Genomic DNA, 230,686 nt, shown 5'->3' on the forward strand with positions numbered 1-230,686 from the left:
CCATAAAGAGCCCATTACCCAGCCCAATGCAGAGACCCCAGATAATGATCCAAATTTCTGGTGTTTGTGGGCCGATCCACCCCAGTGCAGCGATTCCGGCACCCACGAACAGATATCCTCCACCCAGTCCCCACCCATACCCAATTCTCGGCAAGCGATTTAACAACAAAATGATGATGACTGCCCCTGCTCCTGCCGACGATCCCAACCAGCCGAGCAGTGATTCATTACCTGGCTTGATCTCCCGAAACAGGGTCGTAAACTGATAATCAATCATGAGAATGGCCATGAGTCCAAAACAGCCGAACAGAATCGTACTCAGCACGGTGCGACTGCTCTGAATAAAAAGCCAACCTTGCTTCCACTGGGAGAACAAGGATTCAGTTCCATCCTTTTCACTAGCAGCACTTCCGTCTGATTCTACGGACTCTGACTTCTCCACCAAACGCCGCAAGGGCCATAATACTGTGCCTGACAACAGGCGGGTAAAGGCATTAATGACAATACAGATTTGTGGTGAAAAGAAGGCCAAAATGACTGCACCCAGAAGTGGACCCGCCACTTTCGAACACTGGCTCACAAAGCCGTTAAGAGACGATGCCTGAAACAGATGCTCCTCTGCCACCACCTGACGGGTTAACGCCTGCTGAGCCGGAACATGGAACACTCCCATCATGGCACGCAGGGCGAGCAGTGGAAGCAACCATGCCGGGCTTGGTGCGAATAAAATAGCAACGGTTAATCCCACGGTGATTACATCACACAGGATCATGATTTTCACTTTGTGCAGTCGATCAGCCAGAGCACCTGCAAAGGAGCCAAGCAGTATACCCGGGACAGCCATACATACAGGAATAAGTGCAATGATCAGTGGATCGGCTCCCCAGCGGTAGGCCACCATCACCTGGATGGCAAGTGCATCGAACCAATCTCCAAACGTAGCCAGCGAGTATGCGATAAACATGCGGACAAACCGGAGGTTAGTCCATAAGCTTTTGGAAGATTGCGCAGATGAGGCGGGCGATTCGGTGGATTCAGTTGAAATGACGGTCATACATGTACTTCCTCCCTTGATTACAGCCGTTAGCGGTCTGTATGTTCCTTGGCTGTAATCATAAAGAAGTTATATCAGAGGAAGATCAGAGGATGGGGGGATAGGGGATAAAAAGTTACGTATTTCATCTACAATTTGCTGTCCATATGCGGGAACACCGTAACTTTTGCTGATCTCTGCATACACTTGATGATATTTGCTGGGAAGTCTGCCTTCAATTCGATGATGATCCAGGAATAGGAGAATCTGATATGCAGCATTCAGATATAGCGGTGCGTTCAGCGACATTTTCAATACATCCAGACCGTCATCCATTCTTAACTCTGCCTCATGAATCCGTCCCTGCCGAAGTAACCATAATCCTTCCATCACCTGAAAACGTCCGATCTCTCGCAGATAGGGTGCATCCTTTAATCCTGACCGCAGAACTGCCATCTGTGCCTCAACAGCTTCACCGCTACCACCCCACAGTTCCACATACAACGCTGCAAGTGCCACAGGCAGTCTGAAATTCTTGAGCTCGTCAGTCTCTATTACACGATACGTTTCCTCCAGTTGTGCTTTGGCCCGTTGATATTGGCCCACCTCTACATAGACTTCAATGATGTTCAGAATGCGGAGTTCGCGAAACTGATCGGCAGACAATGCCGATGAATTCAGCGCCTGTTCATACAACTGAATACTATCCGCCGGCTCGATCAGGGGGTGCACGAAAATCAGTAGCCAATATAGTCGCTCCTCAAAGGGAATTTCCTTTGTTGTAATCAGCCATTCCAGATCCCCCTGTATAAAACGGATATACAACTGATAATAAGGGGCAATCTGAATGCCGAGTGCTTCCTGCTGTTGAACCAGGGTCTGTATGGCATTTCCCTGCCCAAACAAGTGATATTTACGAAGTAATCCGTGAATGACTTCCTGCATTTCTGGGTCCTGAGCAGAAGGGCTAGCGGGTAGAGCGGACTTGTTCTCATGCACAGCAAGCCGATATCCGTAGCCCCGTACTGTATCCAGACGGATCTCATCCCAGCGTTTCAGCTTCTTGCGCAGGCGATAGATATGATCGTCCACGGTGCGTTCAACCGGATACTCCAGCGGCCATACCCGGTCCAACAGTTGGCTGCGAGTGAAGGCTTTTTCCTTGTTTTCATACAGAAAATGCAACAGTGCAAATTCCTTGGCGAGCAGGAGAATGGACTCTGTACGCCGCGTAACCGTATATGTCCCTTCATCCAATTGCAAAGACATGTCAGGGTCCTCCTACTATGTATAATTCGCTATTCCGAAATAATATAGATTCATTCCACTTTCTTCAACGTGTTCAACATACCATAAAAACCCTTTGCGAGAACGCAAAAGGTTTTTATCGTCTAACTTATAGCTGGCTTAGATTGTAGATCACGCTACGTATATCTGTTCTTCCAACAAGTATTACCTTGCCTTAACCCAGCACGACACGATCGTCCGCCATTTTTTTGCCGCTAATCCGTTCGAATTCACCAAGCAACTCAGGTACAGTCAACGTACGCTTGCGCTCTTCGCTGACATCCAGAATAATTCGGCCTTTGTCCATCATAATCAGACGGTTACCCAGACGAATGGCCTGCTCCATATTGTGCGTCACCATCAATGTAGTCAGTCTCATCTCACGCACAAGTGTCTCCGTTAGTTCCGTGATCAGTTCAGCACGTGAAGGGTCAAGTGCGGCCGTATGCTCATCCAGCAGTAGTATCTGCGGTTGGGTAAAGGTCGCCATCAATAGACTAAGTGCCTGCCGCTCCCCACCTGACAAGAGACCGACTTTCGCGTTAGGCCGCTTCTCCAGTCCGATTCCCAGCTTCTCCAATTGCGTGTTGAAAATCTCACGTCTGGCACGGGTAACGCCGAAGCCCAATCCACGTCCTTTGCCTCGCTTGTATGCCATCGCCATATTTTCTTCAATGGACATATGTGGTGCTGTTCCTGCCATCGGGTCCTGAAACACCCGGCCAATCCAGCTGCTGCGTTTATGCTCCGGCAGGTTTTTAATGGAGCGGTCATTGATCAGCACATCACCCATATCCGGCTTCATCACACCCGAAATGATGTTCATCAGCGTGGATTTACCGGCTCCGTTACTGCCAATCACCGTCACAAAATCTCCCGGATTCATCGTCAGATTCACGCCAACCAGCGCGGTCTTCTCGTCCGTTGTGCCTGGGTTGAACAGCTTGGTTACTTGCGTAATCTCCAGCATGCTCACATACCTCCCTTCGCCTGATGACCCCCGGATCGCATCAACTCTTCCGTTCGTTTGCGAGCCAGACTACGCTGCTTCATGGAGCGTTGCATAGTAGGGAATACCAATGCAATAATGACAATTACCGCGGTGATCAACTTCAGATCAGATGTATCAAACCATTCCACTTGAAGGGCAAGCGCGACCACAATTCGGTATATGATTGAACCAACGATCGCTGCAAGTGTAGCCCAGAATACCGTTCTTGCTCCAAGAATGGCTTCACCGATAATCACTGAAGCCAGTCCGATGACGATCATACCAATACCCATCGTGATGTCCGCAAAGCCTGATTGCTGTGCAATGAATGCACCAGACAGGGCAACCAATCCATTGGATAAGCTGACCCCTACAATCGTAGTCACATCCGTATTTGCACCAAAGCTGCGAATCATGCGTTTGTTATCACCTGTCGCGCGAAGTGCCAGTCCAACATCTGTTTTCATGAACAGATCGAGCATGATTTTAAACACCAGCACCACGATGATAATTAGTACCATGACATGCTCACCTGAGAATGGATTATCCATACCCATAATGGATTTATTCGGTGCGCCAAGAATACGCATATTAATGGAGTAGAGCGCGATCATCATCAAGATCCCGGATAACAATCCATTAATCTTGCCTTTGGTATGAAGCAGGCCCGTACAAGCTCCGGCTACCATACCGCCAGCCATTGCCGCCAGACAGGCGAGCCAAGGAGAAAAGTCATTGGAGATCATAACCGCCGCGATTGCGCCTCCTGTTGTAAAACTTCCGTCTACGGTAAGGTCAGGAAAATCGAGTATGCGGAACGTAATATACACACCAAGTGCCATCAGTGCATATAAAAGCCCCAGCTCGATCGCCCCTTCAATTGAATTCCAGCTTATACTCACGCTACTTCCTCCCTGTCTATCGATAAGAATGAGGCGAACCCGTTGCACGTCCGCCTCGCATTCATACTGCCGGATTAAACTCCGGTCAGATTATTGAATCAATCTCATAACTCATTATATTGATTCTATTGAATAATGTTGTTTTCCTGGTCTTTTACTTCCGCTTTCATCTCATCCGTAACCGTGATACCTTGGGCTTCAGCCGCTTTCAGGTTCAGGATCAGATCCAGTTTGTCCGGAACGGTGACTTTCATATCACCAGGTTTTGTACCATTTTTCAGAATGTCCGCGGCCATCTCACCAACCTGATATCCATGGTCATAATATTTGAAGCCAACGGTTGCGAAAGCTCCTTTTTCAACGGTATCCCGATCACTGGAGAAGAACGGAATTTTATTACTGTTTGCCGTTTGGATGATCGTATCCACCGCACTCACGACAGAGTTATCAAGCGTGATGTAGAAGGCGTCTACTTTGCCAACAAGAGAATCCGTTGCCTGTTTTACTTCAGATGTATTCGTAACTGGTGCTTTCACCAGCTTGATATTATGTGTTGCCAGCGCTTTTTCTGCGTTATCTGCCATAACCACCGCATTTGGTTCACCCTCGTTAATGACCAAGCCCACCGTTTTCACATCCGGCAGATTTTTGGCGATAAAGTCAGCCAATTGTACAATGGCCTCTGGATTCGTGTCGGATGCACCTGTAACATTGCCGCCCGGCTTATCCATATCGGTCACCAGTTTGGCACCCAGTGGGTCTGTCACTGCTGCAAACAACAATGGCTTGTCCTTCACTTGTTGAGCCAGAGCCAGCGCAGATGGTGTTGCGATGCCGAGTACGAGATCATTTTTGGAATCACCCGAGATTTTCTGTGCAATGGACAAGTTGTTCGTTGAATCACCTTGCGCGTTATTGTAATCAATTTTGAGGTTCTTGTTCTCTTCAATGCCTGCTTCCTTCAGGGCTGCGATGAAACCTTCGCGTGTGGCATCCAGGGATGGATGTTCAACAATCTGGGAGATGGCAATCTGATATGATTTTTCCTCACTGCCTCCACCTGTTGTAGTCCCTGATCCTTCGGATTCCGAGCCTGTACCGCTGTTATTTCCGCAACCTGCTGCAACGATCATTGAAGCAACCATCATCAGTGACATCCAAAATTTCTTTTTCATGTGTGAGAACCCCTCTCCATCCTATAAAATGTGGTTACCCTTATCGAATTCCATTGACACGATAGGGCGGGACAAAACAAACGCTTCAACGCATTGTTGCTTTGATCGACAAAAGCAGACAAATATAGACTTTTCTCATGCGACTGAAGTCCATGACCCGTGTTGGTGTTTTATTGTTCCCCTAATATTAAGGTGCGTCCCGATATCCGTCAATGGTTGAACCGCTTCCAATTTAGTTTCATCGTATGGTTGTGATAGAAAACATTACATAACGGCAAAAAGGGCATCCCGCAAGTTAGACGAATGGCTCGTCAAGAAGCTGTAATGAGCTTAGCGCTTCACGTTGACCAGCTGTACCAAGCCAACGTGTTAACGCCAAACAATAGAATTGCCATCTCTCCAAGCGCTAACGAACCCGAAACATCTTACTGGGGGAATAATCACGATATGAAAATCCTAACGAACCTCACACTCGTTATTCATTCTAATATTAGAATTTGATACCGAGAATCGGCCAAATTAAGCAAAATAGCGCCTTTACGATTCGTTAAATTTTTAAAAGATCCTTGGAGAGGAAAATAGCGTCTACAGGGTTCGTTAGAGAAATTCCTTTCATACAGTTTCACGTAACGCAGGATATAAAAAAAAGAGATGGCCTCGACGAAACTCGATACCATCTCTTCTTCTTTACACTTTGAATATCTTTTTATTATCTTTTTTTTCAAACTCTCAACCTACTAATTCCCCGACGCTTCGCGAATCTCATACTTGCACCTTTTGCCGCCATCGGCGTAACATTCAGTACGCTCCACCTCAGCTTGAAGTAGCGAGCGAAACAGTTCCAGTTCACAGCGGCAAGCCTGCTTGTAGACACTCGCGACTTGTACAATCGGGCAGTTCATTTCCGTAATGACGTAAGTTCCATCGTCTTCTCTGGACGCATCCGCCATATATCCGTTGGCATTCTGGATTCGCGCGAGTTCCTCCACCCGTCCGGCCAGATCCTGGCCCTCCATCTGTGGCAATCCGCTGCGAAGCAGCTTGTCCCGGCGACTCTCGAACAATGCATCCACCACACCGCTACCGGCAGAGTCAGACAATTCTTCAAGCAATTCCAGCGTAAGGGATGAATATGATTTTGGAAAAAAGCTGTCCCCGCGTACCGTCAGCTGGTACACCGAGGACGGACGTCCGGCCGTAGCCCGGGCCTCCCTAACCTCAATCCATCCGTCCTGCTCCAGTGCCGTCAGATGACGGCGAATGGCCATGCCGGTCAGGCCCAGATCAGCTGTCATTTCCCTGGCGGTCAATGTGCCTTGCTGCTTCAGCATGAACAAAATCCGTTCACGCGTCGTTCGTTCCTCTTCGCGCTTCACGATCAGCACCTGCTCTCCTGCTTATGCGTGTACCGGTGCTGCCTCCCGGCAGGCATCCGAGCAAAAGCGGTTATGCGTCTCTTCGCAATCCTCACAGCTTACATGCTGCAGGTTGCAGGTTGGACAATTAATATATCGGTCATGTGTCGTTCCACAGTGATAACAGCTGGCAATGACGATATCTTCTTCTGTCCGGTTAATCGGTACAGAGATTCGCTCGTCAAACACGTAACATTTACCATCGAACAGATGCCCTTTTACTTCCGGATCTTTACCGTACGTGACAATACCGCCGTCCAATTGAGCCACGTCCTGGAATCCTTCATTGATCATGAACCCGGTCAGCTTCTCGCAACGAATGCCGCCAGTGCAGTACGTAATGATCGTTTTGTCCTTCATGTCACTCAGGTTCTCCCGAATCCACTCTGGAAACTCACGGAACGACTCGACATCTGGACGAATGGCCCCGCGGAAATGACCGATTTCGTATTCATAGTCATTGCGACCATCGATAACGATGACGTCATCACGTTGCAGATGTTCATGGAACTCTTTCGGCGAAAGGCGTTTGCCGCTAGTCACATTTGGATCAAGGTCATCGTCCACGCGGAACGTAACCAGCTCTGCTTTGTGACGAACAAAGATCTTTTTGAACGCATGCTCTTCCACATCATCAATCTTGAACACCATGTCGCTGAATAGCGGATTAGCCAGCATATCTTTCATGTACTGTTCCGTCTGTTCAGGCGTACCGGATACGGTACCGTTGATGCCTTCGGATGCGATCAGAATACGGCCTTTCACACCAAGGTCCTTACAGTATTGCAAATGCTCTTGTGTAAACGTCTCAGGGTCTTCAATCTTCACGAACTTATAATATAAAAGCACGCGGTACGCGCTGTTACACATGTATATCACCTGTTCCTATTCCATGTTGTTATTAGCCGGATCATCCGGCAAGACGACTACGTTGCACCCTTACTGTTAAAAAGAAAATAAACAGCCGCCCGAAACATCGTCTCGAACTGCTGCCTGACATTCGACTTTTATTCCTGCATTCTAGTTTATCGGAAGCGGAATAGCTTAGTCAATATAAATGTATAGAAAGGCATGAAAGATATGGAACATTTCAACCATAAATGATTTGTCTCTGGAAAATCCAAAAAAATATTTCAAATTTGAACTAATATCGTATTCATTTTTGCTTTCATATCCATTAAACTATGCTCATCATTATATGGCTTACCCACACCGACTAGCAAAAGAAGTGGATGGGAGCAAGCATACGGTGAACATATTAGGAGGAAAATGGGGATGAGAACGTGAGTTTAATACTGTTCAGAAAAGTAAGCATGATATGTCTGGTCGTTCTAATTGGACTGAGTGGGTTGGGAACCAACTCCTACCTTGTCCAAAAGGTCGATGCAGCAGGAGCAAAACCCTATATTGGTGAAATTCAGTTATTCCCTTACAATGGGGCTCCCTCCGGTTGGATGTATGCTGCCGGACAGAACATGTCGATCACTCAGAATACGGCCCTTTTCTCGTTGCTGGGCGTCAACTATGGCGGGGACGGCAAAAGCACATTTGCACTACCTGACCTTACAGATGCCGCACCCGAGGGAATGGGCTATTACATATCCATTAATGGAGAGAAGTTCCCTTCCCGTGAAGAGGGTATGTACGGTGCAGGAAATGCTGTGCTTGGTGAGGTTCGCCTGTTCCCGTATTACTTTACCCCCAGCGGCTGGTTGGCTGCCGATGGTCAATATCTCCCTATCTCTCAATACAACGATTTGTATCAGATGATTGGTACAACCTTCGGTGGAGACGGTCTGGAGACATTCCGGTTACCCACGTTACCCAAAATCAAAGGTGATATCATCCATTATGCCATATCTGTTGATCCGACTTACAATGCCGAGAATAGGAGAACTGACTACTATGAATATATAGGTGAAATCATTCCCTTATTGGTAAAGATCCCACTAGACAACTGGGCATTGGCGGATGGATCCTTACTTGCCACCACCAATAACCAACCCTTGTTTAGCCTAATAGGCAATAAATTTGGAGGCAATGGTTTAACCGACTTTAAATTGCCTCAATTAAATAGTGACCAGTCGCCATTGGTCTACTACGTTTCCAAGACAGGCGTATTCCCTTCGGTTACCAATAATCCCCTGCCCAATGCAGTAGAGGATCGTTACACAACCAAGCAGAACACCCCGCTGACCATCAACTCTCCGGGTCTACTAGAAAATGATCGTGATTCTTCTGCTGCCGTACTGAGAAGTGCGCCCATGAACGGTACTCTGACCCTTAATGCTAACGGTTCGTTTGTATACACGTCGAATAACAATTATGTGGGTAATGACAGCTTTACTTATAGTGCCACCAATCAATGGGGTACGAGTAATCCTGCGTTAGTTACCATAACAGTTGAGCAGGACTTGGTGCCGATCGTCAGCGGGGTAACAGACGAGGGTATATATAATCAAACGGTCACGCCTACATTTAATAGCGGTACAGCACTCCTGAATGGTTCTGCATTCACTAGTGGCACTCCGGTTACAGAAGATGGAGATTACACATTGGTGGTAACCAACCACATTGGCAGTACAACAGTCCATTTTTCCATTGATACGGTCCCTCCTGTTGTAACGGGTGTCATCAATGATGGAATATACGATGCAAGCCCGACCGTCACCTTTAATGAGGGAACAGCCACCCTTGATGGTTCTCCATTCCTCAGCGGGGAGACGTTCAATGTTGAAGGTGGACATGTGCTGGTCGTTACCGATGCGGCAGGCAATACGACAACAATCCATTTCAGCTTTTATGCGCCACGGACTCTGACGTTTAACAGTAATGGCGGTTCTGAGGTAACTGAACAAACGGTGTCTTACGGTGACAAGGTTATTGTTCCAGCAGTTCCAACTAAAGCAGGATACACCTTTGCTGGATGGTATACCGATTCAGGGCTGAGTCAGGCTTTTGATTTTGACAATACCACCGTTACCACTGATATCACTCTGTATGCGAAATGGACGGTCAACGCCTATACCATTACATTCGAGCCTAACGGTGGTACAGCCGTTGCAGATCACTCAGTCAATTACGGAAAGAAACTTTCAGCACCTGCTTCGCCAAGCCGTTCCGGCTATACGTTTGCAGGCTGGTATGCAGACTCCGAGTTGAAAGCTCCATTCAACTTTGCTCAAACAGTGATCACAGCCGATCTGACCTTATATGCCAAATGGAGTGTTAATTCCACGCCACCATCAGGTGGTAGTGATGGTAACAGTAGCGGCGACTCTGGTAACCAGAATAACAACGGTTCGAGCAGTACCCCTTCGCCGCCTAATACCATAACCCATTCGTCCACGAATGGACGTTTAACACTTGCAGCGGGGCAGGCCGGGCAATTAAGTTTGGGCGATGGCATTGCTGTGACCATCCCGGCTGGAGCGACTAATCAAGAAATGCAGATCACGATTGACCAGATTACAGATTCTTCGGACTTGCTAACTAATCAGACTAAACTAATCAGCCCGGTATATGAGTTACTTAAGAATGTTCAACAGAACTTCAATAAATACGTAACTTTGAATCTGACATTTGATACATCAAGTTTGCCAACCAATCACCAGGCTGGACTATTCTACTTTGATGAACAAAACAAGTTGTGGATCTCTGCGGGAGAAGCTTCAATTCATGACAATCAAGTCAACGTAGACGTAGACCATTTCACCAAATTTGCTGTTTTTGCGGTTGAACAACCCAAGGCGCCAGCAGAGATTGCATTTAGCGATGTCAACGGGCACTGGGCGGAAGATTTCATTCAGGAAGCCGTCCGTGAAGGTATCGTAAGTGGATTCTCCGATGGGTCATTCAAGCCTAATGCATCCGTTACTCGTGCTGAGTTTACGGTGATGCTAATGAATGCACTGCAAACAGAATACACAGAAGCCGCAATATCTTTTACCGATAATGCAAAAATAGGAGCTTGGGCACAGTCTGCTGTAGCTCGTGCAGTGAAAGCAGGATTCATTCAGGGGGACACTGAGGGGGCTTTCCGCCCAAATGACGCTGTAACCCGTGCCGAGATGGCTGTCATGGTAGCCGATGCGTTTCAATTAAAAGCGATAACTGGCACAAGCTCAACCTTTGCTGACGACGCACAGATTCCGCTTTGGGCCAAAGCAGCTATCGCTGGCATGCAAAAAGCCGGGATGCTGAACGGTAAAGGGCTGAATACCTTTGCTCCAAGTGATAAAACTACGCGTGCAGAAGCGGTCAAATTACTGTTGAACACAAAGAATTAGTGCATATCTAAAAGCCTGTTCCTTCCCGGGAACAGGCTTTTCTGATTGTTTCATTCCGAGATCGTAATGACTGAGGTTACAAAGTGATACGATTCATTCTCCAATACCGCCTGTGATAACAGGATTTTATTTCCTTTCGGGCTCCAGGCGAGTGGGTCAGAAGCGTTGTCCATATCCGCCGAGATCTGGAACTGTTCTGCCGACTCCGTGTTGGAGACAAACAGCCCTTTCTCATTATCATTCTCAGAATTGATCGTATACGCAATCTTGGAATCATCACCCGACCAGCTTGTGCCGAAAATCTGTGTGCCTCTGGCGAGAGTGGCCTTCTCATTGCCTTCCAGATCGGTGAGCACCAGCGCCCGTTTGGTATCCGCTGTTCTTTTCACAATCGCAAGCCTTGTTCCATCATTAGAAGGAATGACCCACTCCACACTTTTCAGCACCTGTTTCACGTCACCCGTCTTCGCATCGTATGCATTCAACTGGCCGTCCTCGCCCGTAATATAATAGAGCATATCGCCTGACACCTTGATACTCCGTACATTGAAATTACCTGTCTCCACCAGTACCTTTGTTGTACCGTCCACACTTGCCGAGATCAGATCACCCTTCATATTAGGGAAAACGACATGTTCATTATCCAGCCACGCGCCCTCTTGGATAAATCCATCCTCCTTGCCCGCAGGGGTTGTCTCCCCGTTATGCAGGTTCAGGAAGTAGCCTTTGCCCGTATTTTCCTCCGGCTCCCGATAGAACAGGTACTGACCATCCTGTGACACCAGCGGTGCACCCAGACTGGCTTCACTTTCCTTGAGTGGCGTGTCTGTGCCTTTCGTCAGATCATACATATATAAGTTATGCGGGTATCTTTCCTCGCCTTCAACCGTGACGGGTTTCAAGGATTTGTTCTCCTTATCGGATACAATCCAATCGTCACTAAGCCATGTAATCCCGCGCATATTCGGCAGCTTATCAATTTTCTCCAGCTTGAAGCTTTGGTACACGGACGTGTTGGTATTATCTTTCACTGTAATATCAGTGCCTGTTTTCCCGCCTTGTGCGTTGCCCCCAGGCTCCGTTGTTCCTCCACATGCCGCTGTCGTTAACAGGGCAATGGCTCCGAACGTGCCCAAAGCTGCTTGTTTCCAATTCATGATGGTCCCCCCTGGTTTCTCTTGCTATAGACCAAGCATACACATCGCATACTTCCAAAGTTATTCAGACTTGTTTCGAACTTGTAAACTTGAATCAGCCAAAGGGAACATGAGCTGGAACGTCACACCTTCCCCATCTTCTGGATCACCCGACAGCAGGGTGATTGTACCGCCCTGTTTTTCAACAAACTGTTTCACGAGAGATAGCCCCAGTCCGGTTCCACCGGTTTTTCTGGCTCTGTCTTTGTTCACGGTATAAAAGGGTTCAAAAATCTTCTCCCGCGCCTCTCCCGGAATCGGCATACCCGAGTTGTAGATGCGAATGACCGCTTGACGCTCCTGCATCCGTAGTTCATTCTTCACCCGGATCACACCATCCGGAACGTTATATTTGATGGCATTATCCAGCATATTGATGAAAATATGCATAAGACTCTCCCGATCGCTGCGGATCACCGCCGGTTCAAGATCCAGTTCCATGTTCAGCGCAAACTTCTCCGCTTTCCCACGCATCCGGCCACAGGCATCCTCCAGCAGAGCGCTGACCTCTACATCTTCGGCCTGGTTCTCGAAGTCATACTTCTCCAGAGCAGATAAATGTAGTACTTTCTCGACCATCTCGTACAGCCGCTCCGTTTCTTTGCCAATGTTACTCGTAGCATCATCAAGCAGTTGCGGATCATCCTTATACATGTCGAGCAGCTCCACATAAGCTTTGATCGATGTCAGCGGTGTCTTGAACTCATGGCTAATGTTACCGATATATTGTTTCTGCTGCTGTTCCAGCGCCTGAAGTTTCTCAATCGCCAGTTGCAGCTTCTGCTGCTCCGCATGCATGGCTGTGATATTTTGTTGAATGGATGTACTCATATAATAAATGCCCTGCCCCAGCTCCCCCAACTCATCCTTACGCTTTAAAGGAGACTCCGTAATGTAGTGCCCTTCGCGAATGGAATCTGCGGACCTCTTCAGTCGGGTAATCGCAACGGCAAACCGATTGTAGAACAAATAACCTAATATGAAGCTCAGCGCAACAACGGTAATTCCTGCCCATATGAACAATTGAAGGATGCGAGTATAGAATTCATGGTAGCTTTGGACCGGATATTGCATCCATACAGCCCCCATCTGTCCATCCGGACCGTCCAGTGGTGCGGCATAGAGCAAGGTATCCCCTTGTTCATGATAGGCAATTTTATTTTGCAGTGCATAGTTGAGCGTATCCTGAACAATCGCACTCTCCCCGGAACTGATCGATGAGCCAACTTGCTGGCCTTTCATATCATAGAGCGCTATCGGCAATCCGGTAGAGTTGGCCAGTTCCTGTGCAAGCCTGCGGCCGTTTTGTTGTAAAAAAACGTCCTGTTCAAGATGAACGGACTCCGTGTAGTAGGACTGTCGCACATTCAGATTCACCAGCCGTGTCTGCTGTGATAGAATACCCTCAATCTGTGACTGCTGATTGCGTTCAATACCGCGCAGAACCAGTGAACTAAGCACAACTACGGTCAGGATAAGCAATGCTGCCAGAAAAACACTGAACTTCAGCTTGATGCTGACTCTCATATGGCCCCGCCTGTTTCAGGTGCAGATGCTTTGTAGCCAATCCCGTATACGGTCTGCAATTTTTGCTGATCTGTATCCCCGATTTTCTTGCGCAAACGCTGGATGTGAATGTCCACGGTCCGTGTCCCACCTGCATATTCCATGCCCCAGACCCGGTCCAGCAGATCGTCTCGTGTGTACACACGCTCAGGATTGGACATGAGAATGGTCAGCAGATCGAACTCTTTTGGTGTCAGATCCAGCTTCTCCTCATTCACGGTCACCGTGCGGTGAGCAACATGAATACGCAGTGTGCCATTCACGATGGCCTGATTCTTCGAATCGTCAGGTGGTGGACTGCTTTTCTCGACACGGCGCATGAGTGCTTTTACCCTTGCGAGCAGTTCGCGGATCTCGAACGGTTTGGTCATGTAATCATCGGCGCCCATTTCCAGGCCAACGATTTTGTCCACGATATCATTTTTGACGGTCAGCAAAATAATGCCGATATCCTCGCGGTCCTCCAGCCTGCGGCATACCCCGTATCCATCGAGCCTGGGCATCATGACGTCCAGAATCATGACCTGTGGGTGAAACGATGCGACCTTGACCAAGGCCTCTTCGCCATCACTCGCAGTCTCTACTTCATATCCTTCGCGCCGCAGCGCGTAAGCAATGGCACTGACGATACTTGATTCGTCATCTACCACGAGCACTTTTTTATTCATGGGATTCATCCTCTACGTTACACGAGATAACTTCAAGTGCAGTACCGTCTTCTGATCGCTGTTATCCCCAGATTTCTTTAATCCCCTTCTTCCAAAGGGGAAATCCGGTGATAAAGGGCGTAGCATATGCTTCCAAAGTAGCTTTCTGACAGAAAGCTTTGAACTTCGTTTCTTCAGACTGGTTCTGCACTCCTCGTTTTCGTGTAAATATTCAGTTCTTTTTTATTTATGTTAGCAAGGTCCGTGCGATTTAGCTATGGATGAGTTTGCAATTTGTATGAAAAGCTTGCATCCTCTCAGCTTGGACTTGGCTCTACTTTCTTTATACCCCAATGACGACAAAAAGAGCCAACCCGTGATTGGATCAGCCCTTAATCTATAGATTCCCGTTTCATGTTACTGTTTAGGCAATAACTTCTTAATTTCATCTTCAGAGAGTCCAGATGCTTTAACTATAGCAGAGAGATCTACGCCAAGTGTGAGTAACTCACGAGCCATTTCTCTCTTGCCTTCAGCCGCTCCTTCAGCTCGTGCGCCTTCAATCATTGATTTTTCGTCACTCAATGCTTTCATTCGAGCATCGTAGGCCATTCTGGTGGACGCATCCTGACTCAGAAATTCCAGCGTATCCATCGCCTTTTTCAACATCGGTTCATTCATGGCCAGCACCTCCCAGTTTGATGTATCTATTCCTTTAAGGAATAATAACCAATTCACGAGTCCGCCTTTTTCCATCGGAACAGAATACTCATCCAATTTGGTTAGTTCCATCACATGTATTTCGATATCATCCGTCAAACCAATACCTGTATGATCTTCTCGTAAATGAAAAACATTGTGATATCGCTCATTATCCAGACAGGAGTAGTTGAGTATATTAATAGTCACGCATTTTTTGAGTAGACTATAGTTTTCACCCTTTTTTATCTGATGAAAGTACATCTCACTCCAATAAAACACGTCCTTTTCTCCATGTTATACGGGTTAAACAGCTACATTTCAATGTTAATTAGTTTGCCTTCTAACGTCTTTGCTTTAATATCCAGAATGGATTGTTTATCCTCTGGACTATCCTTATCTGTATACGTGTTAACCACAGTGATCTCCGTAAGAGGAGATTCGCCGGTCTCTATAAACGTGCTGTTCAGAAAAGCTAACAAAACATCTTTGTTTTGCTCACTTCCAAAAATGCGTTTGAACACAAAATCTACTCGTGGATCGAGTAATTCCGTCACTCAGCATCAGCTCCATTCTCACCAGTATTATATCATAATTCCCATATAGCCTCAGCTTGATAATGGATCTGCACTTAAATTGCATCTACTCCTCAAATGACAGATTGAGCGGCTCGTCGGACATCTCGTATTCTGTCTCCATATGTGTCAGCGGTGTGTTCAGATCAACCTCCTCGAAGCGGAAGCTGTCAACCCACACTTTTCCTTTACCGTTCAAAATAACCCCGAAAGAAATGACCGCGCTGCCCTCCGGCACATCAAGCACAATACTATACTGATTCCATGGCTGCGTACCCGTAATTGGCCGATCATGCATGTTATCAAATTGGAGTACATCATGGACGTTATTATCCACACGCATCCATAATCCGCAGAACGCATCCACATGCTCGGTCTTCACGAATCCCGATAACTTCATCCGCTTACCCACATACTTGTCCGCTCTGAACTGTTGCATCATTGTTGCGAACTCGTTAGGCTCCATCGGCGTAACGGCCTTCAAATATCCTGATGCTTTTCCCTGATGCACTTCGGCAGGATCAATGCCCATCTCATAATTTTGCGGATGACTTCCGGTTAACATCCAGCCTGTAATCGTTGACGTCTGACTCATCTGTAATTCTCCTCCTCTGGTTCTTCCTTCGAATAATTTCAGATCGAACAATTTGCGAAAACGTCCTGGTGGCATGCCATATAATTTGCGGAATGCGCGGGTGAAGGCTTCCTGACTCTCAAAACCACATGCCAGGGCGATGTCCAAAATGCCCACATCCGTGGTTCGCAGGACCGTGGACGCCAGACTCATCCGGCGGTTGCGGATATAATCCACGACGGTCATGCCCACCTCATTACGGAAAATTCGATGGTAGTGATATGGCGACAACAACGCCTCGGATGCCACTTCTTCCAGTCCAATCTGCTCATGCAGATGAGTCTCAATATAGAACAAACTTTGCTGAATCATTGCACGGTAACGGCTCAACTGAGGTAAAGCCCCCTTCCATATCCCTACTATACGTGAATGGTGTAACCGCCGTTTTGATCATTTTTGCTATCTTCACTTCTTTCCCGAACGCAAAAAAGAGCCAATCACGAATTGAATTCTTTCCGTAATTGACTCTCCTGGGAAACTGCTGCCCTGTGGCTACTGTAGAGCCACTTCATTGATCTACAGCAGGTTCATTTATCTATTCGTCAGACAGCCGGTACCGGCTGTGCACCAACCTCTTCGTCATCATGCTCCACTAGTTCATGTTTCTCCCAAGCTCTACTCTTCCAGCGGAAGTACATAATGACCGCGCGGGTCCACTCATCCGCCGCAATGGCAAGCCACACACCAGCGAGCCCCAGATGAAGCTTGAATATGAGCAGATATCCGAGTGGCAGACTCATGCAGACCATGGAGATCAGACCCATGTATACCGGGAACTTTGCATCCCCTGCCGCACGCAGGGAACCAATGATCACAATATTGCAGGTACGTCCGGTTTCGAGCAACAGACTGAGTAGAATCACTTGAGCCCCCAGCTTGATAATTTCCGGATTATCCGTAAATATGCTCATCAGCGGTACACGGAAAAAAATGATGATTACATCAATGATAACCGTGGCCAGAAGGGCCCATTTTACACTGTCAAAAACACGTTTGTACGCATCGTCTTTGCGCCGCGCACCCACAAGCCGACCTACAATGATCGATGTCCCCATACCAATCGCCATGCTGAACAAGTAGATATAGCTGGAGATGTTACCCGCATACTGTTTGGTTGCCATAGCTTCTGCACCCAGATAGGTCACATACAGCGTGAACACGAGCTGGCAGGAATGATATACCATGGATTCCATCGCAGACGGAATGCCAATCCGCAGAATTTTGCCAATAAAATGTTTGGACAACTTAATGTAGTATTCAAAATCCACCCGTACCTCGCTCACACGATACAACAACCAGAAGAAGATCAGAAGGCAGATAAACCGGCTTCCCACCGTGGAGATCGCTGCCCCTTCCACCCCAAGCTTCGGCAGGCCGAAGTGTCCAAAGATCAATGCATAGTTACCAACAACGTGAATCACGTTCATGAATACAGCAACATACATCGTTTCTTTGGTGTAACCATGTGTACGAATCGTCGCAGCCAGCGCGTTAATGAGTGCCTGAAGGAAGATACCGCCACCGACGATATTTATATACGAACGGGCAAAATCATAAATTTCGCCTTGAATGTTCAGGAGTGATAACAAATGTCCTCCGAACAGAAGGAAGATTCCGCTCAGGACCAGACCTACAATAAGATTCAGTGTGATCGCATTACCCGTAACTTGTGCTGCTTCACTTAACTTCTTCGATCCGATATATTGTGCGACTACAATCGCAGCACCATGACCAATGACTTCCAATACAAGGATAGCGATAGAAATAATCTGATTGGCTGCTCCAACGCCGGAGACCGCATTATCGGATACCGAGCTGAGCATGAGCGTATCCACGCTCCCCATCAACATAAATAAGAAGAGTTCCAGGAAAATAGGCCATGTAAGTCGAATCAGATTCAGATCCTTGGCATCAGAACGAAGGGACTCTTTGGTTGAGGATATTGCTGTCATTTTCTCACCTTTCCCATGTGGGCTTTAATTCTTAGGGTATGTTAGCACAGGTGGTTTGAAAATGCAGTAGTTTTGCGAAAATAGTTGAAAGTTTTTTGTAATTCCATAAATAGGTATTTTCACCACTTTCATAAAGCCCCGCTTGCGTACGCCTGCCAGAGGTTGCAGAAGACAAAAAGGTCCCTCCCAACTCGCTTTTAAGCAAGTAATGGAAGGACCTTAGGCCCTCAGCCTTTTAACCTTTAACAGAACCCGCAGCAATGCCCTCCACGATTCGATTACTCAGGATGAGAAAAGCAATCAGGATCGGCATAATGCTAATCATCAGCGTGGCACCAATGGCTCCCCAATCCGTTGTATATTGACCGATAAAGTTCTGTACCCCCACGGTCAGGGTCTTGTATGAATCCGTACTGATGAACGTATTAACAAAGATGAACTCATTCCAGTTATAGATCATGTTGATGATTGCCGTTGTGGAAATGACGGAAGACGTCATCGGCAGCACAATCCGGAAGAAAATCCGATGCACGGAGCAGCCATCCATCACTGCCGCTTCTTCCACTTCCCGGGGAAGCGCGTAGTAGAATCCGAGTAGAATCATAATGGTAATTGGCATATTAAAAGCAATATAAGACAAGATGACTGACAAAGGATGATCGGTGAGATGAAGCTTCAGGAACAAGCTGAACAGCGGAATCAACGTGGAGTGTACAGGGATCATCAGACCCACCATGAAAAGCCCCAGCACCAGCGAACGACCCTTCCAGCGCATACGTGTAATGGCAAAGGTCACCAGACTGGCAAACAGCACGGTGACCACCACCGAGACCACGGTAATCCATACACTGTTGAAGAAGTACAAGCTGATATTTCCCTCTGTCCATACCTTGACATAGTTTTCCCAACGCGGGGTAGCAGGAAGGGAAAAAGGCGCCATGTCGAATACTTCCTGATTATTTTTAAGCGAGAATAACAGCAGCCATACCAAGGGTAAAATTTGCAGCAAAGCTACCAGGGACAAGAGGAAATACAGCAGAACATATCCGAATCTCCTTAACCACGCCGAACCTCGGCCTGTCCCCGGGTAAGTTGGCAATCTAACGGCCGTATCCGTCTTCATCGGGATGGACCTCCTTTCATTTCACTAGGGCGTGTCTGGAAACTCCGAAGGTGGCAGATTTTGCCGAATTTTCGTTCCAAGCAGGGAAATTTTCCGCAGGCGTGCCGGGGCACGTCAAGGGAAAGTGACGCAGCAGGGGGCGAAAAGCACTTCAGCGAGTTTTCAGACACGAACTAGCGTCAGGAATACTGGATCGTATCTTTGGATGCTGTCGCTTTACGAAGCAGCCAGGTAACAAGCAGACAGATCAAGAGCAGGAAGAACCCTACAGCACTGCCGTAACCAAAGTCGAAGCTACGGAACGCCTGACGATACATATAGGAGGCCATCACTTCGCTGGAGCCATTTGGTCCGCCATCGGTCATCACGTAAATGAGGTCAAAATACTTGAGTGAGCCCACCACAGCCAGTACCACAGTCACCTTGATGACTTCTGTAATAAGGGGCAGCTTGATTCGAAAAGCGATCTGCCAAGGACTTGCCCCATCAATCCGGGCTGCTTCCACCAGAGATTCCGGAATATTTTTGAGGGCCGCATAATAGATCAAAATATAGAAGCCTGCATACTGCCATAGAATCGGCACGAACAGTGCATACAACACCAGGGATGGCTCCGCCAGCCAGGCTGGCGGATTGCTGAAGCCGATCGCTTCCAGAAAGGTGTTCAGCACACCATTGCTGGGATGATAGATCTTCAGCCATAACTGAGCGATCGCGACCGAAGACAGCAGCATCGGGATCAAATATATTTTGCGGAACAGATTGGCCCCCTTGATCTTGCCTGACAGCACTAGAGCAATCATCAGATAACCGATCAGACTCAGCGCAGAGAACAAAGCAAGCAAAAAAGTATGGTTCGCACTCTGCCAGAATGTCCCGTCTTGAAGCAGTCTGGCGTAATTATCCAATCCAATAAAGGTCATTGCACCGATCCCGTCCCATTGCATCAACCCATAATACCCGGTGAGCACGATCGGGATGTAGACCAAGACCAGCAGCAGAAGCAGTGCAGGAAGCACGTACAACGCAGCAACGAGACGGTTGGACATGACTTTGTCCATCACATTATCCTCCCTTCAAGCGTTCAAGCACGTGTACGTCAATTGCCTTTATCAATTGCAGCCTGATGATTCTTCACAAAGTCCTCCGGTGTTACCGCTTTGCCAAATAACGCCTGAATCATGTCCAGATGTGCCTGAGCGGCTGCCGGTTTCATCTGTACGTCTGCAAAAAGCGTGAGACTGCTGGCCTGATTCAATTCGTTCAGCAGGTCGATGTAGAGCTGTGGCAGCTGTACTGCAGCTGTATCTACTTTGGTAGCCGGGATGACACCTGCTTCAGTTACCGAACTTTCACCCCATTTTTCTACAAAGTATTGCACGAACTTCGCCGCTTCTTCCTTCACTTTGGAGTTCTGGGCCACGAACAGTCCTACGCCTGGACCACCTACCCAGCTGTTAATGTCGCTCTTGCCATCTTCCATTGTTGGGAATTTGAAAAATCCGATCTTGTCCTTGAATTCCTGCGGGATGTCCGGGTTGGTCGTGAAGTTTGGCAGTTCCCAGGTACCCATCAGGTACATGGCAGCTTTTTCGTTCATGAATTCGGATTTTCCCTCATCGTTAGACAACCCGTTGAAGCCTTTGTTGAAAGCATTCATATCCACCAGCTTTTGTACCTCGGCAGCAGCTTGAGTCAGCGCAGGATCGTCAAACTTGCCAGAGCCATTGATGGCCTTTTCCAATGCATCTCCACCTAACCGATTCGCCAGATACATATACCAGAGCGAGCCCGTCCAGCGGTCTTTATTGCCCAGTGCGATCGGAACCTCACCGTTCTCTGTCAGTGTCTTTAGCACACTCAGGAATTCATCGTACGTTGCTGGCGGCTGCAAGTTATATTTCGCAAAAATGGCTTTGTTATAATAAATGGGGGAGATATTCAACTCGATTGGTAGCGCATATGTTTTACCGTCTATCGCATAAGCTTCTGTTGTTCCGGCTATGAATTTCTCGCCCAGCGAGTCGCTCAGCAGATCATCGACCGGCGCGAACAGGTTTCCCTTCACATAAGGCTCCAGAAATCCAGCAGCCCAAGTTACACCAACATCGGGAAGTTCATTGGATGCCGACAGAATTTTCAATTTGTTCTTATATTGTTCATTCTCCAGCACTTCCTGCTTAATGGTTACATTCGGATGATCCGTCTGATACTGCTTGATGATATCGTTGACCAGTTTGTTTTGCTGTGCGGAACTGCCTGCTGGCCAGAGGTGCATGAATTTGAGGGTTACTTTCCCATCTGTTCCGTTGCTGCCCGCCTCACCCTCTTCATCCGAACTTGAACTGTTACATCCGGATAAAATTACGGCGAGAACCAGCGTCCATGACAGAAGAATGGCCATCGTCTTTTTGCTCATTATTCCAACCCCCTTGGTTTTTTCGGTTAATGTAACCGCTTTAACCAAATTGTAGCACGGGCCTATTGCCTCTATAAGACCAGAACAATTTGGAAAAACTCCACTTTTTTGAGGTTATTTGTTATCTCGTTCAGATAGGGAATGCCGATATTTGCTTGGACTTAGCCCCTCAAGGCTTTTAAATACCGTTATAAAATACTTATCCGTCTGATAACCCACCTGTTCCGCAATCTCCGAGATTGGCATCGTTGTCTGCACAAGCAACTCCTTCGCGCGTTGAATGCGTTTGCGAGTAAGGTATTCACTAAAATTGATGCCGATCTGTTCCTTAAACAATACGCTGAAGTAACTGGAGTTGAGATGGAGTAAATCAGCGATTTCTCGCATGGTCACATGTTCACCCAGATGAGTATCCACATAGGTCAAAGCTTCACTGATCTGGCTATTGAGCCTTTGTTCCCCTCGCTCCTTAACATCCAGCAGCTTGGGGTCAACCATATCTTGCATCGTTTGAATACGTCGCTGTTGTTCGCTGAACTTTAGAGCTTTTTCGACGGTCTGCAGTAATTGTTCCTTATCAATCGGTTTCAACATATACTCCACAACACCCAACTTCATGGCCTGCTGGGCGTATTGAAAATCGGCATGTCCCGACATAATCAGGACTACAGGCTTGTTCGAAAAATGTTGAATGGCTTCAATCAGAGACAAGCCAGAGAATTCCGGCATGCGAACATCCGTTATCAACAGATCTGCCGGTTTTTTCTTGAGCCATTCCACAGCCTCGACACCACTTTCTGCAGTCTGAATGTGATTTCGTCCTGCCGACCATCCTTCCAGTGTTTTGCGAATACCCTCTCTTGTACGCGGCTCATCATCAACGATAAGAATCGTTTTGTCATGAATCATATGCACCCTCCGTTCCCCATGGGAATCACAAAGCAAATGACGGTCCCTTCCCCCACCTTACTTGTTATGGAAAGCCTGCAATGTTCGCCAAGTTGGCTGCCAAAGTAAAGCTTCAGTCGCCGATGTACGTTGATTAGACCTACACCTGTCCCCTTCTTGGACACAGCCGGCCCGCCATGTAAAGCATGAATGACAGATTGAAGCCGTAATTCATCCATACCGGGACCATCATCCCGAACCACAATGCGAACCAGATTTTTCTCAGTCAAAGCATCCACATGGATACTGATTTTTCCCGGTCCCAGTTTACTTTCAATCCCATGAAGAATCGCATTTTCGACCAAGGGCTGTATAAGAAGTTTCGGAATTGCGACCTTACGCACCGTATCACTCAGCTGAATCTCCCATTGCATTCTCTCTCCCAACCGCATCTGCATAATTTGAAGATAACGCTCGGCGTGTTCCAGCTCGTCCGCCATCGTAACCCATTCATCCTGTTGCGAACTGGAGATGATGTAGCGAAATAATCGGGACATCGCCACAACCATACGTGCCATCTCCTCGTCTCCCTTTTCCTCAAGGGACCAATAGAATGCCTCCAATGTGTTGAATAGAAAATGGGGATTAATCTGAGACTGCAACGCCTTCAGCTCAGTCCGGGACTGCATGACTTCCTTCTCATGAACCACACGGGTCAATTCATTCTGCCTGTAGACCATCTGGTTATATACGTCGTTGAGTTCATTGATCTCCGTCGTAGAGCTGACCATTAGATTAGGTCTCATTGCTCCCGGCTGTGCACTGCGCATGGCCCGCATCAGCCGTATGAGTGGACGTGTAATCATTGTGGACAAAAAGAAGGACATGATTAGGAATAGAACCACACCAATCATTCCCGAGACGAGCAACGCCGTTCTCAGGATGGATACTCCTTCCGTTGTCTCTCGCAGCGGGGTCAGGACAGCAAGTGTCCATCCCGTTAACTCCGATTTTTGCCGGACGACGATATAGGATTCCTCCCCGTTCTGCACAACTGATCCGCTGTCCAATATAGCTTTGGGATCGAGATTAATTTCCAGATCGGAAGTCACCACTTCGCCTGCCCCATCCAAGAGCATGATCGAGTCCTGCGAACCATCTGCCCCATTCGAATCATTGAGTTGAAAAAAACTGCGCTGCATCCGCACCACCACATAACCTCCATGTTCGAAAGAATGATCCAGCAGGTTAATCCGCCGAATAGCCAGGAGCACACCCGGATCTTCAGGGTCAGCGCCTGCCCATACCAGTCTGCCTTTTCCTTCATCCGCCAGGTTGATCCAGTTGCGCTCCACTCTGAGATCGAGGGATCGGTCATCCATCGGAAAGATGCGGTTATAACCCGTAGTGTATATCTCCATACTTTGCGCTCCGTTGATGAAAGACTGATAACTTCCTGCAATCTGCAAGAGGGCTTGACGCTGATTAAAGGTCGCCGGGTTGCCTTGCTTCTCATCGCTGAGCAAACGCTGCACGTATGAATCATCCGCCACCTGGGCAGTCAGCGAATTCACTTGTGCAATGAGTGCATCCAATCTGCCACTGGCCTGGACGGCGGTTTGGTGAATATGTTTCTCCGCATTGCTTTTCAGCAGAGCAGCTACCCGATCATAGGCCGATATGCCTGCGAGCAATAGAACAACAAGCATCACCATAACAAAACCAATGAAAATCTGATTGCGAAGTGAGTTAAAATGTCCTTTTTTCCCGTGCAACTTCCCCATTCTCCTCTCTTTTTGGCATGTAAAAGAACCCACCATCTTACGCCTGTGTTCTCTTGAAGACTGGGTACAAACGATGCCGGATTTATCTACGTATTCAGTTCTTTTCATTAAAGCGCTTGCAAAATTAAACCTTAATCTTCTTCTCATCTGCCTTTGTTTACCGATTAAACTAACGAATAAAAAATAGCATAGTTTTACAGGTTAATCAATCCTCCTGTAGCGTTCCGAACGTTAAATAGCTATGATCAAAAAAGAGAGGGGACTCTTACAGTCCACCTCTCTTTACTCATCTTCCCTTCATATGTCCATTCCTTTTACATCTATCTTTTCTTCCCCACATCATTTCCAGTTATTTCACAGACCCTTGTGTAACCCCGTTGATGATCCACTTCTGCGCAAACAGGTAGATGATAATCATCGGCAGCAACGCGAGCAGGTAGGATGCAAACGCAAGGTTAAACTCGGTATTAAACTGTCCCTGGAATACATACTGTACCAGCGGCAGCGTGTATTGTCCCGGATCACTGATAATAATGAGTGGCAGCAAGAAGTCGTTGTACGTGGACAGGCAAGTCAGAATACCAACCGTGGCACTGATGGGCGCCATGAGCGGGAAAATGATTCTCCAGAACGTGCCCCAGGTTGTCGCTCCATCCACAAAAGCCGCCTCCTCCAGCGCTACCGGAATGGACCGGATGTATCCCACGTACACAAATACGTTAAATGCCAGGCCATATACCGTGTGCAGCAGGATCAGACCTACCAGATTTGTCATCTCCAGCGATGCGGTCAGCTTAACAATCGGCAACATGATGATCGGAAATGGAATGAACATCGCGCTGACGAAGTAATAGTACAGTCCTTTGAAAAACTTTCGTTTCTCCATATTCCGTGCAATCGCATAAGCCACCATTGAGTTACTGAGCAACGTCAAAAGCACGGTGGATGCGGTAACGATTGCACTGTTACGGAACGACTGGAAGAAGTTTGTCATGTCGATGGCCCTCGCGAAATTCTCCCAGTGAAGTGTGGTCGGAAATGCAAAGACCGATTGGGCCATCTGTTCCGGATTTTTCAAAGCTATCGTAACGGTCATATACAATGGGAACAGGATAAACAGGGTACCCAGCACAACGAGCAACATAACGAGCCAATTGATTCGTGTACGGCTTCTCATTACAGATCCATCTCCCTTCTTTGCAGGAACCGGATTTGCAGAATTGAAATCACCGCAATAACGATGAAGTAAATAACCGAGTTCGCAGATTGATATGCATATTCGCCGCCTTCAAATCCGCCGGTGTAGATCAGATGGGAGATGGACTGTGTCGCCCGCCCGGGACCACCGTTGGTCAAGGCTACGATTTGGTCGAAGACCATAAGTGAATTTTTCATGGCCAGCACCATATTAATGGTGAAGAATGGGGCAATAAGCGGGAAAGTAATGCTCCAGAATTCACGCCATTTGCCTGCGCCGTCGAGGTTGGATGCCTCGTACAGTGTTATTGGTATCGTTTGCAGACCAGCCAAATACAGAATCGTATTCAGGGCCACGGATTGCCATACTGCAACAATGACGATACCGATCCAAGCCAGACTCTCGCTACCGAGAATGTTGGTGGATAGCGCATTGATGCCCAGATTTTGTCCCCAGATCGGGAATACGTTGGAGAACAGGTAGTTAAATATGTAACCTACGATCAGTACACTCAGAATATTGGGCAGGAAGTAGATGCCGCGGAAAAAGTTACGGAACTTGATCTTGGCATTCAGCCCAAGTGCAATGAGCAGGCTCAGAATATTGGTCAGGATCGTCACAACGATCGCGAACTTGAACGTAAACCAGTAAGCGTTACCTACATTGTCGTCCTGGAACAAGTTGAAATAGTTTTTGAAGCCAACAAAATCATATTCTTTCCCGAATCCGTTATAATTCGTAAATGAATAATAGATGCCCTGGAGGGCCGGCAGTGTCATAAACACAAAGAACAACACAACTGCCGGAACCGTCATCCAGTAATAAGGTGCGATACGCTTGTTCATACTCCATCCTCCTTCAGACAAGGCTTAACGCCGGTTCGCGACCTTGTCCCATTCTTTGTCGAGTGTATCTAGATAGTTGTCGATGTTTTGATTCTGCAAAAAGGACTGTACGATGGAATTCAGCTGCACCGCAGCCGGAATATAGTGATCGGGAAAGTCAATGACCTTGCCCTGCTCGATATAAGGCATCAATTCCTGTACCGCCGGATCATCCTGCTTCACATCTTCTACCGCAGAGAACAGCGTCTGTTCGTCAATATATCTTCCGATATTTTCAGGCTCTAACAGGAACGCAATAAACGTCTCCGCCTGCTCGCGATTAGGCGTGTCCGCCGCAATGGTAAACAGGGAGTCGATCCCGTTCACCAGCTTGATCTCGTTTGCATCGTTGCCCGTAGGGAATGGGAAGAAACCAATGTCGACATTTGGATTCGCTTTGCGAATCTCCGAGATGGCCCAGGTTCCCTGGATGTACATGAAAGCTTCACCGTTAGCAAAGGCACGGTTACCGTCCGAATAGGCTTTACCAAAGTTATCGCCGTGACCGTACTTCATGAGTTCCAGTTGCTTCTCAGCTACCTCGCGGTATTTCTCCTTGAACGTCACTTTGTTATCACGCCGCTCTTGGTAGAAATCAATGCCGACCAGATTGGAGGCCAGTGCATTGAAGGGCAGGCTCGTCTGCCAGTCATCCTTGTATGTGAAGTAAAATGGAATCTCACCTGCATCCTTAATCTTTTGGGCGGTTGCAATGAGTTCATCCCACGTCTTGGGCACGTCCAATCCCATTTCCTTAAACAGCGTTTTGTTGTACATGATGCCGTTTGCATTAGTCGCGTAAGGAATACCAGTCACTTCGTCCATGCCTGTGAGATCATTCAGCATTTGTATGTAGTTCGGATCAATCGTCTGGAGTAATGAGCTGTCCGTCAGATCGGTGAAAATATCACTCTGAGCCAGAATGGAATAGGTGTCGGTTGCACCCATGGCCATAATATCCGGTATATCATTTTTGACAACACGCGTCTTCAATACCGTCTCCGCATCGGGTGGATTCACCTGTGTCACCTGAATATCGTCATGCTCCGCGTTGAACGTTTTAATTAATTCATCAAAGGTTGTTTTGGCTTCAGGCTTGTTCTGGAAAAATTCAATCTGCACTTTGCCATTCGCGCTATCTCCACTGGTACAGGAAGATAAAAGTACAGCCATCATTCCACACAGCAACATTGTCCCGAGAGCCTTGGTTAGCGTTGTTCTCATGTTGTACCTCCCTCAGCTTTATACGTAAGAATTTACCCAATCAGATGGTGAAATAACCACTTGGTTAATCCTACCAAACCGACTTCAATCTCAATGGATGATATAGGTCTTTATTATTTCTAAAACGGTTTCGGTAAAAATGAATCAAGGCAGTTCTTCCCATGACCTGAATCGCGCATAACAAAAAGGACACTGGATGATATCCAATGTCCCTCATTCAATAAGCTTATATTCAGCCACTATAAAGCTTATATTCACGTCTTACGAACGTTCTGCTTTCGGCAAAGCATTACGTAAACGCTTGGCCCGATAACTCTGATATGCACGAATCAACATGCCAATGATAATCATGACCACACCGATGTTAATTGCAACATCAGCGAGATTCAAAATCCCGCGTCCTGACGGAAATACGAGGAAATCCGTTACCCGGGCATAGATAAATCGATCGATTGCATTTCCCAACGCCCCGCCAACCATAAAACCCGCGCCAGCTTGCATCCAGAAACCGCGAATCTCACCTTTACTCCGGTAATACAGCATGCCTGCTATGAACAGAACAGCAATCACACCGAACAGACGCGCATTTCCCTGAAACATGCTGCCAGCCATTCCACTGTTCTCGTAATGCTGTAACTGCATGCCCGAGTTACCCACTCTCATGACGTCGCCAACTTCCATATACATCCTCACTGCAATCTTGGTTCCCTGATCAACCAAAGTTACCAGCAGTGCTACAAAATAAAACAGCATCGTGCCTCTCCTCCTGCCTACTGAACGACAAATTATTTTAACTTTAAGAGTTTTGTATATTAGGTTCCCTTCACTTTAACACAGCCGATGTAAGGTCTCCAAATGAGCGGTCTTTAACTTGCATAAAAAATCTACTACCCTCGTTCAGACTGCATCGAGAAGGGACTACACCACTCCATGTCGAATGTAGACATCAATCATATACGTAAAAGGGGCTGCCTGTAATTTGAACCTGACCATGACAGAGAAATTAAAGGAAATGCAACAGGAAGAAAAGGACTTGGTATTTGGAAAATTTGACTCTGAAACGGCGCTTAACCTTGGCCTGCATCTGATCGAAGAAGCGAAGCGTCGTTCCCAAGCCGTGACCATCGACATTACCCTGAAAGGACATCGTCTCTTTTTGCATGCGATGGAAGGCACTCATCCCGACAACGAAGACTGGATTCGACGTAAAAACAACGTGGTGAATCATTTCTCCTCCAGTTCTTGGCATACGGCCCTACGGTTGAGAAGTGAAAACCAGACACTTGAGCAAGACTTCAATCTGCCTTCATCGGACTATGTTCTGGCTGGTGGCGCTTTCCCGCTGATCCTGGAAAATGAGGGACAGGTCGGCACCATTACGGTATCGGGTTTGCCTGATGAGGAAGACCATGATCTGGTCACGACAGGCATTCGCTCGTTTTTGTTGCAGCAAAACTAGATTAAATGGAGCAAAAAAAGCCCACCTGATCAATATAGATCAAGTGGGCTTTACTAGCTAAAGCATTGCTCAGGACGGATTTTTGCTTTTCATAATATGGTACACATTGCTCAAGCTGCCGGAGAGAATGCCTGTAATCGGGAATATGGCCCAATTGATATCCCACCGTTGATATACAAAGCCTGTGAACAAGAAGATGGCTGTCGCCAGCGGCCATACAATCGCTTCCACGGCTCTCACAACCTTTACTTCTTGCTTCTTCTCTACCGTCAACTGGTGCTTCTCCAGCAAGTTCGTGTAAGCCCCCTGAATATTACCGTAATATACAAACAGGAATGCTCCTACCCCAGCCATAACCATAAAGGCAGATACACCATAAGAGGCGTAGTTATCATTGATAGAGGAGGCTGCGAAAATAAACACAGGAGACAGAATGCATAGGCAGACACCCGTAATGATGGCTATACGATAAGTCAGAGCGAAGCTCTCCCGACTATGCTGAATGCTCATTTTAAGTGTATAAGGAAGCTGGAAGCCCTTCTCCATATGACTGAAACGTTCAAGCTTCATGCCACTGTGAATGAACATGCCTACCGCAATGGCAATCAGCACGAACATGCCGATCAGGCCCAGTACAGCCCCCGTTTCCACCGAACGGTTTGCAGCTGAAGTGGCATAGTTCTCAAATAAAGTATCCATGAAAATCAGAAACGCCACACCCGACGCGCACAATAAAACACCCAGCCCGATCCAAAATCCGGCATTTCTTTTGGCAGTGGTATATGCGTAAGCTTCTTCTTCCGTCAGCACAGGTGCTGCCTCTTCCGCACTAACTGGTTGAATACCGAGTTCTGCAGTTAGCTCCTCGATATTACCGAATTCCGAGATCACAATACCGATGGCTTCATTCTCCGACTTGCCTTCCCGCTTCAACTCCAGGTACTTATCTTCCATCCCCGAAAGGAGCTCCTGCTTCAGATGCTCCACCTCGGGTGTCTTCGGTAGACCAGCAAACATCTTCTCCAGATACACCATAATTGTCTCCATGTTCCGTCACAACTCCCTGATAAATAGATTAACAACCTCCTGCGTAACCTTCCATTCCTCACACTTTTCTCTGTAATAGTCGAGGCCGGGCGGCGTAATCCGGTAATAGGTACGACGCTTTCCCAAACTATTCTCATCCAGGTAAAACGATTCAATATAACCGTTCTTCTCCAATCGGGTGAAGGCCGAGTATAATGTCGTCTCCTTCATGACGTACTTTTCCTCTGTCAGCTGCCTGATGTTCTTGGAAATCTCGTAGCCGTACGACTCCCCTTCGAGCAGCATGTAGAGGATCAGCGTATCATTGTAGCCACGTATAACGTCACTGCTGATCACAAAAGATACTCCTCCTCGTTACTTCATCTGTCGTAGTAGTTGAAGTATAGCACAACTTACTACGACAGGTGAAGTAGTTATTCCAAAAATGGGCAATAAAAAATCCGTACCTGGGATAGGCACGGATTTTCTTCTTTTTCCTGTAGTTACATTCCTGCGTTTACTGGATCGCTGAGAGAACGTCCAGCAGCATGGATTTGAATTTGGGCCGATCAATGGCTTCACAGACACATACATTCGGCTCTTTGCCAAAACGTCCGTTGATATCAACTACACTGTATCCACGTGTTAGCTCTCCTGCCGCTTCCACATCCACATAATATTGACCCGACTTGGTCATGATGGATTCATCTGCCGCAACAGCCATCAGCAACGTATCGGGATGAGTGGTGCCATTCAGCTTATGTACCGACTTGTTGAACTGCATAACCACTTTGTTAATGGCGGTAAAGAAATCAGCACCGGATGTACCCAGTGCCGCAATCTCTGCATGATCATCATCGTCCATGACTGAATATTGCGTGCACATCTCCCAGCCTACCATCGTAATCGGAATGCCTGCATGGAGTACAATTTTCGCTGCTTCCGGGTCCACGTAGAAGTTATACTCCGCAGCCGGTGTGATATTGCCCAGTGCATTATTCGTTCCGCCCATGATGTACAGGTGAGCAATCTCCGGAATAATCGTAGGGTCCTTCTGGATCGCCATCGCAATATTAGTCAGCGGGGCAATCGCCAGAAGTTCAATTTCACCTGGATATGCATGCACCTTCTCAATGATAAAATCAACCGCATGCCCGCTCTCGGGACGCTGATCCGCCTTTGGGAAATGCGCGCCGCCCATGCCGTCATCGCCATGCACATCTTCCACTGTGCGGTGCTGAGCCTTTCCGTAGGCCATTAGCGGACGCTCGCAACCTTTATATACAGGCACCTTGCCGCCATGTCCAGCAACCTGTACCGTGTACAGGGCATTTTCAACCTCCTGGTCGAATTGTACGTTACCGCCCGTAATGGTGATGCCTTCCACCTGAAAGTGATGCAATGCCGTCAGGATCGCAATCGTATCGTCTCCTGCTGTATCTGTATCGATGATGACTCTTCTCATGATGCCGCGCTCCTTCTTCCCATTGATAGTAAACTCTATAAAACACGATGTCTTATTTTACATCAAAAACGTACCAATGACGATGGAAACGCCGATGATAATCGAACGCAGCAGCTGTGCTACTGCCATATTGCCTCGTGCGATTTCTTCGCATACTCGCATTTTAGGCGTAAGGAAATCAAATATAATATAGACCAGGCACAACACAATAATTCCAAGCGCCGACCACAGCAGCATATCCAGCCACGAATGCGTCGAGAAAGACACCATGCCTACGATAATACACAGTCCTAGCAATTTGCTGCCCATATACATGCCTGCCGCCTCGTTACCTTTGGCGATTTCCTCACTATCGTTATACCGGGTCAATCTGCTAAAAGCGAAATATCCACACACCAATACCACCAGCAGAATGCCTATACCCACCGCAACATTCAGCAAGTTCAATCCCAAGTTCTCCATTCCTTTTCCTCCTCATCATTCATCCGTTCGCGAACTGTAGCCGCGCAATAATAGGCCATATCTCCGGTTACTTTCTCCCCGACCCGTGGCAGCAACCCAGCCAAACGCCCACCGATAACAAACACCCCTGTAAGCAGATAACCACTGTACGCTCCATCTTCTGTCTCGATCACGGCCTGTTCCATCGGAACCAGCTGCTGATAGATTTTGGGTTGGTTTTCGTAATAAGCTGTAATCTCTTCATCCTCGTCTGTTTCCCCAGTTGCAAAATTGGATTCCAGCGCCTCGTTAAGAGGATGTCCTATATCCTGCTTCCCAAGGGCATTGTCCGTTCCTCCATCCAGCAAAAGAGTTCCTCTGCCTTCGCGCCCCCAATAGCTTTTGGCTACATATGGTATGACGTTCAGCTCGAAGGGTTCAGCCGAAAAATAAGTTGGCAGCAGAAATCGGGAAATCACGTCCATCTCTGCTTCATCAAAGAGGGTAAACCCGCAATATTCCGGGGTTTGCTCGTTACGCTCGTAAAGTGACCAGATTGCCGCCATGAAACCTTTGCTCTGCATCAGTACATGCTGAACGGGATTCATCAGGCCCAGTCGCCCTTCACGTACAAGTTCAAGCAGTGCAGCACCAATGTCCACCCCTGTCGTCTCATCCCGATCATCGATCAGATACTCCAGCGGATAAAGGCGATACAGCAAGTTAATCTCCCGCCCTCGATGGTAAAGCGCCTCTCCCGGAACAATCTCCAGTTCCTCAAGTGGAGCATAGAAGACTTCGTATCCCGCTTCCCGACAACGTTTCATCAGGTATTCCGTATTTGTTCGATCTTCGACATGTTCGCCAAAAGAAGTGAATGTCACCGGACCCTTCAATCCTTGGTTTGCATAGAATTCGAGCCATATCCTGAAACACTCCCGAATACGTGTATCCATCTCGGCAGATGGTGCGGTCAACGCGGCATCCTCAGCAAGACCCACCAGGATATTTTCCAACGCAGCAGCCTCCGGTATACCCGTAGGAGTGTCCGTATTATTTTCAATACACTTGGGCCCAGCTTCTCCAATAATCCAGTCCTGACGGGTAATGCCTCCAGTCACCATCTCCATACGTGCCGTCGGAATAAGCCCGGGATGGATACCCAACTGATGCTCCAAAAAGGAGTCCGGCATATATTGCTGGATAAATCGCATCACTTTACAGTAAATGCCGTCTACCGCCTCGGCTGCCGTGCGTAGCTCTTGTACCTCCGAGGGAGAATAGACCGTCAATGCAGGCACACAATACTGCTTCCCATACATTCGATGGTATGGAATCTGTTGTTCCGTTTCACCCTGAAATACCTCTTCGTGACTAAACGGCAGTTGAACCACTTGCCTCATCCGGTTATCCTCCCGAACTGCGGAAGAAGCTACCGAAGCCGCTTGATTTGGACTTGGATTTGCTATAGGAGCTGTTACTGTCCTTATTGCTTCGATACGACGACCCACCATAGTAGTAGTGCCCACTGCTGGAATCATATTCACATCCGGTATCATACTCCGGGTCACATTCATCATTGTTGCTGCCACAACCGGATAACACGGCAGGAACCGCCAGCATCAGGGAGAAAGCAACCAGCTTTGCTTTTGATCCGGGTTTTGATGCTTGCCCCCGCTCTTGGTCACTCATTACAGATCCACCTCTTTCATATAAAACAACACTTTCTTACGATCCGCATCCAGCACGGAATACAGGAACTCATACGTCTTGCCACCGCGAACCATGTAATGGTCCAGCAGTTGTTCGGCAAGCTCCATCGTATAGGTGGAGGATACTGTGAGTTCCAATTCCTGAAATGAACTTCCATTCCACAGCATATACTCTGCGCTGTACATGGAAGACATTTTGCACATGGCCAGCGCAGCGTCCGCAATAGCTGCACCGTACTCATCCGGCATCTGTTGGTCATACGCCGTTACATATACAGCATGTTCCCGCCCATCCTGGCATTCATTGGACAGATGCGCCCAGAGTTTATTTTTCACCAGGGTGGCATCCACCAGTTTGCGCATGAACAGTTCATCTCGTGAGACTGAAGTCTGTTCCAGCACTCCCGTCTCCGCCTGTCGATCATCTGACCAACTCCGATACGTCAATGAATAATAGATACCGATAACCTCCCTTTTTGCGAGCTCTTAGGTGAGCCGTTTCAATTCATACAAACGTATTTAACGCATCAGAAGGAAAAAAGTTACACTAGTGAATCATTTCATATTACCTTTAGCTGCTTCAAATCAAGGCTAGACATATATTAAAATGGTTTAATTTGTCTATGTCTAGTTACAAAACTCCATTTTAAATGAGTTATGAAATTGATTCTATTCACCATGACATGTAATAAAAGGTACTGTTCGAGGCACTGTTGATGATGATGCAACGAAGCTAGGCTAACAAGTGGATTCCGCGTTTGGTATGTAATTCAGTTCTAAAAGGCCGGAGAAGATTCTCCGACCTCGTTTGTTCCATCTTATGCTCATGCCATTCGGACTTATAACTCAGCCCACTGGGCCAATACATCATTATATTTAGCGGACAATTGCTCGCGATCATTCCAGATTTGCTCCAGTTCAAGCGGATTGTTCTGCACAACTTCCAATTGTTGATCCAGCACCTGAATCTGTGCCTCAAGACGAGCTAACGTTTGTTCCAGCTTCTCCGCAGACGGTTTGGTGCCATTGCCACTTCTGTGTTTCGATGCAGCTGCTGCGGAAGGAGTCAACGCCTTGCCTGATTCCGTAGAAGCTTCATGATCTCGACTTCCATCGGTAGCTGCAACAGTGGAATCGTTCATTGTCGAGTTTGTTTCTGTTTTCTTCCCTGATCTGGCAGTCCCGCCGGGCACAGACGTTAAACCTGACTTCAACTCTGACTTGGCGTTCCCACGAGAGGAAACGCCCACGCCTGCTGTAGCCTGAGTTGTCGCCGCCGCACGAGCTTGCATATCAAGCTTCTTCTCACGATACGCCTCATAGTCTCCCAGATAAGCGGTCATCTGTCCTTCCTCCAGCTCCCAGACACGGGAAGCGAGGCGATTGACGAAGTACCGATCATGCGAGATGGCAAGTACGGTTCCTTCAAAATCAACCAACGACTCTTCCAACGCTTCTCTCGATGCGATATCCAGATGGTTGGTTGGCTCATCGAGCAGCAGTACATTGGGTTTGCGTTGCACCAGCAGAGCCAAACGCAGGCGCGTCCATTCCCCGCCAGATAATTGCCCGACAGAGCGGAATACATCCGCGCCATAGAACAGATATCGGGCCAGAATCCCGCGAGCCTCGCCTTCCTCCACACCCGCTTCCAGACGGAAGTATTCAAGTACGTTCAGCTTTGGATTCGTGGGTTCCTCCTGTTGAGCCAGATACCCGACATCCACACGTGCCCCCCACTCCAACTTGCCCGCATTGGGCTCCTCGTCACCAAGCAACAGCTTGAACAGGGTCGTCTTGCCTGAGCCATTGCGGCCAATGAGTGCAATTTTATCTCCATATTCCAGCAGACCCGAGATTCCGCGCAGGATTTCACGCTCACCATAGCTCTTCTCGACCTGCTCCAATACAGCTACCCGCTTACCCGTTCGATCCGTAGGACGCACATCGAACTCGGCATTGCGGCGCTCCAGTACAGGACGCTTCACCTGTTCCATCCGCTCGATTGCTTTACGCATCGAAGCCGCCCGTCTGAAGAACTTTTCATTCCCACCAATTCTGCCCCACTCCTCCAGCTGGCGGATCGTTTCCTTCATTTTCTTGATAACCTTCTGCTGCTCCTTGAACTCCTCGAATTGCTGTAACAGCCGTTGTTCCTTCACTTTCATATATTCCGTATAACCGCCAGCAGACGTTTCTGCTTCTCCATCCTCCAGCTCCAGTGTTCTATTCACGACCCGATCCAGAAAATAGCGATCATGCGAGATCAGGACAATGGTGCCGGGGTATTCACGTAAAAATCCTTCCAGCCACTCGACCCGCTCCAGATCGAGATGGTTTGTCGGCTCATCCAGCAATAACAAATCGGGTCTTACGATTAGCTGTGAAGCCAGAACCACCCGAGTCTGCTCCCCACCAGACAGGGAACCAAAGCGCCAACCATAGTGTGCCTTGGCGATATCCAAACCGTCCGCCACCTGATCGATCCGGGCATCCATTTCGTATCCACCCTCACGCTCGAACTGGTCTTGCAGTGCCGCGTAGCGTTTCAGCAGGCGCTCCAATTGATTAGGGTCTGCTGCACATGCCGGATCGGACATCTGCTGCTCCATTTCCTTCATTTGCGTGGAACATACCATGAGCTCCTTGAATCCAAGACTCAGTACATCCAGTACGGTATGGTCATCCAATCCTTCTGGAACCTGCGCCACATATCCCATTCGTGTATCTTTCTTGATCATCAATTGCCCTTCATCCGGCTTGTTCAGTCTTGCCATCAGGCGCATAAGTGTGGTTTTGCCGCTTCCGTTGCGGCCGATCAGGGCGACCTTGTCACCTTCCATAATTTCAAACGTAATGCCGTCCAGCACCAGATGTGCCCCGTGGTATTGAGTCAGTTGTTGCGCGCTAATCATCATCATAATAAGGTTCCTCCTATGGTATGGAAGATCCTGACCGCAACACAAAAAGAGCCGCAGGAGGTTAGCTCCGCGGCCCTTCAGAATTCAAGCAATATCGCTTATCGTCCGAATGAGGTCAAGGCAGGCATCTTCTCGCAAATGTTAACTTCCGTATATTCAAAATTGGACAGACTTCTCCCGTTGGTCAGAAAAGTATGAACAATGCCAGCCATAGCAATCGGCAGCTGGCTAATACGGTTGTTAAGCATCTCGTGATTCACCTGTCTTCACCTCCCCTGTCATAATTAATGTCAATATATCACAGACGAATGCGTTCCTGCAACCAGCCCATCGCCCAATTCAAAGCTTACTGTATATTAGTTTCATTTTTACGCTTAATTCCTGCCCTGTCGCCGAAGCATTACATCCCTGATTGCCACCGTAATGAGTGTTAACATTCCCGAGGTACCCAGTGATGCGCCGAGCAGGGCATATCCGATGCCGTTCCACCCGCCAATATCGATGCTGATCATGATTACAACGGCACCGCCGAGCAAGGCCACACATGGCAATATATATTGTACCCACGTCATTCGGCGTCCTTGTAACCGGTAGATAAACCATTCAATCAGCAGCTGCACCGCCCACATTCCCAATGTCCACAAGATCAGTACTTCCATAAGGTTCCCCTCCTGTCGCTGGATGGATCAAGCCCTTTGTTACAGACCTTACGTTACTTCAACCAATCTGAGAAAAAGTGACTGTACCCTTCTTTCATCTTCGTGCGCGAAAAAGCACCAAACGCATACTCCCGGTTGTCTTCTGACACACTGCGCGGCGCGGCCGCAGCCATGTTCACCAGTTCAAACCAGTTATCCTCGTTGCCTGCAAAGGCATGTGTGGATCGAATGTGACCGTAGCAAGCATGCTCCGGTTTCACGACCATTTTGCCCATCGCCATCGCTTCCGTCAGCGGCATCGCAAACGTATCAAAGGCCGAACAGTTCCAATACACCTTGGATGAGTTCATCAACGTAAATATCTCATCCTGTGTGAGCGCAAACTTCAGCTTCACGTTGGCAGGAATGTCGTACTTCTTCATGGTTTCCTTATAGCGTACACCGCCGAACACCATGTACACTTCCTTATCCGGGTTCTGCCTCGCATATTCCAGGACCAGGTCCGGGCGACGGTTCGCTTCATCCCGACCGATCCAGAGCACCCGATTATGCACAACCTGACTCGGGTCATAGTGCCGGTTCGCCAGCTCTTCGCTGAAGCCAATCGGGATGACGTTCACGTCATGTACGCCGAAATTGCGGCCCAGCTCTGTTTTCAAAAACTCGGTCTGTACAATTGCTTTATCCACCATCGTATAAAATGGCTTCATCATCTCATATCCCGTTAGCGCGGGATCGGGGAAACTGTGCGGAAACAATACACTCTTTGGTAAAAACATCTTCAAAAACGTAAACCCGGATACGGTGTAGATGACATGCTCTATATTTTGGCTATGAATCTGGTCCAGCACGATATCGTAGTTCACCAGGTCACCTTTCTCATGCTCATAACCCGGCAACCAGTCGTATCCGCTGACATGACGCTCCGGCGAGATGAACACGATATCCACGCCCAACTCCAGACCAATCTGCTTCAGCCGATCCGCAAATACGCGTGGCCCCTGAGCTTCCGTGAATTGAATTTTACGCATAACAAGTCCGACTTTACGCAAGCTTCTCACCCCTCATTTCTATTCCTCACCCATGTGCTTCATGCACTGTTCCAGCGTCGCTGCCGTCTCATGCCACTGGTTACGCAACTGTTCCTTCGGCCACACACATTCATCACTCCTCAGATCGCCATCAATCAAATGCAGCATCCAGAGCGAGAATACAATAGCATATGCGTCGTACCATTCTGCAAAAGAAATCCGTTCAATCTGTACGCCCAGGCTCCCCAGCTTGTCCAAATAAACATCCATAACCCGCTCTCGCAGGGCCGGCGTAACCGTTCTGGGAAATAGCGGATGCGAGAGATCCACCAGATGAACTACATCCCACAGCGGCGTATTCAGATGGGCATGCTCCCAATCCAAGATGACCAGTCTGCCGTCCACCTCAGCCATGTTACCTGGATGCAGGTCTCCGTGACACAAAACGGTTGGAAGTTGCTCCTCAGCTGTGACGATCAACCTGGAGATCTTGTCCCAATCGGGTTCGGACAGCTGCATATCCAGCCTGGATAACAGTTCATCCGTAGACTGTCTGTGCATTTGTAACTCATCCAACATCGTGCGAATGGACGGTTTCTGGCCCACGCGAGGCAGTCCGTTCCAATCCGTGACAGACAATGCATGCCATGTTGCCATATGTGCGGTTGCGCCGAGCACCGTCGCTTCTTGTGAATCATGCACCAGTTGCCCCAGATCCTCGTAGATCATCCAACTCTGTGCCGGTGTAATGGTAGGGTCCGACGCTGCAATGAGCTGCGGATAGATTGGCGGTAAGCCAGACATCACACGCTCGTACATCCATCGTTCCCGTCCATGCTGTGCAGGATTCGTCAGCGGTTTAAAAATATAACTCACACCAGTAGAAACAGTGAATCGCTCCACATATCGTCCGTTCATTCCTTTATACAACGGTTCGCGGCTTGTTATATAGTGATCATTCAGCATTCCTTCAGGCGTCACCCAGCTGTATGCATCCATCTCTTCGTTCACGCTACCCACCATCCATTTCGTTCTCCCTGCTGCTCCGATGTTGATTTCTATTCATCATACGTTGCTGTTCACAAGCCTGCAAGCTTTGGTCGTAAGCGCTTATTCAGCGTCTCCATTTAGAGTTTCAAAAGTGCTTGTTGCATTTTGGTTAGTAATCACTTACTATACAATCATGAAGAACAAATCTCATGTGGATAGTAAAAAGAAAGATATCCTACAAGCGGCGATGCGCTTGTTCGCAACCAAAGGCGTTGACGGCATATCCGTCAAAGAGATCGGTGACGCCGCCGGAGTAACCGATGCGGCGATCTACAAACATTTTAAAAACAAGGATGCCGTTGCTCTGGAAGCCTTCACCCAATACTGCGCGGACTATACTGCACTGATTGACGGGTATGTTCGCCGGGAAGGTCCCGTGTTGGATCGCTTCAAGCAACTGGTTACCGAGGTTCTCCATCTGCATGATGAAGATCCCTACGGACTGCTGCTGATTTCACAGAATCATGAAATATTCATTGAAGCTGGAAGCAGCGAGGATTACCGTCAGCCATTGGATGCGTTAATGGATCTGATCGATCAGGGAATGATGCGTGGCGAACTGCCTCAGCAGGATTCACGGCTCACAGCCGTTCTGGTCATCGGTGCAATTACACGCATGGCGGTCTCCAGTATGCAAGGTGAGCTACCGGAGCTGTTGGTACCTTATACGGGGGAAACGGTTCACCGACTTGCATCGATGTTGGGGCAGGTACCCCAGGAGTAACGATGGAAATGGGATGAAGCTAGAAATGGAGTAGCGGAGCGTAGGGAAAACGGCGTGAGCAACTACATTGTTTCCGAAGGAAACAACCTTCGTAAGTTTCCGCTTATTTCGGCTGAATCCCATCTTCGATGCGGATGATGCCGCTAGGCATGATTTGTAATCAAAAACGGACTTGTTGAATAACTTCTAAAGAGAATCGTCAACATCCCATCAGGATATACGAATGGATTATCGGGTCATACGTGACCTTTTCTTTTTGCACATGAGGTTAGTGTTCATTAACTAAAATAGTCAGGACGTGTCATCTTCCATGAAAAAAATATTAATTATTCAAGGCAATCCCGTCTCCCCCAGTTACAACGGCGCACTCACCGAAGCTTATCGTAAAGGCGCTGTGCAGGCAGGTGCCGCGGTTCGCATGATCACCCTGAACGAACTGGAATTCAACATGAATTTAGAGGGAGGCTATCGTAATAAACTGCCGCTTGAACCGGACTTGTTAGAAGCACAAGAGGCGATTAAATGGGCAGAGCATCTCGTATGGGTATTCCCGATTTGGTGGGGCGGACCGCCTGCGCTGCTGAAAGGATTCGTTGACCGAATCTTCATGCCAGGTTACGCATTCAAGTACCAAAAAGGCAAACCTTTCCCGGATCAGTTGCTCAAAGGCCGCACCGCTCGCATGATCACCACGATGGATGGTCCTAGCTGGTACTTCAAATGGTTCCAAGGTGAGCCCGCACACAAAATGATGAAAATATCCACATTTGGACTCACTGGCATCAAACCTGTGCGGATAACAACCGTAGATCAAGTGGGGAAGAAGTCCGAGGAACAGAGGAAGAATTGGCTGGATAAGATTGAGCAGCTTGGGCGGAAGATGGGGTAACTGGATGGCTTTTTGCAACGTTAATTTGGTTAAATAACAAGAAGGCGATACTTACCAAAGTAAGAATCGCCTTCTTGTTATTGTACTCTTCCTACTACTTAGTGCGGCACCTGTGCACTGAAATCATCTCGGCTGGAACGATCAGCATGGTAGAACACCACATCTCCGTCCCTTAAAGTGAACGAGTTGCCGTAGCTATCTTCGACTTGACGCTGGAATCCTTCCAGCAACCATTGGTTCATTAGCGGTGCATGGATATATTGCAGATGCGGAGCCCTTAGATTCCCTTCCTGGATCGACTCCAAGTTAAAGTTGACCACGATATAACCATTTTTCAGGAAGATCGGTGACTTCGCATTCAAACCACCATGGGTGCGCCCATATTCGGCCAGATTCGTTCCGGCTTGAACCACATAAGGCTCGGCAGGCAGACTGTATTCCCCGTACCACTGCTGAATGGCAGCATTTGCACGAAGTACATCCGCACTTGCGTTCGTCGGAATATTCGTTTTGGGGCCGATAAACGTACGTAATTGCTCCGGCATCAGCAATAGACTGTATCCGCCTACAGGGGTTTTCATTTTCGTAAATTTATCCCGGTAATACTCCTGATACGTTCGTTCACTCATCATTCCTGGATGAATTTCGCCATAGCGATTATATTTGTAGGTCGCCGTATCTCGTAGCTGTCCCGAAGGTACTTGACGTAACCGATCATTGAGAATGACAAACCGCTTGACTTGATCCTCTGCTGAACCAATACGAATGAAATTACGCTGGTTCGTCGAGTAATACAGATCTACCGGTACGCGTGTTTTCCCATCTTTGCTGACAAAATCAAAGGTCGGAGTTAGGCGAATACCATCTCTGGGCCCGAACATATTGCCCTTGGTTTTGAAATCAAACTTAAAGTGATATCCCGTCTTCACAGCCACATTCTGATACCCTTGCAGCGGATGACTGCCTGGGCGAATCGGTACGGTGAACTGTGGTTTGTTCCCTCGTTTGTCTCCATCAATCCCCTGCGTTCCTGTCCAGTAGCTGATCCAGGTGGGTGCAATGCTACCCTTAAACCGCCGGAAAACAAGCTCCCAGTTATAATCTGCAATGTCCGTGATTTCAAAGTCGTATAACCTCCCAATGACCTCCACGGATACTTCGTCGCTGGCCAGATGATAGGTTAGATCTGTGTTGGCATCGGGTTGGGCATTGCTTCTGGACATCGATTCAAACTCGGCAGGTGCATTCTCTGCAATATTGCGGAACTCCACCTGGTAATCTCCTTCGTCTACCCATACAGGCAGATAAAAGGTGGTATCGAGCACGTACACCGGAATATCAATCCACGTACTCCGCGGGTAAAACTGTGTCCGGTCGGCACTGTATACGTCAAACGGAAAGCGAACCTGTTTGATTCGATAATATTTGGCATAATCCCGATCCCCATATCCCGGATACGAGTTGACATCCAAATGCTGTCCGCTCGTGGGGATACGGACTGTGAACGGCCGCTCCAAAATAAGGGCAGACCGATCCATATTCGGTATCGTTTTCTGATTATGAGGTTGATCGTCTGAAACAAGAGAATAGTTCACGACTGGCGTATGAACAGTGACCGTGTTAATCCCCGGAATTTCAAAGGTTTCTTCCTCATTACCCTCATTAATATTTCCACTCATTAATTCATAACGGATTTCGCCTGTGCTAGGCGTGTCCTTCTTATTTAACAAGGTTTTGGATATTTCATTGTCAGGACTGTACAGAACATCTTTGCCAATCATTTGGGGTTCTGCGATCTGACCTGGCGTTGGCCCCGTTTCTTCTACTTTTGCGTTGTCCATGACAACAGCCCCATTAAATTTCAAATAGTCATTCTTAACTTGGACCTTTGGCACAGCATCTTCCGCAATTGATGAGAGATCATCTGTTGGTGTTGGAGGTTCGCTGGTCCCTCCCGGCACTGGCTGTGAAGGCGCTGTTAACACAGCCGGTGTATTGGGTGCGTAAAAGGTACCGTTCGTAGCCGCCGCATAGATGGGACTACGATAATCAGCAGGATATAGTTCAATCTGTGGTAAAGCATAGTTTTTTAGGCTCGCATCGGTTATCTCATAAACAAGCAAAGTGTCAATTTTCCAATACTCGAAATCCCGTTTCACAGTATAGGTGTAGGGTACTTTTACATCTCTAGATCTTGGAGTTGATACCGTTGTCGTACCACCTTTACCATCCGAAATTTTCTTTTCGTCTGTCCACGTTTTGTTATACGTTTTTTCAACCACTACGGTATATGTACAAGTGCCTTGCATATTCACAAACTTATTTTGGAATAGGTAACTTAGACCAAATACATTGCCATATAAACTCTCAGAGGTAGGGATACCTCGCAGTACGTCAAATGGCTCACTTCCACGTTGATCGGCCTTAATAACTGCGCTTGCATTAGGATCCATTCTCTCCCCTGTCATTTCTCCGGCAGGTGACTCTGTACATGCCGCATCTGGCGTTTCCGGAATTTCGGGTGGTGGCGTGTCGCCAACTGTAATCGTTACATTTTCATAAATGTGATACGGTCCATCTTCGGAATTCTTCCATTTTGCCGTGATGATTGCTGTACCAATATTTTTCGCAACGATCTGACCAGTTTTTGGTTCTACATAAACTACGTTTTGTTTATTTGAACTCCACTCGATTTGGTCGGCGCGTTTGGAAACATTCACCCAGTTACCGAATTCTTCTTGGTCATACTGCTTGGTTCGGATTTCTGCAACCAATGACTTTACATCGTTGACTTGCAGTTGCATGTCTTCTCGGACGCGGATCTCTTTGGTTTCTGTAACGTAACCGCTATAATCAATCTCTAGTGGTGTGTAATACTCAACTTGGTATTTTGGATCTCGGTCTGGTCTTGTACCATATGGCGTTTTCTTTTGATATTGAAAGTCGGCATTATCATCTGGATCTACATCGTCGGTTCCAGTCTGCGTCTCTATCGTAACAAGCAAACTACCCTTTTTATAATTAGGCTTTGAACCCGGCTTGATCGCATACAATTTCTCATCCATGTTATAGTTTATCTCATCAATTTCTATATCTTGAACATACTGTTTTTTGAATTTATTTAGAGCCTTGTCCTGTAATGAATCAGGAACGTAGTTATTGGTGTTTATCTCATCTTTTACATATTTATCACCCTTCAACTTGTACGGTAAAGCATCTATTCCGGAAGAATAAGTATTGGTTTCAACTCTCCCATATTTTTCACTTGTTGCTTGCCATATCTTCCCGTCACCTTGAGTCCATATTGTTTTCGGTCTCGGCTTTGCATTTCCCGTTACTTTCACTTTAATGGTTTGTTTCCCTCTAGCTAAACCATCTGGCTTCACCTCTATATCCTTTTTAGGATAACCCTCTTTAAAATTAGCAAAAGTTATAGATGTGAGACTAAAGGAGAACATAAGGAACGCCACTAACAATGATGGGATAGTCCATTTCTTTTTCATTTATAACCCCCTACCTAATCGTTGTTTATAATAACTGCATACGATCCATCATCCATGTTGAATTGACCCGCAGGCTTATCAAGATTTAAATTATCAGTAACCCAAACCCTTACTCCACTCTTATGTTGAGCGAAAAATTTCGCAGGTTCTAAAGTAGGTATAGAATAATATCCATATTTTTCACCTAATTTGTTGGTAATAGCATATCCGGCATTCATATCTATTACACCATTCAAGTAATCTCCAACATCAAAACCATTTTTTGTAGGGTAAATTGTGATTTCTTTGAACACTGGAAGTAAACCACTGTTCTTGTATTTGTTCATTCCGAATTCAGTCATGAACAACGATGTATAGATGCTGGCTTTCTTCTTAGGCTCAGATGTGTTTATACCAATCAAACGATGAAATACCAGACTACCAGATCCATTGCGGAATGTTTTCCGCTTACCTGAAATATCAGCGATAGAGGTATTTCCTGTTGTTAAGCTAGATACCAATTCAAGATTAGACTTTTCCGTACCTACCATACGTAATTCATTCAAATCATCAAAGCTTGTTGCTTCTTTTTTAAGGACATTTTCGAGTCTTAGCAAAATGGCAGAAGATTCAGCACGAGTGGTCGTCTTATCCATTCCAAACGATCCGTCCGGAAAGCCGTTCATTAGGTTGGTCCCCATTGCAAGAGCGAGATAAGGAATTTTGTCTTGCGCGACTCCTGGTTTAAATGACTCTTTGACTGGAAGCAACGTTCCTTTGGTTTCAGCAAATGCTGTTTTGTACTCATCACTGGATGCAACCAATCCGGAACTCAACCATTTGGCCATTTCTTCGCGAGTAATCGGAGTACTGGGCTTAAATCCATTCGGATAATCTTTGGTATTGATGAAACCCAAACTGATAGCACGATCTACCTCAGCTTTGCTCCAGTGTCCATTCAGATCCTTGAATGAATTTGTTTTTGCATCTTCCGGGAGCGGCATGTCTTTGGCCACACGGGAAATAAGTGATGCAAACTCAGCTCGCGTAACCGATGCATTTGGCTTGAACAAACCATTACCGTATCCTTTAAAGTATCCCTTGGAAACCGCAGATTCAATAGCAGACTTTGCCCAGTGATTAGCTTGTACATCTTTGAAGGTTGTTGTTGCGGCAGAAGCCTGGAAAGAAATCAATGTCGATACGACTACTACAGCGCTCATTATTGGAAACATTATTTTTTTCAACTTTTCCACTCTCCGTATGTAAGGTTTTAGTAACTTTCTATTTGAACAATTCAAATTTATTGGTTACTTATTGAGTACCATATGCTCTAATCAACATCTCAATTAATCACTTTAATTCTCTTAAGCTTCAAAAGGGCACTAATTTCTTCCATTTATTACATATGACCCTTCGGATCCAAAAAAATTATTCTAATTGAAACAGCCACTTTGGACCACCTACGTTTTCTACCTCATAAGTATTATAGTTAATTGAAATAGAAACCTTCTCATTGATATCGTTGTTAACATAACCATATAAATTAACTTTTGGATAAACATAACCATCAAAAACTTGAGAATCTGTAAATTCAACCGTGACATCATACTCACTTTAAAATATTCTATTCCTATAGGAGTAGCCTTTTTGATGATAATATTATTCTCAATCTGATATGCAATTGTACATCCACTCACCGATAAAACTAAGATCACTAAAATGGTCAATAAAACTTTTAATTTAGAACTCATCTGATATCAAGCACACCTCATACAATGGAGCAATACTGCCACCTTTTGCATTATTTAAACAGCGGTTCACGTTTCATAATGAAATGGTCCGGATCCATTGAATTTATTGGTTCAATTGTATTTACATTAATAGAGAGATATGGGTAACATTATTTTTTCAATTTTTCCACTCTCCGATTAGTTAGATTTAGTTTGGTTAGGCTCTTTTACTACTATGTAAATTTTCACTGTGCTCCGGAATCTACTTGTATAAAAATCTTCTCCCTTTTGATTAATGTAGTCCACTAGCTCCGACGTATGCTCCAGGTGCCATTCATCCAACTGCTTAATACTCATTTGAAGATCCCACACAATCGGTACAAATAGCTGACTATGGGCTGCTCTCGGTATACTCGAAAAGGTTCTGTTGAATCCGTTCAGAGGTATTAACTAAACAGTTGCTTCAGCTTTACCGAGATGATAAGTAAATAGGACGAGCACAGAGGACAAAATGATTATCAAACTGAAACTGAGTATGGAACTGATGGTCCTTTCCATTCAGAACATAGCCCCTTACTTGAAAGGATTGATGATGGCCACAGCGTACTCGTCCAAATCGCCATCACTCAAAAGAATATAATCTGCCGAAGAAAGTTTGAACTTCGTGTAATCATAATTCTCTACGAATTTTCCATTTTGAAAGAGATCCAAGCTACTTACTACTGGATAGTTATTCATTCCTGTTTTATCACCATTATTTATAAAAGCCGCATCTAGCACCTGACGCCCCTTTGCAAAACTATTTTTTACTAGGAACGAGATAGGATTTCCTCTGACACTACTTCTAATCTGTACCACATTGCCGCTACGTACAGGATCTTTCACCAAATCAATGATCCCGACCTTGGTTACTTTGCCAACCTTCGAGTATGTTACCTTCGCGCCCAGAGCTTCAGAAACAAACCGGATTGGAACCATAACGCTACCTTGGCCATCCTGGAATGGCTTCGCATCTGGAAACTTCATTTTAACGGTATTCAGCAATACCTCTACTTGCTTCAGAGTGCTTGCAGCTTGCTTCGTTTCCCGAACCTAACATGCTTACAGTCAATATACTTGCTAATACAATTAATAACAGTTTCTTCATTTTCTAAATCCCTCTGCTTTTCATATGTACTTCTTCTCACTTTCACTTCCCAGTATCTTTTTCTTTGCATAGGTCTAACAAATCCTAAATATCAAAAAAACCTGGAAATACTATCTTCAGTTTAGGACTTATCTGATATCAAACAAGCTTACATTCTTCAATAAGTAAAATTTGTTCTTCTATTCACCAATCTTTTTAAGATCTAAAGGAATACCGGTTCCTGTAACTTCAAAATTACGATAATCCAAACTTATTTTAATCTTATCTTCTTCTTTACCTACAATATATCCGTATAGCACCACTCTAGTTGTAATGTAAGAAGCCATAACCTGTGAGTCGACAAATTCAACCTCCACACCATAATTATCTATAAAGTACTTCTCGCCGATAACCGTAGCTTTTTCAACAATTTGTTTATCAGTCAAGTAATTCTTAACAACTAAAAAACAAATAAACATAACTACTATAGATATAAAAATCAACAGGACTTTAGAATTAATTTTAATCCCCCTTTGATTCTATTAGGAATAATATGTATTACTTTAACAATAACTATATTGGAAAATAAATACAGAAGTTTCTTAAATGATGAGCTTTTATATGCCAGGTCTAAAGACATCATATGTCGGAATTAGGGCTCCTTGTCCAAAAAGTTAGTCCGATTCAAACATCCAGTCTGGTCCAGTTACATAATTAACTTCATAAGTATTATAATTAATCGCAATAGAAAATGTCTCGTTTTCATCGTGCTCCACATATCCATACAATACCACCTTCGAATCTATATAACCTGGAAAAACCTGAGAATCTGTAAATTTAACGGTAACATTATACTTACTTTTAAAATATTCAATTGCTATGGGAGTAGCCTTTTTGACAATATTATTATTTTTCACCTGGTATGTAATTGCACATCCACTCACTAATAAGACTAAAGACACAAATATTATCAATACCATCTTTATTTTAGGACTCACTTCCTACGTTACCCCCTTGAAAAATACATTATTTTCAATTAATATCTTCTACTATAATATATTAAATGAAAGGAGAAATATAGATATTGTTCATTTCAGATGAGACTTACCATAGAATTTCCAGTGTCGCTTATGACAGGGAACTGAAAAAAGAGAATGCAAAAATTGACGACGACTGGTCTCGTGCTAGCTTGCCTAATTCTACTCTCAACGATACAAACAGTTCAGGGTTTGATGCAGTAGTGTACTATAACGAAAAAGAAAATCAAGTAGTTATTGGATATAGAGGAACTGAACCTGATCTATCATGGGGTAAAGTCCCAGACATTGCAACGGATGGCATTGATGTTGTCGGGGGACGGTACAAGACCCTTAGAAAGACTGTCGAAAACAACCCTGACATTCTGTCAGAATCATCACCAAAATATCATGCAACAAAAAGCAATTATGAGAACAATCAGTTCTATCAAGCTGAGAAGCTATATCGTGAAGTGAAAGAGGCTTATCCTACTGCGGAAATTTCTACAACCGGTCACTCATTGGGTGGAGCACTTGCGCAATATACAGCTATACATAACAACCTGTCATCGACTACATACAACCCGGCCAGCATTCGAACCGTTGTCTCTGATGAAATTCTAAAGAAAATAGATGCCGGAGAATATGATAAGAAAAACACCGCTTATGTTAACCCAGGAGATGGTGTTGGAGCAGGTTTTTCCAATACATCGACGCGGCATGCAGCCAATACAATCATGATTAATAAGACGTACGAGGAAGCGAATAGACCCAAAATCGTTATACCTTTAATAACCAAATCAACCGATACCTCTTCCGGTTTCTCTACACCATTTTGGAAGAATCTAACTTTTGTTTCAACTACGCTTCCATCTGGTACGCAAAACATGGGAGTCAAACTTTTCAATTCTTTCGGTGGAGAAAAGGCCCACGGCCTGGAGAACTTCAAGTTTGACAAGAATGGCTTTATTACAAATACACTTTATACACGAGGTGGTGAAGTAATTGGTGGAAATCCAAGGTACACGGAATACATAAATACCCTGCTTGCCAATGAAAAAATGAAGGATACCGTAAATAAATTAATTGAAAAGTATGGTGCCAACCTAGGACCTCTTGGACAAATGGCTGCTGCCGGTGCCGGGGTTACCATCCAACTCTCACTAGAGAATCTTCAAAGAGCTGGACAAAAAATGCAGCAGCATGTAAATGAATTTCAATCTAGCCTCCCCACAGCAACCAATGCCATTCTCAGACTTATTGAGTCCAGTGATAGCCGCTCTCTTGAACCTATTGTGGATCGGTTAACAAGTGATTTGCACAAATTTAGCCGCTGGTATGAAGAAGAAGCACATATCATTGCAGAGTATATTAATCAAAAAGCGGAAGATTTCAGACAAGCCGACGAGGGTTAAAAAGGAGCGACGAAACATATGTCACGGAGCATTGTTGTAGAATTAGTGGATTTGATGAATGCCGAGAAGGAAATCAATGATTTAATGGATATGCTTGAAGCTAACAAACGTCATGTAAGATCCATTGATGAGAGTATTGGAGATTGGAAAGGTAAATCTGCGGAAGAATTACGAAGAAAGATGGATCGTTTCCAGAACATTTTAGGAGAATGGATTGCAGATTTCAAGCAGCAACAGATTGAGCTTGTGAAGTATACATATCGTATGGAGCGTGCAGATCGGGGAAATTAGGATAACGTTCAACTGATGAATAAGATCTGAAAAAGGAGGCTTCTTATCATGAATATGGTAAGGAGCCTCCTTCACTATAAATTTCATTTAAACGAAATACGACCCGAGGGATGCTCAGGCAAAATGGACGATACCAACTGCTGCACAGCCGGATGATCCGACTGCATTACCGAATTCCCGGCATCACCGCTATAGACCAGCTTTCCCTGATCCATTACCGCAATGCGGTCACAGATCGTCATGGCAGCCCGAATGTCATGTGTGATAAAGAGGTACGATAATCCGTAGGACGCTCTTAACTTCGCTAATAAAGATAGGATTTGTGTCTGGTGCACCATATCCAGGCTGCTGATCGATTCGTCCAGTACGATTAACTTCGGTTTGAGCGCGATAGCTCGTGCGATGTTAACTCGCTGTAATTGCCCACCGCTGAATTGGTGCGGAAGCTTGCTCCCATCCTCTGGTGTAAGTCCGACCTGCTCAAGCAGTTGTCCAACCACACGAAGTTGTTCTTTTGCCGACAAGCGCTCGTAATTATCCAGCGGCTCACCGATGATCTGCGCGGCAGTCATAAGCGGATTCACAGCCGAATAACAGTCCTGGAACACGACTTGCAGATCACGTCGTAATCCCTTAAGCACGGGTTTGCTGGATCGGTAGATATCCTGTCCTTGAAATAAAACCTGACCCTGGCTGGGCTTCTCCAGACCAAGAATGATTTTGCCCAAGGTACTTTTACCTGCCCCGCTCGTACCCAGCAGTCCCAGACAAACACCCTTTTCAATCGTAAGTGAAATGTCTGCCAGCACAGGAGGACGCGCTCCCGAACGATCCAGCCAATTACGTTTGCCATAGCTATGGCTTACTTCACGTACCTGAAGCATCAGGTCATCCTCCTCTCTTGTACTTGGCAGAAGCAATCTCCGAAGAAGACGAAATTGCACATCACCATGTCCATTCCACCCCTACCCTACCCACTCAAAATACAGTTCATACCCGCTCCACACATACACTCACTGAACGATTCAACTCACCTGTAATCGCTATCGTCCCAAAGACATACTAGGTCTGGCATTTAACAACATCCGGGTATACTCATGCTGCGGGTGATCGAACAGTTGGTACACCTCTGCCTGCTCTACAATTCGGCCCTTCTGCATAACCGCGACTTCATCCGCCATTTGCGAGATCACACCCAAATCGTGGGAGATGAGTAAGATGGATGTGCCGTATTCCGTACGTAGCCGATCCAATTCCTGAAGCACCTTGAACTGATTCACGACATCCAGTGCCGTCGTTGGTTCATCAGCAATAACCAGGGCGGGCCGCAGGCACATCGATATGGCGATCATCACCCGCTGCAACATGCCCCCACTCAGTTGGAAGGGATATCGCTTCATCAGTTTAGCTGGTTCGGGCAAGTTCATATCTGCCAAGGCAGCAATAGCCCGCTCTCGGGACTCTGCTTTGGACATTTCCGTATGCGTAAGCAAAGTTTCAATAAATTGAGATCCAATCGTATATACGGGTGTAAAAGCATTCATCGGATTCTGCATAATAAATCCGATGTCCTTGCCTCGGATGCGCCGCATCTCCTCACCTGACAACGAGCCAAGCTCCCGTCCATTCAGGCGGATGCTGCCCGACACTTCCATCCTGCGCGGATCAAGCAGATGGAGCAAGGCGTTAGACGTAACGGTCTTACCGCTGCCACTCTCACCAACCAGACCGAAGACACGACCTTTTTCCAATTCGAAATCAATGGGCGCAAGTAACGGGACGGAACCCTCCGCTGTTCTAAGATTCACTTGCAGACCTCGAACTTCGAGTACTTTCGCTGCATCATCCACCGTTACGTTCACCTCCGTGTGAGTTTGGTTCCGAATCAACTACCGTTTTGCAATGCCATAACGCTCGGATAATGCTTCACCCAAAATGTTGAACGTAATGACGACCAGCAGAATCAATGCACCCGGGTAGATCATTAACTCCGGATGACTGCGAATATAACCCGTTCCTTCATGAATCATGGCGCCCCACTCTGCATTGGGTGGTTGAATACCGAGTCCCAAGAAGGACAGTGCGGATATATCCATAATCGCCCAGCCCATCTCTAACGTGCCCATGACAACAATGGGACGCTGCACGTTGGGGATGATATGTTTGCGAATAATCGTCCATGAAGAGGAACCGCTAACTCGCGCCGCCGCGATAAAATTCCGTTCCTTCAGACTTACGACCATATTCCGGCAGATGCGTGCATAATACACCCACTGCACCATCATGAGGGCTAGAAGCACCTGCATCAGACCTGGACCAAAAATCCCCACAATACCGAGCACCAGCACCAGATTCGGAAACGCCATAATGCCTTCACACAAGCGCATTAGCAGACTGTCCACCCAGCCACCAAGATAACCGGAGATCGAACCTACAATGACGCCAATGAGCAAAGATGACAGGAAGATCAGAGTAGCAAAACCGAGCGATACCCGCGCTCCATAGATCAGCCTGGTGAGATTGTCGCGTCCCAGATGATCGGTGCCCAGCCAATGCTCAAGCGATGGACTCGCCAGCTTCTGCAACAGATTCACCTTCACCGGGTCATGAGGAGCAATCCACGGAGCCAGTATCGCAATCACGAAGAAGAGCAATATGATCACCGAGCAGATCTGGATGGCTCTCTGTCCTTTAAATACCGCACGCCATTTGTTTATCAATGTTCTGCCCGTCCTTTCGCTGAAATCCGTGGGTCCATAACGAGCTGCACCAGATCAACGAGCAGATTGCATACGATGAACAGGCATGCCGCCAGGAAGACATAACATTGAATCACGGGAATATCCCGGTTAAATATCGCATCTACAAAGTATCGTCCGAACCCAGGCCAGGAAAACACTTGCTCCACAATAATGGTACCTGTGAGTAGCTTGCCCATACTCATCCCCATCCCCGTAATGAGGGGCGATATGGCGATTTTCAGCACATGTTTCAGCATAATCACTCTTTCGCGAATACCGCGTGTTCTTGCATACTGTACATATGTCTCCTGCAATTGCTCCAGTACACTGGAACGTAACAATCGGGTGTAGACCGCAATCAGGATCATGGATAGTGTTACCGTAGGCAGAACCAGATTCTCCCACGATCCACGCCCCTCCACAGGCAGCCAGTCCAGCTTCACTGAGAAAAAGAAGATCAGCAAGTAACCGAGCCAGAATTGCGGAATAGATGCTCCAAAATAGGAAATCGCACGGCTGACCATGTCAATCCAGCTATTCTTATACACCGCCGCCAGTATTCCCAATGGAATACTCACCAAAGCGGATAACAACATGCTCCAGAAGGCTAGTTCAGCCGTAGCCGGAAGCCTTAATTTCACTTCATCCCATACGGGTTTATTGGTGAGGTACGAGGTGCCGAAGTCGAGCTTGGCAATCTTCTGAATCGTATGCGCATATTGGGTTAACAAGGGCTGATCCAGACCGAATTCATGTCGCTTTTGCGCAAGCAGCTCCGGTGTTGGATAGATATGAGCGGCTGTCAGATAAGCCTCGGCCGGATCAACTGGTGAAATATGAATAAGCCCAAAGGTAACGAGTGTAGCGATAAAAACGATAGGAATGATCGCGATCATTCGTTTACCGATATAACTGATCACCAAACGTTCCTCCCTTTCATCAAGCTACATGGCCTTACCAAGGGCCATCCACTTCCCTAATTAAAGTTATTACTATTTATTGATTGCCTAGTTCAATGCCCACAAACGGATTTTCATCACGGTTCGCCGGGAAAATAAAGTTAGAGATTTTCTTCTGATATACAGCCGTTTTCTTAATATAAGAGATCGGTACGATCGCCGATTGCTCCTGAAGTGTCTTCAGGATGGAGCCATATAACTCCTGACGTTTCGTCTCGTCTGTAGATGACAGTGCTGCATGCACCTGATCGTCCAGTTCCTTTTTCATCGGCAACGCACTCAAGGTCTCGGAAATCCCGAATCCAGGGCTCGCTACAACGTTAATGAAGGAATGAGGATCATACGGAGCGCCATAGTTATACCAGAAATACAGGTCGAAATCATTGGCTTTCAAACGCTTGATCTGAACCGTAAGTTCCAGCCCAGTGAGATTTACTTTAACCCCAAGCTCGCTCCACTCAGCCTGAATGGTCTCGGCCATCGCTTTCTGAATCGGGTCCGTTTTGTCAAAAATCATCTCGAAATCAAGCTGCTGTCCGTCTTTTTCACGAACCGTCCCACCAGCCGGCAGCTTCCAGCCTGCTTCATCCAGTAATGCTTTGGATTTTTCCACGTCATACGTGATCGGTTCCAAGTCTACATTGGTGTACGGATAGTTTTTGGACAATACGGTATCGGCTGGTTCTTCCAATCCGGAAGTCACGCCTTCCACCATCGCCTTTTTGTTAAACCCTTGCTGAAGCGCCATCCGTACTCTGACATCGGACAGCTTTGGATTGGAAGAGTTCAGCAGCAAGCTGCGAGTGCCTGCCGGATCAGACAATTGCGTCACATATTCATCATTGTCACGCAGCTGTTGGAACGCATCCAGACTGATCACACCTTCACCATAGATCAAGTCGAGATCGCCTTTTTCAAAAGCGAGTACACGGGTTTCACCGTCAGGAATGATTTTGACCGTAATCTGATCTACCTTCGGTGCTGTTCCCCAATAATTCGGGTTGCGTTTGAAAACAGCATATTCGTCCTGCTTGTAATCAGCCAGCATCCACGGGCCCGTTCCAACCGGCTCTTTGATGCCTTGGGATGTATCTCCGTCATCCGGGAATCCAGCTTCACCCAGGAAGCGGAAAGGACGAACTACCGACAAGTCCTGAAGAACCGGATAATACGGCTCTGTGAGTGTCAACCGGAAAGTCTGATCGTCCACAACCTCGGTCTTGTCGAGCACACCTACAATGCCCAGCCAGCTATGTGTAGCTTTATTTTTCATCACAGCATCAAAATTCTTTTTCACAATCTCAGCATTAAATGGCGTACCATCTGAGAATTTCACACCTTGGCGAAGCTTAAATGTATATACTTTGCCGTCATCGGAGATGGTCCATGATTCTGCCAGCGCAGGTTCCAGTTTTCCGTCCTTCTGGTAACTGATCAGTGGCTCATAGAGCATGGATTGGGCAAATAATTGCGAAGGATTGTACGTGTGCGGATTCATTGTACCGATATCACGTGGCCATGACATCGTAATCGACTTCGCAGATGTTTGATCCGAAGCAGCAGATGAGGATTTATCTGCACTTCCTGTATTGCTGCAGCCCACGATAACCAATAGCAACAAGAGCATAGTTGCCAGTGTGAGCGCCGAAGATTTGCGATGTTGTACAGACATGGATGTTGAACCCCTTTTCTCTATTTCATGATAATGATTCTCATATTCATCCATTAAGAATAGGCAGGAGTCCTCCTTTTGTCAATAAAATTCGACATAGTATGCATCACTACTACATATGCCAAAAAAGCCCTTCCTGTAGGAGGAAGAGCCTCTCGACCTGCATATGAATCACAACTAAAAAAATAAGCTCCACCATAATCTGTTATTCCTTGCTCACAGCATGGAAATCACGAAAGTACATATGGAGATATATCACTGAGATTCATCATCACATACACCTTCTTATTTCTCTTTAAACTTCTACAGCGATGCCCTCATAGAACCGACGAATTACCTGCTCCGCTGGCTTGCCGTACACTCCATATCCGTCGTCGGTCAGCGCATCCTTCTCCGCGTGTAAATGTGCGCTCCAATCCCACAGACCGAATCCGCGTACCCAGTCACGCTGACTGACATGCCGGAACATGGCCTCATAGAAACGCTCCTGTTCCTCAGCACTCACTTCGCCTTCCAGTCCCCAATCGTTCGGTACCTGGGCTGATCCACTACGGCTGGGACAGCCTGCTTCCGCGAAGAAAAAGGGTTTGCCATAGGGGGCAATCGCCTGCTCGATTCGATCCAATTGTGCCTCCCAATCTCCGATGGGATAGTAACCACTGGAAGAGATGACATCAACGGCATCCCACCATTTCACATGACCTTCCTGATATTTGTCCGTGTTGTATGACACCAGTCCAGTGTAGACTTCACGCACAGCGGCGATCACCTCGCGCCACTCTTGATCCCGACGCTCGGATTGCACCATCTCACAACCTACAATGAACATCTCACACTTTTCCTGCTCTGCAATCGCTGCATAATGCTTCTGAAATGCCGTGTAGCTGCGGAACCAATCCTTCCACTTCGGCTCACAAGGCACATCGATATCAAAAAAGTTAATGTGTGCACGCCATGTGCCATCGGTGCAGTTGACGGTTGGTTTCAGAATGACACGCAGCCCGAGTGTACGGGCATAACGAATCATGTCGACCAGTTCATCATCCTCGACCAGATGTTCACCCCGATACTTGACCTCTACCGCCTGCGGATGATCCTGATGTGCCGCCAGTGCAAAAATAACATGTGAACTGCCTGTACGTTCAGCCATCAGGCGCAAGGATTCTTTGGCCTCCGGCTTGCGGAAGTCGCCCTTGCCACTCATCCAGCCAAATGTAAATCCTTTGATATATTCCATATTCATTACAGCTTGCCTTCCTCGTGATCCCCGGCAATGACTTCATCCGTCTCGATCACATAGTTCACGATCTCTTCGATGGTCGTGTACGCCACACCCACATACGTGTCCGCAGCGCCATAATAGATGGCAATACGTCCGGTATCAGCATCATGCAGTGTTGCACACGGGAAGATGACGTTATCCACGAAGCCTTGTTCTTCATACCATTTTTCCGGTGTCAGTACGAAGTTAGAAGAACGATATTTTACTTTGGACGGCTCATCTAGATCCAGAATGACCGCACCCATGCTATATACCAATCCATTACAGGTCCCCGTGACGCCGTGGTAGAACATCAGCCAGCCTTCGGACGTTTCGATCGGAGCAGGACCGCCGCCAATTTTGACCGATTGCCACCAGCCCTGACCGCCTTTGCTCATCACATGACGGTGCTTGCCCCAGTACACGAGATCCGGGCTTTCGCTCAGGAAAATATCCCCGAATGGCGTATGTCCACTGTCACTTGGTCTGGACAACATTACATAGTTATCGTTGATTTTGCGCGGGAACAACACACCATTACGGTTGAATGGCAGCATTGGATTTTCGAGGCGGACAAATGTTTTGAAGTCATCTGTTTTGGCCAGACCCAGTGCTGCACCGTAGAAGTCTGTACACCAGATGATGTAATACGTGTCTTCGACTTTGACCAAACGTGGATCGTACGCATAGTTCGGCATAAACGGATCGCCATTTTCATCTACAAATGCAATGCGTTCCTCTTCAATTGTCCACTCCAAACCATCCTCACTCGCCCCCATGTGCAGGTGCGGACGACCATTGACGGTTTCGGCGCGGAATACCCCAATGAATTTCCCTTCATACGGTACAACAGCACTGTTGAAAATGCGGGCAACGCCTTTGACCGGGTTACGCGGAACCACCGGGTTGGCCGAATGTCTCCATACCGGGCCTTCCGTTCCCTCCGGTTTGGCTTCCCACGGCATATTCGGCAAAGCGTCCCCAACAATGTGTACGTTTTTCGTTTCAGCAACTGACATTTTCATTTCTCCCTTCGGATTTTATTTAACAGAGCCTTGCGCGAAGCCATTGTAGATGTACTTCTGTAACAACAGGAAGATGATCATGGTTGGTATAATGGCGATCATGATGCCGGCACTGATGACTTCCCACTGCGATCCGAAAGGTCCCTTGAATTTGAACAAGGCAGTGGATATCACCTGTAGATCGGTCTTGGGCATGTAGAGGAACGGTGTGTAGAAGTCGTTATAGATGTTAACACCCTTCACAATAATGACCGTTACAATGGCCGGTTTCAGCAGTGGCAGAATGATTTTCCAGTAGATCGTGAAGTACGAAGCGCCATCCAGCATAGCGGATTCATCCAGTGCACTTGAGATGGAGCCCAGGAACTGCAGGAAAATATAAACCGCGATGATATCTGTACCCAGGTACATCACGATGGCCGCCCAGCGTGTGTTAAACAGGTCGAGCGCGTTGATGATCTGGAATGTGGCAACCTGCGTCGTAACACTTGGAATCAGGGTAGCGAGCAGAAATGCCGCGACCATGATTTTCTTGCCTTTGAATTTGAACCGATCCAGCACATACGCGATCATGGAACCCGTTAAGGTTGCACCTATAATGGAGATGATCAGGATAATAATTGTATTTTTGAATCCGACCAGCATATTGCCATCCACAAAAGCCTTCGTATAATTCGCAAAGTTCAGCCAGTTGGCTGGCGGGGCAAGCGGACTGCTGGTAGCGTATTCCGCATTCGTTTTGAGAGATGCAAACAGGATAACCACGATGGGTAACAGCGCGATAAACGCCGCAAGCACCAGGGAAGCATATTTAACCACGCTCGCAAGGGTGTATTTGAATTGGTTCACGTTCATTCCTCCCCTTTCATGGTGACGCGCTGAACGAGCGTAACGAGAATAACGATCAAGAGCAGCACCACAGCCATGGCGGATGCCAGTCCCAGCTTGCCATATTTAAACGCCAAATGAACCGTCTGGATTACAAATGTCATACTGCCGTTGGAACCATCAGTCATGATATATGGAATATCGAACGCACTAATTGCGCCGCTAATCGCCAAGATCAGGTTGAGCTGCAGGATGCGTGTAATGCTTGGCAGGATGATGTGGCGGAATTGCTGCCAGCGATTGGCACCATCAATATCGGATGCTTCATACACATCCTTCGGAATGGAGGAGATTGCACCCAGGAAAATGATAAAGTTGAAGCCCATGTATCTCCATACTGAGGCACCTGCGAGTGACACGTTAATAATATTGGGATTACCGAGCCAGAGCTGCGTGTATTGTCCCAGCCCGACAGCATGCATGAGCATATCGAGTGTACCGTCCGGTTTGAAGAAAAAGAGGAAGATAAAACCGATGGCTACCCCATTCAGCAAATAAGGGAAAAACAGTATGCCTTTGAAGAAGTTTTTGCCTCGAACTTTGAAACTCAGAATGGTGGCAAAGTAAAGCGCCAAGCCCATCTGTAAGAACGTAGCCACGAAGTAATACAAGCTGACAATAAATACTTTGAAGTATTCGGGATCACTGAATATGCGCGTGTAGTTCTCAAAGCCAACATAATCAAATCTTTTACTGTATCCGTTCCAATCGGTGAAACTGTATTTGAACATGTTGATGACTGGTAAGTATGCAAACGTGAACAGCAACGCCAGCGGAATAATTGAGAAGGCACAGATGATAAATATGCGTTGCGCTGAGTAGCCCCAATTCGAAAGTTTTAAGTACTTCATGTTCTCCACACCTCCAAGCGGTTTTCCCGCCTATATATCGAAAGACTCCCGTCCAATGGAATTCTGGCGGAATAACTGCCGGGGAAAGAGCATGGGTATCATGCTTTCAAACACCACATACTCCATGCTCCATTCATATATGGATTCCTATATCCCCGCAGTTCATTCATCACCTGATCCACTTACGTTAATCCAATTATTTCGTGAGTTCTGCTCGTGCTTTTACCCACTTGTCGTTCAGATCTTTCATGATGTCGTCATACGATTCCTTGCGGTTCCCAATACCTGCTTCGATAATGCGTTTCTTGAAGTCAGGCTGCCAGAGACCGATTTCGCCTTCGTTATCAATCTTGTCGACCAGACCTTCCTGACCTTCTTTGGCAGGTGTAAGCGTGGAGAATTTAACGTCTTTATATTGATCCAAAATTGGTGGCAATTCAGCATTCTTGTCTGCATCCATACCGCCGCCCTGTTCAACTGCATAGTTCGATTTCGCCAGGAACCAGTCAATCCAGGCTTTGGCAGCAGGTTTGTTCTCACTGTTCACGTTCATGCCGATGTTATAGTCAGCGGAGAGCGGAACCACAACCTCACTTGCATTGGTTGGGAAAGGTAAGAATCCAATATTGTCCGGTGTATCCGTCATACCTTGAATCTGTGTAATCGCCCAAGAGCCAAGTGCCATCGTAGCAATTTTGCCTTTGGCAAGATCAGCCTTGGAGCTTTCCCAGTCGGTTGTTGTTGGGTCTTTCTCGATTAGACCGTTCTTGGCTGCATCATAGAGCACTTTATATAGTTCATAGTGCGGCTGACCAGGCACAAAGTTCTCATCTGTATTCGGTTGGTCCACGTTAACGTAATCCACACTGCCTGCCACGGTTGGCAGATCCGATTCCCATTGGGTGAGAGCCCAGCCGGATGCATAGTTGGTGTAGAGTGGAACCGCATCTGTATTGTCTTTGACCAGTTGAAGCGCAGCCTGGAATTGCTCCGGTGTTTTGGGAATTTCCATAATGCCAGCGTCTTTGAAGACCTGTTTGTTATAAATGATTCCGGAGAACGTGATCACGGTAGGGATACCGTACACCTGACCATCCACCATGCGTTCTTCAATAGCGGTGTATTTGTCTTTCAATTCATCGTACGTGCCGAGCGGCTCGAAAAAGTCCGGGATATCTGCGATCGGAACACTGGTCGGGATCATCAGTACATCACCATAATCCTTGGTGCTCATACGGATCTTCACTTGTCCTTCGTAGTCGGCCAGAGCCTGAAAGTTAACTTTGACATCGGGATATTCCTTGTTGAATTCTGCTGCGTAGTCTTTGAACACGGTATCCACAATATCTGTCCGTTGTGTCAGAACAGTTATTTCACCTTTGATATCTGCCGGATCTGTACTGATCTCCTCCCCTGCCTGTGAAGATCCACCTCCGGATGAACATGCAGCAAGTAGCGAAGTGATGAGCAGCATCGTCAGCAACATCATCCAACCTTTGTTTTTTCTCAATTGTTTCGGCCCCTCTCTTAAATAAATTAAGTTATCGTTAAGGTTACAAAATGAATTCTAGTATGGTAACGCTTACCTGTCAATTAATTTATTTATAACTTTACAAGAAAAATTGCGAAGTAATTCGTTGACATCTGTTTTTCAGGGCACTAATATTGTTTAATAAAGTTACCGTTAACTTAACGAAATCAGATTGATGTAACATTCTGAAGGAGCGCTCACTTATGAATACAAAAACAACCGAACTTCAATCAGAAATTAAGGCGCATTGGGAAAAGCAAATTTTACCCTTCTGGTCCACCCTTCAAGATACAACCCACGGAGGATTCTACGGCTGGGTTGGTAATGATCTTCAGGTGAATCAACAGGCACCCAAAGGCGGGATCGCCACAGCACGGCAACTCTGGTCTTTTGCAGCAGCGTATGGGGTTACTGGAAACGAAAGATGGCGCGAGCACGCTGAACATGCATACCGTTTTCTCGCCGATCATGTGATGGATACCGAATATGGCGGCATGTACTGGATGGTAGATTACACAGGGGAAGCACTGGATACGAGCAAACATGTGTATACGCAATCATTCGGCGTGTATTCACTCAGCGAGTACTATCGCGCTACCGGGGATGCTTCTGCATTGGAACTTGCGAAAACGCTTTTCGCTCTAATCGAGGACAAAGGTCTGGATGCCGAACTACCTGCGTACAAGGAACAATTTGATCGCACATGGAAGGAACAGCCCAATGAAATGCTGAGCGAAAATGGGGTTATTGCGGATTACACAATGAATACGCATATCCATGTGTTGGAGGCCTACACCACGCTCTATCGAGTATGGCCGGATCAACAAGTGAAGGCGGCGTTGGAACGCCTTCTCGGAATTTTGTATGAACGCGTGTATGACCAAGACACCAAGTTTCTCGGGGTATTTTTCAATAAACAGTGGGAATCCCTCATCGATCTGCGCTCGTTTGGACATGACATTGAAGCCAGCTGGCTGATCGACGAAACGTTAAAAGTGCTGGGGCTGGAACAACATCCGGAGTATGCGGCGATGGTAACAGATATTGCCTATAACATCTCCAATGTAGCCGTGAATGCGGATGGTTCCCTGTTAAATGAACAAGAAGGTGAACATATCGATGAGAAGCGAATTTGGTGGGTTCAAGCTGAGGCGATGGTCGGTTTCTATAATGCATATCAGCGTACAGGTGATCCACTGTTTCTGGAGAGAGTGGAACGCCTGTGGAGCTATACGAAGGAAAACATTATTGATCAGCGCGCTGGTGGGGAATGGTACTGGTCGGTTGATGGGAACGGCACACCGGATCAGAGCGAAATTGCCGGACCGTGGAAATGTCCGTATCACAATAGCAGATTCTGTATTGAACTAATCGAGAGGATGGGATCAGAATGATACACCCGAAATATAAGGAGTTACTGGAGAAACAGGAGCAGTTGCTTACTCGCCCCAATGAGATCAATTCTTCCTTCTACAACGGCATATATGATCGGTATCAATATCCGGTTATCACTCGCCATCATGTACCGCTGCATTGGAGATTCGATCTGAATGAGACGACCAACCCGCATTTCATGGAACGCCTGGGCATTAACGCAACGCTGAATCCAGGAGCCATCTATTTCAATGGCAAATACGTCATGGTTATTCGTACCGAAGGATTGGATCGCAAATCGATCTTTGCACTCGCCGAGAGTGACAATGGAATCGACGGATTCCGCTTTATAGGTAAACCATTAGTCTGGGAAGATATTGATGCGGATGAAACCAATCAATATGATATGCGTCTTGTTCAGCATGAGGATGGTTGGATCTATGGCATCTATTGCTCGGAACGCAAAGACCCGGAGGCTCCTGCATTTGATACATCCAGCGCAGTTGCACAGGCAGGACTGGTTCGTACACGGGATCTTACAAGCTGGGAACGGTTGCCCAACATCACAACGAATTCCCCTCAACAGCGCAATGTCGTATTGCACCCGGAATTTGTGGATGGAAAATATGCCTTCTACACCCGTCCACAAGACGGATTCATCTCAACAGGCAGCGGCGGCGGAATCGCCTTTGGTCTGTGTGAGGACATCTTGAACCCTATCATTCATGAAGAGATAATTATCGACGAACGGCAATATCATACGGTATACGAGGTCAAAAATGGTCAGGGCCCTGCTCCGCTCAAGACGGATCGTGGCTGGATTCACATTGCTCATGGAGTTCGGAACACCGCAGCAGGCCTGCGTTACGTGTTATACACCTTCGCTACGGATCTGAATGATCCGGCGCGTATTATTGCCAAGCCGGGCGGCCACTTCATTGCCCCTTATGACGACGAGCGTGTAGGCGATGTATCCAATGTTATTTTCTGCAATGGAGCTGTGGTCAATGAGAAGAACGAGGTCTTTATCTATTACGCATCCAGTGATACCCGCTGTCATGTGGCAACAACCACGCTGGAAAAACTAGTCGATTATACGTTCAATACACCGGCTGATCCATATCGTTCACTGGACTGTGCCAGCCAGCGCGGTCAGCTGATAGAACAGAATGAGAAGCTTTTAGAGAAACAATTGACATAACATCGCTATAACAACCTTTCATGCAAGCCTGAAATATGCGGAAAATAGCGAAACATCAGCCAGAATTGCTTTATTCCAAGTTGGTAACGATGTATACTGATATGGATTGTTATTATGTGTGGAGAAAGCGCTCATCATAATGACAGCACATTGTGCCTATACCGGCTTGAAGGAGGCGACCATACTGAAGAATAATATCACCATGCGGGATATCGCCGACAGGCTCGGGGTCAGCAGTGTGACCGTCTCGAAAGCATTGAATGACAAAGATGGCGTGAGTGGCGAATTAAAGGAAAAAATTAAAGTGCTTGCTGTTGAAATGGGCTATCGGTATAATGCCGCTGCCCGTTCGATGAAGGAAGGCTTAACCCATAATATTGGCGTAATTATCCCGGAGCGTTTTACCGGGCCTACGCAGTCGTTCTATGTACGCGTGTTCCAGCGCATCACCAAACATCTGGAGGAACAGGGCTACTACGGCATTCTGCACATTCTGAATGTGGAGGATGAGGAAGAATTAACGCTGCCCAAGCTGTACAGCGACAACAAGGTGGATGGTTTCATCGTGCTCGGACAGATCAGCAAAGAGTATATTGAACTGGTGCGATCGATGGAGGTTCCCAAAATGTTTCTCGACTTCTACGATGAACATTCGGACATCGATTCCGTCGTTACCGATAACTTCTACGCTGCCTATGAGCTAACGAACTATCTGGTTCAGCAGGGCCACCGTAACATTGCTTATGTAGGGAACCTGTATTCCACGAGCAGCATCCAGGACCGATTCCTCGGTTACTACAAATCCTTGCTGGAACATCGGTTGCCGATGAATCCGGATCTGGTTCTGAATGATCGGGATGAACGGGGTACGTTTATTGAGATTGATCTGCCGGAACAGCTGCCAACCGCTTTTGTATGCAACTGTGATCAGGTCGCTCATCTGCTTGTTCAAAAACTGACTTCCATGGATATTCAGGTGCCTGGCCAATGCTCTGTTGTTGGTTTTGATAATGATATCTATGCGATGCTCTCCGATCCCAAGCTGACAACTGTTGAAGTGGATGTGGAACAGATGGCACGCACGGCAGTTCAGTCCATGCTCAAAAAGGTCGACAACCCAAACCGCAGTTTCGGCCGTGTACACGTGAAAGGCAACATCATCTATCGTGACTCGGTGAGTGCTGTGCCTGCCTCATCAGATATCATGAATATGTGAATTAAAAAATGAAATATAGGAACACAGATGACTGGCCTTTATCTTACGGGCCAGTCTTTTCTGATGCATCGGAGCTTAACGACGGCGACGATCTGTTGAGCCCTTCAAAAATGTAGTCGTTCTCCAAATCGAGAGGATGAGAATCAGCTCATACACATTGGTTAAAGCTCCACTTTCCACTGGCAGGGAGATTAACTGCCCTGCAAACAATAATGCAGTCCCAACAAACAGCCATACCCATTTATGTTTGAAAAGAACGATCAGGCTAACAAATAAAAGTACAAGCCCCACGATGATCACCATCATCGGCGGACCTCCATGACCTTCTGCCATATATCTCAGTACTCCATACTCTTCTATAACCCTGAGATTTTGAACCTCGGATAAAGTAAAACCTACAATCTGGTAGACAACCAGACCTAAAGTTATCAGCCATGCTACCACACTCGTTATACTTCTATTGGCAAACCTGGCACCTGAGCTGCGCAAGATATGGTAGCCAACAAGAATAAGGGTAGGGGTAGCAAAGGCATGTAACCAAAATCGAAGGCTACTGAGAACCATTAACACATCCCCTTCCCCTATCAACTTACCTACAGCAATAATTCCATTATCATATGCCAAGCTGAACGCTACAGCTAGCTGAAAACTGGAATACGCAAGCCATTGCTTCCTCCGGGTTAAATCGACGCCCATCCGAACAACAAGTATCAAATAAACAAGCGTAAGTGTGGAGTATATCCATACATCCAAGCTACTTCACCATCCTTATTGGTCAATTCTAATAAATTATATTTACCGGTAAGTAAAATTACAAGTTGAATTTGTATTAATGGCTGTTTTTAAAGCTAAATTATATAAAAAGAGCACTCCCGGCTATCGTAGCTGCAGGAGCACTCTTTTCTTTGTTTGAAGAACGTAAAAGCAACAGGTTACTCTGATATCAATAACTTGTCTTCAGCCAATTGTCCTTGGACCAGGTCAGTTTACCCGAACCCGCGCCATTGGAAGCCGTGAGGCGTGCATTCAATGTGGATGGATCATCCGTGGTATAGCTGTAAGGAAGTGTTGAGAAGCCGTTCCAGGAGAACGATTTTAACACTGCCGGGATTGGCGCCAGCGGACTGCCGGACGTATCACTGCTGCCACGGAATGAGCTGCCATCCAAAGAATACATGGTATCCGTCACTCTGATTTTGCCGGTATAGGTTGGATCTGACGGATTGGTCTGATTGTTGCGAACAGGATACAACACGTCCTTGATGACTGATTTCTCAACCAATACAGCTCCGCTCTCTGTGGAGATTGCCCCATTGCCAATGATATCGAACTTATAACCTTTGGATGCAATTGCTGTTGCCATCGCCGTTGTAATTTTGGCTTTAGCGGCACGTGCCCCTGTTGCATCCATCACGATGTTGTATGCATGTGCGTTGCCTCCACGCAGGCGTGGCATCCGGTCCTGAATATCCTTGTAGAGATTATGGTGCAGCGTCATGGACAGGTTGGCGTTAGCTGATTCCAGGCTGGTCGAACCGACCAGATGTCCTTTCTTTTGTGGTCCAGAGATGGCGATAATATCTGCTTTGCTGAGACCTACAGCACTGCTCCGCAGGTAGTTGTACATGGGATAGGAAGCCTTATTCGCTTCCAATTCGTTAATCTGCTGGGTAACCCAGCTGTTCGAGCTGCCGTCATCCCCTTTGAAGAGGGACCAGGAGATGGTCACGCCGCTGGTTCCTTTTTTCGAATCGACAAGTCCGTCATAGGCTTTATTAAATGTGCAGTGATCAATCCATACGTTGCTGTTCTCCTCCAGGGTGATGTAATCCCAATCGTTCTTGTCGTAATCACCTTTGGTGGATTCATCCCATTCCCATAACTCATCAAATTCCAGGTTGCGGATGATGACATTTGAGCTTCGTTTCACGCTGATCGCAGCGTGTTTGATTTTGGAGCCGTTGGCGGAGAAAATCGTGAGTCCATTGAAACCGTCAATCGTGAGCTTGCTGACACCGGTCTGTTTTAATACGGGATGCGTCAGCGCATCATTATGCTTGGCAAAAGGAGAAGTCTGCGCTGCACTCGGAATTTCATTCCATCCCAGATTCAGATCGTTCATGATCTCAACAACTTTGACACCGGAGTTCTTTTTCAGCGCCAGTGCCAGATCGGTCGCATTATACACTTTCTTATACGTGGCTGTGTTTGATTCGCTAATGATGCCGCCGCCCGCATTCCCTTGGGAGAAGCCTGTGAGATTGTAGTCTGCGTTGCCTGCTGCCTGCACACTTGCCGGGCCGGACAATAAAGTTAACCCCAACGTTAGAGCCAAGGCTGTGCTGCATAAGCTTCGAAATTTGATTTTCATCGATTCCATTCCTCCCGAAATATAATGATTACATTCGCCCATCGCTGCCATGCCATGTTACGAAGGACATGTTCTCAATGTACATTTTGAAAACGATTACAACAATAATCCCTATCTCACATGTGGTTAGGAAAGGCTGGTATGGTAAGGGTTTGTACTGTAAGCAACCTTGAATCGTACAGAGTTAACTTGGGGAGTAAGGTTTCAGGGATATATCGTGGCAACAAGACAATTCCAGATGGGATGAAATAAAAAAAGCAGGACTGCATCTGCCGCAGACCTGCTCGATTTTACTTTTTGATGGAACGTGTCCAGAAGCCGCCATGGAACTGTTTGGGCTCCACGGTAATAACAAATGCTTTGGGGTCCAGATCGAGAATCGTCTGGTAGAGCAATTTCTGGTTTTTACGTTTTGCCAGAATCTCCATCACAAGCCGATCTCCATCACGTCCACTGCCCACCCATGCAGTAACACCATATCCTTTATCTCGCAGGGCATTCGCGACGTTGTTGCCCATCTGGTTACAGATGACTTTAACGGTAACGTAACCGAGGGCGATCTTCTCTTCAATCCACGCACCGAGCAACACTCCCAGTCCATAACCCACCGCGTATACGATCAGGGCCGAAGGCTGAGTCAGGTATTGGAGCACAAGATTCAGACCGAGTACATAGATCACAATCTCACCCATGCTGATCAGTGCGGCGATATATTTCTGTCCTTTGAGTGTCAGAATCATCCGTAATGTATAAGCCGATACGTATACAATCTGGATCAAAAAGATAAATACCAATATTTTAAACAATCGTAATCCCTCTTTCCTGGTCTTCACAACGGAATTGGCCCTTTGCTGCATATCCTCGACGATTTCGTATCATCTATGCTTCCTGTATGTTCGCTCTATCTCCATCATTGGACGTTATACCCTCATTCTAAACGGTGGGATTTAAATCCGTAGGCATTTTCTGCTCTCTGGCATGCCGGAACTGCCATTATAGAACCGTTTGTACCGATTATCAACCCAGCGGAGGTCCCAGGGTCGAAAACGGGGGTCTTTGAATATGCTGTATCATCATAAAGCCAAGCACGCTGGCACAGGATATCAGGTCAAAACCAGGATGGATGGGTCAAAACAAAAAGGGGGTACCGTCATGCAGCTATGGCAGGAGATGGAGCGGGAAGGCATGGAGGAACTCTTTTTTTGCCATGATGCAGATAGTGGATTGAGGGCGGTCATTGCCATTCATAATACGGCCCTTGGACCTGCGCTGGGCGGATGCCGCTACTGGACGTATGCGTCCGAGGAAGAAGCTGTTCGGGATGCTATGAAACTTGCCAAAGGCATGACGTACAAAAATGCAATCTCCGGACTGCCGTATGGTGGCGGGAAAGTGGTCATATGGAATGTGCCTATTGCGAAGAATGCAAAACCGGATGAGGATGGTTGCGGATCTCAAAGTGGTGAGCATGTTGCTGGGGACTTAGAGGTAGAGCAACAGAAGGGCGCTGCCGTTGAACGGAAAGTCGTCGCTGATGAGATGACACATCCACAAGATAAAAGTCTGGATACGGACGCATCCAAGCGGGCGCAGCGCTTTCGCGCACTGGGTCGTTGTCTGGAGCGGCTGAACGGACGGTACGTGACCGGTCTTGATCTGGGTACCACGGCGACAGACATGGACCAGATCCGACTGGAGACCGTACATGTGACGGACACCACGGGTTCGCTCGGGGCGCAGGATGACTTCACTGCCGAGATGACCGCCTACGGCGTACACATCGGCATTGTGACCTCGCTGCGCCAGCAAGGCATTGCATCTTTGCAGGGCATTCCCGTTGCCGTCCAGGGACTGGGCAAGGTCGGGTATGCCCTGTGCCGTTACCTGCATGCAGCCGGGGCACGGCTCATTGTGGCAGACGTTGTACCGGAGCGTGTACAACGTGCCCTTGTGCAGTTCAGCGGCGCCATCTCGGCCGATCCGGCCCATATCCACGCCGCTGACTGCAAGGTCTTCGCCCCCTGTGCCCTAGGGGGCGTACTGACCCCGGCAACGGTGGAGGAGCTGCGCTGCTCCATCGTTGCCGGGGCGGCCAACAACCAGCTGAGTGAACGACAGCTGGTTGCAGGCCGCATGCAGGCGCGCGGTATCCTGTACGCGCCTGATTATGTGCTCAATGCAGGCGGAATCATCTCCACCGCCTACGAGCTGGAAGGCGCAGGGCCTGACCTGATCCGCCAAAAGGTGGCGGGGATTGCAGGCACGCTGAGCAAGGTATACGCAGAAGCTACGCAATCTGCGATCTCCACAGCCGATGCAGCCGATCGGCTAGCGGAATCCATTCTCCGAGCAGGCCACACAAGATAGGGCGCCCCACCCTGCCATCAAAGTATATTCATACCACCAACACATTCTCCGCCACTCTATAGGTTCTAAGTTTGAATGTACCGGGAACTCATCATGGGCTTCGCTCGATTTCAATATTCCGACGTACTGAGAGAGAGCCTACACTGCTTTACTTTATTCTAACGAACCTGATACACGCTATTTGGTCCTTTTAGCATGGATCTAAAATCTAACGAATCTCAGACACGTTATTGTGCCAAGTTTGGTCCTTTTTCAAGCTAAATAACTACTTTTCCGAAGGATAGCGTTCCTGAGGTTCGTTAGAATTTATATTTCAGATTTTTGCCCCAAATAGGTTGTCTCAGGTTCGTTAGCGCTGCGGGCGAAGGTTTCTTTGGGGGTAGCATCACTTATCAAAAGAGCTAACCCCGACATCAGCGTCTAGGTTAGCTCCTTTAAGCTCTTCTTAGTTCTTCTTAGTTCTTCTTAGTTCTTCTTAGTTCTTCTTAGTTCTTCTTAGCACTCTTAACTCTTCTAGGCACTTATCACTTCGTCCTTCTCATCTCTAATCCCTTATCGCTTTGGTTCTTAGCTCTTCGTTCTTCATTCTTGGTTCTTTAATTCTTCACTGTCTTCTTCTCTCGAAACAGTAGCGTCCACAGCAACACATTCGCTACGATCAATAGCGCACCATAGATCCATACGCCACCTGACACGGAACGGAAAAAGACATGGACTCCCCATAACATGGCAAGCACAGGGAGGGCGGCGAATACATACCAACCATCACTTTGCTGCGCCATACTGAAGGATTGGGAGAACGGCGGCTTACGCAGCAACAATTTACCTGCCAGTGGGACAAGCGCGGTCGCTGTCAGCATAATAATTGCAATATCCGGTAGTATCCGTAATCCAAATGTCAAGGTGAACAGAATGGCATTTGCCAGAAATATAGGCAGGAACATGTTGCATAAGAACGCCTTCAGAGCGCCTTTATATAACGCGCTATCATTTGCCATCGGTGCAGCGCGAAAGGTCCAGAATGCCTTGTATTGTCCCGAAAATTTCAGCATGACTACAACCGTTACAACCAGCATCAGCACGATGTAAAAGGTGTATACAAACGAACTTTGTCTAAACTCCGCCCAACTAGAAGATTGCAATTCAGTAAACCAAAATACATAAGGTAAGACAAATGATAAACCAAGCGATGGATACACCTTCAGCTTGAATTCCCGTTCATTACGCATCATGCTGGCTGACAGACGGAAGCAAGCCTGTTCCTCTCTCGAACGACTGACCACCTTGGAGATCAACCGATCCCATCTTCCACGTCTGCGTCCGGAGGACTGACCCGAATGTGCCATTTTTTCCAAATACAATTCAAAGGAAGGCATAAGCTTCACATATACGATCATACTTACCACAGGAACCAAGACTGCCAGTGCTGTGAACGTATAGATCCACACATTCCCGCCCCCTGCAAATAACCATTCATATGCGGCCGCATACCATAACGGAGGCAACAGCAACTGCCACCATGCCGGGGTAAATACCATACCAAAGTCAATAATGCTGAACGAACGGATGACCAGCTGATAACCAATTGCAATTCCCACAGACAGCAGAATCTGCACCATATTGATCATATCCTTCAGCTTCTCACCATCCAGAAACTTCATCATGAACAGATAGATCAGAGACGTTGTCACCAGAATTAGCATATTGATCAGAATCAGTTCTACAAGGAAAATCAGAAAGAATCCGATCCCATGCGTCACCAACGCGGCAATTAGCGGTATACCGGTTAATGAACCCGTCAGCAATAGCAGATAAACGCCTGCGTGGATGGCTCGGGCCATACCTACCGTTCGCCCATTAACAGGCTTCGTCATGATGATATTGCGATCCCGAATGTCCAGCAGTACGGAGGAAAAATCCGAGATCATGGACGTCATAATCATAAACATTAAGATGCCAAACACAAGACCCATCTGAAGCATAAAATGCCCCGTATCCCAGACGACGAAGGGAACCATCATCAGTCCCATTAATCCATATAACCACAGGGATCGAAGAAACTGATTACCTTCCTTGCGCTCCTTTTTCCCTGAATTGTTGGATAAAATAGTAGGTACTCTGCGTTGATCCATCTGGAACTTCACTCGCAAGATCAGGCGCAGCACATCATAATCCGCCCCTGTTCTGGAGATGAGCGGACGAAAGCGATCCAGAATCTTGAGTGTGCGGAAGTCGGAGGATTCCTCCATATCAGTACACCTCCTGCACAATGGATACAAAACGCTCAGCAATGGCTTTATGTTCATTAAAGCCCGTTAATTGATTGAATACTTCCTCCAGCGAGCCTTCCATGGATTGCTGTTGGAGCTGCTTGAACGTACCGTCTGCCACTACGCGTCCTTCAGCGATCAGTACAATTCGACTGCTTATCTTCTCCACCACATCCATGATGTGTGACGAATAGAAGATCGTTGTGCCTTTGGCTGACAATTGTGACAAAATCTCTTTGACCACCATCACACTATTGGCATCCAATCCGCTGAGTGGTTCATCCAGGAACAACAGATCCGGGTCATGCAGCAGCGCAGAGATTAACAGCACTTTCTGACGCATACCTTTGGAAAAGGATGCAATGCGGGAATGATATGATTTTTCCATTCCAAAACAATCCATCAATAGCTTGGCTTTGTAATCCGCATCCTCATAGGACATACCGTATAACTCTCCCGTAAAAGTCAGATACTCCGCAGGCGTTAATTGTTCGTACAATTCCGCCACCTCCGGAACATATCCGATCCTGCGTTTATACTCTACATCGCCATCCGCAATATCTTTACCAAAGATTCGCACCGTGCCTACATATCCTTCAACCAGCCCGAGTAAAATCTTAACCGTTGTACTTTTGCCAGCCCCGTTTGGACCAATATATCCAATCATCTCACCGCGATTTACTTCCAGATCGATGCCATTCAACACATAACGTCCGTTGTATCTCATACGCAAGCTTTCAATGGATAGCACTTGTTGTTCACTCACTTCGTTATCCAGCTCCTGTCTCTATCTTTTTCTATAATTTTACTAGTTTACCACAGTTTGGGATGGTAATGGTCGGCAATAGGTCACGATATCAGCCAACGTCTGGATATCCCCTTTGAGTAAAAGCATCACGTAACAAGCGTGAACACATCACAAAGCCCCTGTCCCACCTTATGGTAAGAGACAAGGGCTTCCACTTTATGTTGAATCTTATTTTATAATACTTAAAACGTCTTACTGCACCTTAACAATCTGAAAATGCTGATTCGTGCCGCCATTATCCGTCCACTGGATGGCCGCGGCCCCATCTGCCAACGATTGACCGGAGATATCCAATACCTTGCCTGTACTGCGGTTCTTCAGTTTATAATAACCACCACCTACATGGACGAGCTGCCATTGCTGGCTGGCCCAGCCACCATCATTCCACTGTTCAATGACAGCCCCGTCGTTCGTGAAACCATTCTCCACGCCAATTAGCTTGCCGCTGGAACGATTGATGATTTTGACATAACCGCCACCCGCATCGGTAATCTGCCACTGTTGACTTGTTGTCCCCCCATCTGCTCGCTGCTCCAGATCCGCACCGTTGGCGGAAGAACCCCCGATGACATTAAGCAACTTGTTACTTTTACGACTGATCAGCTGATATGAAGCATTCGGGTCCCATACATCTGGTGTACTTACTCCAGTTACGGTACCTGTTGCTGTATCAATCGTAATAATGCTGGCCCAGTTCATCGCCAGACTGGTTGCGCTTGGGAATGAAAGTGGTAGCCAGACATACTTGGAATCCTGCACAGGTCCGCTCCATGCCCCAGCCCAGCGATCACCCATGTAGAGATAGGAGGTGGTCTGCGAACCTTCTACCGGAACAACATAGGTAGATTGAGAACCATATGTTGTGCTATCTCCAAAATTGCTTAGGCCGCTCCATGTGCCTGTAATGCTGGAGGCTGTCGCATATTTGGCCTGATTTGGATTCCAGCCGGTCGCACCCGAGGTGATCAGGAAGTAGACGCCGTCTTTTTTAAATAGGGCAGGTGCTTCACGATATTGTCCGGGCCACAGCGTTGTGACAAGGGATTCCACACTCAGGAAATCAGGGGTCAGCTTATATATATTCAGATCGGCATTCACTCGGGTCGCGGAGATCAGATAAGCGGTTCCGTTATCGTTGTATACGGTCATATCTCTGGAATCATACCCAAGTGGACGATAACTGCCCACATACGTGTAGTTGCCATCAACCGTATTCGAAGTAGCTACCGCCACTCGGGCCTCACCATAATCCAGACCATTCTCCTTATGCATCCACAGCACATATTTGCCAGTCGAACTGTTATAGATGACTTTTGGGCGTTCAATGTTGGAGATATTTAACTCGGCTGCCGAGCTGCTGGTCAGCACATCATTACGATACTCCCAGTTCTTCAGATCCGATGAACGATACACCGATACCGCCTTGAACGTTCCATTCGTATTACGGTTCTCCCCAAACCAGTAATAATACCCATTTGCCTTGATCATCCCGCCCCCATGAGCATGAACGATATTGCCATTGGTATCCTTGAATTGTACCCCGTTCGTTACACTGAGCGGAGCAGCTGAAGCATTCGGTCCGGGTGCGAGCAGCATACCTATTGATTGCAGCGCCAAAACCAACACAAGCAAATAACTTAAGCGGCGGGTAAAGCGACGTGAATGTGTATTCTTTTTCAACCATCCATCGTTCATAGCCATATCGTAATGCACCTCCATATTTTTTGTGAAGCGCTTACATAAAAGAAAATCGATATGTCTCATCTGCCTCCGATCGATGATGCATTTCAGCATTAGAATTCCTGGCAATACTGGCTGAACGTTCACCTCCCTGATTCCGATTGTATCCGCCACGTTCCTGCTCGAATAGTGAACAATCCGGCGGAAGATGTACAATTTTATACTCCGCTCTCTCCATAAACAGCAAAAAGACGCTTCCCCCGAAGCGTCCTCTGCTATACCTGCCCTGCCCTCCATGATGTATCAATCTCTAGCTGAGTGCGGCTGTTCATAGGCAGGTTTTTATATGATGTTTTATCGGCGTATGCTCGCCCTTATTGCTTAATCTTGGTCGTCAAAATCCTGGTCAAACGATAACACTTTACCTGTGTTGGCATCGATATCTACATCTGCTTCACCTTGAGCGGTTCTCAGTTCGATCTCATACACATAGCGACCATCATCATGATCCAGCTCAACTTTGGTTACTTTACCACCCGTAACTTGTTTCAACGCAATGTTTGAAGCTTGGGATGCCGTCAATTTGACCTGCTTGGAAGCAGAGGTATTAGATGTGTTGCCTGTTACAGTACCTTTATAATCGTCGTCGTCATCGTAGTCTTCATCATTCACGACCGCAAGGATTTTGCCTGTATAAGCATCCAGACGAACGACAACATCATGGGTTCCTTTTCTGTCGATCTCAACTTCATAGAACGTTTGGCCGTTTCTACGCTCCAGATCCACGTCATCCACTTTACCATCGGCTGCTTTTAACGCCAACGCTTTCGCTTGTGATGCATTCAGCATTTTACCTGTGCTGTTCTGATTCTGTGTTACAGATTGTGTTGTTGACGTTGGTGTAGTTTGCACCGATTGTCCGTTCACATTCCCGCTAGCCGCTACGGCCGATCCACCAAGTAATACTGCTGCTGACAAGCTACCAATCCAAAGTTTATGTTTGTTCATCATCATCATTCATCTCCTCGTTGTTGTTGTTTTCGTTCTCGTCTACATTTATAGAATACCCTGCAGGAATGAGAGATCAGCGAGAGTTAGATTAGAATTTGATGAGAAAATGAAGAGAATGCTCATTTAACAGGTATTCATTGTTCATCTAATTGAAAAAGATGACCCCTAAACTAGGAATCATCTCTCTAAAGCAGTTTAACACTATATTTAATGTGTTCCTTGTAACATGTTAATCATCGTCCTCATCCCAAGTCACCGAACGAATCGCTCCCGAGATGGCATTCACCTGCACAATGGCTTCCCGGCCATCCTCCAGATCAATTTCAACCAGATAATATGGATTCCCGCTGTTGGTTCCACGCAGTTCGATGTCGTCCACTTCCCCCGGAACCTCCGCAAGTGCCTTCTGCTTGGCTTGTTTCTCGCTCAGAAACTGAGGTTTGGGATCATCCTTTGTTGGTTCAGTTGTCGGGGCTGTTATTGTTTTGGAAGATATCGTCTCTCCCGTATATGGATCAATCGTGAGTTCTTCACGGCTGTTATCCTTCGCCTTCACTACGGCGGTGTATACCGGACTGCCTTGTTGCTCCACAAGTTCAAGCGAGACCAATTGGTTATCTGTTTGTTGTTTTAACAACGCCGTCTTGATCTGCTCGCGGCTCCATAACGTCTTCTCTTCCACTTGCGGGTTCGACTCTAGCCGTTTAATGGAATTCACAGCAGCTGTAACGGCATCCACTTGCACATCATATAGGCCAGTCTCCGAACGGAGCTGCATGATATACGTCCCGTCCTTCAACGTGGAATTCACAATCTCCCCTGGATATTGATCCAGTACGGATTGGGCTGCCGCATCTGCGGTAAGTACCGCACCCGTCGATTGCCACGGCTTCCACCAAGCAACTACTGCCACAATCAGCACAACGAGAAGCCCTGCACCCCACCATAATGATTTTCGCGATTTCGCCCATCCGCTATTCCCCTGTTCATGCCGTTTCATCTCCGGTGGTCGCTGCTCATGCTCTGTCATCACGTTTCCCCCTATACACTCTCTTATCATCCCCAGTTGATCTGATGCTTATCAGTATATAAGAGAAGAATGAGAATTTCATGAGAGCGGCCCGTTCTGAACCGATAAAGGCAAAATAATCGAAGCCTCGGTGCCTTCACCCTCGGTGCTGGTCAGTTCGATCCGTGCTCCAACTGCTCCTGCAAGCTCTTTGGCAAGTGACAATCCCAGACCTGAACCGCTTGCGCCTAAGCTGCGTGTTCTGGCCGGATCAACCCGGTAGAATCGGTCAAATACCTTCTCCAGCTCGTCCTCCCGCATACCAATCCCGGTATCCACGATCCGAATACGGCACTCTTGCCCCTTGGCTTCCAGTCTGACTTCAATTGCATCTTCACTATACTTTCGGGCATTATCCAGCAAAATAAACAACAGTTGCTTCAGCTTGCTCTCATCGCTGATCGCCCAGATTGGACCTGAATCTTCACACCGGACTTCGCGGTGATAGGCTTCGCGAAACGCACGTGTGGAGTCTGTAGCCAGTCTCGTGATATCCACACGCTCCAACTGTACATTCCACTGCTCTGGTTGCTTCGCCAGCAGTAACAGTTGCTCGGTCATCTCTCGCATGCGAACCGATTCAGACAGAATCGCCTCCACCGCTTCATCAAATACCTCGGGCCGCTCTTTTCCTCGCCGCTGTAGCAGACTGGCATAACTCTCAATAATGGTCAGCGGTGTTTTTAGCTCATGAGATGCATCCGATACAAATCGCTCCTGTCGTTCAAAGTTGGATTCGAGCAGATCCATCATCCGGTTAAAAGTCTGTCCCATCGTTTTCAGTTCATCCTTCGACCCTTCCTCCAGTGGAAGACGCTTGAATTGGCCGCTGGACTGTATATCAGTCATCGTGCGTGTCATCTGCTGAATCGGTCTGGTCATTCGATTCGCCAGAATCCGGCTGGAGATAATGGCTGGAATTAGAGCAATAATCGTGACCGCCACAAGCACAGTCCGCAGTACAGACAGACGATTCTCCGTCTCTGCAATGCTCTCGGTGACCTGTACATTCACCACCTCGCCATCAGGCCAGATGACCGGGACTGATACCCACACATAACCAATCTGCTCAACTTGGGTATACTCTGATTTCTTCTCACTTTCGTACTTATAAGGTAGCTTGCTCAGCTGCTCGGAAGCTGCTGTTGTTGTCACCGGGGAACTGGTGCCGTCTTCATTAACGATTCGAAGCATCCCGTTCACAGGCGCGTAGGCCCGCAGCAAGTCATCCGGCGGAATGGAGCCGGCAGACTGACGTACTCCTTTGACAATAGACTCCGCTTCCGCTTCCACCCGATTAACCTCGTTATCAATCGACATCCGTTCAAACACGATGTAGACCGACAGGTTCACCGCGATTAACAGCACAGCAAATAATACAGACGAATATCCGTAGATTTTACTGCGCAGGCTCATAACTGTTCCTTCAGGACGTATCCAACGCCCCGTACGGTATGTATTAAGGGTGGTGTGAATCCGTTATCCACCTTTTTGCGCACATAACGGATGTACACATCCACCACATTGGTATCTCCATAATAATCGTATCCCCACACAGCCTGCACAATCTGATCACGACTGAGCACCTGACGTTGATTCTGAAGCAGATACACGAGCAGGTCGAACTCACGTGGAGTAAGCTCAATGGCCACACCATCTCGGGATACCTCTCGCGTTCCTTCATTTAGTTTCAACCCGGCAGCCGTCAACCAGCCCGCCTCAGCTTCATCCTGATGCCCAGAAGAGTCATTCCCCGTATCAGCAGGTGTAGACGAAGAAGCGGAAGAAACAACAGACGCCACTGCACTAAGCCGCAATGCAGCCCGAACTCTGGCAAGTAGCTCTTCAATCTGGAACGGCTTGGTGATGTAGTCATTGGCTCCGAGATCCAGGCCGGATACTTTGTCTTCTACAGAATCTTTGGCAGTGAGCATAATGATCGGAACCGTAGCATCTTTGGCCCGAACTCGCCGCAACACTTCAATTCCACTCAGACCAGGTAACATCACATCCAGCAGAATCAGATCCCATTGTCCGTCTGCATACTTCTCCAATCCTTCTGTTCCACTGCCTGCCTTGCCTACCTGATATCCCTCATACTGTAGCTCCAGTTCCAGCAGACGTGCTATTTTGGGCTCATCCTCTATGACCAGCACGGCTTCGTTCATGCAGCGCTCCCCCTCATCCCCATCATTTCATTCTCCCGTTATCTTACAATAACATTTACAATTTGCCCAAGGCATCTTCAACGGGATGCTCCCCGGCAACCAGATCAAAGGCCATCCGGTACGTCTTCTCTTCCTGCAAAGAAGCCACGATTACACGGGCTACATCTTCACGTGGGATGCTCCCCGGCTCCAGATCGGTTCCAACTGCAATCTTGCCTGTGCCTGGTTCATTCTTGAGACCACCTGGACGTATAATCGTGTAATTGAGATCACTTGCAAACAATGCACGATCCGCATAATGTTTCGCCACGTAATAAGGCTTGATGGACTCTGACCATTTCTCCCGTTGATCTGCGCCATACGCACTGACCAGAATATATCTGGAGATTCCTTGCTGCTCTGCAGATTCCATTGTTTTCACCGCACCGTCGAGATCAATAAGCAGTGTTTTGTCCTGACCGGTAGATCCGCCAGAACCCGCCGTGAACACAATGGCATTATGATCCTTCATTGCCTCAGCCAAGTCCTCCACACTGCCCTCCAGATCACCGATCACCACATCAGCACCTAGTTCCTTCAGTGCAGCCGCCTGCTCCGGTTTTCGGATCATGGCCGTTACTTTATGTTTGCCTTCCTGTACCAGCTGTTCCACCACTAACTTACCGATTTGTCCATTTGCTCCTATAACTAAAACGTTCATACGTCATTTCTCCTCTCAGTTGAACGGGCTGCTTGTTGTTCCGCTCCCCGTTCCTTTTATTTAAAGATGCTCATCCTATAATTTAAACGAAAGCCGGCGCTTCTAAGCGCCGGCTCCCAGGTTCATGCCCGTTCAGTACATCTATGAAATGTGAAGTCTTCCGTTGTCCCTTTAATATGCCATATACCTTAGGTGGTTTATACGCGACCTCACATCGACCACTTTTGCCACACCTGTTTCCATCTGAATATCAGTTATTCTTTGTAATTGTGATAAACAAAAAAAAGGACGCCCAAAAAGGCGCCCTTGAATGGCATTAAGATTAGTAAGCCAGTGCGAACAAACCGTGAATATGAGCCAGGTAACGGATGTTACTTGCTTCTTTCATCATGGTTGCAGGCAGACCTTTCAGACGAGTCTGATTGCCACCGATCATGCCGACAGCATCTTTACGACCCAGACTTCCCAGCGTACCGGAGAATACTGGTGTGAAGGATTCCATTGCGCCACCTTTGAACATAACGCCCAAGTTGTGACCAATAGTCTCACCCATTTGCCAAGCCAATTGTGCTGTTGGAGGGTAAGGGCGAGCGCCTTCGCTAGGGAAGACCACTGCGCTGTCACCAGCAACAAACACGTCTTTGTGAGAAGTCGATTGCAGAACTTCCGTAACTTTCGCACGGCCACGATCCACTTCAATTCCGCTGTTAGCAACAACAGCGTTGCCTTGTACGCCACCTGTCCATACGAGTGTGTTCGTAGGGATGGAGCTGCCGTCTTTCAGCAGAACTTCGTTTTCTTTCATCTCGGTAATCGCTACGCCAACGATGAAGTTAACGCCACGTTTCTCAAGACTTGATTTAGCACGCTCAACCAGCTCCGGCGGGAATCCTGCCAGGATGGAAGGACCTGCTTCAACTGTGTACAGGGATACTTCTTTGAAGTCGATGCCTTTTTCTTGACATACTGCAGGAAGCAGGTCAGCGAATTCGCCAACAAGCTCAATACCTGTCAAGCCGCCGCCACCAATAACAAACGTAGCGTCTGCTTTGTTGCCGGACTGTTTGTAAGCATCAAGACGTGCTTCAACGTGTGCACGAATACGGTTTGCATCGCTAACCGATTTGAGCGTGAAGCTGTACTCTTGCAATCCCGGAATTCCGAAGAATGCCGTTTCGCTGCCCAGGGCAACGACGAGTGCATCGTAAGAGTATGTGGAGCCGCTGGTCATCAGAACTTTCTTCTCGTCCGGCTTGATTGTATCCACCGTATCGATTTTCAAGTTCACGTTTTTGCCACGCAGCAATTTTTCGAGTGGAAGAGCAACTGCTTGTTCAGCAATGCTTCCCGCTGCAAGACGGTGCAGTTCCGTGATAATTTGGTGTGTAGGGTAACGGTTCACGACAGTAATTGTCGCTTCTTCCGGAGACAAGTATTGACGCGCAGTCAATGCAGTCAACAGACCGCCGTATCCTCCACCCAAGATCAAAATTTGCTTCGACATATCCATCCTCCGTTCTTCTAAGTCTTAACGTTTCTGTTGTTGACGCTCGTTCAGGATGCTCAAGAAAGATTGAGCAAAACGAAGCGATTGTTGTACGTTTGGATCTTTAAGCATTTTCAGCATAGCGAACAAGCCAACTGAAGTTTGCTCTGTTTGCGCACGGTCATTGGCTTCGATGGCAGCAGAAGCTACACCTTTAGCTTTGTCTACAACAGGCTTAGCGAACTCGCCCATTGCGCTCATTGTGTCGCTGATCAGAACTTTGTCTGTTGCTACACTTTGTGCAAAGTCATAAGCTTTTGTCATAGCAGTAACCATTTCAGCCAATTTAGGCAGGTTCTCCACCAGAACGGTTAAAGACTCCTGTACCTCAGGCTTCATCAGTTGATCCAGAACGTCCAAGGACTGGCGCTCGGAAACGTTGGCACCTTCTGTAACTGGCACCTCTTGTTGAGTAGGCGATTGTGACATAAGAGAAAGTCCTCCTTTACTTTGGGATAGAAGTCCGCGACTTTCATGATGCCTGTCAAGCAGAGCCGAACCACAAAATACATCGAATACATTTAAATGTACCAAATTTCACACAATAGGATGAGCGTAGCTCATGGCCACTCCCATATCATGCATTGTATCTTGGATCTATTGCGGACAACATGTGTTGACGCACAAAACGACAAGCAGGCCGAAACCGAACTCTATACCCTTATATTACACCTCTTACACATGAACATGAAAAAGAAATTTTTTACACTTGTGAAGATATTGTGAACATTGTAACAAAATCGATTTTTTTGTCAACCCATGAAGGCAAGCTAACGCCGCCGATCCTCCTGTCCAAGATCCGTATTCCTACCACATGTGGTATTAAGACAAGATCACATATGACCAGATGTGCGATATGTACACAAGGAAGGATTCGTTTATCCAAAATTTCAGGAATTGTTTTCCAATATCAAGATAATCATGCAACGAAATTGGTCACTGTCGTTATTATGCAGCGTTGGGCTCAGCCTTATTCCATAATTGAGACATCTTTTCTATTTCAAGTATGAACCTCTTGCGTCACGAATGCAAAACTTGGCACAAACCCATTGCGTTTAGAATACGGACATCCCGGTTAATAAGGACTACACCAGAAACGAAGGAGATGTTCGATATGAGTAATTCAACTAGCGATAAAATCAAAGCAGGCGTAAACAAGGCCAAAGGCGAAGTGAAGGATCAGATCGGTAATGCAACCAATAACAGATCCCTTCAGGCTGAGGGTAAAAAAGACAAAGCCAAAGGTGCCGTACAGGATAAAATTGCCGACGTTAAAAGAGATCACTAGATCCTTTTGATGCAAAAGTCAGAAAGCACGAAGATTTCGTGCAATAGATCGTTTTAAAATAGCCTGACCGTCCGTGTTCGGAAGTTATCCGAATGTGAGACGGAGGCGCAAAAAAGCCATGGAAGGTGTTACTCAATACACCCTTCCCTGGCTTTTTTTGTGCTTTTTATACTGCTGGAACTGCGTATCTTGCCATATCGATAATGAAACTGCGCGTTTCCCTTGTTGTATGGTATTCACGGCTGAACTGTCTGACCCATTCGGGATGTTCCCGATACCAGCGGAAGGTTTTTTCCAATCCCTTTTCCAACGTGGTTTGCGGTAACCATCCCAATTCCGCTCGCAACCTGCCTGAATGTACGACCAGACTGGACCCTCTGGACTGGGTTGGTTCCTGCTCCCGAATCTCTACAGCAGCTACGGATCGATCCATCGGTTTCAATATCTCCCCGATCTCTTGCATGGTTGTTCCAAGCCCTGTTGATATGTTGTAGACCTGTCCGTCTTTGCCTTTCAGCATGATCTGTTCAATGGCCCGGAGGGCATCATCTACATACAAGAAATCACGCACTGCCGATCCCTGAATATCCAGAGGCAGTCCGTCCAACATCCGACCAAAGTTTCGGGGAATAATACGGTCTGGTAATTGCCATGGACCATAGAGGTTGGTCAAACGAAAGAGTTTGACTGGAAGTTGGTAACATTGAGCATAGGAGTGAGCCAGCATTTCACATGCAACTTTGGAAGCGGAATAAGGAGAGACGGGTGCATACGGATCTGATTCATGATAGACTCTGCCCCAATCACCGCCATACACTTCCACGGATGAAGCCAGCAAGACTGGAATGTGATGTTCCGTAGCATATTGCAGGATAGCCTGTGTGCTGAGTGTATTATTGCGGAAAACTTCCCCTGGCTGATGATACGAATAATCCACGTGTGGCATGGCCGCCAGATGGATGATGTAATCTATTCCTGGAGGTAGATGAATCCGGTCCGCTGCAAGGTCACAACAGATGAACGGCATCTCATGCAGAGGAGAGATATGAACAAGTCTCTGACAGTAATCATCCCGATCCAGAAGGGTAATTCGATGCCCCTTTTGCGCCAAATACTGTGAAAGATTAAATCCCACAAATCCAGAAGCCCCTGTAATCACAATGTTCACACACGATTCCCCCTTGCGATTTATACAACGAGTGCATTGAAGAGAGTTTATGTACTGAGTATAACCTTAAAATGATACATTTTGTATCATTTTACAATTGTTTTTTGTTCGTCCTTGACGTTATAGGGTAATTTATAGTGAGGTGATGTGAGATGAATGAACGGAAAAAGGACATAGAGACGTTATTCCTTCAGGATGACGGTGTAATTCCCAATCATCCGACCCTGCCTGTGCTTTTGTATAAGAACGTATGGGTTGAAGAGGCCCTTCACGCAGAATCGTTGTTAAACCGTAATGGATGGGGAAATAGCTGGTTGAATGGTGTGTTCAATTATCATCATTATCATAGTAATGCTCATGAGGCACTTGCTGTGGTGAGTGGATTCGTGAAACTGATTTTAGGCGGAGAAAATGGTCAGAAAGTTTACCTTCAAACTGGTGACGTTGTCGTGCTTCCCGCTGGAACAGGGCATAAACGCCTGGAGTCCAGCAGTGATTTTCGTATTGCCGGTGCTTATCCGGGCGGCATGAGTTACAACACACGCACAGGTGAGGAAGGCGAGCTGCAGAAGGCTCTTCAGGAAATACGTGAGGTTCCGATCCCGGATACCGATCCGGTCTATGGACAGCAGGGACCGTTACTAGAAATCTGGAATGGGAAGAAATCTTAATACAATGATGATCATAAAGAAGAATGTTATTGGATATTGCACAAGCGAAGCTGTTTTAGTACCTAATGAGAAAAAAATAGACTGTTCCCCGGACATGCAGGAGTTACTCACCGGTGGAACAGTCTATTTAAGTGTTAAATCTGAACAGCTGGTAACGGAGACACTTCGTGATCATCTTTCTTTATGCGCAAGGAACTGCTCAAATCTTCCGTCTTATTTCAAACTTTGTGATCTCGTCGCTTGTTTTCCTATCCGTGCGTTTCAGCCTCAGTCCCTTTCAGCGCTCGGGAAGCCGAATACTGTAATACCTCATTGCAAGTGGCTTTCCATCCATTTCAAGTTGGCCTTGCAGCACCAGTTGCCGTAGACGGTACTCCACGAACGCATCACTTATATGCTGGCTACTTGTACCAATCACTTCACCCACAATACGAGCTGCTCGGATATACTTGCCTGGCTCCCAGTTCGGTGTCAGTTCCCTCACCTTCTGCATGATGTACTCGTCCAACGCATCTTCAGTTAAGCTCCGAATCACGCCATTCTCCATCATACGTATTAGCCCAGGCTGTACCGAAAGTTCCAGCCAATCCCGCTCCAGTTGGCGGCGCTCTCGCTTGGACAATGGCTCTTGCTCGGAGCAAACGTGCCACATCGCCAGAAGCTTTTCCGGAAGAATCTCGCCTGTGTGGAGCACATCATATTGAACGTCAGGTCTATCAAATAATTGCTTATATAAACCACTCGTTTCGATAAGATATATGGGGCTCTCGCTGTTCCGCAATAGATACATGGCGTAGAGCAGTCCCGTCTTCTCCCGTGCATTATTCGCATACCAGATAATGATCGACGTCTTGGAATCAAAGGACTGTATTGTGGCTTCGAGATCAAATAATGATTCCAGTTCATGCATGCCATATGCCTCACGGTCATTGAGACACATTCGTTCGGTCAGCCAGAGATGCCTGCGTTGCAAGTCTGCACGCCGGGTGAGATCACCTAATGGCCCTACCGCATAATTATCATCTATAGAGAAATAACTCCGTTTTTCCTGATCAGGTAATGTACTCATTCCCATTTTCAGACTACTCAGAGGTGATTCTCCAAACGTAATATGAATTTCATTTGGCTTGTCGACCTCGGCAAGAGCTTGTTGTTCCAGACGACCCAGATCAAAAGGGGTATCCATATTCCGAAACAGTGACTGTACCGCTTCCGCAAAATCCACCTTTCCGCCTTGCTCTTCCTGCCGCTTGACCACATGTCCTGACTTCATATAGAGCACACGCAGTACTGAACGAAGTTCATCTTCACTCATACGATTTATCGTTCGGCTGAATGCATAGATATTATCATTCATGCTAGGTCCTCCTTCGAGCTAACGAGATTACTGACATCCCATATCTGCACACTGATCATTCTTTGATTCAAGAAGAAATCGATTTGCCAGTTGTTTGATTCAGATCATGCAGACCTTCTCCATCTGACGATGACCGGGTAAAGTGTCGCTCCAGTTTGCGGCTTGCCCACAGGGATACCGCAATAAACAGCAATACGCCTACCCAGCGTATAGGGTGCTCCAGAAATTGTTCCACATTGGAACCGATATACGTAACAGAGAAGATCATGATCGCTTTACCACAGCCCACCGCAAGCAGGAAGGATAACAATCGCATTCGCGCGATACCTGCCGCCACGTTAATAATGACAAACGGACCTACCGGGAAGATACTCAGCAGAAAAACATAACTGAATGCATTCCTTCGAATCCATACCATGCTGCGTTGTACACGAGGTTTGCGTGCCCATCGCTCTACAAAAGCGGACTTCCCGATCTCCCGTACGATCAGGAACGTAACGGTACAACCGAGCACCATGCCGATCCATGAATATATAAATCCTGCCCACAGACCATATACCGCACCGTTCACACCTACAATTAACAGCGTTGGAAGCGGCGGCACAAATGATTTCATAAACGTAAGCAAAATTCCCGGTAACGGGCCCAGGGAGCGAAACTTCTCCAGCCAGAAACGAATATTTTCTTCCGTAATATATGACATAATGTCCAATGCTGCCGGGGTCATCTGCATCCATCCAATCTATACAGTCTAAGTTCTCAGGCTTGATGTTTACTATACATTTCATCATTCATATGGATGATGAAGCTTCTTAAGCAACTCCCTCCCAGTATAACGTACATCTTCGATGAACACCGTTGTCAATTTGAAGAAATTATTGCACAGCGAACTGACTTCCCACCCCAATCAAAAAAGCACACCTCGACCTCTGTGGTCTTGGTGTGCCCTTCATATCGAAACCCCGATCCATCTTCGGGGGCATATTATCCTTCTTCCAACTGCGCTTCCTGCATGGCCAGTTCAATCAGTTCTGCCTGATGGGCAGCATTCCATTCGGGAATACCGGAACGCATGAACTCTTCGGCATCCATCGCTGCTTTGGACTGGTTGCACAGATTGCAGGCGCAGACACAGTTGAGCGGAGTGGTATGTCCACCTTTGGCACGCGGCAACAGATGGTCAATCGTATCTCCATACGATCCACAGAAGTAACAGGTGTTGTGATCTCGAGTCAGTATATACCGCTTGAAATCCTTGTTGCTGAACAATCGGCGAATCGTGTACCGATTGACCACCACAGCGGCTTTTTCCTTCACCAGCGTGACTGCAAGCTCCATGTCCACTTCCTGATGCCAGCGTCTGCCCTTGTCGGTCTTGCCTCGCATCCGTACCATGCCTTGCCGGTTGGTCCGGAGCGAAGCCGGATCCTCCGGGTCGATTGCGACCGGGGCCGACGGGGTCTGGCGGCGGGGACGGCCATCCATGCCAGCCCCGTGACTGCGGCTGGCATGCGCGGGACGCTGCCCGGATGTACCGCGGGCAGCGTCTTCGCCGTTCGCCTTGGGCGCACGCTCCTTGCGCGCTTGGCGCGGCTTGGACCCTGGCGAGCCAGGCTGGCGCACGGGCGCAGGAGGCCCTGCCTCCGCAGCAGCCCCAGGCGCTTGCCCAGGCTCGCGCCCGGTGGCGGCAGGCTGTGCCTCCGCCGCCGTAGGTGCAGCGACCGTGGTGGCATCGCCACGGTCGCTCAGAGCCAGCGCATGGGCCTCAGCAGCTACGCTACGGACCTGCCCTGCGCCGGGCGCGAGCGCAGCAGCACGCTTGCGGCGCCGCTTGCGCTTGCGTTTGGCTGCGGTCGGTTGATCCGCAGCCATGGGCTCTGCTGCCGGGCCTTGCGGCTCAGCCGGCAGCAGAGCCTGGTGGGCCGCCGCAGCTTGCTCGGCGGCCTGCACTGCAGCGGCAGCTCGCGCGCCAGCCCGCTGCTGTGCAATGCCTTTTTCATTCGCAGCAGCATGCCCCTGCGAATGCCCTTCTTCCCCACGCCAGTGCTCGCCTGGCTGTGGCTCAATCAAGACCTCACCTGCCGAGCCATTGTGCTCCAGACTCGTCTCTCTCAGCTCATTGCCCGTTATGCTCTCTGAACGCTTGCTCTTCCTCCGTCTTCTCCTTTTCTTCCGAATACCCGAAGAAGAGGGTGAAGAAGTCACCAAGTCAGTATGTTCATCGTCATTCGATGATGATAAATCTACTGACGGTCGAGACACCAGAATTTTGTCAGACTCAGACACCGTAGCAGCTCCCTGCTCCATACCATGGGAGGTACGACCTGCCTCATTTCTCACTGAGGCAGACGGACTGTCAGTAACCTCACGGGTCTCCAAGCCATCCCGTTGACGCTGCATCCGTTCATTCGTTCGCCCGCTCACACTTGAACCTGCCTCGTGGTCAGCCTGTCCACCGAGCTGGCGACAGCTGCGGCAGGCTCCCCGCCTGGCTCCGGGACCTGCCCGCTTTCCGGTTCTGCGCCGGAATTCGGACATCGGCCGCTGTTGTCCGCAATACATACACGTTTTGCTCAGTCGCGCTTCTTGTTCCGTCTTTCCTTGCCGGAAAGGGGCTGGACCCGTCTCCATATTGTCACCTCGGTTCCGTATGAATCCGGTTTCTTTCTATTGTATCACATCTGCTCTTGAACACCCTCATGGCCATAGGCCTGATAATCTTTTGAGTTGTACTCCTGTGTCTGTTCACTGCATTCGTGAAGAATGTGTTCCACATATTCCAATATATCTTGCATCGGTCTCCCGCATTTTTCGCATGTTGTCATTATATTCACCTTAATCCTGTTATCCATAATGTATTATCGTTCCGCCTTATGATTACCCCTCAACCATGAAAAAGAAACACTCGTCCCCCACATCCAGCATATCTATATAGACGAAAAAACCGCTCCCCGCTCTCCCCTAAGGTCGACCAAGAAACGGTTTATTATTCCTCTAATTGGAAATGTATCTTAACGTACGTCCAATTGTCCCGAGTTCTGTTGTGGCGCGAGACGTGGTTTCGGTTTTGGCAGATTGCCAAAGATCACCCATGCATATGGAACGAACCTTGCCGTCAATCCAACAACAATCCACGAAGCGATCAGAGCTACACCGAATCCTCCGGCATACCACAGATGCACTAACCACGATACTCCTGTTTGAGGTGGATAATTCCGATACACCAGCAGGAAGAATGGATGAATCAGGTAGATGCCAAAGGACAATGCCCCAAGCCGATTCAGCGGCTTGACGATGAGTGACGGCCCTTTGCGATAGAGCAGATAGGCAATCTGGATAAGCACCAGCGCACAAGCAAAGGTATGCACATTCCAGAAGAATTCATACCACAGTGTGTTATACGTTGCGATCTTCAGACGCAGCAGGTAATAGATATACACATGGCCAAGTCCGGCAATGATCCATACCGCCCAGAGCAGAATCCATGAAGCTACGCGTCCTTTGGTTGCATTGGCTCGACTGATGACAAACCATTGCTTGATTTTAGGGAAGTACACCCCGATAAAAGCACCCAGCATGAAATAGGAAAAGTATGAGAACGCCCAGCTTCCCTTGTTGGGTACCTGGAATCCATATTTATTACTTACGATGAATGCCCATTGAATCAATAGTCCAATCGGAACAGACCATTTCACCACAGAGGGATATTTCTTAAGCAACCATAACACCAATGGAAATAACAGATAAAATTGCATGTTAATAAACACAAAGTACAGATGTGTATAGGCCTTGCCCGTAAACAATTTCGTGATGAAACTTACTGCCGATTCGCCGAAAGGTCGGCCCTGATAATGCGTGAAATGCAGCAACACAAAATACATTAATGAGAACAGGAAATACGGAAGCAAAATATACACAAATCTTTTCTTGTAGAAGTTACTCACGAGTTTCTTATCCAACGGACGGGAATAATAGTTATAGAACAGTACAAAACTGCTCATAAAAATAAAGGTTGGCGTACCATATTTCATAAAGATATTAATAAAGTTGTACAGCCAGTAGTAGCCTGAACCCGTCATGTCCACCGTCGCATAGGACGTGGAATGCACGCACAGTACGCCGATAATTGCCATGGCACGCACCAGATTCAGTTCTGGAATTCGCTCTCTTTTCAGTGTTTCACTCATGTTTACGTTTCTCCTTAATGTGTTCGTCAATATGTCAGATATGACTTAATACAATAAAGCTCTCTATCTATTAAAAGCCATAATGCTTAAGATGGATAGTCCATTTTCTTAACAATTCCTAAATTTTCAACACATTTCACACTATTTTCATGTCTATATATGTAAAAAAGACCGCGAGTACGCGGTCTGTGGAACATCCTGCTCTCAACCAAATGAATATTGGATCAAACGGATGAGAATGGTAAATTTGGGTTTGGGCATGCATCCCGCCCCTGACTGAGTCTACTTCGAACGACTCGCCAGAATCTGTTTATACACGTCAATAGCTACCTGTCTCGATACCTTCAGATCAACGATGGCATCCTTGCGCGGCTGATGGATGTCCTTGCTATGCAGATCCTTCAATTCAGGCAACCACTTGCGAATATAATCACCTTGCGGATCATATTTCTCAGATTGCGTTACTGGATTGTTCACCCTAAAATACGGAGCCGCATTCTCACCAAGCGAAGCACACCATAACCAGTTACCACGGTTTTGAATGTTATCATAATCACTCAGCTTGCGCCTGAAATAGGCTTCACCCAAGGTGAACGGGCATTGCAGGTTTTTGGTGAGAAACATCGCCGTGAGAATTCGCAGCCGGTTGGGCATATGTCCGGTTTCATTCAGTTCCGTCATCGCTGCATCAATAATCGGAATGCCTGTCTCCGCCTTGCACCACCGTTCAAAGTGATTATCATGGAGAGTCGAGAGATCGTACACCTTTTCATATGTAAAATAGTGACTCTCATAGACTGCCCGATACAGATAGAAGTCGCGGAAGCACAACTGCCTGATCCATTCCCCCGCTTCTGCGGTGCGACTCGCCGCATCATACATCTTGCGAATGGATACGGCCCCCACAGCCACGTAAGAACTGAGATGACTCGGCTCGTAAGCCTCATATTCATCCCGATGATCACCGTATTCAGCAATTCGATCCGATAAAAATTGACCCAACAGCAGATGAGGGTCCTCGTCATTCGAACCACTGCCCTCCAGCAACTCTGGAGGTACCTGCATTACATCCGGCCATTCAATCTGACGATCACTCACCTTCAACGCTGCAACCGTTGTTGCCGAAGGAGGGTTGGGATGTTCATTCATGAATTCCACCCACCGCCGATGGAAAGCCGCAAATACCTTATATGGCTCCGACTTGCCTGTAAAGTTGGCAAATCCATTCAGATCCATCAGCAGATGATCTGTCAGTTGTGTGAACGTAACCTCGCGTGCCTCACTGACTATGCGTATAGCCCTATCCCGCTCGATTGCATACGGCGTCATGTCCCGATGGACCACAATCTCGTCTATCTCACCTTTGAATTCGTTCAGGATGAATTCAACCACTTCAGCCGGTTTGCCGTAAGCAACATGCAGTTTTCGTTTGGCTTCAAGATACTGTCTGCCTAATTCCGCTGCATGCTGCCTGAAATTCACACCGCTGTGTTCCTTCTCTCGGCCTTGCCGCAGGAGGAATGGATCATAGATGAGAACATGCACACTCTCTTCTTGGTGTTCCCGCAAATAATCGAATGCGGCCAGATCATCCGTACGCAAGTCTTTGCGGTGTATGAATAACTTCATGTCTCACCCTCCTGTCTGAACTTACGTTACATACGTTTATTTGTCTGTCAGGTTCTGATATAACCTGCTTGTTTCGGGCTCCGGCTGATATCCCAGATCCTCATTTAATGTCAATGCAAATGAATGATATAAACGAAGTATGCTTTGCTGATCATCCATGGATGCATACACTTCCATCATGAGTCGGCAGATTTCTTCCGAATAAGGCTCCCGTTCCTGCAATATCGTTAATTGCTCAATCGCTTCCTTGCCACGACCATGCTCCATGTCCCATCTCGCGATATCCATAACCAGCGCTGTATACTTGCGTCTGAGTTCCCTTGCTTTGGCCTGTGCCCAATGATAATCATGCTCTTCCAGATAATCGCCACGATAAAGTGGAATCATATGTCTCAAGTCTTCAACATTGTCTGATGTGATGACATTGTAGACCATGGCTTTTTCAAATTGATCCACATCACTTACCAGATTGCCTGATAACAGACGATAGCGGTTCATATTGTACTCCAGCTTGCCTGTCATGTTCCATTCCTTAAGCAGCTTTCGAATCTGGTACACGGAAGTATGTAGATGGGTTAATCCCTTTTCCTGGGAAACATCACCCCATAGCTTATCAAGCAGAATCTCCTTGCTTACCCATTCTTCCCTGTGATGAAACAAAAAAGCAAACAATTCCTGTGATTTGGTTGTGCGCCACTTATGTTTCTTGGCACCCTGATCCAGACTTCTGTAGATATCCAGATGTTTGAACGTAAGCAGCCCCGGAACTTCAGTATCCAACTCCACAGATACAGGTTCCGATTCCTGTACCTCGGCGGTGGCTGCAACTTGGGGATTATGCAACATTATGCCCGCAATTCGATCAATGGTTTTGGCCAATCGGGCGGAACTAACCGGTTTAAGTACATAATCCAGAGCATGCAGCTCGAATGCTTCCACTGCATGGTCCGCATAAGCCGTAACAAAGATAATACGAATACTCTGATCCAATTGCTGTATATATTCAGCCGCTTCCAGGCCATTCATCTCCGGCATTCCAATGTCCAAAAATACAACATCTACACGTTCATTTGCCAGAAAATGCAGACCATCACGAGCTGTTGAAAAACATTGTACGGGTGTAATTCGTCCGTCCGTTCGTAGTAGTCGCTCCAGATGAAGCTGCGCTGGCTTCTCATCATCGATCACAATGGCTCTCACCGTTCTTTCAGCCTCCTGCCATGAAAGATTCAATAGGAATACCGATTTTATCAGCACCCGCTTATTAATCTGTTAACCATAATTGTTTAACTCGGCACATTAATTGGAAAAATCCACCTTTTGCACAGGGATACGGAATTGGATCTGCGTGCCTTTACCCACATGGCTATGAATCTCCAGTCCCTGACCATAGAGAGACATCAGGCGACGGTTTATATTTTGCAGCCCGACACCTCCCGGACCTTCGGTGCGCCCAGACTTGACCTGAGCCATACGCTCAGGAGGGATACCTACACCATCATCCTGGACCTGTACAACTACATGCTCGCTCTCTTTGAAAATCCTAAGGTGAACTGTCCCGCCGGCTGCCCGCTCCATCACGCCGTGGCGAATGGCATTCTCCACAAGTGGCTGAATACTGAGAGGTGGCAGATACAGAGGTACGTCCGATTCCACCTCATACTCCACCACCAGTCTTTCCTCAAATCTCGCCTGTTCCAGATGCACATAAGACTCCACCAATTCCAGCTCTTTGGTCAAAGGAACAAGCTGCTGCCTGTTCTGGAAGTCAAAACTTCCGCGCAGGTAATGACTCAATTCAATCAGCAGATCGGTTGCTTTATCCGGATTCACTGCACAGGTCGCGATAATAACATTGAGTGCATTATATAGAAAGTGTGGCTTGATCTGGGCCTGCAAAAAGGCCATTTCGGTCCGAATAGCTTCCTGCACAGAACTCCGCATCTCAATTAACGTCCGAACCCGGGCACGTAATTCACCGGCATCCACCGGTTTGCTTAGGAAGTCATTGGCTCCCGCCTGGAATCCGTGTTTGATATCCTCAGGCAACCCGCGGGCGGTCAGCATCAGAATCGGTAACTCCGACAAGGAACTGTGCTCGCGCAATTTGCGACATAACTCAAGCCCGGACATCTTAGGCATCATCCAGTCCGTAATAACAAGATCAATGGACGGGAACTCCTCACGGAGTTTCAATGCAGTGGACCCGCTGTCCGCTGCAATCACGCGATATCGTTCTGTCGACAATAGGTTAAGCAATACCTGTCGATTCACGGGGTCATCGTCTACAATCAGAATCGTATGCTCCGCTTCCGGAAGATCATCCGGCTCATCTGACTCTCTTGTCACAAGCTCCTTCGCCCCTGCCCCCTGTGCAGCAACATATCGGGCGGCAACTGGTTTCGAATGAGATTGCAACATAGGCAGCTTCATAACAGGCAGGGTGAAATGAAAGGTCGAACCTTGCCCCGGGGCCGATTCAACCCAGATCTCACCACCGCCAAGCTCAACGAGTTTTCGCGTAATACTCAGACCCAGTCCGGTTCCATTACTCAATCGCTCGATCGTGCCGTTACTCTGCTCATACGCCTGGAAGATATCCTCCTGTTTGTCCAAGGCAATGCCTACCCCTGTATCCGCGACCGATACCTTCACCCAATCCCCCTCAACACTGGCGTACAATCGTATCTCACCCTGCTCAGTGTACTTATAGGCGTTACCCAGCAAGTTATACAGAACTTGCCTTAGGCGATCTTCATCTGCCTCAACAAGCGGCAACGACTGAGGCCATTGCTGAATCAATATAACCGGCTTATCCTCAAACGTGAAACCCGAGACCTCAACCACAGTATGAGCAACGGATTCCAGATCAACAGGTACCCGTTTCAACTCGATCTCACTATTTTTTAATTTGGAAAAATCCAAAATATCGTTAACCAGCAGTGAAAGGCGTTTGCCGGTTGAAGTAATCATGGAGAGATTTTTGGCTTGCTTGGGCGTGACTGCTCCGGCCGCCCCTTCCAGCATGGATTGTGCAATATTAATGATGCCATGGAGGGGAGTTCGTAGCTCATGAGACGTGTTCGCCATGAACTCGTCCTTCAGGCTGTCGATGGCAAGTAAACGCTCTGACAGGGCTTCCACGTCTCGGAATGATTGTGCGAAGCGGATTGCGGTCACTATCATCTGGGCAAATACAAATAATAAAAGTTCAATCAGCGCAAAGAACGCCGTGTCTAGGGTAGTGAACGCACCAAGCGTATACAACACAACAACCATGAGTATGCTCATCATACTCACCAGTGCAAAGTGGCTGTCATTCGGCCGGCCTTTCAACCAATAAAACATGGCTCGCAGCGTATACAACATGACAACAAGCGAGATCAGCAACATGGGAAGCTCAAGAGACGAGAAAAGCGTTGGAGGAAGCGTAAGACCCACAATAGTCTGGGTAACGATTAGCACTACAGCCAGACGAACAAACCACTGATGAACTGCTCCTGGCACACGGGCATCCATATACCGAAGCAAGAAGTAATAGGCAGCGGCTGAACTAAGGAGCTGAATCCGAAGTATCTCATTATTGGTCAGGAACGGTACAAACGTACCCAGTAACTTCTCCCCGTGTGTCAGAGCGTATAGCGCACCAGAAAGGCTGAATAATCCGAGAAAACGAAGCTCCTTCTCCGTACGTCGTAATCTGAACAGAAGTAGAAAAAAGGCGGCGGGCAAGATAAAACCGAATAAGGCCATCAGATCCTTGAGCCAACCTTGTTGCTGGCTTTTCAGAATACTATGCTCGTCCCCAAACAAAATGGGCGCTATAATGCCCCCGGAAGAATAACTATAGTTCGATACCTGAATGATAATGTCAGCCGTGTTGCCCTCAATGGACGTGAATCCTGTAAAGGGCAGATTTAATTGTATATCTGTCGCCTTCGTCTTTCCTGGCAGACCTTTACCGCCAATCTCTTTACCATCGATAAATACCCGGTGGGCCATGCGTATATTCTGCGTGCGTATACCATAATCGTTTTTCATCGTCCGGGGTGTAAGCTGAACTTGCAAATGATAGGTTCCATACCCATGGGCCTGACCCAAAGATTTGTTCCATCGGGCAGGAACCTGAGTGCCAGACGAAGCCGGCAAAGGCTTGCGACCGGATACACTTGCTTCAATATCTGCCGGACTCAGCAACTGCCCAGGGTAGAAATCCCAGACACCCTTTAGAGACGCTGCACCCTTGCGATCAAAGTCCCAATGGGTCAGGTCAATTCTTCCATCTGCAGCCTGGGGGTTACTCCGCTCACTAATTAACGTCTGGGCGATCCAGCCCAGCGGAACAATGACAACGCATATGAAACTTATGGTCAGCATAATCCAGTGTTTTCTCATCTATGTATTCCTTCCATCCACAATGGCGAGAGACGTCTAATTTTGTCGATTTATCACTATAATTCATGTTACACGTTTCTGGTGCTCACGGAAATAGTTTCCGTATCAAAATCGGTCAACTTCTTTATAATTTGAAGGATCTCTATCTGTTTTCGCCAGCTCTTGGTACACCAAGAAACCCCAGGCCGAATTTCACCGGAATGAACGGGCGAAATGACCTGGGGGTGATTGAATGAAGATTTATTTAACAACTTGGGCAAGCTTCTGAACGATTCCGGCCCATCCCTGTTCCATACGTTCGCGTACGATAGCGTGGGCCTGTCCAAACTCGGTCAGTTTATCCGCATCCCAACCGCTGTGAATCAGCGTGAAATCCGTACCTTCGGGCTGTTCATTCAGTTGGAACGTCAACGTCCAGTCCTTACCCCAGCGGAATGACAGCTTGTGCAGCGGATGAACTTCCGTCACCTGACATGGTGATTGGCCGAAGGGGCCAGCTTCCAATATAAACTCGTGACCTTCCACGGGTTCCAGATTGCCTGGCATGAACCAGGTTTTCAGTCCCTGCTCGGTCGAGACCATTTCCCACACCTTCTCTACAGGTGCATGAAGCACCAGTTCCTGCCGTATATCTGGCAGTGCGCTTGATGAACTTGATGATGAATCCATTCGAATCAGCTCCTTATACATTTCATTTCGTATGACTACCCGAATAGAAGTTGACCTCCGCTTTACCCACACCCTATAATTGGAACATATTACATAAAAGGTGCGTGATTCCTATGATAGTCTGCTCTGAAAATTCCAATTCCAACCGTTGCCGGAAGGGATAATCTTAACGAGTTCCCTTCCACGTTTGCAATTCATTATATCAAAATGTGGGGGACACCTATACTATGTCATTCAGTTATTACGGTCCATTATGTACCGACGTATATGATCTAACCAAACCTGTGGGACACTCCTTGGGAGGAGATATTGAATTCTATCGCCACTATCTTCAGCGCTGCAAAGGACGTATCCTTGAAGCCATGTCGGGATCAGGCCGAGTGCTCATTCCTTTGCTTGAAGCAGGCTTGAAGGTGGATGGAATTGATTATTCAACCGATATGATCAACTCTTGCCGTTCTCGTTGTATGGAGCGGGCATTACCCATGCCTGAACTGTTCGTTGCCGATCTGGAGAAGCTTGATCTTCCATATCGATACGAGGCAATTATCATTCCCGGAGGTTCTCTGCTCCTCATCCAAGACAGACAGGCGTCGATTAACGTATTACGTAATCTATCTCAGCATTTGGAACCTGGCGGCAAGCTCGTGTTTGATCTGTTTCTGCCCGATGTGACACAACCCTCTTCTGTAGAAACATCAACCGTTTCATTACCCGATGGTGATACGATCACTGTAGAAGTGAAAACCATTGAAGTGAACCTTCTGCACCAATATAAAGTAAGTCTGATTCGCTACGAACAATGGCATCAGGGTGCTCTTGTTGCTACGGAGCTGCAACAACTCACTCTACGTTGGTACGGCATAGAAGAGTTACGCCTAATTCTCGAACACATTGGTTTCTCTGACATTAAAGTGTACGCCGACTTTAACCCGGATCAACCACCCACGCAGTCCAATCAAAAATTCGTCTATGAAGCGACTCGAAGAGCGTAGTCATCCGTAATCGGATGGATATGATTCTCAATATCCAAAATCAGGCCACAGCATGAGGTTTAACCCATGCTGTGGCCTATTTTACTATATAAAATTTGCACTAACATTTACACGAAAACGAAGAGGACAGAAATAACTTGAAGAAGCGGAGCGTTCGCCCAAAAGCTTTCTGCAAGAAAGCTACATCGGAAGCATACGCTATCATCAGATTTTCACCTTTGAAAAAGTGAATCAAAAAATCTGAGGATAACAGCGATCGGAAGGTTATTCTGTCATCGGAGTGGCAAGTGTAAGTATAATTTGGAGCAGATTAGTATCCACGAGAATATTGCTCCGCAATGGCAGCTTGATCCTTGCTGACACCCAGTTCCAGAGCGGCATGGTTCGCCCAGTACGGGTCACGCAGCATGCCTCTACCAACGGCAACCAGATCCGCATCGCCGTTTCCAATCACCGCCTGAGCCAATGCTGCATCCTCCAGCATACCCACTGCGATTACAGGAACGTTCAGCTCTTCACGGAAGCGACGGGCAAATGGCACCTGATACCCTGGATAGTTCCCTGGTTTCCGCTGACCGGAAGGTCCTTCGCCGCCTGAACTGATATGGAACATGTCCACGCCTGCATCTTGGTAGGCACGAGCGATATTGATGGTGTGGTCGATGTCGTATCCACCATCCGCGTATTCTACAGCCGAAATCCGCAAAATCAGCGGCATATCTGCTGGCATTTCTTTTTTCACTGCACGAATGACTTCTACGCCAAAACGGGAAAGATCCTGCCCATATACATCCTCACGATGGTTCATCAGCGGAGAATGGAACTGGTGGATCAGATATCCATGTGCACCGTGCAGTTCAATGGTATCTACGCCAGCCTGTACTGCGCGGCGAACACCGACTGCAAACTTCTGCACCATGGCTTCTACCTCTTCGGTACTTAACGCGCGTGGTTCCTTGTACTTTTCTCCCGGGAATGTAACTACCGATGGGGCAACCGGCTGCGGAGCATCCTCTGCTTTTCGTCCTGCATGTGCGATCTGAATAGCTACTTTGGAGCCGTAGGCATGGATTCCGTCTACAAGTTTGGTGAAGGCAGGCACATGCTCATCTGACCATATACCCAAGTCATTATCGGTAATACGTCCATCCGGATCTACATCGGTCATCTCGATTACAATCAGTCCTGTTCCTCCAACCGCACGGCTCACATAGTGAACCTGATGCCAATCGTTCGGAATGCCGTCCTTCGCCGTCACGGAATATTGGCACATGGGTGCCATGACGACGCGGTTATTTAATTGCAGACTCATGAATTGATAAGGGGAAAATAATTGTTCAGTCATTAATGTTACATCTCCTGTTCCATGATCATGATATATATGAAGCCTTACTTATTTGTCTAAGTCCGAAAACAGTTTTCCGTTCTTGCCGTAATTGTCCTTCTCCAAATCCTCAATGAAGATAAAGACTTTGCTCGGATCAACATCCAGTGTCTCACAAGCCACCTGAGTCATACGTTCAATCAACTGACGTTTCTGCTCGACCGACTTGCCTTCCAGTACCTTAACCGTGATAAATGGCATGTCTAGAACCCATCCTTTCTTCATCATTTATTATGAACCTGACGTACGGAAACACAAGTACGTACATTTTTGTGCCTTGGTACCCTTTTTGATACCTAGTCATCCTCACATATTTCGGTTCTGCCCCATTCTGGAAATGACTGCAAAACATGATATGATAACCGTAGAGAACCACAATAATTACTATACCCAATTTACATAAGTTGTGACTAACGGTTACACGATAACGGAGAGGGCAGAAATAACCTGTAGAAGCGGAGCTAAAAGCTTTCTGCAAGAAAGCTGCATCGAAAGCATACGCTATCCTCAGATTTTCACCTTTGTAAAAGTGGATCAAAAAATCTGGGGATAACAGCGATCAGAAGGTTATTCTGGCATCGTAGTGGATCAGTGTAAAATAAGTAGCTCAACTTATATACTACTCAAGCTAGGGAGCGATAATAGATGAAAGATATATTAATTCAAAGACTGAGTACTTATGTTCAGATGGATACCCAATCCGATGAAAATAGCGAGACATGCCCTTCCACACCCGGCCAATTGGCCTTGGGCAAACTGCTGGTTGAAGAATGTACCTCCATTGGTCTGCAAGATGTGACGATGGATGAGAATGGTTATGTCATGGCTACACTGCCATCCAATACCGACAAGGATGTTCCCGTAATTGGTTTCCTGGCTCACCTCGATACAGCGACCGACTTTACTGGCAAAAATGTCAAACCACAGGTTATCGATAACTATAACGGTGCTGACATTGTGCTGAACTCGGAGCTGGATGTAGTACTGTCCAACAAGGATTTCCCGGAGCTGCACGAGTATAAAGGCCACACCCTGATCACAACCGATGGTACAACGTTGCTTGGTGCAGATAATAAAGCAGGCATAGCGGAGATTATGACCGCGATGGCCTATCTGATTGAACACCCGGAAGTGAAACACGGTAAGATTCGGGTTGCTTTTACCCCTGATGAAGAGATTGGCCGTGGACCGCACAAGTTCGATGTAGCTGCTTTTGGAGCCAAATATGCTTACACGGTTGATGGCGGACCGCTTGGTGAACTGGAATACGAGAGCTTTAACGCAGCTGCCGCCAAAATTACCGTACGAGGCACCAATGTGCATCCCGGAACTGCGAAGGATAAGATGGTGAACTCTCTGAAAATTGCGATGGAGTTGAATCGACGCCTGCCTGTGGAGGAAGCTCCTGAATTCACGGACGGTTATGATGGCTTCTATCATTTGTTGTCTCTGGAGGGTGATGTTGAGCTGACAAAGATGGGTTACATCATCCGTGATTTCGACCGGGAGAAGTTTGAAGAGCGCAAAACAAATCTATTGAATATCGCAAACGAATTGAAGACCAAGTATGGAGAGAAAAGCATCACGGTTGAATTGAATGACCAGTACTATAACATGCGTGAGAAAATTGAACCCGTACGCCAGATCGTCGACATTGCCCATGAAGCCATGACCCGACTGGACATCGAACCTGTTATTCGCCCCATCCGAGGAGGAACAGATGGTTCCCAGCTATCCTATATGGGCTTGCCAACACCAAATATCTTCACTGGTGGTGAGAACTACCACGGCAAATTCGAATATGTATCGGTAGACAATATGGTGAAGGCCACCCGTGTCATTGTAGGGATCGCTCAATTGTTCGAACAACGCGGAGATATCTAATCCACTTGAAGTGCAGAGCAAAAAGAGCACCCCTCGGTATATTCGAGAGGGTGCTCTTTGTGTGCCTTATTGTATTTTATTGTGTCGCGTCATGTCGCATAGATATACAGACCTGGTCTTTATTTTAAAATGCCATCACTCATATATATTGCCTCCCGCGATGACACGCAACTGCTCCAGATCACAGATCACTAGCTTTCGCTGCACTTTGCGAATAATATCTCGATGACACAGATCCTGAACGACTCTATTAAGATGTCTATAGCTGGTGCCTAGCATATCCGCCAGTTCGGTGAGCTTGGAGGTCTGGATCTCTTCTGAAGAGGACTCGTCCTGGCCCATTGTGGACAACAGATAGCTGGCAAATCGGCTTTCGACCGGATATAACATATTCAGACTCGACAGGTTGGAAAATGTATACAATTTATGCGTAACTTGACTCAGCATAAAGTGGAGAAACTTAGGGTTCTCTGCATACGTACTCTGGAGAGCGCGATAACTGATACCCAGCAGCAAACTTTTGCTCACAGACTCTACCGTATTCATAGCCTCCTTGCCATTTATCAGTTCCAAATCTCCCACGAGCGCAAGGGGTGTACTGAAACGAAGCAACAGAGACTTCCCGTTAGACAGGGTGGTATAGATTTTGAGCTTGCCCTGCACGAGAAAATACAATCGCTCCGGTCGCTCCCCTTTGGCACATATCATCTCGCCCTTCGCAGCTTCAAGTAGTCGCAACTCAGCGAGTGCAGGCTCGTCCAGCACCTGATCCAACCCATTCTCACGGGCGAGTTGTCGCACAAGTCCAAAGTCCATAATTTCTTTCATTCCGACTTCCCCTCCGTTGTCGTAAATAACGCATGCAAAAGGACATATGTCCCATAATTGATATACATTCGTACAAATATCTTGATATAAAAATAGTTACAGCTAACACTTATATCCAGTAAATCATTTCAACTGGGAAATATTTTAAAATTTAATCATAAAATGTTCATTCTTTCATGCAAAATACCGTTCACGAAAGGGCATTACCGTCCGATGAAAGATAGAGCATTCCATAGATCGTTATAAATAATACATTCAAATATTGAAAGGATGGTCCTCTTCCATGAACGTTGTAGATGCCCTGCTTAAAGTAATGCCTTATATCAGTCTGATCCTTAGAGAACCAGCTAGTTTAACTTTATATGATCACGAAAAGGTGTTAGAGGTTATTACCACTGACAAGTTTGACCTTGGTTTTGAAAAAGGAATGCCACTCTTGGAATCGTATCAAAACTTTGCCATCTTAAAAAACGGAAGAGAAGCTACCCTCGCTACTCTCTCCAAGGACGTTTATGGTATCGAACTGGATATTCTGAACATTCCGATCTTTGATGATCACCAGAAAGTTGTTGCTGTTTTCTGTGTATCTTACGACCAATCTAACCAGAACCAACTTGAGGATATTATACAAGAAAATCAAACCATCAATGGTAACCTCGTTGATATGGTGCAACATGTCGCTGCTCATGCCGAAGAATTGCAAGCAACCAGTGAGCAGATCTTGCAGAACACAAGACTTGCTGTTCAGAACTCTTCCCAAATCAACAAAGTAGCCGGGTTCATTCGTGAAATCTCTGAGCAAACCAACTTGCTTGGCCTGAACGCCGCTATTGAAGCCGCTCGCGTTGGTGAAGCCGGTGCCGGTTTCGGTGTGGTTGCTTCCGAAGTACGCAAACTCTCTGTGGATGCCAAACAAGCTACAAGTGATATCGATACCAGTCTGAGAGATGTACAACAGGTCATCAAACAGATGGAAGTTGAAGTTTCCCAGATTGCAGCCTCTTCACAGGAACAAGCAACGCTTGTATCCTCCTTTACGGATGTGATTGAGCAGCTTAATGAAACAGGGGAGCGAATGAAAGTTCTGTCCGAACAACTGATCAGTTATTCCGTTAAAAATTAATCGACATATATCTTTTGATGAACTTTGGCTAGTGCAAAGATACATTATATATGCAACAAACAGGACTCGGGTTGCCCATGATGGATAATCCAAGTCCTGTTGTTTGTTGTGCCCATTTTATATAACCAACTACGTTCAGATAAAATCTTAATTGGCTACATGTATTGATTTATCTCCAATAACTTCTTCTTCCGACTGCCAGCATTCCACTTCACCCGGAATATGAATGCGGTCCCGCGTAAAGACGGGATCACGTCCTTCAGCCTTTTGTTTCTTATAGTCCTTCAACGCTTCAAAGGTCACCTTGGACAGCATCAGAATTGCAATCAGGTTCACCACCACCATGAGCCCCATGAACAGATCAGCCAAATCCCATACCAGCTGCACTTTGGCTACCGCACCAAACACCACCATCGCGATAACGCAAATGCGGTACACCCACAGCCAAACTTTGTTGGATTTGATAAACTCAATGTTGGTTTCTCCATAGTAATAATTTCCGATTAGTGTACTGAAGGCAAACAGGAACACCATAACCGCCAGGAATCCTGATGCCCATGAACCAATATGTACACTTAATGCAGCCTGAGTTAATTCAATGCCACCCAGATCGGAACCTTTGTATACCCCGGATAGCAAAATAATCATGGCTGTGCTTGTACATATCACTAACGTATCTGTCAGCACGCCAAACGCCTGAATAAGTCCCTGTTTCACCGGATGTGTTGTATCCGCCGTTGCAGCAGCATTCGGCGCGCTACCCATTCCTGCCTCATTGGAGAACAATCCGCGTTTCACACCGTTCATCAGTGCAGCACCCAACGTTCCGCCAGCAACCTGTTCGATGCCGAAGGCATTTTTGACAATCAACGCAATCATGGCCGGAAGCTGGGTTATGTTCGCCAGCACCACAAAAGCCGCCACCCCAATGTACAATACGGCCAGTACAACAACGATGTATTCCGATGCTTTTGCAATCCGTTTGACACCGCCCATGATAATTCCTGCAAATATCACAGCCATAATGATACCCACCGTTAACCGATCCGTGCCAAATGAGTTCTCAAATGCAACGGTAATCGTGTTAGACTGCACAGCATTAAAGACCAAACCGAATGAAAGCGTAATGAGAATGGCAAATAAAATCCCCATCCAGCGTTTGCCCAACCCACGTTCCATATAATATGCCGGACCCCCGCGGAATCCGCCCTTATCCTTCACTTTATAGATCTGAGCCAACGTACTCTCCACAAAACTGGAGGCTGACCCGATAATTGCAATGATCCACATCCAGAATATAGCCCCAGGTCCACCCAGTGCGATAGCCAGTGCAATACCGGTAATATTCCCCGTACCTACACGGGCCGCCATACTAATACAGAACGCCTGAAAAGGTGAAATTTTGCCTGGTACCTTGCTTTTCGGCTCTAGAAGCACCTTCACCATGTCTCCAATCATGCGGAATTGCATGAATCGGGTCTTGGTGGTGAAGTATATACCACATACTACCAATAGTATAATTAACACTTTGGACCATAGAAAATCATTGAAAATGACGACAATATCTTGTATTGTTTGCTCCATCGGTATGCCCCTTTTATGGTGTATTTCAAACACAGAGATGGTCACGTGAAAAGTTTGTACCATTCTGCACAACACTAGCCCCAGACTTCAGGATGTTACTTATACTACAAGGGCATCTACGGAAATCGACAAATACCTACATGCAATTCCTACATTTATTTTAAAAATGGGCTTTGTCGCCCAATCATTGTCATTTAACCTGACATATCAGGTTCTATGCAAGAAGGAAAGGAACGATTACACTGGAACGAGAGTTCATGGCGGAGTTAACCACCTTTACCATAGATTTATCAATCACACCATTCACAGAGAAAGGGAATGACTGACATGCGTTATTTTATCGTGGATGATGATCCTGGCGTTCGTTCCATGTTGATGGATATTATTGAGGATGAAGGCCTTGGCGATATTGCCGGGGAAGCTGAGGACGGAGCACATATTCACGCGGAAGTGTTGGAACTGCATAAGGTGGATATCCTGCTGATTGATCTGCTGATGCCACAACGAGACGGGATCCAGACTGTGCGGGCGCTTGAAGGAAGGTTCGAGGGCAAGATTGTCATGATCTCCCAGATCGAGTCGAAAAATATGATCGGAGAAGCCTATTCACTAGGCATTGAATATTATATTACGAAGCCGATTAACCGGTTAGAGATTCTATCTGTTCTGCGGCTGGTGAACGAAAGGCTTCGGATGCAGCAATCTATCGCAGATATTCAGCGGACATTGCAGGGATTGTCCGGTTTGAATTCTATCGAACGTGCTGCGGCTCCTGTTCCGGACAAAACAATTACGACTGCAGGACATTTCCTGCTGTCCGAGATGGGCATGATCGGCGAAGCAGGCAGCAGGGATCTGCTGGACATGCTGGAATATCTGGAGCAGGTAGAGACAGATGAGCATAAACTGTCCCCCTATACGTTCCCATCCCTCAAAGACATCTTCCAGAATGTAGCGATACGTAAACTGGGAGGAGACGCCTCTCTCGCAGAGGTGAACAAGGAGATCAAGGCATCGGAACAACGTGTTCGCAGAGCCATCTTCCAGACTCTGAGCCATGTGGTTTCTCTGGGATTAACAGATTATACACATCCCAAATTCGAGAACTATGCATCCAAATTTTTCGATTTCACCGAAATTCGTAAGAAAATGCTGGAGCTGCAAAACAATGTGGAGCCTTCCTTGTCCCAGACACGCATTAATACAAAAAAATTCGTACAGGTCCTATATTTGGAAGCCAAACGATTGCTGCATTAAATAGATGCATGATGGATACGATGCCAAACAAACGGGCATGAATATTACGCCGGTAGGATACCGCCTCATCAACTGAGGCTGTCCATACCGGCTATATTCATGCCCGTCTGTACGATCAAGCGTTACAATCTATGTGATTTGTTCCGTGTATAAAATCAAAATCGCTTTGGGTTCAAGCCCGTGAATGGTTTCGGCTAATTCGGTTATACTCATTAATCAATTCGTCCAATGCCATAGACTGCCGAATCACATCGGGATGCCCAAGACCACCCTTGTTATGCTCTACCAGCATATGAAGGTTATGTCTGGCCTTCTCTATTTTATTTTTCAAATCCAAACTCATAACCATGACCCCTGATACCTCCTTATTCTGTGAACCATTTTAGTTTTTCCTGTCAATCTATAGTTGGATTAACATATGGCATAGGAGACAAGGATGTTTTGTATTCTTCTCCAAATTTTGATAAAGATTATTTTATCACACAATAGCTTATCCGAAAATGGCTGATATGACGCAATTTTAGTGGTATTATCGAGGGCTTTATTCTAGCGTCTGGCCTCATCATTCACCGCCAGAACGGATTGTGTCGTAAATGTGTATATTGAAAAAAACAAAAAGTACATTGAATCAAAAGGTAATAAAATCCCTTTCCATAACGGGGTCATTCAGGTACAATAGGGCGATGTGTGTCCGGACCCGGCGGATACAAATGATGTATTTAGAGGACGGCCAACGACGGCCATTGATCCTGATTTGATATTATTGGAGGCTTAATCATCACCATGCAGACCGATTCACAGACTAAAGTCAAAATTGTTAACGCCGATCCCAGCGCAATGGGATTATTTGGGTTGGCTATCGTAACCCTGGTCGCTTCTTCCCAAAAGCTTGGCATTACGGATGGACTTAGCTACGCTATTCCTTGGGCGATCTTCCTGGGTGCCTTTGCCCAGCTATTCGCATGTATTCAAGATTCCAAACGCAACAATACCTTTGGCACAACGGCTTTTGGCGCGTACGCATTCTTCTGGTTTGCCATGGCGGCCAACTGGATGATCAAAATGGGCGTATTTGGCTCCACGCTTGCTGAACAGGCCGATGGCAAGCAGCTCGGATTTGCTTTTGCCGGATACCTTGTATTCACCCTGTTCATGACAATCGGTGCGATTGAAGCGAATAAAGTGTTGCTTATCATCTTCATTCTGATCGACTTCCTGTTCCTTGGCTTGACCTTTGACGCTTTCGGCGTAGCTCCTCACATTTTCCACACCATTGCAGCATACGCTGAACTGGCGATCGGAATTGTGTCCCTGTATGGTACAGGTGCTTCGGTACTGAACGCTCACTTCGGTTATGCGTTCTTGCCGATCGGCAAACCGTCCGGCATTTTCAAGCCTAAGGCTTAATATACAGCAGTAAACCGCCAGCGCGCCGGTCCGCGCCTGGCGGTTTTTTTGCAGTCCAACTTCAATTGAATATGTATCTGACCGACACCTATACTAGGGATAATAGATCAGAAATATACCCTGCAACACCTGAATTGAATTGTCACAGCAGCCATACTGTCAGGAGGAAAAAACATGAGAGAGACACCGAAACCCACGGAGATGGATCAGGTGGAGAAAAAATATGTACGCGAAACGCGTTGTTTCAAGACGGCACGGGTGTTCCCGACCGATGTCAACAATCATAATACGTTATTCGGCGGCAAGCTGATGTCCTACATCGATGATATTGCATCCATCGCCGCTTCCAAGCTATGCCGGGTCAATACCGTAACGGCCTCAACCGACTCGGTGGATTTCCTGTACCCGATTAACCCAACGGATTCGGTTACGCTTGAATCGTTCGCGTCCTGGACAGGACGTAGTTCCATGGAGATTTTTGTGAAAGTGATTCGAGAGGATCTGAAAACCGGAGAGAAGAAAATTGCAGCAACTGCATTTCTGACCTTTGTGGCCTTGGACGAAAATAATCGCAAACTGATCGTGCCTCGCATTATTCCGGAGACGGAAGAAGAGAAGAAATTATACGAGACCGCTCCGGATCGGGCGGCCATGCGGAAACAACGGCGGCAAGAGAGCAAGAAATTCGCTGACTTCCTGACCGTTACTTATCCTTGGGAATAAAAACAAGCTAAACAATAACAAGATTGAATACCAGCATTACATTATCTGGACGATGCCGGATAGATGGACACCGCTCTGTTATCCGGCAGTTCGCCACCCATGGAGACACACCACTGCTGATAGATGCGATACGCTGCACCACTCTCCAGCAATCCCTGACAAGTGTATATGCCCTCTTCGATGGAATTGACACGCCCCGCCGCGTACAAGCGGAAACCTCCATTTAACAAGACCTGATTCACAAAAGCAATATGGCCCTCACCGCTTAACACGCTTTCCGCCACTTCAAGCTGCTTCGCAGCCGTCCAGACCAGATCCGGCACGGGCATATCCAGTTCATAGGCTGCAGGATCAACCAGTTCCAGCTTCATATCGCCGTCTTCCACGGCGTATACGCGGGTTGGCCGATCAATATACATATCCTCAGAACCTTCCATTCCCTGTACCACATAAGCACGGCGATAAGTAAAGCGGGTAAGCAGCTTCGCAATCCGATCCAGAAAAGTATTATGAAATACACCAAACACCAAGTACGGTGAATGGTTATAATCAATCAGTTTCTCTGCTGTGTTAAACACCGTTCGAAAACCCAACTCTTCCCGTAACGGACGAAGCTTGCGAAGAGGTGCGCACCAATCCTCGGAGGACACGTACATGACACCCAGACGCAATGCAGCGCTCCGGGCATCTTCCCGATCCATCTTGTGTGTATCAATGCCCACTTCCTTCAAAAGTACCGACAACGTGACGCCCCACTTGGGTGGTAAAGGATCACTCCCGTGCAAAGTCACCGGCAACCCGGCCGCCGCGAGTACAAACGCAACCGGAAACGTGGCCATGAACGACTTTGTCCGTCCATCATAAGGACCCGCGCAGTCCAATCCATCCTGAAATATGGAGAAACGTTCCGCACTGTTACGACAAGCATGAACAAAAGCTTCCAGCTCCTCGACGTTTTCCATTTTCATACGTTCAGCCATAAGAAACGCAGCCGTCTGGGCAGGGGAAACCTCCTGTTTCAGGATTTTCTCTGCTACGGTCAGTGCCTCTGTATAATTCAGATCACGCGAGCCTCGTTTCCCACGTCCGACCTCTCGGAGTATTTGAGACATATCCATGCAGAACCCTCCTTCCGATTAAGACTGGAGCAGTTGATGTGCCTTCACAATTGCTGTAGCTACATCGACCATCCGTTTGCGTTCATCCATCGCTTTCTTGCGTAACAGGTCATAGGCTTCGGCCTCCGAAATCTGCTTCAGATCACTGAGGATAGCCTTCGCCATATCAATCCACTTCCGATCCTCCAGCCTGGATTGCAATTGCTTCCGTTCCTGCTCCCACTGTTTGCGTTCCATGTAACGTCGGGCTGCAAAGTGAAGAGTCCAGTGAATCTCGGGCCCGGTCATGGATGGAGTAAGTATTCCATCAAATGAGGTTTCGACCTCGCAGGACTCTGCGGAGGAAGAGGCTGTATCTGGCGCGCACCACCAAAGCAGTGGTGAATCCGACTTACCCTTTCCCAGGCAGTTCCCCCAGTATTCCACATCAGTCAGGGATAGGTGTAAAATGGATGCTTCCGCCTCACGAGCCAGCTTCAGCACCTCCGTTTCACTGCCTGCCACCTGTACATGGTACCCGTTTGCTCCCAGCAGCCTCTCCGGTGTCAGAGGGATTGCATCGGTTGAGGCAGCTATCGTTGGTTGTACACGGATGACCAATAAAGATCGCATGATGGATCAATCCCTCCCTATAACGTATAGTCAGAGTCCATAACATTTAAGGCGTTAATACACAAAAGCAATAAATGTGTCATGTTACCTGACAAAAACCAAATAGTCGCGATTATACGTTCTGAAATCAACATGTTGATAAGCATTTCATGCCTCGCCATCCTGCACTAAAAAAGGGCGAAACAGTGACCATGGCACCTTTTCTACAGTTTTATTCGTATCCGGTATACTAATTTTATCTAAATCCTTCATTCTTATGAAGGTATGTCTGTAAAACGTCGTCGTTCCATTGATATTCCAATAAACTCATGTAAACATAATTAACTTTAAATTTCAAATACTTTTTTATGTTAACTATCTTGACATGAGTAGATCGATCTTTTATAGTTAAGCCATAACAACTCCATATTTGAATCGATCACAGTTACAACGGCGTAGCTGGTTGAAACGGCAATGAAGCCTGTTTTGCAATCTCGGAGCAAGGGATGCGTATGTATATGCGCAGTCCTCCGAGGCATAACAGGCTTTTTCGATTTTAGAGACAAGGTTTTGAGGCAATTTGCAGAATGGACCTAAGGGGGCTAATCATAATGAGTACAACGAAAAAACTGGTGCTGGTCGGTAATGGCATGGCGGGAATCCGCACAATCGAACATATCCTTAAGCTTGCTCCGCACGCTTATGAAATTACAGTCTTCGGCGCAGAGCCGCATCCCAACTACAACCGGATCATGTTATCTTCTGTACTGGCTGGCGGAACATCCATCGAAGATATCGTAATCAATGAGTGGAGCTGGTACGAAGATAACGGCATTCGGGTGTACCCGGGTGACCCAGTCGTTCAGATCAACACCGAGCGCAAGGAAGTTGTATCTCAAAATGGTGTACGCGCAGCCTATGATGAGCTGATTATGGCAACCGGTTCACAGGCGTTCATCCTCCCGCTTCCCGGCGCTAACAAAGAAGGTGTGATCGGATTTCGAGATATTAAAGACTGCGAGACCATGATGGCAGCATCACAAAAGTATCGTAAAGCTGCCGTCATCGGAGGTGGATTGCTTGGACTGGAAGCAGCGCGGGGGCTGCTCAATCTGGGCATGGACGTCACGGTCATCCATATTAACGGTCATCTGATGGACCGGAACCTGGATTTGCCAGCAGGCCTGATGCTCCAGCGTGAGCTTGAAGATCAGGGCATGAAGTTCCTTTTGAACAAACATACCGAAGAAATCACAGGCAAACATCGAGTAAAAGCCATACGTTTCACTGATCAAACGGTGCTTGAAGCCGATTTGGTTGTCATGGCTGTCGGGATTCGTCCGCAGATTGAACTGGCTCGCAATACCGGCCTCGATGTGAATCGTGGAGTCATTGTGGATGATTATATGCATACCAGCATTCCTGGCATCTCTGCCGTTGGCGAATGTGCAGAACACCGCGGTATTGCCTACGGACTGGTTGCTCCATTATATGAACAAGGTATGGTGCTCGCAAAACGCCTGGCTGGCGCGGCAACCGAAGGATACGAAGGTTCAGTCACTTCTACCAAGCTGAAAGTATCAGGTGTTGACGTATTCTCTGCCGGACAGTTCAAAGACGCTGCAGACACTCGCAGCATTCGTATTCAGGATGACGTCGATAGCGTGTACAAAAAGATGGTAATCAAAGACGGACAGCTGATCGGAGCTGTATTGTTCGGGGATACCACAGACGGCGCTTCTCTATTTTCCCTCATTAAGAGTGGTGAGAACATCAGTGGTCGGGAGAAAGAAATTTTGCTCGGCATACCTTCCGGTGGTTCAGGCTCGGGCCCATCTGTCGCAGAACGCATGGCGAGTATGCCGGATGACGAGATCGTCTGTGGGTGTAACGGTGTTACTAAATCTTCCATCGGGGACGCCGTTCTGAATAAAGGCTGTAATACACTCGGTGCAATCAAATCCTGTACCAAAGCCTCCGCTTCTTGCGGTGGATGTAAACCGATTATCGAAAACCTGCTCACGTATTATGCCGGTGATAATGTAGGCGAACAGACCAAAGAAGGCATCTGTGCCTGCACATCCTATGATCGGGATGAGATTGTTGCACAGATCAAGGAGATGGGACTCAAAAGCGTTAAGGAAGTCATGAATGTTCTCGGTTGGAATGAACCGGAAGGCTGCTCCAAGTGTCGTCCTTCCCTCAATTATTATCTCGGTATGATCTGGCCGGCTGAATACACAGACGAGCGTGTATCCAAATTCACCAATGAACGCTATCATGCCAACATCCAAAAGGACGGTACCTACTCCGTTATTCCACGGATCTATGGTGGTGTTACTTCTCCAGCGGAATTGATCAAAATTGCAACTGTTGCAGAGAAATACGATGTGCCTTTGGTGAAATTCACGGGTGGACAACGACTCGATCTGCTCGGTGTTCAGAAGGAGAACCTGCCGAAGATCTGGGAAGAGCTCGATATGCCTTCCGGCTTTGGTTATGGCAAGGCGCTGCGTACGGTGAAGACTTGTGTAGGTAATACGTTCTGCCGATTCGGCACACAGGATTCCATTGAGATGGGTATTCGTCTGGAGAAAAAACTCGACAAGATGGTGGCTCCAGCCAAAGTGAAACTCGCTGTCTCTGGATGTCCGCGGAACTGTGCTGAAGCGACCATCAAGGATCTGGGTGTTGTCGCCATTGATGGCGCTTGGGAGATTCACGTTGGTGGTAACGCCGGAGTTAAAGTTCGTACAGCCGAGTTGCTCTGTACGGTGAAGACCGATGCGGAAGTGGAAGAGTGGACTTACTCTTACCTGCAGTACTATAGAGAGAACGCAAAATGGAATGAGAGAACAGCGGCATGGATTGAACGGGTTGGTCTGGATCATGTGAAGGAAGCATTGGCGGATCGGGATGTACGTCTCGCTCTGGTTGAACGTCTGGAAGTTACACTGGGTCACACGGTTGATCCTTGGAAGGAAATCATTGAAGATGAGAAATTGCGTAAAAACTTCACCCCACTGTCCGGTGCCGAGCCGGTAACCCACTAGAAGAGGAGGAACAGCGATGAATAAATTCCGGATTGGACACCTTGCGGATATTGATGAAAAGGGAGCACGGACATTCCTGATACAGGACACCGAAATTGCCGTCTTCAAACTGAGCGACGGAAGTCTGCACGCCGTCGAGAATCGCTGCCCTCACAAGGGCGGCAAGCTGTCGGAAGGCATGGTATGCGGGACAACCGTTCATTGTCCTTTGCATGATTGGAAGATTGATCTGCGTAACGGTAAGGTACACGAGCCGGATGAAGGCTGCTTGAATACCTACAAAACAGAAGTGGATGGCAACAGCGGAGAAATTTATATCACGATTGCGGGTTAAAGGCTAGAGATACCCTGACATCAAGGAGGCGTGCGCTATGGATTTTGTTAAACCTGCAGAAGTGCTGCAATCGATGATCGAAGCCGGTGAGAGCAAAGCCAGAATGAATCGGGTACAGATGCTGATCCTCGGTTTTCTCGCGGGGGCTATCCTTGCCTTTGCAACGACACTGGCATATACCGCTGTATCTCAAACTTCCGTTGGTTTGGCAGGTGCACTGATATTCCCGGCTGGATTCGCCATTATTATTCTGCTGGGTCTTGAATTGGTGACAGGAAACTTTGCGGTGCTTCCACTCGCAGTGATGAAACGTAAAATTACATGGATGGAGATGCTCCGAAATTATTTCTGGGTGATTACCGGTCATCTGATCGGATGTGCATTCTATGGTCTCTTATACGGCCTGACCATTACGAAGATGGGTACGGATATGAGCAACCCTCTAATTCAAACACTGATCCAGACCAGTGAAACCAAGACCCTGGGGTATCAGCACTTGGGTGGGGCTGGCATTGTACTGGTCATCATCAAAGCCATTCTATGTAACTGGATGGTCACACTCGGGGCAGTGATGGCGATGACCTCCACTTCCACACTGGGCAAAATCGTAGCGATGTGGCTGCCCATTACGATATTTTTCGCTCAGGGATTTGAGCATGCTGTGGTAAATATGTTCGTCATTCCGGCAGGTATGATGCTCGGTGCACAGGTCAGTGTCGCTGACTGGTGGCTGTGGAATCAGATTCCGGTGTTGGTTGGCAATCTCATTGGCGGAGCTGTATTTACTGGACTCGGTCTGTATGCCGCCCACCACTGGGGAAATCCGGTGAAGCTATCGACCAAACTGGCAACCATTCAGGGTGGTCGTTCAGGATTGGCAAGTTCGGATGCTGGACCGAAACTGGGGACACGATCATGAGCCGGGGCCTGGTTAGTATTGTTGGCGCTGGTCCTGGAGATCCGGATCTGATTACGGTAAAAGCCCTGAAACGTATTCAGTCCGCAGATGTCATTATGTATGATCGGCTTGTGAATGATCAATTGCTCGCTGAGGCTCGTGAAGGAGCACTCCGCATCTACTGTGGCAAGGCTCCAGGCCTTCACTCCATGAGTCAGGAGATGATTGGACGGATGCTGGTTGCACATGCAGCAGAAGGCAAACAAGTCGTACGACTCAAGGGTGGCGATCCGTTTATCTTTGGTCGTGGTGGTGAAGAAGCCCTTGTGCTGGCGGAAGCAGAGATTGCATTTGAGATCATTCCTGGCATCACTTCGGCTGTAGGTACATCCGCCTCATCCCTTATTCCGTTAACCCATCGCGGGGTTGCTTCATCCTTCGCATGTGTCACGGGAACTGGCAGTGATGGAAGTGTATCTTCGGTCCGCTGGGACCTGCTGGCCCATAGTGTAGATACGTTGGTCATCTACATGGGTATTAGCCAACTGCCCCAGATCCAACATGAATTGCTTCACCATGGCAAAAGTGGAACCACCCCCGCAGCTTTAATCGAACGAGGAACCACTTCGGAGGAACGGATTATTACCGGCACACTTGCTGAACTCCACTCCCTCGCCAAGTCGCATCAAGTGAATAATCCGGCATTAATTATGATCGGCGAGTCCGTCCTGATTCGCGAACAACTGCTTCAGATGCAACAGGCCGCGAACGCCTCCATGACCGGATAATCGAATTGGATTCCTTCATCTATATCAATTGAACTAAACATTTACACAAAACGGAGAGGACAGAAAGGACCTGAAGAAGCGGAGCGTTCGCCTTTATCCCCGGATTTACCCTTTATAAAAGGAATCAAAAAAATCTGGGGATAACAGCGATCGGAAGGTTGTTCTGCCATCGGAGTGTGCAGTGTAAATATTCTTTAGTTCAATTGATATAGAACAAAACTCTCATTCGACCTTTAATCCAACAGCATACGCTCGTGAATAGTCCGACCCTTCTGCCCTGGTTCAATCAGCAGACGGGTCGGTTTGATGTTAATCAGTGCCGTAAGCTGCTCTCCCATATAATGCGCAGAATATTTGAATCCAATCTCCGCCCAATGCATGATTACGCCTACCGTAGCAGATACCAGATAACTTAACATGATGTCATAATTAATCGTCCACTCACTATCCTCGGTCACCAATACAAAATCTTCGGTTAGATATGTTCTAAACATATTGCACAGCCGGGAACCCATATCTGAATGCATCGTTATTAATGCACGAAAGATATCCTGATGGGCTTCAATATATTCGAATACAGGCATCGTGGATGGCAGCAATGCAGTCATGTCCACTTCTTTGAGCTGTGCGTATGGTTCTGCATAAGCTCGCCCCACTCCCTGCATGAAATCATCCAGAATGAACTGCAACAACTCCGGTTTGCCGGGAAAGTGTAAATAGAAGGTTCCTCGGTTGTAATCCGCCCGCTCCGTAATATCCCGAATGGTTAAAGCGTCTGCTCCTTTCTCCAATATCAAAGAAACCGCCGCAGCGATGATCGCATCCTGCGTTCTTCTTGCTCTCCGGTCCTGAGGATGTTCAATGATCAACATTTTCGCCTCCTTTGTTCATTATTGTAATATAAATGAACACCGCTTACACCTCTGTCCGATAGCTGACATATGCGCTGTCAATGATTATTGTCACATTGCTATGTATATCTTAACATTGAGACAGGAAAGATAGACGACAGGTTGAAACTTTTTTTTGAGAAATACCTGCCAATAATGAATAAGGAGCGGATATATCATGAGTACAACGTATACACATACAGCCGTTATTACAGGAGCAGCCGGAGGCATTGGTAAAGAATTGGCACGCCGCCTTGCTGAGCGCAAAATCAACTTGGTTCTGGTGGACCTGAATGAAGAAGCTATTCAACAGACAATTACTGATCTGAACCTCGACAAAGAGCACGTCATCGCCGTAAAAGCGAACGTATCCCAAGAAGCAGACGTGAAAAACTATGTGCAAAAAGCATTGGATGCTTTTGGCCGAATCGATTATTTTGCCAACAATGCCGGTATTGAAGGTCCAACAGGACTGATCGAAGACCTGAGTGTTGAAGCACTGGATACGGTATATAACGTCAACATTCGTGGGGTATTCCTCGGTCTGCAGAATGTCATTCCAGTGATGAAAAAACAAAAATCCGGTGCGATTCTCAATACCTCTTCCCTCGCGGGTCTGATGGGTGCACCTGCTGTATCTCCATATATTATGTCCAAACATGCCGTAGTTGGTCTCACGCGTACCGCTGCAAATGAACTGGCACCTTATAATATCCGGGTTAACGCTGTATTACCAGGTACAATCAACACACGTATGATGCGCCAGATCGAAGCTAATTCCGGTAACGTGGAAGACTATCAATCAGCAACCGTGTCCAGTATTCCAATGGGCCGTTACGGTGAACCAGAAGAAGTCGCTGCGGTAATGAACTTCCTGTTGTCCGAAGAAGCATCCTATGTAACAGCTTCCCTCTACACTGTAGATGGCGGTATGATGGGTCAATAAGAAGCTGCAAACGGTAGGATTGATAGGGATTGGGTCGATAGACTTCAAGTCCATCCTTAGAAAAGTTATACCGACAGGTATTCCCGAAGGAACGCTTGGTCGCTACAATCTAAAAAAGGCCTCAACACCACAGTATTGTGGAGTTGAGGTCTTTTTGATAGTACAACACTTGCCATGCAGAAGGCTGCATCTGTGAAAATGTCTTTTGAAACAGCCAGTTAACGCCTCGTTACACCATGTGATCACTCTAACAAACCTAGGACACCTTATATCGGCTAAAAGCGCTTATTTCCCGAACTAACGAATCTCAGACACGCTAATCCCGCAGTAATACTGCCATTGCACCGAAAAGTCCTAAAATCCAGAGAATAACGTGTCTTAGATTCATTACATTCTCAAACAAGCGAGAAATGCCCGAATAAGGCGTGTCAGGTTCGTTAGATTTTGTCTATGCCGAACTTAATCTACGTACCCTGCGTGACCCTTGTCCATCAAGTAGTCCATCTCAGCATCCAGGATGCTTTCCACGGTCAACTCATCCAACTTCACATCTTTGCGACTTAGAATGTAGTCAGCCAGATCATCGCCGTCAATATCCACATCGTTACCTTTGGCATTTTCGTGCGCCTTGTTGATGTACGCTTGCTCATGCTTCAGCACAAGAGCGATATTCGCCTGGCTTGCCTTCGTTTTATCTGCAATATATTGCATCATTTCTTGTTCATTAATTGCGTTTGCTTCTGCCACGTCAGTTCATCTCCTTGATTCATACATACTGTTGCCATTGTAGCATAGGTTAACCCAATACAGGCAGAACTTATGCCTGACCAACGATTAAAGAGCGGGAGCAACGGATTAGTGTAGAGCTAGCTCATCACTCTGCCCCTATGACAACCGCACGTAAAATGTAGCGCCTTCTCCGACCACGCTTCGAGCATACAATTCTCCTTTGTGCTGATCCACAATGGAACGGGCAATCGCCAGGCCCAGACCATGCCCACCATGTTTGCGTGCTCTTGACGAATCGGTGCGATAGAATCGATCGAAGATCCGATCCAGATGTTCCGGCGCAATGCCTTCCCCAGTGTTGGACACGGCCAGCACGACATCATTATTCTGTTTCTGGAGGGTGACGTTTACGGCGCCTTTTGTACCCGAATACTTCACAGCATTATCGAGCAGGATCAGAATAACCTGTTTGATCTGCTCACAGTTCCCATGTACCGTAAGGTTCGGCTCAATGTTGTAATCTAGGGAGATGTTTTTCTCAAAGATAACGGCCTCCATCGGCAAAATAATACTCTCTACCGCATCGCTCATATTAAACTTCGCATGAATCATCGTGGAGCGTGAGTCATCCATCTGTGTCAGATAGAGCAGATCATTCGTAAGTCCGGTCATGCGCTCGGTTTCCGACTTGATATAGTGCAGCCACTTCGCCTGGTTCGCTATAGTATCCTCTTGATTCGCGAGCAACACGTCGGCATTGGTATTGATGATCGCCAGAGGTGTCTTCAGCTCATGTGAAGCATCACCGATGAATTGTTTTTGCTTCTCAAACGCTTCTCTGACTGGTGCAATGGAACGATTGGCAAAATAACGGCTCAGGAAGTAGATCACAATCAGCATAACCAGTCCGACAACAGCAAATGTATAGATCAGGTTCGTCAGAATGCCTTGTTGTGCGGTCACATCAATAAAGACAATCATATGCCCGTCACCGCTCGGATCAACCACATAGGCCCAGTCCGTTCCATCCAGCGCAAATTGTCCAGTCTGCCGTCCCGAATCACCAACTTTATCTTGGTCAACCTTTTGCAGCGCCTCGGTGTAGAACGTATCTTCCATATCAAAGCGGGAATGCGTATCCGTAATCTTCCACTGGTCATCCGTCTTAATCATGAACGACACGGAACGTGCCGGAGGTGAGTTGGGATCCCCTCCCGGTCCTCCATTATCACCACCCATGGCATCGGAGGGAAACGAATCTGAACCGGAACTTGAACTTGAACCTGAGCCTGAACTACCACCTGTACCGGAACCCTGCCCTTCCCCGCGTGGCATCTTGGATGAATTATAAGGACTGTGATAGAAATCGGACACCTTGTACAACTCCATATTTGTCTCACGTTGTACATTCTGATACGTAATCGTATAGATCGTCGCAAATGCCACCAGCATCATAATCGATATGGACACCAGATTCACGATCAGGAATCGATTCCGGAGTTTCTTAAACATCAGGACGTCACCTCAAGTACATAACCCACACCCCGAATCGTGTTAATGCGGACAGCCGAGTTCAGGAAGGTTAATTTTTTGCGCAAAAACGAGATGTACACCTCCACATTGTTATACTCCACTTCCGAATCAAATCCCCACAACTTCTCAATAATCTGCTCTTTGGAGGTAATCGCCTGTTTGCGGGCAATCAACAGCTCCAGCAGTTCATTCTCCTTCAGATTCAACTTGATCTCCTTACCCTGAACGCTCAGCTTCAACTGAGTTGTATTCAGCTCAATGTCACCGAATTTCAGTCCATCCTCGGGAACCACTTCGCCCTTCCGCCTTAAGGCTGCACGAATCCGGGCCAGCAGTTCCTCAGTGGCAAAAGGCTTGGCAATATAATCATCGGCACCATAATCGAGGCCTGTGACTTTGTCCGATAATTCACCTTTGGCCGTAAGCAGAATGACAGGCGTATGAATGCCTTCACTGCGAAGTTTCTTCAGGACGGTGATCCCGTCCATCTCCGGCATCATGATGTCGAGTAGTAACAGGTCGTATATACCGCTCTGCGCATAATCCAATCCTGATCTGCCGTCGTGGACCATGTCCACGGAGTAGTTGTTTTTTTTCAAAATCTGCGACACAGCCTCTGCCAAATGAACCTCATCTTCCGCAATTAATATTCTCATCATCTATTCATTCCTCTGCTTGAATTATTCGTTTTCATGAACCCTTTATGATATCACCTATTCTATCAATCAAACCTTGAATCAATCTTAATTCATTTTGTGCATGCGCACTATTATAGGAAGGTAAAAAAATGTTAACGCAATGTAAAACCATTTAAGATTCATTCAAGGTTGGGGCTCTAAGATACAGACATGGAAGCAATACACGAGGCAACAAAACATACAACCCACAAACGAAAGGACTGATTCCCACATGGCTATTGAAGTATTCAACCGATATGAGAGCAAATATCTTCTGACGGATGAGCAGTATGCACATTTCTACAATGATTTGCTGAAATACATGGAGCTGGATGCCTACAACAAGAAACATGAGTACTACTCCATCAGTAACCTGTACTTCGACACTCCACAAGATTCGCTGATTCGCGCCAGTCTCTCCAAACCAAAATACAAGGAGAAGCTGAGACTGCGGGCTTATGGAATCCCTGAAGAGAATGCCAAAGTGTATCTGGAGATCAAAAAGAAAGTATTTGGCCTGGTGAACAAACGTAGAACAGCCTTGAAGCTGGATGAAGCTTATGAATTCGTTCGTTCGGGACAGGCACCGGAGCTCGCGGATTACATGAACAAACAGGTTGTTGAAGAGATCAAATATTTCCTCCGGGTATACGATCTGGAACCGAAAGTGTATCTGGCGTATGAACGCAAAGCACTCTTTGACAAGAACAGCCGGGATCTCCGCATTACCTTTGACACCAACATTCGCAGCCGCAGATACGATCTGAAGCTGGAACAAGGAGACTACGGTGAACTGCTCGTGAAGGACGGAAGGTGGCTGATGGAAGTGAAAGCCGAGAAAACCGTTCCGCTGTGGCTGTCGCAACTGCTCTGTGAGCATGGTCTCTACCGCACTGGATTCTCCAAATACGGCAACGAGTTCAGACATCTGGTGAGAACAACCAACCTGAATTACCAGACCGAGCGCATTCTTGTACCAGGTACCGATTTCAACCCATCCATAGAACAAGATAAAACGATTATAGAAAGAGAGCGTGTCCTATATGCTTGATTCACTGTTCAGTTCAGCCCTAACCGATACCAACCTGACGTTTAACAACGCAGTCATAACCATTGGTCTTGCCATTATTCTGGGGTTAATCATCAGCCTCACGTACATGAAGACTAACCAAAGCACATACTCCCAAAGCTTCACCTTAACAATGGTCGTCCTACCCGTTATTGTCGCCATTATCATCCTGCTCATCGGCAGCAACATCGCTCGAGCATTCAGCTTGGCAGGTGCCTTCTCGATCATCCGATTCCGAAGTGCCCCTGGTGATCCAAAAGACATTGCTTACGTATTGTTCACGATGGCTTCCGGTCTTGCCTGCGGTGTAGGCGCTTTTGGATACGCGGTGTTGTTCACCATTATCCTGTGTGTACTGATGTTTGTCCTGAGTCGCTTCAACTTCGGCGGCAAGAAAAGTCAGCTGAAAACGCTGAAAGTCACCATCCCTGAGAACTTGAGCTATGAAGAAGCACTTAATGAAGTGTTCCATACATTCAATGTACCTTTTGATCTAAAAAAAATCAGAACCACTGAACTCGGCAGTCTGTATGAGCTGGTCTACAGTGTAACCATTCACGAAAGTGTTAGCCAAAAGGAATTCCTCGATGCGATCCGCACACGGAACGGCAACCTGGATATCTCGTTAACCATGAGTCCAACAACAGAATATTAATTTTTAATTCGAAGGGAACGATCTAATATGAAGAAAAACATGATAACAGGCAGCAAACTTTGGTCCATCGCCATGATTACCAGCCTACTCGCAGCATGCAGTTCACCAGCAACCACAAGCACAACGGCCAATGCCGCAACGTCAACGACAGGAACAACCAAAACGGTATCTGTTAGCGAGCAAACTTCTGTAAAATACGCGGATCTGGTCTCTCTGGATGCGGACGATACCAATATTAGCTGGAGTGAGGCAGATTCCACAGCGATTAAGCTGAACGGAACAACTGCAACGGTGACCGGTTCGGGCGCCAAAGCAGCGAATGGTTCGGTAACCATCTCCGAAGCAGGCACTTATGTACTTAGCGGTGAGCTAACGGATGGACAGATCGTGGTTAACGTTGCCGATAAGGGTACTGTGCATCTCGTATTAAACGGAGCAACCATTCATGATAACGACAGTGCCGCGATCTACATTCAGAAGGCTGGTAAAGCGGTGATTACACTCGAAAAAGGAACCAAGAATACCGTTTCCGATGGTAAAACGTATGTGTACGCCGACGCTACGACAGATGAGCCTGATGCTGCAATCTTCAGCAAAGCGGATCTTACATTCAATGGTGCAGGTCAATTGACCGTCACAGGTAACTATAATGAAGGGATTACGAGCAAGGATGATCTGAAAATCATTAGTGGTAACATCAGTGTCAAAGCAGCCGATGACGGCATCAAAGGTAAGGATATGGTCGCCATCCAAGCGGGTACGATTACCATTGAAGCCGAAGGCGACGGCATTAAATCAACCAATGACACAGATACCACCAAAGGCTTCGTTGCCATCGCAGGAGGTACCTTCGATATCCAAAGTGGCAACGACGGTATTCAAGCTGAAACCGCACTTGTTGCGGATGGCGGCACATACAACATTGTAACGGGCGGCGGTAGCGTCAATGCACCAGCCAAAGTAGAAGAAGGTCCATTTGGCGGCGGTGGCGGTGGATGGGGTGGCAGCACACCTCCAACGGATATGGGCACACCACCGGATGGCGAACCTCCTGCAGATATGCCGGAGATGCCTACTAACAGCGGTACAAATGCAGGAGCTAATACAAACGGCGCAGCAGCATCCAACTCTGCCAACACAACAACAACGGATAACAATGCCGATGCGGACACAGCAACAACAGCAACCGAGTCCACAAGTGCCAAAGCACTCAAAGCAGGTACAGATCTTACAATTAATGGCGGTACGTATACCATTGATTCCATGGATGATTCCCTACACAGCAACAATAACGTAACCGTCAACGATGGAACATTCAGCATTGAATCCGGTGATGACGGCATTCATGCCGATCAGGCCCTTACGATTAACGGCGGAACCATCACCATTGCGAAGAGCTATGAAGGACTTGAAGGTGCAATGATCACCCTGAACGATGGGGATGTGGATGTAACGGCATCCGATGATGGCGTAAATGCTGCAGGTGGCGAGACGGAAACAGCTGCGAATACAACGGCAAGTACAGATAGCGCTACTACAGCAACCGATGCAACCACGACATCCAACATCTCTGTAACCGAAACGACAGGTACAACTTCGACTACCGATCAGGCATCTCAAGGTACAGCTACTACTCAGCAAGGACGTGGACCGGGCGGTATGGGTGGTGCAGCAGCAAGCACTAACGAGTTCCACATTAACGGCGGCTCCCTCACGGTGAACGCAGGTGGTGACGGACTGGATTCCAATGGTTCCATCAACATGACTGGCGGAACGGTTATTGTGAACGGACCGACGGATAGCGGCAACGGAGCACTGGATTATGACGGCACCTTTGAAATCAGTGGTGGATACCTCGTGGCTGCCGGCAGCTCTGGTATGGCACAAGGAACATCCGATGCGTCTACGCAAAACACCATTGTGATGACATTCCCTGCAACGCAAAAAGCTGGAACACTTGTACATGTACAAGATAGCGAAGGCAATAATATTCTGACCTTTGCTCCGGCAAAAGATTATCAAACTGTGGTTGTCAGCTCACCGGATCTTGCAAAAGATGGTTCATACGTGATTTACTCCGGTGGTACGTCTACAGGTAAAGCGGTGGATGGGCTCTACACAGACGGTACTTACAGTGGCGGAACCAAGGTGGTTGCATTCCAATCGACCAGTAATGTGACTTGGGTGAATGAATCTGGTGTGACCACAGCCAATACAGGTATGGGCGGTCCTGGCGGAGGTCGTGGCCAAGGCGGATTCGGAGGCGGCAGAAATCGGACGCAATCCGGTACAACCTCTGAGAGCACAGGCACTACTACGGATTCTGCAAAATAAGACATAGTGCTGAGTGATAAAGGTTACCTCGCTAGCTCAGACGAAACAAAAAAGGCTCCGAATTCACTTTCACGGTGAGTTCGGAGCCTTCTTTCGTTATACTTCTGGAACAGGATTACAGGGAATTACAGTCCTCTGCCCAAGGTGAAGGCAACGCAATCCCTTTTCTCAAAACGTGTAGACATATACCTTGGTACGCAGGGCATCCCGGCATGTAATAGTGCGTAGCGGTTCTTTTCCTGGCAGGGCAAAACAGACGCTAATCACCTTGGCACCCGGCGGAAGCTCACGACTGAACTTGTCCATAAGCCGGGTCATGGCTCCCGGGAACAGATAACAAATCACACAATCCGCATGTTCATAGGAACTGGTGTAGATATCCCCGCGCATGAAACGCAGCCTGCCCTTGAGAGAGTGCTTGTTCCCCTTGGCTCGACGTAAGCGAACACTGAGATAGGCAATCATTTGAGACGACCATAAGGGGATGATAGAATTCTCAATCCCCGTCAGCCTTTTACCAGGGCAGTGTCTTACAACATCCAATCCCAATGTGCCCCATCCAGAGCCCGCTTCGAGCACATCCCCGTACCCTGGAATGCGCTTTACCTCCTGAATGACCACCTGTCTGACACGACTGGATGTGGGCATCGGGGAAATCCCGTTTTTCCAACTGACAAGTACGATGGATATGACACAGATCAATGTCACCACGGCAATCAGCCATGGAATCAGGTAAATGATGAACATAAACTCATCCCTTTGTTATCACTCATTCATTCCGGCACATGAGACTTCATATATACACCTTTTTTGTATACAGACTTGATGGTAAAGTGTACACCCAGCTTGCGATTCGTCCGATAGATTAGCGAGTTAATCTCGTCGATCCCTACCGCTTCACTCTCCAGCATGCTCCGCTCCGGCCACACCTGAGCCACAATCTGCTCTCGGGTCACAAAATGGTCCAGTTCACTATACAGCAGCTTGAACAGCTGATACTCCTTCTTGGACAGCGGAATCTCCACTTCACCGATCTGCACGGTTTGCAGGTGATCCTGCAAGCGTACACCCTCACCCAGCAGATCCGACACCCGATATTCCCTTGTCTCTCCAAGATCCCCTTCAGCGCGAAGCTGGATCAGTCCGTTGACCAACGTCAGGCTATCGCCCTCGCTAAACGGATATTTCTCATAGGGAACGAGGCGCTGCCCGTTCAGTTCGGTACCGTTTTTGCTATCCAGATCCTCAATCCATAGCTGTTGCTGTACATCATAATGAATGCGGCAATGCCGCTTCGATATCATCTGATTATAAACAGACAAGTCCAATTCACTGCCGCCTGTATAACGTCCCACCGTAATGGAGCGACCCTGGCTTACATAAGCGAACGAGCCGTCACTTTCCTGCCCTGGCGTACGAATGACGATTTTTGCCGTCTCCCGCATGTTATTCTCCCACCTTCAATGATCACTCGATCTCTATAAGAGGTCGTTCAAAAAGCCCGCTTTTGATTACGACGGATGCCTAACGGCATCATCAGCATCGAATATGGCATTCAGCCGAAATGTCCGTTGCTCACGTAGGTTTTGCCTACGCTCCGCTACTCCATTTCTAGCTTCATCCCATCTTCTCGGTACTGAAAACCGGTCTTTTTGAACACGTACTATAAACATTTTGTAACAATAATGATAAGATCATCAGATTTGTTCCATTGTTTGCACCGCTATAGTTCAATATAGTGGTATACAGGAACGATTTATGTTCGGTTCTACTTACTCTACTATACCAGACGTTGTGCTTTTTTTCTCATGATGGCCGGATGTCTACTTTAGCTCATTCAACAAGAGAGGTACCTTCCTATGAACAAAAAAAATATTTTCATATACGTGTTGCTCGCCTTTGCCCTGTCCATGACATTAACCGTGCTCTCCCGTATGAATGATGATGGCGGAGAATCACTGAAAGGCACATCGGCTTCCGAAACCTCATGGTTACAAATGAAGATCCAACCCTAAGTCTACTCTATTATAACGTGATCTCCGCGCAAAACGTTTCACGAATGTCATATTAGGCTATTGCATCGAATCCAAATTAAAACAGATCAATAAGGCCCCAGATTGCTGGTCACAGCATCCCGGAGCCTCATTTTGGATTGTAAAACAATACCGAAAGTATCGATGATTGCATGACTTCAATCATAAACTGCCCGGCACGCAGATGGATTTCAGCTATTTGTGCTGGTGACATTTTTTAGTTTTGTGATTTTGGTTTCCTCTCCACCTTTCAACCCAACAATTTCTCCATTTAATCACGGTGTTAAGGGGTAGAGTATAGACACTTGCAAGTAGATTTCTGTTAGGTGCTTCTGGATTATCGAGGAGCGCCTTTTTCATTTTCTGATCGGGATCATATAACATAAATTTAACTTAAATCATAAATAATGTTAATTTTATGTCATTCTTAGGTTCATGTGCTCTGATATAATTTCTGCTAGGTCTACGAAAGGAGATCTTACGGTTGAAAAAAGAGCTTGGTGTATTGATGGTGTTGAGTGTCGTTATGCTTTCAGGATGTGGATCAGATAAGCCTGAAACAGTTTCGCAAGGAGCGGGTGAGTCTCCCAGTAAACAAGTAACAACACAGCCGGTGCAAGATACGGATGCGAAATTGCTGGGATCTTCAGAGGATGAAAGGGTTAAATTTTATACAAAAACCGATGGGGTAACTCTGGACGTTAACAGTAATAAAAAAGACTTTTCTTGGAATGTCCCTGTTGATACTGGAACTCCCCCGCAGGTAATTTATACGGATGTTACAGGCGATGGAAAAGAAGAAGCCGTAGTTATCATCCAGACTGGGCGAGGAACAGAATTAAACAATTATGATATTCATGTCGTTAGTGCCGAGGATTTAAGCGAAATTAAAGTCCAAAGCTATGAGGAGATTGTTGCTAATCAGATTGAGACGCATGTTGCTAAAAAGGGCGACGGTACACTAGCGATCTCCGTTAAATCACAAGGAAAGGAATATGATTTCAATTATGGGTTTGATCCAGCGCCGGATTACAAGCAAGACAGCCTTGCTTTTGGTGGTGTAAATATTTATTCATTGGAGAATCAAAAAATAAAATTGAACCTTGGAGGATCTGTAGGTGCATCTCCCACATATGTATGTGATTTCAATATCACATACATATTCGATAGTGCCAAGAATGAATTTCTTGCTGATTTAATTGAAGTTAAACCTATTGAAAAATAAAAAAAGGCTGACCATTATTACTTCCTACAGTCCTCCAGGTGTTCAAATAGAATTGAACACATTGCAACAAAAATTCGGATAGTGTTCTTTGCTTATATCTTTCATGAACATCATTGGGAGAAGGCGATAGTGCGAGAAGAGAGCATACGTTGGATTGAACAACATTTATTCTCATGCGTGTTCCTTCGCATCCCATTTCATTATGACTACGGTGAGCCATCGTGGATGAAAGCTCCAATCATCTATAACTGAGTATGAGATAGGGCGCTCCTGGATTATCGTGGAGCACCTTTTTTCGTTTCCTGGTTTGCAAAATGAACTTCACTTGGGCGTTTTGCTGTTTGTGATTAGAAGGTAATAGTATTTCTTGAGGTCTGCCATTAATAGGATCAACACCAAATTTTTCAATATACATATTACAAAGCGTAGCTAATTGGGTAGACAATTCTAATCCAACTTTTGAAAAGTTTCCCGCTCCTTCTGTTTAGTGTCATCTCCCTAATCTGTACAAATACAATTGGAATACGTCATGACCGCTTTGTGTACAGCTTGTATGCTTTTTAATAAATAATTTTGACAAACCAATGTACTCGTTCCTTTATGTTGGTAGTGTGATTCATAAGTTACTAATTTTCAAGGAATAAATGACATGCTATCAACTTTTATGGGTTATATATGATGCATAATAACACTTGTAAAAAATACCAACATTTAGAAGGGAAGCGGTTTTAATTTTTAAGAAGTATTCAGTTGTCCTAAGTTCCATAGTTACAGTAAGTATTTTATTATCTGGATGTGGATCTGAAAGTTCAGAAAAACCTAGTGATCAAACAGGAAATACATCAACGGAGACGGATAAGAGAGACGAAATTGAAAGTCAAACTCCAGATTCGCCTTATGCTAATGTAGTTAAGATTGATACCAATCAAGAAAACCCGACCGTTCGAGCCCGGATAGATACAGATAATGGTGAGTTATATGTTGTTTCAGAAGGAAAAGAAGCGATTGGACATGTCACTACACCAAGTGTTCTAGGGCAAGAAGGTGACTTCTTTTATCAAGGTAATTACTCCGTGATTTACAAACATAATGAGGATAAAAAAGAATTAAAAGAATTACAGGATCTTGTTTTTATTCAACCTTCTGACCAACCTATTTCCTTTGAGAAAATCAGTTTTGAAGCAATGGACGTTTTCTTGCTCACTCCTGAATACACAGCTTCAAGAGGGTATAATTCTTATGCTTTTGGCATTGATAAAAAAAGTGGAGAAGCATTTGCAATCACTTTTAAAAATGCTGAAAAAGTTAGTACTCCCGTTAATAAAAGCGAAAAGCTGGTCGTAACCACGAAAAATACAGAAGGACAGGGTGATACATTAATCACAGAATATACCTTTAATAAAGACAGTAAACAATTCGTAACAGAATAGTAAGATGCACTACCACCAGGGTGATACGCTCCCATTATATTAGACAGTAGCCTTATTTTGAGTTGAATAACAATTCCGAAAGTATAGATGATTGCATGACTTCAATCATAAACTGCCCGGCACGCAGATGGATTTCAGCCATTTGTGCTGGTGACATTTCTTAGTTTTGTGATTTCGGTTTCCTCTCCACCTTCCAACCCAACAATTTCTCCACATATCACGGTGTTAACGGGTAGAGTAAAGACCACTTGCAAGTAGATTTCTGTTAGGTGCTCCTGGATTATCGAGGAACGTCTTTTTTTCGGGATTATATAACATAAATTTAACTTAAATCATAAATAATGTTAATGCTATGTCATTCATGGTTTCATTTGCTTTGATATAATTTCTGCTAGGTCTACGAAAGGAGATCTTAGGGTTGAAAAAAGAGATTGGTGTATCGATGTTGTTAAGTGTCGTTATGCTTTCAGGATGTGGTGGATCAGGTAAGCCCGCATCGGTTACGCAAGGTTCGGGTAAGTCTCCCAGTAAACAAGTAACAACAAATCCGGAACAAAACACATCCGATGATTGTACTGTAGATCGTATAAGTTTAGATAGTGAAACTGAAAAATATTTCTATGGAACTTGGAACGTTGAGAAGCTTTTAGGATTTGCAAATTCATATAATGATGCTTCTGAATATCCAACAGGGCAAAAATTTATTGGAGCTAAAATTATAATCGAAAAAGACTTTTTTTCATCAAAAGGACTTAAAAACTATAAGAAATATCAATCTGAACTAAAAAATCCATTATATCAGATTACATCGACATGCTATAAATCTGACTCTTTTTATAAATTTTATAAAATAGATATCCCAGACTCAAATATAAATGATGTAGTAAAAGTAATAGATGTAAGTGACCCTTCTACGAAACTTGGCATACCTTCAGGTTTAAATTTTTTTGCTGTTAATAACGATAGGCTTATCTTGTTATCTGAGGCAACTATTTTTGAGCTAAAAAAAATTACTGATTAAATGAATTAAGGTTATGTAATTAGTTTCGTGCTAATTAATTGATTCTGAAAATGCCTGTGAATATAATTTTCAAACAAGAAAGGGCTTTTGGGACAGCTCCAGTTTTTTTGAGGAGGCTATGTAAATGTTAATTAAAGTATTTAAGGAATGGTCGGACCAAAATAATGGTCGAATTGAAATACTTGCTCCTACTGGGAAAATGACTGCTATGAATAAATTCAAACCAGGTGCATCCGAAGATAAAATTAAAGAGCTTTCAGAGTATTTTTCTACTCCATTGCCTCCAGATTACACAAGCTTTTTACAATTATGTAATGGAGCTTCCTTGTTTGAAGACCCTGAATATGGCGGGGAGAGCTTCTTATATTCATCCCAAGATGTTATACATTACAATGAAGCATCAGATAATAAGATTGTGGTCGCCAATATTCTTGATGATCGAATCCTAATTGATTTAGAGCGTTGGAGTTCAGGTGATGAGAAATATCTGTTGCTTTGTGAGAGTTTAAATCCTGTGGATTACGCAAGCCCATTTTATAGTAATTTTGAAACATGGTTAGATCGCTTTCTGATCTCTCAGGGCGAGAAGTTCTGGTACTGGAAGACAGAACGTAGTTTTGAAGAATAAAAAGAAATTTTCTTCAGTTAGGCTGCTATTAAAAGTGTACCCTTTAGATAGACACTTTAATTTCCGGAGGTGTGAGTATGCTCGATGAAAGAGAGCTTCAAATTAAAGAGAGAATACAAGAAAGATACGATATTACGGAGCAAATATATTCAGCTTGGTTTACTGAAAATTCTGCGGTGCTTTTACCGAGTAATAGATTCTATCAAAAGGAAAACATAGAAAAGTACAGAGCATTTTCATATCTGCTAGACAGAGGATATATTGTTGCACAACCCGTAGAGAATAATCCGGAGACAGTTGCAGTAACTATAACCCCTGATGGCATAGACTACTATGAGCAAGGATATCTTAATGGAAAAGCAAACGGCTTTCAAGTCGTCGAAGAGATTAAGAACAAGGAATAAAGAAGGAACTCTGGATATGAAACACATCCGGAGTCCTTCCATTTAGTTCAAACAAGAACATACACCAACAAGAACGTCCGTTCAAACCGCCCACACACATCATGGACTGGAATTAGAATCATTACATCAATCTACTTCTTCCTCAGGCACAGTAGGCTCGTCGGCAGGCTTTGCTGTCTCTTTGGACTGTATTTCCTCCATCCGGCTCGACACCTTCTGATACAGGTAAGAGATCCCCAGCAATAGTACTCCAAAGCTGAAATAGGCAAAGATTTTGCTACCCGAGGTAAGCATCCCCACATCATAGAACACCATCTTCCCCGTAGCGAACAACGTTAGGCCAAGGCCGAGACGCCGAATCATGACATATTTTCTACGGAATCCATACGCAATATAGAGTATTGCCAGCAGCAGATAGATTAGGCTGAACATCAGCCCCACATCACCCCACTGGAACTGAATCGTCAGGAAAACGGTGATGACACCCAGCAGATATACCCCTGCGATAACCGGGTACCATTCAATGCTCTTGAACTGTCCGCGGATGCCTGCAATTAGCAGATCCCTTCCTGCAAAGAATACCCCTACGTTAAAGATAATTAGGACCAGCAAACCAACAATCTCCGCCGCTGTATGCTGCTGAACTTCCGGCTGAAGCGCTGGCATGGTTAAGGTGACAGCCAGCGCAATACAGCAGCCAATGGCATGCAGGAAGGTGGTATACCCCTGCACGTATTGATCACGCAGAAGCTTTACCTTGTTCAGTCCATAGGCCAACGCAATCGTGAGCGCTGCGAACATGAGCAACTTGTAGAACATGTATAACAGGAACGTCCCATCGACAGCTCTGGTATACAATTCATTCGACTCATACAGCACGTATAACCACAGATTCGCAAGTGTCACATACTTGAATCCGTTCAGGAAACCCAGCTCCAGCGGGCTGTAATTGAATCTCTCTCTGGAAGATGAGTTGCTGTGAACTGCCCAGACATAATACAGTGTAATAAGCACAGTTCCCAGCGTGATACTGGAGTATTTTAACATGAAGTAAGAACGTTCCCCGATGAAGAATAGCGCCAGCAGATCGTAGTACACAAAAGTGATTAGACATAGAAGCACAATGCCCCATCCGGCACGTTCCACAGACTTGAGCCGTTTCAGATGTCCTAGCGTAACCAACAGAACCCCTTCAATTAACCAACCCATCGATAACCACTTGGCCCCGAATTGGAACGGAATAATCAAAACGGCAAAGGTCAGGGAAGTGACATAGAAGAGCAGAATCGTCTGTTTCTCCTGAGCCATATGGCGCTGGACGAATCGTGCGAGGCCCAGATACACCACGCAGAAGATCAACGCCAGCAAGCCCTGAGCATCATTCCAATTTGCCACATCAAACAGTACGTATAACATCAGACAGCTGATGCTCGTATTCATGGCGAGCAGAGCGAAATCCCACCAGGTTAACTTCATTCGATGTTTGAAAGGATATGCCAGCGTAATGCCCAGATATAATGCAAACGTCACAATGGAATACAGCATGCCAATCTTCTCACTTGGCGACAGCCATAAGAGGATGAGCATGGATGGTGTGTTGAACAGGAAACTGATATAGTGCACCACCGGCCACCGTTTGCCGAATGATATAAACACAATAATGCCGTTTAAGAGCAGCAGATAGATCATGGCTACATAGACAGCCGGACCTTCAAGTCCGAACGAGAACATGTAGGAGAATAACGGAAGATATCCGCCCACGAGACCTAGTGAACAGATGGTCTTCGACTGGTATCTCAAGGACAACAATACGGAGATTGCCGATACCAACACAGACAAGCCAAGTCCCGTATATAACCCGATAATATGCAGTAAAAAGTAACTATAGAAGACGGAGCCGAACAAGACGGATATCCCACCGCCGAGCAGCCCCATCGCAAACGTCTGCCTTTTGCGGCGGAACAGCCACTCTCCTCCAGCGAGCATCAGTGCACCGAGCAGGAAAAAGGCTCCGCTCTTCATCTCGTCATTAAACCAGGTCGAGTACGAGTATTGGAACGCTGCTCCAACGCCCAGAATGAGGAGCAAGATGGCTACTTTGTTGATCCAGCTGAGTCCAATCTTCATCTCCATGCGATTCTGTTTGATCCTGCGTTGGATAGTCTCTTCGCTCAACCCTTCCTCCGCCATATGCTCATAACCACGTTCCATGTGCCCACGCAGAGCCTCTTCTCTATCCCGTACGGCTCGTCTGTGCGATTCAATGCGCTCATTCACCTCTGCCGCAAGGTAAGCAATCCTCTCCTTCACCTCGTGGGAATCCTCTTGTAACTCCTGTGCGGCCTGGTTGTACAGCGAGTTCAGATTGGATTTGGTTCGATGTTCATGGAATGCAATTCGATCATTATGTACTGCTGTTTTCCCTTGAAAATAGGTCTCCATCTTCTCCCGGGATACCCGGATCAGATTCAGCTTCTCATCCAGCATTTGTTCAGATAACGCCATCCGAAGACGTGCATTCTCTTCTTCCATCTTGCGCGAGCGAAGTTCAAGCTGGCGCAGCTTGAGCTTATGAGCCTCATACTGTTCCTGTAACTGTTCATTCTGAACGATCAGGTCATCGGACTGGTATTCCTGGAGCAGGGCATGGTACTCCTTCGCCAGCTGTTTCTGCTGCTCCTGAACCTGTTGAAGCCGATCCTTAAACTCCTTCATGAGCTTCCTCCGTTGGTTGATGTTTAATCTTTTCCCTATATTTTACTATATGTATGCCATAAAAAGAGGTTTAAACATTAGATATATCTGTGCAATATTTCATCCGTAGGATCTCAAACGCAAAAAAGCCGGGAAGCAACTGCTTCGCCGGACTTATATTCATATGAGCATTTGCACAAGAATCGATGCTTATGCCGCATCACTCGTCTCCGATTGGTCCGCTGACTCGGGCTCAATTATCTCGGTCGCATCAGGGTCTAGCCAACTGGCGATCATGCCACGCACATACTGCAGATCGTCCTCCGACAGATCGTAGTACCATGTGCCACTGCGCGTTGCACCCTCCCCCTTCAGCATGTAATTGCTGATCGTTGGTATGCTATCTTTCATATATAAGGACTCGGCAAATTTCACGATAAAGTCCGAGGTCATGTTGGTTGTAAAATTCGATCCGGCAATCTGGATTACGTCCGGGATTTTGGTCAGATTTTTGACCTCCAGCGCACGATTCATGAAGGCACTTAAGAAAATCCGGTGACGCATCGTCCGATTGAAATCAGAATCTTCCCGGTAACGCACATATCCAAGCGCTTCTTCACCGCTATAGATCGGTTTGTTGGCTTCAACGAACAGCTTTTCATGCGCTCTTGATTTGTTCTCAATATTCTTTTTGATCGGCAGTTCAACGCCACCCACCGCATCAACAATATCCTTGAGCCCGTTAAAATTAATCGCGGCATAGAAATCCACTTTGTTCCCCAGCAAATTCTCCACTGTATCCATCGCCATCTTGGCTTCACCATGGGCATACGCTGAGTTGATCTTTGACTTCACATCCCGGCCGACAATCTCGGTATAGGAGTCACGCGGAATGGACAGCAGCAGCACTTTATTGTCTTCTGGACGCACGACGGAATAGATGATGGTATCCGAACGGCTTGGTTCGTTATCCCGTTGGTCAATCCCTAGCAGCAACAGCGAGAATGGGTCGGTATGTTCCACGACAGGGGCATCCTTATCGCCCGCTGGTACAAAGGAGTCATCCAAGGCTTCCTTCACCGTAGCTGAAGCGAACATGTTAAAGGCAAACACGACGAGTTGCTTTTGATAGATAAATCCGAGTCCTCCCAACACAAGCAGCACACTTAGGGTGATGATTAATGGCTTCTTCCATTTCTTCTTCGGTTTCTTCGGCTTCCGTCTTGTTAAATGTGCAGCACTGTTTTCCATCATATCTCCTTTAATAACGGGTTCTTAGAATCATTTAACTATATTAATAACACGTTTTCAATAGATTACGTTATAATCTGCATTACATAAATGAATAGAGAAGGAGCGATGAATGTGGAATATCGACGTTTGGGCAATAGTGGTTTGCGTGTGTCGGCACTGGGGCTTGGCACCAATGCATTTGGCAAACGCGCGGATGAAGCAGCTTCTACCCGCATTATTCATGCAGCGATGGATCAGGGCATCAACTTTATCGATACCGCCAATATCTACGCAGGCACGGAATCGGAACGCATTATTGGACAGGCTCTCACAGGTCGACGGGAAAACGCGGTGCTTGCTACCAAGGCCGGATTACCCCGGCATGATGGTCCTCATGGGCGGGGTTCCTCCCGCTACCATCTGCAACAAGAGCTGGAACATAGCCTGCGGCGTCTGCAAACGGATTATGTCGATCTGTACCAGATCCATACTTTTGATCCGCATACACCGCTGGATGAGACACTGCGCACACTGGATGATATGGTCACTTCCGGCAAAGTCCGTTACATCGGAGCCTCCAACTACGCAGCTTGGGAGCTGATGAAAGCTCTGGGCATCAGTGAACATAAAGGTTATGTGCGCTACATCTCCACCCAAACCAGCTACTCCCTGGCAGACCGTACGCCCGAGTTGGAACTGGTACCGATGTGTCTGGATCAGGGTGTAGGTATTATTCCGTACTTCCCGTTGGCAGGTGGTATTCTGACAGGTAAATATAACGGACAGACCAGTGTACCTTCTGGTTCCAGAGCAGACACCGATCCGTCTTTCAACCGTTTCTTGCTGGAGCATAATATTCAACTGAGCGAACAAGTAAGCGCAAAAGCGGCTGCATATGGATGCTCCCCGAGTGTGCTGTCGCTTGCATGGCTGCTGACACGTCAGGCTGTATCCACAGTGATTGTTGGCGCTACACACACCGATCAGTTGGAACACAATCTGGCTAGTCTGGACATGTCACTGCCTGATGAGCTGTTGGCCGATCTGGACCAGATCAGTGACTCTTTCCGTCGCCGCGAGCCGTTTGCGTCCTATCGAATCGATTGAGCAACCTAAACAGACCTCCCGACAAGATGAAGTCAGGAGGTCTGTTTGTATTTTGCAGAGGTGCTATAATTATTAATAATTAGAAAATTTCCCAGTTCCACTACAAACTGTAGTTTAATAAATTAAAAAAAGATATATTACGGATCAACTCTCTGTTTTTTGGCGAAGAAACTCCTGCATGATCTCCAAATACTCTCCCTTACGTTCATCCAAAGTTTCGAAAAATGCCTTGTCCGACTCCTCGACCAGATGAATTCCCTCCACAGCCAATCGGGTTCCTTCTTCCGTTGTTGTGATAATGTTGGCACGCGTATCTGTCTGATGACGGGCGCGGGTAATTAATCCCCTTTTTTCAAGCGCACGTAGAACCTGAGAAGTTACGTTAACATCCACCTTGGCAAAATGAGCAATTTGAACCTGAGTAACTCCTTTGCCTTCCTCATCGTGTTCATTGAGCCACAAACAGGCGTGCAATAATACAAATTGAGGTTGTGTCAGTTCGAGGGGCTCCAGCACCCTGCGTACTTCCTTTTGCCACATGGATGTAACCTGCCATAACAGATATCCCGGGCTTTCTTGTGCGTTTTTATACCTTGAGCTTGTCATCTCATACCTCCATGATGTGCGACCTTATGCAACAGAATATGTACCCGTCAGTCAATGAAGTAAATCCATTATTCATATAACGATGATGGAAACATATCCGTTGCAATTCTGTGTGTTCTTTCTCAAAAAAATTAGCGGGCAGGTATAAACTGCTTCACCCATTGTCCGAATCCTTGCGGATTGCGGCTCTGTATAAGAATGGTTCCTTCTCCCCGGAACCGACATACCAGTCCTTCTCCACTTGTTACACTGGATAACCAGCCCTGTGAAGCTTTCTCAATACGGTAATCAACATAATGAGGCCATGCCACCAAATGGGCGTTATCCACGATCATTTCTTCACCTGCTGCCAGATTAATCGCATGGATGGCACCATAGGAAGACAGAAATACAGTTCCACGTCCGCTGATCTCAATAATGAAGAAACCTTCTCCCGAAAAGAGACCTTTCTTCAGGTTTTGCATTTTGGTATTCACCTGAATGCCCTCGGTTCCTGCCAGAAATCCGTCTTTCTGCACATAGAGTGAATAAGAACCGTCCAATTCAACAGCTTCTACATCGCCCATGCTTGAAGGTGAGAGCAGAATCTCTGCCGACCCGCCCGCAGCCGTCAGTTCCTGAAAGAAAAACTTCTCCCCGCTCAGCATCCGACCGAACCCGGCAAACATTCCGCCTTCTGCTGAACCCTTCAGTTCAACCGTAGGCGTCATGGATACCATCGCACCACTCTCAGCCTTGAACCGTTCTCCCCGCTGCAAATGTACCTTGAGCATCGCAAAAGCACCATCATATAAAATCTCATAGTTCACGGTTGCACCAGCTCCCTATTGTCAGAGTTAAAATCATTTAGTCCATTATCTTCCAGAACTGCTGATTTGTCTCCGTATTCCTTCACAATATGTTGATCTCCCCAATTACAGAGTGCATTGAGAATCGGTTCAAGACTTCTCCCGTAATCACTCAATTCGTATTCTACTTTGGGAGGGACCTGATTGTATACGATTCGGTTTACGATTCCGTCGTTTTCAAGCTCTCTCAGCTGTTGTGTTAACATTTTCTGTGTGATTGCGGGCATAATACGTTTGAGATCACTGGTTCGTCTCTTCCCATGTGTCAGATGACAGAGAATGACGCATTTCCACTTGCCACCGATCACTTCTAAGGTCGCTTCAACCGAGATGTTATATTTTTTTCTTACCATAACTTGCTTCCTCCCTGATGAATTGGATTACATCCGTCGCATGCTGTATAGGCACCAAAAAGTACGTAGGGTACTAAAAAGTACGTACTATTCAATCTATACCGAATAACTCATAATAGCATTTGCCGGTACGTAAATCTACATTCGGGGGAGTTGAGCAAGAAATGTTACAAGATTCAAAACGCAGCACGTGGGCACTGCTAGCACTGGCCATTAGTGCATTCGCAATCGGTACCACAGAATTTATCAGCGTTGGGCTACTGCCCCTCATTGCAGATAACCTGGGCATTTCCGTAACTACAGCGGGACTGACCGTTACTTTATATGCATTAGGCGTTACCTTTGGGGCTCCTGTCCTGACCTCACTGACGTCTACCATATCACGCAAAACGTTATTGCTTGCCATCATGATTGTCTTCATTGCGGGTAACACGTTGGCTGCACTATCGACGGGCGTCACCATGTTACTCATTGCGCGAGTCGTATCCGCTCTGGCACACGGAGTATTCATGTCTATCGGCTCCACCATCGCAGCGGATCTGGTTCCTGCCAACCGCAGAGCAAGTGCCATTGCCATCATGTTCTCCGGGCTAACGATAGCCACGGTAACGGGCGTACCTCTCGGTACACTCATCGGTCAACATTGGGGCTGGCGCGCTGCCTTTATCCTGATTGTTGTAGTTGGCATCGTTGCAAGCATCGGAAACCTGATACTCGTTCCATCCACGTTGAAGCGAGGAACACAAACGGCATTTCGGGATCAGCTGAAGCTGGTTACAGGCGGACGATTGCTGCTTGCTTTTGCCATCACTGCAGTCGGGTACGGAGGAACATTTGTTGTGTTTACGTATCTGTCTCCGTTGTTGCATGATATTAGCGGATATTCCGAGAAAACAGTAGCGTTCATTCTGTTGTTGTACGGAATAGCCATCGCTGTTGGCAACATCATCGGCGGCAGAGCAGCCAATCGCAACCCGCTCAAGGCGCTCTTCTACATGTTCATCATTCAGACCATCATTCTCGGCGTGATGTACTTCACCGTCCCGTTCAAGTTGGCAGCACTGCTCACCATTATGGGTATGGGCCTGCTCGCCTTCATGAATGTGCCTGGTCTTCAGATGTACGTTGTAACCTTGGCTGAGCGATATGCACCACAGGCCAAGGATGTTGCCTCAGCCTTTAACATCGCCGCATTTAATGCAGGGATCGCTATAGGTGCCTATTTGGGTGGAGTGATCAATGACTCCATTGGTTTGATTCACACGACATGGGTTGGTGCCTTGATGGTTCTCGTAGCTGTAATTCTGACGGCATGGGCTAAAATGCTGGAAAGCAAGGATCAACATGTACCTGCCGAACTGCAGAAGGCTTCGTTCTAAGTTGCATCCCGACCATTGGGCTCGGCCTGGGAATATTGGTTCCAAATTTATGAGGGGAACCGGTTTCACATCGTATTTTACTATACTATATACGTTGAACCCAATTTGATCTACTGTGATTTAATTTTGTATGATAAAACAACAAAAATTCAGCTTCAAACGACTGATTTTCACACAATTGAAGGAGGAACTCTCATGACAACATCTCAAACCGCACAACATTTACAATCTACAGTAACTCTGCATAACGGTGTTTCAATGCCTTGGTTCGGACTTGGTGTATTTAAGGTAGAAGAAGGATCTGAACTGATTGAAGCCGTGAAAAATGCGATTAAACATGGCTACCGAAGCATTGATACTGCTGCAATATACGGCAATGAAGCCGGTGTTGGTCAAGCGATTGCAGAAGCTTTGCAAGAAAACAACCTGAAACGCCAAGAACTGTTTGTTACATCTAAAGTATGGAATGCAGACCTAGGATATGAAGAGACACTTGCCGCTTTTGATACCACATTGAACAAACTGGGACTGGAATACCTGGACCTGTATCTGATTCACTGGCCTAAAGCAGGAAAATACAAAGCAGCCTGGAAAGCAATCGAGGAGTTGTACGCGGCTCGCCGCATTAAAGCTATTGGTGTCAGCAACTTCCAGATTCATCATCTCGAAGACCTGATGCAGGATACCAAAGTGAAGCCGATGGTCAATCAGGTGGAATACCACCCTCGCCTGACTCAGGTTGAGCTTAAGGCTTTCTGCGAAAAGAATGGTATCCAGTTTGAGGCTTGGTCGCCTCTGATGCAAGGTCAACTGTTGGACAACCCAGTGCTTACGGCGATTGCTTCAGCCAAAGGCAAATCGGTTGCACAAGTCATCCTGCGTTGGGATCTGCAAAATGGAGTCATTACCATTCCAAAGTCCACCAAGGAAAACCGGATTATCGAGAATTCCTCCATCTTCGACTTTGAACTTTCAAATGAAGAGATGGATCAGATCAGTGCCCTGAACGAAGATGTACGCGTTGGACCTGACCCAGACAACTTCGATTTCTAATAGATAGCCTTTTGGGAGGCTACTTTGATATAACACAGCGAAAACCACCGGATCAAGAGAGCCGGTGGTTTTTGGTTTTCTATTTTTATACTGCACGCTTTAATTCAAAATGTTGTAATCCATTTTTTAACTATTGAGCCTGCCACAACGCAGGGACATTGGATGGTTCCCACCCAGACAAGGAAGTGTGGGACTGCAAACATTTATACGTCTTACCGCTATAGGTGACCAGCTGTCCTACAGTATAGGCTGTATTCGCCTGCCAGGCGGAAACGCCCGGATTCGTCGTCCCTGTTGTTGTTTTCACGGTCACCGCATTGCTCGCAGCAGATACATTTCCCGCCGCATCCTTTGCTTTCACTGTAAATGTATACGAGGTATCCGATGCAAGCCCGTTGATGGTTGCTGTCGTTCCGGTCACGGATGTCGCCAGAGCCGTTCCATTGTACACATCATAACCCGTTACACCCACGTTATCCGTGGATGCCGCCCAGCTCAGCGTTATGCTGGATGTTGTTTGCGCCGTTGAAGCCAGATTGGTTGGTGCAGTTGGCGCTTGCGTATCACCTCCCGGCTGAGTCGTAGTGCTTACGGTTACAGCATTACTGGCTGCAGACAGATTGCCGGCCGCATCTTTTGCTTTGATCGTAAAGGTATAGGAAGTACCCGCGGACAGGCCGCTGATTGTTGCGGTCGTTCCATTGACGGAGGCAGCAAGATTGGCACCATTGTAGACGTTATACCCAGTAACACCCACATTATCTGTTGAAGCATTCCAGGCCAGCGTGACCGAGTTCGCCGTCACATCTGTCGAGCGGGCATTTCCCGGTACGCTTGGCGCAGTCGTATCTGCTGGAGGCACTGCACCCCCGGTAGGCAGATCGGCTTTCAGTTTATTTTGGAGTGTTTTGTTCCGGTCACCGCTAAGCTCCCAGAACATCGCTCCGCCAAGTCCTTTGCTCTTGATATAAGCGGTTTTATATCCAATAGACTCCGCATCGTCATAGCTAATAAAACGCTTGTTGGTCGCATTATAGAGATATGGCACCTTGGCAATGTCATTCCAATAACGCGTGTACCCGTTTTTGTTAATGTAATTGGTCTCCAGATCATAGAAATCAAAGGAGCCTGCTTCCCATGTTCCAACGGAAGAACCTCCCGTGCAGGTCTGATACTGCCCATTACCCGCCTGTGCGCATCCATCCCAGCCACGGCCATAGAACGGAACACCAAGCACAAGTTTAGCGGCTGGCACGCCTGCATTCAGATGTCCTTGTGCTCCTGCAGCCACGTTAAATGTATTGGCATCCGGCACCCCAGCAGCTGAAGCCGCAGGGTCATAGTTCAACGGCGCGTTATGCGCGCTGACTTTTTGCCAAGCCCCGTTAAAATCGTATGTCATAATGTTAATCCAGTCGACGATGGCAGCTATATTGGCAAGCTCTGTATTCGCAGCATAGGTTGTCGATGCTCCGCTTGCAATCGTAAGCAGATACTTCTTGCCGTCCACTGCTCCAGCAGCATCCAGCTTCTCACGGATTTTGCTCAGAAGCAGTGTGTAATTTTGCTTATCCTCCGGACGTTTGCTGTTACCATCAAGCCCGCCTGATACCGGGTACTCCCAGTCCAGATCTACCCCGTCAAAATTGTATTTCCGCAGGAAGTCGACGGCAGAGTTTGCAAATACCTCTCGCGTTGCTGCATTCGCAGCTACATCAGAGAAGCGGTTGGACCATGTCCATCCTCCCACGGAGATGATTGTCTTCAGATTGGGATTGATCTGTTTCAGCTTGTTAAGCTGATTGATATTGCCTGCAATGGGCTGATCCCACGTATCCCCTGCAAATGTCTTGCCGGTATCAATCCATGGATCGCCAAGCACGATCGTTCCGTTGGGCACATTGATCGTCTGGCTTTTTTCATTCTGACAGGTCCAGGTCACCGGGTTAGGGCCTGAAGGGTCAGAGTTTCCATGAACGCCGTTCCAGCAAATATCGGCAAAAGCATAGTTGATATGCGTGACTTTGGTTGGGTCGATATCCGTTACATTATAGTTTCTCCCATACGCAGCCCAGGACGGGTAGTAACCTACAATTTTATAAGAATCTGCAGCTGCTGCCATAGTTGGTTGGAACACAAAAGAAGGAATAATGACGGATAAGAGCAGGGATAGACCCAGGAGAAACTTTGCGGTTTTCTTGAAAGCAGTGCGTTTATTTAAATGTATCATCTAATACACAACCTCCTTTGTCGTTTGCGTACTCAGCCCGTTTAGGAACGGACGATGTGCGCTCGAAAACTGGTTATTCGTATATGCGTCCCAGTTGATTGACCAGGTCATAATCCCTTTTATCCCCGCATAGCCCGTAGACTGGTGCAAAGTATAGGAACCACCGTATGACACACCTTTGATTAGATAATTCAGTGCCTTTTGCAGATCGGCTGGCGTTGTATAACCACCTCCAGCAGCCTGCTGGGAAGCCGGCACACCGATGGCAATCTGATCCGGTCGCAAGGGACTAAAGAAAGTGCCCGTGCTGCCGCCTACATGAAAGCCTTGAAGCAGCATCTCCGCCATGGCCACATGGAAATCAGCTGTCCCTTGGGCGTAAGAGCGTCCATCCAGCCCCACCATGGAGCCCGTGTTATAGTGCTGCACATGAAGCAGGGTCAGGTCATTACGTAAGGCATGGATGACTGGCAAGTATGCTCCCCAAGGACCGCCGTAGCTCAGATATCCACCCTGTACATAGGCCGTCTCCGGCGCAGCCGTCAGGATGAAATTGGCGCCGAAGTGTGACTTAACTGCTTTCACGCCTTGGATGAGGTTAACAATTTTCGGTGTAGTTGGACTACGGAAATCGGTATCCCCTGCATTCAGAGACAGGGAGCTTCCTTCCAGATCGATATCTAGACCATTGAAACCATACGTGGAAATGATTGATTTTAACGAATCTTCGAACTGCTGTCTCTTGGTCGCGTCGGTGAGCTCAATGGTACCGTTGGCTCCCCCCATGGAAAGCAGTACTTTTTTCCCCTGGCTTTGCAGATAGGCAATATCGGATTTGAATTCGGCTACCGTTGCATTGTATGGAGTAAAAGCAAGTGTTCCGCTGCCATGTGAAATCGGTTCGGCAAAGGAGACATTAATGACGTCATAGGCTGTTGATACATTACGAAGTCTGATATTCGTTGAACCATTATCGAAGTTGTGCCAGTAGCCAATCAGCCATTTGCCACCGGTTGGCCCAGGATTGGATGATCCATTGGAAGTTGTTACACTGAGGGAGGTGCTCGCAGCGGATACATTGCCTGCGGCATCTTTGGCTTTTACCGTAAAAGCATAAGTCGTGCTGGCTGTCAGTCCAGTGACTACAGCTGTTGTAGTTGAAGTACTTGTCACAAGAACGCCGTTCCGGTACACCTCATACCCCGCTACGCCCACATTATCCGTGGATGCATTCCAGGAAAGACTCACAGAGGTGTTCGTGATGGAGGATGAAGTCAGACCCGCAGGAACAGAAGGTGGTGCCGTATCTGGCGTTGGCGTTTCCCCTCCCGAACCTTCCCCGACGTATTTCCACAACGCGGGCACAACAGAGGGCTCCCATCCGGTCAACGCCGTGTGGGCCTGAATACACTCATAATCTTTATTCTGATATGTTACGAGGTCTCCTTTCTTGTATGCATTGCCTGCCTGCCACTGGGCGGCGGCATCGGCTCTCGGTGCAAACCACGAAATAAGTAGAAGAAATGCCAAAGCAAATGTAATGACCGGGCGGAATCGAACAGCTTGATTCAAGCAAAATCCCTCCTGTACTAAGGATACGTTCACCTTGCAAACAAAACTTCAATTGTCCACCTGCATCTGATCTGTGATCGATTAGAGCCAGCCCCATTCAGCCATCTGATGTTGCGTGTCACTTCACTCCCTTCCCTTACCAAAATGGACCTTCCCTCTCGTGTTCTTTTTTTGCAGGCACCATCCAAATTTTACAGGGAATTTACAGATCCTCACCCTGTATTTAATCAGTAAAATGCAAAAGAGATAAGGGATAAAATAGTTCTATTGGGGGCGAAAAATGTAATATAGCGCACAAAAAAGGTTTTCGTTCAAGTCCTTAGGAGACTTGAACGAAAACCTATGTTAGATATTACGCAGAGAAGAGGGCATATCTTACCGCCGCAGCTCCCCTCTCCCTTCCAAAGGCTGCCATCCATCTACGCCGGACAGAATCAGAGGTACAGTGTACTCGGCCGCTTCCTGTTCGGTCAGTATTTTGGCCCAAGGCACACGATCAGCAGCACATCCGGCACCAGGCCCGGCGCTGTTGTATTCCACATACTGAACGGTCTGCTCTGCATCTGTCTTGTTCCAGTTGTGCCATCCCTCCCGCTTCACATGAGCGCCGATCCAGCAGTTCAGAAAACAGACTTTGGCATGATGACGCCACGGTCTGCCCAGATACACCGACTGCGGTGGAGCATTGCTGGTCAGATCACAGTCCAGAAACACATAGCCGTAACGCACATCCTCCGGCGTAGAGGCTGCGGTAATCCAACCGTTCACTTGTCCATCCGCAGCCTCCGCTTCAGTCAGGCGATTCTTCGTAAAGATCTCACAGCCCTTAAACACTACCGTAGCCGAACCAAAAATAAAATCGATATCACCTTCGATGTAACAGTCCTCGAAATACTGCCGCAGTTTGCGCCGCTCGGCACCATCGCGTGGTCCGCCAAAGTAACTGCGATCCATGGGCTGCTCCGGCAGCGGGCCGGTGAAGATCGTATCCTGGTGACCGATCAAACGACAGCGGCGAAATACCGCCCGATCTCCATCCACATAAACGGCCAGCGCCTGACCAACTTGCTTGCCCGGCCCAGCAGCATTTACGAAGGAAATCCCCTCTGCCGTGAAATCATCAGCACCAATGAAAGCCGTATAGGAATGAAACGTATGATATGGCGACCCATCCGGGAACTTCTTGAGTGCATGATCATCATACGTAATGATCGTCTGCTCCGCCCCTTCACCAATCAGGTGGATGCCCGGCTTCTCCATATGCAGCTTCTCATGATATACACCGGCCTTCACGCGAATCGGGACGTTTCCGATGCCATTCTCCGGCAGCGCATCAACTGCAGCCTGGATCGTCACATAATCCCCCGTCCCGTCTGAAGCAACAGTCAGACAGGGAGCCGATGATTCCATTGCTGTATTTGGCAATCTCTGCTGTGTCATGGCAATCGCTCCATTTCCAGCGCTGCCAGCAGAAGTGGGGCCACCCCCATAAAGGAATCGCTTACAACCGCTTCGCTTACATAGTAGTTGTACGAGCCATCCCGATCCAGACTTAGTCCTGCGCCATGACAGATCCCGTTTAACCGAACGCCGTCAGCCGTCTCCTCCACCAATCTGGAGGAAAGTCCTTGCCATCCTTTCTCCGCCGCAGCTCTGAAATGCGGCTCCAGATACCTTAAGCGCACACCCTTCGCAAGTGCATATACAAACATGCTCGACCCGGATGCTTCGAGATAGTTGCCTTTGCGGAAGCCCTGATCCAGCACCTGAAACCATAACCCGCTCTCCTGCTCCTGCACGCTTACCAAAGCATGGCACATCCGTTCGAAGATCCCAATGATGGTTCCACGCTTTGGATGGTTCACGGGGAAATGCTCCACGCTGTCCACAATCGCCATGGCATACCAGCCCATCGCCCGGCTCCAGAAGTGTGGCGAGCAACCTGTCGATGAATCCGCCCAGACCTGCTCCTTCGATTCATCCCAGCCATGATAGAGCAGACCGGTCCGCGGATCACGGGTCTGGCGTTCGATCAGCAGAATCTGATGTGCCACTTCATCCCATAACTCGGGGTGATGAAAGGTCTTCGCATACTCGGACAGAAAGGGAGACGACATATACAGGCCGTCCAGCCACATCTGGAATGGATAGATTTTTTTGTGCCAGAAACCACCCTCCGACGTTCGGGGTTGCCCTGCGAGCTGTGCGGCCAAGAGATGCGCCGCTTCTGCGTAACGCTGATCTTCAGCACCATCCAGTAATGCAAACAGGTTTTTCCCTTGATTAATCTGATCCAGATTATATTCTTCCAAAGTATAGGTGCCAATAGAGCCGTCCGGCTGGATATACAGGTCCATATGTTTTTTCATAAAATCAACATACTCTTGCTTGCCATAATACTGGCCGGTTCGTGCCATCGCCATCAAAGTCATGCCTTCCACGTATGCCCATCGTCCCGAAGGGAACGCATGATAACCGTCCCCGTCACATTGCTGGATAATTGTTGCTGCAATTCGCTCAGACCAGGATAACTGCGTCTGTACCTGCATAAGCAATTCCTCCTTGAATGTTGTACTCACCTAATACATACATGTAGACTAACGGATAACCGCTTCACTCTTCAAAGGTTGCTGTCCTTACTGCCGGCATATTGCCGTTGAATTGCGAAGGTTCAGCTTGGGCTGAATAACTACCGGAACGTCGACCTGTTCATCACGGATTAACGATACAATCAGCTCTGCTGCCTGCACGGCCAGTTCATCCAGAGACGGGCCAATCGTCGTCAAAGCCACTTCGGCATACTGCATATCCGGTAGATCATCATACCCGATTAACGAGATATCGCGTGGAACACTGTAACCTGCCTCAAGTAAAGCCCGGAGTGCACCTCGGGTGACCAGGTTGTTCAGTCCAATAAAAGCTGTCGGCGAATCCGCCCCAAACGCATGATTACGTATGGCAAAATACCCGTCTTCCCAGGAGGAATACGCTGGCAGCACATGGTCTTCGTTAAAATCCAGACCCGTACGCTGTAACGCTTCCCGGTATCCCTCCAGCTTGACGTGCTGGGAGTTGCCGATGAATCCGATTCGGCTGTGGCCCAGCGATTTCAGATGCTCCACTGCTTTGAACAGCCCTTCTTTGCGATCAATCTTGATGTAAGGAGAGTTCGGCGCTTCATCAGTACCCAGCACAAAACATGGCATGTTGAGTGTTGCAAACTTTTTCCAGAACATCTCCCGATTGTCCAGTGCATAGTCCCACAGAATACATCCGTCCACGCGCAGCTGGCTGAAGACATCCACGCCATCATCCGCCACAACCAGGATCATCTGATATCCCCGCTTCTTCAGCTCGGTGTGCAGACGGCCGGAGATGTTCGAGAATAACGGATTGCTCAGCTCATCCAGTACAAAACCGATGATGTTGCTCCTGCCGGTCGAGAGCTGCCGAGCCAACATATTTTTCCGATATTGATGTTTCTCCGCGACCGCAAGCACCTTCTGCTTTGTTGCCGGTTTGATCGCGGGATCATCATTCAGCGCCTTCGATACCGTGCTATAGCTCACCCCCGCCAATTTGGCAATGTCTTTAATGGTTATCAAAATCAATCAACACCTCTCATACGCCTGAAACCCTAATTTCCTATTGCTGTGCAGATTTATAACGATCATATTGTGCCTGTCTGCCCGCAATAACCTGCTCTATATTCATCTTCTTCAATGTCTCAATATAACTGTCAAACTGGTCCAGACTGGCGTCCCCGCTAATAAACTTGAAGTTCATCTCTTCCACATATGTGGTGATGTCAGGCATCGCCATGCTCTCCACGCTCGCTTCATCCGGCAGGGCATAGACAAACGGGAACGGTTCGCGCACATACGGCTCCAGTTCCTTATCCATCTTCGCATGCCAAGGGGCTACGACGGAATCGGCAGAATCGGTGGATTGGATGTTCGGCAGATTTACCGGACCAATGCCGAGCTTCTGAATGTATTCATTGTCCTTGCCTTTGTCCGTGAATGTCTTCACGCCATTCTCTTCCGTATACGTGTCATCCTTGATGCCCCACGTATAATACGTCTGTGCTTCCTCACTTACGGCATAGTCCAGGAAACGGAAAGCAAGTTCGGGATTTTTACTATCACGTGTAATGCCAAAGATGCCACTCACTGGTGTACGTCCTACATAGAACTGATCCCCATGCGGTCCTTTCAGTGGTAAAATGCCTTTGATGATCGGCTCTTCCGGATTGTAATCCTTGAACAACGGACTGTAGACCATCGACATATACCAGCTAAAATTAAACGTTGCTCCCGTCACATCCTGAGAGATGCGCGACGTGACCTGATCACTCGTGGTACTCGCATAATCCACCCCAAGCAGACCCTCCTTGTACAGTCCGTTCAGATAGGTCAGGTACTCCTTATAGGTAGGCTCATAATAGCTGAAATGTACCTTGCCCTGATCGTCTGCATAGAACTGGTTGGACAGATCGAGACCAAACGCGGGGCCAAAGGCCATTGACACAAATTTTGCTTCCATGGACAGCGGAATCTCATCGGCTTTTCCGTTGCCGTTCGGGTCGTCTGTCTTGAACTTGCGCAGCATCGCCGTAAATTCATCCAGCGTGGTCGGCTCGCTTAATCCCAACTTATCAAGCCAGCGCACATTAACCATAAATACCGGCATGTAGTTGCGGGTTAACGTCTGCTGCGGGATATAATACATTTTACCATCTGGCGTTGTTAAACTGGCTTTGACCGAAGGCGACTTTTCATATATTTTTTTGAGATTCACGCCGTACTTCTCTACCAGTTCATTAATCGGAATGAATAGACCGCTGTTAATGTACTTCATCAGCTGATCCTGATCCGGCAGGTACACGATATCGGGCAAGCCGGTACCTGCAGCCAGCCTCGGATTTACGGCATCCGCATAGTTCTGCGGCGGAATCAGATCCCAATCCACCGTTAAACCGGCGTTACTCTCAATTTTCTTAACGATGGCTGCGGTGGACAAGTCCACATTGGTCGTCCAAGCATTGGTGCCTAGAATAGACAGCTTGGCATCCGGTTGATCCGTCACCGGCCCTGCTCCGGTATAATTGAAGGCTGGCTCCGAACTGGACGTGGTACTTCCGGCATCGGTTCCCGCCCCTGTTCCGCCGCTACATCCCGCCAGGCTGATTGCCAGTATCGCTGCGATTACACTTTTTCTTCCTGCCCCTTTAAATCTCATCCATCATTCCTCCTTGGTATGAACCATTTTGAACTCCCTTGAATGACATGACACTTAAGTAAGTAAAGCTATCCTTTCACGGCTCCGAGGGTAATCCCCTTAACGAAGTACCGTTGGATAAACGGGTAGATTGTAACAATAGGCAGGATGCTAACCACAATGGATACATAACGAACCTGAAGAGAGGAGACGGCCAGCGCACCGGATGTCATCGTACCGCCCATCTTCTGCATCACTTCCGGCGAAGCCATGATCAGCACCCTTCGCAGGAACATCTGTAAGGGCTGCATATCCTGTTTGCCCAGATATAATAGGGCCGTGAAAAAGTTGTTCCAGTGGAATACCGCATAGTACAGCGTGAGCACAGCCAGTGTTGGCTTGATGATGGGAACCGCCAGACGATACAGCATCGTCATCTCGTTGGCCCCGTCTATACTGGCACTTTCGAATATTTCATTCGGAATACCTTCGAACGCTGAGCGGCAGATCATGACGTTAAACGTAATCACCAGCACAGGCAGCACCATAACCCAGCGGGTGTTGTACAGCCCAAGCGAGGTAATCAGCATGTAGACCGGAATGAGTCCACCCGAGAAGTACATGGTGAAGGCGATGAAGAAATTCAGCTTGCGACGTAAGAAAAACTGCTGTCTGGATAATGGAAACGCGGCAAGACATGTTGCCACGATGTTCAACAGTGTGCCTACCACGGTGTACCAGAGGGTGTTGTAGAACGAAACCCACAACTCCTTGTATTGCAGTACCATTTGGTAACCTGACAGGGTAAACCCAACGGGCCACAATACAACTTTTTGTTTGTCGATGGCATCCACCGAGCTGAATGAAATGCTAATGACGTACAGAAAGGGATACAACGTGACAACAACCGCCAGTATGGTCAGCAGGTAGACACATCCGTAAAACAAACGGTCACTTCTCGATTTTTGCATACAGGTCTCCTTTGGTCCGGGTTATAGTCTTACCAGAGTGACATCTTGGTTAGGCGGCGGGTCATGGAATTGGCAGCAAAAACAAGGATAAAGGTGATGATAGAGTTGAACAGGCCGACCGCTGTGGCGAAGCCATAATTCTGGCCCTCAATCCCCATCCGGTATACATAGGTGGACAAGACATCAGCCGTTTCGTAGGTGGCTCCGTTGTAGAGCAGATATACTTTCTCGAAACCTACACTCATAATGCCGCCAAGTGACAGAAGCAGAAGAATGACAATGGTTGGTTTGATACTGGGAAGGGTCAGGTGCCAGAGCTCCTGGAATTTGTTGACGCCGTCAATTTTGCCGGAATCATACATCTCGGGGTCGATCCCCATAATGGCTGCAATGTAGATGATGGAGCTGAAGCCAAAGCTCTGCCAGATGTCGGAACTTGTGAATATGGTACGGAACCAGCTGGCATCCATCATGAAGTTCACTTTTTCCATGCCAAGACTCGCGATGAGGGTGTTCACAATACCGTCTGTTGGTGACAGGAAGTTAATGATCATGCCAGCTACAACAACAGTGGAGATGAAGTGAGGAAGGTACGTAACGGTCTGGGCAAATCGCTTGAATGTCCGGTTCTTGATCTCCACGATGCAGACAGCGAATAAAATCGGAATGGAGAAACCAAACAAGAGCGGCAGGAAGGCGAGCAAAAATGTGTTACGTAGCAGTCGCCAGAAGTAGATGGAATTCACGAACTGTTCGAACCAGCGCAGTCCCACCCACTCCCCGCTGAGCATGCCCTGCCCCGGCAAGAAATTACGAAATGCCAACAGCACGCCAGGCATCGGAAGGTACATGAAGATGAGGTAATACAGAAAGATAGGCGAAAACATCAGTAGCAAATATTTATCCCGTCTGATCAGGCTGAACAGCGTGGACATGCGTTTTTTCAACGTGAAACACTCCCCTTCGCTACATAATTACAACGTTTGAATTTATGAATAAAAAGGAACCGTCATTTCACTGACGTATTTGTTATTTATCTCATTCACATTTTGTGACATCCTATATTATTCTGCATATTAACGAGATATTTGCTTAAAGCAGTCCTCCTCACACCGTGTTTTTGTATTTTCAAAACTTGCCATAATCATAATTACAACGTTGTAATTTTAACCTAAATGTATACGCTTACATAAACTTTTTCCCATCTTAGCAAAGTCTTCAATGTTTGGCAACAACAAAAATCAGTGGCATGCTGTAACGTACTAAATACAGTCTCGCATATGCGAGACTGCCTGTTAAAATCTACACGTGATTCCGATATTCCATCGGTGTCATCACATACACTCGCTGAAAGGCTCTGTAGAACTGACTGACGCTGGAAAATCCCAGTTCATAACTGATTGTGGTCACTGAATCTGTTGTATGGCGGAGCCTCTTGGAAGCTTCTTCTACGCGCAAATTCAGCAGATATTGATACGGTGTTGTTCCCGTAAGAGCTTTGAAAGAACGCATAAAATGATACCGGCTCTGATGCGCGACCATCGCCATCGAATCAATATCCATCGGGCCTGTATAGGCACTGTGAATGTAATCCAGCACTCGTTGGAGATGAGGATCTATGAATGTACCGGGATTTACAGTCCTTTTTCCATTTTCCTGCCCCGTCAACATACGTCTTAGATACGTCTCGATCGCTAGTTCTGTTTCCTGCACTTGCAGCATTTCGGGCACATCATCTAACAAAATGGAATTCCAGCCTCGAAACAGACTGCTGATCTCAGCAGGATCAAAAGTCTGGGTAGGTCGAAACTCAGCTCGTCCCCCACTTAACTCTGCACCTTCGAAACTGCCTAATGGCGGTTTACGGAATTTGATCACAATGACAGCCGAATCCGACCCTATCTCAAAATAATGCTCAGTCTGGGGATGAGCAATAATCCCTATCCCTGCTTTTAGCGGGTATGCATGCCGTTCCTGTACCAGATGACATTGACCTCTGACCGGCAGCGTTAGCTGATACCAGTCGTCATGTACATGCGGCTCATTCGCGAATCCTCCGGTAGCTTTCCATAATTCCAACCCATTTAGTGTCATGTTTAATTCCATCGTTTGCTCACCTGCTGACATTATAGCAAATCGTGCTCACTTTCCAAGCACTTTTCACAAAGACATGATCTTCCCCCATCTTTTATCATAGAAAAAAATAATTCGAGGTGATCTCCCATGGCTCAGGCCACTTTAAGCAAAATGCAAATCAACTCCTCCGCCAATTGGGCACTCGCCGGAGTCAGCTTCGCCCATCTGCTGAATGATGCGATGCAGACAGTTGTTCCGTCTGCATTCCCGCTATTCCAGCAGACCATGCAGCTCAGTTTCGCCCAGATGGGCTGGATTGCCTTCACCCTGAATATTACCGCATCCGTTCTTCAGCCACTGGTGGGTTATATGTCAGACCGCAAGCCAATGCCGATCCTGCTTCCCGGAGGCATGTTATTCTCCCTGATCGGTGTTCTCGGCTTAGCCTTGTCTTCCGAGTTATGGATGCTGCTTGTTGCGGCAGCATTGATTGGCATAGGCTCATCCATCCTCCATCCCGAATCCTCACGCGTGGCTCATATGGCGGCTGGTCGTGGACGCGGAATGGCGCAGTCGATCTTCCAGGTGGGAGGCAACACAGGGCAGGCCATTGCTCCATTACTGGTCGCCTTCATCCTGCTGCCACATGGGCAGCGTAGTTTTCTATGGCTGATGGGCTTTGCCCTGATCGGCATCTTCATTCAGTCTATGGTCAGTCGTTGGTACAGAGACAAGCTTGCCGAGACTCACATTCGTCAGCAACGCCCTCTAAAATCAAGCGGCGCAGGGCCAGCAGCTGGGCCTGTGAGCAGGGGATTCATCGCTTTTACAATGGGAATTCTCATCCTGCTGCTGTTCTCCAAATTCGTATATATTGCTGGCATGACCGGGTACTATGCCTTCTATTACGCTGATGCCTATGGCTTGCCTCTCTCCCAGGCACAGATCTGTCTGTTTATTTTGCAATTTGCAGGTATGGTCGGAACCTTGCTTGGCGGCCCACTTGCTGACCGCTACGGACGCAAACCGATGATCTGGTTCTCCATTGCAGGCACTGCACCGTTTTCCCTGCTGTTACCTTATGCAGGACCCGTCTTGTCCATGGTATTGTGCGGAATGATTGGAATAATCCTGATGTCCGGCTTCAGTGTCATCATTGTTTATGCACAGGAATTGCTTCCTCGTCATATTGGAACGGTATCCGGATTGTTTTTTGGCCTGTCGTTCGGAATGGCTGGACTTGGCTCGGTTGTGTTAGGTTCCTTAATTGACGTGACCAACATTTCGTTTGTTATCAAGTTATGTTCGTTTTTGCCACTGCTTGGTGTGTGTGCTGTATTTCTGCGCAAGGACCAACCAAGAACAGTGTGATAACCGTTGAAACCTCTTTTGTTTTGTGACTACAATACTTCTAGGAGAATTGAGGATAACGGAAGGAAGGAATAACGTATGATTATTGATGTACAGCATGTCACTTGGAAAAGGGGACCTCTTACCCTGCTGAACGATGTAAGCTGGCAAGTTAATGACGGTGAACACTGGGCGTTGCTTGGCCTGAATGGCTCCGGCAAAACAACACTCCTGAACATGATCACCGGATATCTCTGGCCAACCGAAGGCAAGATATCCGTGTTAGGCCATGAATATGGTGATGTGGATCTGAGACAGCTTCGCAAATCCATCGGCTGGGTCAGTTCATCTCTGCAAGAGAAATTGCATGGCACAGACCGCACGCAGTATGTCGTGATCAGCGGCAAACACGCCACCATTGGCCTTTATGACAAGATGTCAGATGATGATCTGGATCAGGCACAGGAATTAATGCAAACGCTGGGCTGTCAGCACCTGTGGGATCGCGAATATCGTACCTGTTCTCAAGGGGAGAAACAGAAACTTCTCATTGCCCGAGCACTTATGGCCAATCCGCGCGTACTTATTCTGGACGAGCCTTGCAATGGACTGGATCTGTTCTCAAGAGAACGACTGCTGGAGAGTATTCGTGAATTGTCCCAGCGACCCGATACCCCTTCGCTCATCTATGTCACCCATCATACCGAGGAAATATTGTCCGTCTTTAGTCACAGCCTTTTGCTGCGCCGAGGTGAAGTTGTCAGTAGCGGATTAACTGGCGATCTGATGAACACGGAAGTACTGAGCAACTTCTTCGAGGCACCTGTGGAAGTTGATCGGCACGGGGAACGTGTCTATGTGAGAGCTGCGGCGGAATCATAATCGAGGGTTATACACAGTAAACGTATCAAAGGTATCGAAACATAACAGTAAAAGCCCAATATCTTATCCACATGTGGATAGATTTCGGGCTTTTTACTGCTATATCTAGTGTTATCCACCGTTTTCTGTGTAGAACTTTCTAATTTATGAGTATAACTTAGTTATGTCCTTCTATTTATCTATACACATCACTATCTACTTCCGGGCACTTAAAAACAGAAACAATGGGATACGCTGCCTGCGTAGATAGGTTTCCTCGTTTACAAAATAAGCACGTTGTGGTGCTGACTCGCGCAAATGTTCTACACGGAATCCTGCCCGCTGCAATGCCATAAAGTATGATTCAATGGATCGATGCATCTTTTTCACAGAACCGCCCAGCCACTGCTGCTCCCGATATCCTTCTACAAAATACTGATCAACCACCCAATCCGTTCGTGTGCCGGAGGGTTGCAGTGTGGACGTGATCACAGGATGTTCTACCGAGAATACAAATGTCCCGTTCTCTTTCAAAGTATTGTATATGTTGTGGAACAGGCTCTCCACATCTTCAATATAGTGAACAGCAAGTCTCGATATAACCAGATCGTACGCTCCGGCCGGGTAGGCCCAGTCTTCCATGAACGCTTGCTCAATCCGGGCATTTAATCCTTTTACTGATTCATTAGCTGCCTGAATCATATTCACAGAACCCTCAATCCCCGTATATGATGCATCTTCGGGCTCCCTACTCAGCAATTCTGCGGCAAACCTTGCATCTCCACAACCAAGGTCCAGTATGTTCTTGCCGGCAACATCTCCAATCAACTCCAGCATCACCGGCTTCTCCAATGTATCATTGGCGTTCTCCTGCCAGTTGCGACGTTCCATATACTTCTCAAAGTTCGCCTCATCATCGTAAAAGTCCGATCCTCTGTCCTTCATTCTGTGACCCTCCATTTCGGATAAGCATGCTTCATACTTACAGCCTGTAAGAGTATACAGAATGTGGATGTGTCTGACTATAACAAAAAAAAGCTGTTGTCTGGAGTTGTCCAGTAACAGCCTTTCTGCCTTACACTTCTACAATTTTCGCCGATTAGCCAAAACGTTCTGTTTTGTACCATTTGCTTTCGCGTTTCCGAATCTTGTCCATGATCAAGGAGTAGAAAGCCTTGATCGAGATCAGGATGAACAGCTGTGCATACGTGAAATAGGATACGCAGGCGTAGATGAAATTACGGGTATTGCTCTGTCCAATATCTGCGGCAAGTGCCAGGTTAATCTGTAACACGTAAATAAAGTACATGAGTGCCCAACCAATGACCAGGAATACATACGCATCGCCGGCAAACTGGAACGGTGAACTTACCTCCGGTTTAAATATGGCAATGATCCGATAAACCAGATTCACGAGAAATATAATATCCGATACTATGATCGCAAGCATAAACCAGAAATAACTGACGGCATAATAGATGACCAGCAACTTATTACGCCAACTGGAACGGTTAAACAAGTTATGAATGTTATCCAGTACCACCTGGTAGTTCCCCTTGGCCCAGCGTTCGCGCTGCTTCATGTATACACTAAGCTGTTCCGGCTCCTGCTGATAGGCTTCCGCTTGTGGCGCAAGAGCCACAAACTGTCCGCGATTCAAAATCTCGAATGACAAAGCCGTATCTTCTGTAATGGCTGTCACATCCCAGCCACCAATCTCCCGGATCAACTCGGTTTTGATAATGTAATTCGTTCCCGGGATGGAACCCAGCTGGAACAATTCCCACAGACCCGTGTGATACACACGTTGCGAAGTGATGATCTCCAGATTGATGCATTTGGAGAGGAAATTCTGTCCTCTGTTGCGTGCTTTGTTTCTGCCAAAAACCACGCCATATTGTTCAGGGTTCTCAAGCGATTTTTGTGTCAAAAACATTAATGAATTCCGTTCAGGTGCGGCATCTGCATCGAAGATACAGATCCAGTCGCCCGTGGCAATTTCCAGTCCGTCATTTAATGCGCCGGACTTGCCACCTGTTCCTTTCCGCTCCATTACCGTCACATTACGATGCATATAACTGGTCTGACTGAGGAATGATCTCAGCTTCTCTGCGGTATCATCTGTACAGTTATCCGCGATCACGATGACCTGAACTTTATCCTCCGGATAATTCAGGCGCAGGATGTGCTCTACCGTCGCAACAATGACCAGACCCTCGTTATGCGCAGGTACCATGACCGTGACTGTTGGATAATGATCCATATCTTCAGGGATCTGAATCCCTTTTTTGTCCTGTTTATTAATAAAACGAATCGCACCTGCCATAATAACAATCGACTCGAATACGGCAATCCAGATACTAAATATGGATAATATTAAAATAAAATCAGCCACTTACTTTCCTCCGATCATACTTGCGAATAACTTTCGACCGAAAGCGAAGGGTTGCAATTGTTAACCAGATCGTGAATACCGCAAATAAAGAACTGACGGCGATACAGATCGGGATGAACCAGGACATATAGTCCACAGCGCCTCTCTCCTTCCCGTTATATATATTCTCCGATGAGATCGGTCTCTGTGTTTCGTTCAAGGGCAGCAATAACCGCGTCAATATCCTCGTACTTGCTGAATTGCTCTTTTTGGAATACCAGAGCACCAGAGCGTATCACCGTCTGCAGTTCATTTCCCTTTTTATCAAAAATTTGAAGATCCATAATGGCTTTTTTGATCCGCTGTGTAAGAAGTGGAAGATATTCCACATTCACCATTGGACATATGATGACAAAACGCCCACGATCCACGAAAAATTTATAATCTTCATACCGAATCTGCTTCTGGATCGTACCCGAGATTTCAAGCAGAAACTGTGCATACCGGACAGAACCGAGGGATTCCATCACCAGTGGCAAGAATTCTATCTTGAACATGGCCATGCTGAATCCATACTTTTCGGAGTACCTACGAGCAAGATTACTGTGTTTGATTAACGTATCTGCCAGAGCTCCTTTATTACCAAGCGTGGTATCCAGATCGATTTCCGGGTTACGATCCTGCATATCCTGAAGACGTTCCACTACACGCGCACTGCGCAGCAGACTTACCTTGATGAACGCAGCCACGGCAACGTTGGCAGGGATGAGCAACCACCAGGAGAATACAAGCACATTTGCATCAGCATAAGTAACAAGCCACACAAAATAAGAAACCAGATATACAAACCCCGTCACGACGGATACACCAACAGGCAGAAAAAGACCAAAAACCAAGGCACCCAGCGACACGATACTAAAAATCAAATCCCCTGTAGTGTAGCTCTGATCCATGTACACTTTAAGATAAATCATCAGTTGCTGCATGAGGGCTAGTCCAATTAAAAGGGCATATCCCCACGCAATACGGCGGGTAGGCGCTTTATTCCTCATAGTTCCTTCTCTCCGTTGAATTTTTAGGACGCTTGTTCAACCTCACTTCTTTTATATCACAACAATTTATGACATGTTTAGACAAAGCTATGCTAACACATTGCAGTATTCATTAAATGACAAAATCCTTACTTTTTAATACTTTTCTGTAAATTGACTTCTCCCAATAAAGGAAAAAGATTATCAAACAGATGTGTGTTACCGTCAAATACATATCCACCTGGATAACGAGTGTCCTTACCACGCAACGTAGTCATATGGTTATACAACTGTTTGGCCCATTTTGGATCACCTGAACGAACAGCGAGTAAGATGGCGAGGCCATATACCGAGGAAGATTCATAAGAGACGGCAGGTGTGCGTGATTCTCGGTTATACTGTCCGGGCAGCTGATGCCGGGTGTTGAACTCCTTTTTCAAAAAAGAAATGAGCTTGTCCGGTTTGCGATCGGTCACGGTTAGATGATTCGCCACAATCAACTGGTCGATCAGATTCACCGTATCATCATACGCATATTTTTTATGGACTACATCGAAGGTCTTCGGATAGAACAATCCATCGTCAGGCATCTTCTTCAGCAAAGCTTCGTACTTGGCATAGGTTCCCGGTTCCACCATCTGATGTTTTTCCATCAATTGAAGAGACGGGAGATCAACATAAACCAGGCTTAATGTATCTGTGGAGTGACCACTCGCAAAATCGTGAAAATCCACATAATATCCTTTATTCTGAACCGATTGCGAAAGTGTACGGGATATTTCCGAAGCCGTTTCCAGCTTGGCTTCTCTTCCTTGTTTCCATTGATCTACTGCCTTTAATAAAGCACCCACAATTCGAAAATCATCGCCAAGCGCGTTGGTAGTCACTTGGGATTCACCTTCGGCATCCAGCTTCCAGGCTATATATTTTTGCGGCATGAGGAAATAGGTGGTCAGCAGTTCATAGCTTTCTTCGAATAACGCCTGATCATTCTTGGCCACAGCATATTGCATCCAAAGACCAAGTGACTCAGATAAAGCCTCTCTGCCTGCTACGATATCCGCTCTCTCTGAGGTAGCATCTTGCAAATAGGTTGCAATTGTACCATTGGGATTAGTCATATGATCTTGAACAAAGGATACCGTAGGGGATGATTCATTCATCACGAACCGCTCCTTCACAAAAATAATTAACGCTGCCGTGATACTGACTGACAATATGATCCACCACGTTAGCCTTTTCCGGTTTACCCGTTTCATGGCTCCCTCCTGGACTGATGTTTCTCTGGCATAATGGCTCTTATCCTTTAGATAGGTTCGGCTAGAGTCTGGGATGGAGGGGTCAAGGATCGTTCCTCTGTTCATTCCGAAATATCCATGTAGGATCGTCGTCCACCCTTTTTGACAAATTTCCAGTCCACCTCGATATTATGGCGCATTCGACGGAGAAGCATGACCGCGGTCTCGATCTCTTCCTCCGTCAGACCATCCAGCGTCACCTGATCCGAATGTACGCCCTCTTTACGAATGAATTCCCATGCTTCCAGCCCAGCTTCGGTGGGATACAACACCTTATTCTTCTTATTACCCATTGCTGGCTGTTTAATAATGAATCCATCGGATTCGAGTTTGCTAATAGCTCTGGCCGCCGTCGTGCGATCCACTTTGATCAGTTCAGCAAGCTGATTCGGTATAATGCCCGGATTCTCACAGATTCGATACAGATATAGATATTGTCCACGGGACAGGTTCAAATGCTGAAACTCGACGTTACTGATTGAATCCAGACAGCGGGCAATCATACCAATTTCACGCAGCACTTCTTTTTTCTCAGTCAACACACTCACGCCCCTATAAAATTGTTGCATTCGCAACATAATTGATGGTATAACTACTGTTGAAAAGAACGAGATTCGTTCCACATTCCTGTTATGTACCAGTTTATCACGTCAGGATAACATTACGATCACCCAAAGGAGAAACATTCATGAATACAACGATTGTTGAAGTTAATAACCAGGAATTGCTCGATGCCTGCTTCGCCATTCGCACCGCTATTTTTGTTGAAGAACAAGGTGTACCCGCAGCGGATGAATTCGATGCTTATGATACATTAGAAGCGGAGGCGCGCCATATTCTGCTCTACGTAGACGGAGTACCTGCTGCTTCCTCCAGACTGCGCATTGTGGAACAGGTCGCCAAATTGGAACGGATCTGTGTCATGCTCGATTACCGTAAACACGGCCTGGGCCGTGTGCTGATCGACAAGCTGGAACAGATGGCTGTTGCTGAAGGTCTTGAGAAAGCCAAGCTGCACGCACAGGTACAAGCTTCCGGGTTCTACGAACGTCTTGGATATGCACCCGCGTCGGAAGTATTTATGGAAGACGGCATTCCCCATCTGCTGATGACCAAAAAACTGAAATAAATGACATTCCAAAAAACGCCTCCGTTATCACTTCTCAGTGATATACAGAGGCGTTTTGCATTCAAGCAACGCATTCATGAGTGACTACAACGGTAAATAGCATGTACAAAGTATAGGCACTGATTATAATAACCATGCATTCTACTTACTTGCCAGCTCCGTGCTGTGCCTTATCCCATTGCCAGACGGTCTGGCTCGGATTCGGCAGCGTTGTTCTTCATTTGTTTACTACGCAACTGCCCGCAGGCGGCATCGATATCGGTACCATGTTCCATACGTACAGTCGAGTTGATGTTGTTCTTTTTGAGTGTATCATAGAAGCCCAGAATCGATTCTTCTGTACTCCGTTGATACTGACTGTGCTCATCCACCGGGTTGTATGGGATCAGATTCACACTGACCATACTTCTGCGACTGGACAACAGTTCAGCGAGCTCCGCGGCATGCTCACGTTGATCGTTAACATCACGCAATAGGATGTACTCAAACATGATACGTTTGTTCGTTGTAGCCAAATAATAATCCACCGCATCCATCAATTGCTCAATCGGGAAAGCCCGGTTGATCTTCATGATGTGTGTGCGCAGTTCATTATTCGGTGCATGCAGAGAGATCGCCAGATTAACCTGCAGACTGCTGTCTGCAAATTCCTTGATTTTGTCCGGAAGGCCACTCGTGGACACAGTAATCCGTTTGGCGGCAAGTGCCAGTCCTTTGCGATCTTTAATGACCTCGATGAAATCACTCATGTGCTGGAAGTTATCAAATGGTTCACCAATACCCATCACAACCACGTTGGTTACCCGTTCGTCTTGACCCGCTGCATCCAGATGTCGCTGCACATGCATAATCTGTTCCACAATCTCTCCAGCGGTCAGGTCTCGGCTCTTCTTGATCAGACCGCTCGCACAGAAGCTACAACCAATATTACAGCCCACTTGTGTGGTCACACAAACGGTAAGCCCGTATTTTTGCCGCATCAATACCGTCTCAATCAGGTTGCCATCCTGCATCCGAAGCAGAAATTTCACGGTACCATCTGCTGATTCCTGCTTCACATGTTCGCTCAGAGAGTTCATTGTGAAATGCTCGGAGAGTACATCCAGACATTCCTGACGGACATCAGACATCGCAGGAAAATCGTGTACACGCTCTTGATATAACCATTCCCAGATCCGGGATGCACGGGATTTCTTCTGCCCATGCTCCGGCAGCCAGGAACGTAATTGCTCTAATGTTAATCCATATATGGATGACTTGTTCATTGTATAATCCTCTTTTCGCTAAAAAGCTATGGCTTATCGGTCCTACCCAAAAAACCTCTACTCCGTATTGTCCCAAAATTGAAGCGGGAAAACAAGGGCTTTAGCATTTCTTCCAAGAGGTTTTATCTATGGCAAATCTGCACAACAGACAACATTTATACCTATCTGGTCTTCAGTTTAGAAGTGAATGATACCGGAAGTGTGCAGTAGAACCAGCAGAACCAGGATCGGTGCCACGTAACGAAGCATGAACAACCACACCCGGAACCATCCGGAACGCAGTCCTGAAGCTTCCGCAGCCGTTTTCCAGAAGTATCCGGCAAAAATCGTCACAAGCAATCCACCCACAGGCAGCAGGATGTTGGATGCTACAAAGTCCATCCAGTCGAACACACTCTTCGATCCAATGGTCCATTCAGGCAGCAAGCCGAGCGACAATACTGAGGGAAGTCCCACGATGAAGACTGCGAGTGATATCACCCATACTGCCCGACTGCGGCTCCAGGACAGACGTTCCATGAAATATTTCACCGGAACTTCCAGCAAGGATACTCCCGAAGTCAATGCGGCAATAGCCAGCAGGATGAAGAACAGTCCGCCAAACAGGAATCCAAGCGGCATAGCCGAGAAGGCTGCCGGAAGCGCTATAAAGATGAGTGACGGTCCTTGGTCCGGTGCAATACCAAACGAGAATGTCGTTGGGAAGATGATCAGGCCGGCAATGAACGCATAGAGCAGGTCACCCGCCCCAACAGCGATGGTGGCTGCTCCGAGTGATTGATTTTTGTCCACATACGAACCATAGGTTATTAGAATACCCATACCGAGTGACAGCGAGAAGAAGGCATGTCCGAGCGCCACCAACGCTGATTCCGTTGTAAGTTGTGAGAAATCAGGATTCAGGAAAAAGGAAACCCCTGCTCCTGCACCAGGTAACGTTACGGCCCGGATCATCAAGACAATGAGCAACACCAGCATGGCGGGAATTAACACTTTGTTAAACTTCTCAATCCCGTTAGATACCCCTTTGGCTACAATCCAGCCTACGATAAGTACCGAGACCAGTTGCCACACGATCGGCATATAACCGCCTACGAAGGAATTGAATTGTCCCGCATAATCCGGATTGTTAAACAATGTCCCACTGAAGGACGTAATCGCATATTGCAAGGTCCAGCCTGCAATAATGACATAAAAAGAAAGGATGATAAAAGGTGTCAGTACTTGCAGCAAACCGGCTGCGAGCCAGCCTTTATGTCCGCCTGCTTTGATAAAAGCAGTTGCAGCACTTCCTCTGCCACTACGACCAATCGCAAGTTCTGCGAGCAGCACCGGCAGACCAATCAGCAGCAAACAAACGATGAAGAGCAGGAAAAACGCAGCTCCTCCGTTCTCCCCCGTAATGTACGGGAATTTCCACATGTTACCCAGACCAACCGAACTACCAATGGCTGCCAGAATGAATCCGGCGCGAGAGAAGCGCTCACCTTTGCCAGTGTTGTCTTGATCGAGATTAGGCTTACTAAAATTCATCGTATCTACTCCATCACTTTAAAGTTTTCCCGTAATTATATACTACTCACCTTGTCAGGTCATTCGAAATTCGAAATTTGTCGAAATGTTATTTTTTTACATATAAAACAAACGGAAATCTTCATCTCATAAGTTCCTTAAACACAGTATGTGATAAAGTCCGTTAGTCCAACCGTATGAAGTTACAACAAACCCATATTCACAAACGTTCAAAGCCCAATAGAATCAAAAAGAGGTGTCCCGTCAGCCACTTGGATGACTGCGGAGCACCTCTCTTTTTGAATTACACTTTGATTTGAAGTAACTCGTACTTGATAACGCCCATCGGAGCATTGACATGAATGACGCTGCCCACTTCTTTGCCCATCAATTCCTTGCCCAGCGGGCTCTCGTACGAAATTTTATTATCCGCAACATCGGCCTCGGCAGGACCAACCACTTTATATTCAATCTTCTCGGCGAACTCAATGTCATTAAGTAACACCGTCGATCCAATGCTCACTTTGTTGGAGTCTATATTGTCTGAAGAGATGACTCTTGCTTTTGTCAACATCTTCTCCAGAATCAAAATCCGTGTCTCCATAAAGGCCTGATCATCTTTGGCTGAATGATACTCACTATTTTCCTTCAGGTCACCGTAACTGATCGCGAGTTTCAGACGAGCTGCCAGTTCCTTACGCTTCACCGTCTTCAAATCCTTCAGTTCGTCCTCCAGCTTTTCCAAGCCTTCCTGTGTCAAAATCACTTCATCATTAGCCATTTTTCCATCTCCTAATCCTGCTATCTATCTATATTCTAACCTATATCCACTCCAAAGGGTTAGCATACCCCGGAAAAAGAAATAGCTCATCCATATATTGTATTCCAATGAAATCAGAACCATGTCCATCTCTTGAGATGATTTTCAAGGCTATGTTCAATAATTGTACCGTTACAATCTGCGCAACTGATGATGTTGTTTTCATCCGTTCACTTTTACAATGAACTCAGGGCAGCAGACGTTTTACAATCATCGCTTGCAGCCCACTATATGACGTGAGGTGATCTGAATGATTGAACTATTGAATGCATCTGAAATACAAGCCTACCTGAGACGGATTGGCATTGATGTTATAAAGAAACCTACACTGGAATTCTTATTTGAACTCCAACGAGCACATGTGCAATATTTATCCTGGCAAACGGTCGATATTTTTGCAGGTCGTCCTGCGGGAATCAGTCTTCAAGAATCGATTCAACTTATATTACAGGGAAGCAGCGGCTACTGCTTTCATCTGAATGGTGCATTTAGTGTTCTTCTCCGCTCGCTGGGATATACGGTTAATTGGCATCGCGGGGGAGTACAGCCTCATGGGGAACACCCCCGTGTGAACTCATTCCATCTCGGTCTGTCTGTGCTGCTGCCGAATGCTGACCCGACAGTTGAGCGCTGGATTGTAGATGTAGGTCTGGGCGGAATGCCCTTTGAACCTCTACCACTTCGTTATGGAACCTATGGTTCAGCTCCGTTCACGTATCAGTTAATGCCATCATCTGTTGCTGCTGAGGGATGGCGGCTTGAGTACGAGCCGAATGGTCCGAGTGAAGGAGTCGACTATGCTCCCGAGATAGTCCACGATCTGGGGGAGTTCATTCCCAAACATGAATTCTACAGTCGGGCGGCCGAATCACCTTGGCATAACGCATTTTTACTTCGTCAGCGAGATGAGATCCGCAGTCATGAACTACGTGGATGTATGCTTCGAACACATGATATCGATGGAATCCGGAAAACGGAGATCCAGAGTTATACCGAATGGCGTAACGTATTAACTGAAATATTCCATGAACCATTGGTGAACTACAGCGAACTGGAATGCCAGGACATATGGGAGCGAGTGCAGGATACACATATGGAATGGAAACAAGCGCAAGAAGCATGATGATTTGGGAGGAAGATTGAGGGTCCAATCCATATAAAGGAAAGTTGTTGAACTTCGCCGAATACGTATTCAGGTGATTAATGATGATAACTATTCGTGTGCTCCAAGTTCCAGAAGTATTGCCCGAGGCGTACTGGAACCACTTTTTGTCGCAAGTTTCTGCCGAGCGACGTGCTCAGGCTTCGCGTTTTGTGCGTCAGGCTGACGCGTATCGCTCCGTGCTGGGAGAGATATTGACTCGTGTGACTTTGAGCAAGTTAACTGGACTGAGACCTGCTGAGCTTTCTTTTACCCGTAATTCCTACGGCAAACCTTCGCTCAGTCACCATTCGGATGTACCATTCAACGTCTCCCATTCTGGTGATTGGATTGCGCTGATCTCCGGCAGTACAGATGAACTGGGCGTGGATGTGGAAAAAATAGCTCCAATTGACATGCAGATTGCAGAGCGTTTCTTCTCTCCTAAGGAGAGCCAGTTCTTGGCTGCGGAGCCTGACGATCGTCAGCTGGAAACCTTCTACCGTCTATGGACGCTGAAGGAAAGTTATATCAAGGCAGTCGGTATGGGCCTGTCTATACCACTGGACTCCTTCGCCATCCTTCCCAATGAGCGGGAAGATTGGCATTGCGAGCAGGCTTCGGCACATCGCTTCTATAGTCAGCGTTTGGATGATCAGCATATGCTTGCAGCCTGTTCAGCTGGGGGAGAGCTGCCGAGCAAGCCGGAAATTGTAACCTTGGAGAATCTGTATACGGATTTGGTTTAGTGCGCGGCTAGGTGGGGCTTAACGAGTTGGAATCAGTTGAGTTATGTAAGAGGCCGCCATTAATAATATCCTGCTAAGGTTAATCAAAAAAGCTAACGACGTGAGTATCACGCGTTAGCTTTTTAGCTTTAAATACACACTCCGTTTACGTCTATCTGACGCATTGAATAGGACTAGTCCCGGCTCCGCAATTTGCCAAGCAGACGGATGATCTCAATGTACAGCCAAACCAGTGTAACCATCAATCCAAATGCACCGTACCACTCCATGTACTTGGGCGCACCACGTTCAGCACCACCCTCGATGAAGTCAAAATCAAGGACCAGATTGAGAGCAGCCACAATGACGATAACGACCGAAATACCGATGCCGATCAAGCTGTTATCATGCAGATATGGGATCGTAATGCCGAAGAAACCCAGTACAAAGCTCAGCAGATACATGATCATGATACCGCCAGTTGCAGCCACGACCCCAAGCTTGAAGTTCTCCGTAGCTTTGATCAATCTGGTTTTGTATGCCACCAGCAGAGCGATGAATACAGCCATAGTCAACAAGGCCGCCTGCAAGGTAATTCCGTTATACAGTGACTCATAGGTCGCGGAGAGTGCTCCCAGGAACAGTCCTTCTGCCACGGCATAGACGGGTACCAGATAAGGTGCCGCTACGGGTTTGAACGAAATGACAAGCGCCAGAATGAAACCAACGATTAATCCACCATAAGCAAGCGGCATCACTTGTTGTCCGTTAAAGAACATCATCCAGGTTGCAAATGCACTGCCCAGCAGGATCACCAGCGTAATAAACGCTTTATTCACCGTGCCGTTGATCGTCATGTAATTCTGATATCGATCTTCTCCATATCCTCTGTTTTCAAACGTGCTGTCTTTAAGTGTAGGGTTACCGCTACGACCGATCAACACAATCACCTCGTCATATGTATTTGGTATATCTGTGATACTGGCTTGGGCTTACTACGTTTCAAATTCTACAAGCTATTCCCTCGAAAAGATTAGGATGGCACCAGAAGGAATCGGATGCAATTCTTCGATTACATCCCTACCCCCTGGCGCAACACTTAGGACATATGTCCCAGACATTGCATGTTCATGTGCTTTTTAAGCGTCTTATTTGTACAACACTTTATCTACATTGTATTTCGCACGCATCGTGTTGATGATATACGTCTCGTAAATTTCACGATCTACCGGATCTTCAACCAGGCATACTTCAATCTTCGTTACTTCCTCGCGGTGATTCTTGATTGGTGATACGGTGTCTTCAAAATGCTTTTTGATGCGGGGTCTTAATTTACGTGCTTTACCGACAAATAACAACTCTCCAGCGGCATTGTAAAACATGAAAATCCCGCCTAGTTCCCGAGTAATCAGGTGAAAATCAGTAAATCCATAAATGTGACTAAGCTGTGGATCAACCTGCTTTGTGATGGTTACATCCGGTGTTGGCACAGTAATATTAATCAATAGGCTCACTTCCTCATTATCTATAGGTTTAGATCTTATCACATATTATAAAGGGACACCATTTCATTCTATATGAAGTACAATTCACGCAATTTTCGCTATTACGACAAATATTTCAAAAAAAAGGTTAACTTCCCTGATTCAAAGTGGTACTATAGGGGTATGAGGAAGAAATTGGGCACTGAGACATACGTCTTTATATCTACCTCCGTCTATTGTACCCTATGATTGAAACTCTTTTTCATGCTGAATTCTGTTATGTGATCACGACAAGAGTACAGTTAGCAAGAACCCTAGTTTATAGATTGTAGATTCATCATCTAATCGACCCCTTGCAGCAAGCAAACCTAGGAAGACCTAGATTCATGATTCACTGTAGATTTTAAGTATCACCTAGAAAGCCTGCAATTATAGTCGTACTGAAGTTAATAGACAAACGTAGAAGGTCAGATAGCTATCGATCCTAGAGAGACTAGTCATGCAATACAACTGTAGAAATTATAGCAGCAGTACTATAGAAATTGGATCCAGTTTCACCACAGGCCCCGGCATACTGCCAGGGCTTTTTTGCGTTTGTGCGAACAACCAACCACACTCTCAGGGAAACAGAGGTATCGTGGTTCTTTCTGCTGGGTTTATAATATGGCAAGATACCAGTAGAGGGAGTGATGGGATGTATTCCGATCTGCAACTGACGGAGGACCGCCCTGTATATATACAAGTTAAAGATTATATGAAGCGATTGATGCTCAAAGGCGGCCTGCAAGCCAAACAAAAACTGCCCTCGACCCGTGAACTCAGTACACTCATGAAGGTTAGTCGCAGCACGGTCCTGCTCGCTTATGCCGAGCTTGAAGATGAAGGTCTGATCTATGCAGTCAAAGGCAAGGGCAATTACGTCAGTGCCTCCATCGAAACACCTGAGGCAGCAGCAAGCTGGAAACTGGACTGGACGACAGAGGTAAGCGAGTATGCAATCCAGGCAGAGCAGTACGATCTGATGAAGCATGGCTCCGGAGCAGAGCGCGGCGAGATATCGTTTACCAGCATAGCGCCAGATGAAAAGCTGTTTGATCTGCACAACGTGAAACGGGCTTTTCTGGATCGCATGTCACTTGAAGGCGAAGTACTGCTGAATTACGGATATGCGCAGGGATACAGACCGCTGATGAACTATTTACTACGATATATGGAGAACAAAGGGGTCGACCTCCGTGGCAAGGACATCCTGATCACCAACGGATTCACGGAAGGTTTCGATCTGGTGCTTGGAGCGTTGCGCAAAAAAAGCGGCAAAGCGCTCTGCGAGAATCCAACGCACCACACGGCGATCAAAAATCTAAAACTGCACCAGTTTCACCTGACCGGTGTGAACATGGAGCCAGATGGCCTGGACTTGAAGCAACTGGAACATGAACTTGAGGCAAGTCCATATGATCTGGCGTATCTCGTGCCATCCTATCACAATCCAACCGGGATTGTGACGTCCCCTGCAAAACGGGTAGAGATCATCCGGTTGATGAACAAGTATCAGGTTCCAATCATTGAGGATGGATTCAACGAAGAATTGCGCTATTCCGGTTCGCATGTCTCTCCCCTGATCGCTAGCATGGGCAAGGGCAATGGACTGGTGTATCTGGGTAGCTTCTCCAAAGTCCTGTTCCCAGGTCTGCGGGTGGGTTGGATTATTGCGGATGCGGCGCTGATTGATTATCTGGAGAGTATGAAACGGGCACGCAGCATCCATACCTCCACGCTGGACCAATCGTTATTGTATCAATATCTGAGCAACGGTAATTTCGAGAAATATTTGAAGCGTGCTCGCACAGAGTATAAGCGAAAATATGAATTGGTTGTGCGTTGCCTGAAGCAGCATCTGCCAATGTGCCGGATTTCCGGTGCGGGTGGTCTGCATCTGTTCGTGCAGTTCCCGTCCGAATACAGAACCCGTGAACTGCTGGCAGCCTGTAAAGTGAAAGGTGTGACGTTCACACCAGGGGATACCTTTTATCTGGAACCCGGTCAGGGTGTAAACACGATGCGTCTGGGTTTCTCCAGAGTCAGCGATGAAAATATACGTAAGGGCATTCGCATCATTGGCGAGACAGCAGCTCAAATGAGATAAGGAGGATTTCACATGAAAGTTGGCGTGATTATGGGCGGTACATCTTCAGAGCGGGATATTTCCCTGCTCACCGGACAGGAGATGATTGCAAACCTGAATAGAGACAAATACGAGGTTGTACCCATTGAGCTGAATACCAAGCGCGATCTAATCGACAAGTCAGCGGGGATCGATGTGGCACTGCTTGCCCTGCATGGCAAATACGGCGAAGACGGTACGGTCCAAGGCACGTTGGAATCTCTGGGTATTCCCTACACAGGTTGTGGTGTGCTGGCGAGCAGTGTATGCATGGATAAAGACATGTCCAAACAACTCATGCATCATGCAGGTGTGCTCACCGGAGAATGGCTACGAGTAGGTCATATCGAGGAACTGTCCTCAATTGCTGTTCAACAATTAACGTATCCTGTGGTGGTCAAACCCAATTCAGGCGGTTCCAGCATCGGTACCCAAGTAGTGAAAGAGGCTACCGCCCTGCCCGCTGCTGTGGAGGCTGCCCTCGCCTGGGATGATACAGTCATGATTGAACAGTATATCGAAGGTGAGGAGATTACCTGTGCCATTCTGGATGGTAAGATGCTGCCGGTGATCTCCATTCGTTCGAACGCCGAGTTTTTCGATTATTCTTCCAAATACGATGACCACGGAGCAGATGAGCAGGTTGTGCAATTGCCTGCGGATCTTCACCATCGTGTGGAAGCCGCGGCACTTGCCTGTTATCAGGTGCTCAAATGCAGTGTCTACGCGCGCGTGGATATGATGATTCGCGAAGGTTTGCCTTATGTGCTTGAAGTAAACACGCTGCCGGGTCTTACCCGTAACAGTCTGCTGCCCAAAAGTGCAGCCGCTGCAGGCATTTCTTTTGCAGAGTTGCTGGATACCATTATTGAACTTTCATTGAAGGAAAGACCCAAGGAGGATATAACATTATGAGCCTGGATGTGACGATTAGACATAGCTCCACTACAGATCTGCAAGATATGGTCATTCTGATGGACCAACTTGGTTATCCCACCACGTACGCCGAGATGGAGGAGCGCTATACCCACATTGCTGCAGATGCTAACTTCACCACACTGGTTGCTGAAGCACGCGGACGTGTAGTTGGACTAATCGGATTACAGACGTCTTATCTGTATGAAAAGAACGGAAGACACTGCCGTATCATGGCATTGGTTGTTCACGACCAGTTCAGGGGCTCAGGCATCGGCCGTCAGCTCATTCTGGAAGCCGAACAATGGGCCGCCACGCATGACGTGGACTCCCTGTCTCTGAACAGTGGCAATCGCCCTGAACGTGAAGCTGCACATGAATTCTATCGTCAGATGGGCTTTACAGCCGGGAGTACCGGGTTTAGCAAAAAGCCGCAGATTCTACAGCACACTTAAACTGCGGGATAAGGTATATACACTTCGAATATTACATCAAAAAGAACGCCCCACTCCGCACATTGGCGAAAATGGGCGTTCTTCGGTATATGTGTATGGCGCATGAATACGCGGTTGATTATGGGATCAATATTTAGCTGACTGTGCACCATCGATTGGAATAATAGCTACATTAATAAATGGTGCTTCGCCGGACAGCAGGAAGGCAACGAGACGCTTTCAGGACTTCATAGCCTCATAGGCTGCAAGTAATTTCTCTACTTCTACTCCATTGATCTTCATCCCAGTCACTTGACACTGTTCCAACTGCACTCCAGATAGATCGCAATCGATAAAACGACTTCCCCCAAGATCACAATACGTCCACTGCATAGGTACACGGTCAGATCCAAGGTGTGTGTCCTGGAATTGAACGCCATCCAAAGCACAGAATTCAATCTTGCTATTGGTTAGGCGTAAATCAGCTAGCAATATATTGGTCATATTTAGATTGGTAAATTTGCTTCCACTCAGGTTGCAGTCGGTAATCCGACTATTGGTCAGATTACTGGTGCTGTAACGGACTGAGTCCAGATTAGCTTGAACATATTCAACCACTGACTCAACCGAGTCCATGGATAATGTCTCATCACATGTTGGATCAAAAGAATCAACGGACATGTTCTTCTCATATACAAACTCATCCTCAGATGCATAGATACGAACATAACCCATTTTTTCGTAAAAATGATGATTATCGAGCTGCCGACCTGAGGTCTCCAGCTTCCAATTCTCAATCTGCGGAAATTCAATTTCAATAAGCCTCATGACTTGAGATCCCACGCCACGCCCCTGGCATACGGGGTCAATATAGATCTTATCGATCCTTGCATGTTTTCGTCCAAGCAAGTTAACACTCACTCCGCCAATAGCGCATCCATCTGATTCTACAATGTAATAATCCCATTCACGGATCACGTAACGATGCATGCGAACTGACGAATAATCAGGCGGGCATAGATTGTTATCGATATCCTTCTCATTATCCGCCCAGACTTTTATGACATGATCAAAAGCACGAGTACAAATCTCTGTAAGTACAACAGCATCTTCTTGCTGCGCTCGTCGTAAACGAATTTCAGAATGTATCTGTATCGGTTGCACTGGTTCAGACTTTACTTTGAGCAGTTCAAAATAATCGTAGCACTCCTTGTCCATAAGCATTCTGCGAGAGATATAACAAAAACCCGCATGCTCCAGAACTTTGCGTGACGGCTGATTGAAGGGCTTCACAATGCCCACAATTCGATCCAGCAAGGTATGCTCAAATAAATATGATGTTAGGACTTGAACAGCTTCTGTGACGTATCCTTTATTCCGGTAATCCCGGGAGATGGCGTAGACCACTTCCCGGTCTCCTTGATCCAGCATGTCATTCGGAAACACCCCGCACCAACCGATGATGCGCTGATCTTCATTGTGTACCACGGCAAGTAGGATGCGTACATCTTCCGGGTTGAATTGCTCGTAACTGCTTACGACAAATTGTAAAAATTCGCGTAACTGCTCCTCGGTCATTTTCCAATCCGGCAGGATATCCGTGATTTCGGGTTGTTGGATTAATGCATGCACGGCAGCCTGATCTTCCATCGTAAATGGACGCAACGTAATGGAGTTTGTAAGGATGAATAATTGACTTTTCATATAAAACACCTCTGGGGATTTATTTAGGATGACACAACAAAGAGGAGCACCTTCAATAGAGGCACTCCTCGATCCGTTTCCTCATTTCAGAAACGCCGAAGCTCCTCGTAATGGGTCGAAAGGACACACGTATCCCGTTCATGGTCTAACGGAATTTTTGTGGTGTTCTTTTCACGATCATTACGAGAAATCTGGCATATTCTGAAATCCCCTCTCCATACTAAGGCTTACTTATGACTCTCACTTAAGGACGGTCAATGTAAATCCAGCCTGTTTCTTGTTCTTTATCTACAGTAGCTCCAAGGGATTCTGCCACAAAGCGCAGCGGTACATATGTCTTGCCGTCCTTGCCTACATAGGCGGATTCCACCAAGGTCACTTCTTTACCAGCAACCGTTGCCTTCTTGGAACCTACAGTCAGGACAATCTCATCACCAGTGATGTCGTCAATGACAACGATTTGGTTCGAGCCTTTGGTCCATTTCACTTCCGCATCCAATTCTTCAGACACGTAGCGAAGCGGAACAAATGTTGTATTCTTAACGGTGATCGCTCCAGCGTATTCATCATCCGGGAAGAGCACTACACTTTTACTCGTGATTCCAGCTTCATCTTTCAGCAATTGATATGCAAGTGAACTGGAATCAAAATTACGCAGCATCTGTCCAGGCGTAATATCATCCTTCATCAGATCCATAACGCCGCCCGATACATCCACTTCATCAACTGCAACTGTGCCACCGATATTCCACTGTTCACTGTCTCCACTTACGGTTACTGAGTTCAGCGGCAGATCTTCGGAAGCAGGCAGTGCCACTTTCAGTTCAAAGTTTTGCTTGCGAACATCAAGCTTGCTGTCGAGATAAAAGTCCAATTTCAGTTTGGTATCTGTGCCAAAGACCGTTTTGAATTCAGGGGTCTCATTCAACAGGTTGTTCAGCTCCTGATCATAATTGACCAGCATACTATCCAGTCCTACTTTGATGATGGCATATAGTGACGCAACGGCTTCATCTTTCGATTCAGGAACGATCGAATTCAGCGTGTCGTCTCCCCCACCTTCTACCTCATTCACTGCTTCCAGTACAGGGTAGAACACATCGTACAGATCTCCAATCAGGTCTTTCAGTCCTTGCTCATCTTTCGAAATACTCGTCAGGAACGGTTTAACCATAGCCAGCATCTCTTCACCACTAACTTCCAGATGCAGTTTGGAGAGGCTAAGCGCTTCGCCATTCACGGATTCCTGTACCGGTGTTACGGAGATGTTCTTCGGATTGGACAGATGTTTCAGGACAAAAGAGAACAGTTTCGGGGAAAGTTCCTCGAGTTGTTTCTCCAGAGCCTTCGTATCCACCATCGGAAGCGCTTGTGCATCCTGGAACGTATCCAGAGATATGTACAGCGGTTTCTGGGCTCCGTCCAAATCAATCACCAATTGGGACTCATTCATGGACAGGTGGAAAGGTAACTTCGTTCCCTCCATGCTCAGTGTACCTTTGATCGATGCTGTCTTCGCATCTTTCATTTTGGCTTGATCAATATCCAGGGATATGGAATTAATTAGTTCGATCATTTCAAGGTCTTTCTCTGTAGCAAATTCCTTAGCCGGTTCTATGTTTATATTCATGGATTGTCTGGATTCACCGGACTTGATACTCGCGCCATTGGCCATTGCTTTACCAACGTCTACTCCACCCACAGCCTGACATCCTGTAAGAACAACCATTAATAATACAAGTGGCACTGCCATCCATTGGACTAACTTCCGATTCTTAATATGAACTCCTCCTTAGAAAAATATGGTTCATTTCCATTATGAAGGTATAGGTAATTCTTGTAAACGGATACGCAAAAAAATAAACCAAAAGGCCGGAACATGTCCGACCTCTGGTCTATCTATATTTCAGCATATCGTAAGATTCGATAAAACTTCCTGCTTCATTATGCAATGCTGGGAGTTATTCTTGCTCCTGATCTTCTGCGAGCTTCTCATCCGTTTCTTCATCTTCCGCAGTTGTGGGAGTCTCGAATTGATCCGGCTCGTCCTCTTGAATCGCTTTGTTCTCTTCGTTCTGATCCTGTGTCATATCGCATTCCCTCTCTTCTACCGGATTGTCATGTCATCAAGGCCTGGGCCTTGTGTCTATCAATAACCCGAATAGGCGTAGTTCAAACCTGCCTCAATATCGGCATGACATTTTCCATCATAATTTCAATGCTCACTTAGAAAACATAAAAGATGATCCCGTTCCCACTTGCAGCCGTGGCCTGAAACAAGGCCTGGACATCATCCACAGTCTGAACGATCTCCTGAAATGTCTCTTCCGCATCCCAATCTTCCATGACAGGGTAGACGCCTTCAGCGATCATCCGGTCCAGACTATACCGTTGCTTCAATTCCTCCGGTGTGAGCTGCTCCAATGCCATGTATGCTTCCAGCACCTGCTCGTTACTAAGCAAAAACAGATCCATGTCCGAATAGTTTCCCACGTATTGCTCACCTGCGAGAGGCACCACATATCCCAGGGGCGGCTCCCCTTCTACCAAGTTACCGTTCAGCGTGAATTGAAGCATCTGCCACGTTTTATCAATATCCAGATCCACTGCACAATCATGCACACTGATCTCACCTGACTTAATGGATTCAACTATCTCCTTTGTTACCACAAGATATCTGCCGGACATTCCCATACCGCTACCCCTCCTGTGTAATTCCTTCTATTGTTCCCCATTAACCGTGCTTGTTGGTTCAGAATCGGGGTAATCCCTATCAAGGAGGGTGTATACATGAAAAAATTTGATTACAGTCTCAATTATGATGAGTTGGATCTGCGCAAACATCCTGAACTGTACACCGTAGGCCGGGGTGAGCAGGGTGTTCTCATGGTTGAGCCATACAAGGGCGAGATTCTGCCACACTGGCGATTCAAAACACCAGAGATTGCGACAGAGTCATCGGAGAAAATCTATGAGCTATTTTTGGAGTATAAGAAAAAGGGGGATTTCGTGGGTATGGATATGGCTCGCAAATTTCTCCAGATGGGTTATACACGGGCCAGACGGTATACAAATCACAAAGGAGGACGCAAATACTCGAAGGAGGATGGCTCTATCTTGCCCTATCAGAATGATAAGGTGAAGGCAGAAGCCGCAGCTATATTCAAAGCCCAATGGGAGATTGCCAAGACGGATCCAGACTATGTAAAAATGAAGAAGGAGCATCGGGAAAAGTACGAGTCTGAGCAGACGTAAGAACATTGGGTAAACAATTGACTTATGGAAACATTTGTATCAGAATCGATCTTGTTACTGTACATTTTCAACCATTATATTGGAGAAGAGAGGCATCCGATTATGACCGATTCGTTCATTCACTTAAACACAGGCCAGAATATCAGTATCAACGAATCCATCCAACTTCAGGTTACCATTCAATGTACATCATCTCCTTTTCCCTTGGATATTAGCTGCTTTATGGTGAACGAAGAGGGAAAGGTCCCATCTGACGACTATTTTGTATTTTATAATCAGAAGACCGATCCCCATCAAAGTGTGCTTCTGCAACAGGCAGAGGAACTGAAATCCTCTTTTGTACTGGATACAAATCAATTACGGCAGGCTCCTGTGGAAAAATGTGTGTTTACGGCTACTCTGGATGCGGGAGGCACATTCGCCGATGTTCAGGCATGTCAGACGATTGTACAAGCGGGTTCCCAGCAGATTACCTATGAGATCACGCAGGTCACTGCGGAAACAGCTCTTATTTTTATTGAAATCTATAAGTATCGTGACGGGTTCAAAGTTCGTGCGATTGGACGAGGTTTCTTTGGTGGATTGCAGCCGCTGGCAGAGTCATTCGGTGTTGAAATTGAGAGTAACGACACCTCGGAAGCCGAACAGGTTCTTCTCACGGCACATGCTGAAGTGGCAGCCACCTCTCCAGAAGTCTTGGTACCTGATGCTGCACCAAACACGAATCATGCGCCTCTTAACCTGACCAAGATCGATCTCCTCAAGCGTAAAGTAACCCTGTCTCTGCAAAAGAAAAAGATCGAACCTATACAGGCACGTGTTGCCGTTGTATTTGATGCATCAGGCTCCATGTACCATCTGTATCGCAAAGGCATCGTGCAAGAAGCCTTCGAGCGTATTCTGGCGATTGCATCCGCTTTTGATGATAACGGAGAGTTGGACGTCTGGTTCTTCGCCAAAGACTTCTTGCGTGCACCTAGCGTCACCGCCAGGGATTTCGAGAATTATATTGAACGCACATATACGCTGGGTAGCAAAGGCGGTACCAATAACGAACCTCCTGTGATGCAGGATGTCATTCGCAAATATACGATCGAGGAACCCGATGTGAAGATTCCAACGTATATTATCTTTTTTAGCGATGGTGGAGTCAGTCAAAAAGGGAAAATCATGCGGCTTATTACCGAAAGTTCAACCAAAAACCTGTTCTGGCAATTCGTTGGCCTGGGACAAGCCAATTACGGTATCCTTGAGAAACTCGATGACATGACTGGACGTTTCATCGATAATGCTGACTTTTTTGCTCTCGACGACATCTCCAAGATCAGCGATGAAGAATTGTACGATCGTCTCCTTACTGAATTCCCAGGCTGGATAAAGGAAGCTCGGGCCAAAGGCATTTTGGCCTAAAGCTTTTACCCTATACCAATAATCAGGCTTGTACTTTTTCTGCTTTACCATCCTTGGAACGTGGACGGAGCATACTTCCTACAATTCGCAACATCAACTTGCGTGGCACGAGGCGGGTGAACTGCGCTGTCCAGTAATTACCGGCCCCCGGCACAGCATAAGGTTTGCCTGACTCGAGTGCTCTCATGGCCACCGCCACGACATGCTCGGGGGTATCACGTTTACCCACCGAGGCTTCATCAGCACCCACTACATCAAAGAACGAAGTCTCGGTTGAACCTGGGCATAGTGCCAAAAACTGAACGCCACGCTTCCTGTTTTCTTCGTATAATGCCTCTGTAAAAGAAAGTACAAATGCCTTCGTTGCTCCATACACAGCCATATACGGATCAGGTTGAAAGGCAGCCGTCGACGAAACATTAATGACAGCACCATTTTTCTTCTGTAACATGCCTGGCAAGAAAAGATGTGTCATGTTTGTCAAGGCGAGCACGTTCAACATAATTTCCTCCTGCTGCCTGGAACCATCCACCTGTTCAAATAATCCATGGGTAGCAAATCCCGCATTGTTGATCAGCATATCGATGTGTATTCCCCGATTCTGACATTCCTCATATACCCTCTGAGGTGCATCGACTTGAGACAAATCCGATACGATCACCTCAGCCCTTACTTGATATGTACGTTCTATGCGTTCTGCCAATTGATTCAGTTTGGATTCTGTTCTGGCCACCAGCACAATATTTTTACCCTTGGAAGCCATTTCGAGTGCAAAAACTTCCCCAATACCTGAAGAAGCACCTGTAATAAGTACCCATTGATGCTGTTCCTTTATCATCTCTCATCCATCCTCTATATATAATTTAAACACTCGTTTTCACTAGGAAACATTGTTTCTTTATAGAATCATCGTAACCAAATTTCATGACGCTGTCAATTACATTTGATAAATTTGAATCTAGGACGTGGTGCTTACTTACTAAATTCGGATTAAATTGACGTCATCCGGCGTAAAACAGTAGAATGACCATAAAAGGAAACATAGTTTCTGTTCAACAACAATACGGTTACGAGGATGAAATCAATGAAGGATCATAATTCGGGTTCCACGGAATCTGCACATACAGTAACGACCTTTCAGCAAGCCAGACTCCAGCACTCGGATAATCTGCGGCAAAATATTGTGCATGCTGCTGCTGCTCTACTGCAAGAGCATGGACCAGAGGCCGTCACGGTACGCCGTGTAGCTGAACGCATGGAGTGCTCCACCAAAATCATATATAACCTGTTCGGGAAAAAAGAAGGGTTAGCCAAACATCTATATTTAGAGGGATGTTCCCTTATGGCCCAGCGATTTGAAACTATACCCCAGCAGGAATCGTTCGAACAATATTTCCGTGATCTGGCCTACGTCTACTGGGACTTCGGCATTTCTCAATCCAGCTTCTATCAGCTGATGTTTGGAGGGTCTTTTTCCGAATTCAAACCAGATGGAGAGACCTTGCAGGGAACAGCGACTGCACTGAAGCAAGTGTCTGCTTTGGTGGAGATAGCGATTGAACAGGGAATGCTTCAGGTGCAAGATCCCCTGCTTGCAGTACGAATGATCTGGGCTCCCTTACACGGTGTTATTCATCTCTATTTGGGAGGTCATATTGAGAGTGAAGAAGCTGCCAAAACCCTCTATGATCATACGTTGTCCATGGTTATACACTCCCTTGTGAGTACATCTGCAAATGGATAAGCATTAGATCTGCGCTGTTTTAGATGCTTTTAGAAGATAAACAAAAAGGAGCAGCCCCATTGGCGTAATACGCCTAGGGCATGCTCCTTTATTTGGTTGACTCTATCTAGTTCCGTAACGGTTTCAGTCGATTAACGCGCCTCTTCGTTCTCAGCTTCCCAACGTGCAATTTCTTTGCGCACAATTGGAGCGACTTCTTTACCAAGCAGTTCGATCGCTCTCATGACCTCGTTGTGCGGCATGGTGCCAAGTGGGGTGTGCAACATGAAGCGTGTAATCCCAACTTCTTTGCGCAGGTTAATAATTTTCTGAGCTACGGTATCCACATCACCTACATACAATGCACCTTCCAGGCTCCGCGCCGCATCAAATGTCGCACGGCTGTAGTGTCCCCATCCACGTTCACGACCCAGTATGTTCATGACCGCTTGCGCTGGCGGGAAGAATTTCTCCACGGCTTCGTCTGTTGTATCGGCAATGAAGCCGTGAGAGTGAGAAGCAACGGTCAGCTTGGAAGCATCATGTCCCGCATGTGCAGCTGCTTTCTTGTACAGTTCCACCAGTGGTGCAAATTGTACCGGACGGCCACCAATAATGGCAAGCACCAGTGGCAAACCGAGCAATCCTGCACGAACGACGGATTCCTGATTACCGCCACTGCCAATCCATACCGGAAGTTTTTCCTGAACCGGGCGCGGGTAGATGCCCAGATTGTTAAAGGAAGGTCGGTGTTTGCCTTCCCAGGTTACTTTTTCCGAATCACGCAGTTTGAGAAGCAAATCCAGTTTCTCGTCGAATAACTCATCGTAGTCGTTCAGATCATAGCCGAATAGTGGGAACGATTCGATAAATGATCCCCGCCCTGCCATAATCTCTGCACGTCCGTTCGAAATGCCATCTAATGTCGCAAAATCCTGATAAACCCGTACCGGATCATGCGATGATAGTACTGTTACCGCACTCGTCAAGCGAATATTCTTGGTCTGTGAAGCTGCAGCAGCCAGAATGACAGCTGGTGATGAAGCCGCATAGTCAGCACGATGATGTTCTCCCACGCCGTATACATCCAAACCCACCTGATCTGCCAAAACAATCTCTTCAACAACATCGCGAATGCGCTGCGCATGACTGATAAGTTCTCCTGTTTTTACATCCGGGTTCGTCTCTACAAATGTACTAATTCCGATTTCCATTGTCTGTTCCTCCCTGGTATGAAGCGATCCGTTGTCCATCTAACCTATTGTAAGTAGATCACCTTTTGTTATATATCTTAATATTGAACTATTTTGATGAAAAACACAAGTACCCTCTGTTTCCAGGGGGTACTTATATGATTATTTCTTCCTCCCAATGTACAGCAGGTGCGACGAGATTCCCAATATGGAAGGATCTTTGGCCGCTTCAATCATATATTGCATGAGTTCATCATACTCGCTGCGTTCTTGCCAGTGTTGTAGCTGCTCGTCCGTGAGCATCGCTCTAAGGCTTGATGAACCAATCAAATCGACAGTTTCGAAGTTGTGCTGTTCCATGAAGGGCGTAACGTCCTGAATATTAAAATAGTATGCTCCCGTAAATCGTCCTTGATCCTGATGATTGAATATACCCTTTTCCACAAAAGAACGGATTGCTGCCATGTTATCATTCGGTTTCCAGTGCTCCGGGGATTGTAACGAATTGATACTCATGCGCATTCGGCTTTGCATGGCTACAAACACCACGCCCCCTCGCTTGGTCACACGGTACAGCTCCTGCACAGCAGCCATCCGCTCCCCTTCTGTCTGCAAATGATATAACGGCCCCAGCATGAGGGACGCATCGTACGTCTCATCAGCCATACCGGAGAGCGAAGTCGCATCGAGAACATGGAACCCATCGAATTGCTGTGTCAAACCGAACTCTTGAGCCTTTTGCCGTGCAGTATCTACGGAGGACGGTGTCAGATCAGATAAAGTGACCTGGTACCCCAGTTTCGCCAGCTCCATGGCATACTTCCCCGGCCCAGCGCCATTATCCAGAATATGACCGTTGGCAGGCAGATACTCTCTGATGTAATGCATGTTAATGATGAATTCAATTGGTTCCCGTTCCAGTCTGCCCCACTCATCAAACCCGGAATAATATTTAATAATGTGATCTCTCTTCATCGCTCTGACACCTGCCTTTTCTAATATGTAGACCACCTAACCATGTTCAAAATTAAATTCCAACCAGTATATATCTACTAAATATTTCCTGTCAAACAAAAAACGTTCAATTCCCATTGAATGCGGAACTGAACGTTTCTCCATCTTATCTTATATCTTTTTCACAAACTCAGATTTCAGCTTCATCGCACCCAAGCTATCGATCTTGCAATCAATATCATGATCCCCATCAATTAGGCGGATATTCTTCACCTTCGTGCCCTGTTTGACCACGAGTGAGCTACCCTTAACCTTCAGATCTTTAATGACGGTAACAGTATCGCCATCACTTAGCACATTTCCGTTGGCATCGCGGATTACTTTTGTATCCTCTGCGTTATCATTGTCTGCTTCCAAAGACCATTCATGCGCACACTCCGGGCAAACCAGCAGATTACCATCCTCGTAAGTGTACTCCGAATTACATTTCGGGCAGTTGGGCAAATTAGACATATGTATTATACTCTCCATTCTACGATTGGCTTTCCCGCAAGTATACGGGATTTCGGCGGTATATTCCATATGCTTGGTCACTGCATGGATGGATTTAAACCAAATTTAAGGTTCTTGCATCCCTCACTTTAAGGGTAACTACTTATGATGTAACAATTGGATACGCACTACACATACATGAATTTTATGTCTCTATGAATTGTTATTATATTTAATACCAAAGGAGTTCCTGCTCATGTCCTCATATGTTTTCCCTGTGCAAACGGCTTTTTTGATCTTTGTTGTTGCAGCCATGTTCTTGCTGGTGCCGTGGTTGATCTATGGTTATCGTAAAGACGGCTTCTTCAGCTGGTCACGGTTTGGCGTCAGCTTTTCGTTTATCTTTTATATTCTGGCCGCCTATTGCCTCGTTATTCTCCCGTTTCCGACTACGCGAGATACCTGTGCGCAGCAAGCCGCTGACACGATCTACTACAATCTGGTTCCATTCACTTTTGTCAAAGACATCATGAAAGAAACACCCATTGTATGGACCCAACCATCCAGCTATATCGGAATGATTCAGGGCAGAGCCTTCCTGCAAGTGTTGTTTAACGTCCTGCTTCTCATGCCGCTGGGTGTATATATCCGTTACTTTTTTCAAAAGAGATCATTCTGGAAGTACGCCCTGCTTGGTGGATTAGGGCTTTCCTTATTCTTCGAGATCACCCAAATCACCGGATTTTACGGATATTACAATTGTCCCTACCGCCTGTTCGATGTAGATGATCTGTTATTGAATACTTCGGGAGCAGTCATTGGATTCTTCACAGCGCCCATCCTGCTTGCTTTATTCCCATCACGTGCAAGCATTCAGGCGAAGAGCGAACAGATTGTGGAGCAAAACCAAGTGTATACTATGCCTCAATTGCTCGCGTTAATTATTGATGGAATCATTGTTGTCTTCCTTTCGAATCTAATATCGATCTTCACAGCGTCTGATGTGGTCAGTGATGCACTAAATACATCCATTGCTATGGTCATTGTGCTGTTCTTCATACCTTGGGTACGAAATGGGGTAACTCCAGGCTCGGCCATCTTGCGATTCCGCTATGTGGATCGTCAGACCGGCACACCTACCAGTGAATCGTTATTCAAAAGATTTGCCGCACTCTATGTTCCATGGCTGCTAGTTACGATCATTCGCTTGGTCAACGATTATGCTTTTTCAGGTCATCAGGATGTTATGCTTCAGCCTTATCAAATGTGGATCTCCCTGGGGACATTCGGTATCTATATGTTAGTCTACGCCGTGCTCTTTGTTCATGTCTTGATCGTGCTTTTCTCCCGTGGAAAACGTTCCTTCTACTTCGATGAGGTATCCCGCACGCGGGCCTCTCGTAAATAATGTTTGGAGTTTAACAAGGCATAATGAAGGCATAATGTCCCTCTAATTAGTGCTTACGTTCTGCTTACTATTCAGCCGGATTACCTAAAGAGGACGTTCATTCTCAGAATGAACATCCTCTTTTTAATTTGCTCATTGCAACTATTTAGAGTATCCATACACAATAACCAGCCTGGATTATAACCCTAACAGCTCTCGCTTGGCTGAATCCGGATCATGTACAACCTCAATCTCATGGTTGAAGATTAGTGTCGCACGACCCTGCTCATATTCAGGCCAGTTCACACCTGCAACTTCAGGTTGGCCATTCTTGGCAAAGGAAATCCAGGCATCCTGTACCTTGAGGGCAAGTGCTGCCGCAGCTTCATCCGGCTCCGCATTCATGAACTTGAGGACATGCAGTGTATTAAACACAAAGAACATTTCGATGCTGTGAATCGCTCTTTTTAACAAGGGATGTTCCGGCATCACCCAATCAAATCGATACATCCACACCGGGGCATATTTCTGTTGTGCCGCAGCATATTGCAGCGCTGACCGCCAGAAGAACATATCGGTCATGACTTGGGCTTGTCCATCTGCCGTTTTTGGATAACTATCCGCGATGGCTACCCGGTTCTCCAGATCTGGCGTCATAAAGTCTACGCCCTGAACCATATCGATTTCTTTTGAAAAAGGTACATGTGGCTGGATGAACAGTGCACCCTCGTGCAATGTCGTACCAATCAGTACCGGAATATCCTGCGCTGAGCCTTCACTCACCGCCTGAAGCGGCACCTGTGGCAGTGTCTGGCCATCCAATACAGGTTGGAACAATAATGCCATACCTGCCCCGCTCTGCTGTTTGACCGTTTCACCGGCTGCAATAATCTGATCTACAGGAATTGTATTTAACTTCTGCAGGTTGTTCCGGTCCACCCCAAGAATCTTTAACATCCCTTCCCTCAACGCTGAAGCTTGCTCTGCCGGCATGAACTGGGATGCACCGCTCTCCATAATGGCACGTTGGAAGAGTCCTTTGGCCGCTGGCATCGCCATCAGTGCTGCAATGCTCATGCTTCCCGCCGATTCGCCGAACACCGTAACTTGATCCGGATTACCACCAAAAGCAGAGATATTATGCTTCACCCACTGTAATGCCGCAACCTGATCCAGCAGACCTGCATTGGATACATATGAATCACCTAATGGAGCCATATGCAGGAAACCCAAAGGTCCTAATCGGTAGTTAATCGTCACAACGATGACGTCCCCCCGAACTGCTAACTGTGTACCATCATACATCGGCTGGCCACCCGAACCGGACACGAAGGAACCGCCGTGAATCCATACCATGACCGGCAGTGGTGTTGCTCCTTTTTCCTTAGGTGCCCAGATGTTCAGATATAGACTATCCTCTGACTCATTCGGAATTTCTGTCTGGTCTTCTGGTTGATGGTTTCGAGGTTGTATATTCTCAGGTCCAAATTGAGTGGCCTGTCTGATTCCATCCCATGACTCGGGTTGTATCGGAGCCTGGAAACGTAATTCACCTACTGGGGGTTTCGCGTAGGGAATGCCCTTCCATACGCTTGCACCATGCAAAAGCTCGCCTTGAACTGTACCGTACTTCGTTGCAACTTGAAGTTCTTTCATATGCCGCCTCTACTTCCTCTCCATGAATAGGTTAGACTAACGATTAATAAGTTAATGTGTACTTATTTGAGTATAGTTTGTACGAACACCCATTTACAACTTTACCCAGTATTATATGCCCCTACTACGTTTCACGTGGAACTTTATGGGGTGGATGATCTGATACATACCTTTAAGATGGACACCAAAAAGGTCACCATAGAGCAGTATCATCAAATCTAACTTATCTTAATGATATTGACCCTTAGAATGACCCCTTCCCGTTGACTATCCTAATAACTAACCTTCTACAGGATAATGCACCGTGAACTCAGCACCCTCAATCCATTCACTCGCGACAAAGTCCCGTCCCTTCACAACCACTCGATTCTTATAAACCTCCACATGAAGTCCTTCACTGCCCTCCAGATGCTCATCCTGATCTGTCCAGAGATAACCTACAGACGACGCATTGAACATCGTTGGCTTCTGGCCCGCACCATCGTACATCGTATGATGCGCCTCTAACTGCCAATGGGTGTGACCCGAGAAAAGGATCGCTTGCGGGTATTTGGCTAGAACGGCCTTGAGTTCTGCATCCTGATTCACACCATACCAGCCTTGTTCCTTCATCGATCCTGCCACCGTATCCATAAGCGGCTGGTGTAAGAAAATGAAGATGGGATGCTCTGGCGTTGCACGCTCAGACAATTTCGCATCTAGCCACTCCAACTGTTCAGCCGACATATCACAATCCTTTGGATGAGGTTGCTCCGTGCCCAAGAAAATATAATGATACCCGTCGATCCAGTGATCGTGGTAGGAGCCCTTCATACCGGTTGTCCCTTCAAAATCACTTAATCGACGCTGCCATAACCCTGCAACTGTAATGGATTCAGCTTTGTCGGATATATCTTGACCCTCCTGCTCCGAAGATGCAGCAGACAACGTATATGTCCCGCCGGATAGTTGCTCAATTAGTGCAGCTGATTCAGCAGCGGTTTGTTTTGTGACCAGTTCCATATCTGCTTCTTGTTCCAACAACTTGGCTACATCATCCTCTTTCATCTCAAGCAAAACGATCGGAGGATCTTGCCATACCACGGCTCCAATATCATGATTACCTACCGTGTAACGAATATCCGGCAAACTCTCCGCATGTTGCTTCCATATACGTTGCAACTCACGATATTCACTCGGTAGCCCACGATCCGTCACATCGCCTACATGCATAATCCCACTGCTACCCTGACAAAATGTAGCTATGTCGGCTAATGCTTGGTCCAGATGCCGGTTATGAATATGATCTGCCTCATCTCGCACATGTGTGTCCGTAATGACCTGGAAGCTGGCAAGTGGTTGCTCCGGTGTATGTTCATTTTTCATCAAGAATCACTCCATTTCAGTCCAATAATGCCAATCAGAATAAAACTGATCCATACCATCGACGTGAGCCGCAGACGTTCACCAAAAAAGTAATGCCCTACAACACCAATGAGCGTAATGCCCACCCCAGACCAGATCGCATAAGCTACAGCCAGCGGCATATACTTCACTGCAAAATTAAGAAAGGTAAAGCTTGCTCCATAACAGACAAACATCAACACCGAAGGCCATAACCGCGAGAATCCATCCGATACTTTCAGCAAAATGGTAGCACTCAGCTCCAGCCCAATGGCCAGTGCCAACAGTACCCAGCCCAAGTAAGCATGACTGTTCGTCATCGATTCAGCCCACCATTCAGCAATTCATGGAAGGATTGAATCGTTCTATCCGCCAAACGGATTTTTCCCGTTTCTCCAATGCCAATCCTGTACCCCGCACCAGCGATTCGTGCCATCTCCATGTCTCCGTCCGTATCTCCAATAACCACAGTATGCTGCACTGATACACCCAACCGTTCACAGGCAAGTAGAAGCATATCGGGAAAAGGCTTGCCCCGCTCCACCAGATCCGTACCAATCACCACGTCAAAAAGGGATTCCAGTCCCATCCACTGCAAATGTTTAATTGCATTTGGTGTATCATCTGCAGTCACTACACCCATAACCACGCCTTCGCTACGGCACTGTTCAAGGAATTCACGAACGCCCGGTAACGGACGTGCTGGACGATGCTGCTCCATCTCTTCCTCCGCTCGCGCCAAGCATCCCCGAACCATAATCTTGGCTTCCGCCCAGCTGAGACCCACACGATATCCATGCCACGTCAGCACGGCATACACTTCATCCATGGTTCCCATCGCAAGCGGCCCTCGCACGTCATACCCATTCATTCGGCCTTGTTCATCGTGGAATGTACCCCAGATCTGCGGAAGTTCCTCTGTGTTGATACGCAGTCCTCGGATTGCCAACTGATCTCTGAAGTCGTTCAACACACAATCGGTCCAGAATCCCCACATACCTGTAAAATCAAGCAATGTCCCATCCTTGTCAAACAAAACAGCTTCAATCGGATTCGGTGATCCGTCCACATACGTTTCATCTTGCATTGGTCAAACTCCTTGTCTGCGATCTTTATGAACGGAAAGGACGGTACAGCATGTACCGCCCTTTTCGCATGAGTTCTTATAGTAATACGTTTTTGCTTGCAATCCGAGCAGGTTCACAACCGAATCTCGCGGAAGCATTTCATCGATATCGTCACTTCACAATACGATCCAGTTCCTTCTGCGCTTTCTCTTTCGCTTCCTTCAGCGCTTGTTCAGCTGGCATATTATTGATCTGCACCTGATCAGCTGCATCCTTCAATGCATCATTGATTTTGCCACCCGTTGGATCCTGGAATGGAGCCGAAGCGTGAGCTGCCTGTTGCAGTGGTACGGTGATCTGCGGGTTTTCCTCACTGAATTTCATAAACTCTGGATCTTGTTGAGCCGATTGACGTACTGCGATATATCCGGTGTTCATGGACCATGAAGCTGTATTTGAAGTCTCAGAGAAATACGTAAGCCATTTGTATGCTGCCTGTTGTTGTTCAGGCGTTGCCGCTGATGGGATACCTGCCGATATGGCACTTGCTACCGGTTTTCCTTCACCAATACCTTCCCAGCCTGGTTGTTGCATTGCAGCGACTACGCTGAAGTCCAAGTCACCTTGGTCACCACTAGATCCGGTGTAACCTGCTGCTTTATTTTTCATCACATCATCAATCGTTTTGTACCAATACTCCCAGCCCTGACCTCCATAGTGAATGCCCATAATCTTGTCTTCGTTGATCCATTTACGGAACAAGTCCCATGTCTCGATCCATTCCGGGGAGTCGATCATGACGGTTTTGCCATCGTCGCTAAGAATCTGTCCGCCCTTACCCAGCACGGCATCAATCATATTGTCTCTACCCCACATCGGTTCCCAACCGTAGAAGGTGGTCTTGCCATTTTCTTGTTTGCTCATCTTCGCTGCCGCCTCAGCCAGCTTCTCCCATGTCGTCAGAGTTGCTGGGTCGATTCCGTTCTCCTTGAACGTATCCATGCGGTAATACATGATCTGAGTCGTACCGTACATTGGCAAAAAGTATTGCTTTCCATCCACCTGTCCCTGGTTCAGGAATGTCTGTATGAAATCGTCTTTCTTAAAATTCGGATCAGCGGCAATCATCTCATCCATGGGTGCATAATATCCTTTGCGTGCCCAGTCTATATTGGAGCTGAGTACAGCGGCTGGAACCTTCTTGGAAGCAATTGCTGCTTGCAGCTTCTGTTCCGTTTCCGTGTAATCTGCTTGTACAATCCCCTTTACAACGACTTCGTTCTGGGAGGCGTTGAACGCATCAATCGTCTTTTTCATGTTATCGCCCAGATTACCACCCAGACCATACCAGAATTCAATCTCCACCGGATCTTTCGCCTGAGCTTCGGTTCCACTGGCAGCAGCCGTCGTGCCTGATTCTGCGGGTGCTTGTGTTCCACAAGCGGTCAGCAGTGCAAAGCTGGTCGCAAGTACCAGCGACATGCCACCCTTCCAGTTCAACCTCAATCTCTTTTTCCATGTCATGCTTGCTTGACTCCAGTTCATTGTTGTTCCTCCCGTTTTAGGTGAAATGGTAGTTTGCATAAATTGAACTAAACAATATTTACACTAGCCACTCCAATGACAGAACAACCCTCCGATCGCTGTTATCCCCAGATTTTTTTGATTCCTTTTTATAAAGGTAAAATCTGGGGATAAAGGCGAGCGCTTCGCTTCTTCAGATTATTTCTGTCCTCTCCGTTTTGTGTAAATGTTTATTTCAATTTATATAGTAAGGTAGTTAATATCAGTTCTTGTTCACACCAGCCGTAATATTCACGCTCTGCATGATGGTCTTCTGGGTGAACAGGAAGAGAATAAGTAGTGGTGCGATGGTGAAGGCACTCGCAGCCATAATCTGTGGCCAAGCCAGTCCATATGCCCCGCCTTCTACAAAGAAGCTGCGCAGACCCGCTGATACCAGCTGCAGGTCAGGGTCTTTGGTAATGAGCATAGGCCAGAAATAGTTGTTGTACTGTTCAATAAACGTAATCAGCACCATCACAGCGAAGCTTGAGCGAACAAGCGGCGTGATAATTGTCCAGAGAATCCGGAAATGGGATGCACCATCCAGCTGTCCGGCTTCCACCAATTCATGAGATACCTGCATGAACGCCTGCCGGATCAGGAAGATCGAGAACACGCTGACACAGTTGGATACAATTAAGCCTGTGTAGGAATCCAGCAAGTTAAGTTCACTAAGCACCAAGTAACTAGGAAGATACACGGCCGTACTCGGTATCATATAACCCACGAGAATCAGGGATGTCAGTACACCTTTGAGACGGAATTTCATATGTGTCAGGGCGTACGCCATCATACTGGAGTTGACGATCTGAAATAGACAGATGGCTAAGGCAACCCCGGTACTGTTCAGGATGTAACGGGCAAATGGTGCCGCGTTCCAGGCATCCACATAGTTGCTCCACAGGAACGTCTCCGGCCAGAAGGTCGGCGGAAACTGCCAGATCTCATCATTGGTTTTGAATCCGCTAATGACCATCCAATAGAAGGGAAAGGCTGTACCCAGCGCGATAATGGCTAACAGAAGGTAGCGGATTAATTTACTTATTTTAAAATTCGGTTGTGACACATTCTGCAACTCCTTGCGCTTCATCCGTTTAGACTTTTTGTTGGGCAATGTCATTGTCATTAGTAGTGCACCAGACGTCTGCCAAGCAGGAAGGATACTCCCGACAGCAACACGCAGATCAGAATAATCACAACGGCGATGGACGAAGCTTCACCTACGTTAAAGGATTCGAAGGCAGACTGGTAATACATGTACAGTAACGTTCTCGTTGATCCCGCCGGTCCACCCTGCGTCATGACATTAATCTGGTCATAGGCTTGCAAGGACTGGATGGTAAGAATAATCGAGAGAAAAAATGTCGTTGGTGAGATCAGCGGCAATGTGATACTTCTGAACTTATCCCAACCGTTTGCCCCATCGATTGAAGCTGCTTCGAGCAGATCGGAAGGTAGATTTCGTAGCGCAACGAGATAAAATACCATTGCCCACCCAATCGACTTCCAGAGCGTGACGATCAGAACAGCAACCAATGCCCAGTCCGCGTCACGCAACCAGCCGATCGGAGATACGCCAACCCAGCCCAGCATCAGATTAGCGAGTCCCACTTCGGGCTCGAAGATCCAGGACCACGCAATGGACACCGCAACTGTCGGGGTGACCCAAGGTGAGAACAGTAACGTCCGGAAGATGCCGGATGATTTGATCTTGCTATTCATGAGCATCGCAAGTGCCAATCCGCCCACAATAGTTGGGATTACACTTCCAAGTCCGAATAACAAGGTGACTTTCAATGATCGATAGAATTCAGAGTTTGTAAGCAGATAACTGTAATTGTCCAAACCAACAAACAACTTGTCCGGGCTCATGAAGTCCCAATCAGTGAAACTGAGATAAACGATATATCCCAGAGGTCCCAGCCAGAAGATCAGCAATGGGATTAGAGCTGGCAGCGTGAATAGTACCGCCTCAGACTCCCTCCATAGTTTTAAACGCAAATCCCCCACTCCTTACTGTCCAATTTTTCTTTAATGATTGGGAATTTTTGAGTATAATCAGCTTTATATTTATTCTGTACAAAATTAATTGTACACTCGTATTGAAAATTCTAATTCCGGCTTATGTTAAAATTGGAGCAAGTCATGTAAAATATGAGGCAGCTAGTGGGAACGCTATCATAAACCAGAGGTGACATTGTGGGAAAAGAAACCGCCGGGAACCCGAATCATTCTTCGTTACCTGATCGGCATGCGCTGAGGGAGAGAGTCATTGAGGCCATCGCCAATACGATGGATCTGTATGGGGTTAATCATACGTTTGGCAAATTGTACGGCATCATGTATTTTGAAGATCGACCGATGACACTTGAAGAGATGAAGAATTCAATGAATATGAGCAAGAGCAACATGAGCTACGCGGTTCGTTCGCTGACAGAATCACAGATGATCTATAAATTGGAGGAAAAGAAGGAGCGCCAGGATCAATATCTGGCTGAGACCGACTTCTATCGTACGTTCCAGAATTTCTTCGGGGCCAAGCTCCAACGGGAAGTAGATGTCATGTTAGAAGGCATTCGTGAGGTCATTCCTGACCTGTCGGCTATGATCCTTTCGGAACATACCTCTTCCGAAGATCGAGATGATGCGCTGCGTGATCTGCACAAACTCCAACATGCGGAGCAATACTACGTCTGGCTGCAAGGATTTGTGGATCAGTTGCGGGATGGTAAGTTTTACGAGAATGCTGCACACACGCTCGATAAAGAGTAGTACAACTGCGTAAACAGAATAACTAATGTGGTGACCTACGCGCTAACGAACCTAGACGATCTGACGTACCCTTGTTGAGTCACACTAAAGCGCAAAAAGGAGCTGTCCCTAGCCAATGTTTGGCTTTTGGGACAGCTCTTTTTTTATTCTATCTATTGTATTGTCATATCCTATCCGTTTTTAGGGGTTCTCTTTTCCAAATGTTACTGCGTTAATGACCCCTTTTTTTCTTTTAGAAATATTACTTTTGCGCTGCAGCTTCGATATCTACATATGCCCAATGTGTTGCTGGTACATCACTGAAAGTTGACGTACCTGCGCCAGTTAGGGGTGTACGGTTGAACAATACGTTCAACACTTTCACTGCTTCAGCACGCGTCAGCTTGCTGTCTGGTTTGAATGTACCATCATTATATCCGACCATCAGGCCCGCAGATTGCACATAAGCAATCGCATCTGCTGCCCACAGGTTTGCGGATACATCTGTGAAGGACACTGCTGTACCATTCACGGTTGTAGCACTCGCTTGTTGCTGCATCCAGCGATACGCAATGGTAGCCATCTGTGCACGAGTAATCGAACCTTCCGGTGCAAATTGGGTGTTGCTCATGCCGTTCATGATCCCAGCGGATTGCGCTTTGTGAATCTCACTTGTTGCCCAGTGTGTCGCAGATACATCCTTGTAACTCACGCTATTCGCGGAGCCTGCTGCCGCTTCAGTTGCAAGATTGCGAGCCAGCATGGCCGCCATCTGTGCACGTGTTACGAACGCATCCGGGCGGAAATCTACACCAAAACCTTGGATGTAAGGTATATGTGTACTTTGTGAAGCTTTCAGTCCATCCACAACAACGAGGGTGAACGTACTGAATTTGGTTACGGTAAATTCGATGCCTTCGCTGTTATCCGCGAGTTGTACCAATTTGCCTTGAATCAATTCTTTTGTGCCGTCACTGTGTTCGATATAGACCGCCAAGTTGTCCAATGCTTGCTGACGAGCAGTCGGATCAGTTGGCAGACTGTCACGCAGTGGCAACGTGAGTGTCACTTCGCGGCTCTGCATGTTCGTGTCGATCTCTACCGGACGAGCCAATACACGTACATTCGTATTCGGAGCAACTTGTTGAATCAACTGCTCTTTCTTCGCACGCTCTTCGACTTCCTTACGTTCGGATTCCTTTTTCAGTGGAACCACACGGAAGTACAAGTCTTGATCAAATCCGGCGATGGAATTCGTCGGAACGGAAATCACTACATTTTCAGTGGAAATTTCAAGTTGCAACGAACCATCATTTAGTTCTTTTACCGCTGCTTTAGGCAGTTCAATACGTGTCTCGGACACGGAATCTTTGGTATCTGGAATGACAATGCGTGCGGTGTTCATGTTCAATTGCTTCGCTTTTTCTACCGATTCCTTGGCAATCGCTTCGGTCATTTTCACTAGATCTTTGATCGTGCCGTTGGTTTCGGTTGTACGTGTGATCGGTGTTTTGGTCAGATTAGTGCCGTTAGTTCCGTTGACATCTACCACGATCTGCTCTTGTTTCGTTGTTGGTGCAGGTGTAGACGTTACAGGTGAAGATCCTCCTCCACTTCCACCGCCAGTTGATGGTGTTGGTGTTGGTGTTGGTGTTGGTGTTGGATTAATAATGATGACCTGATCGAAGAAACGATCAAATGCTGTCTGCACTTCGCTAATACTGCTGTATCCGTTAGCAAGCCTGCGATCAAGCATCCATTGAGCCAGTTTTCCCATTCGAGTATCATCTTCTACTAGATCCTTCATGGCATTCAACTTAAGTAGGAATGGTTCGAAAGGCTCCATCATCTCAGTAGATTGCTGGAAACTGTATAGCATCAGCATGGCTTTCTTCATCTCGCTAACGTCTGTAGTTTCATTAATGTAGGAATAATTCATGACTAACATTAAAGAAGCACCGTAAACCTGTTCAATTGAAAGATCCGAACCCTGAAATAGACGTTTTGCGGTATAAGCAAGCAACTCTTTATCCACATTGGATGCATTTAAATATTTTTGACCTAACTCTTTAAACATTTCCATCCCTGGATATTCAAAGTACTCTGTTGACTCAACAAAAAGGGAATAGAACTCATTCAAATGCTGTTGGAAAAGAATCCTGTCTGTTTGTTTGATCGTTTGGATGCCTTTATATCCAATTTCCACAGCATATTCTACTTGTTTCTTAAGATTATAAGCATAGTCACTCGGTAAAAAGGTCATTACCACATTAGCTATGGCTTTCTTCTCCTCAGGTTGGAGATTGTCAAAGCCAGCCGGAAGGTCTAACCATTCCGCTTGAGTAATTGCTCCCAGGATAGCATCAGTATTCTTCGTAGCTCTCGCTTCGTTGATTACCTTCAAAGGATCCGAAGTAAAAACCAAGATCTTATAGAGGCTTGCAGTATTACTTCCGTTTGCCTTAACTCGAACCCATACCGTTGTGTTCCCTTCAAATTGGGGTGGGTTCGTGGAGCTGTAATCAAACCAATTTTCGCCATTGTTCTGAGTGTATTCCATAGTCTCATCCGCATCAACAATGACATTTACATTGTCATCTACGCTTACTGCTGGTGCTACCGGTATTGGCTGAATTGGTGGGAATGGTGGGAATGTCGGTAGTGGTGGAATCATCGGGAAGAAGAAGTTATTGAAAGCTATTTGTATCTCACTGTAATTGGTGTAACCCCCATTTGGCTTTCTATCCAACATCCACTTTGACAACCGTTCCATTTCCGCAACATTAGAAGAAATAATCTGCATTTTATGGAAATCAAGCGGGAATATCCCTATGAGGCTCTCCTTAGGAGTTCCCTTATATTGCTCCGCTTTTTGTTGAATTTTATATAGCCCTGTTAAAGCTTCATTCATTTCGTTAGTCGTTGATGCTTTGGTGAAATTGAAACTTTGACTAAGCATCATATTGAGATTCATCACAGACTGTTCTAGTGATAGATCATTTCCAATTCTATCTAGATTAACTGAATATGATAATATGTTTTTATCCAGATCGGCCCCCAATAGATACTGATACAGTTGTGGCTGAATCGCACTTAAATACGCTGGGCTGAATACATTGTTCGCACTAGCTAGTTTCTCAAAATAAGAGGTTAGCTTAGCTTGCATAACAGGCAATTGCTGTTCACGCATAACTAATAGGCCTTGGAATGCCAGATCAACCGTAAATTGAATTTGATCCGTGTTCAGATATTTACCATCTGGTAGATGGGAATGTCCCACTAACGATATGATTGCATTCTGTTCATCAGGAGGGAGTGATTCAAATGCTGGAACCATGGTGATGAAGCTCATATTTTGAAGTAGCTCACTTATTCTTGAGGCATCAAAATTTGCGCCAATAACATTGTTGAATTCGCTTAGCAAGGTATTCGATGTAAATGTTATGGATTGCATCTGGTATGCAATTTCCATATTATTTCTATCCTGAACGATTACATTAAAATAATACGTTTCCCCTTCGACTAAATCGGTAATCACTTTGCTGAATATACCTGTTTCGGAATCGCTACCACCAACCCAATTACCATAGGCGTATTGCGGAAATCCGCTGATTTCCTCCATATTTTTGATATTAGGTGCCTGGGAGACGAACACTTGATAATTCAGATCAGGTGAAGACGTTGTAACTGACTCGGCATACTCCCAACTTAGTTCAACCGAGTCATCACCAATGTTCTTTACTGTAATTAGACCATTTTTCCCCGGTACCGGATACGATACTTCTGCGCTAACCTTTCCTACTGGTGCCAACCATGGTGCTACCAATAGCAAAATGAGCAATATGTTCACTATTTTTCTGTACTGCATATTTCTTATCCCCCTAATCTCGCTTTCAAAAGATAGGCCTATTGTAGTACACAACTCTGAACGGATTCTGAACATTGGAGCAAAAAAAAAGGGGTTATTTCCATAATATATATGAAATATGGGGGGTTATTTCATTTTTTTCGTCATAATTCAACATTTTTTTGTTAAACATGTTATCTATGACCTACTATCTGACTATCGCGCATGTATGCTGATCTCTCCGGATTAGCGCACCTGTATTGAGGTATTTGACCCAAAAGCCGTCATTCCAGCGGAGGGTGAACCTGCCACCTCTCCTGAAGCGATCCGGCACGGCGCACTGTTACATTTTTCCTTTTACGTGCATGATGTAGAAGATATCTATCAGCGAGCGCTCGCCCATGGAGCCAAGGCCTATGTTGAACCCGATTGGATATCGCTTGGCGAACCTGCACTTCGGGTTAGAAATGCGCTCGTCCACAGTCCGAATGGTGAAGTGATCGAGTTTCTTGAAGAGGTTAATTTTGACCGATCCTCATCCTCATCCTCACTATCATCTACATGAAGTACACAAACAGCCTGTTGCCTCGTCATCCGTGGCAGCAGGCTATTTCATGATTGAATTTGCTTGGCAAGCATCAGCACACACCGACCCTACTCTTGCTCTGCATTCCCCAGCGTATACTCGCTTAACTTTCCTTCATAGACCAATTGCAAACGTTCACTCTGGCGAAAATCATCCGGTGTCACCAGCGCAGGCAGCTTGTTCCACAGTTTGATTCCCGAACGCTGTAGAATCTCGGCTACAAATTGGGAGCAGAAGTAGGAGTTGCTGAACTCCACCGGTTCCTTGAGTGTAATGCCAATCACGCCGAGCAGATTGTACATATATTTCTGGCGGCTGCGGATGAAGATGTGCAGCACACGTTTCATCTTTTCCACTTCACGATCCGTCACCTGAAGCTTGTATATGACACATGTGGTATTGGGATATTTGCTGTATGTACCTGTCTGTATATCTTCCTTCACAAACCCGCCATTCAGCGGATTGCTCGGATGTTTGCGGCCGAAGCTGTACAGCTCGGTTAACTCCCGGTCAAATGAGATCGATGCGTGATTATATGGCGCTCGGGTATAGCTCTGAATAACCTTGGTAAACAGCGTTCCTGTATTCGTAAGCAGGATATAGATGGAGCGTTCATCTGTCATAGCAAAATTTCCCCTTATCAAGTTGGTACTATTCCTTCATAATAACATAGGTACCCTATAATGGAATCTTACTTTGAATAAGCAGGTGATCGGTACGTGAGCAGTTCACTCTTTACACTAACGTTAATCTTCACAGCTTTACTTGTGATACATATCGTGTACAAAATTATTGCAAAGCTCCAGCCAAGCAAAGACTATTCAGGCATCGGCCAAAAAATCAAAACCTGGTGGGGTATGTTTGTGATCTTCTGCCTCGCCACCCTTTTTAACCCCATCGTGTCCCTCATCTCCCTCATGGTGCTTGCATTCTTCTCACTCAAAGAATACTTCTCCATGATTCGCAGTACACGCAAAGCCGACCGCAGGCTGTTCCTATGGGCGTATCTGGCGATTCCGGTTCAGTTCTACTGGATCTACATTGGATGGTATGGCATGTTTATCGTGTTTATTCCACTATATGTGTTCCTTGTGCTGCCCCTGCCGCGTCTGATCAACAAAGGTACGGTCGGGTTCCTGCGCAGTGTCAGCTCCACACAATGGGGACTGATGCTGATGGTGTTTGGACTGAGCCACCTGGCCTATTTCCCATTTGCCACACCGGAGTATGGGTCTAAGCTGGTGTTGTTCCTGGTCGTGTTAACGCAACTTAATGATGTGGTGCATTATCTCGTCTCTCTCTATCTGGGCAAACGAAAAGTGGTGCCTACCGCCAATCCTTTTGTCACCTGGGAAGGGTTCGCGTGTGCATTTATTGTAACGACAGCAACGTCTTATTTCATCCATCCCTACCTGACGCCATTTGATTGGAAATTCTCGCTATTCATCGGGGTCTTGATCAGTCTGGCCGGATTCTTCGGCAGTCTGACGGTGTCTGTACTGAAGCGCGATCTGTTAATTGGAGATGACAACAAGTTCGATTCACTCAAAAAAAGCTACCTGAGCCGGGTCGACAGCCTGACCTATACCTCGCCGGTTATGTTCCACGTGGTCCGTTATTTCTTTGACTTTATGTAGCAACTATATAAATTGAACTAAAAAGTAATTTTTACACTTGCCACTCCGATGACAGAACAACCTTCAGATCGCTGTTATCCCCCGATTTTTTAATTACTTTTATAAAGGTGAAAATCAGGGTATAAAGGCGATGTATATGCTTCCGAAGCAGCTTTCCTTTAGAAAGCTTTTAGCTCCGCTTCTTCCGTTTTTTCTGTCCTCTACGTTCTCGTGTAAATCTTCAGTTCAATCTTTATAGATGTAGCAACAGATAGCTCGGCGAGCTTGTAATTATATATGTCAAAAAAAGCAGCCCACGTGGCTGCTTTTCCTGTACAACAGGCTCTAGACGGAGCCTTCATGATGTGCCTGCTACTTCAACGTAATTTCCTTTTCGGACATGATTTCGTTCCCCTCATCATTTGTGAAGACAAATGTGGCTTTGCCCCGCTCGCCCTTCATCTCATCCGAATAGATAAAGCCGGAGAATTGTCCATTGCCGCTAAAGTAAAACCCCTCTTCACCATTTCCGCCATGTTCAATGGCTTCCTGTAGTGAATTCACAATCGTCACCGTGTTAGACGTCCATCGCATCTCCGTTAGTGTATAGCCCTTCGGAACCTGCTTGATTCCAAAATCAAAGCTGTTACCCTCGCTCGGTTTCTCCGACTGGTCAATGACGATATCAATCTGCTCAGACGGTTCAGTGGATTCCGATTGAGCCGTAGGCTTGCCCTCATCACCACTGGCACTACCTTGATCATTGTTATTCTTCGCATCCGCATTCGGAACAGAGTTTTCCCCAGCTTCCTCTACGGGTTGCTTCGATTGCGGATAGGCGTGCTCCTGAACCGATTCTCCACTAGTGCCACAGGCAGTGACTAATAACGAAATACATAGCACAGACATGCAAAGTGCAGACTTCTTTATATTTATTTTCATCATCTAATTCTCCCTTCATCCATTTACAGCACATATATCTATATCAGTTGAACTAATCATTTACACGATAACGGAGAGGACAGAAAAAACCTGAAAAAGCGAAGCGTTCGCCTAAAAGCTTTCTGAAAGAAAGCTGCATCGGAAGCATACGCTATCCCCGAATTTTCCCCTTCGGAAAAAATAATCAAAAAATCTGGGGATAACAGCGATTGGAAGGTTATTCTGTCATCGTAGTGTCAGTGTAAATATTCTTTAGTTCAACTTATATAGCACACCACTTACTAATCACTACACCATATCGTCCCACATGAAGCTCCATTATATGTAAATGATTAATAAATTCAGTATGTAACTGCACCTCGATGAGTAAAAAAAGAACTCTGTTCATGACGTCATGCACTGTTTAATTTATCGATCAAACCCAGGCAAGACCAACACTTGTCCAATCTGGATGGCATTATGCTCGATTTTATTCACTTTCTTGATTGCTTCTACATATACACGAGTGTCCATCTGCTGAGGTTTATGTGTCAATGAAATGCCCCACAGTGTATCTCCCTGAGATACAACGATCTGGTCACCCGATAATAATTGCTCATCCCCGGCAAATGCAGTGAATACAGCACTACACCCTATGATTATAATTAGAGTTAGAGTTATAGTGACAATCTTCATTAGCCAAGATGGCGCCTTCACACGCTGCATGAATTGATCTTTAACATACACGGTGCGAGACTCGGACGTTTTGGTATAAACGGACTCATAAATACTTTTGTACGTAGAATATCTCATTCTAGTCGACCTCCAGACTTTCATTCCGCTAATCTTTAATTTCATGTTTACCTATGTATTTTTCCTATAACAATGAATGATCAATAATTCACTTTTTCGCTGTATAGGCATCTTTGCCTAATTGCCCCTACCCTAATAGGTCTATACTACCAGTTCACTCTAAACAAATTCTGAACAACGGAATTTCAATGTTATATCCGATTTAATCTATCCAATATTCATGCCTGATTTTCGGCGATGCTTGCTGTAACGTTTTTCTATAATAGGTTATAGATAAAGATTCTAATGAGTAAGGACGTGGCCCCATGATTTCTGCTGATCTGAAGGAACAATATTACGAGGCGCTTGTGGCCAAGGATTCGGAATACGAGGGTTTATTCTATGTTGGGGTCCGAACCACGGGTGTGTTCTGTCGTCCCACATGCCCTGCGCGAAAGCCAAAATTCGAAAACTGCGAATTCTATGAGACGGCTCAGCAGGCACTTCTGGCCTCATATCGCCCTTGCCAGCGCTGTCGCCCGCTCTCTCACCCCAATCAAGTATCCGATGTCGTTCGCATATTAGTGGAAGCTGTGGAGAAAAATCCGGAGAAACGCTGGAAAGGACAGGATTTCAAGGCCCTCTCCATCGACGAATCCACTGCTCGCCGTCAGTTCAAGAAGCGGTTCGGCATGACCTTTGTCGAATATGCTCGTGCTCGCCGCATGGGACTTGCCCTGAAAAATATTCGCGCCGGTCGCACCGTTATTGATAGCCAATTATCTACCGGATATGAATCAAGCAGCGGCTTCCGCGATGCCTTTTCACGGATCATGGGAGCCGCCCCTACTCAAGTCGATGAAGGACATATCCTGAAAGCGTCCTGGATTGACACCCGGCTCGGCCCAATGATGGCTATTGCTGATGAGGAGTCGCTATATTTACTGGAATTTGTCGACCGCAGAGGTCTGGAGCGCGAAGTTGAGCGTCTGCGCAAACGAACCAAATCAGCGATTGTGCCCGGTACTACAGCTCCCATCCAGTCCATTGAGCGTGAACTAAACGAGTACTTTCAAGGTATTCGGACAGCATTCGACACACCGTTGTTCTGTTTAGGAACACTATTCCAAAAACGTGTGTGGGACGAGTTGCTGGCCATTCCGGCTGGTGAAACGAGGTCATATCAGGAGATTGCAAATGCACTGGGAAAACCGACTGCTTGCCGAGCTGTGGCACAGGCGAATGGAGCCAATCAGCTTGCGATTGTGATTCCATGCCACCGTGTAATCAATGCCAGTGGTGAGCTGGGCGGATACGGCGGGGGATTAACTCGCAAAAACTGGCTTTTGACTCACGAGAAACAAAAACAGGGTAGCTGAAAAACAGAATTGAAGTAATGAAGTACGCATCAAATGTCCAAAGGAATGCATGATATAACAAAGGAGAGTCAATATAATATGAGTACCTTAGAAGAAAAAGCAGCGTTGTTCCAACAATACCATGTGAAAGGAAAACCACTTGTTCTGGTCAATGTGTGGGATGCTGGAAGCGCGCAAGCCATCCAATCCGCTGGAGCAACGGCCATTGCTACCGGAAGTTGGTCCGTTGCTGCGGCCCACGGTGAACATGATGGTGAAGCCATGTCATTCCATCTGGTGCTTGCCAATCTTGCACGGATTACAGCGAGCGTGGAACTGCCTGTAACGATCGATATAGAGGGAGGGTATGGGAGGTCTGTGTCAGAAGTGAAGCAAAGTATCCTGCAAGTCATCGATCATGGTGCTGTAGGAATCAACATGGAAGATCAACTTCCCGCTGGCTTGGGATTGTACACTGTGGAGGAGCAATGTCCGAGATTGTCCGCCGCCCGGGAAGCTGCGGAGCAAGCAGGCATACCATTGTTCATTAACGCCCGCACAGATATTTTTCTGCAACATGAACCTGAACACCATAACCACTCCCTCTTAGAGGAAGCACTTATGCGTGCGAGCCAATATGCAGATGCAGGAGCCAGTGGTCTGTTTGTACCCGGTTTGCAGGATCACCAATTGATTCAGGAATTGTGTGAGCGTTCATCGCTGCCAATTAACGTCATGGTTACGTCTCCTGAGCCTTCACCAAAACAGCTTGCCGCACTGGGTGTAGCACGTATAAGCTATGGGCCATATCCCTATCTGCAAGTTATGGAACACCTGAAAGAACTGGGGAGAAACATTTTATCGGGAAATTAACAGGAGGGCATGTTATAATCACCTCTATTGAACATTTACAGGAGGCAATTATGCTTAACGTGGAACAAAAGCTTGAAGTCCTACAATCGTATCCCCAACTGCAACGCAAAGATGTTTCTCTCGGTCGTGTTAATTTCCACTACGAGGATAGTGCGTATGATAAAAAGATTGTTGCTCTCCATATTCATCCTAACGGTAACGGTTATATCTATGCAGGGCTACTGCCTAACTATGAGACCGATGCTAAAGGATTCGTCAATATTCGTGATTACTCCGAAGCAGATCTGCGCACATTGTTAGATGAAACAATCCAAGCGATGTCTCACAATCCCAACGCAGTTGAATTTAATGAACCAGAACAAGTAAAAGCTGCTGCTCCTGCATTGTCTACAACCTCTACGGGTGGCGGAACGTGGATCGATGAAGATGGATATACGCTGACTTTAAAATACGAAGATGACATGTGGTATGTGTATTCCGGTGATAATCTGGATATGGCTTTTGAAACGCGTAGCGAAGCTGGCGAGTATCTCAAAGACGAAGGATTCAAACCGCAGGCTCAGGCTTAAAAGATACACCTCCATTTGGAATTACACACACAGATTGTTGAATAGGTATATTCAGTGATTTAGGATGATACAAAAAACACGAGGCGTGTTCGCACTCGTGTTTTTTGTTTTACAGGAAATTTCGCATAGATTTATTGCCCCGGTTCCTTATATAACTGTTTCCTGTCAGTCTTTTTTGGATTTCATGGTAAGCGGCGCATTCTTCATCATCGGGTACGTAGAGAGAAGTAGCGCACCACCAATACACCCTAGAACGGTAAACAATGTCATCATATTCACACTCGCAAACCACTTCATCCACTCCCCCAAATCTGCGAAGACAACGATCAGTGTGATCATTAGACCTACCCCAAAGAACATAATGAAGAAGTTACGCATCCCCAAGCGCATCCAACAAACCGTTGGGAAGACAGAGATTCCCAGTACGAGAAAGCCGCACATCAGATCGATCCACAGGTAGGATAAGAAATGATATTCGCTTGAATACAACATGCCCGGTTGATAAAGGGTTACGTCAACAATTCCTTTTTCCTGAAGCAGGTGTAAGAGGAAATACGCCACATGCAGAATGACCATGGTGCCTGCAACCATCCATACCGAGTTCATATAGAAGGATTTCATAAATTGAATTCGTGTACTGCCCATACCAATCGCAACCGGAAACAGTGTAATCATTCCCCCGATTGCAAACGTACATATCCCTCCGTACATGGGACCAAACAGTTGCGTAGTATACGAGACATCAAATATGAAGCCAATGGCCAGATATACAACGGCGAGCATCAGAGCGATGGATGAAAATATGCCCAAATACAAACGCATATCATCGCGAATCAGTCGGTTCGTACCTTTTACTGCGTTCATGGTTTAACCCCCTCTTGATTACGGGTCCTGTTAACCAAATAATCTTGTAATGTCGCTTTCTCAATGGAAAGCCCCTGCGAATGAGCGATATCCTTCCACATTTTCGAGTAGGGCTCATCAATCATCACTTTCACAGTTGATCCTATCTGGGAAGACTCTATAACTTTAACACCTGCTGTGACTCGTTTGATATCGTCAATTACCCCTGTTAGAAGAACTCCTTTTTCGCGCATCTCTTCCATCGGTTGATTTAACAACACTTCTCCGGCTTGCAAAACGATAAGGGACTCACATAAAGGCTGAATCTCCTCGATATGATGACTGGATATGAGAATCAGACGCGGGTTATCTTCATAACTTTCCAGTAGCGCATTGTAGAAGAATTTACGCTTCTCAGCATCGAGTCCATTGGTAGGTTCATCCAGAATGGTTATCTTTGCATTACTGGCAAGACCCAATATAATCTGGGCAGCAGTCTTCATGCCTTTCGAAAATTTAATGATCTTTTTCTTCGTCGGTAGTTCGAACACATCGATTAAACGTTCCGCCAAATCCTGATCCCACTGCGGATGAAAATATTGCCCCATTTGAACCATGTCACTAACCGTCCAGTTTTTCCCCAGGGGATGATTCTCCTGGATGTAGCACAGATGCTCTTGGGCAGCCAGATTATTATAGGGGTCTTGGCCCATGATCTGAACGGTTCCACTGTCCGGGCGGTTATGCCCTGCCAGTAAACTCATCATGGTTGTTTTACCCGCTCCATTTCTTCCCCAGATTGCACTAATGATTGGCTCACTCTCATGTAGCGTAACCTGGTTCAGAACGGGCGTCTTCTGGTAGCTGTAGTTGACCTGCTCCATATGAATCATAACTCACTCTCCTTATCCTTCTTGCCGCGAATCAGATCAATAATCATGTCTTCATTCATGTGAATCCGTCTGGCTTCTTCAAGTAAAGGCTTGATGTATTCTTCATAAAAGTCTTGCTTCCGTTCAACGAGCAATGCTTCTCTTGCTCCCTTTGCAACAAACATTCCAACACCTCGCTGTTTGTATATAATCCCCTTGTCTACGAGCTCCTGCAGTCCTTTGCGGGCTGTAGCCGGATTAATATTGTAGAAGCGTGACAGTTCATTGGTTGAGGGAACCTGTTCTTCCACCTTCAATCTGCCCTCCACAATATCGTCCATAATCATCGTGGCAATCTGATGAAAAATAGGCTGAGATTCATCCAAAGTCGATTTCATGTGCTTCCAACTTTCATACGTATTCATTAGTCAGTTAGTCGGTTAGTTACTCATGTAACTAACTATAGTATACAAAGACGCAAATGTAAATAGGCGAACTTAATTCATCGCCTTTCCTACCTTGGCTCTGTTGTATTGATTAATAAGACCGTCCAGGACTACGGATTGCTGGATCACTTCCGGATGAAGCAGACTGCCGTATTCCATATGCATGCGATATAACAACTGTCTGGCATCTTCGATCCGTGATATCAAATCCAGGCGATCCATAGTATTCCTCCTTTTTGTCATATTTTAGTGTATTATGCCAATCAAAAGCGCATGTGAGATACGACATACTTATTCTTCCACTTTGATACACAAAAAAGAACGCTTCTGAAATGAATTCAGAAGCGTCCATTGGTTCAGGCTTATGTCCCTAAACCGTGATCATTTGTTCGGTAAATTGAAGGGTCTGGATTCTCCACAGTCGGGACAGGTCCAGTAACAGGAGCTACAATGCTCATCAATATACTACATGTAACTATCAGCAAAGCCAGCTTTCTCTTCATTGAGTTTCTGCACCTCACCAATCAAGATTTTGTACTGCTGTATAGCTGTGTCAGACGCATATTCCCTGTATTGCTCAAACAGTCCGACACCTCTAAGCATACCTCGTCCACTGCTAATTTCAATAGAAAATTTTAAACTATCCAGAACAAATTCTATCCCTAAATGAAACTCGTCTTTCTTTAAATAATATGCACCCAAATCTGCTAAAAGTCGTAAATATCGATCATCCGTAACCTGTCTGCTCACTTTGCCAATCCGATTTCTCTGTTCTTGATAAGTGAAGTATGTCTCATATTGATCGAGTACATGATCTATGTTCATATCATAACGGTTAGCAGCCGTTACAATATCACAAAGTGCTGGGAATATCTCATTTTCCTTCGTTGAGATATACGCGAGGTAGTCAGGTAATACTTCAAACTGCCCAGCCATTAATTGATATATATAACGATTACCCTCAGCCCATTCCTGAAACTGATGAATAACCACCTGTTCCTCAGGTTCAGGTTCTTTCACCCAACTATAATCCGTGTACAACGCAACATACTTTAATGCCATTTCATAGTTGTTCATGTGGAAGTGGGCACTTCCACACGCTAAATATGCATACATAATATAAAAAACGATTGGTCGTTTGGTCTCTTCTGGTTTCCTTCGGCCATTCATCTCATAATGGATGGCTGCTTTCACCTTCAGTTTTTCAGATAGTTCCTGAACCTTGCTCCATCTGTGAAGTGATGCAAATGCATTAATTAGTTCGTTAAGCGCATCCAATTGATAGCGCTCATCCAGCCGATCCACATAGTATTCGAACCGTGCTGCAATAATCAGATTCCGCTGCTGATCATTGGTCAGTCCCAACCGGAATAGTCGATACTGACAGAGTGCAAGCCGCTCGGAATGTTGCATTTTCTCGCTTTCAGCAATGTTCTCATATAGAAGAATGGCCGGTTTGAATTTACCCGCTTGGTAGAATTCTTCAGCCACATCAAATAACAAAGGAATATAGGATAGATTATCCATCATTAGACGGATAACCTCTTCAATACAGTCCAACTTGTCCAACTCGGCACAGCGATGAAGGAAGGGTCCCAGTCTTCGCCAGTCCGGGGTCGCGTGTACAAAACACTCATCTATGTATAACTCATAGAAGTAACCTTCTTCCAGTCTCATGGCGGAAGTAATGCGATCCAACTGCTGCATGGCAATAGGCCGATTTTTATTCAAAATATTGCTGAGCGTACCCGAATTAATCCCTGACGTTTCCGAAAAATGACTAATGGACATCTGTTCACGCTTCAGATAACTTTCCAAGTGATCGCGTATCGTGGTTGTCGACTCCAAACGAACACCACCCTCCAAAATAAAAAACATAAACGGGATTATCGGTATGCAAAAGTAATTATATGTAATTAGAAAGTATCGGTCAATACGATAATTTCAACTAATTTGTATTAAAACCATTTTAATCCTTTTATAAAACAGACAATCATATCCTTATTTTATATCGGAAACACGTCTGGCATCAAACCTGAAAATAGACAAAAAACACGAGCCATCCACGGGCTCGTGTCCTCAACTGACTCAGCAGTCAGTATGCTCACTATAACTTGGATTTAAGGCAGTATATTACCTGCCGCACGGTAAATTTCATACCACTCTGGACGAGTGAGATGAACATCTCCTGCTTTTACACAGTCTTGCAGACGTTCAATATTCATCGTGCCTGTCACAGGTTGCATCTGTGCAGGATGACGAAGCAACCATGCGATTGCAATCGTTGTATTGCTCACGTCATACTTCGCAGCAATCTCATCGATCTTTGCATTCAATTCCGGGAACTTGTCGCTACCCAGGAATACACCTTCGAAGAATCCGTACTGGAACGGGGACCACGGCTGAATGGTGATATCATGCAGACGACAATAATCCAAGATACTGCCGTCACGGTTAACCGCAGCGTCGTTCTCCATGTTCACGTTGATGCCACTGTCAATCATCGTCGTATTGGTAATACTCATCTGCAACTGATTGGCTACCAGTGGCTGTTTCACGTATTTTTTCAACAATTCGATCTGGTTCGGATTCTGGTTGGATACCCCGAAGTGACGTACTTTACCTTCGCGCTCCAGTTGATCAAAGGCTTCAGCCACTTCCTCCGGCTCAACCAATGCATCTGGACGGTGCAGCAGCAGAACGTCAAGATATTCCGTTTTCAGACGTTGCAGGATGCCATCGACTGAATTCAGGATGTGCTCTTTGGAGAAATCAAACATGCCTTTGCGGATACCGCATTTGGATTGAAGAATCATATTTTCACGAACTTGGGGATTCATCTGTACTGCTTCGGCGAAGATCTCCTCACATGTTCCTGTACCATAAATGTCGGCATGATCAAAGAAATTCGCGCCAACCTCCATTGCAGAACGAACAAAATGTTCGGCTTCCTTACCGTCTAGTGAATTAATCCGCATGCAGCCCACCGCAACTACAGGTACTTCTAGTGCACTGCTGCCCAATTTAATCGTTCTCAAGATGTTTTCCCTCCATATTCGAATATTATCGTGTATCTTACTTTTGATTGTGACATATATCTGCAATCGGTTTCAATAGATTTATCCTACTTTCATATGGAGAAATGATAGGTTCTTCATTCCAGCCTATAGATCCAAAAAAATAAGTTATACTTCTTCCGGTATGATAACCTCAATATGCCTTGGCAGGACACGGATATGAATCGGCAGGGCAGGACCTTCTTCCCCATCTACATTGGTGCGAATGGCTTCGTCTGAGCGAACATGAACTTCTTTGGCTGTAAAATAGTCCACGTCCTTATGGTCTTTCAGACTGCCAAATAAAAGGGATGTGCCAAGGGTCAGACTGTTGAACACACTGATATTACGAACAACAAAACAATGTATCAAACCATCGTCCACCTTTGCATCCGGGGATAACTTCTCGAATCCTCCGACCGAATTGGTCAGCGCCGCCAGAAAAAGTGGCGATTCACCCTTCCAGATCTGTCCGTCATATTCGATGGTTAGATGATTGGCTGGTGTATTCACCAGGTCTTTCAAGCCTTCTTTGAGATATGCGAATGATCCCAACTTCGACTTCTCTTCTGAAGATACGGAGAACAAGGCTTCTGCCAAAGAACCCGCAGCCACAACGTTGGCAAACAGGCGATCATTGATTTTCCCCATATCCACGATATGGGTCTGATTCGAACGTAACTGCCTAATGGCTTCTTCCGGGTCAAGCGAGATATTCAGCGCACGCGCAAAATCATTCACCGTACCTAGTGGTATAACGCCCAGTCGGGGACGATGATCCTGATCCATCATGCCGTTAATCGTCTCATGCAGTGTACCGTCGCCTCCGATGGAGATGACCAGATCACAGCCATCTTTGCAGGCGCTCAGACAGTAGTTGGTGGCATCACCTTCCCCGGCCGTCTCATTAACAACCACCTCATACTGCTGTGACTCCAGAATTTCTCTGACTTGGGACACATACTGCTCGGCCTCTTCCTTACCTGACGATGGATTACTAATGATCATGGCTTGGCGCATACTCACATCTTCCCCTCCAAAATGGCATCTTTACTTCATCATTACCCGTTTCAAGGGTGGGTTGAATAGGGTCTGTGGGAGATGTACTATTTTTTTTGATAAACATGTCTCTGAAGAGTGCAGAGCAGGGTTTGTTTCATATAGAATAGAAGTAGAGAAATACCCATTACGAAATTTCTTGTTCCTTTTCCCTGTTGACGGGTTAATAACTGTAGATATGCTTTGAGCCGAACCTGCATATGTTAAACTATTCAATTCACACTGAACACTCCCGTGGGCAGAACAACCTTCCGGTCGCTGTTATCGTGTAACTACTAGAATCAATTTCATAATACCTTTAGCTGCTTCAATCAAGGCTAGATATAGATCAAAATGGTCCAATTTGTCTATATCTAGTTACAAAAATTCATTTTAATGAGTTATGAAATTGATTCAATATACTTATCTAACTCAATCTGTTCGGATTATTTTATAATTTTAAAAATCGGAGGGAATGCATGCAATGAGAAGAATGACGCTACTATTTCTAGTATTCATCCTGAGTCTCGGGGCATCGGGGCAAGCCATGGCTTACACAACCACGGACTTGGGCGAGGGAATCATTGAAGATCCTGCTTTGGAGGACGGACTGAAGCTAATCCTGAACAAACCTCTGGATGCGCCCTTAACTTCAACGGATCTGGAGCAGCTTGAAGTGGTGGATCTGAGCAATGCAGGTATTCACAGCCTGTCCGGTCTCGAATATGCAACCAACCTGACACACCTCCGATTATATGGGAATGAGATTGAGGATCTCACACCGCTGGAGCACCTAACCCAGCTTCGCGAGATCGATGTTCGCAATAATTACATTACATCCATAGACGCACTTACTGAATTGAAAGACTTGGGACGGCTGTATATCAGCAATAATTCCATTTCTTCTATAGAGGTTGTACGTGGGTTCAACCGATTACATACGTTCCACGCCAGCGGTAACCAGATTGCCAGTCTTGCGGCCCTCTCGGATGCGGATGCACTGAAGTGGCTTGAGATCTCGAACAATACCATTAGCGATCTGACACCGCTCATGGGTAAAACCCGGCTCCAACAACTCAACATAGCAAACAACCTGGTTCAGACGCTGGACGTACTTGCTGAATTGCCAAATACACTGCGGAATCTGAATGTGGCAGGCAACCAAATCACGGATCTGACACCACTGGCGCACATGACACGCCTTCGGACACTTGATATCTCTGGTAATCAAGTACAGCACCTCAAGGGGATTGAGGGACTGACTGGGCTGACGGAGCTGAATGCAGAATCCAATCAGATCTATGATCTGGAACCTTTACGGCAGCTTTCCAGCCTGGATGTGTTAAAATTATCCAACAACCGGGTGTGGGATCTGACACCGATTGCAGGTTTTACGTTTACCCGTGATCAGTCAGCGACAAATGTTATACAGGATATCTCGGCGTCTACCTCGTTATCCTCGGGTATTCAAACGTCTGTCTCAGAGGTTGAGCCTGCCGGACTCACAGTGCAGAATAATTATCTGGATGTTGTGAGTGGCAGTCATACGATGCAGCTTCTGAACCGGATGAATGTGCGTGAGCAGAAACGAACGCCGCAGGGCAGCTTCCAACGTCTGATTGAAGGGTCCACCACTGCCTATGTCGGGGATCGTGCTTATGCACTGGATGCTGCACCTTTTATCGATGAAGGGCGCACCTATGTGCCTCTGCGTTTTGTCTCGGAGCAGTTAAATGCCCGTGTGAACTGGAACAGCGGTACGCGCGAAGCCGTGATCACACAGCATGATAAGACCATCCGCTGGAGCGTGGGTAACAAACAAGTTGCCGTGAATGATACGCTTGCGATCAATGATGCTCCTCTTCTGATGAAAAATGGTAAAGCTTTTGTACCGGTACGCTTCATCTCGGAGCAATTCAATACGACGGTTGCATATATCGGAAGCAGCAAAACGATTCTGATTTTTGAAAATAAACAGCTTGGTGAGACTGTACAGCCTTGAGTCGTGTCTCACGTTCATTTCCAGCCATAAGAGAATATGAGAAACACAGCGAAAGTCCCCGTATGAACAATCAGCGGGGACTTTCGCTGTGTTATAACAGTTGTGTTATGACATTGGATAATGGTATATGGACATCGCCAATCACAAGCAAATACAGCATACGAAATGCCTGTGCTGAAACAAACTCGTGATGTTCTATCTTGGATTAGGGTAAATTTCACACGGTTTAGCATATCTTCTTTTGCAGTGGAAGTTGTTATACTGAACGTAATATATATGACAGCTGAAGTTCAAGCGAGGAGGAAATTCACATGACATTCACGCTCACTGGTTATTCCACAACCCAAGACAACCCGTGGAGAGAGCTATCTTTTTTGCCGACTAATGAAAGCGCTAACTTAAAACTGACAGGTGAACAACACCAGCTTGTGGAAGGGTTTGGCGGATGTTTCAACGAGCTTGGTTATATGGCTCTGTCCCACTTGAATGAGGAGCAGCGCCACGAGGTATTCCATTCTCTCTTCCACCCGGAGGGTGAGCACAAGTTTAACATCTGTCGCCTGCCCATCGGCGCAAGTGATTATGCAGAGCAGTGGTATAGCCACAACGAGGTGGACGGCGACGTGGCCATGGAACATTTTTCGATCAATCGTGATTTCAAATACCTGATTCCTTACATCAAGGAAGCTCTGAGTTATAACCCGAATCTGCAATTCTTCGCCTCGCCATGGAGTCCGCCAACGTGGATGAAGTCGCCCAAAGCCTATAACTATGGGACACTGCGCTGGGAGAAAGATATTCTGGAGGCCTACGCCCTGTATTTTGTAAAATTTGTACAGGCTTACCGTGACGCAGGCATTACCATCCATCAGGTGCATGTGCAGAACGAAGTGATTGCAGATCAGAAATTCCCTTCTTGCATGTGGACAGGCGAGCAGCTTCGTGAGTTTATCGCCGATTATCTGGGCCCGGCTTTTGACAAACACGGTCTGGAAACGGAAATCTGGCTGGGGACGATCAATGCCCCTGATCCATGGGAGGAATTGATCAAGAAAAAAACAAATGACTTCGATGAGTACGCTGGACTTGTCTTGAGTGACCCGAAGGCCTATTCCTATATCAAAGGTGTTGGGTATCAATGGGCAGGCAAAAATGCCATTCAACGTACCTCGGCCAGTTATCCGGAGCTGCGTTATATGCAGACCGAGAACGAATGCGGTGATGGCAACAACTCATGGAACTACGCCAAATATGTATATAATCTCTACCAGCATTACTTCAGTAACGGAGTGAACGCGTACATCTACTGGAACATGGTTCTGGAACCCAAAGGCCGCAGCACATGGGGCTGGGAACAGAATTCCATGATCACCGTAGATCCGGACAATAAGGAGGTTACTCGGAACCCTGATTATTATGTGATGAAACACTTCGCACATCATATTGTTCCTGGTGCTCGAAGAGTCGGCTTGTCTGGCGCATGGAGCGGGAAATCCGTCGCTTTCCGCAACCCGGATAACAGTCTCGTCATTGTCATCAACAATCCATTTCAGGACCGTCGTGACCTGTATCTAACCCTTGAAGAAGGACAGACCCTGCACATGAAGCTGGAAGCCGATTCATTCAACAGCATGGTTATCCAACCGCAATAACTAATTCAAAACATCGTTAAAAGTGCGGATATCAATAGTGTCAGGCTCAGGAATTCCTTGAGCCGGCGCTATTTTTCATGGGCCAGACCATGCTTATTGTCGCCATGATTACTCCTTTAGATCACAAGCCGAAGACAACTTAAAGATGTGACGTTTTACCTTTTATATTTACAAATCTATAAATCTAGATATAATGTAATCCAGAGAACTTACTCTCATGTCCATCATATTACAGGAGGAAAGGCAGTCCCATTTCAGTATATTATATCTACTTTTCTGTATATTTAAATCAATTGGAGGTACGCTTTACATGAAATCACAACAGGCCAACCCGTTCCTAATCCTGATGCTGGCGCTCGGTGTATTCGGAATTATTACAACAGAAATGGGAATTGTGGGGGTACTGCCTCAGGTTGCGAATAAATTCAACATTACGGCTGCACAGGCAGGTTGGCTGGTCAGTATATTTGCGCTGGTTGTCGCCATTGCAGGCCCTTTTCTCACCTTGCTAGCGTCCGGGATAAATCGCAAAATTATCCTTCTAACCGCTGTGCTGATGTTTGCCATTTCAAACGTCGTCTATGCCTACGCCACAACATTTGATACCATGCTTATCTTCCGTATCATTCCCGCACTATTCCATCCCGTCTTCTTTTCCGTAGCCCTGGTCACCAGTGCCCAACTTGTTCCGGCAGAGAAAAGCAGTCAGGCCGTCGCCAAAGTATTTACCGGAGTTACCGCGGGCTTTGCCTTTGGCGTACCACTGACATCGTATCTTGCTGAACGCCTATCCCTCGAAATCGCATTTCTGTTTGGAGCGTTGGTCAGTGTAGTCGCTTTGATCGGCATATGGATCTGGCTACCCTCGATGCCCGTGAAGGAAAAGATGTCTTATGGCAAGCAACTCGGTATTCTGCGCAAACCTGGATTATGGCTAAATGTTGCCGCAGTCATTTTTATATTCGCCGCCATGTTCTCCGTGTACAGTTATTTCGCCGAGTATCTTGGACAGGTCACCCACATGAGCGGATCATGGATCAGCGTCATGCTGACTGTCTTTGGTGTCGTCATGATCATCGGAAATTTGGGGTTTGGACAGTTTCTGCGTAAGAGTGTGTTCCGAACTGTCCTCATCTTCCCCCTGCTGTATGTAGCAGCTTACGCACTCGTCTATTGGGCCGGTCCTCACTTCATGTGGATGGTTATTGTAGTCATCCTCTGGGCATCCGTGCATTCAGGAGGATTAATTGTAAGCCAAACCTGGTTAACCGTTGAAGCGCAGGACGCGCCTGAATTCGGCAACAGCTTGTATGTATCCTTTTCCAACCTTGGTATTACCTTGGGTACTGCCATCGGCGGCTGGTTCATCGCAAACCTGGGAATACATCAATTGATCTGGAGCGGAATGATCTTTGCGCTGATCGCTTTTGTATTGATTTGGATTAAAATCAAATGTTTCCCTGCACTATAAATTGCCGAACACTGTTGAGACAAAGCATTAACACAAATAGCGCCATATTCCCATGCTCAACATGTGGAACAGGCGCTATATGGTGTTATATAATCAACCAATTTACATAGAAGATCAGACTCGTCCAAACGCGAGCTTAAGGATTGTTCGCCAAGTAATTTCTCAGCCATTGCATAGCCGGACGTTCTGTTCCATTGCTGTTGACCAAGTGGGAGCCAGCCTGCCAGGTTTGATTCTGGTTGTAACCCCACAGCGTCACACCTTTAACAGCAGAGTGTTTCCACAGCACAGGGAATTTCTGCTGATAACGCTGCAACTGTGTATTGTCATCACCTGTCATATCCAGCTCGGATACATAGATTGGCAACCCTGTCGCTGCAAGCTTGTTCAATACCGTGTTCATCGTGCTCACAGAAACGTTGTCCATATTGAAGTAATGCGCCTGGATTCCAATACCATCAACTAGACCTCTGTTTTTCAAAAGGTTGATAATCTGGATATATTGGTCCGCTTTAGCGGGATCACCGATAATACCATATTCATTAATTAACAGTTTGGAGTTTGGGAAGGCTTGTCTCGCCTGTTGGAATGACCAGATGACCCAGTCCCAACCCGTTGCCCCGTCTCCACCAATGGCATTGCGGTAGGATGGTTTCGCATGCAGAGGTTCGTTCACCACATCAACGAAGGCAGACTTCGAATACCGCTGTCCTGCGGCTTTAATCCATTGTGTCACTTCAGCCTTCTGATCTGCGGCTGAGAGACTGTTAATCCAATTTGGCTGTTGATTTCCCCATACGAGCGTATGGAATTTGAACGGAAATCCGTTATTGTTAGCATAGTTGTAGGCCATGTCCGCCTGGCCCCAATTCATTACGTTGCGTGTGCCTTCAATAGCATCCCACTTGGTAGAGTTCTCCGGAGTTACCTGATTCCAATATGGGCTAAAATTCGAAGGAACCTGGTTGGCAATAATATTGCCCAGAAATTTGCTACCTTTCGCCAAACCAGCACTCACACTACCAACTGCAACAGAAGCAGCGAGAATCCCTACCAATGCCAATGAGCCGACTGTTTTGAACCACTTAGACTTAATCAATGATTTTCCTCCTTAGTATTCATTTTTTGTTAAGCGCTTACAAAAATCATTTTACTGGATAATTTTGGTTTTTAACACCTGTCAAATTATAGTATTTTATTGTAAAGAAAATAGAATTAAATGCTTTTTCTGAAGCTATCTATAGATTCACTCTCTTAAATCCAACATAACCCTTACATTGGAGTTTACATTCACCGCATGTTTATCTAGTATGAAATGATACATATCTTTACAGACACTAGATAACAAGGGAGATTACAACATGCGCAAAATTTCAACAAAACGTTTCGCCGGATGGCCTTTATCATTCCTCTTATGTGCCTCCATTTTGTTCACCCCTTTTGCTTCCACTCCGGTTCAGGCTGCTGAGGCAGACAAGGAGACTAAGATCACGTTGCTGGGTACATCGGATATACATGGTCGGTTTATGCCGTGGGACTATGCTCTGGACGGTCCAAACCCAACCGGTAGCATGACACAGCTATACACCATTGTGAAAAAAGTCCGTGCGGAGAATCCCAATACGATTCTGCTCGATGCAGGAGACATGATTCAGGATAACTCGGCTGAGTTGTTCAATGATCAACCCCAATCTCCCATGATGGTTGCAATGAACGAGATGAAATATGACGCATGGGTTATGGGTAACCATGAGTTTAACTTTGGGCTGGACGTACTGGAGAAGATCTCTTCCCAATTCAATGGACAACCTCTCGTCGGTAACATTTTCAAAGAAAACGGCGACCGCTACATGCCTGCCTATACGATTATCGAGAAAGATGGAATCAAAGTGGGTGTTATCGGAATGAACACACCTATGATTACCGAATTCGAGAAAGGGACGGATCACCTGGACGGCATCATCGTCAAAGATCCTGTGGAAGAGACCAAGAAGGCTATTGCTGAGCTGAAAGGCAAAGTCGATGTCATGGTTGGACTCATGCATATGGGATTGGATAACGAGAACGGAAATCCGGGAACCGGAGTGACGGATATCGCCAACGCCAACCCGGAGCTGGCTGCCATTTTTGCCGGACACATGCATACGCTGATTGAATCCCAAACAGTTAACGGTGTATTGATCTCCGAACCGAATAAATATGGCTCACACATCTCTCGAATTGACCTTACATTTGAAAAAGACGGCGACAAAGTTGTGCTGAAAAGCAAGGAAGCTCAAGCTCTCGCTGTGAAAGCAGCAGACGGAACATATGAAGTCTCCGATCCTGCGCTGGAAGAGACTTTGCACCCATTCCACGAGTTCGCTCGTGCCGATGCCAACATTGAAGTGGCTGAACTGAAAGGAACAAACCTGGTGCCTGCCGATGAGATTAAGGGTATTCCTGCGGTGCAGATCCAGGAAACACCTTTGTCTGACTTTTTCACCGAAGTGATGTTGCATTACAGTGATGCCGATGTGGTCGCGCACCAGATTGATAACGACAAGGCCAAGCTGGATATAGGCCCGATCAAGAAAAAGGATATTGCATTCAACTACCAATACACCTTTGGTGAAGTGACCGTATATGAAGTTACCGGACGCGATCTGATGGATTATATGGAGTGGTCTGCGGGTTACTTCAACTCCACACGCCCGGGTGATGTGACCGTCAGCTTTGATCCGAAACGACGTGCTTCTAAATACAGCACCGATGATTTCTTCGGCGGCGTAACGTATGAGATTGACCTGACCAAGCCATACGGCAGTCGGATTACAAATCTGAAGTACAGCGATGGGTCAGTGGTCAAAGAAGACGATACGCTGAAGCTCGGTATGAATGCCTACCGGATGGAAGCCCTGATTGCCAAAGGCGGCGCGATGGAAGGACGTAAGTTCAAGCAGCTATGGTCCTCCAAGGACGCTTCGGCATTTGGTGAGATTCAAGGTACAATTCGCAACCTGTCCATCGCCTATCTGAAAGATGTCATGAAAGGTGTCTACGAACCGAAGATTCAACACAACTGGAGAATCACTGGCGTAGACCTGACTGCACCGGAGCGTGCAGATGTAGTGGAGTTAATTAACGATGGCATTATGTCTGTGCCAACAACAGAAGATGGCAAGTACACCAACATTGCCTCCATTAACATTTTGGATACGGTGACTCAGGAAGAGATTGATACGCTATCTGCCAAAGCAGATGTGAGTGCGGCACAATTTGCAGGCGTTAAAACCAAGGGAGCGTTCTATCAACAGCTGAACAAAGCTCGCAAAGCGGCTGGTAATGGCGAGGGAGCAACTACTCCTGAGAAACCTACAACACCAACAGTACCAAAACCAACACCAACTCCAGGCACGTCGAAACCTGGTAAACCATCAACACCAAGCACTGGTAAACCGGGTACCGTCAACAAAGGCAAACAAGCCAAGGTTACAGCGTCTTACCTGAACGTACGCGCTGGCGCTTCATCCAAAGCGAAGGTCATTGCTGCTGTACCGAAAGGCACCCTGCTTGAAGTAATCAGCACAGACAAGTTTGGCTGGGTAAAAGTGAAGCTGGATGGACGTGTAGCATTTGTATACGGGAAATATGTGAGTATTTTGAAATAGACACAATCGTTACGCGCCACGCTTAACGAAAAAGAAAAAGGGCGATCCCTCCCATGGATATCATGGAAGGGATCGCCCTTTGCTAGGTTAACAAACGGTTAGGAGTATCGCTGTAAGTGCCCTACGGGAATGAAGTCATTTAGCCTTTTGGCAGGTTCTTGATTTTATCCATAAAAGCGTCCAGCTGTATGCCATTCGTTTGTTCCGTAAAATCACGTAATTCCTCCGATTCCCCCTCATAAGCGGCGAGTACGAAGTCACCATCGACAATATAGTACGTGCCGTAGCGGGTGAACGAATATCCTCCCAGCTGTTCTCCGGTCGTCCCCTTTTTGACTACAACGATAATCTTCATACCTGTTTTAAGTTCAGGCTCCACACCTGCAAAGTCAGCGTTGTAAAATAAAAAAGTGTCATCGGCTACATCATCACCTGTTACCACTTCATGTACCTTCACCTGATAAGAGATGAATTCAGGTTGGTAGGGCGTGATTCCATTAGCCCTATCCTTATCAGCCATCTTTCGCTCAGACGTGCCCGGCTCAGTAGTCAACTCCACACGGAAACTCGGCAAAACGTTCATAACCTCTGCCACAACGACCCCATCCCCATATGTCATGATCTCTCTGAAACTTACTTCTCTGATATTGATCATCACCGGGGTGTCAGTAGATAGCGGGTATTCCTTCCTCAATTCCTCCATCCGCTCTGGCGACAGCCTGTTTCCTGCGCCTTCATGTGAGTTGGGAAAAGGGGCCGAGCAACCGGCTAAACTAACCGTCAGTACAATGCTTATTAACCATCGCGTCTTACCCTCTCGTGCCACATATCCACCTCCCCTCATTCGACATACTTAGATTTACACCTTCACTGGAGCACCTAATCCCGCCTCACATCCCAGTTTGCCAGCATGCCTCTCGCCATTTCCATCGTCGACTCTTCCCCTGTGGTTAGAGCAAATTTGGCAACCAGTGCCGGGTAAGCAGCCCATTGTTCCCGAATATGCTCAAACATCTGAGGCCATGTCCTTCCCCCTGCCTTCTCGTATCGCTTCAGCAGATCGCGCAGTCCATCATCTTGGAAAAGTCCATAAAGGATTACAAAATCCTTACCCGGATCAGCGATCTCCGCTTCCGTCCAGTCGATGAGTCCGGTTACCCGCTGTGTATCATCGACAATGATATGCGGTGGGTGCAGATCACCGTGATTAAACGTCGAGTGCTTCGGCCAATAGCTACCTACAGACAGCCACACCGTCCAGCGTTCCGCCAGTTGGTCCGGTACCGTAAAATTCTTTTTAATCTCCTCTATATTTGCCGCAAACTCTTTGCGAGCTTCCATAGGTGTCTTGATCCGCACTCCACCTTTCTTCGCCTTGTCGGGATCGATGTTATGCAGCGTGGCGAGAGTCGTAGCCAGTGAATCCAGGAATGTATCCGATAAGCTCTCCTGAGGGAATCGCCACACATACCCTCCCCCTGCGGGATCCACAACTGCGATCGGATCACCATCAAGTAAAGGATAAGCTATCAACTCTGGCGTGAAGATCCTCCAATCCGGTACTTGTGCGGGTATATTTCCTCGGACCACATCCAGCACCTTGCGCTCATTCTCGGCTCGCTCCCACACGTCTTCGCGTCGCGGCTGACGCAGAACCCATCTGCGGCCTTCTTCATCCGTGGCAAATGCTACACGAAAATCCATACCCGACTCGTTGATCTCCAAGGATTCCTCAACGATAAGAAGTCCGTTCTGTTTTGCTAAAGATAATAGCTCCTTATGAATTGCCAAATTTTCACTCAAGTTTGGTTTTGTCATATCAGATACTCCCCTTTTCCTGGATAAACTAAAAAACACAGACATGTTCGCCTGTGCAGTTCTTTTCGGATGTTGGCATACCTGAATGCTCACAAAAAAATAGTAGTACATCAAAGAACCACTTCAAAGAGTGATCCTTTCATGACGACTAGCGGCATACGTGTAAAATGGCAAACCGATCCCGATGACTGCACACAGGCAGTAAACAGCAAGCGTAAACAGACGTTTTTCGCCATACTATCTCAATCGGGAAAAATTTTGCACACGTATCCCTCCGTTCAGTAAGTTACCCATATGCTAACATATTCCAAATTCCAGTTCCAGACTGAATCGAATGATTTTGGTTCTTTTTTATTGATATGCAGGAACTTCGTCTCCTCAGGTAACGTCCATAGTTATAGATGTTTTAAAAAGGAGGTGAGCAACTCGATGTCCATTTTACGAAGATTATTCGTATTCCCGTTTATCTTGCTTCTGCTAACGCTCGGATGCGCAGAGAAATCCGAGGAACAGGGGGAAGAGAAGCCACATGTGCGAGGAATTATTACGGATTTTGAGGAAGAAAGAGGTCAGGTACTCATAGAGAATAAAGAAGATGGCGGTGTTGATTCTGGACCGATTTGGGTCTCGCTCAGCAAGGACGCCGAACTCATCATCGAAGAAGAGATTGTCACCGTCTCTTTGGATGAGACACTCGTTGGTCGAAGTGCAGAAGTGTGGATCAATGGAATTATTGCTCAATCTTATCCTCCCCAAACCAAGGCTGTAAAAATGGTCATTCATTAACACCAAGCAAACTACGCCGATACATTTCGTTTCACGTGGAACGTTATGATACACATTCTCTCTTCGAGATTAGGGCATTCACACAAGATCAGCAACGGGTGTCAGCGCCTAAAAAAATCAGAGTTGGTGAAAACAAATCAATCACTCGATGCATTTACTCCGTTAGGTTGCCCGCTTATAGAGTATAATAAAAAGGTATACGATAAATGTACGGTTCAATGCTTGTATGTAAGCATATTGCATAATTCAAGATTTCAAACGCTCCCGTGTACAAAATATAGACGAATAAAACCATTTCGCTCTTTATTTTGCTAATTTGAAGTCGCTTTAAGGATTTATGCAATATGCTCCTGTATTCAAAACTAACGCAAAAGAGGTAAACGATGAGCGAGCAACAATTTAAAGATTATGGACTTGGTGAAGAGATCATAAAAGCGCTGGACAGTCTTGGCTATGAGACACCAACCGAGGTTCAAACTAAAGTTATTCCGGTAGCACTTGAGAATCAGGATCTTGTGGTCAAATCACAGACAGGTAGTGGTAAAACAGCCGCCTACGGCATTCCGCTCTGCGAGCTGGTGGATTGGAATGAGAATAAGCCACAGGCTTTGATTCTTACACCGACCCGGGAACTGGCTTTGCAGGTTAACGAAGATATTACGAATATCGGCCGCTTTAAGCGTATTAAAGCAACCGCACTATACGGACAGTCCCCTTTTCATATCCAAAAAGCGGAGTTAAAACAAAGAACCCACGTGGCTGTTGGTACACCAGGTCGGGTACTGGATCATATCGAACGCGGCACGCTGCCACTCGAACGGATTGCCTATCTCGTTATTGACGAAGCCGATGAGATGCTGAATATGGGCTTTATCGAGACGGTACAGTCCATCATTCAGAAACTGCCGCAGGAGCGAGTAACGATGTTGTTCTCCGCTACGTTCCCTGAAGATGTAGCCAAGCTGTCACGCAAATACATGAACAAACCGGTGGAGATCGAGATCAAAGCAAGTGGACTGACAACAGCCACGATTGAACATGCTGTGATTAACGTACCCGAGGTGAACAAAACCGCGTTGCTTCAGGACTTGTTCATTGTAGAAAATCCGGATAGCTGCATCGTGTTCTGCCGTACGCAGGAGAATGTGGATAAACTGTTCCGGGTCATGGCTGACCTTGACTACCCAGCAGATCGTATCCATGGTGGTATGGAGCAGGATGAGCGGATTGAAGTGATGAACGCATTCAGACGGGGACAATTCCGTTATCTGATCGCAACGGATGTAGCCGCACGGGGTATCGATATCACGAATATTACTCATGTCATCAACTACGATATTCCTTTGGAAAAAGAGGGATATGTTCACCGCACAGGCCGTACGGGTCGCGCAGGCAAAACAGGTAAAGCCATTACGTTGATTACACCGAAAGATGGCCGACGTCTGGCCGAGATTGAATCCTATATCGGTTTCGAAATTCCTGTCGTGAAAGCACCTTCTGAAGAAGCTGTGGATCGCCGCAGAGAAGATTTTGAGAAGCGATTGAAGATTGTACCTGAACGTAAAAAGGACAAGCGTGAACAGCTGAACCAACAGATCATGAAGCTGAACTTCAACGGAGGCAAGAAGAAGAAACTTCGCGCCGTAGACTTTGTAGGTACCATCGCCAAGCTTGAAGGGGTAACCGCAGACGACATCGGGATCATTACAATTCTGGATAATGTGACGGATGTAGAGATCCTGAACGGCAAAGGCCCTCTCGTACTGGAGCTTATGCAAAACACAACGATCAAAAAGATGCAGCTCAAGGTTCGCAAAGGTCATAAATAGTTTGGCAAACACGGTCAAATAAATAGAAATTCAAACAGGGATAGTGGACTCTTTTCTAAGTCTACCATCCCTGTTTTCATTACCTCTTCTTTTTCCGCACTGTACCGCCTTCCACCGTATACCGAAATAACGCATCCTCGGCGCCCCCGATATCATCTGTAACTTGAAATGTCGCTGCATCTCCCGACTTATAAACCCCACCCGTCACAAAGCTGAACACTACACGGTCGTCTTTGCCCCAATATTGATTCAGCATGACAAATGTACTTCCATTGACACCCTTTACCGTACGGTTGCCATTGGCATTATATAGACCATTCTGATCCGTGGCCCAACTCTGGGGATCGGCATCAAATAGATGTGTAAAGCTGGCTCGATCCATATGTTTGTTTGGTTTACCCCATAGATACACATGATCGGTATCCACTGCCCAGCTTCCAGAAGGTGTTATTAACTCAAACGTTGCTGCATCTGCCCCCTTGATCATCTGAAGCACATCGTCCGGTTGACCGAAAGGCTGACTTGTCCGAACAACCTCGGCACGGTACACATGTTGTTGATCTTTGGAAAGTCCAAGATGCTCCGTTCCGGCAAACACTTCAAACTGCTGAGCATCTGCCTCGTCGACACGGTATCCGTTGTAATACACATGATTGCCATCACGACCGAAGGGTCCACCTAGTGACTGGAACGTATCCGGGTCTGCTCCTTTTACAGTACGCCATTGAAAATAAACACGTTCCCGGTCCCGTGCAAACTGCTCGTCCAACGGTTCAAAGGTAGACCTTTCCGCTCCACGAACAAGGTTTAATACGGCTTTTGCTTCTTGACGATACGTACCGCCCCATTTTGTTCTATAAAAAATGGACGACGCAGTCTCGTACCAATTGCCTGTTAGCTGCGTAGCGGCCTCTTCACTGTGGGCATAATGTGCATGCCACCAGCCAGGTACGTCGGGATGATGTTCTTGCAACCATGCCCTCACCTCATCCTTTCCCCCATTCGCATAACGAAGAGAGCTGGACAGATGGAACAGATGGTCCTTGTCGGTGCAATAGTCGTGATGAGCAATCACAGCATTCGTATCGATATCCTCAAATAGATGAAAATGCGTGCTGCTCTTTACATATAAATAACGTTGGTCCTGAGCAAAGTAGGGCGTATCCGGCAGCAATTGAAAGCTACTCGGATCGGAGTCAGGCACGGCCTGATCTTCCAGATAGACGTAATGTGAGTCGCAGCAGTAATCTTCATCGATCACGCGAAAAGCTTCCGTATCCCGGCTGAACAAACTCGCCTTGTTCTTGCGAGCATTGAACCACCATATTCCCTGATGATCACGGAGATAGGCGAAAGTCAACCATCCCTTTTGATACGTAGTGATGACTTCAAAATCCTGAGCAGTAATGCCTCCCTTAATCGGAGCGTTCGTTCCATCCACTTCATTATGCAATATCACCTGAAGGTCTTCATCTACAATAAACTTGTCCATGACGGTTCACCCTCCAACCCTGTTGTGAAATCAGTCTCTCCTCATTTTAGCGCGTGTACCTGATCCTCTCTACATCATCGTACTTGATATTTAGCAACATTTCCTCCGCTCTCACCGCTCAATCCCGAGGAGATGAAGGTTTGTTCAGTAATGGATGGATTGTTCACTTGAAAAAGAGTCTAGCCCAACTACAATATAAATGAAAGCGCTACATTATATCTGATATCTTTCGGGAGGTGTATGTAATGGGTAACAGGAAAGCCATCTGGTTTCTGGTCTTTGCACTCACGTTCACCCTGTTTGGACTTCATCCTGAACGAACAAGCGCAGCAAGTGTCACGATAACCAATGGCACCGATTGGCTCGACACCGCAGGTAATCCCATTCATGCGAACAGTGGCAACATTCTGCAGGTAGGCTCGACGTATTATCTGTACGGTGAACATGCGGTGGGCGGCAGGTTCGACAGCGTGAACGTCTACACCTCCACCGATCTGAAGAACTGGACTTTCAGCAATGCCATTCTGACAAAAGATTCCGCAACCGAGCTGGCCTCCAGTAAGATCGAACGTCCCAAAGTCATCTATAACGCCTCCACCAACCAGTATGTACTCTGGGCACACTACGAGAACGGTACGGATTACATCCTTGGGCGTGTAGCGGTCGCAACAAGCAATACTCCAAATGGCAAATTCACCTATGAGGGCAGCTTCCGCCCACTCAATTATGAATCCCGTGACATGACCGTCTTTGTTGATACCGATGGCACAGGTTATCTGGTTACCGCTTCACGCAAGAATGGCGGCGCCAATGATACGATGGCTATTTTCAAAATGAATTCAAGTTACACCGGAGTACAATCCTTCGAGGGCTGGCTGTTCGAGAACGCCTACCGTGAAGCACCTGCCGTTGTGAAAAAGGGAAACCGCTACTACCTCTTCACCTCCCAAGCCGCTGGCTGGTATCCGAATCAGGGTGCTTACGCTACAGCCACTTCCATGACAGGTCCATGGACTGCGCTTACGCCATATGGCAATCCATCTGCCTTTGGTTCGCAGATTCATGATATTGCCACGATTACAGGCAGCAACACCACATCCTACATCTACATGGGGGATCGCTGGAATCCGATGAATCTTGGAGAGCACAAACATATCTGGCTGCCGCTAACCTTGAATGATTCGAAATGGAACAGCATCACTGGAGTGGTATAAAACTTGGAATATCGACGCAGTAACGGGTGCGGTAACACCTCCTGCTCTCGTCAACCATGCACAAGGTAAAACAGCTACCGCCATCTCCACAGCCTCCGGATCGTCTGCATCCAACGTCAATGATGGCAACTACCAGACTTCATGGGTAGCTTCCTCCAATAGCTGGCCTGCCTGGTGGCAGGTGGACTTCGGCGCACCGAAGACGATCACCGAGATCGATACGTCCTGGTTTATGTATAAAGGTTCCGAAGGGTACTACAAATACAAAATTGAAATTAGCAACGATGGTGTCAATTACTCCACCTTGGATCGCACCAACAATCTGACCTATGGTTTCACCACGGATGCTGTGTATTTCACCGCCCGTTATGTACGGATCAATATGGTGAACGCGGTCTTGTGGAATAATCCGGGGAACTGGTACACCCCAACCCTGCACGAGGTCAAAATGTTGGGTCCTGCAACACCGGAAGCCACAGGTTACAGCCGGTTCAGTTCGCACAACGTTCCGGATCGATACATCCGTCATGCCAATTACACCGCTCGCGTGGATTCCAACGTCTCCCCTGTTCTGGATTCCCAGTTCCGCGTCGTACCGGGTCTTGCCAGCTCCACAGGAATCTCGCTTGAGTCCATTAACTTCCCAGGCTACTTTCTGAAGCGTAATGCCAGCAACAAAATTGTACTTGAAGCTTACGCCAACACCGCCGCCTATAAGGGAGATGCTACGTTCCTAAGCAGTCCTGGTTGGGCTGATAGCACCAAAGTATCCCTTCAATCGTACAGTCAGCCCGGATATTACATCCGGCATTATGATTACGTGTTACAGCTCGATGCCATCAACCCTTCCAGCAGCTCAACGGTGAAGAGTGACGCTACGTTTGGGCGAACCAATTTCTAAACAAATAAATAAACTGGATGATAATAGGATGAACTGAATGTTGAACACCAAAATTTACGTTGTAACCAAAAAAGGCCACTTCTTCAGAAGAACAGAAACTTCTGAGAAGCGGCCTTTCTTGGGCTGCGGACGAACCAAAGAGCAGGTTTTTGCCAGATAAAACATACACTATAGTGAATTATTGATGATATCTGCGAATGCATCCCTATTGTACGTATCATCCTGAATGCGCCATTCTCCCTGATCCTGCAAAAAGGTGATATCACCCGATAACGGAATGGACTTGAACTCCTTGCCGTTCTCGTCTGTAAATTTCAGATCGAGCGTGTATTCCACCAGAATCCAGTCGCTCTTGCTGTCTTTGATCTTGGTTTGTATATTTTCAGGATGCAGCTTCGCTTGTTCGATGTGTGCAACCTGAAGAGGTAAGACAATATATCGATTAGCCATGTAAGCCTCATAATTCTTGGAGGTTAGGAATGGCTTCATGGTCTCTCCTTTGGCCAATAACCCATCCATCTCTAATGTATCATCATAGTCCTTACCATCCACGGTGAGTTCTGTTGTCTTATAATCCAGTGACATTTCGAGCGCCTGTTGCTGCTCCTCCGCTGTCGCCTTCTGATCACTCACATCATTCGGCTGTTCCGTTACTGGTGGAGTGACAGGTTCAGTGTTTTCCGCTGTTTCAGAAGGCGTACACCCCATGAACATGGCGGCGGAAAGAAATAATATACCCATCACATATGCCAACTTGCGCATGGTTAATCCCTCCCTTTCTCGTCAGTATTACTCTCAATTATCCCTTCAATAGGATATAATGTCCAGTTATTGGGCACATCTGAACAGACATCCAGTGAATTAAATCCATTGGGTGTCATCTTCATCATAGATTGTGTTATAGTCATCGGGAAGTGATTTGGAGGAGATAATGATGATGATCAAAATTACAACTGGACCAACTCTCGAAGGATAGCGCCTGCGGGTCCAATAACTGCGTGTTTCCTTCAACAATGAAGGTGTGAAAGCTATGTCAACTTATCAAGTCATTCCTATGATCTATGATTCCAAGGAACAGATTGATGCTATTATTTTGCTCGAACAACAATGTAAACAACTGGATTCCGTCCATCTAAAGGCAGACCTTGACCATATCAGCAAAAAAGACGGAGACCATGCACTCCTCTGTTATCGCTACGGTGATTTGGTAGGACTGCTCAGTTGGTATCCATCCGACGGCGTAACCGGGAATATTAATGCCATAGTACACCCAGATTTTCGTCGCCAAGGTGTGTTCGGCAGCCTACTGAAAAGGGCCATCCTGGATATGAAACCACGGGGGATCAACCAACTCAGTTATCGCGTTCCTCAGGGCTTATCTCCGGGCCTTCTCACTGCCCAATCCCTTGGAGCCATTTATGATCGTGCAGAGTACTCGATGCAACTTGTGAATGAGGTCCTTTCGGTTGTGGAGCCGCCTGAACTAACGTTGTCCGTGGCAGAAACCAAGGATATGGAGTTTATGGTCACTTGCTCCTCCCAAGCCTTTGGAGATTCGGAGGACTGGACACGCGAGTACTTTATGCAAACAAATGAACCCAGCCGAGTCACCTATATTGCATGGCAGAATCAAATGCCTGTTGGGCTGGTACGGGTCAACTCCATTAATGCAACAACCGCATTTATTCATAACTTCTGTATCTTGCCTGCTTATCAGGGACAGAAACTGGGGCGCACTGCGCTTAGCATCCTGGTTGATCTCCTAAGGAAACAAAGTTACACAGATATTCGCCTATCCGTTGTTACCGAGAACAAACGCGCTTTGAATCTGTACCGCAGTGTTGGTTTTGAAGTGAATTCTGAGTATCACTATTTCAACGGTAGTTTATAAAAGGCAGTGGAGAGAGAGATCGTTTTCCGCAAAGGGAGACGGTCTCTCTCTTTATATGTTGGAGAATTGGAAAACCAATTTATAGCCATCAAACGTATGCCCGTACATTTCCCGATAGTTACCTTTGGTATAATTAGCCACTGTTTTTCGCCAGAAAGATTGGCCAATCTTATTTTTTTCCGATGGATTGGTGAACAACTCCCAGTTTCCTCTAAACATGCCGAAGATCATCGATGCCACGTGTTCCGCAACACCTACACCTCGAAACGGCTGCATCAGAAAGAAGTCATGTACAAAGAAATTCGTGCCTTGTGAACAATATGGCGGAGTAGCTATGAACGCAAAACCTGCCGGTATGCCATCCACAATCATGAGGAACGGATAAAGACACTCCCGTTTTTCCCACCAAATGTTCTGTACATCATACTGATCCTGTAACGTTTTGTAATCAGGACTTGGCTCAAAAATGCCATGTTCGTTCGGGGTGTGCTCTCCACCCAGACCATAATGTCCGGATAGATCATGAAGGTATAGCGGGTACATATTTTTAATCACATACGCCTCGTCTTTATTCGTTAATTTCACTTCTATATTCATATTATTCATATTCACCAACCTTACCAGATGATTTTAAGGAGTTACTTCATGAACTCTCACCGCATAACCTTCTACCGTCAAATGAATTGTACGCGTAATTAACAACCTCGAATATGTAAAAAAGCTTTAATAACCATTCTTTATTCTTACAGGAAAAAGCCACATTCGATTGCTCGAACATGGCTTCTATAGTTTCATCCCTTTTTGCAATACACAATTTTCTTGATGCTATCGATGGATAAGCAGTATTGGTCCGCAAGCTGATCGATGGTTGTTCCCGCAGCAAAAAGCTGGCGGATCTCGTCGTTCCGATCCTGGACAATCCTTCTGCCACCCGAGTTCTCGCCCCACTTCTTGTGGGCATCCTTGGGCCTCGGGATGTAGATCAGACCTCCGGGGATATGACGCTGTATTTCTCTGAGCAATTCTTCCGGGAAGATTGTATCCGCATTAATATATTTCACGTTGCTCCACTCCTTAAAAGTTAGAATCTTTAAGGCAGCAGAGTCGTACAATGAACGCATTGGATATGCACTATAGTGATATGGCGGAAATGGATTTCACGCTCTATACAAACAACCGCCGTTGTTCATCGCATGGACTCTGCATAGAGCGGATCGTGAAACTTCTTATGAATCGAATCATGGTAGCCCCCCATTCAGTTCAGTCAAGATCAGGTTACTTAAGATGGTACTCCTATATCTTCCATGTCAGAACCTTTATATCCTTCTACTCGTTGATATATTGGCTTACACTCCGTCCAAGCAATTCTCTAACCTGCTGCTTCAACTCAGGTGGTGAGATCACCTTCACTTCCGGCCCATAGGAGAGTAACTTTCGCGCTGTAAAAGAAAACTCCTCGGGCGGAACAAGTCCGCGCCACTCATGGCCTTCAACCGACTTGAACAACACATCTGACGCAGCAATCCTTGCTCCAAATTCCGTGAATTGCAGCACCACTTCTACGCTCGCTCTGCCTTCTTTGGCATCTAACCACGCTTTCAGACTTGGAACAGATTCATCCACCGAATCCGTAACAGCCAACTGCTGCATGCGATCCACCCGATACAACAATACGCGATCCTTATTCCGGGCTGGCATGTACCAATGTCCCTGCTCATAGTAGATGCCATAGGGGAAGACCTGGACTTTTTTAGGACCACTGCGGGCATGATACATAAACTCGATTTCTCTCTTTTCTACTGCCGCACCCAATATCTCAGTTGTTAATGGCTCCGCATGCTCACCAGGATGCTGGACAAAGGTTATATGCTCTCTCATTCGCATAATCAGATCCTGTACATCTTCGGGCAAAGTAGAGAAATACTGCTCAGCTAGATGCTCACGCATTGATCCATACGGAAAATCCGGGACTTGCTGTAGATATTCCAGCATCATAAACAGCCCTAATGCCTCCTGCTGTGTCAGTTGAAGAGGTGGCAAAATCCGATTGGGCAACACCCGATATCCTCCGTTCACGCCAACTTCTGTGTACAAAGGAAAACCCAGCGCCTGCAATGCATCCAGATCTCGCTGGATCGTACGAACCGAAACGTCGAACCGTTCTGCCAGTTCCCGGGCAGTGAACTTCTGTCTGGAATCCATGAGACGCATAATAGCCAGCTTCCGATGATTCATATATTCAACATCCTAACTACGTCAATTTTTGTCGTAGTTAAAGTGTATCATACATTGTAGAAGGGAGCGATGAACATGTCTGATAACAAAACCATTTTGTACATTGCTATGAGTTTGGATGGATATATCGCAAGACTGGACGGTTCGGTCGATTGGTTATTTGATGTGGAGGGTGATGGTGGAGACAACGGGTATGCTGCATTTTATAAAACAATCGGTAGCGTTGTTATGGGACGTTATACGTATGAAGAGGTGCTCACACTGTCTGAAGAATTCCCCTATGCGGATCGGCCAACATATGTGCTTTCCCGCTCGGAACAGCCGCCCGCTCCGCATGTACAGTTTACAACCGAGACGGTAGATACGCTCATTCCCCGATTAAAACAAACTTCTGATGGAGACGTGTGGATTGTAGGTGGCGGAATACTGGTTCAAGCTGTGTTAGCAAAAAAATTACTGGATGAGATTGAAGTCGCTATCATTCCCAAAATTCTTGGTGAAGGCATCCCCTTATTCCCGACAGGCACTGTGCCCAGTCAATTCAAAATGGTCCGGACCCAGACGCTGGGACAGATCATTTCGATTCGTTATGAGGTACAGAACAGCGGCACAGTGGATACACCCTCGAATGTCTAGATAAGTAGAAAAGGAAAAAGACCATTCTTATGATGAAGGGACCTCATAAAGTTAGACACCATCTAACCATTGGGGTCCATTTCATGAAAGAGTGGTCTTTCCATTACCATATTTCAAGCTATCCTATCATTCCTCGCACATATTCTGCTAACACCTCTGCCGTCCTACGGTGAGATAACTCGCCTGGATGGGTGCGCGCTCCTACCGTCTCTTCGGTTGTATCAGGAAGCTGGATGATTGAGACCTTGCGGTCTCCTGTCCCCTTCGTATACGCATCAACCGCGCGATAGATGGCAGGCATCATGGGAAAACCAAGCATGCCATAAGCCCATACGAGTTGTGCATCCGGATTGTTTTTCCGAAGTTTGAACAGGAACTGCTCCACTGCTTTCTCAAAAGCGGTCAGATCTTCTTCATGATACGTACCGTCTTCGTTCAGCCGCTGCTTGTACACCTTACCAGTGTCGGGGTCTTTCCACTCCGGTGACTGAAATGCGCCCCCATCATTGCTGCCCAAGTTCACGACCACCACATCCGGCTGCCACGAACCAAAATTATGCTGATCTCCTGCACCGAGCGCTTCGTTACGCTCACCAGTAAGCAAGCCACAGACCTGTTCGTAATACTCGGGGATGTTCCCTTTTGGATTGTTATCCCAACTTGTCAGCACACCCCAGCCACTTTGCGAGATGACCCGATACTCCGCATTCAGCGCTTCTGCTGACATGAACGTATAATTATGTATGGCGCTGAACCACATCGGAATCCAATCTTCCTCCGCTTTCGCTCCAATCGCACCTTCGCCAGATGTAATACTGTCACCAATGAACTCGATCTTGTACGGTTTTTCCTGCACAGGCAGGAACGCTCCATCGGATTTCACCGCATGAATCTGCAAAGCACAACCCGGGTCACCACTCATCGCTTGAACATCTTTTACGATCCGTACATTCTTCACCACATTCGCGTTCATTCCTCGGAATATACAGACCCAGTGCCTTCCCGCCGTTAACATCTGTCTGCTCACCGAAACACCATTGATCAGAATGCTGATCCATGACTCATACATGTCATACTGTGACTCTACCTCAACCCATAGTTCGGAGCCCCGTACATTGAGTTCAACTGCACTCCCCGTCCAAAATAACGTCAACGGCGATCGCTCTTCAGTCGTTCTGCCATGCACTTTAAGATTTCCGATCTCAGGCAGAGCATATATCTTTAAATTCTCATTAGATATCACAGTGCAAACCTCCTAAGTTTGGCTCATATTATAAGCAGGCTCTCTACATGCCTCGGATGTACGCTTAACTGATATTATGCAACTTTTGAAGCGCTTCCTCTTTGTTTTTCAAAAAGAAAACATGCTTGCCATTGTTGCACTCATAGATGAAATCTCTCAGGCTTTTGCTGTTATGTCCTTCGAAATCTCCCACAATAGCAAGCTTAACATGATAGTTCACGTATTTCTGCAAAATCTCGCCTGCAAGCTTGGTTTTCAGTTCGAAGAACTCTTCCGTGATGTTCGATTTGTCGATAATGAGTTTATCAGCATCATCGGTATACCTTACCGAAGCCATCAAATCCAGTGCATCTTGAGCATTGTTGATGACGATGCCATTACTTTCAATTATGGCGACCTTAGAATTGCCTTGTTGATCAATAGTTATGTTCATTTCACTTTCTCCTCCTCTGGAATTCGGCTTTTGGATAAGAGATAAATATCTCAGTTACTATTTAGTTATTCAATTGTTCAATTATTTATCTTTTCAAGCGTCTCCATATAGAACACATGCAGGAACTTTTTGATATTAACCTTGCTTTTGTCGCCTGCCTGATCTTCCTCCATGGCTCTCATCTTCATCCGTACATCCTGAAAGTCAAAGTAGAGGGGCGCATAATGCTCAAACTTGTGGTTGCTATAATCGGTGAGTCCAATCGAGGCCATGTTCGTCAGTGCGGCAATTA

The 230,686-nt window shown here is 46.7% G+C and carries 208 protein-coding genes and 4 pseudogenes (2 of these 212 running past the window's edge); 64 read left to right on the forward strand and 148 right to left on the reverse strand.

What is annotated here, in order from left to right:
- The 7 genes from MKY92_RS28750 to MKY92_RS28780 form a co-directional block, all read right to left on the reverse strand.
- Positions 1–1,054 carry the 5' portion of an MFS transporter gene (locus tag MKY92_RS28750; RefSeq protein WP_339298469.1) on the reverse strand. Its footprint begins 278 nt before the window's first position, so only the first 1,054 of its 1,332 coding nucleotides appear in the window; its start codon is at positions 1,052–1,054; the stop codon falls past the left edge of the window.
- A gap of 69 nt (positions 1,055–1,123) precedes the next feature.
- Positions 1,124–2,302: a winged helix-turn-helix domain-containing protein gene (locus tag MKY92_RS28755; RefSeq protein ID WP_339298470.1), complete on the reverse strand. Its 1,179-nt coding sequence runs from the start codon at positions 2,300–2,302 to the stop codon at positions 1,124–1,126.
- A gap of 193 nt (positions 2,303–2,495) precedes the next feature.
- Positions 2,496–3,290, reverse strand: a complete 795-nt coding sequence (locus tag MKY92_RS28760; RefSeq protein WP_036606660.1) for an ATP-binding cassette domain-containing protein — start codon at positions 3,288–3,290, stop codon at positions 2,496–2,498.
- Positions 3,291–3,292: 2 nt separating this feature from the next.
- Positions 3,293–4,213: an ABC transporter permease gene (locus tag MKY92_RS28765; RefSeq protein WP_017691724.1), complete on the reverse strand. Its 921-nt coding sequence runs from the start codon at positions 4,211–4,213 to the stop codon at positions 3,293–3,295.
- A 125-nt stretch (positions 4,214–4,338) separates the two neighbouring features.
- The gene (locus tag MKY92_RS28770) at positions 4,339–5,388 is read right to left on the reverse strand and encodes an ABC transporter substrate-binding protein (RefSeq protein ID WP_047840843.1); all 1,050 of its coding nucleotides are present in this window, start codon (positions 5,386–5,388) and stop codon (positions 4,339–4,341) included.
- Between the two features lie 737 nt (positions 5,389–6,125).
- Positions 6,126–6,773, reverse strand: coding sequence for a winged helix-turn-helix transcriptional regulator (locus MKY92_RS28775; protein ID WP_081745846.1), 648 nt, complete (start codon positions 6,771–6,773; stop codon positions 6,126–6,128).
- A 12-nt stretch (positions 6,774–6,785) separates the two neighbouring features.
- The gene (locus MKY92_RS28780) at positions 6,786–7,673 is read right to left on the reverse strand and encodes a rhodanese-related sulfurtransferase (RefSeq protein WP_339298471.1); all 888 of its coding nucleotides are present in this window, start codon (positions 7,671–7,673) and stop codon (positions 6,786–6,788) included.
- Between the two features lie 413 nt (positions 7,674–8,086).
- Here MKY92_RS28780 and MKY92_RS28785 point away from each other — a divergent pair, with 413 nt between their 5' ends.
- Positions 8,087–11,092: a tail fiber protein gene (locus MKY92_RS28785; RefSeq protein WP_339298472.1), complete on the forward strand. Its 3,006-nt coding sequence runs from the start codon at positions 8,087–8,089 to the stop codon at positions 11,090–11,092.
- A 50-nt stretch (positions 11,093–11,142) separates the two neighbouring features.
- Here the strand turns inward: MKY92_RS28785 and MKY92_RS28790 are convergent, their stop codons facing one another.
- The 15 genes and pseudogenes from MKY92_RS28790 to lspA all read right to left on the reverse strand — a co-directional run bounded on the left by MKY92_RS28790 (position 11,143) and on the right by lspA (position 28,634).
- Positions 11,143–12,249: a hypothetical protein gene (locus MKY92_RS28790; RefSeq protein ID WP_339298473.1), complete on the reverse strand. Its 1,107-nt coding sequence runs from the start codon at positions 12,247–12,249 to the stop codon at positions 11,143–11,145.
- Between the two features lie 60 nt (positions 12,250–12,309).
- Entirely contained in the window at positions 12,310–13,815 is a 1,506-nt protein-coding gene (locus tag MKY92_RS28795) for a HAMP domain-containing sensor histidine kinase (RefSeq protein WP_339298474.1), read from the reverse strand.
- Complete coding sequence (locus tag MKY92_RS28800) at positions 13,812–14,522, reverse strand: response regulator transcription factor (RefSeq protein ID WP_338589125.1); 711 nt, start codon at positions 14,520–14,522, stop codon at positions 13,812–13,814. The genes MKY92_RS28795 and MKY92_RS28800 overlap by 4 nt, the downstream gene beginning before the upstream one ends.
- A gap of 396 nt (positions 14,523–14,918) precedes the next feature.
- Positions 14,919–15,757 (reverse strand): annotated as a pseudogene (locus tag MKY92_RS28805) (Rpn family recombination-promoting nuclease/putative transposase).
- Positions 15,758–15,842: 85 nt separating this feature from the next.
- Positions 15,843–16,721, reverse strand: coding sequence for an AraC family transcriptional regulator (locus MKY92_RS28810; RefSeq protein WP_339298475.1), 879 nt, complete (start codon positions 16,719–16,721; stop codon positions 15,843–15,845).
- Between the two features lie 230 nt (positions 16,722–16,951).
- Positions 16,952–18,361 (reverse strand): MATE family efflux transporter, encoded by a 1,410-nt coding sequence (locus tag MKY92_RS28815; protein ID WP_339298476.1) that lies wholly within the window; start codon positions 18,359–18,361, stop codon positions 16,952–16,954.
- 235 nt (positions 18,362–18,596) lie between these two features.
- Positions 18,597–19,484, reverse strand: coding sequence for a carbohydrate ABC transporter permease (locus tag MKY92_RS28820; protein WP_339298477.1), 888 nt, complete (start codon positions 19,482–19,484; stop codon positions 18,597–18,599).
- 179 nt (positions 19,485–19,663) lie between these two features.
- Positions 19,664–20,545: a sugar ABC transporter permease gene (locus MKY92_RS28825; protein WP_036606643.1), complete on the reverse strand. Its 882-nt coding sequence runs from the start codon at positions 20,543–20,545 to the stop codon at positions 19,664–19,666.
- A 38-nt stretch (positions 20,546–20,583) separates the two neighbouring features.
- Positions 20,584–21,903 carry an extracellular solute-binding protein gene (locus MKY92_RS28830; protein ID WP_339298478.1) on the reverse strand — a complete coding sequence of 440 codons (1,320 nt, stop codon included), beginning with the start codon at positions 21,901–21,903 and terminating at the stop codon, positions 20,584–20,586.
- A gap of 114 nt (positions 21,904–22,017) precedes the next feature.
- On the reverse strand, positions 22,018–22,812 hold the full coding sequence (locus tag MKY92_RS28835; RefSeq protein ID WP_339298479.1) for a response regulator: 795 nt from the start codon (positions 22,810–22,812) through the stop codon (positions 22,018–22,020).
- Positions 22,809–24,566: a sensor histidine kinase gene (locus MKY92_RS28840; protein WP_339298480.1), complete on the reverse strand. Its 1,758-nt coding sequence runs from the start codon at positions 24,564–24,566 to the stop codon at positions 22,809–22,811. Before MKY92_RS28840 ends, MKY92_RS28835 begins: the two co-directional genes overlap by 4 nt.
- A 358-nt stretch (positions 24,567–24,924) precedes the next feature.
- On the reverse strand, positions 24,925–25,752 hold the full coding sequence (locus MKY92_RS28845; protein ID WP_339298481.1) for a carbohydrate ABC transporter permease: 828 nt from the start codon (positions 25,750–25,752) through the stop codon (positions 24,925–24,927).
- Positions 25,752–26,618: a sugar ABC transporter permease gene (locus MKY92_RS28850; protein WP_339298482.1), complete on the reverse strand. Its 867-nt coding sequence runs from the start codon at positions 26,616–26,618 to the stop codon at positions 25,752–25,754. Before MKY92_RS28850 ends, MKY92_RS28845 begins: the two co-directional genes overlap by 1 nt.
- 24 nt (positions 26,619–26,642) lie before the next feature.
- Positions 26,643–27,881: an extracellular solute-binding protein gene (locus MKY92_RS28855; RefSeq protein ID WP_339298483.1), complete on the reverse strand. Its 1,239-nt coding sequence runs from the start codon at positions 27,879–27,881 to the stop codon at positions 26,643–26,645.
- 261 nt (positions 27,882–28,142) lie between these two features.
- Positions 28,143–28,634 (reverse strand): signal peptidase II, encoded by a 492-nt coding sequence (lspA, locus tag MKY92_RS28860; protein ID WP_339298484.1) that lies wholly within the window; start codon positions 28,632–28,634, stop codon positions 28,143–28,145.
- A gap of 238 nt (positions 28,635–28,872) precedes the next feature.
- Here lspA and MKY92_RS28865 point away from each other — a divergent pair, with 238 nt between their 5' ends.
- Entirely contained in the window at positions 28,873–29,340 is a 468-nt protein-coding gene (locus MKY92_RS28865) for a heme-degrading domain-containing protein (RefSeq protein WP_339298485.1), read from the forward strand.
- A 69-nt stretch (positions 29,341–29,409) separates the two neighbouring features.
- On the opposite strand, the gene MKY92_RS28870 is transcribed toward MKY92_RS28865, so the two are convergent.
- The 12 genes from MKY92_RS28870 to MKY92_RS28925 form a co-directional block, all read right to left on the reverse strand.
- Positions 29,410–30,387: a permease prefix domain 1-containing protein gene (locus MKY92_RS28870; RefSeq protein ID WP_339298486.1), complete on the reverse strand. Its 978-nt coding sequence runs from the start codon at positions 30,385–30,387 to the stop codon at positions 29,410–29,412.
- 6 nt (positions 30,388–30,393) lie between these two features.
- A complete protein-coding gene (locus MKY92_RS28875) occupies positions 30,394–30,723 on the reverse strand; it encodes a PadR family transcriptional regulator (RefSeq protein WP_017691704.1) in 330 nt (109 codons plus the stop codon).
- 160 nt (positions 30,724–30,883) lie between these two features.
- Positions 30,884–31,831: a nucleoside hydrolase gene (locus tag MKY92_RS28880; RefSeq protein ID WP_339298487.1), complete on the reverse strand. Its 948-nt coding sequence runs from the start codon at positions 31,829–31,831 to the stop codon at positions 30,884–30,886.
- 57 nt (positions 31,832–31,888) lie between these two features.
- Positions 31,889–32,293: a DUF350 domain-containing protein gene (locus MKY92_RS28885; protein ID WP_237177901.1), complete on the reverse strand. Its 405-nt coding sequence runs from the start codon at positions 32,291–32,293 to the stop codon at positions 31,889–31,891.
- Complete coding sequence (locus MKY92_RS28890) at positions 32,275–33,675, reverse strand: glutathionylspermidine synthase family protein (protein ID WP_339298488.1); 1,401 nt, start codon at positions 33,673–33,675, stop codon at positions 32,275–32,277. Before MKY92_RS28890 ends, MKY92_RS28885 begins: the two co-directional genes overlap by 19 nt.
- 4 nt (positions 33,676–33,679) lie before the next feature.
- On the reverse strand, positions 33,680–33,964 hold the full coding sequence (locus MKY92_RS28895; protein ID WP_036671603.1) for a hypothetical protein: 285 nt from the start codon (positions 33,962–33,964) through the stop codon (positions 33,680–33,682).
- Positions 33,964–34,431, reverse strand: a complete 468-nt coding sequence (locus MKY92_RS28900) for a hypothetical protein (protein ID WP_339298489.1) — start codon at positions 34,429–34,431, stop codon at positions 33,964–33,966. Before MKY92_RS28900 ends, MKY92_RS28895 begins: the two co-directional genes overlap by 1 nt.
- Positions 34,432–34,823: 392 nt before the next feature.
- Positions 34,824–36,905, reverse strand: a complete 2,082-nt coding sequence (locus tag MKY92_RS28905; RefSeq protein ID WP_339298490.1) for an ABC-F family ATP-binding cassette domain-containing protein — start codon at positions 36,903–36,905, stop codon at positions 34,824–34,826.
- Positions 36,906–37,003: 98 nt separating this feature from the next.
- Positions 37,004–37,165 carry a hypothetical protein gene (locus tag MKY92_RS28910; RefSeq protein WP_017691697.1) on the reverse strand — a complete coding sequence of 54 codons (162 nt, stop codon included), beginning with the start codon at positions 37,163–37,165 and terminating at the stop codon, positions 37,004–37,006.
- 114 nt (positions 37,166–37,279) lie between these two features.
- Positions 37,280–37,564 (reverse strand): hypothetical protein, encoded by a 285-nt coding sequence (locus tag MKY92_RS28915; RefSeq protein ID WP_339298491.1) that lies wholly within the window; start codon positions 37,562–37,564, stop codon positions 37,280–37,282.
- Positions 37,565–37,617: 53 nt separating this feature from the next.
- Positions 37,618–38,616 carry a glycosyltransferase gene (locus MKY92_RS28920; protein ID WP_339298492.1) on the reverse strand — a complete coding sequence of 333 codons (999 nt, stop codon included), beginning with the start codon at positions 38,614–38,616 and terminating at the stop codon, positions 37,618–37,620.
- Positions 38,617–38,634: 18 nt separating this feature from the next.
- Positions 38,635–39,618, reverse strand: coding sequence for an aminoglycoside phosphotransferase family protein (locus MKY92_RS28925; RefSeq protein ID WP_339298493.1), 984 nt, complete (start codon positions 39,616–39,618; stop codon positions 38,635–38,637).
- 160 nt (positions 39,619–39,778) lie between these two features.
- On the opposite strand from MKY92_RS28925, the gene MKY92_RS28930 reads away from it, so the two are divergent.
- Together MKY92_RS28930 and MKY92_RS28935 are read left to right on the forward strand one after the other, a co-directional pair.
- Positions 39,779–40,369 carry a TetR/AcrR family transcriptional regulator gene (locus MKY92_RS28930; protein ID WP_339298494.1) on the forward strand — a complete coding sequence of 197 codons (591 nt, stop codon included), beginning with the start codon at positions 39,779–39,781 and terminating at the stop codon, positions 40,367–40,369.
- A gap of 310 nt (positions 40,370–40,679) precedes the next feature.
- Positions 40,680–41,258: an NAD(P)H-dependent oxidoreductase gene (locus MKY92_RS28935; RefSeq protein ID WP_339298495.1), complete on the forward strand. Its 579-nt coding sequence runs from the start codon at positions 40,680–40,682 to the stop codon at positions 41,256–41,258.
- A 98-nt stretch (positions 41,259–41,356) separates the two neighbouring features.
- On the opposite strand, the gene MKY92_RS28940 is transcribed toward MKY92_RS28935, so the two are convergent.
- The 5 genes from MKY92_RS28940 to MKY92_RS28960 all read right to left on the reverse strand — a co-directional run bounded on the left by MKY92_RS28940 (position 41,357) and on the right by MKY92_RS28960 (position 48,597).
- The gene (locus MKY92_RS28940) at positions 41,357–44,323 is read right to left on the reverse strand and encodes a DUF5704 domain-containing protein (RefSeq protein ID WP_339298496.1); all 2,967 of its coding nucleotides are present in this window, start codon (positions 44,321–44,323) and stop codon (positions 41,357–41,359) included.
- 452 nt (positions 44,324–44,775) lie between these two features.
- The gene (locus tag MKY92_RS28945; RefSeq protein WP_339298497.1) at positions 44,776–45,987 is read right to left on the reverse strand and encodes an S-layer homology domain-containing protein; all 1,212 of its coding nucleotides are present in this window, start codon (positions 45,985–45,987) and stop codon (positions 44,776–44,778) included.
- Between the two features lie 1,059 nt (positions 45,988–47,046).
- Entirely contained in the window at positions 47,047–47,499 is a 453-nt protein-coding gene (locus tag MKY92_RS28950) for a stalk domain-containing protein (RefSeq protein WP_339298498.1), read from the reverse strand.
- A 300-nt stretch (positions 47,500–47,799) separates the two neighbouring features.
- The gene (locus MKY92_RS28955; protein WP_339298499.1) at positions 47,800–48,045 is read right to left on the reverse strand and encodes a hypothetical protein; all 246 of its coding nucleotides are present in this window, start codon (positions 48,043–48,045) and stop codon (positions 47,800–47,802) included.
- A 228-nt stretch (positions 48,046–48,273) separates the two neighbouring features.
- Positions 48,274–48,597, reverse strand: coding sequence for a hypothetical protein (locus MKY92_RS28960; RefSeq protein WP_210109352.1), 324 nt, complete (start codon positions 48,595–48,597; stop codon positions 48,274–48,276).
- A gap of 86 nt (positions 48,598–48,683) precedes the next feature.
- Between MKY92_RS28960 and MKY92_RS28965 the strand changes: the two genes are divergently transcribed.
- Together MKY92_RS28965 and MKY92_RS28970 are read left to right on the forward strand one after the other, a co-directional pair.
- A complete protein-coding gene (locus tag MKY92_RS28965; protein WP_339298500.1) occupies positions 48,684–50,030 on the forward strand; it encodes a hypothetical protein in 1,347 nt (448 codons plus the stop codon).
- 18 nt (positions 50,031–50,048) lie between these two features.
- Positions 50,049–50,321: a hypothetical protein gene (locus tag MKY92_RS28970; RefSeq protein WP_076212169.1), complete on the forward strand. Its 273-nt coding sequence runs from the start codon at positions 50,049–50,051 to the stop codon at positions 50,319–50,321.
- An 83-nt stretch (positions 50,322–50,404) separates the two neighbouring features.
- On the opposite strand, the gene nikE is transcribed toward MKY92_RS28970, so the two are convergent.
- The 10 genes from nikE to MKY92_RS29020 all read right to left on the reverse strand — a co-directional run bounded on the left by nikE (position 50,405) and on the right by MKY92_RS29020 (position 61,228).
- Positions 50,405–51,205 (reverse strand): nickel import ATP-binding protein NikE, encoded by an 801-nt coding sequence (gene nikE / locus MKY92_RS28975; protein ID WP_339301943.1) that lies wholly within the window; start codon positions 51,203–51,205, stop codon positions 50,405–50,407.
- 159 nt (positions 51,206–51,364) lie between these two features.
- Positions 51,365–52,171, reverse strand: coding sequence for an ABC transporter ATP-binding protein (locus MKY92_RS28980; protein WP_339301945.1), 807 nt, complete (start codon positions 52,169–52,171; stop codon positions 51,365–51,367).
- Between the two features lie 39 nt (positions 52,172–52,210).
- Positions 52,211–53,041 (reverse strand): nickel ABC transporter permease subunit NikC, encoded by an 831-nt coding sequence (gene nikC, locus MKY92_RS28985; RefSeq protein WP_339298501.1) that lies wholly within the window; start codon positions 53,039–53,041, stop codon positions 52,211–52,213.
- A complete protein-coding gene (gene nikB, locus MKY92_RS28990; RefSeq protein WP_339298502.1) occupies positions 53,038–53,982 on the reverse strand; it encodes a nickel ABC transporter permease subunit NikB in 945 nt (314 codons plus the stop codon). Before nikB ends, nikC begins: the two co-directional genes overlap by 4 nt.
- Positions 53,983–54,058: 76 nt before the next feature.
- Positions 54,059–55,693, reverse strand: coding sequence for a nickel ABC transporter substrate-binding protein (nikA, locus tag MKY92_RS28995; protein ID WP_339298503.1), 1,635 nt, complete (start codon positions 55,691–55,693; stop codon positions 54,059–54,061).
- Between the two features lie 295 nt (positions 55,694–55,988).
- Positions 55,989–56,930, reverse strand: a complete 942-nt coding sequence (locus tag MKY92_RS29000) for a 1,4-beta-xylanase (protein ID WP_339301947.1) — start codon at positions 56,928–56,930, stop codon at positions 55,989–55,991.
- 5 nt (positions 56,931–56,935) lie between these two features.
- Positions 56,936–57,973 (reverse strand): glycoside hydrolase family 130 protein, encoded by a 1,038-nt coding sequence (locus MKY92_RS29005; protein WP_339298504.1) that lies wholly within the window; start codon positions 57,971–57,973, stop codon positions 56,936–56,938.
- 21 nt (positions 57,974–57,994) lie between these two features.
- Positions 57,995–58,828: a carbohydrate ABC transporter permease gene (locus tag MKY92_RS29010; protein ID WP_237177917.1), complete on the reverse strand. Its 834-nt coding sequence runs from the start codon at positions 58,826–58,828 to the stop codon at positions 57,995–57,997.
- 2 nt (positions 58,829–58,830) lie between these two features.
- Positions 58,831–59,718 (reverse strand): sugar ABC transporter permease, encoded by an 888-nt coding sequence (locus tag MKY92_RS29015; RefSeq protein ID WP_017691677.1) that lies wholly within the window; start codon positions 59,716–59,718, stop codon positions 58,831–58,833.
- A gap of 196 nt (positions 59,719–59,914) precedes the next feature.
- A complete protein-coding gene (locus MKY92_RS29020) occupies positions 59,915–61,228 on the reverse strand; it encodes an extracellular solute-binding protein (RefSeq protein WP_339298505.1) in 1,314 nt (437 codons plus the stop codon).
- 224 nt (positions 61,229–61,452) lie between these two features.
- On the opposite strand from MKY92_RS29020, the gene MKY92_RS29025 reads away from it, so the two are divergent.
- From MKY92_RS29025 to MKY92_RS29035, 3 genes are all read left to right on the forward strand, one after another.
- The gene (locus tag MKY92_RS29025) at positions 61,453–62,643 is read left to right on the forward strand and encodes an AGE family epimerase/isomerase (RefSeq protein WP_339298506.1); all 1,191 of its coding nucleotides are present in this window, start codon (positions 61,453–61,455) and stop codon (positions 62,641–62,643) included.
- Positions 62,640–63,824 (forward strand): glycosidase, encoded by a 1,185-nt coding sequence (locus tag MKY92_RS29030; protein WP_339298507.1) that lies wholly within the window; start codon positions 62,640–62,642, stop codon positions 63,822–63,824. The genes MKY92_RS29025 and MKY92_RS29030 overlap by 4 nt, the downstream gene beginning before the upstream one ends.
- Positions 63,825–63,963: 139 nt before the next feature.
- A complete protein-coding gene (locus MKY92_RS29035) occupies positions 63,964–65,040 on the forward strand; it encodes a substrate-binding domain-containing protein (protein WP_339298508.1) in 1,077 nt (358 codons plus the stop codon).
- A 75-nt stretch (positions 65,041–65,115) separates the two neighbouring features.
- Here MKY92_RS29035 and MKY92_RS29040 read toward each other — a convergent pair whose 3' ends face one another.
- The 3 genes from MKY92_RS29040 to MKY92_RS29050 all read right to left on the reverse strand — a co-directional run bounded on the left by MKY92_RS29040 (position 65,116) and on the right by MKY92_RS29050 (position 68,217).
- Positions 65,116–65,793, reverse strand: a complete 678-nt coding sequence (locus MKY92_RS29040) for a hypothetical protein (RefSeq protein ID WP_339298509.1) — start codon at positions 65,791–65,793, stop codon at positions 65,116–65,118.
- 190 nt (positions 65,794–65,983) lie between these two features.
- Entirely contained in the window at positions 65,984–67,411 is a 1,428-nt protein-coding gene (locus MKY92_RS29045; RefSeq protein ID WP_339298510.1) for a hypothetical protein, read from the reverse strand.
- Between the two features lie 290 nt (positions 67,412–67,701).
- On the reverse strand, positions 67,702–68,217 hold the full coding sequence (locus tag MKY92_RS29050) for a DUF2179 domain-containing protein (RefSeq protein WP_036606590.1): 516 nt from the start codon (positions 68,215–68,217) through the stop codon (positions 67,702–67,704).
- A gap of 346 nt (positions 68,218–68,563) precedes the next feature.
- Between MKY92_RS29050 and MKY92_RS29055 the strand changes: the two genes are divergently transcribed.
- Entirely contained in the window at positions 68,564–69,778 is a 1,215-nt protein-coding gene (locus MKY92_RS29055; protein ID WP_339298511.1) for a Glu/Leu/Phe/Val dehydrogenase dimerization domain-containing protein, read from the forward strand.
- A gap of 596 nt (positions 69,779–70,374) precedes the next feature.
- Here the strand turns inward: MKY92_RS29055 and MKY92_RS29060 are convergent.
- The 11 genes from MKY92_RS29060 to MKY92_RS29110 all read right to left on the reverse strand — a co-directional run bounded on the left by MKY92_RS29060 (position 70,375) and on the right by MKY92_RS29110 (position 81,459).
- The gene (locus MKY92_RS29060; protein ID WP_339298512.1) at positions 70,375–72,027 is read right to left on the reverse strand and encodes a hypothetical protein; all 1,653 of its coding nucleotides are present in this window, start codon (positions 72,025–72,027) and stop codon (positions 70,375–70,377) included.
- Position 72,028: 1 nt separating this feature from the next.
- Complete coding sequence (locus MKY92_RS29065; protein WP_339298513.1) at positions 72,029–72,814, reverse strand: ABC transporter ATP-binding protein; 786 nt, start codon at positions 72,812–72,814, stop codon at positions 72,029–72,031.
- Positions 72,815–73,048: 234 nt separating this feature from the next.
- Positions 73,049–74,557, reverse strand: coding sequence for an RICIN domain-containing protein (locus tag MKY92_RS29070; RefSeq protein WP_339298514.1), 1,509 nt, complete (start codon positions 74,555–74,557; stop codon positions 73,049–73,051).
- Between the two features lie 34 nt (positions 74,558–74,591).
- A complete protein-coding gene (locus MKY92_RS29075; RefSeq protein ID WP_339298515.1) occupies positions 74,592–74,783 on the reverse strand; it encodes a hypothetical protein in 192 nt (63 codons plus the stop codon).
- A gap of 134 nt (positions 74,784–74,917) precedes the next feature.
- The gene (locus MKY92_RS29080) at positions 74,918–75,553 is read right to left on the reverse strand and encodes a PepSY domain-containing protein (protein ID WP_339298516.1); all 636 of its coding nucleotides are present in this window, start codon (positions 75,551–75,553) and stop codon (positions 74,918–74,920) included.
- 223 nt (positions 75,554–75,776) lie between these two features.
- Positions 75,777–76,577, reverse strand: coding sequence for a PepSY domain-containing protein (locus MKY92_RS29085; protein ID WP_339298517.1), 801 nt, complete (start codon positions 76,575–76,577; stop codon positions 75,777–75,779).
- A 78-nt stretch (positions 76,578–76,655) separates the two neighbouring features.
- A complete protein-coding gene (locus tag MKY92_RS29090; protein ID WP_339298518.1) occupies positions 76,656–78,032 on the reverse strand; it encodes an ATP-binding protein in 1,377 nt (458 codons plus the stop codon).
- On the reverse strand, positions 78,029–78,784 hold the full coding sequence (locus MKY92_RS29095; RefSeq protein ID WP_339298519.1) for a response regulator transcription factor: 756 nt from the start codon (positions 78,782–78,784) through the stop codon (positions 78,029–78,031). The genes MKY92_RS29090 and MKY92_RS29095 overlap by 4 nt, the downstream gene beginning before the upstream one ends.
- Positions 78,785–78,839: 55 nt before the next feature.
- On the reverse strand, positions 78,840–79,484 hold the full coding sequence (locus MKY92_RS29100) for an SDR family oxidoreductase (RefSeq protein ID WP_339298520.1): 645 nt from the start codon (positions 79,482–79,484) through the stop codon (positions 78,840–78,842).
- A 322-nt stretch (positions 79,485–79,806) separates the two neighbouring features.
- The gene (locus tag MKY92_RS29105) at positions 79,807–80,988 is read right to left on the reverse strand and encodes an NAD(P)/FAD-dependent oxidoreductase (RefSeq protein ID WP_036606574.1); all 1,182 of its coding nucleotides are present in this window, start codon (positions 80,986–80,988) and stop codon (positions 79,807–79,809) included.
- 24 nt (positions 80,989–81,012) lie between these two features.
- Entirely contained in the window at positions 81,013–81,459 is a 447-nt protein-coding gene (locus tag MKY92_RS29110) for a DUF1641 domain-containing protein (RefSeq protein WP_124116740.1), read from the reverse strand.
- 685 nt (positions 81,460–82,144) lie between these two features.
- On the opposite strand from MKY92_RS29110, the gene MKY92_RS29115 reads away from it, so the two are divergent.
- Positions 82,145–82,318 carry a CsbD family protein gene (locus MKY92_RS29115; protein WP_017691655.1) on the forward strand — a complete coding sequence of 58 codons (174 nt, stop codon included), beginning with the start codon at positions 82,145–82,147 and terminating at the stop codon, positions 82,316–82,318.
- A gap of 166 nt (positions 82,319–82,484) precedes the next feature.
- On the opposite strand, the gene MKY92_RS29120 is transcribed toward MKY92_RS29115, so the two are convergent.
- Entirely contained in the window at positions 82,485–83,486 is a 1,002-nt protein-coding gene (locus MKY92_RS29120; RefSeq protein ID WP_339298521.1) for an NAD-dependent epimerase/dehydratase family protein, read from the reverse strand.
- 152 nt (positions 83,487–83,638) lie between these two features.
- Here MKY92_RS29120 and MKY92_RS29125 point away from each other — a divergent pair, with 152 nt between their 5' ends.
- Complete coding sequence (locus MKY92_RS29125; protein ID WP_339298522.1) at positions 83,639–84,157, forward strand: cupin domain-containing protein; 519 nt, start codon at positions 83,639–83,641, stop codon at positions 84,155–84,157.
- Positions 84,158–84,434: 277 nt separating this feature from the next.
- Here the strand turns inward: MKY92_RS29125 and MKY92_RS29130 are convergent, their stop codons facing one another.
- From MKY92_RS29130 to MKY92_RS29165, 8 genes and pseudogenes are all read right to left on the reverse strand, one after another.
- Positions 84,435–85,514 carry a DUF3658 domain-containing protein gene (locus MKY92_RS29130; RefSeq protein WP_339298523.1) on the reverse strand — a complete coding sequence of 360 codons (1,080 nt, stop codon included), beginning with the start codon at positions 85,512–85,514 and terminating at the stop codon, positions 84,435–84,437.
- A gap of 67 nt (positions 85,515–85,581) precedes the next feature.
- The gene (locus tag MKY92_RS29135) at positions 85,582–86,241 is read right to left on the reverse strand and encodes a TVP38/TMEM64 family protein (RefSeq protein ID WP_339298524.1); all 660 of its coding nucleotides are present in this window, start codon (positions 86,239–86,241) and stop codon (positions 85,582–85,584) included.
- Positions 86,242–86,498: 257 nt separating this feature from the next.
- Positions 86,499–86,933, reverse strand: a pseudogene (locus MKY92_RS29140) (HNH endonuclease); the annotation flags it as partial.
- A gap of 1,592 nt (positions 86,934–88,525) precedes the next feature.
- On the reverse strand, positions 88,526–89,701 hold the full coding sequence (locus MKY92_RS29145) for an acyltransferase (RefSeq protein WP_339298525.1): 1,176 nt from the start codon (positions 89,699–89,701) through the stop codon (positions 88,526–88,528).
- 282 nt (positions 89,702–89,983) lie between these two features.
- Positions 89,984–91,330 (reverse strand): deoxyribodipyrimidine photo-lyase, encoded by a 1,347-nt coding sequence (locus MKY92_RS29150; RefSeq protein WP_339298526.1) that lies wholly within the window; start codon positions 91,328–91,330, stop codon positions 89,984–89,986.
- A 36-nt stretch (positions 91,331–91,366) separates the two neighbouring features.
- Positions 91,367–92,530 carry a response regulator gene (locus tag MKY92_RS29155; protein WP_339298527.1) on the reverse strand — a complete coding sequence of 388 codons (1,164 nt, stop codon included), beginning with the start codon at positions 92,528–92,530 and terminating at the stop codon, positions 91,367–91,369.
- Positions 92,531–92,629: 99 nt separating this feature from the next.
- On the reverse strand, positions 92,630–95,725 hold the full coding sequence (locus MKY92_RS29160) for an ATP-binding protein (RefSeq protein ID WP_339298528.1): 3,096 nt from the start codon (positions 95,723–95,725) through the stop codon (positions 92,630–92,632).
- 240 nt (positions 95,726–95,965) lie between these two features.
- Entirely contained in the window at positions 95,966–96,394 is a 429-nt protein-coding gene (locus MKY92_RS29165; protein WP_237177936.1) for an SRPBCC domain-containing protein, read from the reverse strand.
- A 227-nt stretch (positions 96,395–96,621) separates the two neighbouring features.
- Between MKY92_RS29165 and MKY92_RS29170 the strand changes: the two genes are divergently transcribed.
- Positions 96,622–97,389, forward strand: a complete 768-nt coding sequence (locus tag MKY92_RS29170; protein ID WP_339298529.1) for a class I SAM-dependent methyltransferase — start codon at positions 96,622–96,624, stop codon at positions 97,387–97,389.
- A gap of 310 nt (positions 97,390–97,699) precedes the next feature.
- On the opposite strand, the gene MKY92_RS29175 is transcribed toward MKY92_RS29170, so the two are convergent.
- A complete protein-coding gene (locus tag MKY92_RS29175) occupies positions 97,700–98,734 on the reverse strand; it encodes an NADH:flavin oxidoreductase/NADH oxidase (RefSeq protein ID WP_339298530.1) in 1,035 nt (344 codons plus the stop codon).
- 48 nt (positions 98,735–98,782) lie between these two features.
- Entirely contained in the window at positions 98,783–98,974 is a 192-nt protein-coding gene (locus tag MKY92_RS29180; protein ID WP_017691642.1) for a 2-hydroxymuconate tautomerase family protein, read from the reverse strand.
- Between the two features lie 444 nt (positions 98,975–99,418).
- On the opposite strand from MKY92_RS29180, the gene pepT reads away from it, so the two are divergent.
- Positions 99,419–100,657: a peptidase T gene (gene pepT / locus MKY92_RS29185; RefSeq protein ID WP_339298531.1), complete on the forward strand. Its 1,239-nt coding sequence runs from the start codon at positions 99,419–99,421 to the stop codon at positions 100,655–100,657.
- A 135-nt stretch (positions 100,658–100,792) separates the two neighbouring features.
- Here the strand turns inward: pepT and MKY92_RS29190 are convergent, their stop codons facing one another.
- On the reverse strand, positions 100,793–101,485 hold the full coding sequence (locus MKY92_RS29190) for a cyclic nucleotide-binding domain-containing protein (RefSeq protein ID WP_339298532.1): 693 nt from the start codon (positions 101,483–101,485) through the stop codon (positions 100,793–100,795).
- Between the two features lie 283 nt (positions 101,486–101,768).
- Between MKY92_RS29190 and MKY92_RS29195 the strand changes: the two genes are divergently transcribed.
- Positions 101,769–102,608, forward strand: coding sequence for a methyl-accepting chemotaxis protein (locus tag MKY92_RS29195; RefSeq protein WP_339298533.1), 840 nt, complete (start codon positions 101,769–101,771; stop codon positions 102,606–102,608).
- A 147-nt stretch (positions 102,609–102,755) separates the two neighbouring features.
- On the opposite strand, the gene MKY92_RS29200 is transcribed toward MKY92_RS29195, so the two are convergent.
- Positions 102,756–104,192 (reverse strand): alanine/glycine:cation symporter family protein, encoded by a 1,437-nt coding sequence (locus MKY92_RS29200; RefSeq protein ID WP_339298534.1) that lies wholly within the window; start codon positions 104,190–104,192, stop codon positions 102,756–102,758.
- 327 nt (positions 104,193–104,519) lie between these two features.
- On the opposite strand from MKY92_RS29200, the gene MKY92_RS29205 reads away from it, so the two are divergent.
- Complete coding sequence (locus MKY92_RS29205; RefSeq protein ID WP_339298535.1) at positions 104,520–105,449, forward strand: response regulator; 930 nt, start codon at positions 104,520–104,522, stop codon at positions 105,447–105,449.
- Between the two features lie 172 nt (positions 105,450–105,621).
- On the opposite strand, the gene MKY92_RS29210 is transcribed toward MKY92_RS29205, so the two are convergent.
- A complete protein-coding gene (locus MKY92_RS29210; RefSeq protein ID WP_017691636.1) occupies positions 105,622–105,798 on the reverse strand; it encodes an aspartyl-phosphate phosphatase Spo0E family protein in 177 nt (58 codons plus the stop codon).
- A 434-nt stretch (positions 105,799–106,232) separates the two neighbouring features.
- On the opposite strand from MKY92_RS29210, the gene MKY92_RS29215 reads away from it, so the two are divergent.
- Positions 106,233–106,856, forward strand: a complete 624-nt coding sequence (locus MKY92_RS29215; protein ID WP_221819949.1) for an acetate uptake transporter — start codon at positions 106,233–106,235, stop codon at positions 106,854–106,856.
- A gap of 210 nt (positions 106,857–107,066) precedes the next feature.
- The gene (locus MKY92_RS29220) at positions 107,067–107,579 is read left to right on the forward strand and encodes an acyl-CoA thioesterase (protein ID WP_221820279.1); all 513 of its coding nucleotides are present in this window, start codon (positions 107,067–107,069) and stop codon (positions 107,577–107,579) included.
- A 41-nt stretch (positions 107,580–107,620) separates the two neighbouring features.
- Here the strand turns inward: MKY92_RS29220 and MKY92_RS29225 are convergent, their stop codons facing one another.
- A complete protein-coding gene (locus tag MKY92_RS29225; RefSeq protein ID WP_339298536.1) occupies positions 107,621–108,697 on the reverse strand; it encodes an anthranilate phosphoribosyltransferase in 1,077 nt (358 codons plus the stop codon).
- Between the two features lie 18 nt (positions 108,698–108,715).
- Positions 108,716–109,309 (reverse strand): ANTAR domain-containing protein, encoded by a 594-nt coding sequence (locus MKY92_RS29230; protein WP_339298537.1) that lies wholly within the window; start codon positions 109,307–109,309, stop codon positions 108,716–108,718.
- Between the two features lie 590 nt (positions 109,310–109,899).
- On the opposite strand from MKY92_RS29230, the gene nirB reads away from it, so the two are divergent.
- Genes nirB through cobA form a run of 4 tightly spaced genes read left to right on the forward strand, consistent with a single transcriptional unit; the run spans position 109,900 to position 114,361 of the window.
- Complete coding sequence (gene nirB / locus MKY92_RS29235) at positions 109,900–112,341, forward strand: nitrite reductase large subunit NirB (RefSeq protein ID WP_339298538.1); 2,442 nt, start codon at positions 109,900–109,902, stop codon at positions 112,339–112,341.
- 16 nt (positions 112,342–112,357) lie between these two features.
- A complete protein-coding gene (gene nirD / locus MKY92_RS29240; RefSeq protein WP_076213936.1) occupies positions 112,358–112,675 on the forward strand; it encodes a nitrite reductase small subunit NirD in 318 nt (105 codons plus the stop codon).
- A 37-nt stretch (positions 112,676–112,712) separates the two neighbouring features.
- Complete coding sequence (locus MKY92_RS29245; RefSeq protein ID WP_339298539.1) at positions 112,713–113,594, forward strand: formate/nitrite transporter family protein; 882 nt, start codon at positions 112,713–112,715, stop codon at positions 113,592–113,594.
- Positions 113,591–114,361: a uroporphyrinogen-III C-methyltransferase gene (cobA, locus tag MKY92_RS29250; RefSeq protein ID WP_339298540.1), complete on the forward strand. Its 771-nt coding sequence runs from the start codon at positions 113,591–113,593 to the stop codon at positions 114,359–114,361. Before MKY92_RS29245 ends, cobA begins: the two co-directional genes overlap by 4 nt.
- 233 nt (positions 114,362–114,594) lie before the next feature.
- Here the strand turns inward: cobA and MKY92_RS29255 are convergent, their stop codons facing one another.
- Positions 114,595–115,233 carry a TetR/AcrR family transcriptional regulator gene (locus tag MKY92_RS29255; protein WP_336763007.1) on the reverse strand — a complete coding sequence of 213 codons (639 nt, stop codon included), beginning with the start codon at positions 115,231–115,233 and terminating at the stop codon, positions 114,595–114,597.
- 196 nt (positions 115,234–115,429) lie between these two features.
- On the opposite strand from MKY92_RS29255, the gene MKY92_RS29260 reads away from it, so the two are divergent.
- Positions 115,430–116,197, forward strand: coding sequence for an SDR family oxidoreductase (locus tag MKY92_RS29260; RefSeq protein ID WP_150365143.1), 768 nt, complete (start codon positions 115,430–115,432; stop codon positions 116,195–116,197).
- A 459-nt stretch (positions 116,198–116,656) separates the two neighbouring features.
- Here MKY92_RS29260 and MKY92_RS29265 read toward each other — a convergent pair whose 3' ends face one another.
- The 3 genes from MKY92_RS29265 to MKY92_RS29275 all read right to left on the reverse strand — a co-directional run bounded on the left by MKY92_RS29265 (position 116,657) and on the right by MKY92_RS29275 (position 119,115).
- Positions 116,657–116,911 (reverse strand): hypothetical protein, encoded by a 255-nt coding sequence (locus MKY92_RS29265; RefSeq protein ID WP_124116914.1) that lies wholly within the window; start codon positions 116,909–116,911, stop codon positions 116,657–116,659.
- A gap of 171 nt (positions 116,912–117,082) precedes the next feature.
- The gene (locus tag MKY92_RS29270) at positions 117,083–118,438 is read right to left on the reverse strand and encodes a HAMP domain-containing sensor histidine kinase (protein ID WP_339298541.1); all 1,356 of its coding nucleotides are present in this window, start codon (positions 118,436–118,438) and stop codon (positions 117,083–117,085) included.
- Positions 118,438–119,115: a response regulator transcription factor gene (locus tag MKY92_RS29275; protein WP_047841085.1), complete on the reverse strand. Its 678-nt coding sequence runs from the start codon at positions 119,113–119,115 to the stop codon at positions 118,438–118,440. Before MKY92_RS29275 ends, MKY92_RS29270 begins: the two co-directional genes overlap by 1 nt.
- Before the next feature lie 253 nt (positions 119,116–119,368).
- On the opposite strand from MKY92_RS29275, the gene MKY92_RS29280 reads away from it, so the two are divergent.
- Genes MKY92_RS29280 through MKY92_RS29290 form a run of 3 tightly spaced genes read left to right on the forward strand, consistent with a single transcriptional unit; the run spans position 119,369 to position 123,194 of the window.
- Positions 119,369–120,187 (forward strand): polyphosphate polymerase domain-containing protein, encoded by an 819-nt coding sequence (locus tag MKY92_RS29280; RefSeq protein ID WP_339298542.1) that lies wholly within the window; start codon positions 119,369–119,371, stop codon positions 120,185–120,187.
- On the forward strand, positions 120,180–120,860 hold the full coding sequence (locus tag MKY92_RS29285; protein ID WP_100528189.1) for a DUF4956 domain-containing protein: 681 nt from the start codon (positions 120,180–120,182) through the stop codon (positions 120,858–120,860). Before MKY92_RS29280 ends, MKY92_RS29285 begins: the two co-directional genes overlap by 8 nt.
- A gap of 27 nt (positions 120,861–120,887) precedes the next feature.
- Positions 120,888–123,194 carry a carbohydrate-binding domain-containing protein gene (locus MKY92_RS29290; protein WP_339298543.1) on the forward strand — a complete coding sequence of 769 codons (2,307 nt, stop codon included), beginning with the start codon at positions 120,888–120,890 and terminating at the stop codon, positions 123,192–123,194.
- Between the two features lie 168 nt (positions 123,195–123,362).
- On the opposite strand, the gene MKY92_RS29295 is transcribed toward MKY92_RS29290, so the two are convergent.
- Both MKY92_RS29295 and MKY92_RS29300 read right to left on the reverse strand, forming a co-directional pair.
- Positions 123,363–123,941: a class I SAM-dependent methyltransferase gene (locus MKY92_RS29295; RefSeq protein WP_339298544.1), complete on the reverse strand. Its 579-nt coding sequence runs from the start codon at positions 123,939–123,941 to the stop codon at positions 123,363–123,365.
- A gap of 26 nt (positions 123,942–123,967) precedes the next feature.
- Positions 123,968–124,639, reverse strand: coding sequence for an FHA domain-containing protein (locus MKY92_RS29300; protein WP_339298545.1), 672 nt, complete (start codon positions 124,637–124,639; stop codon positions 123,968–123,970).
- 414 nt (positions 124,640–125,053) lie between these two features.
- Between MKY92_RS29300 and MKY92_RS29305 the strand changes: the two genes are divergently transcribed.
- The 6 genes from MKY92_RS29305 (at position 125,054) to MKY92_RS29330 (ending at position 129,935) form a co-directional block, all read left to right on the forward strand.
- Positions 125,054–125,209, forward strand: coding sequence for a hypothetical protein (locus MKY92_RS29305; RefSeq protein ID WP_165980318.1), 156 nt, complete (start codon positions 125,054–125,056; stop codon positions 125,207–125,209).
- A 502-nt stretch (positions 125,210–125,711) separates the two neighbouring features.
- The gene (locus tag MKY92_RS29310; RefSeq protein ID WP_339298546.1) at positions 125,712–126,452 is read left to right on the forward strand and encodes a hypothetical protein; all 741 of its coding nucleotides are present in this window, start codon (positions 125,712–125,714) and stop codon (positions 126,450–126,452) included.
- Between the two features lie 1,073 nt (positions 126,453–127,525).
- On the forward strand, positions 127,526–127,882 hold the full coding sequence (locus tag MKY92_RS29315) for a hypothetical protein (protein ID WP_339298547.1): 357 nt from the start codon (positions 127,526–127,528) through the stop codon (positions 127,880–127,882).
- Positions 127,883–128,300: 418 nt separating this feature from the next.
- Positions 128,301–128,903, forward strand: a complete 603-nt coding sequence (locus MKY92_RS29320) for a hypothetical protein (protein ID WP_339298548.1) — start codon at positions 128,301–128,303, stop codon at positions 128,901–128,903.
- Positions 128,904–129,027: 124 nt separating this feature from the next.
- On the forward strand, positions 129,028–129,531 hold the full coding sequence (locus MKY92_RS29325; RefSeq protein WP_339298549.1) for an SMI1/KNR4 family protein: 504 nt from the start codon (positions 129,028–129,030) through the stop codon (positions 129,529–129,531).
- A 77-nt stretch (positions 129,532–129,608) separates the two neighbouring features.
- The gene (locus MKY92_RS29330) at positions 129,609–129,935 is read left to right on the forward strand and encodes a hypothetical protein (protein WP_339298550.1); all 327 of its coding nucleotides are present in this window, start codon (positions 129,609–129,611) and stop codon (positions 129,933–129,935) included.
- A 126-nt stretch (positions 129,936–130,061) separates the two neighbouring features.
- On the opposite strand, the gene MKY92_RS29335 is transcribed toward MKY92_RS29330, so the two are convergent.
- Positions 130,062–132,650 (reverse strand): DUF2339 domain-containing protein, encoded by a 2,589-nt coding sequence (locus tag MKY92_RS29335; protein WP_339298551.1) that lies wholly within the window; start codon positions 132,648–132,650, stop codon positions 130,062–130,064.
- Positions 132,651–132,839: 189 nt separating this feature from the next.
- The gene (locus MKY92_RS29340; RefSeq protein WP_339298552.1) at positions 132,840–133,883 is read right to left on the reverse strand and encodes an LCP family protein; all 1,044 of its coding nucleotides are present in this window, start codon (positions 133,881–133,883) and stop codon (positions 132,840–132,842) included.
- 111 nt (positions 133,884–133,994) lie between these two features.
- On the opposite strand from MKY92_RS29340, the gene MKY92_RS29345 reads away from it, so the two are divergent.
- On the forward strand, positions 133,995–134,969 hold the full coding sequence (locus MKY92_RS29345; protein ID WP_339298553.1) for an aldo/keto reductase: 975 nt from the start codon (positions 133,995–133,997) through the stop codon (positions 134,967–134,969).
- Between the two features lie 144 nt (positions 134,970–135,113).
- Here the strand turns inward: MKY92_RS29345 and MKY92_RS29350 are convergent, their stop codons facing one another.
- The 3 genes from MKY92_RS29350 to MKY92_RS29360 form a co-directional block, all read right to left on the reverse strand.
- Complete coding sequence (locus tag MKY92_RS29350; RefSeq protein ID WP_339298554.1) at positions 135,114–135,575, reverse strand: MarR family transcriptional regulator; 462 nt, start codon at positions 135,573–135,575, stop codon at positions 135,114–135,116.
- 131 nt (positions 135,576–135,706) lie between these two features.
- A complete protein-coding gene (locus MKY92_RS29355) occupies positions 135,707–136,384 on the reverse strand; it encodes a TIGR00266 family protein (protein WP_017691614.1) in 678 nt (225 codons plus the stop codon).
- Positions 136,381–136,776 (reverse strand): winged helix-turn-helix transcriptional regulator, encoded by a 396-nt coding sequence (locus tag MKY92_RS29360; RefSeq protein ID WP_017691613.1) that lies wholly within the window; start codon positions 136,774–136,776, stop codon positions 136,381–136,383. The genes MKY92_RS29355 and MKY92_RS29360 overlap by 4 nt, the downstream gene beginning before the upstream one ends.
- 164 nt (positions 136,777–136,940) lie before the next feature.
- Here MKY92_RS29360 and MKY92_RS29365 point away from each other — a divergent pair, with 164 nt between their 5' ends.
- Positions 136,941–138,155, forward strand: coding sequence for an MFS transporter (locus tag MKY92_RS29365; RefSeq protein ID WP_339298555.1), 1,215 nt, complete (start codon positions 136,941–136,943; stop codon positions 138,153–138,155).
- Between the two features lie 195 nt (positions 138,156–138,350).
- Positions 138,351–139,208, forward strand: coding sequence for an aldo/keto reductase (locus MKY92_RS29370; RefSeq protein ID WP_339298556.1), 858 nt, complete (start codon positions 138,351–138,353; stop codon positions 139,206–139,208).
- A gap of 130 nt (positions 139,209–139,338) precedes the next feature.
- On the opposite strand, the gene MKY92_RS29375 is transcribed toward MKY92_RS29370, so the two are convergent.
- The 9 genes from MKY92_RS29375 to MKY92_RS29415 form a co-directional block, all read right to left on the reverse strand.
- Positions 139,339–141,438: a glycosyl hydrolase family 18 protein gene (locus MKY92_RS29375; RefSeq protein WP_339298557.1), complete on the reverse strand. Its 2,100-nt coding sequence runs from the start codon at positions 141,436–141,438 to the stop codon at positions 139,339–139,341.
- Entirely contained in the window at positions 141,439–142,950 is a 1,512-nt protein-coding gene (locus MKY92_RS29380; protein ID WP_339301950.1) for a glycosyl hydrolase family 18 protein, read from the reverse strand.
- 435 nt (positions 142,951–143,385) lie between these two features.
- Positions 143,386–144,450 carry a pectinesterase family protein gene (locus tag MKY92_RS29385; RefSeq protein ID WP_339298558.1) on the reverse strand — a complete coding sequence of 355 codons (1,065 nt, stop codon included), beginning with the start codon at positions 144,448–144,450 and terminating at the stop codon, positions 143,386–143,388.
- Positions 144,447–145,559 carry a glycoside hydrolase family 88 protein gene (locus MKY92_RS29390; protein ID WP_339298559.1) on the reverse strand — a complete coding sequence of 371 codons (1,113 nt, stop codon included), beginning with the start codon at positions 145,557–145,559 and terminating at the stop codon, positions 144,447–144,449. Before MKY92_RS29390 ends, MKY92_RS29385 begins: the two co-directional genes overlap by 4 nt.
- Positions 145,560–145,646: 87 nt before the next feature.
- A complete protein-coding gene (locus MKY92_RS29395) occupies positions 145,647–146,615 on the reverse strand; it encodes a LacI family DNA-binding transcriptional regulator (protein ID WP_339298560.1) in 969 nt (322 codons plus the stop codon).
- 40 nt (positions 146,616–146,655) lie between these two features.
- Entirely contained in the window at positions 146,656–148,251 is a 1,596-nt protein-coding gene (locus MKY92_RS29400) for an extracellular solute-binding protein (RefSeq protein WP_339298561.1), read from the reverse strand.
- Positions 148,252–148,319: 68 nt separating this feature from the next.
- Positions 148,320–149,201, reverse strand: a complete 882-nt coding sequence (locus MKY92_RS29405; RefSeq protein WP_036612222.1) for a carbohydrate ABC transporter permease — start codon at positions 149,199–149,201, stop codon at positions 148,320–148,322.
- A 29-nt stretch (positions 149,202–149,230) separates the two neighbouring features.
- The gene (locus tag MKY92_RS29410; RefSeq protein ID WP_047841090.1) at positions 149,231–150,136 is read right to left on the reverse strand and encodes an ABC transporter permease subunit; all 906 of its coding nucleotides are present in this window, start codon (positions 150,134–150,136) and stop codon (positions 149,231–149,233) included.
- A 367-nt stretch (positions 150,137–150,503) separates the two neighbouring features.
- Entirely contained in the window at positions 150,504–151,307 is an 804-nt protein-coding gene (locus MKY92_RS29415) for a helix-turn-helix domain-containing protein (RefSeq protein ID WP_339298562.1), read from the reverse strand.
- Positions 151,308–151,424: 117 nt separating this feature from the next.
- Here MKY92_RS29415 and MKY92_RS29420 point away from each other — a divergent pair, with 117 nt between their 5' ends.
- Positions 151,425–152,648: an MFS transporter gene (locus MKY92_RS29420; RefSeq protein WP_339298563.1), complete on the forward strand. Its 1,224-nt coding sequence runs from the start codon at positions 151,425–151,427 to the stop codon at positions 152,646–152,648.
- 78 nt (positions 152,649–152,726) lie between these two features.
- Positions 152,727–153,509, forward strand: coding sequence for an ABC transporter ATP-binding protein (locus MKY92_RS29425; protein WP_339298564.1), 783 nt, complete (start codon positions 152,727–152,729; stop codon positions 153,507–153,509).
- A 195-nt stretch (positions 153,510–153,704) separates the two neighbouring features.
- Here MKY92_RS29425 and MKY92_RS29430 read toward each other — a convergent pair whose 3' ends face one another.
- The 6 genes from MKY92_RS29430 to MKY92_RS29455 form a co-directional block, all read right to left on the reverse strand.
- The gene (locus MKY92_RS29430; protein ID WP_339298565.1) at positions 153,705–154,433 is read right to left on the reverse strand and encodes a class I SAM-dependent methyltransferase; all 729 of its coding nucleotides are present in this window, start codon (positions 154,431–154,433) and stop codon (positions 153,705–153,707) included.
- A gap of 154 nt (positions 154,434–154,587) precedes the next feature.
- A complete protein-coding gene (locus MKY92_RS29435) occupies positions 154,588–155,883 on the reverse strand; it encodes a glycosyltransferase (protein WP_339298566.1) in 1,296 nt (431 codons plus the stop codon).
- Positions 155,876–156,010 carry a hypothetical protein gene (locus MKY92_RS29440; RefSeq protein ID WP_339301956.1) on the reverse strand — a complete coding sequence of 45 codons (135 nt, stop codon included), beginning with the start codon at positions 156,008–156,010 and terminating at the stop codon, positions 155,876–155,878. The genes MKY92_RS29435 and MKY92_RS29440 overlap by 8 nt, the downstream gene beginning before the upstream one ends.
- A 28-nt stretch (positions 156,011–156,038) precedes the next feature.
- Positions 156,039–156,914, reverse strand: coding sequence for a diguanylate cyclase (locus MKY92_RS29445; protein WP_339298567.1), 876 nt, complete (start codon positions 156,912–156,914; stop codon positions 156,039–156,041).
- Between the two features lie 128 nt (positions 156,915–157,042).
- Positions 157,043–158,152 (reverse strand): glycosyl hydrolase family 8, encoded by a 1,110-nt coding sequence (locus MKY92_RS29450; protein ID WP_339298568.1) that lies wholly within the window; start codon positions 158,150–158,152, stop codon positions 157,043–157,045.
- Positions 158,153–158,253: 101 nt separating this feature from the next.
- A complete protein-coding gene (locus MKY92_RS29455; RefSeq protein ID WP_339301952.1) occupies positions 158,254–158,694 on the reverse strand; it encodes a MarR family transcriptional regulator in 441 nt (146 codons plus the stop codon).
- 185 nt (positions 158,695–158,879) lie between these two features.
- On the opposite strand from MKY92_RS29455, the gene MKY92_RS29460 reads away from it, so the two are divergent.
- Positions 158,880–159,320 (forward strand): GNAT family N-acetyltransferase, encoded by a 441-nt coding sequence (locus tag MKY92_RS29460; protein WP_339298569.1) that lies wholly within the window; start codon positions 158,880–158,882, stop codon positions 159,318–159,320.
- A gap of 170 nt (positions 159,321–159,490) precedes the next feature.
- Here the strand turns inward: MKY92_RS29460 and rlmN are convergent, their stop codons facing one another.
- The 3 genes from rlmN to greA all read right to left on the reverse strand — a co-directional run bounded on the left by rlmN (position 159,491) and on the right by greA (position 162,878).
- Complete coding sequence (gene rlmN / locus MKY92_RS29465) at positions 159,491–160,585, reverse strand: 23S rRNA (adenine(2503)-C(2))-methyltransferase RlmN (protein WP_221820042.1); 1,095 nt, start codon at positions 160,583–160,585, stop codon at positions 159,491–159,493.
- 177 nt (positions 160,586–160,762) lie between these two features.
- The gene (locus MKY92_RS29470; RefSeq protein ID WP_221820043.1) at positions 160,763–162,118 is read right to left on the reverse strand and encodes a sodium-dependent transporter; all 1,356 of its coding nucleotides are present in this window, start codon (positions 162,116–162,118) and stop codon (positions 160,763–160,765) included.
- A gap of 283 nt (positions 162,119–162,401) precedes the next feature.
- Positions 162,402–162,878 (reverse strand): transcription elongation factor GreA, encoded by a 477-nt coding sequence (greA, locus tag MKY92_RS29475; RefSeq protein ID WP_221820044.1) that lies wholly within the window; start codon positions 162,876–162,878, stop codon positions 162,402–162,404.
- A 289-nt stretch (positions 162,879–163,167) separates the two neighbouring features.
- Between greA and MKY92_RS29480 the strand changes: the two genes are divergently transcribed.
- Together MKY92_RS29480 and MKY92_RS29485 are read left to right on the forward strand one after the other, a co-directional pair.
- Positions 163,168–164,040, forward strand: a complete 873-nt coding sequence (locus MKY92_RS29480; protein WP_339298570.1) for an arylamine N-acetyltransferase — start codon at positions 163,168–163,170, stop codon at positions 164,038–164,040.
- 80 nt (positions 164,041–164,120) lie between these two features.
- Complete coding sequence (locus tag MKY92_RS29485) at positions 164,121–164,807, forward strand: 4'-phosphopantetheinyl transferase superfamily protein (protein WP_339298571.1); 687 nt, start codon at positions 164,121–164,123, stop codon at positions 164,805–164,807.
- 173 nt (positions 164,808–164,980) lie between these two features.
- Here MKY92_RS29485 and MKY92_RS29490 read toward each other — a convergent pair whose 3' ends face one another.
- Positions 164,981–165,727, reverse strand: coding sequence for a Bax inhibitor-1/YccA family protein (locus MKY92_RS29490; protein WP_221820284.1), 747 nt, complete (start codon positions 165,725–165,727; stop codon positions 164,981–164,983).
- 207 nt (positions 165,728–165,934) lie between these two features.
- The gene (locus MKY92_RS29495) at positions 165,935–166,291 is read right to left on the reverse strand and encodes a nucleotide excision repair endonuclease (protein ID WP_076213814.1); all 357 of its coding nucleotides are present in this window, start codon (positions 166,289–166,291) and stop codon (positions 165,935–165,937) included.
- A gap of 673 nt (positions 166,292–166,964) precedes the next feature.
- Here MKY92_RS29495 and MKY92_RS29500 point away from each other — a divergent pair.
- From MKY92_RS29500 to MKY92_RS29510, 3 genes are read left to right on the forward strand one after another with little or no spacing between them, the layout of a single operon-like run.
- Positions 166,965–168,416, forward strand: a complete 1,452-nt coding sequence (locus tag MKY92_RS29500; RefSeq protein WP_339298572.1) for a PLP-dependent aminotransferase family protein — start codon at positions 166,965–166,967, stop codon at positions 168,414–168,416.
- Between the two features lie 12 nt (positions 168,417–168,428).
- Positions 168,429–169,349, forward strand: coding sequence for a D-alanine--D-alanine ligase (locus tag MKY92_RS29505; RefSeq protein WP_339298573.1), 921 nt, complete (start codon positions 168,429–168,431; stop codon positions 169,347–169,349).
- On the forward strand, positions 169,346–169,804 hold the full coding sequence (locus tag MKY92_RS29510; RefSeq protein ID WP_260632665.1) for a GNAT family N-acetyltransferase: 459 nt from the start codon (positions 169,346–169,348) through the stop codon (positions 169,802–169,804). The genes MKY92_RS29505 and MKY92_RS29510 overlap by 4 nt, the downstream gene beginning before the upstream one ends.
- A 219-nt stretch (positions 169,805–170,023) precedes the next feature.
- Here MKY92_RS29510 and MKY92_RS29515 read toward each other — a convergent pair whose 3' ends face one another.
- The 4 genes from MKY92_RS29515 to MKY92_RS29530 form a co-directional block, all read right to left on the reverse strand.
- Positions 170,024–171,487: a GNAT family N-acetyltransferase gene (locus MKY92_RS29515; RefSeq protein ID WP_339298574.1), complete on the reverse strand. Its 1,464-nt coding sequence runs from the start codon at positions 171,485–171,487 to the stop codon at positions 170,024–170,026.
- A 244-nt stretch (positions 171,488–171,731) separates the two neighbouring features.
- Positions 171,732–173,240, reverse strand: coding sequence for a copper amine oxidase N-terminal domain-containing protein (locus MKY92_RS29520; RefSeq protein ID WP_339298575.1), 1,509 nt, complete (start codon positions 173,238–173,240; stop codon positions 171,732–171,734).
- 208 nt (positions 173,241–173,448) lie between these two features.
- Entirely contained in the window at positions 173,449–173,577 is a 129-nt protein-coding gene (locus MKY92_RS29525; protein WP_274599293.1) for a hypothetical protein, read from the reverse strand.
- A 136-nt stretch (positions 173,578–173,713) separates the two neighbouring features.
- Positions 173,714–174,181, reverse strand: coding sequence for a YfbM family protein (locus tag MKY92_RS29530; RefSeq protein WP_339180604.1), 468 nt, complete (start codon positions 174,179–174,181; stop codon positions 173,714–173,716).
- Positions 174,182–174,277: 96 nt separating this feature from the next.
- Here MKY92_RS29530 and MKY92_RS29535 point away from each other — a divergent pair, with 96 nt between their 5' ends.
- Together MKY92_RS29535 and MKY92_RS29540 are read left to right on the forward strand one after the other, a co-directional pair.
- Positions 174,278–174,742 (forward strand): DUF4385 domain-containing protein, encoded by a 465-nt coding sequence (locus MKY92_RS29535; RefSeq protein ID WP_237177984.1) that lies wholly within the window; start codon positions 174,278–174,280, stop codon positions 174,740–174,742.
- 24 nt (positions 174,743–174,766) lie between these two features.
- Positions 174,767–176,152, forward strand: a complete 1,386-nt coding sequence (locus MKY92_RS29540; RefSeq protein WP_339298576.1) for a VWA domain-containing protein — start codon at positions 174,767–174,769, stop codon at positions 176,150–176,152.
- 22 nt (positions 176,153–176,174) lie between these two features.
- On the opposite strand, the gene MKY92_RS29545 is transcribed toward MKY92_RS29540, so the two are convergent.
- A complete protein-coding gene (locus tag MKY92_RS29545; protein ID WP_339298577.1) occupies positions 176,175–176,990 on the reverse strand; it encodes an SDR family oxidoreductase in 816 nt (271 codons plus the stop codon).
- A 246-nt stretch (positions 176,991–177,236) separates the two neighbouring features.
- On the opposite strand from MKY92_RS29545, the gene MKY92_RS29550 reads away from it, so the two are divergent.
- A complete protein-coding gene (locus MKY92_RS29550) occupies positions 177,237–177,896 on the forward strand; it encodes a TetR/AcrR family transcriptional regulator (RefSeq protein WP_339298578.1) in 660 nt (219 codons plus the stop codon).
- 131 nt (positions 177,897–178,027) lie between these two features.
- On the opposite strand, the gene MKY92_RS29555 is transcribed toward MKY92_RS29550, so the two are convergent.
- From MKY92_RS29555 to MKY92_RS29565, 3 genes are all read right to left on the reverse strand, one after another.
- The gene (locus tag MKY92_RS29555; RefSeq protein WP_339298579.1) at positions 178,028–179,089 is read right to left on the reverse strand and encodes an LLM class flavin-dependent oxidoreductase; all 1,062 of its coding nucleotides are present in this window, start codon (positions 179,087–179,089) and stop codon (positions 178,028–178,030) included.
- Between the two features lie 141 nt (positions 179,090–179,230).
- Entirely contained in the window at positions 179,231–180,043 is an 813-nt protein-coding gene (locus tag MKY92_RS29560; protein WP_339298580.1) for a class I SAM-dependent methyltransferase, read from the reverse strand.
- 150 nt (positions 180,044–180,193) lie between these two features.
- A complete protein-coding gene (locus MKY92_RS29565; RefSeq protein WP_036612305.1) occupies positions 180,194–180,535 on the reverse strand; it encodes a zinc ribbon domain-containing protein YjdM in 342 nt (113 codons plus the stop codon).
- 235 nt (positions 180,536–180,770) lie between these two features.
- Here MKY92_RS29565 and MKY92_RS29570 point away from each other — a divergent pair, with 235 nt between their 5' ends.
- Positions 180,771–181,922, forward strand: coding sequence for a VanZ family protein (locus MKY92_RS29570; RefSeq protein ID WP_339298581.1), 1,152 nt, complete (start codon positions 180,771–180,773; stop codon positions 181,920–181,922).
- Between the two features lie 177 nt (positions 181,923–182,099).
- Here MKY92_RS29570 and MKY92_RS29575 read toward each other — a convergent pair whose 3' ends face one another.
- The 7 genes from MKY92_RS29575 to MKY92_RS29605 all read right to left on the reverse strand — a co-directional run bounded on the left by MKY92_RS29575 (position 182,100) and on the right by MKY92_RS29605 (position 189,574).
- Entirely contained in the window at positions 182,100–183,557 is a 1,458-nt protein-coding gene (locus MKY92_RS29575; RefSeq protein ID WP_339298582.1) for a carboxylesterase/lipase family protein, read from the reverse strand.
- Between the two features lie 279 nt (positions 183,558–183,836).
- Entirely contained in the window at positions 183,837–184,922 is a 1,086-nt protein-coding gene (locus MKY92_RS29580; protein WP_339298583.1) for a metallophosphoesterase family protein, read from the reverse strand.
- On the reverse strand, positions 184,922–185,260 hold the full coding sequence (locus tag MKY92_RS29585; RefSeq protein ID WP_215079175.1) for a multidrug efflux SMR transporter: 339 nt from the start codon (positions 185,258–185,260) through the stop codon (positions 184,922–184,924). The genes MKY92_RS29580 and MKY92_RS29585 overlap by 1 nt, the downstream gene beginning before the upstream one ends.
- Positions 185,257–186,027 carry an HAD family hydrolase gene (locus MKY92_RS29590; RefSeq protein WP_339298584.1) on the reverse strand — a complete coding sequence of 257 codons (771 nt, stop codon included), beginning with the start codon at positions 186,025–186,027 and terminating at the stop codon, positions 185,257–185,259. The genes MKY92_RS29585 and MKY92_RS29590 overlap by 4 nt, the downstream gene beginning before the upstream one ends.
- Positions 186,028–186,178: 151 nt before the next feature.
- Positions 186,179–187,552 carry an ABC transporter substrate-binding protein gene (locus MKY92_RS29595; protein ID WP_339298585.1) on the reverse strand — a complete coding sequence of 458 codons (1,374 nt, stop codon included), beginning with the start codon at positions 187,550–187,552 and terminating at the stop codon, positions 186,179–186,181.
- A 241-nt stretch (positions 187,553–187,793) separates the two neighbouring features.
- Positions 187,794–188,639 (reverse strand): carbohydrate ABC transporter permease, encoded by an 846-nt coding sequence (locus MKY92_RS29600; RefSeq protein ID WP_223199815.1) that lies wholly within the window; start codon positions 188,637–188,639, stop codon positions 187,794–187,796.
- Between the two features lie 59 nt (positions 188,640–188,698).
- Positions 188,699–189,574: a sugar ABC transporter permease gene (locus tag MKY92_RS29605; RefSeq protein WP_036671737.1), complete on the reverse strand. Its 876-nt coding sequence runs from the start codon at positions 189,572–189,574 to the stop codon at positions 188,699–188,701.
- Between the two features lie 198 nt (positions 189,575–189,772).
- On the opposite strand from MKY92_RS29605, the gene MKY92_RS29610 reads away from it, so the two are divergent.
- Positions 189,773–190,345 carry a transcriptional regulator gene (locus MKY92_RS29610; protein WP_339298586.1) on the forward strand — a complete coding sequence of 191 codons (573 nt, stop codon included), beginning with the start codon at positions 189,773–189,775 and terminating at the stop codon, positions 190,343–190,345.
- A 241-nt stretch (positions 190,346–190,586) separates the two neighbouring features.
- Here MKY92_RS29610 and MKY92_RS29615 read toward each other — a convergent pair whose 3' ends face one another.
- Positions 190,587–194,192 carry a DUF4073 domain-containing protein gene (locus tag MKY92_RS29615; protein ID WP_339298587.1) on the reverse strand — a complete coding sequence of 1,202 codons (3,606 nt, stop codon included), beginning with the start codon at positions 194,190–194,192 and terminating at the stop codon, positions 190,587–190,589.
- A 340-nt stretch (positions 194,193–194,532) separates the two neighbouring features.
- Between MKY92_RS29615 and MKY92_RS29620 the strand changes: the two genes are divergently transcribed.
- Positions 194,533–194,736, forward strand: coding sequence for a hypothetical protein (locus tag MKY92_RS29620; protein ID WP_339298588.1), 204 nt, complete (start codon positions 194,533–194,535; stop codon positions 194,734–194,736).
- A gap of 89 nt (positions 194,737–194,825) precedes the next feature.
- Here MKY92_RS29620 and MKY92_RS29625 read toward each other — a convergent pair whose 3' ends face one another.
- A complete protein-coding gene (locus MKY92_RS29625; RefSeq protein ID WP_169482236.1) occupies positions 194,826–195,380 on the reverse strand; it encodes a hypothetical protein in 555 nt (184 codons plus the stop codon).
- Between the two features lie 96 nt (positions 195,381–195,476).
- Between MKY92_RS29625 and MKY92_RS29630 the strand changes: the two genes are divergently transcribed.
- A complete protein-coding gene (locus MKY92_RS29630) occupies positions 195,477–196,394 on the forward strand; it encodes a phosphatidate cytidylyltransferase (protein ID WP_076213755.1) in 918 nt (305 codons plus the stop codon).
- A 351-nt stretch (positions 196,395–196,745) separates the two neighbouring features.
- Here the strand turns inward: MKY92_RS29630 and MKY92_RS29635 are convergent, their stop codons facing one another.
- Both MKY92_RS29635 and MKY92_RS29640 read right to left on the reverse strand, forming a co-directional pair.
- A complete protein-coding gene (locus MKY92_RS29635) occupies positions 196,746–197,318 on the reverse strand; it encodes a hypothetical protein (RefSeq protein ID WP_339298589.1) in 573 nt (190 codons plus the stop codon).
- 405 nt (positions 197,319–197,723) lie between these two features.
- Complete coding sequence (locus tag MKY92_RS29640) at positions 197,724–198,107, reverse strand: LysM peptidoglycan-binding domain-containing protein (RefSeq protein WP_339298590.1); 384 nt, start codon at positions 198,105–198,107, stop codon at positions 197,724–197,726.
- Between the two features lie 305 nt (positions 198,108–198,412).
- Between MKY92_RS29640 and MKY92_RS29645 the strand changes: the two genes are divergently transcribed.
- The 3 genes from MKY92_RS29645 to MKY92_RS29655 all read left to right on the forward strand — a co-directional run bounded on the left by MKY92_RS29645 (position 198,413) and on the right by MKY92_RS29655 (position 200,886).
- Positions 198,413–199,465 (forward strand): trifunctional transcriptional activator/DNA repair protein Ada/methylated-DNA--[protein]-cysteine S-methyltransferase, encoded by a 1,053-nt coding sequence (locus MKY92_RS29645; RefSeq protein ID WP_339298591.1) that lies wholly within the window; start codon positions 198,413–198,415, stop codon positions 199,463–199,465.
- Positions 199,466–199,543: 78 nt separating this feature from the next.
- Positions 199,544–200,317 carry an isocitrate lyase/phosphoenolpyruvate mutase family protein gene (locus tag MKY92_RS29650; RefSeq protein WP_339298592.1) on the forward strand — a complete coding sequence of 258 codons (774 nt, stop codon included), beginning with the start codon at positions 199,544–199,546 and terminating at the stop codon, positions 200,315–200,317.
- A gap of 50 nt (positions 200,318–200,367) precedes the next feature.
- Positions 200,368–200,886, forward strand: a complete 519-nt coding sequence (locus MKY92_RS29655) for a hypothetical protein (RefSeq protein WP_339298593.1) — start codon at positions 200,368–200,370, stop codon at positions 200,884–200,886.
- Between the two features lie 165 nt (positions 200,887–201,051).
- On the opposite strand, the gene MKY92_RS29660 is transcribed toward MKY92_RS29655, so the two are convergent.
- The 7 genes from MKY92_RS29660 to MKY92_RS29690 all read right to left on the reverse strand — a co-directional run bounded on the left by MKY92_RS29660 (position 201,052) and on the right by MKY92_RS29690 (position 207,123).
- Entirely contained in the window at positions 201,052–201,750 is a 699-nt protein-coding gene (locus MKY92_RS29660; RefSeq protein WP_339298594.1) for a hypothetical protein, read from the reverse strand.
- Positions 201,747–202,622: an ABC transporter ATP-binding protein gene (locus tag MKY92_RS29665; protein ID WP_339298595.1), complete on the reverse strand. Its 876-nt coding sequence runs from the start codon at positions 202,620–202,622 to the stop codon at positions 201,747–201,749. Before MKY92_RS29665 ends, MKY92_RS29660 begins: the two co-directional genes overlap by 4 nt.
- Complete coding sequence (locus MKY92_RS29670; RefSeq protein ID WP_036611682.1) at positions 202,619–202,999, reverse strand: GntR family transcriptional regulator; 381 nt, start codon at positions 202,997–202,999, stop codon at positions 202,619–202,621. The genes MKY92_RS29665 and MKY92_RS29670 overlap by 4 nt, the downstream gene beginning before the upstream one ends.
- 99 nt (positions 203,000–203,098) lie before the next feature.
- Positions 203,099–203,269 (reverse strand): aspartyl-phosphate phosphatase Spo0E family protein, encoded by a 171-nt coding sequence (locus MKY92_RS29675; RefSeq protein WP_017691550.1) that lies wholly within the window; start codon positions 203,267–203,269, stop codon positions 203,099–203,101.
- Between the two features lie 243 nt (positions 203,270–203,512).
- A complete protein-coding gene (locus tag MKY92_RS29680) occupies positions 203,513–204,895 on the reverse strand; it encodes a transcriptional regulator (protein WP_339298596.1) in 1,383 nt (460 codons plus the stop codon).
- A 272-nt stretch (positions 204,896–205,167) separates the two neighbouring features.
- On the reverse strand, positions 205,168–206,085 hold the full coding sequence (locus MKY92_RS29685) for an aldo/keto reductase family oxidoreductase (protein ID WP_076213731.1): 918 nt from the start codon (positions 206,083–206,085) through the stop codon (positions 205,168–205,170).
- Between the two features lie 147 nt (positions 206,086–206,232).
- Positions 206,233–207,123, reverse strand: coding sequence for a diacylglycerol kinase family protein (locus tag MKY92_RS29690; RefSeq protein WP_339301953.1), 891 nt, complete (start codon positions 207,121–207,123; stop codon positions 206,233–206,235).
- A 502-nt stretch (positions 207,124–207,625) separates the two neighbouring features.
- On the opposite strand from MKY92_RS29690, the gene MKY92_RS29695 reads away from it, so the two are divergent.
- The 3 genes from MKY92_RS29695 to MKY92_RS29705 all read left to right on the forward strand — a co-directional run bounded on the left by MKY92_RS29695 (position 207,626) and on the right by MKY92_RS29705 (position 212,266).
- Positions 207,626–209,143 carry a leucine-rich repeat domain-containing protein gene (locus tag MKY92_RS29695; protein WP_339298597.1) on the forward strand — a complete coding sequence of 506 codons (1,518 nt, stop codon included), beginning with the start codon at positions 207,626–207,628 and terminating at the stop codon, positions 209,141–209,143.
- 311 nt (positions 209,144–209,454) lie between these two features.
- Entirely contained in the window at positions 209,455–210,795 is a 1,341-nt protein-coding gene (locus tag MKY92_RS29700; protein ID WP_339298598.1) for a glycoside hydrolase family 30 protein, read from the forward strand.
- 310 nt (positions 210,796–211,105) lie between these two features.
- Positions 211,106–212,266 (forward strand): MFS transporter, encoded by a 1,161-nt coding sequence (locus MKY92_RS29705; RefSeq protein WP_339298599.1) that lies wholly within the window; start codon positions 211,106–211,108, stop codon positions 212,264–212,266.
- A 136-nt stretch (positions 212,267–212,402) separates the two neighbouring features.
- On the opposite strand, the gene MKY92_RS29710 is transcribed toward MKY92_RS29705, so the two are convergent.
- Positions 212,403–213,365, reverse strand: coding sequence for an endo-1,4-beta-xylanase (locus MKY92_RS29710; protein WP_091012361.1), 963 nt, complete (start codon positions 213,363–213,365; stop codon positions 212,403–212,405).
- 262 nt (positions 213,366–213,627) lie between these two features.
- Between MKY92_RS29710 and MKY92_RS29715 the strand changes: the two genes are divergently transcribed.
- Positions 213,628–215,916: a 5'-nucleotidase C-terminal domain-containing protein gene (locus tag MKY92_RS29715; RefSeq protein WP_339298600.1), complete on the forward strand. Its 2,289-nt coding sequence runs from the start codon at positions 213,628–213,630 to the stop codon at positions 215,914–215,916.
- A 139-nt stretch (positions 215,917–216,055) separates the two neighbouring features.
- Here MKY92_RS29715 and MKY92_RS29720 read toward each other — a convergent pair whose 3' ends face one another.
- Entirely contained in the window at positions 216,056–216,742 is a 687-nt protein-coding gene (locus MKY92_RS29720; protein WP_339298601.1) for a hypothetical protein, read from the reverse strand.
- Between the two features lie 53 nt (positions 216,743–216,795).
- Positions 216,796–217,734, reverse strand: a complete 939-nt coding sequence (locus tag MKY92_RS29725) for a macrolide 2'-phosphotransferase (RefSeq protein WP_339298602.1) — start codon at positions 217,732–217,734, stop codon at positions 216,796–216,798.
- A gap of 429 nt (positions 217,735–218,163) precedes the next feature.
- Here MKY92_RS29725 and MKY92_RS29730 point away from each other — a divergent pair, with 429 nt between their 5' ends.
- Positions 218,164–218,520 carry a hypothetical protein gene (locus tag MKY92_RS29730; protein ID WP_339298603.1) on the forward strand — a complete coding sequence of 119 codons (357 nt, stop codon included), beginning with the start codon at positions 218,164–218,166 and terminating at the stop codon, positions 218,518–218,520.
- 383 nt (positions 218,521–218,903) lie between these two features.
- Complete coding sequence (locus MKY92_RS29735) at positions 218,904–220,349, forward strand: DEAD/DEAH box helicase (RefSeq protein ID WP_339298604.1); 1,446 nt, start codon at positions 218,904–218,906, stop codon at positions 220,347–220,349.
- Between the two features lie 79 nt (positions 220,350–220,428).
- Here MKY92_RS29735 and MKY92_RS29740 read toward each other — a convergent pair whose 3' ends face one another.
- Complete coding sequence (locus tag MKY92_RS29740; RefSeq protein WP_339298605.1) at positions 220,429–221,841, reverse strand: DKNYY domain-containing protein; 1,413 nt, start codon at positions 221,839–221,841, stop codon at positions 220,429–220,431.
- 245 nt (positions 221,842–222,086) lie between these two features.
- On the opposite strand from MKY92_RS29740, the pseudogene MKY92_RS29745 reads away from it, so the two are divergent.
- The 3 genes and pseudogenes from MKY92_RS29745 to MKY92_RS29755 form a co-directional block, all read left to right on the forward strand.
- Positions 222,087–223,512: pseudogene (locus MKY92_RS29745) on the forward strand (family 43 glycosylhydrolase); the annotation flags it as partial.
- A 90-nt stretch (positions 223,513–223,602) separates the two neighbouring features.
- A pseudogene (locus tag MKY92_RS29750) lies at positions 223,603–223,956 on the forward strand (AbfB domain-containing protein); the annotation flags it as partial.
- A 37-nt stretch (positions 223,957–223,993) separates the two neighbouring features.
- Positions 223,994–224,116, forward strand: coding sequence for a hypothetical protein (locus tag MKY92_RS29755; protein WP_339298606.1), 123 nt, complete (start codon positions 223,994–223,996; stop codon positions 224,114–224,116).
- 8 nt (positions 224,117–224,124) lie between these two features.
- Here MKY92_RS29755 and MKY92_RS29760 read toward each other — a convergent pair whose 3' ends face one another.
- Both MKY92_RS29760 and MKY92_RS29765 read right to left on the reverse strand, forming a co-directional pair.
- Complete coding sequence (locus tag MKY92_RS29760) at positions 224,125–224,718, reverse strand: hypothetical protein (RefSeq protein WP_339298607.1); 594 nt, start codon at positions 224,716–224,718, stop codon at positions 224,125–224,127.
- Between the two features lie 99 nt (positions 224,719–224,817).
- Positions 224,818–224,970, reverse strand: coding sequence for a hypothetical protein (locus MKY92_RS29765; RefSeq protein ID WP_339298608.1), 153 nt, complete (start codon positions 224,968–224,970; stop codon positions 224,818–224,820).
- Between the two features lie 16 nt (positions 224,971–224,986).
- On the opposite strand from MKY92_RS29765, the gene MKY92_RS29770 reads away from it, so the two are divergent.
- Positions 224,987–225,847 (forward strand): GNAT family N-acetyltransferase, encoded by an 861-nt coding sequence (locus tag MKY92_RS29770; protein WP_339298609.1) that lies wholly within the window; start codon positions 224,987–224,989, stop codon positions 225,845–225,847.
- Positions 225,848–225,898: 51 nt separating this feature from the next.
- On the opposite strand, the gene MKY92_RS29775 is transcribed toward MKY92_RS29770, so the two are convergent.
- From MKY92_RS29775 to MKY92_RS29785, 3 genes are all read right to left on the reverse strand, one after another.
- Positions 225,899–226,453 carry a hypothetical protein gene (locus MKY92_RS29775; protein ID WP_339298610.1) on the reverse strand — a complete coding sequence of 185 codons (555 nt, stop codon included), beginning with the start codon at positions 226,451–226,453 and terminating at the stop codon, positions 225,899–225,901.
- A gap of 185 nt (positions 226,454–226,638) precedes the next feature.
- Positions 226,639–226,908, reverse strand: a complete 270-nt coding sequence (locus MKY92_RS29780) for a CD3324 family protein (RefSeq protein WP_237178023.1) — start codon at positions 226,906–226,908, stop codon at positions 226,639–226,641.
- Positions 226,909–227,173: 265 nt separating this feature from the next.
- Positions 227,174–228,082, reverse strand: coding sequence for a YafY family protein (locus MKY92_RS29785; RefSeq protein WP_339298611.1), 909 nt, complete (start codon positions 228,080–228,082; stop codon positions 227,174–227,176).
- Positions 228,083–228,151: 69 nt separating this feature from the next.
- Here MKY92_RS29785 and MKY92_RS29790 point away from each other — a divergent pair, with 69 nt between their 5' ends.
- Positions 228,152–228,718: a dihydrofolate reductase family protein gene (locus MKY92_RS29790; RefSeq protein WP_339298612.1), complete on the forward strand. Its 567-nt coding sequence runs from the start codon at positions 228,152–228,154 to the stop codon at positions 228,716–228,718.
- A gap of 118 nt (positions 228,719–228,836) precedes the next feature.
- Here the strand turns inward: MKY92_RS29790 and MKY92_RS29795 are convergent, their stop codons facing one another.
- The 3 genes from MKY92_RS29795 to MKY92_RS29805 form a co-directional block, all read right to left on the reverse strand.
- The gene (locus MKY92_RS29795) at positions 228,837–229,961 is read right to left on the reverse strand and encodes an SGNH/GDSL hydrolase family protein (protein ID WP_339298613.1); all 1,125 of its coding nucleotides are present in this window, start codon (positions 229,959–229,961) and stop codon (positions 228,837–228,839) included.
- A 64-nt stretch (positions 229,962–230,025) separates the two neighbouring features.
- Complete coding sequence (locus MKY92_RS29800; RefSeq protein ID WP_310338835.1) at positions 230,026–230,394, reverse strand: DUF4180 domain-containing protein; 369 nt, start codon at positions 230,392–230,394, stop codon at positions 230,026–230,028.
- A gap of 77 nt (positions 230,395–230,471) precedes the next feature.
- Positions 230,472–230,686: the end of a response regulator gene (locus tag MKY92_RS29805; protein WP_339298614.1), read on the reverse strand. The gene runs 679 nt beyond the window's last position; only the last 215 of its 894 coding nucleotides appear in the window; the start codon falls outside the window, past its right edge; it ends in the stop codon at positions 230,472–230,474.

The organism is Paenibacillus sp. FSL R5-0623, assembly GCF_037974265.1.
GTDB lineage: Bacteria > Bacillota > Bacilli > Paenibacillales > Paenibacillaceae > Paenibacillus.

Excerpts from the sequence above, each read along its gene's own strand:
- MKY92_RS29590 (WP_339298584.1), bottom strand. The coding sequence starts at position 186,027 with ATGCAAGATGAAACGTATGTGGACGGATCACCGAATCCGATTGAAGCT.
- MKY92_RS29510 (WP_260632665.1), top strand. The coding sequence starts at position 169,346 with ATGAGCCTGGATGTGACGATTAGACATAGCTCCACTACAGATCTGCAA.
- MKY92_RS29005 (WP_339298504.1), bottom strand. The coding sequence starts at position 57,973 with ATGTCAGTTGCTGAAACGAAAAACGTACACATTGTTGGGGACGCTTTG.
- MKY92_RS29570 (WP_339298581.1), top strand. The coding sequence starts at position 180,771 with ATGTCCTCATATGTTTTCCCTGTGCAAACGGCTTTTTTGATCTTTGTT.
- MKY92_RS29365 (WP_339298555.1), top strand. The coding sequence starts at position 136,941 with ATGTTACAAGATTCAAAACGCAGCACGTGGGCACTGCTAGCACTGGCC.
- MKY92_RS29270 (WP_339298541.1), bottom strand. The coding sequence starts at position 118,438 with ATGTTTAAGAAACTCCGGAATCGATTCCTGATCGTGAATCTGGTGTCC.
- MKY92_RS29790 (WP_339298612.1), top strand. The coding sequence starts at position 228,152 with ATGAACATGTCTGATAACAAAACCATTTTGTACATTGCTATGAGTTTG.
- MKY92_RS29255 (WP_336763007.1), bottom strand. The coding sequence starts at position 115,233 with ATGTTGATCATTGAACATCCTCAGGACCGGAGAGCAAGAAGAACGCAG.
- nikE (WP_339301943.1), bottom strand. The coding sequence starts at position 51,205 with ATGCTTCAGGTACGTGAAGTAAGCCATAGCTATGGCAAACGTAATTGG.
- MKY92_RS29675 (WP_017691550.1), bottom strand. The coding sequence starts at position 203,269 with ATGGATCGCCTGGATTTGATATCACGGATCGAAGATGCCAGACAGTTG.
- MKY92_RS29245 (WP_339298539.1), top strand. The coding sequence starts at position 112,713 with ATGGATTTTGTTAAACCTGCAGAAGTGCTGCAATCGATGATCGAAGCC.
- MKY92_RS28935 (WP_339298495.1), top strand. The coding sequence starts at position 40,680 with ATGAAAAAAATATTAATTATTCAAGGCAATCCCGTCTCCCCCAGTTAC.
- MKY92_RS29575 (WP_339298582.1), bottom strand. The coding sequence starts at position 183,557 with ATGAAAGAACTTCAAGTTGCAACGAAGTACGGTACAGTTCAAGGCGAG.
- MKY92_RS29180 (WP_017691642.1), bottom strand. The coding sequence starts at position 98,974 with ATGCCATTTATCACGGTTAAGGTACTGGAAGGCAAGTCGGTCGAGCAG.
- MKY92_RS29665 (WP_339298595.1), bottom strand. The coding sequence starts at position 202,622 with ATGATTCATATGGAGCAGGTCAACTACAGCTACCAGAAGACGCCCGTT.
- MKY92_RS28895 (WP_036671603.1), bottom strand. The coding sequence starts at position 33,964 with ATGAGTGACCAAGAGCGGGGGCAAGCATCAAAACCCGGATCAAAAGCA.
- MKY92_RS29715 (WP_339298600.1), top strand. The coding sequence starts at position 213,628 with ATGCGCAAAATTTCAACAAAACGTTTCGCCGGATGGCCTTTATCATTC.
- MKY92_RS29085 (WP_339298517.1), bottom strand. The coding sequence starts at position 76,577 with ATGACAGAGCATGAGCAGCGACCACCGGAGATGAAACGGCATGAACAG.
- MKY92_RS29215 (WP_221819949.1), top strand. The coding sequence starts at position 106,233 with ATGCAGACCGATTCACAGACTAAAGTCAAAATTGTTAACGCCGATCCC.
- MKY92_RS29405 (WP_036612222.1), bottom strand. The coding sequence starts at position 149,201 with ATGCAAAAATCGAGAAGTGACCGTTTGTTTTACGGATGTGTCTACCTG.
- MKY92_RS29585 (WP_215079175.1), bottom strand. The coding sequence starts at position 185,260 with ATGACGAACAGTCATGCTTACTTGGGCTGGGTACTGTTGGCACTGGCC.
- MKY92_RS29125 (WP_339298522.1), top strand. The coding sequence starts at position 83,639 with ATGAATGAACGGAAAAAGGACATAGAGACGTTATTCCTTCAGGATGAC.
- MKY92_RS28880 (WP_339298487.1), bottom strand. The coding sequence starts at position 31,831 with ATGAGAAGAGTCATCATCGATACAGATACAGCAGGAGACGATACGATT.
- rlmN (WP_221820042.1), bottom strand. The coding sequence starts at position 160,585 with ATGAACAAGTCATCCATATATGGATTAACATTAGAGCAATTACGTTCC.
- MKY92_RS29175 (WP_339298530.1), bottom strand. The coding sequence starts at position 98,734 with ATGACTGAACAATTATTTTCCCCTTATCAATTCATGAGTCTGCAATTA.
- MKY92_RS28845 (WP_339298481.1), bottom strand. The coding sequence starts at position 25,752 with ATGAGAAGCCGTACACGAATCAATTGGCTCGTTATGTTGCTCGTTGTG.
- MKY92_RS29530 (WP_339180604.1), bottom strand. The coding sequence starts at position 174,181 with ATGGGAATGTCCGGCAGATATCTTGTGGTAACAAAGGAGATAGTTGAA.
- MKY92_RS29625 (WP_169482236.1), bottom strand. The coding sequence starts at position 195,380 with ATGACAGATGAACGCTCCATCTATATCCTGCTTACGAATACAGGAACG.
- MKY92_RS29325 (WP_339298549.1), top strand. The coding sequence starts at position 129,028 with ATGTTAATTAAAGTATTTAAGGAATGGTCGGACCAAAATAATGGTCGA.
- MKY92_RS29285 (WP_100528189.1), top strand. The coding sequence starts at position 120,180 with ATGCTTGATTCACTGTTCAGTTCAGCCCTAACCGATACCAACCTGACG.
- MKY92_RS29415 (WP_339298562.1), bottom strand. The coding sequence starts at position 151,307 with ATGGAATTAAACATGACACTAAATGGGTTGGAATTATGGAAAGCTACC.
- MKY92_RS29275 (WP_047841085.1), bottom strand. The coding sequence starts at position 119,115 with ATGAGAATATTAATTGCGGAAGATGAGGTTCATTTGGCAGAGGCTGTG.
- MKY92_RS29670 (WP_036611682.1), bottom strand. The coding sequence starts at position 202,999 with ATGAAATCGACTTTGGATGAATCTCAGCCTATTTTTCATCAGATTGCC.
- MKY92_RS29150 (WP_339298526.1), bottom strand. The coding sequence starts at position 91,330 with ATGAAGTTATTCATACACCGCAAAGACTTGCGTACGGATGATCTGGCC.
- MKY92_RS28885 (WP_237177901.1), bottom strand. The coding sequence starts at position 32,293 with ATGGAGAACTTGGGATTGAACTTGCTGAATGTTGCGGTGGGTATAGGC.
- MKY92_RS29385 (WP_339298558.1), bottom strand. The coding sequence starts at position 144,450 with ATGACACAGCAGAGATTGCCAAATACAGCAATGGAATCATCGGCTCCC.
- MKY92_RS29170 (WP_339298529.1), top strand. The coding sequence starts at position 96,622 with ATGTCATTCAGTTATTACGGTCCATTATGTACCGACGTATATGATCTA.
- MKY92_RS29265 (WP_124116914.1), bottom strand. The coding sequence starts at position 116,911 with ATGATGCAATATATTGCAGATAAAACGAAGGCAAGCCAGGCGAATATC.
- MKY92_RS29060 (WP_339298512.1), bottom strand. The coding sequence starts at position 72,027 with ATGGAGGAATCCTCCGACTTCCGCACACTCAAGATTCTGGATCGCTTT.
- MKY92_RS29565 (WP_036612305.1), bottom strand. The coding sequence starts at position 180,535 with ATGTCTAATTTGCCCAACTGCCCGAAATGTAATTCGGAGTACACTTAC.
- MKY92_RS29645 (WP_339298591.1), top strand. The coding sequence starts at position 198,413 with ATGATTTCTGCTGATCTGAAGGAACAATATTACGAGGCGCTTGTGGCC.
- MKY92_RS29340 (WP_339298552.1), bottom strand. The coding sequence starts at position 133,883 with ATGATGGAAAACAGTGCTGCACATTTAACAAGACGGAAGCCGAAGAAA.
- MKY92_RS29635 (WP_339298589.1), bottom strand. The coding sequence starts at position 197,318 with ATGATGAAAATAAATATAAAGAAGTCTGCACTTTGCATGTCTGTGCTA.
- MKY92_RS29640 (WP_339298590.1), bottom strand. The coding sequence starts at position 198,107 with ATGAGATATTCTACGTACAAAAGTATTTATGAGTCCGTTTATACCAAA.
- MKY92_RS29095 (WP_339298519.1), bottom strand. The coding sequence starts at position 78,784 with ATGAACGAAGCCGTGCTGGTCATAGAGGATGAGCCCAAAATAGCACGT.
- MKY92_RS28815 (WP_339298476.1), bottom strand. The coding sequence starts at position 18,361 with ATGACAGCAATATCCTCAACCAAAGAGTCCCTTCGTTCTGATGCCAAG.
- MKY92_RS29410 (WP_047841090.1), bottom strand. The coding sequence starts at position 150,136 with ATGTCCACGCTGTTCAGCCTGATCAGACGGGATAAATATTTGCTACTG.
- MKY92_RS29500 (WP_339298572.1), top strand. The coding sequence starts at position 166,965 with ATGTATTCCGATCTGCAACTGACGGAGGACCGCCCTGTATATATACAA.
- MKY92_RS29130 (WP_339298523.1), bottom strand. The coding sequence starts at position 85,514 with ATGAATGATAATATCTATGCATTCAGCCGAACGATAAATCGTATGAGT.
- MKY92_RS28810 (WP_339298475.1), bottom strand. The coding sequence starts at position 16,721 with ATGATTCAGCAAAGTTTGTTCTATATTGAGACTCATCTGCATGAGCAG.
- MKY92_RS29100 (WP_339298520.1), bottom strand. The coding sequence starts at position 79,484 with ATGAACGTTTTAGTTATAGGAGCAAATGGACAAATCGGTAAGTTAGTG.
- MKY92_RS29560 (WP_339298580.1), bottom strand. The coding sequence starts at position 180,043 with ATGAAGAGAGATCACATTATTAAATATTATTCCGGGTTTGATGAGTGG.
- MKY92_RS29230 (WP_339298537.1), bottom strand. The coding sequence starts at position 109,309 with ATGCGATCTTTATTGGTCATCCGTGTACAACCAACGATAGCTGCCTCA.
- MKY92_RS29615 (WP_339298587.1), bottom strand. The coding sequence starts at position 194,192 with ATGCAGTACAGAAAAATAGTGAACATATTGCTCATTTTGCTATTGGTA.
- MKY92_RS28760 (WP_036606660.1), bottom strand. The coding sequence starts at position 3,290 with ATGCTGGAGATTACGCAAGTAACCAAGCTGTTCAACCCAGGCACAACG.
- MKY92_RS28915 (WP_339298491.1), bottom strand. The coding sequence starts at position 37,564 with ATGGAAGTACTGATCTTGTGGACATTGGGAATGTGGGCGGTGCAGCTG.
- MKY92_RS29290 (WP_339298543.1), top strand. The coding sequence starts at position 120,888 with ATGAAGAAAAACATGATAACAGGCAGCAAACTTTGGTCCATCGCCATG.
- MKY92_RS28800 (WP_338589125.1), bottom strand. The coding sequence starts at position 14,522 with ATGAATAAAAAAGTGCTCGTGGTAGATGACGAATCAAGTATCGTCAGT.
- MKY92_RS29660 (WP_339298594.1), bottom strand. The coding sequence starts at position 201,750 with ATGAACGCAGTAAAAGGTACGAACCGACTGATTCGCGATGATATGCGT.
- MKY92_RS29045 (WP_339298510.1), bottom strand. The coding sequence starts at position 67,411 with ATGAAAATCAAATTTCGAAGCTTATGCAGCACAGCCTTGGCTCTAACG.
- MKY92_RS29555 (WP_339298579.1), bottom strand. The coding sequence starts at position 179,089 with ATGGAAATCGGAATTAGTACATTTGTAGAGACGAACCCGGATGTAAAA.
- MKY92_RS29330 (WP_339298550.1), top strand. The coding sequence starts at position 129,609 with ATGCTCGATGAAAGAGAGCTTCAAATTAAAGAGAGAATACAAGAAAGA.
- MKY92_RS29455 (WP_339301952.1), bottom strand. The coding sequence starts at position 158,694 with ATGATTGCCCGCTGTCTGGATTCAATCAGTAACGTCGAGTTTCAGCAT.
- MKY92_RS29690 (WP_339301953.1), bottom strand. The coding sequence starts at position 207,123 with ATGCGCCAAGCCATGATCATTAGTAATCCATCGTCAGGTAAGGAAGAG.
- MKY92_RS28930 (WP_339298494.1), top strand. The coding sequence starts at position 39,779 with ATGAAGAACAAATCTCATGTGGATAGTAAAAAGAAAGATATCCTACAA.
- MKY92_RS29105 (WP_036606574.1), bottom strand. The coding sequence starts at position 80,988 with ATGTCGAAGCAAATTTTGATCTTGGGTGGAGGATACGGCGGTCTGTTG.
- MKY92_RS29135 (WP_339298524.1), bottom strand. The coding sequence starts at position 86,241 with ATGACCCCGGCAGCATTGGACATTATGTCATATATTACGGAAGAAAAT.
- MKY92_RS29450 (WP_339298568.1), bottom strand. The coding sequence starts at position 158,152 with ATGAAACGGGTAAACCGGAAAAGGCTAACGTGGTGGATCATATTGTCA.
- MKY92_RS28890 (WP_339298488.1), bottom strand. The coding sequence starts at position 33,675 with ATGAGGCAAGTGGTTCAACTGCCGTTTAGTCACGAAGAGGTATTTCAG.
- MKY92_RS28865 (WP_339298485.1), top strand. The coding sequence starts at position 28,873 with ATGACAGAGAAATTAAAGGAAATGCAACAGGAAGAAAAGGACTTGGTA.
- MKY92_RS28905 (WP_339298490.1), bottom strand. The coding sequence starts at position 36,905 with ATGATGATGATTAGCGCGCAACAACTGACTCAATACCACGGGGCACAT.
- MKY92_RS29070 (WP_339298514.1), bottom strand. The coding sequence starts at position 74,557 with ATGGCTATGAACGATGGATGGTTGAAAAAGAATACACATTCACGTCGC.
- nirD (WP_076213936.1), top strand. The coding sequence starts at position 112,358 with ATGAATAAATTCCGGATTGGACACCTTGCGGATATTGATGAAAAGGGA.
- MKY92_RS29550 (WP_339298578.1), top strand. The coding sequence starts at position 177,237 with ATGAAGGATCATAATTCGGGTTCCACGGAATCTGCACATACAGTAACG.
- MKY92_RS29030 (WP_339298507.1), top strand. The coding sequence starts at position 62,640 with ATGATACACCCGAAATATAAGGAGTTACTGGAGAAACAGGAGCAGTTG.
- MKY92_RS29225 (WP_339298536.1), bottom strand. The coding sequence starts at position 108,697 with ATGGATATGTCTCAAATACTCCGAGAGGTCGGACGTGGGAAACGAGGC.
- MKY92_RS29480 (WP_339298570.1), top strand. The coding sequence starts at position 163,168 with ATGATTGAACTATTGAATGCATCTGAAATACAAGCCTACCTGAGACGG.
- MKY92_RS29460 (WP_339298569.1), top strand. The coding sequence starts at position 158,880 with ATGAATACAACGATTGTTGAAGTTAATAACCAGGAATTGCTCGATGCC.
- MKY92_RS29525 (WP_274599293.1), bottom strand. The coding sequence starts at position 173,577 with ATGACACAGGATCAGAACGAAGAGAACAAAGCGATTCAAGAGGACGAG.
- MKY92_RS29305 (WP_165980318.1), top strand. The coding sequence starts at position 125,054 with ATGAACAAAAAAAATATTTTCATATACGTGTTGCTCGCCTTTGCCCTG.
- MKY92_RS29335 (WP_339298551.1), bottom strand. The coding sequence starts at position 132,650 with ATGAAGGAGTTTAAGGATCGGCTTCAACAGGTTCAGGAGCAGCAGAAA.
- MKY92_RS29515 (WP_339298574.1), bottom strand. The coding sequence starts at position 171,487 with ATGAAAAGTCAATTATTCATCCTTACAAACTCCATTACGTTGCGTCCA.
- MKY92_RS29425 (WP_339298564.1), top strand. The coding sequence starts at position 152,727 with ATGATTATTGATGTACAGCATGTCACTTGGAAAAGGGGACCTCTTACC.
- MKY92_RS29035 (WP_339298508.1), top strand. The coding sequence starts at position 63,964 with ATGACAGCACATTGTGCCTATACCGGCTTGAAGGAGGCGACCATACTG.
- MKY92_RS28835 (WP_339298479.1), bottom strand. The coding sequence starts at position 22,812 with ATGATTCATGACAAAACGATTCTTATCGTTGATGATGAGCCGCGTACA.
- MKY92_RS29785 (WP_339298611.1), bottom strand. The coding sequence starts at position 228,082 with ATGAATCATCGGAAGCTGGCTATTATGCGTCTCATGGATTCCAGACAG.
- MKY92_RS29195 (WP_339298533.1), top strand. The coding sequence starts at position 101,769 with ATGAACGTTGTAGATGCCCTGCTTAAAGTAATGCCTTATATCAGTCTG.
- MKY92_RS29200 (WP_339298534.1), bottom strand. The coding sequence starts at position 104,192 with ATGGAGCAAACAATACAAGATATTGTCGTCATTTTCAATGATTTTCTA.
- MKY92_RS28830 (WP_339298478.1), bottom strand. The coding sequence starts at position 21,903 with ATGAGCAAAAAGACGATGGCCATTCTTCTGTCATGGACGCTGGTTCTC.
- MKY92_RS29400 (WP_339298561.1), bottom strand. The coding sequence starts at position 148,251 with ATGAGATTTAAAGGGGCAGGAAGAAAAAGTGTAATCGCAGCGATACTG.
- MKY92_RS29760 (WP_339298607.1), bottom strand. The coding sequence starts at position 224,718 with ATGCGCAAGTTGGCATATGTGATGGGTATATTATTTCTTTCCGCCGCC.
- MKY92_RS28770 (WP_047840843.1), bottom strand. The coding sequence starts at position 5,388 with ATGAAAAAGAAATTTTGGATGTCACTGATGATGGTTGCTTCAATGATC.
- MKY92_RS29545 (WP_339298577.1), bottom strand. The coding sequence starts at position 176,990 with ATGATAAAGGAACAGCATCAATGGGTACTTATTACAGGTGCTTCTTCA.
- MKY92_RS29430 (WP_339298565.1), bottom strand. The coding sequence starts at position 154,433 with ATGAAGGACAGAGGATCGGACTTTTACGATGATGAGGCGAACTTTGAG.
- MKY92_RS29350 (WP_339298554.1), bottom strand. The coding sequence starts at position 135,575 with ATGACAAGCTCAAGGTATAAAAACGCACAAGAAAGCCCGGGATATCTG.
- MKY92_RS29440 (WP_339301956.1), bottom strand. The coding sequence starts at position 156,010 with ATGTCCTGGTTCATCCCGATCTGTATCGCCGTCAGTTCTTTATTTGCG.
- MKY92_RS29650 (WP_339298592.1), top strand. The coding sequence starts at position 199,544 with ATGAGTACCTTAGAAGAAAAAGCAGCGTTGTTCCAACAATACCATGTG.
- MKY92_RS29145 (WP_339298525.1), bottom strand. The coding sequence starts at position 89,701 with ATGAGTGAAACACTGAAAAGAGAGCGAATTCCAGAACTGAATCTGGTG.
- MKY92_RS29115 (WP_017691655.1), top strand. The coding sequence starts at position 82,145 with ATGAGTAATTCAACTAGCGATAAAATCAAAGCAGGCGTAAACAAGGCC.
- MKY92_RS29080 (WP_339298516.1), bottom strand. The coding sequence starts at position 75,553 with ATGATGATGATGAACAAACATAAACTTTGGATTGGTAGCTTGTCAGCA.
- MKY92_RS29540 (WP_339298576.1), top strand. The coding sequence starts at position 174,767 with ATGGAAACATTTGTATCAGAATCGATCTTGTTACTGTACATTTTCAAC.
- MKY92_RS28950 (WP_339298498.1), bottom strand. The coding sequence starts at position 47,499 with ATGAAGTTTCCAGATGCGAAGCCATTCCAGGATGGCCAAGGTAGCGTT.
- MKY92_RS28825 (WP_036606643.1), bottom strand. The coding sequence starts at position 20,545 with ATGGACAAAGTCATGTCCAACCGTCTCGTTGCTGCGTTGTACGTGCTT.
- cobA (WP_339298540.1), top strand. The coding sequence starts at position 113,591 with ATGAGCCGGGGCCTGGTTAGTATTGTTGGCGCTGGTCCTGGAGATCCG.
- greA (WP_221820044.1), bottom strand. The coding sequence starts at position 162,878 with ATGGCTAATGATGAAGTGATTTTGACACAGGAAGGCTTGGAAAAGCTG.
- MKY92_RS28925 (WP_339298493.1), bottom strand. The coding sequence starts at position 39,618 with ATGGTGGGTAGCGTGAACGAAGAGATGGATGCATACAGCTGGGTGACG.
- MKY92_RS29595 (WP_339298585.1), bottom strand. The coding sequence starts at position 187,552 with ATGAACTGGAGTCAAGCAAGCATGACATGGAAAAAGAGATTGAGGTTG.
- MKY92_RS29390 (WP_339298559.1), bottom strand. The coding sequence starts at position 145,559 with ATGCAGGTACAGACGCAGTTATCCTGGTCTGAGCGAATTGCAGCAACA.
- MKY92_RS29165 (WP_237177936.1), bottom strand. The coding sequence starts at position 96,394 with ATGGATTCATCATCAAGTTCATCAAGCGCACTGCCAGATATACGGCAG.
- MKY92_RS29505 (WP_339298573.1), top strand. The coding sequence starts at position 168,429 with ATGAAAGTTGGCGTGATTATGGGCGGTACATCTTCAGAGCGGGATATT.
- MKY92_RS29420 (WP_339298563.1), top strand. The coding sequence starts at position 151,425 with ATGGCTCAGGCCACTTTAAGCAAAATGCAAATCAACTCCTCCGCCAAT.
- MKY92_RS28940 (WP_339298496.1), bottom strand. The coding sequence starts at position 44,323 with ATGGATGAGAAATTGTATGCGATCAAGCCGGGTTCAAAGCCTAATTAT.
- MKY92_RS29705 (WP_339298599.1), top strand. The coding sequence starts at position 211,106 with ATGAAATCACAACAGGCCAACCCGTTCCTAATCCTGATGCTGGCGCTC.
- MKY92_RS29730 (WP_339298603.1), top strand. The coding sequence starts at position 218,164 with ATGTCCATTTTACGAAGATTATTCGTATTCCCGTTTATCTTGCTTCTG.
- MKY92_RS28870 (WP_339298486.1), bottom strand. The coding sequence starts at position 30,387 with ATGGAGACAATTATGGTGTATCTGGAGAAGATGTTTGCTGGTCTACCG.
- MKY92_RS29090 (WP_339298518.1), bottom strand. The coding sequence starts at position 78,032 with ATGAGCCTGCGCAGTAAAATCTACGGATATTCGTCTGTATTATTTGCT.
- MKY92_RS29445 (WP_339298567.1), bottom strand. The coding sequence starts at position 156,914 with ATGAGGAATAAAGCGCCTACCCGCCGTATTGCGTGGGGATATGCCCTT.
- MKY92_RS28855 (WP_339298483.1), bottom strand. The coding sequence starts at position 27,881 with ATGAGAACAACGCTAACCAAGGCTCTCGGGACAATGTTGCTGTGTGGA.
- MKY92_RS29520 (WP_339298575.1), bottom strand. The coding sequence starts at position 173,240 with ATGGCAGTGCCACTTGTATTATTAATGGTTGTTCTTACAGGATGTCAG.
- MKY92_RS29700 (WP_339298598.1), top strand. The coding sequence starts at position 209,455 with ATGACATTCACGCTCACTGGTTATTCCACAACCCAAGACAACCCGTGG.
- MKY92_RS29370 (WP_339298556.1), top strand. The coding sequence starts at position 138,351 with ATGACAACATCTCAAACCGCACAACATTTACAATCTACAGTAACTCTG.
- MKY92_RS29580 (WP_339298583.1), bottom strand. The coding sequence starts at position 184,922 with ATGAAAAATGAACATACACCGGAGCAACCACTTGCCAGCTTCCAGGTC.
- MKY92_RS29055 (WP_339298511.1), top strand. The coding sequence starts at position 68,564 with ATGCAGCTATGGCAGGAGATGGAGCGGGAAGGCATGGAGGAACTCTTT.
- MKY92_RS29295 (WP_339298544.1), bottom strand. The coding sequence starts at position 123,941 with ATGTTCATCATTTACCTGATTCCATGGCTGATTGCCGTGGTGACATTG.
- MKY92_RS28780 (WP_339298471.1), bottom strand. The coding sequence starts at position 7,673 with ATGTGTAACAGCGCGTACCGCGTGCTTTTATATTATAAGTTCGTGAAG.
- MKY92_RS29755 (WP_339298606.1), top strand. The coding sequence starts at position 223,994 with ATGTTGAACACCAAAATTTACGTTGTAACCAAAAAAGGCCACTTCTTC.
- MKY92_RS28850 (WP_339298482.1), bottom strand. The coding sequence starts at position 26,618 with ATGAACAAGCGTATCGCACCTTATTACTGGATGACGGTTCCGGCAGTT.
- MKY92_RS29360 (WP_017691613.1), bottom strand. The coding sequence starts at position 136,776 with ATGGTAAGAAAAAAATATAACATCTCGGTTGAAGCGACCTTAGAAGTG.
- MKY92_RS29280 (WP_339298542.1), top strand. The coding sequence starts at position 119,369 with ATGGCTATTGAAGTATTCAACCGATATGAGAGCAAATATCTTCTGACG.
- MKY92_RS29535 (WP_237177984.1), top strand. The coding sequence starts at position 174,278 with ATGAAAAAATTTGATTACAGTCTCAATTATGATGAGTTGGATCTGCGC.
- MKY92_RS29655 (WP_339298593.1), top strand. The coding sequence starts at position 200,368 with ATGCTTAACGTGGAACAAAAGCTTGAAGTCCTACAATCGTATCCCCAA.
- MKY92_RS29800 (WP_310338835.1), bottom strand. The coding sequence starts at position 230,394 with ATGAACATAACTATTGATCAACAAGGCAATTCTAAGGTCGCCATAATT.
- MKY92_RS28790 (WP_339298473.1), bottom strand. The coding sequence starts at position 12,249 with ATGAATTGGAAACAAGCAGCTTTGGGCACGTTCGGAGCCATTGCCCTG.
- MKY92_RS29160 (WP_339298528.1), bottom strand. The coding sequence starts at position 95,725 with ATGAGAAAACACTGGATTATGCTGACCATAAGTTTCATATGCGTTGTC.
- nikA (WP_339298503.1), bottom strand. The coding sequence starts at position 55,693 with ATGTCTGTACAACATCGCAAATCTTCGGCGCTCACACTGGCAACTATG.
- MKY92_RS29485 (WP_339298571.1), top strand. The coding sequence starts at position 164,121 with ATGATGATAACTATTCGTGTGCTCCAAGTTCCAGAAGTATTGCCCGAG.
- MKY92_RS28970 (WP_076212169.1), top strand. The coding sequence starts at position 50,049 with ATGTCACGGAGCATTGTTGTAGAATTAGTGGATTTGATGAATGCCGAG.
- MKY92_RS29725 (WP_339298602.1), bottom strand. The coding sequence starts at position 217,734 with ATGACAAAACCAAACTTGAGTGAAAATTTGGCAATTCATAAGGAGCTA.
- MKY92_RS29000 (WP_339301947.1), bottom strand. The coding sequence starts at position 56,930 with ATGGAATATATCAAAGGATTTACATTTGGCTGGATGAGTGGCAAGGGC.
- MKY92_RS29300 (WP_339298545.1), bottom strand. The coding sequence starts at position 124,639 with ATGCGGGAGACGGCAAAAATCGTCATTCGTACGCCAGGGCAGGAAAGT.
- MKY92_RS29735 (WP_339298604.1), top strand. The coding sequence starts at position 218,904 with ATGAGCGAGCAACAATTTAAAGATTATGGACTTGGTGAAGAGATCATA.
- MKY92_RS29015 (WP_017691677.1), bottom strand. The coding sequence starts at position 59,718 with ATGAAGTACTTAAAACTTTCGAATTGGGGCTACTCAGCGCAACGCATA.
- MKY92_RS29210 (WP_017691636.1), bottom strand. The coding sequence starts at position 105,798 with ATGGTTATGAGTTTGGATTTGAAAAATAAAATAGAGAAGGCCAGACAT.
- lspA (WP_339298484.1), bottom strand. The coding sequence starts at position 28,634 with ATGCTGTTTTATTTTGTAGCACTGCTGGTAACTTTGGTTGATCAGGGA.
- nirB (WP_339298538.1), top strand. The coding sequence starts at position 109,900 with ATGAGTACAACGAAAAAACTGGTGCTGGTCGGTAATGGCATGGCGGGA.
- MKY92_RS29470 (WP_221820043.1), bottom strand. The coding sequence starts at position 162,118 with ATGAATTTTAGTAAGCCTAATCTCGATCAAGACAACACTGGCAAAGGT.
- MKY92_RS28820 (WP_339298477.1), bottom strand. The coding sequence starts at position 19,484 with ATGAAGACGGATACGGCCGTTAGATTGCCAACTTACCCGGGGACAGGC.
- MKY92_RS29775 (WP_339298610.1), bottom strand. The coding sequence starts at position 226,453 with ATGAATAATATGAATATAGAAGTGAAATTAACGAATAAAGACGAGGCG.
- MKY92_RS28795 (WP_339298474.1), bottom strand. The coding sequence starts at position 13,815 with ATGAGAGTCAGCATCAAGCTGAAGTTCAGTGTTTTTCTGGCAGCATTG.
- MKY92_RS28755 (WP_339298470.1), bottom strand. The coding sequence starts at position 2,302 with ATGTCTTTGCAATTGGATGAAGGGACATATACGGTTACGCGGCGTACA.
- MKY92_RS29025 (WP_339298506.1), top strand. The coding sequence starts at position 61,453 with ATGAATACAAAAACAACCGAACTTCAATCAGAAATTAAGGCGCATTGG.
- MKY92_RS29770 (WP_339298609.1), top strand. The coding sequence starts at position 224,987 with ATGTCAACTTATCAAGTCATTCCTATGATCTATGATTCCAAGGAACAG.
- pepT (WP_339298531.1), top strand. The coding sequence starts at position 99,419 with ATGAAAGATATATTAATTCAAAGACTGAGTACTTATGTTCAGATGGAT.
- MKY92_RS29110 (WP_124116740.1), bottom strand. The coding sequence starts at position 81,459 with ATGTCACAATCGCCTACTCAACAAGAGGTGCCAGTTACAGAAGGTGCC.
- MKY92_RS29190 (WP_339298532.1), bottom strand. The coding sequence starts at position 101,485 with ATGAAAGAAATTATGGACTTTGGACTTGTGCGACAACTCGCCCGTGAG.
- MKY92_RS29740 (WP_339298605.1), bottom strand. The coding sequence starts at position 221,841 with ATGGACAAGTTTATTGTAGATGAAGACCTTCAGGTGATATTGCATAAT.
- MKY92_RS29695 (WP_339298597.1), top strand. The coding sequence starts at position 207,626 with ATGAGAAGAATGACGCTACTATTTCTAGTATTCATCCTGAGTCTCGGG.
- MKY92_RS29375 (WP_339298557.1), bottom strand. The coding sequence starts at position 141,438 with ATGATACATTTAAATAAACGCACTGCTTTCAAGAAAACCGCAAAGTTT.
- MKY92_RS29260 (WP_150365143.1), top strand. The coding sequence starts at position 115,430 with ATGAGTACAACGTATACACATACAGCCGTTATTACAGGAGCAGCCGGA.
- MKY92_RS29205 (WP_339298535.1), top strand. The coding sequence starts at position 104,520 with ATGCGTTATTTTATCGTGGATGATGATCCTGGCGTTCGTTCCATGTTG.